The sequence below is a fragment of the Staphylococcus simulans genome, from assembly GCF_025561465.1.
Taxonomy (GTDB): Bacteria; Bacillota; Bacilli; order Staphylococcales; family Staphylococcaceae; genus Staphylococcus; species Staphylococcus simulans.
Genome location: NZ_CP095100.1, coordinates 1,787,815 through 2,018,500, shown reverse-complemented (window position 1 = coordinate 2,018,500; position 230,686 = coordinate 1,787,815). Strand labels below are relative to the sequence as shown.

At 36.5% G+C, this 230,686-nt stretch carries 222 protein-coding genes, 3 tRNA genes and 2 riboswitches (2 of these 227 running past the window's edge); of the genes, 146 read left to right on the top strand and 79 right to left on the bottom strand.

All coding sequences use genetic code 11. The features are described 5' to 3' along the window. The 3 genes from addB to MUA87_RS09465 all read left to right on the top strand — a co-directional run. On the top strand, positions 1-1,789 hold the 3' portion of the coding sequence (addB, locus tag MUA87_RS09475) for a helicase-exonuclease AddAB subunit AddB (RefSeq protein WP_262550637.1). Its footprint begins 1,682 nt before the window's first position; the window shows 1,789 of its 3,471 coding nt (coding positions 1,683-3,471); its start codon lies beyond the left edge, outside the window; it ends in the stop codon at positions 1,787-1,789. Further along, on the top strand, positions 1,786-5,445 hold the full coding sequence (addA, locus tag MUA87_RS09470; protein WP_262550636.1) for a helicase-exonuclease AddAB subunit AddA: 3,660 nt from the start codon (positions 1,786-1,788) through the stop codon (positions 5,443-5,445). The genes addB and addA overlap by 4 nt, the downstream gene beginning before the upstream one ends. 161 nt (positions 5,446-5,606) lie before the next feature. Next, on the top strand, positions 5,607-6,518 hold the full coding sequence (locus MUA87_RS09465; protein WP_002481875.1) for a fumarylacetoacetate hydrolase family protein: 912 nt from the start codon (positions 5,607-5,609) through the stop codon (positions 6,516-6,518). 175 nt (positions 6,519-6,693) lie between these two features. Here MUA87_RS09465 and MUA87_RS09460 read toward each other — a convergent pair whose 3' ends face one another. The 3 genes from MUA87_RS09460 to MUA87_RS09450 form a co-directional block, all read right to left on the bottom strand. Further along, positions 6,694-7,089 carry a YisL family protein gene (locus MUA87_RS09460; protein ID WP_002481876.1) on the bottom strand — a complete coding sequence of 132 codons (396 nt, stop codon included), beginning with the start codon at positions 7,087-7,089 and terminating at the stop codon, positions 6,694-6,696. A 134-nt stretch (positions 7,090-7,223) separates the two neighbouring features. Then, a complete protein-coding gene (locus tag MUA87_RS09455) occupies positions 7,224-8,546 on the bottom strand; it encodes a CoA-disulfide reductase (RefSeq protein ID WP_002481877.1) in 1,323 nt (440 codons plus the stop codon). A gap of 104 nt (positions 8,547-8,650) precedes the next feature. Then, positions 8,651-9,496 carry a Cof-type HAD-IIB family hydrolase gene (locus tag MUA87_RS09450; RefSeq protein WP_002481878.1) on the bottom strand — a complete coding sequence of 282 codons (846 nt, stop codon included), beginning with the start codon at positions 9,494-9,496 and terminating at the stop codon, positions 8,651-8,653. A 229-nt stretch (positions 9,497-9,725) separates the two neighbouring features. On the opposite strand from MUA87_RS09450, the gene MUA87_RS09445 reads away from it, so the two are divergent. The 3 genes from MUA87_RS09445 to clpB all read left to right on the top strand — a co-directional run bounded on the left by MUA87_RS09445 (position 9,726) and on the right by clpB (position 15,055). Further along, positions 9,726-10,034, top strand: a complete 309-nt coding sequence (locus tag MUA87_RS09445) for a metal-sulfur cluster assembly factor (RefSeq protein WP_002481879.1) — start codon at positions 9,726-9,728, stop codon at positions 10,032-10,034. Between the two features lie 301 nt (positions 10,035-10,335). Beyond that, positions 10,336-12,189: an acyltransferase family protein gene (locus MUA87_RS09440; RefSeq protein WP_083309968.1), complete on the top strand. Its 1,854-nt coding sequence runs from the start codon at positions 10,336-10,338 to the stop codon at positions 12,187-12,189. A 259-nt stretch (positions 12,190-12,448) separates the two neighbouring features. Next, positions 12,449-15,055, top strand: coding sequence for an ATP-dependent chaperone ClpB (gene clpB, locus MUA87_RS09435; RefSeq protein ID WP_262550634.1), 2,607 nt, complete (start codon positions 12,449-12,451; stop codon positions 15,053-15,055). Positions 15,056-15,154: 99 nt separating this feature from the next. Here the strand turns inward: clpB and MUA87_RS09430 are convergent, their stop codons facing one another. Next, positions 15,155-15,358: a YjzD family protein gene (locus tag MUA87_RS09430; protein WP_002481935.1), complete on the bottom strand. Its 204-nt coding sequence runs from the start codon at positions 15,356-15,358 to the stop codon at positions 15,155-15,157. A 259-nt stretch (positions 15,359-15,617) separates the two neighbouring features. On the opposite strand from MUA87_RS09430, the gene MUA87_RS09425 reads away from it, so the two are divergent. Together MUA87_RS09425 and fabF are read left to right on the top strand one after the other, a co-directional pair. Next, positions 15,618-16,559: a beta-ketoacyl-ACP synthase III gene (locus MUA87_RS09425; RefSeq protein ID WP_023015800.1), complete on the top strand. Its 942-nt coding sequence runs from the start codon at positions 15,618-15,620 to the stop codon at positions 16,557-16,559. Between the two features lie 11 nt (positions 16,560-16,570). Continuing rightward, positions 16,571-17,815, top strand: a complete 1,245-nt coding sequence (fabF, locus tag MUA87_RS09420) for a beta-ketoacyl-ACP synthase II (protein WP_002481937.1) — start codon at positions 16,571-16,573, stop codon at positions 17,813-17,815. A gap of 441 nt (positions 17,816-18,256) precedes the next feature. On the opposite strand, the gene MUA87_RS09415 is transcribed toward fabF, so the two are convergent. Continuing rightward, the gene (locus MUA87_RS09415) at positions 18,257-18,631 is read right to left on the bottom strand and encodes a DUF3899 domain-containing protein (protein WP_105979523.1); all 375 of its coding nucleotides are present in this window, start codon (positions 18,629-18,631) and stop codon (positions 18,257-18,259) included. A gap of 285 nt (positions 18,632-18,916) precedes the next feature. Here MUA87_RS09415 and opp3b point away from each other — a divergent pair, with 285 nt between their 5' ends. The 8 genes from opp3b (at position 18,917) to thiC (ending at position 28,610) form a co-directional block, all read left to right on the top strand. Continuing rightward, positions 18,917-19,843, top strand: a complete 927-nt coding sequence (gene opp3b, locus MUA87_RS09410) for an oligopeptide ABC transporter permease (protein ID WP_262550632.1) — start codon at positions 18,917-18,919, stop codon at positions 19,841-19,843. Further along, positions 19,843-20,910, top strand: a complete 1,068-nt coding sequence (gene opp3C, locus MUA87_RS09405; RefSeq protein WP_002481941.1) for an oligopeptide ABC transporter permease — start codon at positions 19,843-19,845, stop codon at positions 20,908-20,910. Before opp3b ends, opp3C begins: the two co-directional genes overlap by 1 nt. Before the next feature lie 14 nt (positions 20,911-20,924). After that, a complete protein-coding gene (locus MUA87_RS09400; protein WP_002481942.1) occupies positions 20,925-22,007 on the top strand; it encodes an ABC transporter ATP-binding protein in 1,083 nt (360 codons plus the stop codon). Beyond that, positions 21,997-23,040, top strand: coding sequence for an ABC transporter ATP-binding protein (locus tag MUA87_RS09395; protein WP_023015803.1), 1,044 nt, complete (start codon positions 21,997-21,999; stop codon positions 23,038-23,040). Before MUA87_RS09400 ends, MUA87_RS09395 begins: the two co-directional genes overlap by 11 nt. Positions 23,041-23,053: 13 nt before the next feature. Beyond that, positions 23,054-24,721: a peptide ABC transporter substrate-binding protein gene (locus tag MUA87_RS09390; protein ID WP_002481944.1), complete on the top strand. Its 1,668-nt coding sequence runs from the start codon at positions 23,054-23,056 to the stop codon at positions 24,719-24,721. A gap of 169 nt (positions 24,722-24,890) precedes the next feature. Then, positions 24,891-25,877 carry an MsnO8 family LLM class oxidoreductase gene (locus tag MUA87_RS09385; RefSeq protein ID WP_023015805.1) on the top strand — a complete coding sequence of 329 codons (987 nt, stop codon included), beginning with the start codon at positions 24,891-24,893 and terminating at the stop codon, positions 25,875-25,877. An 18-nt stretch (positions 25,878-25,895) separates the two neighbouring features. Beyond that, positions 25,896-26,507: a GNAT family N-acetyltransferase gene (locus MUA87_RS09380; protein WP_023015806.1), complete on the top strand. Its 612-nt coding sequence runs from the start codon at positions 25,896-25,898 to the stop codon at positions 26,505-26,507. A gap of 89 nt (positions 26,508-26,596) precedes the next feature. Next, a riboswitch (TPP riboswitch) is annotated at positions 26,597-26,695 on the top strand. 169 nt (positions 26,696-26,864) lie between these two features. Then, positions 26,865-28,610 carry a phosphomethylpyrimidine synthase ThiC gene (gene thiC / locus MUA87_RS09375; protein WP_061054806.1) on the top strand — a complete coding sequence of 582 codons (1,746 nt, stop codon included), beginning with the start codon at positions 26,865-26,867 and terminating at the stop codon, positions 28,608-28,610. A gap of 65 nt (positions 28,611-28,675) precedes the next feature. Here thiC and MUA87_RS09370 read toward each other — a convergent pair whose 3' ends face one another. Then, entirely contained in the window at positions 28,676-28,963 is a 288-nt protein-coding gene (locus MUA87_RS09370; RefSeq protein WP_002481949.1) for a hypothetical protein, read from the bottom strand. 144 nt (positions 28,964-29,107) lie between these two features. Then, positions 29,108-30,103 (bottom strand): tryptophan--tRNA ligase, encoded by a 996-nt coding sequence (gene trpS / locus MUA87_RS09365; RefSeq protein ID WP_002481950.1) that lies wholly within the window; start codon positions 30,101-30,103, stop codon positions 29,108-29,110. 421 nt (positions 30,104-30,524) lie between these two features. On the opposite strand from trpS, the gene spxA reads away from it, so the two are divergent. The 3 genes from spxA (at position 30,525) to pepF (ending at position 33,970) form a co-directional block, all read left to right on the top strand. After that, positions 30,525-30,923 carry a transcriptional regulator SpxA gene (gene spxA, locus MUA87_RS09360; protein ID WP_002481951.1) on the top strand — a complete coding sequence of 133 codons (399 nt, stop codon included), beginning with the start codon at positions 30,525-30,527 and terminating at the stop codon, positions 30,921-30,923. 312 nt (positions 30,924-31,235) lie between these two features. Further along, complete coding sequence (mecA, locus tag MUA87_RS09355) at positions 31,236-31,955, top strand: adaptor protein MecA (protein ID WP_262550628.1); 720 nt, start codon at positions 31,236-31,238, stop codon at positions 31,953-31,955. 206 nt (positions 31,956-32,161) lie between these two features. Next, entirely contained in the window at positions 32,162-33,970 is a 1,809-nt protein-coding gene (gene pepF, locus MUA87_RS09350) for an oligoendopeptidase F (RefSeq protein ID WP_023015808.1), read from the top strand. A 342-nt stretch (positions 33,971-34,312) separates the two neighbouring features. Here pepF and MUA87_RS09345 read toward each other — a convergent pair whose 3' ends face one another. From MUA87_RS09345 to MUA87_RS09325, 5 genes are all read right to left on the bottom strand, one after another. Further along, on the bottom strand, positions 34,313-34,642 hold the full coding sequence (locus tag MUA87_RS09345; protein ID WP_002481954.1) for a hypothetical protein: 330 nt from the start codon (positions 34,640-34,642) through the stop codon (positions 34,313-34,315). Between the two features lie 17 nt (positions 34,643-34,659). Further along, positions 34,660-35,826, bottom strand: a complete 1,167-nt coding sequence (locus MUA87_RS09340; protein WP_002481955.1) for a C47 family peptidase — start codon at positions 35,824-35,826, stop codon at positions 34,660-34,662. Positions 35,827-36,063: 237 nt separating this feature from the next. Further along, positions 36,064-36,849, bottom strand: coding sequence for a protease adaptor protein YjbH (yjbH, locus tag MUA87_RS09335; protein ID WP_060803849.1), 786 nt, complete (start codon positions 36,847-36,849; stop codon positions 36,064-36,066). A gap of 15 nt (positions 36,850-36,864) precedes the next feature. Continuing rightward, complete coding sequence (locus MUA87_RS09330) at positions 36,865-37,236, bottom strand: truncated hemoglobin YjbI (protein ID WP_262550626.1); 372 nt, start codon at positions 37,234-37,236, stop codon at positions 36,865-36,867. A 102-nt stretch (positions 37,237-37,338) separates the two neighbouring features. Next, complete coding sequence (locus MUA87_RS09325) at positions 37,339-37,911, bottom strand: CYTH domain-containing protein (RefSeq protein WP_262550625.1); 573 nt, start codon at positions 37,909-37,911, stop codon at positions 37,339-37,341. A gap of 154 nt (positions 37,912-38,065) precedes the next feature. Here MUA87_RS09325 and MUA87_RS09320 point away from each other — a divergent pair, with 154 nt between their 5' ends. The 8 genes from MUA87_RS09320 to MUA87_RS09285 all read left to right on the top strand — a co-directional run bounded on the left by MUA87_RS09320 (position 38,066) and on the right by MUA87_RS09285 (position 46,337). Then, positions 38,066-38,413, top strand: a complete 348-nt coding sequence (locus tag MUA87_RS09320) for a UPF0738 family protein (protein ID WP_002480403.1) — start codon at positions 38,066-38,068, stop codon at positions 38,411-38,413. A gap of 16 nt (positions 38,414-38,429) precedes the next feature. Then, complete coding sequence (locus tag MUA87_RS09315; protein WP_002480404.1) at positions 38,430-39,065, top strand: GTP diphosphokinase; 636 nt, start codon at positions 38,430-38,432, stop codon at positions 39,063-39,065. A gap of 8 nt (positions 39,066-39,073) precedes the next feature. Continuing rightward, the gene (locus MUA87_RS09310) at positions 39,074-39,883 is read left to right on the top strand and encodes an NAD kinase (protein WP_002480405.1); all 810 of its coding nucleotides are present in this window, start codon (positions 39,074-39,076) and stop codon (positions 39,881-39,883) included. Further along, complete coding sequence (locus tag MUA87_RS09305; protein WP_262550623.1) at positions 39,880-40,758, top strand: RluA family pseudouridine synthase; 879 nt, start codon at positions 39,880-39,882, stop codon at positions 40,756-40,758. The genes MUA87_RS09310 and MUA87_RS09305 overlap by 4 nt, the downstream gene beginning before the upstream one ends. 20 nt (positions 40,759-40,778) lie before the next feature. Beyond that, entirely contained in the window at positions 40,779-42,161 is a 1,383-nt protein-coding gene (gene mgtE / locus MUA87_RS09300) for a magnesium transporter (RefSeq protein ID WP_002480407.1), read from the top strand. A gap of 10 nt (positions 42,162-42,171) precedes the next feature. Next, positions 42,172-44,034: a monovalent cation:proton antiporter family protein gene (locus tag MUA87_RS09295; protein ID WP_002480408.1), complete on the top strand. Its 1,863-nt coding sequence runs from the start codon at positions 42,172-42,174 to the stop codon at positions 44,032-44,034. A gap of 156 nt (positions 44,035-44,190) precedes the next feature. Then, positions 44,191-44,961: an enoyl-ACP reductase FabI gene (gene fabI / locus MUA87_RS09290; RefSeq protein ID WP_023015812.1), complete on the top strand. Its 771-nt coding sequence runs from the start codon at positions 44,191-44,193 to the stop codon at positions 44,959-44,961. A gap of 131 nt (positions 44,962-45,092) precedes the next feature. After that, the gene (locus MUA87_RS09285) at positions 45,093-46,337 is read left to right on the top strand and encodes an MFS transporter (RefSeq protein ID WP_023015813.1); all 1,245 of its coding nucleotides are present in this window, start codon (positions 45,093-45,095) and stop codon (positions 46,335-46,337) included. 78 nt (positions 46,338-46,415) lie between these two features. On the opposite strand, the gene cozEa is transcribed toward MUA87_RS09285, so the two are convergent. Beyond that, a complete protein-coding gene (gene cozEa, locus MUA87_RS09280; RefSeq protein ID WP_002480411.1) occupies positions 46,416-47,501 on the bottom strand; it encodes a lipoteichoic acid biosynthesis protein CozEa in 1,086 nt (361 codons plus the stop codon). A 193-nt stretch (positions 47,502-47,694) separates the two neighbouring features. Beyond that, positions 47,695-49,338, bottom strand: coding sequence for an alanine/glycine:cation symporter family protein (locus tag MUA87_RS09275; RefSeq protein WP_262550621.1), 1,644 nt, complete (start codon positions 49,336-49,338; stop codon positions 47,695-47,697). Between the two features lie 306 nt (positions 49,339-49,644). Here MUA87_RS09275 and MUA87_RS09270 point away from each other — a divergent pair, with 306 nt between their 5' ends. Further along, positions 49,645-50,379 carry an esterase family protein gene (locus MUA87_RS09270; protein ID WP_002480413.1) on the top strand — a complete coding sequence of 245 codons (735 nt, stop codon included), beginning with the start codon at positions 49,645-49,647 and terminating at the stop codon, positions 50,377-50,379. 97 nt (positions 50,380-50,476) lie between these two features. Beyond that, positions 50,477-50,986, top strand: a complete 510-nt coding sequence (locus MUA87_RS09265) for a YjcG family protein (protein WP_002480414.1) — start codon at positions 50,477-50,479, stop codon at positions 50,984-50,986. Positions 50,987-51,181: 195 nt separating this feature from the next. Here MUA87_RS09265 and ltaA read toward each other — a convergent pair whose 3' ends face one another. Both ltaA and MUA87_RS09255 read right to left on the bottom strand, forming a co-directional pair. Continuing rightward, complete coding sequence (gene ltaA / locus MUA87_RS09260; protein WP_262550619.1) at positions 51,182-52,384, bottom strand: lipoteichoic acid biosynthesis MFS flippase LtaA; 1,203 nt, start codon at positions 52,382-52,384, stop codon at positions 51,182-51,184. Continuing rightward, positions 52,362-53,537, bottom strand: a complete 1,176-nt coding sequence (locus MUA87_RS09255; protein WP_057510810.1) for a diglucosyl diacylglycerol synthase — start codon at positions 53,535-53,537, stop codon at positions 52,362-52,364. Before MUA87_RS09255 ends, ltaA begins: the two co-directional genes overlap by 23 nt. Positions 53,538-53,922: 385 nt before the next feature. Between MUA87_RS09255 and MUA87_RS09250 the strand changes: the two genes are divergently transcribed. The 6 genes from MUA87_RS09250 (at position 53,923) to MUA87_RS09225 (ending at position 61,539) form a co-directional block, all read left to right on the top strand. After that, complete coding sequence (locus tag MUA87_RS09250; RefSeq protein ID WP_057510811.1) at positions 53,923-55,407, top strand: UDP-N-acetylmuramoyl-L-alanyl-D-glutamate--L-lysine ligase; 1,485 nt, start codon at positions 53,923-53,925, stop codon at positions 55,405-55,407. Then, the gene (locus tag MUA87_RS09245) at positions 55,388-55,645 is read left to right on the top strand and encodes a YueH family protein (protein WP_023015819.1); all 258 of its coding nucleotides are present in this window, start codon (positions 55,388-55,390) and stop codon (positions 55,643-55,645) included. The genes MUA87_RS09250 and MUA87_RS09245 overlap by 20 nt, the downstream gene beginning before the upstream one ends. After that, on the top strand, positions 55,642-57,204 hold the full coding sequence (locus tag MUA87_RS09240; RefSeq protein WP_262550617.1) for a peptide chain release factor 3: 1,563 nt from the start codon (positions 55,642-55,644) through the stop codon (positions 57,202-57,204). Before MUA87_RS09245 ends, MUA87_RS09240 begins: the two co-directional genes overlap by 4 nt. A gap of 266 nt (positions 57,205-57,470) precedes the next feature. Continuing rightward, positions 57,471-58,286 carry a TerC family protein gene (locus MUA87_RS09235; protein ID WP_002480420.1) on the top strand — a complete coding sequence of 272 codons (816 nt, stop codon included), beginning with the start codon at positions 57,471-57,473 and terminating at the stop codon, positions 58,284-58,286. Positions 58,287-58,471: 185 nt separating this feature from the next. Next, positions 58,472-60,163, top strand: a complete 1,692-nt coding sequence (locus tag MUA87_RS09230; RefSeq protein WP_107597164.1) for a S1C family serine protease — start codon at positions 58,472-58,474, stop codon at positions 60,161-60,163. A 17-nt stretch (positions 60,164-60,180) separates the two neighbouring features. After that, a complete protein-coding gene (locus MUA87_RS09225; RefSeq protein WP_002480422.1) occupies positions 60,181-61,539 on the top strand; it encodes a TrkH family potassium uptake protein in 1,359 nt (452 codons plus the stop codon). Between the two features lie 135 nt (positions 61,540-61,674). Here MUA87_RS09225 and hisIE read toward each other — a convergent pair whose 3' ends face one another. The 9 genes from hisIE to MUA87_RS09180 are packed head-to-tail and all read right to left on the bottom strand — an operon-like array spanning position 61,675 to position 68,598. Then, complete coding sequence (gene hisIE / locus MUA87_RS09220) at positions 61,675-62,304, bottom strand: bifunctional phosphoribosyl-AMP cyclohydrolase/phosphoribosyl-ATP diphosphatase HisIE (protein WP_002480423.1); 630 nt, start codon at positions 62,302-62,304, stop codon at positions 61,675-61,677. Further along, entirely contained in the window at positions 62,295-63,059 is a 765-nt protein-coding gene (hisF, locus tag MUA87_RS09215) for an imidazole glycerol phosphate synthase subunit HisF (RefSeq protein WP_002480424.1), read from the bottom strand. The genes hisIE and hisF overlap by 10 nt, the downstream gene beginning before the upstream one ends. Next, entirely contained in the window at positions 63,056-63,760 is a 705-nt protein-coding gene (hisA, locus tag MUA87_RS09210) for a 1-(5-phosphoribosyl)-5-((5-phosphoribosylamino)methylideneamino)imidazole-4-carboxamide isomerase (RefSeq protein ID WP_002480425.1), read from the bottom strand. The genes hisF and hisA overlap by 4 nt, the downstream gene beginning before the upstream one ends. Then, the gene (gene hisH, locus MUA87_RS09205; protein ID WP_002480426.1) at positions 63,753-64,334 is read right to left on the bottom strand and encodes an imidazole glycerol phosphate synthase subunit HisH; all 582 of its coding nucleotides are present in this window, start codon (positions 64,332-64,334) and stop codon (positions 63,753-63,755) included. The genes hisA and hisH overlap by 8 nt, the downstream gene beginning before the upstream one ends. Beyond that, a complete protein-coding gene (gene hisB, locus MUA87_RS09200) occupies positions 64,331-64,912 on the bottom strand; it encodes an imidazoleglycerol-phosphate dehydratase HisB (RefSeq protein ID WP_262550615.1) in 582 nt (193 codons plus the stop codon). Before hisB ends, hisH begins: the two co-directional genes overlap by 4 nt. Next, a complete protein-coding gene (locus MUA87_RS09195) occupies positions 64,899-65,894 on the bottom strand; it encodes a pyridoxal phosphate-dependent aminotransferase (protein WP_002480428.1) in 996 nt (331 codons plus the stop codon). Before MUA87_RS09195 ends, hisB begins: the two co-directional genes overlap by 14 nt. After that, on the bottom strand, positions 65,895-67,148 hold the full coding sequence (gene hisD, locus MUA87_RS09190) for a histidinol dehydrogenase (protein ID WP_262550612.1): 1,254 nt from the start codon (positions 67,146-67,148) through the stop codon (positions 65,895-65,897). It lies immediately after the preceding gene. Further along, positions 67,141-67,755 (bottom strand): ATP phosphoribosyltransferase, encoded by a 615-nt coding sequence (gene hisG, locus MUA87_RS09185; RefSeq protein ID WP_002480430.1) that lies wholly within the window; start codon positions 67,753-67,755, stop codon positions 67,141-67,143. Before hisG ends, hisD begins: the two co-directional genes overlap by 8 nt. Positions 67,756-67,767: 12 nt before the next feature. Then, positions 67,768-68,598: an ATP phosphoribosyltransferase regulatory subunit gene (locus tag MUA87_RS09180; protein WP_057510966.1), complete on the bottom strand. Its 831-nt coding sequence runs from the start codon at positions 68,596-68,598 to the stop codon at positions 67,768-67,770. A gap of 235 nt (positions 68,599-68,833) precedes the next feature. On the opposite strand from MUA87_RS09180, the gene MUA87_RS09175 reads away from it, so the two are divergent. From MUA87_RS09175 to MUA87_RS09120, 12 genes are all read left to right on the top strand, one after another. Then, positions 68,834-69,118, top strand: a complete 285-nt coding sequence (locus MUA87_RS09175; protein ID WP_262550610.1) for a lactococcin 972 family bacteriocin — start codon at positions 68,834-68,836, stop codon at positions 69,116-69,118. Between the two features lie 430 nt (positions 69,119-69,548). Further along, complete coding sequence (locus MUA87_RS09170) at positions 69,549-70,136, top strand: MptD family putative ECF transporter S component (RefSeq protein ID WP_105966972.1); 588 nt, start codon at positions 69,549-69,551, stop codon at positions 70,134-70,136. Beyond that, positions 70,133-70,828, top strand: coding sequence for an energy-coupling factor transporter transmembrane component T (locus MUA87_RS09165; RefSeq protein ID WP_262550608.1), 696 nt, complete (start codon positions 70,133-70,135; stop codon positions 70,826-70,828). Before MUA87_RS09170 ends, MUA87_RS09165 begins: the two co-directional genes overlap by 4 nt. Positions 70,829-70,841: 13 nt before the next feature. Further along, positions 70,842-72,302: an ABC transporter ATP-binding protein gene (locus MUA87_RS09160; RefSeq protein WP_262550606.1), complete on the top strand. Its 1,461-nt coding sequence runs from the start codon at positions 70,842-70,844 to the stop codon at positions 72,300-72,302. Positions 72,303-72,469: 167 nt separating this feature from the next. Beyond that, positions 72,470-74,911 carry an NEAT domain-containing protein gene (locus tag MUA87_RS09155; RefSeq protein ID WP_262550604.1) on the top strand — a complete coding sequence of 814 codons (2,442 nt, stop codon included), beginning with the start codon at positions 72,470-72,472 and terminating at the stop codon, positions 74,909-74,911. A 77-nt stretch (positions 74,912-74,988) separates the two neighbouring features. Continuing rightward, positions 74,989-75,654 (top strand): heme uptake protein IsdC, encoded by a 666-nt coding sequence (gene isdC / locus MUA87_RS09150; RefSeq protein WP_262550602.1) that lies wholly within the window; start codon positions 74,989-74,991, stop codon positions 75,652-75,654. Between the two features lies 1 nt (position 75,655). After that, positions 75,656-77,113: an NEAT domain-containing protein gene (locus MUA87_RS09145; RefSeq protein ID WP_262550600.1), complete on the top strand. Its 1,458-nt coding sequence runs from the start codon at positions 75,656-75,658 to the stop codon at positions 77,111-77,113. Further along, complete coding sequence (gene isdE / locus MUA87_RS09140) at positions 77,097-77,978, top strand: heme ABC transporter substrate-binding protein IsdE (protein ID WP_262546496.1); 882 nt, start codon at positions 77,097-77,099, stop codon at positions 77,976-77,978. Before MUA87_RS09145 ends, isdE begins: the two co-directional genes overlap by 17 nt. 8 nt (positions 77,979-77,986) lie before the next feature. Further along, positions 77,987-78,961 (top strand): FecCD family ABC transporter permease, encoded by a 975-nt coding sequence (locus MUA87_RS09135; protein WP_262550597.1) that lies wholly within the window; start codon positions 77,987-77,989, stop codon positions 78,959-78,961. Further along, positions 78,942-79,712, top strand: a complete 771-nt coding sequence (locus tag MUA87_RS09130; protein ID WP_070625856.1) for an ABC transporter ATP-binding protein — start codon at positions 78,942-78,944, stop codon at positions 79,710-79,712. Before MUA87_RS09135 ends, MUA87_RS09130 begins: the two co-directional genes overlap by 20 nt. Beyond that, on the top strand, positions 79,712-80,425 hold the full coding sequence (srtB, locus tag MUA87_RS09125; RefSeq protein WP_262550595.1) for a class B sortase: 714 nt from the start codon (positions 79,712-79,714) through the stop codon (positions 80,423-80,425). Before MUA87_RS09130 ends, srtB begins: the two co-directional genes overlap by 1 nt. Positions 80,426-80,440: 15 nt before the next feature. After that, positions 80,441-80,776, top strand: a complete 336-nt coding sequence (locus tag MUA87_RS09120; RefSeq protein ID WP_002480445.1) for an antibiotic biosynthesis monooxygenase — start codon at positions 80,441-80,443, stop codon at positions 80,774-80,776. A 117-nt stretch (positions 80,777-80,893) separates the two neighbouring features. Here the strand turns inward: MUA87_RS09120 and MUA87_RS09115 are convergent, their stop codons facing one another. Beyond that, positions 80,894-81,112, bottom strand: a complete 219-nt coding sequence (locus MUA87_RS09115; protein ID WP_002480446.1) for an IDEAL domain-containing protein — start codon at positions 81,110-81,112, stop codon at positions 80,894-80,896. A gap of 210 nt (positions 81,113-81,322) precedes the next feature. On the opposite strand from MUA87_RS09115, the gene MUA87_RS09110 reads away from it, so the two are divergent. The 3 genes from MUA87_RS09110 (at position 81,323) to MUA87_RS09100 (ending at position 82,212) form a co-directional block, all read left to right on the top strand. Next, entirely contained in the window at positions 81,323-81,895 is a 573-nt protein-coding gene (locus MUA87_RS09110) for a competence protein ComK (protein WP_002480447.1), read from the top strand. 150 nt (positions 81,896-82,045) lie between these two features. After that, a tRNA-Asn gene (locus MUA87_RS09105) sits at positions 82,046-82,120 on the top strand. Positions 82,121-82,123: 3 nt separating this feature from the next. Then, a tRNA-Ser gene (locus MUA87_RS09100) sits at positions 82,124-82,212 on the top strand. A 127-nt stretch (positions 82,213-82,339) separates the two neighbouring features. Here the strand turns inward: MUA87_RS09100 and MUA87_RS09095 are convergent. Further along, positions 82,340-83,326 carry a lipoate--protein ligase gene (locus MUA87_RS09095; protein WP_002480448.1) on the bottom strand — a complete coding sequence of 329 codons (987 nt, stop codon included), beginning with the start codon at positions 83,324-83,326 and terminating at the stop codon, positions 82,340-82,342. 203 nt (positions 83,327-83,529) lie between these two features. On the opposite strand from MUA87_RS09095, the gene MUA87_RS09090 reads away from it, so the two are divergent. Both MUA87_RS09090 and MUA87_RS09085 read left to right on the top strand, forming a co-directional pair. Beyond that, the gene (locus MUA87_RS09090) at positions 83,530-83,715 is read left to right on the top strand and encodes a YkvS family protein (protein ID WP_002480449.1); all 186 of its coding nucleotides are present in this window, start codon (positions 83,530-83,532) and stop codon (positions 83,713-83,715) included. 6 nt (positions 83,716-83,721) lie between these two features. Beyond that, positions 83,722-84,324, top strand: a complete 603-nt coding sequence (locus MUA87_RS09085) for a CPBP family glutamic-type intramembrane protease (RefSeq protein WP_002480450.1) — start codon at positions 83,722-83,724, stop codon at positions 84,322-84,324. Positions 84,325-84,393: 69 nt separating this feature from the next. Here MUA87_RS09085 and MUA87_RS09080 read toward each other — a convergent pair whose 3' ends face one another. Both MUA87_RS09080 and MUA87_RS09075 read right to left on the bottom strand, forming a co-directional pair. Further along, complete coding sequence (locus MUA87_RS09080; RefSeq protein ID WP_002480451.1) at positions 84,394-84,600, bottom strand: hypothetical protein; 207 nt, start codon at positions 84,598-84,600, stop codon at positions 84,394-84,396. Positions 84,601-84,620: 20 nt separating this feature from the next. Then, positions 84,621-84,827, bottom strand: a complete 207-nt coding sequence (locus tag MUA87_RS09075; protein ID WP_002480452.1) for a TM2 domain-containing protein — start codon at positions 84,825-84,827, stop codon at positions 84,621-84,623. A 162-nt stretch (positions 84,828-84,989) separates the two neighbouring features. Between MUA87_RS09075 and MUA87_RS09070 the strand changes: the two genes are divergently transcribed. Then, positions 84,990-85,553 (top strand): GNAT family N-acetyltransferase, encoded by a 564-nt coding sequence (locus MUA87_RS09070; RefSeq protein WP_060803875.1) that lies wholly within the window; start codon positions 84,990-84,992, stop codon positions 85,551-85,553. Between the two features lie 42 nt (positions 85,554-85,595). Here the strand turns inward: MUA87_RS09070 and MUA87_RS09065 are convergent, their stop codons facing one another. Beyond that, positions 85,596-86,534, bottom strand: a complete 939-nt coding sequence (locus MUA87_RS09065; RefSeq protein ID WP_105978573.1) for a 1,4-dihydroxy-2-naphthoate polyprenyltransferase — start codon at positions 86,532-86,534, stop codon at positions 85,596-85,598. 240 nt (positions 86,535-86,774) lie between these two features. Here MUA87_RS09065 and MUA87_RS09060 point away from each other — a divergent pair, with 240 nt between their 5' ends. The 5 genes from MUA87_RS09060 (at position 86,775) to MUA87_RS09040 (ending at position 92,184) form a co-directional block, all read left to right on the top strand. Further along, entirely contained in the window at positions 86,775-88,127 is a 1,353-nt protein-coding gene (locus MUA87_RS09060) for an isochorismate synthase (RefSeq protein WP_262550591.1), read from the top strand. Continuing rightward, a complete protein-coding gene (gene menD / locus MUA87_RS09055; protein ID WP_105978575.1) occupies positions 88,120-89,799 on the top strand; it encodes a 2-succinyl-5-enolpyruvyl-6-hydroxy-3-cyclohexene-1-carboxylic-acid synthase in 1,680 nt (559 codons plus the stop codon). Before MUA87_RS09060 ends, menD begins: the two co-directional genes overlap by 8 nt. Further along, a complete protein-coding gene (gene menH, locus MUA87_RS09050; RefSeq protein WP_023015845.1) occupies positions 89,786-90,598 on the top strand; it encodes a 2-succinyl-6-hydroxy-2,4-cyclohexadiene-1-carboxylate synthase in 813 nt (270 codons plus the stop codon). The genes menD and menH overlap by 14 nt, the downstream gene beginning before the upstream one ends. Next, positions 90,591-91,409: a 1,4-dihydroxy-2-naphthoyl-CoA synthase gene (gene menB / locus MUA87_RS09045; protein WP_002480458.1), complete on the top strand. Its 819-nt coding sequence runs from the start codon at positions 90,591-90,593 to the stop codon at positions 91,407-91,409. Before menH ends, menB begins: the two co-directional genes overlap by 8 nt. A 328-nt stretch (positions 91,410-91,737) precedes the next feature. After that, the gene (locus MUA87_RS09040; RefSeq protein WP_002480459.1) at positions 91,738-92,184 is read left to right on the top strand and encodes a MarR family winged helix-turn-helix transcriptional regulator; all 447 of its coding nucleotides are present in this window, start codon (positions 91,738-91,740) and stop codon (positions 92,182-92,184) included. Between the two features lie 163 nt (positions 92,185-92,347). On the opposite strand, the gene MUA87_RS09035 is transcribed toward MUA87_RS09040, so the two are convergent. Together MUA87_RS09035 and MUA87_RS09030 are read right to left on the bottom strand one after the other, a co-directional pair. After that, positions 92,348-93,511, bottom strand: coding sequence for an aminotransferase class I/II-fold pyridoxal phosphate-dependent enzyme (locus MUA87_RS09035; RefSeq protein WP_262550587.1), 1,164 nt, complete (start codon positions 93,509-93,511; stop codon positions 92,348-92,350). A 156-nt stretch (positions 93,512-93,667) separates the two neighbouring features. Next, positions 93,668-94,678 (bottom strand): acyltransferase family protein, encoded by a 1,011-nt coding sequence (locus tag MUA87_RS09030; protein WP_002480461.1) that lies wholly within the window; start codon positions 94,676-94,678, stop codon positions 93,668-93,670. A 149-nt stretch (positions 94,679-94,827) separates the two neighbouring features. On the opposite strand from MUA87_RS09030, the gene MUA87_RS09025 reads away from it, so the two are divergent. Beyond that, a complete protein-coding gene (locus MUA87_RS09025; RefSeq protein ID WP_002480462.1) occupies positions 94,828-95,247 on the top strand; it encodes a MarR family transcriptional regulator in 420 nt (139 codons plus the stop codon). Between the two features lie 110 nt (positions 95,248-95,357). On the opposite strand, the gene MUA87_RS09020 is transcribed toward MUA87_RS09025, so the two are convergent. The 5 genes from MUA87_RS09020 to MUA87_RS09000 form a co-directional block, all read right to left on the bottom strand. Continuing rightward, complete coding sequence (locus MUA87_RS09020) at positions 95,358-99,152, bottom strand: glucosaminidase domain-containing protein (RefSeq protein ID WP_262550585.1); 3,795 nt, start codon at positions 99,150-99,152, stop codon at positions 95,358-95,360. 444 nt (positions 99,153-99,596) lie between these two features. Further along, entirely contained in the window at positions 99,597-100,019 is a 423-nt protein-coding gene (locus MUA87_RS09015; RefSeq protein ID WP_105966768.1) for a GNAT family N-acetyltransferase, read from the bottom strand. 95 nt (positions 100,020-100,114) lie between these two features. After that, positions 100,115-100,585: a DUF2538 family protein gene (locus tag MUA87_RS09010; protein ID WP_002480465.1), complete on the bottom strand. Its 471-nt coding sequence runs from the start codon at positions 100,583-100,585 to the stop codon at positions 100,115-100,117. Between the two features lie 18 nt (positions 100,586-100,603). Next, positions 100,604-101,866: an LCP family protein gene (locus MUA87_RS09005; protein WP_023015849.1), complete on the bottom strand. Its 1,263-nt coding sequence runs from the start codon at positions 101,864-101,866 to the stop codon at positions 100,604-100,606. A gap of 208 nt (positions 101,867-102,074) precedes the next feature. Further along, positions 102,075-102,992, bottom strand: a complete 918-nt coding sequence (locus tag MUA87_RS09000; RefSeq protein WP_262550582.1) for a DMT family transporter — start codon at positions 102,990-102,992, stop codon at positions 102,075-102,077. A gap of 128 nt (positions 102,993-103,120) precedes the next feature. Between MUA87_RS09000 and MUA87_RS08995 the strand changes: the two genes are divergently transcribed. The 8 genes from MUA87_RS08995 (at position 103,121) to lacG (ending at position 112,534) form a co-directional block, all read left to right on the top strand. Further along, positions 103,121-103,594, top strand: coding sequence for an RrF2 family transcriptional regulator (locus MUA87_RS08995; protein WP_057510946.1), 474 nt, complete (start codon positions 103,121-103,123; stop codon positions 103,592-103,594). A 128-nt stretch (positions 103,595-103,722) separates the two neighbouring features. After that, positions 103,723-105,375, top strand: a complete 1,653-nt coding sequence (locus MUA87_RS08990; RefSeq protein WP_103364312.1) for a phospho-sugar mutase — start codon at positions 103,723-103,725, stop codon at positions 105,373-105,375. A 51-nt stretch (positions 105,376-105,426) separates the two neighbouring features. Then, positions 105,427-106,578 carry a serine hydrolase domain-containing protein gene (locus MUA87_RS08985; protein WP_262550580.1) on the top strand — a complete coding sequence of 384 codons (1,152 nt, stop codon included), beginning with the start codon at positions 105,427-105,429 and terminating at the stop codon, positions 106,576-106,578. Between the two features lie 91 nt (positions 106,579-106,669). Next, on the top strand, positions 106,670-107,824 hold the full coding sequence (locus MUA87_RS08980; RefSeq protein WP_262550578.1) for a serine hydrolase domain-containing protein: 1,155 nt from the start codon (positions 106,670-106,672) through the stop codon (positions 107,822-107,824). A 189-nt stretch (positions 107,825-108,013) separates the two neighbouring features. Next, on the top strand, positions 108,014-108,628 hold the full coding sequence (locus MUA87_RS08975; protein WP_060803886.1) for a PepSY domain-containing protein: 615 nt from the start codon (positions 108,014-108,016) through the stop codon (positions 108,626-108,628). 324 nt (positions 108,629-108,952) lie between these two features. Beyond that, positions 108,953-109,282 carry a PTS lactose/cellobiose transporter subunit IIA gene (locus MUA87_RS08970; RefSeq protein WP_002480473.1) on the top strand — a complete coding sequence of 110 codons (330 nt, stop codon included), beginning with the start codon at positions 108,953-108,955 and terminating at the stop codon, positions 109,280-109,282. A 15-nt stretch (positions 109,283-109,297) separates the two neighbouring features. After that, complete coding sequence (locus MUA87_RS08965) at positions 109,298-110,977, top strand: PTS lactose transporter subunit IIBC (protein WP_002480474.1); 1,680 nt, start codon at positions 109,298-109,300, stop codon at positions 110,975-110,977. Positions 110,978-111,127: 150 nt separating this feature from the next. Continuing rightward, positions 111,128-112,534 carry a 6-phospho-beta-galactosidase gene (gene lacG, locus MUA87_RS08960; protein ID WP_002480475.1) on the top strand — a complete coding sequence of 469 codons (1,407 nt, stop codon included), beginning with the start codon at positions 111,128-111,130 and terminating at the stop codon, positions 112,532-112,534. 76 nt (positions 112,535-112,610) lie between these two features. Here the strand turns inward: lacG and arsC are convergent, their stop codons facing one another. The 9 genes from arsC to rihC all read right to left on the bottom strand — a co-directional run bounded on the left by arsC (position 112,611) and on the right by rihC (position 119,533). Further along, entirely contained in the window at positions 112,611-113,012 is a 402-nt protein-coding gene (arsC, locus tag MUA87_RS08955; RefSeq protein WP_262550575.1) for an arsenate reductase (thioredoxin), read from the bottom strand. Between the two features lie 15 nt (positions 113,013-113,027). Then, on the bottom strand, positions 113,028-114,317 hold the full coding sequence (arsB, locus tag MUA87_RS08950; RefSeq protein ID WP_262550573.1) for an arsenite efflux transporter membrane subunit ArsB: 1,290 nt from the start codon (positions 114,315-114,317) through the stop codon (positions 113,028-113,030). Further along, positions 114,314-114,634, bottom strand: coding sequence for an ArsR/SmtB family transcription factor (locus MUA87_RS08945; RefSeq protein ID WP_023015961.1), 321 nt, complete (start codon positions 114,632-114,634; stop codon positions 114,314-114,316). The genes arsB and MUA87_RS08945 overlap by 4 nt, the downstream gene beginning before the upstream one ends. A 111-nt stretch (positions 114,635-114,745) precedes the next feature. Beyond that, positions 114,746-115,681, bottom strand: a complete 936-nt coding sequence (lacD, locus tag MUA87_RS08940; protein WP_262550571.1) for a tagatose-bisphosphate aldolase — start codon at positions 115,679-115,681, stop codon at positions 114,746-114,748. Between the two features lie 74 nt (positions 115,682-115,755). Further along, positions 115,756-116,625: a 1-phosphofructokinase family hexose kinase gene (locus MUA87_RS08935; protein ID WP_262550569.1), complete on the bottom strand. Its 870-nt coding sequence runs from the start codon at positions 116,623-116,625 to the stop codon at positions 115,756-115,758. Beyond that, positions 116,625-117,140, bottom strand: coding sequence for a galactose-6-phosphate isomerase subunit LacB (gene lacB / locus MUA87_RS08930; RefSeq protein WP_002480481.1), 516 nt, complete (start codon positions 117,138-117,140; stop codon positions 116,625-116,627). The genes MUA87_RS08935 and lacB overlap by 1 nt, the downstream gene beginning before the upstream one ends. A gap of 17 nt (positions 117,141-117,157) precedes the next feature. Continuing rightward, positions 117,158-117,589, bottom strand: a complete 432-nt coding sequence (locus tag MUA87_RS08925) for an RpiB/LacA/LacB family sugar-phosphate isomerase (protein WP_002480482.1) — start codon at positions 117,587-117,589, stop codon at positions 117,158-117,160. Positions 117,590-117,793: 204 nt separating this feature from the next. Beyond that, positions 117,794-118,543 (bottom strand): DeoR/GlpR family DNA-binding transcription regulator, encoded by a 750-nt coding sequence (locus MUA87_RS08920; protein ID WP_002480483.1) that lies wholly within the window; start codon positions 118,541-118,543, stop codon positions 117,794-117,796. An 81-nt stretch (positions 118,544-118,624) separates the two neighbouring features. After that, positions 118,625-119,533: a ribonucleoside hydrolase RihC gene (rihC, locus tag MUA87_RS08915; protein WP_002480484.1), complete on the bottom strand. Its 909-nt coding sequence runs from the start codon at positions 119,531-119,533 to the stop codon at positions 118,625-118,627. A gap of 200 nt (positions 119,534-119,733) precedes the next feature. On the opposite strand from rihC, the gene MUA87_RS08910 reads away from it, so the two are divergent. Then, positions 119,734-121,050 carry an ISL3 family transposase gene (locus MUA87_RS08910; RefSeq protein ID WP_262550567.1) on the top strand — a complete coding sequence of 439 codons (1,317 nt, stop codon included), beginning with the start codon at positions 119,734-119,736 and terminating at the stop codon, positions 121,048-121,050. 101 nt (positions 121,051-121,151) lie between these two features. Here the strand turns inward: MUA87_RS08910 and qoxD are convergent, their stop codons facing one another. The 5 genes from qoxD to MUA87_RS08885 all read right to left on the bottom strand — a co-directional run bounded on the left by qoxD (position 121,152) and on the right by MUA87_RS08885 (position 125,746). Next, on the bottom strand, positions 121,152-121,442 hold the full coding sequence (qoxD, locus tag MUA87_RS08905) for a cytochrome aa3 quinol oxidase subunit IV (RefSeq protein WP_002480486.1): 291 nt from the start codon (positions 121,440-121,442) through the stop codon (positions 121,152-121,154). Next, complete coding sequence (gene qoxC, locus MUA87_RS08900; protein ID WP_002480487.1) at positions 121,439-122,041, bottom strand: cytochrome aa3 quinol oxidase subunit III; 603 nt, start codon at positions 122,039-122,041, stop codon at positions 121,439-121,441. The genes qoxD and qoxC overlap by 4 nt, the downstream gene beginning before the upstream one ends. Further along, positions 122,034-124,016 (bottom strand): cytochrome aa3 quinol oxidase subunit I, encoded by a 1,983-nt coding sequence (gene qoxB / locus MUA87_RS08895; protein ID WP_002480488.1) that lies wholly within the window; start codon positions 124,014-124,016, stop codon positions 122,034-122,036. The genes qoxC and qoxB overlap by 8 nt, the downstream gene beginning before the upstream one ends. Next, positions 124,016-125,128 carry a cytochrome aa3 quinol oxidase subunit II gene (gene qoxA / locus MUA87_RS08890; RefSeq protein WP_002480489.1) on the bottom strand — a complete coding sequence of 371 codons (1,113 nt, stop codon included), beginning with the start codon at positions 125,126-125,128 and terminating at the stop codon, positions 124,016-124,018. Before qoxA ends, qoxB begins: the two co-directional genes overlap by 1 nt. Before the next feature lie 300 nt (positions 125,129-125,428). Beyond that, entirely contained in the window at positions 125,429-125,746 is a 318-nt protein-coding gene (locus MUA87_RS08885) for a DUF5011 domain-containing protein (RefSeq protein WP_002480490.1), read from the bottom strand. 540 nt (positions 125,747-126,286) lie between these two features. Between MUA87_RS08885 and MUA87_RS08880 the strand changes: the two genes are divergently transcribed. After that, on the top strand, positions 126,287-127,435 hold the full coding sequence (locus MUA87_RS08880) for a globin domain-containing protein (protein ID WP_002480491.1): 1,149 nt from the start codon (positions 126,287-126,289) through the stop codon (positions 127,433-127,435). 160 nt (positions 127,436-127,595) lie between these two features. Next, positions 127,596-128,672, top strand: a complete 1,077-nt coding sequence (locus tag MUA87_RS08875) for a M42 family metallopeptidase (protein ID WP_107593463.1) — start codon at positions 127,596-127,598, stop codon at positions 128,670-128,672. Positions 128,673-128,810: 138 nt separating this feature from the next. On the opposite strand, the gene folD is transcribed toward MUA87_RS08875, so the two are convergent. Continuing rightward, positions 128,811-129,671, bottom strand: a complete 861-nt coding sequence (gene folD, locus MUA87_RS08870) for a bifunctional methylenetetrahydrofolate dehydrogenase/methenyltetrahydrofolate cyclohydrolase FolD (RefSeq protein ID WP_002480493.1) — start codon at positions 129,669-129,671, stop codon at positions 128,811-128,813. Between the two features lie 208 nt (positions 129,672-129,879). On the opposite strand from folD, the gene purE reads away from it, so the two are divergent. The 11 genes from purE to purD are packed head-to-tail and all read left to right on the top strand — an operon-like array spanning position 129,880 to position 141,069. Then, positions 129,880-130,362: a 5-(carboxyamino)imidazole ribonucleotide mutase gene (gene purE / locus MUA87_RS08865; protein WP_002480494.1), complete on the top strand. Its 483-nt coding sequence runs from the start codon at positions 129,880-129,882 to the stop codon at positions 130,360-130,362. After that, entirely contained in the window at positions 130,349-131,476 is a 1,128-nt protein-coding gene (gene purK, locus MUA87_RS08860; protein ID WP_002480495.1) for a 5-(carboxyamino)imidazole ribonucleotide synthase, read from the top strand. The genes purE and purK overlap by 14 nt, the downstream gene beginning before the upstream one ends. After that, positions 131,476-132,180 carry a phosphoribosylaminoimidazolesuccinocarboxamide synthase gene (gene purC, locus MUA87_RS08855; protein ID WP_002480496.1) on the top strand — a complete coding sequence of 235 codons (705 nt, stop codon included), beginning with the start codon at positions 131,476-131,478 and terminating at the stop codon, positions 132,178-132,180. Before purK ends, purC begins: the two co-directional genes overlap by 1 nt. Continuing rightward, complete coding sequence (purS, locus tag MUA87_RS08850) at positions 132,180-132,440, top strand: phosphoribosylformylglycinamidine synthase subunit PurS (protein ID WP_002480497.1); 261 nt, start codon at positions 132,180-132,182, stop codon at positions 132,438-132,440. The genes purC and purS overlap by 1 nt, the downstream gene beginning before the upstream one ends. Beyond that, the gene (purQ, locus tag MUA87_RS08845) at positions 132,440-133,111 is read left to right on the top strand and encodes a phosphoribosylformylglycinamidine synthase subunit PurQ (RefSeq protein ID WP_002480498.1); all 672 of its coding nucleotides are present in this window, start codon (positions 132,440-132,442) and stop codon (positions 133,109-133,111) included. The genes purS and purQ overlap by 1 nt, the downstream gene beginning before the upstream one ends. Continuing rightward, positions 133,104-135,293 (top strand): phosphoribosylformylglycinamidine synthase subunit PurL, encoded by a 2,190-nt coding sequence (gene purL / locus MUA87_RS08840; RefSeq protein WP_002480499.1) that lies wholly within the window; start codon positions 133,104-133,106, stop codon positions 135,291-135,293. Before purQ ends, purL begins: the two co-directional genes overlap by 8 nt. Next, entirely contained in the window at positions 135,272-136,693 is a 1,422-nt protein-coding gene (gene purF, locus MUA87_RS08835; RefSeq protein ID WP_002480500.1) for an amidophosphoribosyltransferase, read from the top strand. The genes purL and purF overlap by 22 nt, the downstream gene beginning before the upstream one ends. Before the next feature lie 4 nt (positions 136,694-136,697). Continuing rightward, positions 136,698-137,738, top strand: coding sequence for a phosphoribosylformylglycinamidine cyclo-ligase (purM, locus tag MUA87_RS08830; protein WP_060803898.1), 1,041 nt, complete (start codon positions 136,698-136,700; stop codon positions 137,736-137,738). Beyond that, positions 137,735-138,301: a phosphoribosylglycinamide formyltransferase gene (gene purN, locus MUA87_RS08825; protein WP_105978322.1), complete on the top strand. Its 567-nt coding sequence runs from the start codon at positions 137,735-137,737 to the stop codon at positions 138,299-138,301. The genes purM and purN overlap by 4 nt, the downstream gene beginning before the upstream one ends. 17 nt (positions 138,302-138,318) lie before the next feature. Next, positions 138,319-139,797 (top strand): bifunctional phosphoribosylaminoimidazolecarboxamide formyltransferase/IMP cyclohydrolase, encoded by a 1,479-nt coding sequence (gene purH / locus MUA87_RS08820; RefSeq protein ID WP_002480503.1) that lies wholly within the window; start codon positions 138,319-138,321, stop codon positions 139,795-139,797. A 24-nt stretch (positions 139,798-139,821) separates the two neighbouring features. Beyond that, positions 139,822-141,069 (top strand): phosphoribosylamine--glycine ligase, encoded by a 1,248-nt coding sequence (gene purD, locus MUA87_RS08815; RefSeq protein WP_105979573.1) that lies wholly within the window; start codon positions 139,822-139,824, stop codon positions 141,067-141,069. Positions 141,070-141,226: 157 nt separating this feature from the next. On the opposite strand, the gene MUA87_RS08810 is transcribed toward purD, so the two are convergent. From MUA87_RS08810 to MUA87_RS08795, 4 genes are all read right to left on the bottom strand, one after another. Continuing rightward, the gene (locus MUA87_RS08810; RefSeq protein WP_002480505.1) at positions 141,227-141,451 is read right to left on the bottom strand and encodes a hypothetical protein; all 225 of its coding nucleotides are present in this window, start codon (positions 141,449-141,451) and stop codon (positions 141,227-141,229) included. Between the two features lie 236 nt (positions 141,452-141,687). Next, the gene (locus MUA87_RS08805) at positions 141,688-142,482 is read right to left on the bottom strand and encodes an energy-coupling factor transporter transmembrane component T family protein (RefSeq protein WP_023015950.1); all 795 of its coding nucleotides are present in this window, start codon (positions 142,480-142,482) and stop codon (positions 141,688-141,690) included. Beyond that, the gene (locus MUA87_RS08800; protein WP_023015949.1) at positions 142,475-143,884 is read right to left on the bottom strand and encodes an ABC transporter ATP-binding protein; all 1,410 of its coding nucleotides are present in this window, start codon (positions 143,882-143,884) and stop codon (positions 142,475-142,477) included. The genes MUA87_RS08805 and MUA87_RS08800 overlap by 8 nt, the downstream gene beginning before the upstream one ends. A 12-nt stretch (positions 143,885-143,896) precedes the next feature. Next, positions 143,897-144,472: an ECF transporter S component gene (locus tag MUA87_RS08795; protein WP_002480508.1), complete on the bottom strand. Its 576-nt coding sequence runs from the start codon at positions 144,470-144,472 to the stop codon at positions 143,897-143,899. 105 nt (positions 144,473-144,577) lie between these two features. Continuing rightward, positions 144,578-144,680: riboswitch (TPP riboswitch) on the bottom strand. A 234-nt stretch (positions 144,681-144,914) separates the two neighbouring features. Between MUA87_RS08795 and auxA the strand changes: the two genes are divergently transcribed. The 5 genes from auxA to ptsP all read left to right on the top strand — a co-directional run bounded on the left by auxA (position 144,915) and on the right by ptsP (position 150,243). Then, positions 144,915-146,228, top strand: coding sequence for a lipoteichoic acid stability factor AuxA (gene auxA, locus MUA87_RS08790; RefSeq protein ID WP_023015947.1), 1,314 nt, complete (start codon positions 144,915-144,917; stop codon positions 146,226-146,228). A 111-nt stretch (positions 146,229-146,339) separates the two neighbouring features. Continuing rightward, positions 146,340-147,554, top strand: a complete 1,215-nt coding sequence (locus MUA87_RS08785) for a class I SAM-dependent rRNA methyltransferase (protein WP_156666467.1) — start codon at positions 146,340-146,342, stop codon at positions 147,552-147,554. Next, positions 147,544-148,086: a DUF697 domain-containing protein gene (locus MUA87_RS08780; RefSeq protein ID WP_262550561.1), complete on the top strand. Its 543-nt coding sequence runs from the start codon at positions 147,544-147,546 to the stop codon at positions 148,084-148,086. The genes MUA87_RS08785 and MUA87_RS08780 overlap by 11 nt, the downstream gene beginning before the upstream one ends. Before the next feature lie 167 nt (positions 148,087-148,253). Next, a complete protein-coding gene (locus MUA87_RS08775) occupies positions 148,254-148,520 on the top strand; it encodes a phosphocarrier protein HPr (protein WP_002480512.1) in 267 nt (88 codons plus the stop codon). 1 nt (position 148,521) lies between these two features. Continuing rightward, entirely contained in the window at positions 148,522-150,243 is a 1,722-nt protein-coding gene (gene ptsP / locus MUA87_RS08770) for a phosphoenolpyruvate--protein phosphotransferase (protein ID WP_262550559.1), read from the top strand. A 335-nt stretch (positions 150,244-150,578) separates the two neighbouring features. Here ptsP and MUA87_RS08765 read toward each other — a convergent pair whose 3' ends face one another. Continuing rightward, positions 150,579-150,815 (bottom strand): glutaredoxin family protein, encoded by a 237-nt coding sequence (locus MUA87_RS08765; RefSeq protein ID WP_262550557.1) that lies wholly within the window; start codon positions 150,813-150,815, stop codon positions 150,579-150,581. A gap of 191 nt (positions 150,816-151,006) precedes the next feature. Here MUA87_RS08765 and MUA87_RS08760 point away from each other — a divergent pair, with 191 nt between their 5' ends. The 3 genes from MUA87_RS08760 to MUA87_RS08750 all read left to right on the top strand — a co-directional run bounded on the left by MUA87_RS08760 (position 151,007) and on the right by MUA87_RS08750 (position 154,151). Then, positions 151,007-152,362 carry a cytochrome ubiquinol oxidase subunit I gene (locus MUA87_RS08760; RefSeq protein ID WP_002480515.1) on the top strand — a complete coding sequence of 452 codons (1,356 nt, stop codon included), beginning with the start codon at positions 151,007-151,009 and terminating at the stop codon, positions 152,360-152,362. Continuing rightward, positions 152,359-153,396: a cytochrome d ubiquinol oxidase subunit II gene (locus MUA87_RS08755; protein ID WP_002480516.1), complete on the top strand. Its 1,038-nt coding sequence runs from the start codon at positions 152,359-152,361 to the stop codon at positions 153,394-153,396. The genes MUA87_RS08760 and MUA87_RS08755 overlap by 4 nt, the downstream gene beginning before the upstream one ends. A 95-nt stretch (positions 153,397-153,491) precedes the next feature. Beyond that, positions 153,492-154,151, top strand: a complete 660-nt coding sequence (locus MUA87_RS08750) for a potassium channel family protein (RefSeq protein ID WP_002480517.1) — start codon at positions 153,492-153,494, stop codon at positions 154,149-154,151. 76 nt (positions 154,152-154,227) lie between these two features. Here the strand turns inward: MUA87_RS08750 and rnjA are convergent, their stop codons facing one another. Continuing rightward, the gene (gene rnjA / locus MUA87_RS08745) at positions 154,228-156,153 is read right to left on the bottom strand and encodes a ribonuclease J1 (RefSeq protein ID WP_023015944.1); all 1,926 of its coding nucleotides are present in this window, start codon (positions 156,151-156,153) and stop codon (positions 154,228-154,230) included. Then, complete coding sequence (locus MUA87_RS08740) at positions 156,153-156,368, bottom strand: DNA-dependent RNA polymerase subunit epsilon (RefSeq protein WP_002480519.1); 216 nt, start codon at positions 156,366-156,368, stop codon at positions 156,153-156,155. The genes rnjA and MUA87_RS08740 overlap by 1 nt, the downstream gene beginning before the upstream one ends. A 381-nt stretch (positions 156,369-156,749) precedes the next feature. Here MUA87_RS08740 and MUA87_RS08735 point away from each other — a divergent pair, with 381 nt between their 5' ends. After that, the gene (locus MUA87_RS08735; RefSeq protein WP_002480520.1) at positions 156,750-157,022 is read left to right on the top strand and encodes a hypothetical protein; all 273 of its coding nucleotides are present in this window, start codon (positions 156,750-156,752) and stop codon (positions 157,020-157,022) included. Positions 157,023-157,082: 60 nt separating this feature from the next. Here MUA87_RS08735 and def read toward each other — a convergent pair whose 3' ends face one another. Continuing rightward, on the bottom strand, positions 157,083-157,643 hold the full coding sequence (gene def / locus MUA87_RS08730; RefSeq protein WP_002480521.1) for a peptide deformylase: 561 nt from the start codon (positions 157,641-157,643) through the stop codon (positions 157,083-157,085). Positions 157,644-157,767: 124 nt separating this feature from the next. Here def and MUA87_RS08725 point away from each other — a divergent pair, with 124 nt between their 5' ends. The 13 genes from MUA87_RS08725 to MUA87_RS08665 all read left to right on the top strand — a co-directional run bounded on the left by MUA87_RS08725 (position 157,768) and on the right by MUA87_RS08665 (position 170,614). Next, entirely contained in the window at positions 157,768-158,400 is a 633-nt protein-coding gene (locus MUA87_RS08725; protein ID WP_070848564.1) for a YkyA family protein, read from the top strand. A gap of 169 nt (positions 158,401-158,569) precedes the next feature. Beyond that, a complete protein-coding gene (gene pdhA / locus MUA87_RS08720; protein WP_002480523.1) occupies positions 158,570-159,682 on the top strand; it encodes a pyruvate dehydrogenase (acetyl-transferring) E1 component subunit alpha in 1,113 nt (370 codons plus the stop codon). Positions 159,683-159,685: 3 nt separating this feature from the next. After that, positions 159,686-160,663: an alpha-ketoacid dehydrogenase subunit beta gene (locus tag MUA87_RS08715; protein WP_002480524.1), complete on the top strand. Its 978-nt coding sequence runs from the start codon at positions 159,686-159,688 to the stop codon at positions 160,661-160,663. A gap of 340 nt (positions 160,664-161,003) precedes the next feature. Beyond that, positions 161,004-162,320, top strand: a complete 1,317-nt coding sequence (locus MUA87_RS08710) for a dihydrolipoamide acetyltransferase family protein (RefSeq protein WP_002480525.1) — start codon at positions 161,004-161,006, stop codon at positions 162,318-162,320. Between the two features lie 3 nt (positions 162,321-162,323). Continuing rightward, on the top strand, positions 162,324-163,730 hold the full coding sequence (lpdA, locus tag MUA87_RS08705; protein ID WP_262550554.1) for a dihydrolipoyl dehydrogenase: 1,407 nt from the start codon (positions 162,324-162,326) through the stop codon (positions 163,728-163,730). 119 nt (positions 163,731-163,849) lie between these two features. Further along, positions 163,850-164,125, top strand: coding sequence for a UPF0223 family protein (locus MUA87_RS08700; RefSeq protein ID WP_002480527.1), 276 nt, complete (start codon positions 163,850-163,852; stop codon positions 164,123-164,125). Between the two features lie 124 nt (positions 164,126-164,249). Continuing rightward, complete coding sequence (locus MUA87_RS08695; RefSeq protein ID WP_002480528.1) at positions 164,250-164,789, top strand: helix-turn-helix domain-containing protein; 540 nt, start codon at positions 164,250-164,252, stop codon at positions 164,787-164,789. Between the two features lie 13 nt (positions 164,790-164,802). Further along, positions 164,803-165,882 (top strand): ABC transporter ATP-binding protein, encoded by a 1,080-nt coding sequence (locus MUA87_RS08690; RefSeq protein ID WP_262550552.1) that lies wholly within the window; start codon positions 164,803-164,805, stop codon positions 165,880-165,882. 3 nt (positions 165,883-165,885) lie between these two features. Then, positions 165,886-166,692 (top strand): ABC transporter permease, encoded by an 807-nt coding sequence (locus tag MUA87_RS08685; RefSeq protein ID WP_002480530.1) that lies wholly within the window; start codon positions 165,886-165,888, stop codon positions 166,690-166,692. Beyond that, positions 166,689-167,501, top strand: coding sequence for an ABC transporter permease (locus tag MUA87_RS08680; RefSeq protein ID WP_002480531.1), 813 nt, complete (start codon positions 166,689-166,691; stop codon positions 167,499-167,501). The genes MUA87_RS08685 and MUA87_RS08680 overlap by 4 nt, the downstream gene beginning before the upstream one ends. Beyond that, the gene (locus MUA87_RS08675) at positions 167,498-168,571 is read left to right on the top strand and encodes an ABC transporter substrate-binding protein (RefSeq protein ID WP_060803908.1); all 1,074 of its coding nucleotides are present in this window, start codon (positions 167,498-167,500) and stop codon (positions 168,569-168,571) included. Before MUA87_RS08680 ends, MUA87_RS08675 begins: the two co-directional genes overlap by 4 nt. Before the next feature lie 36 nt (positions 168,572-168,607). Beyond that, positions 168,608-169,750 carry a lipoteichoic acid stability factor AuxB gene (gene auxB, locus MUA87_RS08670; RefSeq protein ID WP_060803909.1) on the top strand — a complete coding sequence of 381 codons (1,143 nt, stop codon included), beginning with the start codon at positions 168,608-168,610 and terminating at the stop codon, positions 169,748-169,750. Between the two features lie 237 nt (positions 169,751-169,987). Then, the gene (locus MUA87_RS08665; RefSeq protein WP_057510362.1) at positions 169,988-170,614 is read left to right on the top strand and encodes a DUF4064 domain-containing protein; all 627 of its coding nucleotides are present in this window, start codon (positions 169,988-169,990) and stop codon (positions 170,612-170,614) included. A gap of 81 nt (positions 170,615-170,695) precedes the next feature. Here MUA87_RS08665 and MUA87_RS08660 read toward each other — a convergent pair whose 3' ends face one another. Together MUA87_RS08660 and MUA87_RS08655 are read right to left on the bottom strand one after the other, a co-directional pair. Continuing rightward, on the bottom strand, positions 170,696-172,054 hold the full coding sequence (locus tag MUA87_RS08660) for an Nramp family divalent metal transporter (RefSeq protein WP_262550550.1): 1,359 nt from the start codon (positions 172,052-172,054) through the stop codon (positions 170,696-170,698). 220 nt (positions 172,055-172,274) lie between these two features. Continuing rightward, positions 172,275-172,886: a YktB family protein gene (locus tag MUA87_RS08655; protein ID WP_262550548.1), complete on the bottom strand. Its 612-nt coding sequence runs from the start codon at positions 172,884-172,886 to the stop codon at positions 172,275-172,277. A gap of 115 nt (positions 172,887-173,001) precedes the next feature. Here MUA87_RS08655 and MUA87_RS08650 point away from each other — a divergent pair, with 115 nt between their 5' ends. Further along, a complete protein-coding gene (locus tag MUA87_RS08650) occupies positions 173,002-173,820 on the top strand; it encodes an inositol monophosphatase family protein (RefSeq protein ID WP_002480537.1) in 819 nt (272 codons plus the stop codon). Positions 173,821-173,985: 165 nt separating this feature from the next. On the opposite strand, the gene MUA87_RS08645 is transcribed toward MUA87_RS08650, so the two are convergent. Then, complete coding sequence (locus MUA87_RS08645; RefSeq protein ID WP_002480538.1) at positions 173,986-174,177, bottom strand: DUF5325 family protein; 192 nt, start codon at positions 174,175-174,177, stop codon at positions 173,986-173,988. Between the two features lie 94 nt (positions 174,178-174,271). Here MUA87_RS08645 and typA point away from each other — a divergent pair, with 94 nt between their 5' ends. Further along, a complete protein-coding gene (gene typA / locus MUA87_RS08640; RefSeq protein ID WP_023015936.1) occupies positions 174,272-176,119 on the top strand; it encodes a translational GTPase TypA in 1,848 nt (615 codons plus the stop codon). 88 nt (positions 176,120-176,207) lie between these two features. On the opposite strand, the gene MUA87_RS08635 is transcribed toward typA, so the two are convergent. Then, positions 176,208-176,411, bottom strand: a complete 204-nt coding sequence (locus MUA87_RS08635; protein WP_023015935.1) for a DUF2197 domain-containing protein — start codon at positions 176,409-176,411, stop codon at positions 176,208-176,210. 1 nt (position 176,412) lies between these two features. After that, positions 176,413-176,895 (bottom strand): hypothetical protein, encoded by a 483-nt coding sequence (locus tag MUA87_RS08630; RefSeq protein WP_002480541.1) that lies wholly within the window; start codon positions 176,893-176,895, stop codon positions 176,413-176,415. A gap of 136 nt (positions 176,896-177,031) precedes the next feature. On the opposite strand from MUA87_RS08630, the gene MUA87_RS08625 reads away from it, so the two are divergent. The 3 genes from MUA87_RS08625 (at position 177,032) to MUA87_RS08615 (ending at position 182,609) form a co-directional block, all read left to right on the top strand. Continuing rightward, positions 177,032-177,307, top strand: coding sequence for an Fpa/YlaN family protein (locus tag MUA87_RS08625; protein WP_002480542.1), 276 nt, complete (start codon positions 177,032-177,034; stop codon positions 177,305-177,307). A 236-nt stretch (positions 177,308-177,543) separates the two neighbouring features. Next, the gene (gene ftsW, locus MUA87_RS08620) at positions 177,544-178,764 is read left to right on the top strand and encodes a cell division peptidoglycan polymerase FtsW (RefSeq protein WP_002480543.1); all 1,221 of its coding nucleotides are present in this window, start codon (positions 177,544-177,546) and stop codon (positions 178,762-178,764) included. 395 nt (positions 178,765-179,159) lie between these two features. After that, a complete protein-coding gene (locus tag MUA87_RS08615) occupies positions 179,160-182,609 on the top strand; it encodes a pyruvate carboxylase (RefSeq protein WP_262550546.1) in 3,450 nt (1,149 codons plus the stop codon). 151 nt (positions 182,610-182,760) lie between these two features. Here MUA87_RS08615 and MUA87_RS08610 read toward each other — a convergent pair whose 3' ends face one another. Then, positions 182,761-183,687 carry a COX15/CtaA family protein gene (locus MUA87_RS08610; protein WP_057510365.1) on the bottom strand — a complete coding sequence of 309 codons (927 nt, stop codon included), beginning with the start codon at positions 183,685-183,687 and terminating at the stop codon, positions 182,761-182,763. Between the two features lie 320 nt (positions 183,688-184,007). On the opposite strand from MUA87_RS08610, the gene cyoE reads away from it, so the two are divergent. From cyoE to MUA87_RS08590, 4 genes are all read left to right on the top strand, one after another. Next, entirely contained in the window at positions 184,008-184,919 is a 912-nt protein-coding gene (gene cyoE, locus MUA87_RS08605) for a heme o synthase (protein WP_002480546.1), read from the top strand. Between the two features lie 25 nt (positions 184,920-184,944). Continuing rightward, complete coding sequence (locus MUA87_RS08600; protein WP_002480547.1) at positions 184,945-185,406, top strand: DUF420 domain-containing protein; 462 nt, start codon at positions 184,945-184,947, stop codon at positions 185,404-185,406. A 125-nt stretch (positions 185,407-185,531) separates the two neighbouring features. Then, on the top strand, positions 185,532-186,572 hold the full coding sequence (locus tag MUA87_RS08595; RefSeq protein ID WP_105966786.1) for a CAP domain-containing protein: 1,041 nt from the start codon (positions 185,532-185,534) through the stop codon (positions 186,570-186,572). 14 nt (positions 186,573-186,586) lie between these two features. Then, positions 186,587-187,027, top strand: a complete 441-nt coding sequence (locus MUA87_RS08590) for a YlbF/YmcA family competence regulator (RefSeq protein ID WP_105978380.1) — start codon at positions 186,587-186,589, stop codon at positions 187,025-187,027. A 99-nt stretch (positions 187,028-187,126) separates the two neighbouring features. Here MUA87_RS08590 and MUA87_RS08585 read toward each other — a convergent pair whose 3' ends face one another. Further along, positions 187,127-188,053 (bottom strand): lysophosphatidylglycerol phospholipase D, encoded by a 927-nt coding sequence (locus tag MUA87_RS08585; protein WP_057510366.1) that lies wholly within the window; start codon positions 188,051-188,053, stop codon positions 187,127-187,129. 138 nt (positions 188,054-188,191) lie between these two features. Here MUA87_RS08585 and MUA87_RS08580 point away from each other — a divergent pair, with 138 nt between their 5' ends. Next, positions 188,192-188,446: a DUF2129 domain-containing protein gene (locus tag MUA87_RS08580; RefSeq protein WP_002480551.1), complete on the top strand. Its 255-nt coding sequence runs from the start codon at positions 188,192-188,194 to the stop codon at positions 188,444-188,446. A gap of 52 nt (positions 188,447-188,498) precedes the next feature. Here the strand turns inward: MUA87_RS08580 and MUA87_RS08575 are convergent, their stop codons facing one another. After that, positions 188,499-188,888 carry a DUF7147 family protein gene (locus MUA87_RS08575; RefSeq protein ID WP_002480552.1) on the bottom strand — a complete coding sequence of 130 codons (390 nt, stop codon included), beginning with the start codon at positions 188,886-188,888 and terminating at the stop codon, positions 188,499-188,501. Positions 188,889-188,952: 64 nt separating this feature from the next. Between MUA87_RS08575 and rsmD the strand changes: the two genes are divergently transcribed. Both rsmD and coaD read left to right on the top strand, forming a co-directional pair. Further along, entirely contained in the window at positions 188,953-189,504 is a 552-nt protein-coding gene (gene rsmD, locus MUA87_RS08570; protein WP_002480553.1) for a 16S rRNA (guanine(966)-N(2))-methyltransferase RsmD, read from the top strand. Next, a complete protein-coding gene (gene coaD, locus MUA87_RS08565; protein WP_002480554.1) occupies positions 189,497-189,982 on the top strand; it encodes a pantetheine-phosphate adenylyltransferase in 486 nt (161 codons plus the stop codon). Before rsmD ends, coaD begins: the two co-directional genes overlap by 8 nt. A gap of 80 nt (positions 189,983-190,062) precedes the next feature. On the opposite strand, the gene MUA87_RS08560 is transcribed toward coaD, so the two are convergent. Together MUA87_RS08560 and MUA87_RS08555 are read right to left on the bottom strand one after the other, a co-directional pair. Next, positions 190,063-191,013 carry an ornithine cyclodeaminase family protein gene (locus tag MUA87_RS08560; protein ID WP_070626678.1) on the bottom strand — a complete coding sequence of 317 codons (951 nt, stop codon included), beginning with the start codon at positions 191,011-191,013 and terminating at the stop codon, positions 190,063-190,065. A 14-nt stretch (positions 191,014-191,027) separates the two neighbouring features. Then, positions 191,028-192,170 carry a nucleotidyltransferase gene (locus MUA87_RS08555; protein WP_262550543.1) on the bottom strand — a complete coding sequence of 381 codons (1,143 nt, stop codon included), beginning with the start codon at positions 192,168-192,170 and terminating at the stop codon, positions 191,028-191,030. Positions 192,171-192,297: 127 nt separating this feature from the next. On the opposite strand from MUA87_RS08555, the gene MUA87_RS08550 reads away from it, so the two are divergent. The 5 genes from MUA87_RS08550 (at position 192,298) to pheT (ending at position 197,759) form a co-directional block, all read left to right on the top strand. Next, a complete protein-coding gene (locus tag MUA87_RS08550) occupies positions 192,298-192,846 on the top strand; it encodes a YceD family protein (protein ID WP_002480557.1) in 549 nt (182 codons plus the stop codon). A 91-nt stretch (positions 192,847-192,937) separates the two neighbouring features. Continuing rightward, positions 192,938-193,111, top strand: a complete 174-nt coding sequence (rpmF, locus tag MUA87_RS08545) for a 50S ribosomal protein L32 (RefSeq protein WP_002480558.1) — start codon at positions 192,938-192,940, stop codon at positions 193,109-193,111. Positions 193,112-193,214: 103 nt separating this feature from the next. Continuing rightward, positions 193,215-193,961, top strand: a complete 747-nt coding sequence (locus tag MUA87_RS08540; protein ID WP_060803917.1) for a TrmH family RNA methyltransferase — start codon at positions 193,215-193,217, stop codon at positions 193,959-193,961. A gap of 334 nt (positions 193,962-194,295) precedes the next feature. Next, positions 194,296-195,354: a phenylalanine--tRNA ligase subunit alpha gene (gene pheS / locus MUA87_RS08535; RefSeq protein WP_002480560.1), complete on the top strand. Its 1,059-nt coding sequence runs from the start codon at positions 194,296-194,298 to the stop codon at positions 195,352-195,354. Further along, positions 195,354-197,759, top strand: a complete 2,406-nt coding sequence (gene pheT, locus MUA87_RS08530) for a phenylalanine--tRNA ligase subunit beta (protein WP_262550541.1) — start codon at positions 195,354-195,356, stop codon at positions 197,757-197,759. Before pheS ends, pheT begins: the two co-directional genes overlap by 1 nt. A 119-nt stretch (positions 197,760-197,878) precedes the next feature. On the opposite strand, the gene rnhC is transcribed toward pheT, so the two are convergent. Beyond that, positions 197,879-198,832, bottom strand: coding sequence for a ribonuclease HIII (rnhC, locus tag MUA87_RS08525; RefSeq protein WP_262550539.1), 954 nt, complete (start codon positions 198,830-198,832; stop codon positions 197,879-197,881). Positions 198,833-199,102: 270 nt separating this feature from the next. Between rnhC and zapA the strand changes: the two genes are divergently transcribed. The 13 genes from zapA to MUA87_RS08460 all read left to right on the top strand — a co-directional run bounded on the left by zapA (position 199,103) and on the right by MUA87_RS08460 (position 212,929). Beyond that, on the top strand, positions 199,103-199,369 hold the full coding sequence (gene zapA / locus MUA87_RS08520) for a cell division protein ZapA (protein ID WP_002480563.1): 267 nt from the start codon (positions 199,103-199,105) through the stop codon (positions 199,367-199,369). Positions 199,370-199,378: 9 nt separating this feature from the next. Next, on the top strand, positions 199,379-199,900 hold the full coding sequence (locus tag MUA87_RS08515) for a CvpA family protein (RefSeq protein ID WP_002480564.1): 522 nt from the start codon (positions 199,379-199,381) through the stop codon (positions 199,898-199,900). A 117-nt stretch (positions 199,901-200,017) separates the two neighbouring features. Beyond that, on the top strand, positions 200,018-201,730 hold the full coding sequence (gene polX / locus MUA87_RS08510; RefSeq protein WP_070626702.1) for a DNA polymerase/3'-5' exonuclease PolX: 1,713 nt from the start codon (positions 200,018-200,020) through the stop codon (positions 201,728-201,730). Between the two features lie 10 nt (positions 201,731-201,740). Then, positions 201,741-204,089 (top strand): endonuclease MutS2, encoded by a 2,349-nt coding sequence (locus tag MUA87_RS08505; protein ID WP_262550537.1) that lies wholly within the window; start codon positions 201,741-201,743, stop codon positions 204,087-204,089. Between the two features lie 126 nt (positions 204,090-204,215). After that, positions 204,216-204,530, top strand: coding sequence for a thioredoxin (trxA, locus tag MUA87_RS08500; protein ID WP_002480567.1), 315 nt, complete (start codon positions 204,216-204,218; stop codon positions 204,528-204,530). A gap of 229 nt (positions 204,531-204,759) precedes the next feature. Continuing rightward, complete coding sequence (gene uvrC, locus MUA87_RS08495) at positions 204,760-206,556, top strand: excinuclease ABC subunit UvrC (protein WP_002480568.1); 1,797 nt, start codon at positions 204,760-204,762, stop codon at positions 206,554-206,556. A 487-nt stretch (positions 206,557-207,043) separates the two neighbouring features. After that, positions 207,044-207,658 (top strand): succinate dehydrogenase cytochrome b558 subunit, encoded by a 615-nt coding sequence (locus tag MUA87_RS08490; protein ID WP_002480569.1) that lies wholly within the window; start codon positions 207,044-207,046, stop codon positions 207,656-207,658. Positions 207,659-207,710: 52 nt separating this feature from the next. Further along, complete coding sequence (gene sdhA, locus MUA87_RS08485) at positions 207,711-209,507, top strand: succinate dehydrogenase flavoprotein subunit (protein ID WP_023015921.1); 1,797 nt, start codon at positions 207,711-207,713, stop codon at positions 209,505-209,507. Next, on the top strand, positions 209,507-210,316 hold the full coding sequence (gene sdhB / locus MUA87_RS08480; protein WP_002480571.1) for a succinate dehydrogenase iron-sulfur subunit: 810 nt from the start codon (positions 209,507-209,509) through the stop codon (positions 210,314-210,316). The genes sdhA and sdhB overlap by 1 nt, the downstream gene beginning before the upstream one ends. Positions 210,317-210,386: 70 nt before the next feature. Next, on the top strand, positions 210,387-210,905 hold the full coding sequence (locus MUA87_RS08475) for a GNAT family N-acetyltransferase (protein ID WP_262550535.1): 519 nt from the start codon (positions 210,387-210,389) through the stop codon (positions 210,903-210,905). Positions 210,906-211,018: 113 nt separating this feature from the next. Further along, positions 211,019-211,819 carry a glutamate racemase gene (racE, locus tag MUA87_RS08470; RefSeq protein ID WP_002480573.1) on the top strand — a complete coding sequence of 267 codons (801 nt, stop codon included), beginning with the start codon at positions 211,019-211,021 and terminating at the stop codon, positions 211,817-211,819. Between the two features lie 16 nt (positions 211,820-211,835). Continuing rightward, positions 211,836-212,423 (top strand): XTP/dITP diphosphatase, encoded by a 588-nt coding sequence (locus MUA87_RS08465; protein ID WP_262550533.1) that lies wholly within the window; start codon positions 211,836-211,838, stop codon positions 212,421-212,423. Next, complete coding sequence (locus MUA87_RS08460) at positions 212,420-212,929, top strand: YfcE family phosphodiesterase (RefSeq protein WP_002480575.1); 510 nt, start codon at positions 212,420-212,422, stop codon at positions 212,927-212,929. The genes MUA87_RS08465 and MUA87_RS08460 overlap by 4 nt, the downstream gene beginning before the upstream one ends. A 67-nt stretch (positions 212,930-212,996) precedes the next feature. On the opposite strand, the gene MUA87_RS08455 is transcribed toward MUA87_RS08460, so the two are convergent. Continuing rightward, complete coding sequence (locus tag MUA87_RS08455; protein ID WP_262550531.1) at positions 212,997-213,371, bottom strand: VOC family protein; 375 nt, start codon at positions 213,369-213,371, stop codon at positions 212,997-212,999. A 118-nt stretch (positions 213,372-213,489) separates the two neighbouring features. On the opposite strand from MUA87_RS08455, the gene MUA87_RS08450 reads away from it, so the two are divergent. Beyond that, positions 213,490-213,933, top strand: coding sequence for a VOC family protein (locus tag MUA87_RS08450; protein WP_023015783.1), 444 nt, complete (start codon positions 213,490-213,492; stop codon positions 213,931-213,933). An 85-nt stretch (positions 213,934-214,018) separates the two neighbouring features. Here MUA87_RS08450 and MUA87_RS08445 read toward each other — a convergent pair whose 3' ends face one another. From MUA87_RS08445 to MUA87_RS08435, 3 genes are all read right to left on the bottom strand, one after another. Beyond that, positions 214,019-214,417: a YkvA family protein gene (locus tag MUA87_RS08445; protein ID WP_070626672.1), complete on the bottom strand. Its 399-nt coding sequence runs from the start codon at positions 214,415-214,417 to the stop codon at positions 214,019-214,021. 15 nt (positions 214,418-214,432) lie between these two features. Continuing rightward, positions 214,433-215,095, bottom strand: a complete 663-nt coding sequence (locus tag MUA87_RS08440; protein WP_057510379.1) for a 3'-5' exonuclease — start codon at positions 215,093-215,095, stop codon at positions 214,433-214,435. 166 nt (positions 215,096-215,261) lie between these two features. Beyond that, positions 215,262-215,396 (bottom strand): beta-class phenol-soluble modulin, encoded by a 135-nt coding sequence (locus MUA87_RS08435; protein ID WP_002480580.1) that lies wholly within the window; start codon positions 215,394-215,396, stop codon positions 215,262-215,264. A gap of 314 nt (positions 215,397-215,710) precedes the next feature. Here MUA87_RS08435 and MUA87_RS08430 point away from each other — a divergent pair. Then, positions 215,711-215,784, top strand: a tRNA-Arg gene (locus tag MUA87_RS08430). A gap of 40 nt (positions 215,785-215,824) precedes the next feature. Here MUA87_RS08430 and MUA87_RS08425 read toward each other — a convergent pair. The 3 genes from MUA87_RS08425 to MUA87_RS08415 form a co-directional block, all read right to left on the bottom strand. Then, positions 215,825-216,328, bottom strand: coding sequence for a hypothetical protein (locus MUA87_RS08425; RefSeq protein WP_262550529.1), 504 nt, complete (start codon positions 216,326-216,328; stop codon positions 215,825-215,827). 79 nt (positions 216,329-216,407) lie between these two features. Further along, the gene (locus tag MUA87_RS08420) at positions 216,408-216,587 is read right to left on the bottom strand and encodes a hypothetical protein (RefSeq protein WP_002480583.1); all 180 of its coding nucleotides are present in this window, start codon (positions 216,585-216,587) and stop codon (positions 216,408-216,410) included. Positions 216,588-216,721: 134 nt separating this feature from the next. Then, positions 216,722-217,621: a hypothetical protein gene (locus tag MUA87_RS08415; protein WP_262550527.1), complete on the bottom strand. Its 900-nt coding sequence runs from the start codon at positions 217,619-217,621 to the stop codon at positions 216,722-216,724. A gap of 185 nt (positions 217,622-217,806) precedes the next feature. Between MUA87_RS08415 and MUA87_RS08410 the strand changes: the two genes are divergently transcribed. Further along, on the top strand, positions 217,807-218,487 hold the full coding sequence (locus tag MUA87_RS08410; RefSeq protein WP_002480585.1) for a YjjG family noncanonical pyrimidine nucleotidase: 681 nt from the start codon (positions 217,807-217,809) through the stop codon (positions 218,485-218,487). Positions 218,488-218,577: 90 nt separating this feature from the next. On the opposite strand, the gene MUA87_RS08405 is transcribed toward MUA87_RS08410, so the two are convergent. Then, positions 218,578-219,024, bottom strand: a complete 447-nt coding sequence (locus MUA87_RS08405; RefSeq protein WP_002480586.1) for an N-acetyltransferase — start codon at positions 219,022-219,024, stop codon at positions 218,578-218,580. A 148-nt stretch (positions 219,025-219,172) separates the two neighbouring features. Here MUA87_RS08405 and bshC point away from each other — a divergent pair, with 148 nt between their 5' ends. The 10 genes from bshC to ftsZ form a co-directional block, all read left to right on the top strand. After that, positions 219,173-220,786, top strand: coding sequence for a bacillithiol biosynthesis cysteine-adding enzyme BshC (bshC, locus tag MUA87_RS08400; RefSeq protein ID WP_103363673.1), 1,614 nt, complete (start codon positions 219,173-219,175; stop codon positions 220,784-220,786). Positions 220,787-220,929: 143 nt separating this feature from the next. Next, positions 220,930-221,361, top strand: a complete 432-nt coding sequence (gene mraZ / locus MUA87_RS08395; protein WP_002480588.1) for a division/cell wall cluster transcriptional repressor MraZ — start codon at positions 220,930-220,932, stop codon at positions 221,359-221,361. A gap of 14 nt (positions 221,362-221,375) precedes the next feature. Next, entirely contained in the window at positions 221,376-222,311 is a 936-nt protein-coding gene (gene rsmH, locus MUA87_RS08390; RefSeq protein WP_023015776.1) for a 16S rRNA (cytosine(1402)-N(4))-methyltransferase RsmH, read from the top strand. Positions 222,312-222,331: 20 nt separating this feature from the next. Further along, complete coding sequence (gene ftsL, locus MUA87_RS08385; RefSeq protein WP_002480590.1) at positions 222,332-222,730, top strand: cell division protein FtsL; 399 nt, start codon at positions 222,332-222,334, stop codon at positions 222,728-222,730. Next, the gene (locus tag MUA87_RS08380; RefSeq protein ID WP_105966800.1) at positions 222,711-224,864 is read left to right on the top strand and encodes a penicillin-binding protein; all 2,154 of its coding nucleotides are present in this window, start codon (positions 222,711-222,713) and stop codon (positions 224,862-224,864) included. The genes ftsL and MUA87_RS08380 overlap by 20 nt, the downstream gene beginning before the upstream one ends. Positions 224,865-224,945: 81 nt before the next feature. Next, complete coding sequence (gene mraY / locus MUA87_RS08375; RefSeq protein ID WP_057510997.1) at positions 224,946-225,911, top strand: phospho-N-acetylmuramoyl-pentapeptide-transferase; 966 nt, start codon at positions 224,946-224,948, stop codon at positions 225,909-225,911. Positions 225,912-225,914: 3 nt separating this feature from the next. Continuing rightward, positions 225,915-227,264, top strand: a complete 1,350-nt coding sequence (gene murD / locus MUA87_RS08370) for a UDP-N-acetylmuramoyl-L-alanine--D-glutamate ligase (protein ID WP_057510998.1) — start codon at positions 225,915-225,917, stop codon at positions 227,262-227,264. A gap of 14 nt (positions 227,265-227,278) precedes the next feature. After that, positions 227,279-228,208: a cell division protein FtsQ/DivIB gene (locus MUA87_RS08365; RefSeq protein ID WP_023015772.1), complete on the top strand. Its 930-nt coding sequence runs from the start codon at positions 227,279-227,281 to the stop codon at positions 228,206-228,208. Positions 228,209-228,310: 102 nt separating this feature from the next. After that, positions 228,311-229,729 carry a cell division protein FtsA gene (gene ftsA / locus MUA87_RS08360; RefSeq protein WP_002480595.1) on the top strand — a complete coding sequence of 473 codons (1,419 nt, stop codon included), beginning with the start codon at positions 228,311-228,313 and terminating at the stop codon, positions 229,727-229,729. 29 nt (positions 229,730-229,758) lie between these two features. Then, on the top strand, positions 229,759-230,686 hold the 5' portion of the coding sequence (gene ftsZ / locus MUA87_RS08355; protein WP_002480596.1) for a cell division protein FtsZ. The gene runs 239 nt beyond the window's last position; only the first 928 of its 1,167 coding nucleotides appear in the window; its start codon is at positions 229,759-229,761; the stop codon falls past the right edge of the window.

Here is a 230,686-nt window from a genome sequence, read left to right as displayed (position 1 = left end):
ATTAGAATTCGTCATGATTCCACAAACTTTAGACCAAGTGTCTATCGGTACGATGGACTTAGCAAAAGTAGATAATAAAACGCATGTCTATATTGTGGGTATGAATGATGGCATTATGCCCCAAGCGATCTCTAATTCAAGCTTAATCAGTGATGAAGAGAAAAAATACTTCCAAGAAGAAACGCAATTAGAACTGAGTCCGACGGCAGATATCTTACAAATGGATGAAGCCTTTGTGTGCTATATTGCGATGACACGTGCAACTACTTATGTGACATTCTCATACAGCTTAATGGGCTTAAATAATGATGAAAAAGAAGCAAGTCCATTTATCCAAAGTATCAAAGATTTATATACGAATTTAGAGGTGCAAAATATCGCCTTTATTGCACAACAAAATCCATTAACGTTAATGGAACACCCACATCAAACAAAAATCAATCTATTTGAAGCTCTTCAAAGTTGGTTGCATCATGAATTAACCGCAGAGTCTTGGTTAGATGCGTATCAAGCAATGATGCATCACGATAAATTGAAACAAGGTTTAAACTATCTGACATCTGCATTGACGTATGATAATAAAACCGTACAACTGAATGAAACACAAACAAAAGATTTGTATGGGTCAACTATTAATGCCAGTGTATCGCGTTTTGAAGGTTACCAAAATTGTCCGTTCAAACACTATGCCTCTCATGGTTTACGCTTGAACGAACGTACAAAATATAAACTAGAAAACTTTGATTTAGGTGATATCTTCCATGCGGTTTTAAAATATATTGCGGATAAAGTTCAAGGGGATTTCAAAAACCTGACAAATCAACAGATACGTCAATTAACAACAGAAGCTTTAGAACAAATATTGCCGACAGTGCAATACAATCTATTGAATTCTACTGCGCATTATCGTTATATGTCTCAACGTATCGGCGCGATTGTTCAATCTACATTGACTGCGTTGAAATACCAAGGCAGTTTCTCTAAATTCAGACCTCAAGCGTTTGAAAAATCATTTAGAAGAAAACCGAAAAATCCAGATCAGCTTCAAGCAGAAGCGTTATATACTACACAAGGCATACCGATTAATATCCGTGGCCAAATCGACCGTATTGACACGTATACGAACCAAGACCGCAGTTTTGTGAATATTATCGACTACAAGTCATCAGAAGGCAGTTCAGAATTAGATTTAACTAAAGTGTATTATGGACTCCAAATGCAGATGATGACGTATATGGATGTTGTGCTTCAAAATAAAGAAAGACTAAACTTAGCAGCACAAACTGAACCTGGCGGCTTACTTTATTTCCATGTCCATGAACCACGTGTAAAGTTCTCAAATTGGGCAGATATTGATGAAGAGAAACGTCAAAAAGAATTATTGAAATCCTTTAGATTAAGCGGCTTGGTCAACAATGATCCAGATGTGATTGAGGCAGAAGATTCACGCTTAGAACCTCAATTTACTTCTGATATTGTTCCGTTGAATATGTTGAAAAGCGGCGCATTAGGTAAAAGCAATCCAGTCGCAGATACAGATACAATTTATAAATTTATTGAACATAATAAGCAGAACTTCACACAAATTGCGTCTGATATAATGGATGGCCATACGGAGGTCGCTCCGATGAAATATGATCAAAAGTTACCGTGTCGTTTTTGTAATTATCGTTCCGTGTGTCATGTGGACGGCATGATTGACAGTAAACGTTATCGTACAGTAGATGAAACGATCAACCCGATAGAATTATTGAAAGTAGCATCAGAAGAAGAGGAGGATGACGCATGATACCAGAAAAACCGAATGATGTGATTTGGACAGACGGCCAATGGAAAAGTATTTACGCGAAAGGCCAAGATACTTTAGTAGCAGCTGCAGCGGGTTCTGGTAAAACGGCTGTATTGGTTGAAAGAATTATTCAACGTATCTTACGTGATGAGGTTGATGTTGACCGTTTATTAGTTGTGACGTTTACCAATTTAAGTGCACGTGAGATGAAGCACCGCGTCGAACAACGTATCCAACAAGCATCTTTAGAAAATCCAAGTAATACACACTTGAAAAATCAACGCGTTAAAATTCATCAAGCTCAAATTTCGACGTTGCATAGTTTTTGTTTAAAACTTATCCAGCAACATTATGATGTGCTAGAAATTGATCCGAATTTCAGAACCAGCAGCGAGGCTGAAAACATCTTACTCTTAGAACAAACTATAGATGAAGTATTAGAACAATATTATGATGCGTTAGATCCAGCCTTTATTGATTTAACAGAACATTTATCTTCTGATAGAAGTGATGACAAGTTCAGAAAAATCATTAAGAATCTGTATTATTTTTCAGTTGCGAATCCACAACCGATGGCTTGGCTGTCATCATTAGTAGAACCTTATAACAATACTGACACTCAAGATGAGTACTTAAACTTATTGATTAATATTGCGAAAGTCTATATGTATACGGCACTTGAAAATTTAAATAAGAGTTACGACTTATACCATGAATTCGCAGGCGTCGAAAAACATTTAGAAGTGGTTGAAGGTGAGCGTGCGTTTTTAGCACTTGCTATGGAAGGAGATGTGTTAAACACTGAATTAATCAGTGAACATCAATTGCCAAAGCGTTTTCCAAGTATTACCAAGAAGCTTAAAGAAGCGAATGAAGGCTTTGAAGACGGCTTAAAACTCGCAAAATCATATTATGATGACTATAAAGCAGCAGTTGAGAAAGTGAAAAAAGAATATTTCTCACGTTCAGCAGAAGATTTAAAAGCAGATATGCAGACGCTAGCACCTAGGGTAGCGGTATTAGCACAGATTACACAAGATGTGATTGAACAGTTCAGCCTCAAAAAGCGTAGTCGTAATATCTTAGATTTCTCTGACTATGAACACTTTGCGTTGCAAATTTTAATGGATGAAGCAGGGAATCCGACTGAAATTGCACGTCATTATCGTGACCGTTTCGACGAAATCTTAGTGGACGAGTATCAAGATACCAACCGCGTACAAGAACAGATTTTAAGTTGTTTGAAACGCGGCGACGAAACAAATGGTAATCTCTTCATGGTTGGTGACGTGAAACAATCGATTTATAAGTTCAGACAAGCGGATCCTAGTTTGTTTATTGAAAAATACAATCGTTTCAATATAGATGGCAGTTCTGGCATGCGCATTGATTTATCGCAAAACTTCCGTTCTAGACCTGAAGTATTATCTACAACCAACTATTTGTTTAAGCATATGATGGATGAAGCAGTCGGTGAGATTATTTATGATGAAGCGGCACAATTGTATTTCGGTGCACCGTTTGATGATAGACCGCACCCATTACATTTAAATGTTTTAGTAGAAGAAGCAGAATCTGAACTTACAGGTGATGAACAAGAAGCGGAATATATTGCAGATCAAGTTGAAACCATTTTAAATCAACATGAAGTCTATGACATTAAGAACAAGACTTATCGTAAACCGACGTATAAAGATATTGTGATTTTAGAGCGTGGATATAGTCGTTCTCGTGCATTGCAGCAGGTGTTTAAAGACCGAGATATTCCGTTTCATGTAAATAGTAAAGAAGGGTACTTTGAACAAACTGAAGTCAGACTGGTCTTATCTTTCTTAAGAACGGTAGATAACCCGCTTCAAGATATCTATTTAGTCGGTCTGATGCGTTCTGTTATCTATCAATTTACAGAAGATGAACTCGCAAGTATTCGTATTGTCAGTCCGAATGATGATTATTTCTATCAATCGATTCAGCATTATATGCAGAGTGAAGAAGCGGATGTGCGCTTAGTTCAAAAACTTCAAGACTTCTTAGATGATTTAGCGTTTTATCAAGCGTTCAGTTTAAAACATCCAGTCTATCAATTGATTGACCGCTTCTACAATGATCGCTTTGTGATTCAATATTTCAGTGGTTTAATCGGCGGTAAAGGCAGACGTGCAAACCTTTATGGTTTATTCAATAAAGCTGTAGAATTCGAGAAATCCAGCTTCAGAGGACTCTTCCAGTTTATTCGATTTATTGATGAATTAATTGAAAGAGGTCAAGACTTCGGTGAAGAGAATGTCGTTGGTCCGAATGATGATGTGGTACGTATGATGACCATTCACTCTAGTAAAGGTTTAGAGTTCCCATTTGTGATTTATTCTGGATTAAGTAAACAGTTTAATAAACAGGATTTAAGTCAACCAGTGATTTTAAATCAAAAATACGGATTAGGTTTAACTTACTTTGATACTGAACTAGATATCACGTTCCCATCACTTGCCTCTGTGACACTTAAAGCCATTAATGAAAATGAAATTATTTCTGAAGAAATGCGTTTAATGTATGTAGCCTTAACAAGAGCCAAAGAGCAATTATTCTTAATTGGACGTGTGAAGAGCGAACAAGCATTAGATAAAATGGTCGGTACAGCGATTGCAGGAGATAAGTTGCCTGTTAGTTACCGTTTGAGTGCGAAAACGCCATTTGAACTGATTTATCCGATTTATGCGAAATATCAATCTCACAGCATTACTAATGATTTGAAGTTTGAACAAGATATTAATGATTTAGCATTACCGCTTCAACCTAAAGTAGAAATTCAAATCGATGATTATAGTGATATCAAACCAGATGAAACAGAAGAAGACAAAGAAGATTATCGTACGGTGGCAGATATTATTGATTATCAGTCTGGTCAACCAGAAGTAGAACGTCAAATTGAACAACAATTAGCGTTTGAATATCCATATCAAAAAGATATGGTCAAACCGACGAAACAATCTGTATCTGAATTGAAACGTCAGTTAGAAACAGAAGAAAGCGGCACAAGTTATGAACGTGTCCGCCAATACCGTTTAGGTGCTTCGACTTATGAACGTCCGCAATTTTTACGTCAACATCAAAAACGTAAAGCTAATGAAATCGGAACATTGATGCATACAGTGATGCAGCATTTACCGTTTAAAACTGAGCGTATGACTGAAGATGAATTAGATCAATATATTGATCATTTGATTGAGAAGAATATTATCGAAGATGATGCGAAACAAGACATTCGTATGAAAGAAGTTGTTAAATTCATCAATAGTGATCTTTATATGAAGATTGCGCAAAGTGACCAGATTATGCGCGAAGTACCTTTTGTGGTTAACCAAAGTAAAGTTGATCACGAAATGGATCAAAATGAAGATGTTTCAATTATCCAAGGGATGATTGACTTGATTTATCGACAAGATGATCAGTATTACTTTGTGGACTATAAAACTGATGCCTTTAACCAACGAAAAAGTGAAACAGATGAAGAAGTCGGCGAAAAATTAAAAGCGCGTTATAAAGTACAAATGTACTATTATCAAGCCGCACTTGAGACGATTTTAAACACGAAAGTCAAAGGTTCGCTGTATTTCTTCCAATACGGTGAATTAAGATTAGATGACACTTCGCATTAATTCCAAATGGACAGGGTAGAGATAATTAAGAGGATTAGACGTTTAGTTTGTATTTTCATATTATCACTCCCTATATTTGGAAGTGTTTATTAAATATTTGTTATTTTTCTGAAAATACAGTTATAATGTAAATTAAGATTGAGATGAGGAGCTGATATTGAATGAAATTTTTATCATTCAAATATAATGATGAAACATCGTATGGTGTGAAAGTAAAACGTGAAGAAGCAGCTTGGGATTTAAGAAAAGTTTTCGCAGATTTTGGTGAAGGCGACTTCCATCCTAAGACTTTATTAGAAGGTTTAGAACAAAACCATACATTAGATTTCCAAGAGCAAGTGCGTAAAGCAGTTGTCGCAGCAACAGATAGTCCAAATTCAGAAGACTATAAAGTACAATTTGCAGACTTAGAATTTTTACCACCTGTGACACCACCGAACAATGTGATTGCATTCGGACGTAACTATAAAGAGCATGCGGATGAATTGAATCATAGTGTAGAACGCTTATACGTGTTCACTAAAGCAGCATCATCTTTAACAGGTGATGAATCAACAATTCCTAACCATAAAGATATTACAGATACATTGGATTATGAAGGTGAATTAGGGGTTGTTATCGGTAAATCAGGCGAGAAAATTCCTAAAGGTTTAGCATTAGACTATGTATACGGCTATACAATCATTAACGATATCACAGACCGTACAGCACAACGTCAACAAGACCAAGCCTTTTTATCTAAAAGCTTAACTGGCGGTTGCCCAATGGGTCCTTATATCGTTACTAAAGATGAATTACCGACACCTGAAGACGTAAATATTGTCACAAAAGTAAACAATGAAATTCGTCAAGATGGCAATACAAGTCAAATGATTCTTAAAATTGATGAATTGATCGCAGAAATCTCTAAATTTGTTGCTTTACACCCAGGTGATATCATTGCGACAGGTACACCATCAGGTGTTGGGGCAGGTATGAATCCACCTCAATATTTACAACCTGGTGATGAAGTTAAAGTTACAATCGATAATATCGGTACTTTAACTAACTTTATCTCTAAAGAAGAAGAGTAATTAATAATTATCATGCTTTTTAATTAAGCATATTATTATAATAAAGCCCGAGTTGAAATGAATTTGTTTCAACTCGGGTCTTTTAATATCCAAAATAGAAAAATTAATTTTCACTTAAAGTTTAAACGCAATAAGAAAAGCTCGTTACTACATGTGACGAGCTTTAAATAGTTTATTAATTACCAATGCCGAATAGGCTTGAGATTGGTCCTTCTGGTAAGATAATGCCTAATGCCATTGTGATAATGATTAGAACGATCGTACCCCAGAATAAACCTGTGTGTGAAACTGAACGTTCTTTACGGATTAATGTCACTTCCATTAAAGCAACAACTGCGATACCGCAAATCATTTTTAATGTGAGTAACATATGTGCACTACCTGTTGCAGTAGCGAATTCTACAACAACTTGCCACACACCACTGAATAAGATCAGTACTAAGAACAAACGTAATGCCATGTGCAACGGTTTGTAAGCTTTCTTAGGTGCACCGGGTGATTTAAAACTGAAATAAGCTGCGATAAATAAAATAATCCCGATGACCCAGCTGAAAATGTGTAAATGTAACATGTAATTTCCCCATTTCTTCAATATTCCGTATCTATGATAACATATAACCTTAGCTTAATTATAATGATTATAATTATTTTGAATTTATTATTGAATGCTTGATGGTTTTATGGATTTTCTCTAAATAATATATATTATTTAGATTGCGCTTTATAACCCACCATATTAATAATATCTTTAGGTGAACTATAAGGCGGCGCATAGGCTGGTTCAAATTCAGTTAGTTCATCAATGGTCATATTGTTTTGCATGGCCATTGAAAGTACATCAATACGTTTATCTGCACCTGCTTTACCGACTGCGGCAGCGCGTAAAATACGACGTGTATCTTTGTCGAAATAGACACGTAAATGGACACGTTCTGCGCCAGGGAAGTAGCTGGCATGGTTGTATTGTTCATTTTCAGTCATACCATAATTAAAGTGTTTCAATTCGTTTGGTGAGATACCGACACTCGTTAAAGTATAATCAAAGAATTTCACCGCATTTGCGCCTAAGAAGCCTTTAAACGGCGGAGCACTGTCTAAAGCGATATGTTGTGCTACAATGCTGGCAGCACGATGTGCACCCCAAGCTAGCGGTACACGTGTTGGTAAGTCAACATGACGATAATAGTAAGAGGCAATGTCGCCAATCGCATAAATGTCTTCAAAGTTCGTTTGGAAGTATGCGTTGACTGGGACATAACCATCGTCATCTAATTTGATGTCAGTATCTTTAAATGATTCATTGTTCGGTACAATACCGAGCCCTTCAATAATCATGTCGAAGTCTTCTTGTTTACCTGATTTGAAGTGCACCGTTTTACCCTCTACAGTGTCAATTTCTTCATTGAGTCGATAATCAATTTTGCGTTCATCCATCGCATCGAAAATCACTTGGTTCATATCTTGATCCATGAATTTATTGACTTTATCTGAGCGGTGGATTAATACCGTTTCTAAACCGTGATGATATAAGTTTTCTAAGACTTCTAATGAAATGTAGCCGGCACCGACAATCAGCACCTTTTTAACATTATTTTGTTTAATGTAGTTTTCAATTGCATCTGTATCTTCCAGGTTACGTAGTGTAAAGGCCATATCAGTGTCCAGTGGGAGTGAGTTTGCGCGACAACCTGGACTTAAAATTAATTTATCGTAATTGTCTGTGAATGTTTCGCCAGTCTCTCTGTTTTTGACTGTCACTTCTTTTTTAGAAGGATCAACATGTGTAACTTCGTGATAGACATGTGCATCGATATCTTTTTGTTCTTTTAAACCTTCAGGTGTGTAATTGAGCAATTGCGAACGATCTGGAATAATACCGCCTAAATAATAGGGAAGACCACAGTTCGCAAAAGTCACATCGCGATCTTTCTCATACACCGTTATCTTATAGTCTGAATTTAATCGGCGTAATTGGCTTGCGACTGTTGCGCCGCCAGCGACACCGCCGACAATAATAATATGTGTCATGTTTTTACCTCCAATATGATGTAATAAAAAAACAAGGTTGATACAAAGTGTCATAATAGATTGTCTTTAAAACACTTGCAAACCTTGAATTGATAAGATTTATATTAACAAGAATGCACGTTTGCGTTTTCTTGATAAGGAATATTTAAACTGAAAAAGTCATTTAAATAACGGCCGATACCGTCTTGGTTGTTAGAATAAGTTGTTTCTTTTGCGATGTGTTTCAGTTCATCTAAGCCGTTATCCATCGCTACGCCATGTTTCGCATATTTAATCATTTCGGTATCGTTATCTTCGTCGCCGAAAGCGATAATGTGATTGCGGTCTACACCGAGTGCATCTTTCACACTATCAATTCCTCTCGCTTTACTTATACCCCGTTTAACAATCTCTATAACTGGGAATGGCGCACCCCAGCGGCGATGTTCAATACTTTCTGCGAAGAAACGTGACAACATTTGTTTTACTCTTGGAATCATATGCTCTTCGGCTTCGATTAAAATAGAAGTCGGTGATTCATTTAATTGGCTGACGATATCTCCAGTCTCAATTTTAGGATTGCCCATAGAGAAACCTTCGAATAGATGTTCATCGTACGTATCGATAAAGACATGGTCTTTTACTTCTGCGATAATATTTTTTACCTGCATATTACGTAATGCGTCAATAATACTTGAGGCCAAGTCTGGATCTAATGTCTCATGTGTGACAGGGAAGTCAGCATCTGTCGGATTATGAACATAGGCGCCATTGAAGTTGACAATCGGCGTATTTAAGCCTAATTGGTCATAATAAGGACGACTGGCTCTGAAAGGTCTGCCTGTCGCAATCATGATATGGTGGCCTTGTTCTTTTAACGTTTGTAAAACTTTAAATGTATATGGTGAAATTTCTTTTTCATCGTTTAATAATGTTCCGTCTAAATCTAAACAAATTAAATAAGGTTCCATAGTATAATCTCCTTGTGCTTAAGTTGATAAATAAATCTAAATGCGGTTTGACGCATGAAATGGATGAATTGAGTATAAACACTGCTCAATCTCCTTATATGAAACATTGTCTATAAATAGGCTGATTCATTTTTTTGTGAATGTATTCCTATAATAGCATTTTATTGGAGTTTTGTCGGATATTTGATATATTGATAATAACCATAATTGCATAAAAGAGGTGAATATAATGGATGAAGCATTAAAAGATAATATCTTAGGTGCATTAGAAAACGTAATTGACCCTGAGCTCGGCATTGATATCGTCAACTTAGGTTTAGTATATAAAGTCAATCTCGAAGACGATGGTTTATGTAAAGTAGAGATGACACTAACATCAATGGGTTGTCCTTTAGGACCGCAAATTATTGAACAAATCAAAATGGCGCTTGCAGAAATTCCAGAAATTCAAGATACTGAAGTGAATGTTGTTTGGAATCCGCCATGGAATAAAGATATGATGTCACGCTATGCGAAAATCGCTTTAGGTGTGAGCTAAGAGATATCATGCCAATGATATAAGAAATGAAACGACTTATTTGTTTAAAGCTAATGAAAAATAGCTGAAGACGATAAGTCGTTTTTTTATCCCGAATTGTACTTGTTCACAAAATTGTTATAAATGAGTTGTGCGATTCATGCTAAATAAAAGATTTATTCAAATAACTATAAAATATCTTGATATTGCAAGAATATTACATTAATATTACAATTGGTAATTATGACACTCACGTGTTCTGTCACATACATAGAGCACAATGAACCACGCAAAATCTTAAATCAGAAAGAAAGGTAAATGCATGACTAATTTGAAACGCAGTTCAGCTCAGAACAGTGCATCACCTGAAAAACCTAAAAAAATGAACTATATGCCTGGTTTAGATGGGTTAAGGGCAATTGCTGTGCTCGGTATTCTTATCTACCATTTAAATAAACAATGGCTTTCAGGCGGATTTCTTGGTGTAGATACGTTCTTTGTTATTTCTGGATATTTAATCACAAGTCTTTTATTAATAGAACATCATCAAACAGGAACGATCAGTTTAAAGCGCTTCTGGTACAGACGTATTAAACGTTTGATTCCAGCAATGTTATTTGTGGTCAGTGTAACTACGATATTTACGTTGTTATTCCAAAGAGATGAAATACTTCGTGTTAAACAAGATGCGATTGCGGCTATTTTTTACGTCTCTAACTGGTGGTATATCGCTAAAGATGTCAATTATTTCGACCAATTTTCATTTGAACCTTTAAAACATTTATGGTCTCTTGCGATTGAAGAACAATTCTATTTATTCTTTCCTTTAGTTTTGATTTTATTACTGGCTAAAGTTAAGAAACATAAACAAATTGTATTGATATTTTGGATTATCTCATTAGCTTCATTATTAGCAATGGTGTGGATTACACATCCTGGCATGAACTTCTCGCGTGTGTACTTCGGTACAGATACACGCTTGCAAACGTTATTACTCGGTGTCATTCTTGCATTTTTATGGCCGCCGAACCGTTTGAGAAAAGATCCGCCGCTTGCGGTACGTATGTCAGTTGACTTGATGGGAGTTATCTCATTAGCAATTTTAATGGCTTTATTTGTCGTTGTAGAAGACCAAAGTTACTGGATTTATAACGGTGGTTTCTACTTGATTTCAGGGATTACACTCTTCTTAATTGCAAGTGTGGTACATCCGAGCGGCTTATTAGCACGCTTTATGGGCAATCCATTATTTGTATATATCGGACAACGCTCATATAGTTTATATTTATGGCATTTCCCAATTATCGTATTATTGCATCGCTACTTTGTAGCAGGACAAATTCCAGTATGGGTATATGTCGTAGATGTTGTTTTAACATTCATTATGGCCGAAGTGTCTTATCGTTATGTTGAAACACCATTTAGAAAACAAGGCTTTAAAATGTTGTCATTTAGAACGAAATCAAAACGTATTTGGGTTCATTGGCTGGCATTATTAGTCATTGCGATTCCGTTTGCGGTAATTTTAGCAGGTGTCTTTGATCATTACGGTAAAGATAAAACTGCGGATAAAGCGACTCAATTCAATACAAATTCAATTGATAAATATGTGGTACGCCCAGTGCCGTATGGCAAAATTGATTTCTTAGGCAATGGCGGCGGTAAGCAGCCAGAAGAACAAGTTGAAGTATACAATAAAGTGAAACCTTTATTAATCGGTGACTCTGTTATGGTTGATATTGGTGAACGCTTTAAAGAACAAGTACCGCATTCAGTCATTGATGGTAAAGTGGGACGTAATATGTACCAAGCTAAACCATTAATCGAACAAAATTACAGTCACTATAATAAAAAAGGCGACCAAGTCATTATTGAATTAGGTACGAATGGTGACTTCAATAAAGAACAATTAGATGATGTCATCGCATCATTCGGTAAAGCGGACATCTATTTAGTCAACACACGTGTGCCGCGTTCTTATGAAGGACACGTTAACCAATTGATGAAAGAAGCGGCTAAAGAACATAAAAACGTTAAACTCGTAGATTGGTATAAACGTTCTGCAGGACATCCTGAATACTTCGCATATGACGGTATTCATTTAGAATATCCAGGTGTTAAAGCATTATCTGATGAAATCATTAAAACAATGGGTCTCAGTAAAAAAGACAAATAAATAGAAACGAATACAAGAACTGAAATCAGAAAATGAATGCTGATTTCAGTTCTTTTCTTATATTTAGAGTGAGTTTGTTATAGGTAAAAGTTTTGTGGTAAAGCATATGAGGAATGATTTAAAAAGAAAAGAAAAATTTACTGAAACGAAGCGTTATAAGTTGAAAAATAAAGGGTCGATGCTCTATACTATGTATAAGGTCAAAGAAAGTCAAAGTCAAAAGGACTTGCAAGCATACTGAGTAACAGAGGTGAAGAGAATGGATGCAAATAAGATGACCTATGCCGTGCAAGAAGCGTTACAACAAGCGATTCAACTTGCACAAGACTATGAACAACAAAATGTAGAAATAGAAGCGGTGTTATTAGCTGCCTTAAAAGAAACAGATAGTTTATTTAATAGTGTATTAGAACGTGCCAATATTGATACGAGTGAGTTAGCGAACGCATATGATTCAAAATTAAAACGCCATGCGACAGTTAAAGGCGATAATATTCAATATGGTCAATATATCGGCAATGAAACCAATACGCTTTTTAATAAAGCAGAAGCTATTATGAAAGACTATGATGATGAGTTTGTATCAATGGAACATGTGTTGTTAGCAGCCATGGAAGTTGATGAGACAACTAAATCATACGTCGGAAATAAAAATGAAGTAATCAAAGAAATTATTAAGAAGATCAGAGGAGGAAATCACGTGACATCACAAAATCCAGAAGCGAACTATGAAGCACTTGAAAAATATGGTCGTGATTTAGTAGAAGAAGTCCGACAAGGAAATATGGATCCAGTTATCGGAAGAGATGAAGAAATTCGTAATACGATTCGTATCTTAAGTCGTAAAACGAAAAATAACCCTGTCTTAATCGGGGAACCAGGTGTCGGTAAAACTGCGATTGTTGAAGGATTAGCACAACGAATTGTGAAAAAAGACGTGCCGGAATCCTTATTAGATAAAACAATCTTCGAATTAGACTTAAGCGCATTAGTGGCTGGTGCAAAATACCGTGGTGAATTCGAAGAACGCTTAAAAGCAGTCTTAAAAGAAATTAAAGATGCTGACGGTCGTATTATTCTCTTTATCGACGAATTGCATATGCTAGTCGGTGCAGGTAAAACAGATGGTGCGATGGATGCAGGCAACATGTTGAAACCGATGTTAGCACGTGGTGAATTACACTGTATCGGTGCAACAACTTTAAATGAGTATCGTGAATATATTGAAAAAGACTCAGCATTAGAACGTCGTTTCCAAAAAGTAAACGTGTCTGAACCTGATGTAGAAGATACGATCTCTATTTTACGTGGATTGAAAGAACGCTATGAAGTGTATCATGGTGTACGTATTCAAGACCGTGCATTAGTTGCTGCAGCAGAATTATCAGATCGTTATATCACAGATCGTTTCTTACCAGATAAAGCAATTGACTTAGTAGACCAAGCATGTGCGACAATTCGTACAGAAATGGGTTCTAACCCAACAGAACTCGACCAAGTCAACCGTCGTGTAATGCAGTTAGAAATTGAAGAAAATGCGTTACAACATGAATCAGACAGTGTCAGTCAACAACGTTTGAAAGAACTTCAAGAAGAGCTTTCAAATGAAAAAGAAAAACAAGCAGCGTTACAATCTCGTGTAGAACAAGAAAAAGAAAAAATTGCGAAACTACAAGAAAAACGTGCAGAACTTGATGAAAGCCGTAAAGCATTAGAAGATGCTGAAAATAACTATAATCTTGAAAAAGCAGCGGAATTGCAACACGGTAAAATCCCTCAATTAGAAAAAGAATTACGTGAATTAGAAGATGCGTTCCAAGATGATCAAGTTGGTGATGAAGAACGTATTATCCGTGAAATTGTGACAGATGAAGAAATCGGAGATATCGTCAGTCAATGGACAGGTATTCCAGTTACAAAATTAGTGGAAAGTGAACGTGACAAATTACTACACTTAAACGATATCTTGCATGAACGTGTCGTAGGTCAAGATAAAGCCGTTGATTTAGTTGCAGATGCGGTTATCAGAGCACGTGCAGGTATTAAAGACCCTAATCGTCCAATCGGAAGTTTCTTATTCCTAGGACCAACAGGTGTCGGTAAAACAGAGCTTGCGAAAGCATTAGCCTCTAGCTTATTCGATTCAGAAAAACACATGATTCGTATCGACATGAGTGAGTATATGGAAAAACACTCTGTCTCTCGTTTAATTGGAGCGCCTCCAGGCTATGTAGGTCACGATGAAGGTGGTCAATTAACAGAAGCAGTGCGTCGTAATCCTTACTCAGTCATCTTATTAGATGAAGTAGAAAAAGCACACTCTGATGTCTTCAACGTGTTATTACAATTATTAGATGAAGGTCACTTAACAGATTCTAAAGGCCGTAACGTAGACTTCAAAAACACAATCATTATTATGACAAGTAACATCGGTTCGCAAATTTTACTTGAACAAGTGAAAGAAACAGGTGTAATTACAGAAGACACAGAAAAAGCAGTCATGAATAATTTAAATCAATTCTTCAAACCTGAAATCTTGAACCGTATGGATGATATTGTATTATTCCGTCCATTATCAGTAGATGACATGAGCTTGATTGTAGAAAAAATCTTAGCAGAATTGAATATCCGCTTATTAGATCAACGAATTTCAATTGAAGTGTCAGACGCAGCGAAAAAATGGTTGGGTGAAGAAGCATATGAACCGCAATTTGGTGCGCGTCCATTAAAACGTTTTGTACAACGTCAAATTGAAACGCCATTAGCACGTATGATGATTAAAGAATCATTACCAGAAGGTACAACAATTAAAGTTGACTTAGAGGATGATGGTTTACAATTTGATGTAGAAAAAGCACAAATATAATGATTAATATAAAGAAACAGCCGTATCGCATTTGATACGGCTGTTTTCATACATAAAAAAATCCAGCAAGAACTTTTGCTGGATGCGAAATGCGGGCTGTTATTGTTTACTGTCTTCTTCTGCAGCAGATGGCTTAATAGGTTTCATTAGTGCGTCTAAAGCAACGATAGCAAGTGTAAAGACAACTGCTAAAACTAATGGAAGAACCATATCTAATGTTCCGCCGCCGGCTAAACTGTTTAACACGAAGTTAACCATTTGAAGCAGCAAAACAGACCAGAATAGTACCATAATGTATTTCATCTGTTGTGCCTCCATATTTCATCTTTAGTTCAATTATAAAATAGAGTGATTGCTTTGTATAGTGAAATCAGGAAATTCGACACAAGAGCCAAGTTGTAGAAGATGAAACAACATCACATTTATTGTGATACGCGCGTTCAAATATTATAATAGTGTAAGCAATGTCATGATGGATACGAATAAAGCACTTGTATTCAAAAAGTAGAATATGATAAATTAATACCTGGTATTAAAATTATTTTTAAGAAGGTGTAGAACCATGAATGTGGGTATTAAAGGTTTTGGAACTTACGTTCCAGAAAAAGTAGTAGACAATGCCTATTTTGAATCGTTTTTAGAAACATCTGATGAATGGATTTCTAAAATGACTGGAATCAAAGAACGTAGATGGGCAGGCGAAGACGAAGAAACATCAGATCTTGCTTATGAAGCAAGTGTGAAAGCAATTGAAGATGCAGGAATTAAACCTGAAGATATAGATATGGTAATTGTCGCAACATCAACAGGAGACTTCCCGTTTCCAACTGTAGCAAATATGTTGCAAGACCGTTTAGGTTTAGGAAAAGTTGCGACGATGGATCAATTAGCAGCATGTTCAGGATTTATGTATTCCTTGATTACTGCCAAACAGTACATACAGTCAGGTGACTATCATAATATTTTAGTAGTCGGTGTGGATAAACTTTCTAAAATTACTGATTTAACAGATCGTTCGACTGCTATTTTATTCGGTGATGGTGCAGGTGCAGCAGTAATCGGTGAAGTATCTGAAGGACATGGTATCTTAAGCTATGAAATGGGTTCTGACGGCAGTGGCGGCAAGTATTTATACTTGAACCACGATAACGGCAAAATCTTTATGAATGGTCGTGAAGTGTTTAAATTTGCGGTTCGTATTATGGGAGAAGCTTCTCGTAATGTAGTGGATAAAGCCGGATTAACTGCTGATGATGTCGATATGTTCGTACCGCATCAAGCGAACATCAGAATCATGGAATCTGCTCGTGAACGCTTAGGTATTCCAAAAGAAAAAATGAGTGTATCAGTAGATAGATTCGGCAATACTTCAGCGGCTTCTATTCCGTTAAGTATTGGACAAGAACTCGAAAACGGCAGAATTAAAGACGGCGATGTCTTAGTGCTAGTCGGTTTCGGCGGCGGCCTGACTTGGGGCGCAATTACATTAAGATGGGGAAAATAGGAGGATAAGGTATGAGCAAAGAGCAACGCGTTGTAATTACAGGAATTGGCGCATTATCTCCATTAGGAAATGATGCAGAAACGTCATGGGAAAACGCTTTAAAAGGTGTTAACGGAATTGATGAGATTACTCGTATTGACACATCTGATTACAATGTTCATTTAGGCGGAGAATTAAAAGACTTCAATGTTGAAGATTATATCGATAGAAAAGAAGCACGTCGTATGGATCGTTTCACACAGTATGCGGTAGTAGCGGCACGTGAAGCGGTACAAGATGCGAAGTTGGATATTAATGATAAAACAGCTGACAGAATCGGTGTATGGATTGGTTCAGGTATCGGAGGCATGGAAACTTTCGAAGTGGCACATAGCCAATTGTTAAATCGTGGACCACGCCGTGTCAGTCCGTTCTTCGTACCAATGTTGATTCCTGATATGGCAACAGGCCAAGTATCAATTGATTTAGGTGCTAAAGGACCAAACGGTTCAACAGTGACAGCTTGTGCAACAGGTACTAACTCAATTGGTGAAGCATTTAAAATTATCCAACGCGGTGATGCAGATGCGATGGTAACTGGCGGTAGTGAAGCGCCGATTACACATATGGCAATTGCTGGATTCAGCGCAAGCCGTGCGTTATCTACAAACAATGACAAAGAAACAGCATGTCGTCCATTCCAAGAAGGCCGTGATGGCTTCGTAATGGGTGAAGGTGCAGGTATCGTAGTGCTTGAGTCGTTAGAATCAGCACAAGCACGTGGTGCGAAAATTTACGCTGAAATCGTTGGTTATGGCTCAACAGGTGATGCGTATCATATCACTGCACCAGCGCCTGAAGGTGAAGGCGGTTCTCGCGCAATGAAAGCTGCGATGGATGATGCAGGTATCGAACCGAAAGATGTACAATACTTAAACGCACATGGTACAAGTACACCAGTAGGTGACTTGACTGAAGTTCTTGCGATTAAAAATACATTCGGAGATGCTGCGAAAAACTTAAAAGTCAGCTCAACTAAATCAATGACTGGCCACTTATTAGGTGCTACAGGTGGTTTAGAAGCTATCTTCTCAGCACTTTCTATTCGTGATAGTAAAGTTGCGCCAACAATCCATGCGGTAACACCAGATCCTGAATGTGATTTAGACTTCGTGCCAAATGAAGCACAAGACTTAGACATCACATATGCGATGAGTAACAGTTTAGGTTTCGGTGGTCATAACGCAGTTTTAGTATTGAAAAAATTTGAAGACTAATTTTAAATAGACCTAAAAATAAGCCAGATGTTTGGATTCTAAATCAGAGTCCAAACATCTGGCTTTTGTCTTTCCTGAAAATACAATTGTATTTTATGCAGGAGCATTCATATTGAATATACAGATGCGATAGTGTAACAAAACGAATGGATTTTTCAGGTTTAATATACAAAAAGACATGCGATTATTACTATATTTCACTGAAAACCCTACAATGAACGTATTAAATTAATAAAAAATACAAAAAATAGATAAATAACTTATGTTAAATTTTCTTGTTTAGTACTAAAAATTTAGATTTTGTCGATGATGTATAATATGTGAAAAGTTTCCTTTGTATATCCTGAATAGACAATTGAAATTAAGTGTGGTAAATAAAACTAGCAATTAAATAGGTAGAAAAAAACGGCAAAGTGAAATCACTCTGCCGTTTTTTTGTGGTTAAAAAGTGAAAGTCGCCAGCAAACATAAAATGACATAAACCACATTGACTAAAGTTAAATAGATCGTCCAACGTTCTACAATATAGACCTCTCTTTTAACTTGTTTAGGATTAATAAATTCATCATCAACATGTGCTTTACGATGTTTGGCACTAGACATTTGGTAGCGCAAACGCCTGAAACCATAGCTTGTCGCATCAAAGATACCATCTTGAACTAAGATGAAAACGAAGCCGACAATAAAAAGCAACATACTGACAATGAATAAAATGTCGATAAATTGAGTCCACGTATGTTCGCGAAACAGCCAAATAATCAAACTTAAAACAGGTGAGAATATTGTCCAGAAAATCCATCGGAAATGTTTATTCATATCACGATTACCTCTCGATTCATTAAAAATTTAAAAGTAATTCATCAGCATTTATTTAGTAATAACTATAAAGTTTTTTTAATAGAAATACAAGAAACAAAAAGCACGTAATCTATTGATATTGCTATATTTGTTACACATGTGTGACGGAACTTTTTGTTATAACATTTAAATTATTCAAAAAATTGTGTTGATTTTAAATGTAAAGTACCGATATACTAATATTAAAATATTTCTGATAATTAGAAGGGAATGTTTAATTTGAATCTATAAGGGGGATTGTCAATGCTTAGATATATATTCAAGCGTTTTGGGTACATGCTTATTTCTTTGTTTATCATTATGACTATCACTTTCTTCTTAATGAAATTGATGCCAGGTTCACCGTTTAATGATGCAAAGTTAAGCGCAGATCAAAAGGAGATTTTGAACGAGACCTACGGTTTGAATGATCCAGTCATTGTACAATATTTGCACTACTTAAAGAACGTAGTCACAGGAGATTTTGGGGTTTCATTCCAATATCATAACCAACCAGTGTGGGATTTAATTCAACCTCGTTTGATTCCGTCAATTGAAATGGGACTTGCGGCGATGGTCATCGGGATTGTTTTAGGATTGATTTTGGGTGTTGCAGCAGCAACAAAACAAAATACATGGGTGGATTACTCAGCGACAGTTATTTCAGTTATCGCTGTTTCAGTACCATCATTCGTATTAGCAGTATTATTACAATATGTGTTCTCAGTAAGATTAAGATGGTTCCCAGTAGCAGGTTGGGAAGGTATTTCAACAGCTATTCTGCCATCACTCGCACTTTCAGCAGGCGTACTTGCGACAGTCGCACGATACATACGAGAGGAAATGATCGAAGTGCTGAGTTCTGATTATATTTTACTTGCGAGAGCCAAAGGGAATTCAATGATGCGTGTGCTATTTGGCCATGCATTACGAAATGCATTGATTCCAGTTATCACAATCATCGTGCCGATGTTAGCTGGAATTTTAACAGGGACACTTACAATCGAGAATATCTTCGGGGTTCCAGGACTAGGGGATCAGTTCGTAAGATCGATTCAAACGAATGACTTCTCTGTCATTATGGCAACCACTCTTTTATTCAGTACGTTATTCATCGTATCGATTTTCATAGTGGATATTTTATATGGAATTATCGATCCGCGTATTAGGATACAAGGAGGTAAGAAATAATGGCAGAAGACAAAAAACAACACTTGCATGGAGATTACTCCAATGCAACGTTATCACATACGACAGATGGCGAGAACGCGCCTGACTTTATCTTAGTAGAACAAGATATTGATAAAGAACCAGAAATTCAACGTGAAAGTAAAAACTTCTGGCAAGATGCTTGGAGCCAATTAAGACGAAATAAACTTGCAGTAGTCGGGATGATCGGATTAATTTTAATCATCATCATGGCACTTGTCGGTCCTTTAATCAGCAGCCATGATTATGCTGAACAAGATGTAGACCGCAGAAACTTACCAGCAAAAATACCTGTCTTAGACAAAATACCTTTCTTACCGTTTGACGGTGTAGGTGCAGATGGCAAAGACGCATATAAAGAAGCTGGTGTGAAAGAGAACTTCTGGTTTGGGACAGACCAATTAGGTCGTGACTTATGGTCACGTACTTGGCAAGGTGCACAAGTATCATTATTCATCGGTGTTGTTGCCGCCGCATTAGATATCTTTATCGGTGTAGTTTACGGGGCAATATCCGGATTCTTTGGAGGACGAACTGATGACGTCATGCAGCGGATTATAGAAATCATCGCTTCTATTCCGAACTTGATTGTCGTAATTTTATTCGTATTGATTTTCGAACCTTCAATTTGGACAATTATTTTAGCAATGGCCATTACAGGATGGATTGGCATGAGCCGTGTTGTTCGTGGTGAGTTCTTAAAATTAAAAGGACAAGAATTCGTATTAGCATCACGTACATTAGGGGCTTCTAAAGGGAAATTGATTTTCCGTCATATTTTACCAAATACATTAGGAGCAATTGTTGTAACTTCAATGTTCACAGTACCAAGTGCAATTTTCTTCGAAGCATTCTTAAGCTTCATCGGTATCGGTGTACCAGCACCTAAAACATCACTTGGTTCATTAGTAAATGACGGACGTGCGATGTTATTGATTCATCCACATGAATTATTTATTCCAGCATTGATTTTAAGTTTATTGATTTTATTCTTCTACTTATTCAGTGATGGATTACGTGATGCATTCGATCCGAAAATGCGTAAATAAGGGAGGCAAAAAGGATGTCAGATAAAATATTAGAAGTAAACGACTTGCATGTCTCCTTTGATATTGATGCTGGAGAAGTGCAAGCTGTACGTGGTGTAGACTTTTATTTGAGAAAGGGAGAAACCCTTGCGATTGTAGGTGAATCAGGTTCTGGTAAATCAGTGACAACGAAAGCACTGACAAAACTCTTCCAAGGAGATGCTGGCCGAATTAAAAAAGGCGAAATTTTATTCTTAGGTGAAGACTTAGCACAAAAACCTGAAAAAGAATTAATCAAATTAAGAGGTAAAGACATCTCTATGATTTTCCAAGATCCGATGACGTCGTTAAATCCAACGATGCAAATAGGTAAACAAGTGATGGAACCTCTGATTAAACATCGTAACTATAGTAAATCACAAGCGAAAAAACGTGCGCTAGAGATTTTAGAAATGGTAGGTTTACCAAACGCGAAACAACGCTTTAAAGCTTATCCTCACCAATTCTCAGGTGGGCAAAGACAACGTATTGTCATTGCGACAGCACTCGCATGTGAACCAAAAGTATTAATCGCAGATGAACCGACAACAGCATTAGACGTGACAATGCAAGCACAAATTTTAGACTTGATGAAACGTCTGCAACAAAAAATTGATACATCAATTATTTTCATTACGCATGACTTAGGTGTCGTCGCAAATATCGCAGACCGTGTTGCAGTTATGTACGGTGGACAAATGATTGAAAGAGGAGAAATTGATGAAATATTCTATGACCCTCAACATCCATATACTTGGGGACTGTTATCTTCAATGCCTGACTTAGAAACAGGTAATGATATTGAATTAACAGCAATCCCAGGAACACCGCCAGACTTACTGCACCCACCAAAAGGAGATGCATTCGCACCACGAAGTCAATATGCGTTAGATATCGACTTTGAAGAAGAGCCGCCATGGTTCAAAGTATCACCGACACACTTTGTGAAATCATGGTTGTTAGATGAAAGAGCGCCGAAAGTTGAACCGCCAGAGCTTGTGAAACAACGTCAAAGAAAAATGGCGAATAAGTTTGATAAACCACAACGACAAGAGGGGGTGGCGTTCAATGAAGGATAATCGTGAACAAAAATTTAACGAATCAAATACAGCGCTAGAGCAACAAAAAAATATTGAACAAGAACAAAGGGAAACAGCTGAACAACGTCATCAAGAACCGTCACAAGAAGTATTGCTTGAAGTTAATAACTTAAAACAATACTTTAATGTCGGAAAGCGTAATGAAGTTCGTGCTGTTGAAGGTATTTCATTCAAGATATTCAAAGGGGAAACATTCGGCTTAGTAGGAGAATCTGGTTGCGGGAAGTCAACCACTGGTAAAGCCTTAATTAAGTTGAATGATGCGACAGCTGGAGAAGTTTATTACGAAGGGGTTAACATACAAGATATTAAAAAGCGTAAAGATATGTTGAAATTCAATAAGAAAATCCAAATGATTTTCCAAGATCCATACGCTTCATTGAACCCGAGATTAAAAGTGATGGATATCGTTGCAGAAGGTATTGATATTCATAAATTAGCAAAGAATACGAAAGATCGTAAAAAACGCGTATATGACTTATTAGAAACAGTAGGTTTAAATAAAGAACACGCGAACCGTTATCCGCATGAGTTCTCTGGTGGACAAAGACAACGTATCGGTATTGCACGTGCTTTGGCAGTTGAACCAGAATTCATCATCGCAGATGAACCGATTTCAGCGCTAGACGTTTCAATTCAAGCACAAGTGGTCAACTTATTGTTGAAACTTCAACGTGAGAAAGGTATTACTTTCTTATTCATTGCCCATGACCTATCTATGGTGAAGTATATTTCAGATAGAATTGCGGTTATGCATTTCGGTAAAATTGTAGAATTAGGGACTGCGGATGAAATCTATAATCATCCTTTACATCCTTACACACAATCTTTGCTATCAGCAGTACCTCAACCAGATCCTGAAAGTGAACGTACAAGAACACGTATTGTCTATAAAGAAGATGCTGAAAAGAATGATGAACGTTCATTACAAGAAATCAATCCAGGACATTATGTCTTTGTGACAGATGAGGAAGCGCAAGAATTAAAACAAAGATTACAACAAACAGTGTAAGGGGGATAAAGCGATGAAGAAAAAATTAATTTCATTAGCCATGATGCTTGCTGCAGCAGCCCTCATACTCAGTGGGTGCAGTCAAGGCGGCGGTATTTATGATGATAAAGGGCAAGTTTATCGTTCAGTATTATCACAAGATATGAGTACACTAGATACAGTGCTTGCGACAGATACAGTTTCATTTAATGTTTATAATCAAGTTTATGAAGGGTTATATTCATTAGATGAAAAAGACCAAGCGATTCCAGCAATTGCTAAAAAAATGCCGAAGAAAAGTAATGGCGGTAAAACTTTAACAATTGAAATGAGAAAAGATGCAAAATGGTCTAATGGTGATCCAGTAACTGCGAATGACTTTGTGTTTGCATGGAAAAAGGCACTTAAACCTGAAACGGCTTCTGAGTATGCATATATTATGTATGACTTGAAGAACGCACAAAAGATTAACGAAGGCAAAATGTCTCCGGATAAATTAGGCGTTAAAGCTTTAGATAAACATACACTTCAAATTGAATTAACTAAGCCATTACCTTATTTCGACCAAATGCTTGCGTTTGGTACATACATGCCGCAAAATGAAAAAGTTGCGAAAAAGTATGGTAAAAAATATGGAACAACTGCTGATAAAGCTGTCTATAACGGACCTTTTGAATTAACAGACTGGAAAGTTGAAGACAAAATTTTAATGAAAAAGAACGACAAGTATTGGGATAAAAAAGCAGTCAAGCTTGATAAAATCAGCTTTAAGGTTTTAAAAGACCAACAAGCAGGTGCATCATTATATGACACTGGTTCTGTAGATAATACTGGTATTACATCAGAACAAGTGGAAAAATATAAAGATAGTCCCGCACTCTTTAAACGCTTAAAAGCTTCAACGTTCTTCTTGAAACTCAATGAAAAAGAACAAAAAGAATTCAAAAACAAAGATATGCGTTATGCAGTAGCACAATCTATTAATAAAAAAGCATACGTAGATAATGTTTTAGGAGATGGTTCTAAACCATTTGATGGCTTTACAGCGAAAAAGACAGCTTTATTACCTGACGGCAAAGATTATGCGACGACTGTAAAATCACCGCTTAAGTTTAATCCAAAAGAAGCCAAAGCTCATCTTGAGAAAGCGAAAAAAGCTTTAGGCAAGGATGAATTCACATTCACATTAAATACTGAAGATACACCAAGTTCTAAAATTTCAGCGCAATTTATTAAGTCGCAAATTGAAAAGAACTTACCTGGTGTCACAGTTAATATTAAACAATTACCATTCAAACAGCGTGTTACAGCAGAGTTGACAATGAACTATTCTATGTCACTCTCAGGTTGGGGACCTGACTATCCAGACCCAATGACATTCTTAGATACGATGACAACTGGTAACGCGCAAAACAATACTGACTGGAGTAGTAAAGAATATGATAATATGCTGAAAGAAGCAAACAGTTCTTTATTAAAACAACCAGAAAAACGTATCGATAAATTAAGAGAAGCGGAAGAGTTAATGTTAGGAGAAGCACCAGTTGCGCCGATTTACCAACAAGGTGCTGCTAGTTTACGTAATCCACAACTGAAAGGGATTGTGTATCACCAAATCGGTGGTGAAACTACATTAAAACACGCTTATATCGATAAGAGTATCGATAGAGAAACAGGTAAGAAAAAGAAAGACAAAGAGTAATAAACAAAGGGATAATTTTTCACACAATAAGGGGATTTAAATATTGAAACACGGTCAGTTTTGGCCGTGTTTTTCTTTATGCATAATTTAAGAAAATCGTAGTCTTTGACTTTATGTACGCTTAACCCTAGCATGACAAGTAAGAGAGACAAGAACAGGAGAGGGTTATATGTTGCCGGTCAGTATATTAGACCAAACGCCCATTACTAAAAATCAAACGTCACAAGAAGCTTTAAAACAAACGATAGAACTTGCGCAACTTGCAGATCAATTAGGATATACACGTTATTTAGTCGCAGAACATCATAATTTGAAAGATGTGATTGGAACATCTCCAGAAATCTTAACGATGCATTTATTGAATCAAACTAAAGACTTACGCATAGGTTCTGGCGGAGTTATGTTGCAGCATTATCATCCGCTTAAAATAATCGAACAATTTCATTTAATGGATGAATTATCTAACCATCGTGTAGATTTGGCGGTAGGAAAAGCACCAGGAGGATATCCTAAGGTAACTGAAATCTTAAAAGAAGAGTTGAAAGAGCACTACTTTTCATTTGATGAAAAATTTGAGATATTGAATCGCTTGAACACTCAAAATTTTGATAATACATCTAAATACGCAGGATTAAAAACGGCCAAACGTCAAAGTGAGACCTCAAGTGTACCTGTATATTTACTGGGCACGAGTTTAAATTCAGTAATACAAGCTGCAGAAGCTAAAGTTGGTGTCATCTATGCATTCTTTATTAACGCTGAACAAGAAGCGCTAGAGGAGGCTTTAGAGGCTTATAAATCACGCTTCCCAGAAGGACGCTTTATTGTAAGTATACCCGCTATGGTTACAGCAGTTGGTGATAATCAATTACCATTTCGATTTTCACAACGTCATTTTGAATTGATTTCTAAAGATGGCAGACGCACGGTTTTAAATACTAAAGCACAAGTTGATGATTATTTATCACAAACTGATGAAACATTTGAAGTGACAGAAAAACGTATGCATATTATTAGTGGAAATAAGGAAGAAGTCCAAAGCAAGTTAGATGAAATTAATAGGAAGCATATGATTGATGAGTGGATGTTGCACATGCCGATTCCAAATCATAAATTGCGTATGAATACAGTAAGACAACTTGCACCAACAAACTAGAAAAAAGGAGCGCTAAGCGTGAATGATACTATAAAAATAACTTCAGCATCACGTGATTTTGATCAAGCTGGACATTTAAGCTATGTCGCGATTGGTGATATGTGTCATGCGATGTTAGGGAGTCAGAATGACCGATTAATTGAACACTATATGCAGAAAATGTATCGCAAGAAAAAGAATCGCTTCAGCTATGAACATACACTTCAAGCAACGATTAATGATAAAGTAGCAGGGTTGATGACATGTATGCCATATCGTGACTTAGAACGAAGTTTAGTTTCGACAGTCATTCAAATTGCTTTGTTAAAACACATTTTTGTGTTTCCGCATATTTTGAATTATTATCAATCTATCTTGTCATTAATTCGTATGCAAGAGGGTGAAGATGATGAGTATCATGTCAGTATGTTATCTGTTTCATCCGAGTTTCAACGTAGAGGTGTCGGACAAGCTTTGTTGGAAGAAGCGGAACATAAAGCTAAAGCAGCAGGATTTAATAAGATTTCACTAACTGTAAATCAAATCAATTACAAAGCAAATGCCTTATATCAAAAGTTAGGTTATGAAAAAGTGGGTGAAGCAAAGGCCTCAATGATTACATTAAATAGAATGAGAAAACACTTAACTTAATAACATAACTATGACTTTTAAAATGTGATACCGCACATTGACTTGTATAATAGATTGTTGAATGTTAGTATAAAAATGTAAATTAAATATCTCATTGCTAGGGGTGCCGAAATGGCTGAAAGATATACCATCAACCCTTTGAACCTGATCTAGTTAGTACTAGCGTAGGGAAGCGTACATAGATGATTAAGAAACAGAAATTCAATATGACGATAGATGGACATAGAGATATGTTTATTTTTAGTTGTATATGTATAAAATCCTTACGCATTCATAAAATTATGAATGCGTTTTCTTATTTGTCTTGTCTTGATGTTTTATAGGCCTCCTAGCAATGATGCAGGGAGGAATTATTTTATGAAACAAGAAGAAATTGAATTGAAAAAAGGTTTTCCAGCAAGCAGACGTGTCTTTAAACAAGGGGCAGATGAAGATATTCGTGTGCCGTTTCGTGAAATTGAACTCAGTGATACGGTGACAGATTACAGCACACAAAAGAACGAACCTTTTACAGTGTATGATACAGCGGGTGTATATCACGAAGAAGGTTATGAAGTAGACGTCCAAAAAGGTATTCCGAAATTACGTTCTAACTGGATTGAAGCGCGTGAAGATGTAGAAGCATATGAAGGACGTAAGGTGCAATCGATTGATAATGGCTTTAAAAAAGAAGGTCATCATAAATTCGTTGAAACGCCATTTAAATATCAGCCTAAACGTGCACAAGAAGGTAAACGTGTGACACAAATGTATTATGCAAAACAAGGTATCATCACAAAAGAAATGAAATTTGTGGCTGCGCGTGAAGGTGTCGAACCAGAATTTGTCAGAGATGAAATTGCGAGAGGTCGCGCAATTATTCCTAATAACGTGAACCATCCTGAATCTGAACCGATGATTATTGGTAAAAACTTCCAAGTAAAAATTAATGCGAATATCGGTAATTCTGCAGTGTCTTCATCGATTGAAGCGGAAATTGAAAAATTAGTATGGGCCACACACTGGGGTGCAGATACAATTATGGATTTATCTACAGGTAAAAACATTCATGCGACACGTGAATATTTATTAAGAAATTCACCTGTTCCTGTAGGTACAGTTCCAATTTATCAAGCATTGGAAAAAGTGAATGGTATTGCGGAAGATTTAACATGGGAAATCTATCGTGACACATTAATTGAACAAGCAGAACAAGGTGTAGACTACTTTACTATCCATGCAGGTGTATTACTACGTTATGTTCCATTAACTGTTGATCGTTTAACAGGCATTGTTTCCCGTGGAGGTTCTATTATGGCGCAATGGTGTTTAGCGCATCACGAAGAAAGCTTCTTATATGAACACTTTGATGATATTTGTGAAATCTTAAATCGTTATGATATTGCGGTCTCTTTAGGAGATGGATTAAGACCAGGTTCAATTTATGATGCGAACGATGAAAGCCAAATTTCAGAATTAAAAACATTAGGTGAATTAACAGATATCGCTTGGAAACATGATGTTCAAGTTATGATTGAAGGTCCAGGACATATTCCAATGCATAAAATCAAAGAAAACCAAGATTTAGCAGATTTTTACTGTAAAGAAGCACCGTTCTATACATTAGGACCACTTACAACAGACATCGCACCAGCTTATGACCATATCACATCTGCCATCGGAGCAGCACAAATCGCAAGTCATGGTACCGCAATGCTTTGTTATGTTACACCTAAAGAACATTTAGGTTTACCAAATAAAGACGATGTACGTGAAGGTGTAATTACTTATAAAATTGCAGCACATGCGGCAGATTTAGCGAAAGGCTTGAAAGGTGCATCAGAACGTGATGATGCAATTAGTAAAGCACGTTTTGAATTCCGTTGGATTGACCAATTCAATTTATCTTTAGATCCAGAGCGTGCGCGTGAATATCATGATGAAACCTTACCAAAAGAGTCAGCAAAAGTTGCACACTTCTGTAGTATGTGCGGACCTAAATTCTGTTCAATGCGTATTTCTCATGATTTACGTCAACATCATTTTGATGAGCAAGAAAGACAAGATGCGATGAAAGAAAAAGCGAAAGATTTTGTAGAACAAGGCAGTAAGATTTATCAATAATTAGAAGCAAACTAATAAAAATAGCACCAGTACAAGAAAATTAATGTACTGGTGCTGTTTTTTACTTATAGCGCATGGAAAACCGCAATAAAAACTGTACCGATATAAAAAGTCAAACTCGCGTAAATCCAAAAGTAATTCGTACCGATAGATTCAGCACGTTGTTGAGCATTATGAAAGAACGGAAGGTTACCGTTTTTAATCAATGAAACACCCACAAAGAATGCAAAAACGATAAAGGAACCAATAAATAAAATTGTGTTAATAACCATATCGTAATGTACAAAAAGACTATACCCCACATAAATCGTTGCTGCGATACAAGCTACTGTTCTTATTATTGTAGAAAGCATGTGCTACACCTCTCATTCATCTTATATCGTTATTATATAACATTTAAGTTAATAGAGGTATTACTATTTAGATTGTTCAAGGTTTAAAAAGAGGCAAATAGAAACCGTATACTCAAGAGAAGAATATACGGCTTAAAATACTATTTATCTTTTGCGTTTACGGCCTAAGCCCATCGCATTTTCCATTTTTTGTAATGTACGTGAAGAAGCTTTAATAGCTTTGTCTCGACCAAGATCTAAGATTTCATCTAGTTTATCTGAATGGTAGTAATCGTTATAGCGTTCTTGGAATTCTGTTAAGAAGTTTTTAACGACTTCTGCTAAATCACCTTTAAAGTCGCCATAGCCTTTACCTTCATAACGTTTTTCAAGGTCTGAGAATGATTCGTCAGTTAGGCTTGAATAAATAGAAAGAAGGTTGCTGATACCTGGTTTATTATCTTTGTCATATTTAATGATACCATCTGAGTCAGTTACAGCACTTTTGATTTTTTTAGCTGCTGTATTTGGATTATCTAATAAAGAGATGTAGTTTTTCGTATTATCATCACTTTTACTCATTTTTTTAGTAGGGTCTTGCAGACTCATGACACGACCACCGATTTTCGGCATACGTACTTCTGGTTTTACTAAGACATCGTTGTAGCGGCTGTTGAAGCGGTCTACAAGATTTCTTGTTAATTCAAGATGTTGTTTTTGGTCTTCGCCGACAGGTACGATATTCGTATTGTAAAGTACGATATCAGCTGCCATAAGTGGCGGATAAGTTAAAAGACCAGCAGGGATACCTTCTGTTTGTTTAGATGATTTATCTTTGAATTGTGTCATACGTTCTAATTCGCCTACAGAAGAAATAGTTGTCAGCATCCATCCTGCTTGAACGTGTGCAGGAACCTCTGATTGAATAAATAATGTTGATTTTTCTGGGTCGATTCCTGATGCTAAGTAAATTGCGGCTAATTGACGGATGCGCTCACGCAATTTCAGTCTGTCCTGCGGTACTGTAATCGCATGTTGATCTACGATGCAGAAGAAACAATTATAATCATCTTGGACTTCACTGAATTGTTTAAGTGCACCGATGTAGTTGCCTAATGTTGGAATTCCACTTGGTTGAATTCCTGAAAATAGAGTTTCCATTTAAGATGCCCACTTTCTTACGTAATATAGTAATGGTTTCATTATAGCAGTATTTTAAATATTTGTAATGTGTGTTAAAATATAGATGTAGCTAAATTTTTAACCTCATACCCGTGTGGCATTTTATATTCAAAATATTGAAAAGCTATCGTCATTTTAGCTATTCGATCTCAAGAATTCGGTATGTTTTAAATTTTCTATAAATAATCCCTTTTTTCTCATTTAATTTTAATGTTGAAAGGGTATACTTTAATCATAGAGTTAAGAGAAGGAAATTTTAACGTGTAGACAAAGTTTAAGTTGAAAGTAACACGAGTTATTTGGACATAGATGAGTACTGCGTTTTGATTTTAGATAAATTCCTTAACTAAATCAACAAAATCAATGAATTTAATTCATGATAAATAGGAGAGTGAGATGTATGGTAACACTATTCACATCACCAAGCTGCACATCTTGCCGTAAAGCGAAAGCATGGTTACAAGAACATGACATTCCGTATACGGAGCGTAACATTTTTTCAGAACACTTAACAATTGATGAAATTAAACAAATCTTAAAAATGACAGAAGACGGAACAGACGAAATTATTTCAACTCGTTCTAAAACATATCAAAAACTAAACGTGGACATTGATTCATTACCACTACAAGAATTATATACAATTATTCAAGATAACCCAGGCTTATTACGCCGTCCGATTATCTTAGATGAAAAACGTTTACAAGTTGGTTATAACGAAGATGAAATTCGTCGTTTCTTACCAAGAAAAGTGCGTACGTTCCAACTACAAGAAGCGCAACGTATGGTAGACTTATAGGATTTAAAATCCAATTAAATGAATGTGAGGGGCTGCAGTGCAAAAGTACTGTGGCTTTTTGCATGTAATAAAAAAGATCAACTACTGATATAAGTAGTTTTTATAGAGTGTTTTCAGGGAATATGTTATTATAATAGGCCAACGGTAGAGCAGTTATGCCTTTATAAACAAATAAATTGTAATTTGCACACCGTTTTTATACAATATGGGTACTATTCTAGGTTGTCGACAAAGTAGACGCTGCCTAGACTCTAGAAAAGTTTGTCTAAAGTCTAGATATTGCTATTCATCGACTGTAAGGAGTGAGATGATATGAGAATAGAGCGCGTAGATGATACAACTGTTAAACTTTTCATAACGTATGGTGACATTGAAGCAAGAGGTTTCAAAAGAGAAGACTTATGGACAAACCGTCAACGTGGTGAAGAATTCTTCTGGTCAATGATGGAAGAAATCAATGAAGAAGAAGACTTTGTAGTTGAAGGTCCATTATGGATTCAAGTACATGCTTTTGAAAAAGGTGTGGAAGTCACTATTTCTAAATCTAAAAACGAAGAAATGATGAACTTAAATGATGATAGTATGAACAGTGAATTCGATTGTCAATTAAACGAATTGCTTGAACAGACTTTCGAAGAAGAACATGAAGAAGCTGAACAAAAACAGCAATCACGTTCAAATCGCTCTCAAGCAAGAGATCGTTTCCAACAACCACGTCGTACTAATGGTCGTTTAGTTATTGTTAAATTTGAAGATTTAGAATCTGTCATTGATTATGCACATCACCATAATCAACCAACTGATGACTTTGAAGATTTATTATATATGTTGAATAACGAATATTATTATGCAATTCATTTTGATGACAGCGTAGTAGAAGAAACAATCAATGACTTCTACAGTCAATTGTTAGAATTTGCAACGCCAAGTGATCATTCTGAAGTTTATTTAAATGACTACGGTAAAATCATTATGAGCCATAATGTAACTGCACAAGTACGTCGTTTCTTTAACGATACAACAGAAGCATAATATAAATTTAATTGATTAAGCCTGTCCTTGTTGGACAGGTTTTTTCTATTTCCTGGGAAATGGAATGACAACATTGAGGTGTAGAAGTTTTGTTTTGAATTTGTATTGTTTCTTCTATACAAGTTAATAGAGGTAATGACGTGCAAAATAAACGAAATAATGAGAAAATCTATGTATTGACATTAGCATAAGAGGAGGCTTTTTTTATGAGTCAACAATTAACAAGAGAACAACAAGAACAAAAATATCCTGAGTATACTTGGGATCTAACAACAATCTTTGAAAGCGATGAAGCATTTGAAGCAGCGTTTAAAGAAGTAGAAGGCTATTTAGGTGCTGAAGAGAAATTCAAAGGGCACTTAGGGGACAGCGCTGAAACGCTATATGAAGCATTAGCTTTAGAAGATAAAATTGAAACTGAACTTGAAAAGGTCTATGTCTATGCACACTTAAAACAAGACCAAGATACAGGCAACGATAAATATACTGGCTATGAAGCTCGCGCGCATCAACTTGCGATTAAATTAAGCTCAAGCTGGAGTTTCTTAGTACCTGAAATCTTACAAATTGATGAAGAGACAATTCAAAAATTCATCGATGAAAATAAAGACTTAGAACGTTATGCCTTTGATTTAAAATTAATCAATGAAGAACGTCCGCATGTCTTAAGTGCAGATAAAGAAAAATTATTAACAGAAGCGCAAGATGCTTTATCAACACCATCTAACGTATATGGTATGTTCAGTAACGCAGATTTAGAATTTGAAGATGCGGTAGATAAAGATGGTAATAAACACCCATTAACTCAAGGTACGTTTATTAAATATTTAGAATCTGATGATCGTGAACTTCGTCGTTCAGCATTCAGAAACTTATATAAAGCTTATGGTGCTTACAACAATACTTTAGCGGCGACATTAACAGGTGAAGTGAAAAAACATGTGTTCAATGCGCGTACACACAATTATAAAACTGCTCGTGAAAAAGCTTTAAGCAACAACCATATTCCTGAAGCAGTTTATGATAACTTAGTTAAAACAGTACACAAATATCTGCCATTATTACATCGTTACACTCAATTACGTAAAGATGTTTTAGGTTTAGAAGATATGAAAATGTATGACCTCTACACACCATTAGTGAAAGATATCAAATTTGAAATGCCTTATGATGAAGCTGTGGAATGGATGTTAAAAGCTTTAGAACCAATGGGTGATGAATATTTAGATGTCGTTAAAGAAGGTTTAAATAATCGTTGGGTCGATGTGTATGAAAACAAAGGTAAACGCTCAGGCGGTTATTCTTCAGGTGCACATTTAACAAACCCATTCATCTTATTAAACTGGTCAGATACAGTCTCAGACTTATTTACATTGATTCATGAGTTTGGTCACTCAACGCATAGCTACTTCAGCAGAAAATTCCAACCATCTAATCATAGTGATTACTCAATCTTCGTCGCAGAAGTTGCTTCTACAACAAACGAAGCATTGTTGAGTGATTATATGGAGAAAAATTTAGATGATGAGCGCAGATTGCTCTTATTAAACCAAGAATTAGAACGTTTCCGTGCGACATTATTCCGTCAAACAATGTTCGCAGAGTTCGAGCATAAAATTCACCAAATTGAAGAAGCAGGGGAACCACTAACTGCAAATCGCATGAATGAAGAATATGCGAAATTAAATCGTGAATACTTCGGTGATATTGTAGAAACTGATGAAGATATCAGTAAAGAATGGTCACGTATTCCGCACTTCTATATGAATTATTATGTTTATCAATATGCGACAGGTTACAGTGCAGCACAAAGTTTAAGTTATCAAATCTTAAATGAAGGTAAACCTGCAGTAGATCGTTATATCAATGAATTCTTGAAAAAAGGAAGCTCTAATTATCCGATTGAAATCTTAAAAAATGCAGGTGTAGATATGACAACACCAGAACCAATCGAACAAGCATGTAAAATGTTTGAACAGAAATTAGATGAATTTGAAAAACTAATTAAAGCGTAAAGTTTGTGAAATCGTTTACAATATGACAAGTTTGTGACAAAAACGTTTTCATGGGTTAAGCGCCTTGAAATAGGGTTTGGCACGTGGTATATTATGACCATGAAATTAATCACATAACAAACATACCCCTTTGTTTGAAGTGAAAAATTTCTCCCATCCCCTTTGTTTAGCGCCGTGTATTCAGACACGGCGTTTTTTTATGCTTAAATTTAATAAAGTGAATTTTAAAGTTTTATAGATACATATAGAAAAGCGCCGGCAGCCATGGTAGGGGTTACCATGAAACTGCCGGCGCCTTGTTTATTGCGCGATAGGTGTAGAGAGATGTATTTTAGATAAGGATTAACCTTTTTCTAAAATGTAAGGCTGAGAACTGCCCATACGATCAGCATTGATCACTTGATAGCTGACGTGTTGTAAATCTTTTTTCTTTAAACAAATGACAAAATCTGAGTCAGATGTCGGCGTTAAGGCGATTTCGTCATCTGTTGTACTGATAGATTTAATTTCATAAACATCTTCTAAAGTGCTTGGGATTGAATAAAGTATACGTATATCTAAAGAGAGGGTATCGTCTTGACTTAGCCACTCTCCTTGGAAATGATTTAACAGCGTTTCTTCTGAATCAGATAACGAGTTGAGATATTTCACATTAATACTAGTTGTTTCCATATTAGCTATCCGTCCTTTTAGAAACCAACAACAGAACCGTACCAGTGGTAATGGTCACCATTAGACACAGGAATCACGTTACTGTCTGCTGGTTGTAATGAATAATCACGATCCCAAGGATTCCAGAATACAATGACTTGTTGGTTATCTGCAGTAACTGCGTTACCTACAACTGCCATTGCATGTCCAGCATGCATACCTTGAGTCGCTTCAATTTGTTTTCCTAGTATTGCTATACCCTTATTGTCCTTAGTATATTGGTCTACCATATTAAAACTTGGCATTCCATTATAATAAGATGTATTTTTACCTTGAGCACGGCCGTATTGAATCATTTCATCTGCAGTCAAACCAGTGAATTGGAATGCTTGACCAGATAGTCCAGGGTGGATTTGATGCATAACGTCTTGTGCTCTATATTGGCTTGTGTTTTTAGTAGCGTTTAATAATGCAGCCATTGTATAACCTGCACACCAGCCATTGTTGCCTTGTTGTTCACGAATTTGGAAGTTAGGTAGTAAGTTGACATATTTAGTCGCAACACTGCTGTGTGTAGCTTCTGTTTGTGTCGCATTAACGGTTTGTTTTAATTCTAAATTCGGAACTGCAGGTGTTGACGGTTTTGTTTTATCATCTGGTAATTTTGTTTGCATGACTAGATCTAAACGTTTGTCATGTTCAATGTAGTAACCGTCTTTATTTGTGAATATTGTAATAGGGGTATTGTTTTGGCGATATTGATTTAATTCGTCAGAGATGAATTTTGAAATACGCACACTATAGTTGGCATTATTTTTATTTGCGTGTACGTCATTTTCACTCTTAGGCGTTACAGTGAGGATATACTTAATTGTGTCGCCTTGCATAACAGGGTAGTAGAAGTTGCCATCCTCTTGGCCATTGAATTTGTAGATTTTAAAGGAGTGACCGAGTTTGAATTCTCCGTTATTACCGGAACGATCAATTTGAGAAAGGGCTTGTGCATAACTTGAGAAGTGTTGTTTCGCTTCTTGTTTTGCTTGACCCGGAACATCGGTGTTATCAACTTTAATTTTAAGTGAATCGGATGAAGCATTTGCGGTAGTTGTTTGTTGTGTGACGTATGACAATGCACCGCTGATGACCATGATGGCTGCAAGCAGCAACATGGAAGCAGTTTTGAAAAATGTTTTTGCTATATTCAATTGCTATTCCTCCATTCAATAAAATTGATTTGTGAAATATCTCATTTTTAATATAACATAAAAGAATTTAAAAAATAGGGTAGTTTTTAAGTATTTGATATTACTATCGGTTTCTAGTTTGTGATAAGAATAATTGATAATTTTATTAAATGAAAACAATTGAATATGATTGGGTTGTGCAGGTTTAAATAAAATAAAAAAACACTTGTCGCAATGACAAGTGTTCCACTCGAGCTATTATTTAGCTTTCCAGAATTCTCCTTCTGGACTGCTTAATTTTTCAATTTTTTGTTGTAAAGCTAGTTTTTTCAATTCTTTTTGCAGCAATTTTTTCGGCCATTCATAGATTGTTAGTAACTCTTCTAGTGTAACGAATTGCTGTTCTTGAATATACGTTTCAAGTTTAGGCGGTAATTCCTTTTCTATAGGTGTGCCCATTAATTCATTAATGATATAAGTATAAATGTGGTAAGGATATAAGCCTTCGACTTTTAAACCTTCTTCGGTTACATCTTCATTGAAAAAGACAAGAGAAGGTGCTTGATCGACTTCCATTTCTCTCGCAATATGCAAGTCGACTTTCAGACTTTCAGTGAGCTTTCCACTCTTTAAATCTTCTTTGAATACGTCATAATCCAAACCTGCATTCTTCGCAGACGCTTCAATCATATTTTCAGTGATAATATCACGTTTCGGTATAATTTCATTCTGCATTAAATGAATAAAACGTTCTGCACGTGCACGCCCTTGAAGTTCAGCAGCTTTATATGCCAATGCGATATTATCGTTTTCTGAACTACTTTGAGCTTGGCACTTCGTCAGTATGCGTAAGGATGGGTTTAATATATGACGAATACGGATATATTGTTTATATTCAACTCTTAATTTAGATAGTATTGCGGATAGTTTAAAACAATCTTCATCAAACGGATCGAAGAAAGAATAAATTTCTATCTTGCTCACAGGTGAAAGGTTCATTTCATCTTGTCTATGATTACATATTAACTTTAACTCTTCAGACATCTCATTCACCTACAATTAATTTTCAGAATTAACCATATGATTTGCGGTCAATCGCAATCTTTCATATAGGTATTCATCAACACCCGCAGGCAGCTCTGCATGTTGAATCGCTTTATTCATATTTTCTAACCAAGCATCTCGTTCAAAGGTTGTTATGCGAAAACCCATATGTCTCATTTTTAACATCGGATGGCCATGTTCTTCAGTATAAAGTGCTGGGCCTCCTAGAAACTGCGTTAAAAATTGTTTTTGTTTTCGACTGGTTTCCGCAAAATCACCAGGGAAGAGGTGGTTGATTCTTTCATCTTGTTCAACAAGAGAATAAAAGTAATCTATCATGTGATATAGACGTTCTTGGCCTATTACTTCGTAAGGTGTCAAAGCCATTTTCTCACCCTGTTTCTTTAATATATATCTAATATAACATGAATTTTTACAATTAAAAGTAATACGACTTTTGACTGAGTGCTACCGAATTGTGCTTAATGATTATTTGTTTTTTACTTCAAAAAAGCGAGCGACTTTATTTTTAGGAATATACGATTGAATATTGAAATCTTGTAAGATTTCTTGAAACTTCTTCAAACCTTCTTCGGGTTGTTCCACTTCAAATTCAAGCTCGAAATCCTCAGTACCAAGGTATTCGCTATGATCTAGTACAAGGAGACCTTCATCAATCTCTGTCTCCATGCGGTGGGTCGTTAATGCCCCTAATACATAAAGTTGTGTAACATCTATACCTGTTTCTTGTAAGACAGAATGAATCGGATCTGGCAGTTTGTAAGGTGTAAGATGCATGTCTTGTTTTGGCACGACTTCAGTCATGTGATTATATTCAGTTAAACCTACTTTAGCAGGTACTTTTAATGTCATTTCATACGTGTCATCAATTTCACGAATTCTGAGTGCCATCAAGTGTTCAGCTAAAGCGAAATCCGGTGTATCAATATAATGATTTTTTTGCGTAAAAGGTTTTAATGTATTAAAATATCTATTTCTTAATGCTTCGTATTGATTATGTGTCAGTAGTTGCTTATATTCGATTTCTTGATTAATAGTCATCAGTTCACCTCTGTGACTATATATTATGGACGATTTGAAAACTATTTGAAAGTATTTCAATTTATAGGCTTCGTGATACAAAGCATTTAGGTTGTGTAATGAGTGATGTACATATGTTAAAATAAGTAGGAATAACACAAGGAGGATTTAGGTTATGCGTATTTATGTGAACGAAATAAAAGTGAAAGATGATGGCATTTATTGCTATACAGATAAATCGACAGAAGGGTTGACTGAAGCAGGGCAAATGCTCGTTGATAGTGACAATTACGGGTTTGCTCATATCCTTGATGATGGACAATCCTATTCCTATCTTATCTTTGTGCAAGAGACTTGGTCTATGCTTCATGAAAATAAGGGGAAAGCAATTTATGTAAATGACGATTTAAAATTAGAACAATTTGACCAAGAGTTAGATTATATCTTAAGTAATATCAAAGGGAACTCAAACTATGGTAAGGATTTTGTGGCGGAAGTCGAAAAAACGTTTGAGTTAGAGTGAAGCGGAGTGAATCGCAATGAATCAATGGGATCGATTTTTAGCACCTTATAGACAAGCAGTTGAAGAACTTAAAGTAAAATTAAGAGGTTTGCGTAAAATTTATGATTTAGAAGCCGATGCGTCGCCAATCGAATTTGTAACCGGACGTGTGAAGCCGTTAACAAGTATTATTGAAAAAGCGACTGAGCGCGATATATCATTTGATCATCTGCATGAAGAAATGTATGACATCGCTGGTTTACGTATTATGTGCCAGTTTGTGGATGATATACCCGTTGTCGTTAATCTGCTTAGACAACGCAGAGACTTTAAAGTTGTTGAAGAAAGAGATTATATCAACAATACAAAAGAAAGCGGCTACCGTTCATATCATGTGATTATTCAGTATCCGATTGAAACGTTGGATGGGCAACGTTCGATATTAGCTGAAATTCAAATCAGAACGCTAGCGATGAATTTTTGGGCGACTATTGAGCATACTTTACGTTATAAATACGATGGAGACTATCCTCCTGAAATTCAAAAACGCTTAGAAAATGCGGCAGAAGCTGCCTTTTCACTAGATGAAGAGATGTCTGAGATCAAAGACGAAATACAAGAAGCACAACGTTACTATTCTAAAAAACGTGCGAAAAAACATAATCAAGAGTGAGGTGCTTTATGCGTTATTATATCGTGTCTAAAGGGGACCACAAATCAAACAGCATCAAAGAAAATATGGAAGCACAAATGGAAGCGAACAATATGATTAAAGATGCCGACGAACCTGAAATTGTTATTTCTGTCGGCGGGGATGGAACTTTATTAGAAGCCTTCCATCAATATTGTCATCGTGTGAATGAAACTGCATTTGTCGGTGTACATACAGGGCATTTAGGATTTTATGCAGATTGGCTGCCGCATGAAGTAGATAAATTAATAGAAGAAATTGCAGATGGAGATTACGAAGTCATTCAGTATCCTTTAATCGATATTATTGTGAACTACAACGATGACAAAGAACCTTCACATCATATCGCACTGAATGAAGCAACGATGAAAACTGAAGATAATACAACACTTGTAGCAGATGTTAATTTACGTGGACAACACTTTGAAAGATTTAGAGGAGACGGTTTATGTATTTCCACTCCTTCAGGATCAACTGCCTACAACAAAGCACTTGGCGGTGCTTTGATTCATCCTTCGTTGCGCGCAATTCAATTGACTGAAATTGCATCCATCAATAACCGTGTGTTCCGTACAGTCGGTTCACCGATTGTTATGCCAGAACATCATTATTGCCTGATTACACCAGTCGATCAACGCGTGATTATGACATCTATCGACCACGTTACAACGAAACATCACAATGTAGAAAGTATTGAATATCGTGTAGCTAAACAGCGTGTACGATTTGCACGTTTCAGACCATTTCCATTCTGGAAACGCGTCCACGATTCATTTATTTCTGACGGCAGAGACGAATGAAATTTCACTATGACATTGAAACACCGGTTTTATTAAAGACTTTTTTACAAGAACAATTTTATTCAAAGAAAATGATAAGTGCCATTAAACAAAATGGCGCTTTACTTGTAAATAAGCAACCTGTAACTGTGCGAAAACAAATGACAGAAGGCGATACGTTAGAAGTTGTGCTGCCTGAGGAGAGACCAAGTAAGAATTTAATCTATTATCATGCACCGTTAGATGTTTTATATGAAGATGATTATTATTTAGCCGTTTCAAAACCTGCACATCAAAATTGTGCGCCGTCTAGAGAACATCCGCATGAAAGTTTGATTGAACAAGTTTTGGCATATTTAAACCCAGATAGTAGTCAAACGGTTATCGTGCCGCATATTGTGACACGACTAGACCGTAATACACAGGGTATCGTATTGTTTTCTAAACATGGACATTTTCATCACAGAATGTCTGACGTAAAAATGGAGAAAATATATCAATGCATTTGTTTTGGATTATTATCTGGAGAAGGCGATATTATTGCGCCAATCGCACGAAAATCTGACAGTATTATTGAACGTCAGGTCAATGAAACAGGCAAGTATGCAAAAACCAGTTACCAAACCCTTTCAGCGTGTGACCGTTTTACATTAAGCCGCGTACAGCTGCATACTGGACGAACCCATCAAATTCGTGTGCATTTTCAATATATAGACCATCCACTTGTCGGAGACAGTTTATACGGCGGCACACACCCATCCATACAAGGACAAGCGCTTGTATGTACGGATTTAAAGTTTATCCACCCTGTGACACATAAATCGGTAGTTTTAAAGGATAGCGTAAGGCAAAAAGCACTTGAGGACCTTTTTCAACAGCTTTGTAGAGAGAGTTAAGAAGTAAGGAGGAGGCCAAATTGGCAAAAGAAGATGATAAATTTGTAGATGAGCCAGAAGTCTATAACAAAGATTTATTAGATCAGCTCTTAATAGATAATGATATTGATGCATTTAGAGAAGAATTCTTATCCATGCATACGTATGAACAAAGTGAGTTCTTCGAAGATAGTGATGATGAAATCAGACAAAAAATGTATCATCTCTTATCACCGAAAGAAGTCGCGAGTTTCTTCGACCAACTCGAGTTAGATGATGACGAGTACGATGAACTCTTTGAACAAATGAAAGCAAGTTATGCGGCACATATTTTAGAAGACATGTCTTATGACAACGCCGTAGATATTATGAGTCATTTGACTAAAAGTAAAGTCGCTACTTTATTAGCGTTAATGGATCAGCAAGATGCGAAAGAAATCAAAGCCTTGCTGCATTATGAAGAAGATACTGCCGGCGGTATCATGACGACGGAGTATATTTCTTTAAAGACAACTACACCTGTTAAAGAAGCATTGATGCTGGTTAAAGAACAAGCACCTGATGCTGAGACGATTTACGTTATCTTTGCAGTAGATGATGATAAACATCTCGTAGGTGTCTTATCTCTGCGTGATTTGATTGTCGCAGAAAACGATGCTTATATTGAAGATATTATGAGTAATCGTGTGGTCAGTGTCAACGTGGCAGATGACCAAGAAGACGTTGCGCAAAGAATGCGTGACTATGACTTCATCGCCATGCCGGTTGTAGATTATCAAGACCATTTACTGGGTATAATCACAATCGATGATATCGTCGATGTTATCGATGAAGAGGCATTAGAAGACTACTCTGGTTTAGCCGGTGTCTCTGATATTGATTCAACAGACGATTCAATTTTTAAAACAGCTAAAAAACGTCTGCCTTGGTTGCTCATTTTGACGTTTTTAGGTATGATAACTGCAACTATATTAGGGTCATTCGAAGAAACATTAGAAAAAGTTGCATTACTTGCGGCCTTTATTCCGATTATCAGCGGGATGTCAGGTAACTCAGGGACACAGTCCCTAGCGGTGTCTGTACGTAATATTACGACTGGCGAGATTGAAAATCAAAGTAAGTTCAAAGTGACGCTTAAAGAAGCGGGTTCTGGCTTTGTCTCTGGTTTAGTCTGTGCAACCGTACTCTTTACCATTATTGTAATTTTATATGGTACACCGTTATTAGCACTGATTGTAGGTGGCAGTTTAACGATTGCGATGACAGTCGGTACAATGATGGGTTCAATCATTCCATTGATAATGACGAAACTGAAAATCGACCCTGCTGTAGCTAGTGGTCCATTTATCACAACAATCAACGATATTATCAGTATGTTAATTTACTTCGGATTAGCTACATCATTTATGTCATATCTCACATAAGGAGGGACACATGGAATTTGTATCACTCGTCATTGTTGTCATGGCTGCGTTTTTAACGCCGATTATTGTCAACAGACTTAATATCAATTTTCTACCTGTCGTTGTGGCGGAAATTTTAATGGGATTAATCATCGGACAATCCGGTTTCCATTTAGTCGAACGCGACAACATCTTGAATATTTTATCAACACTAGGTTTTATTTTCTTAATGTTTTTAAGCGGTTTGGAAATTGATTTCAATGCGTTCAAAAGCGATAAAAATGAGCCTGAAAAAGCTAAAAATAAAAACAAGAAGAAAGCACCGGGTCATTTACAATTATCATTATTTGTATTCTCGCTGATTATGATTGTTTCAATCATTTTAGCGTATGCATTTAAATGGTTTGGCTTGATTGATGATGTCTTATTAATGGTCATCATCATTTCTACAATTTCATTAGGTGTGGTAGTACCAACACTTAAAGAAATGAATATCATGCGCACAACCATCGGACAGTTTATCTTGTTAACGGCTGTATTAGCTGACTTAGTTACGATGATTTTATTAACTGTATATGGTGCAATTAACGCTAAAGGCGGCGGCACATTATGGTTGATTTCGATTTTAATTGTCTTTACCATTATTTTCTATTTCCTTGGCGGGATTTTCAAAAAAGCACAATTCCTTCAAAAATTGATGGATGGGACAACACAAATCGGTATTCGTGCAGTTTTTGCGTTGATCATCTTATTAGTGGCATTAGCAGAAGGTGTAGGTGCTGAGAATATCTTAGGTGCCTTCTTAGCAGGTGTAATTGTATCACTGCTTGGTCCTGACGAAGATATGGTAGAAAAACTGGACTCATTTGGTTATGGTTTCTTTATCCCGATCTTCTTCATTATGGTCGGTGTGGATTTAAATATTCCTTCACTGATTAAAGAACCATCAATTTTAATCATTATTCCAGTGCTGATCATCGCATTCTTAGTATCTAAGATTATTCCTGTATATGCGATAAGACCTTGGTTTGATCAAAAAACCACATTGTCTTCTGCCTTTTTACTGACATCTACGTTATCGTTAGTAATCGCAGCAGCTAAAATCGCTGAACAACTTCATACGATTACACCAGAAATCTCTGGGATCTTAATCCTGAGTGCTGTCATTACGTGTGTATTTGTTCCGATTGTCTTTAAGAAGACATTCCCAATGCCGACAGAAGCGACACGTCGTATTAACGTCAGTCTGATTGGTAAGAACCAATTAACGATTCCGATAGCGCAGAACTTGATGTCTGATTTATACGCGATTACGTTATATTATCGTAAAGATTTAAGTGATAAGCGTAATTTATCAAATGATATTACTACTGTTGAAATTGCAGATTATGATGAAGCGATACTTGAAAAGCTTGGACTCTTTGATAGTGATATTATAGTGTGTTCAACCAACGAAGATGAATTAAACTATAAAGTCGCACAAATGGCTAAAGAACACGGAGTGAACCGTGTTATCTGCCGCTTTGAAGAGGGCGGAGAAACAGAAGCAGAATTACGTCAATCAGGTGTTGAAATCTTCAGTAGTTTCTTAAGTAATAAGATCTTGCTGACAGGTTTAATTGAAACACCGAACATGTTGAACTTATTAAGCAACGTTGAAACATCATTATATGAAATTAAAATGCTTAACTATAAATTCGACAACATTCAATTACGTAACTTCCCATTCGACGGCGATATTATCTTCGTACGTATTGTACGTGATAATGAATCGATTGTACCGCATGGTGATACGATGTTACGTTACGGTGACCGCTTGATTGTGACAGGTTCGAAAGAATATGTAGATGAATTGAAACGTGATTTAGAATATTATTCACTCGGTTCAATTTAAACTTAAAACGAAAGTCTAATGAGATGTTAGGCTTTCGTTTTTTATTTCTACGATGCATACCATAGATAATGGTTGAAACAAGTCTATTAGAACAAAAAATGTTATAATACTAATAATCAAAATTTGAATCATTAATTGAGTAAAAGGAGCGTTTTCATGTTTAGTTTAGAAGGAAAAACATACGTTATTATGGGAATTGCGAATAAACGCAGTATTGCTTTTGGGGTAGCCCAAGCTTTAGATGAATTAGGAGCAAAACTAGTCTTTACATACCGTAAAGAACGTAGTAAGAAAGAATTAGATAAACTTGTTGATCAATTAAATCAAAAAGAGCATCTTACGTACCAAATTGATGTTCAAAGTGATGACGAAGTAATCGATGGATTCAAAAAAATCGGTGAAGATGTAGGCCGAATTGATGGTGTCTTCCATTCTATCGCATTTGCGAATGTTGAAGACTTACGCGGTCGTTTCTCAGAAACTTCAAGAGAAGGATTCTTACTTGCACAAGACATCAGTTCTTATTCATTAACAATCGTTTCAAGAGAAGCGAAAAAATTAATGCCTGAAGGCGGCAGCATTGTTACTACAACTTACTTAGGCGGAGAATACGCAGTACCTAACTACAACGTAATGGGTGTTGCGAAAGCCAGCTTAGAAGCAAACGTGCGTTATTTAGCATTAGACTTAGGTCAAGACAATATCCGTGTTAATGCTGTTTCTGCAGGTCCAATTCGTACATTAAGTGCGAAAGGTGTTGGCGGTTTCAACACAATCTTAAAAGAAGTTGAAGAACGTGCACCATTAAAACGTAATGTTGATAAAGAAGAAGTCGGCAAAACAGCTGCTTTCTTATTAAGTGATTTATCAAGCGGTGTAACAGGAGAAAACATCCACGTTGACGCTGGTTTCCACGTAATTAAATAATCATACTCAGCATAGCCCACTATGATAGTCCAAGACTAAAATAGTGGGCTATTTTTTTAATTCGGCTATTCAATTCTTTAAATGAAGTGTATGATAGTTACGGGAATAAAATCAAAAGTGGGTGGACAAGGATGACAGAAAAGATTCATCAACAAGATAAGTCGTATTCAAATAAAATTCTAGCTTCTTCAATGCTTGGATTCGGGCTAGAGAATATGGACATTATGTTTTTAGCCTTTGCGCTATCAAGTATTATTAATGAGTTCCATATCAGTTCTGCAGAAGCCGGTTTAATCGCTTCGATTACGAACTTCGGTATGTTGTTCGGAGGTATTATTTTTGGCGTGCTTGCAGACAAGTATGGTCGTATTCGTATCTTTACATACACGATATTTATTTTTGCGATAGCAACCGCATTACTTTCAGTCTCTTCTAATATTTATATGGTCTATATTTTAAGATTCATTGCCGGTATGGGCGGCGGTGGAGAATTCGGTATCGGGATGGCGTTAGTGGCTGAAGTGTTTAAGAAACAACGTCTAGGCCGTGTTTCTTCAGTAGTCGCAATCGGAGGTCAAGTCGGCGCATTGATTGCTGCGCTGTTAGCTGCCGCAATTTTACCGCATCTCGGTTGGCGCGCGCTCTTTTTAATCGGTGTGGTACCTGTGATTTTAGCATTCTACATTCGTCGTAATTTAGATGAAACAGAATCATGGAAACAAGCAAAAGCAAATCGTACGTTAGAGAAGAAAAATCAATCGCCAATCGGTTTATTATTTAACACGAAACATATGGCACATACGACAATCGCATTAACGATTATGTCGAGTGTACAAGTTGCTGGGTATTTTGGTCTAATGAACTGGTTACCGTCTATTCTTCAAAAACAACATGGCTTAAGTGTTTCTAACTCATCACTTTGGACCATCAGTACGATTGTCGGTATGAGTTTAGGTATGTTTGCGTTCGGACAAATATTAGATCGCTTCGGTGCCAAACTTTCTTATACGATTTTCCTTATCGCATCAGCTGCATCTGTCTTTATTTATGTCTTTGCGCAAAGTGCAGTCGCATTACTGATCGGTGGGGCCTTTGTCGGCTTCTTCGTTAACGGTATGTTCGCAGGCTATGGGGCAGTTATCAGTAGTTACTATCCAACACATATTCGTAGTACAGCGAATAATGTCGTCTTCAATATTGGACGTGCATTAGGTGGCTTATCACCGATTGCGATAGGGTATTTAATGGATCATTATGGCATGAGTACAACAATGATTTTCCTTGCCTGTCTTTATATGATTTCACTTGTGATGATGTTATCGCTTAGAAATATGCCGTTGAAAGGCAGAAAAGCGATGCGCGCGAATCAAGCATAATCTAAAAGTAAATAAGTCTTATCAATGTAAAAAGCGTTCAACTTCATTTTAGAGAGTTGAACGCTTTTATAATACTCGTTAATCTTTAACTTCACTTTGTGCTTTCCGCATAATATCTTGACGGTAAACAAAGATATTACGGACGACTGTTTTAATCACTGCGTATAATGGAACCGCAACTAAAATTAAAACAAATCCGCCTAGGTTACCGGCCGCTAAGATAACAATGATAATCGTAAGCGGGTGAATGTTAAGTGATTTACCCATAACATTCGGTGTAATGACATTACCTTCTAATTGTTGGGCAACGAGTGTTACCACACAGACCCAAATAAATGCCGTCGGACTTTGAATAATTCCGATGATTGCGGCAGGTAAGAAGGACATCCATGGTCCTAAGAATGGAATCATGTTTGCGACACCGGCGAATAACACAAGTAAAAGTGTATATTCTAAACCGATAATTGTATAACCAATGTAAAGAATAATTCCTAAAATCACACTCACTGTGACTTGGCCTTGAATGTATGATTGTAATGTATAGTTCACATCTTTTAATAAGTTAGTTACAAATACTTTGCGGTCACCATTGAATAATTTAGCCACTGAAGGAATGAACTTCTCGTGGTCTTTCAACATGTAAATTAAGAAGAATGGCACCATAATCAGTAAGAATAGTGTAGAGATAATTTGAGAGACAATCGCAATCGAATTAGATAGGATATTTGTCACATTATCTCCGAATGATTTGACAACTTTATTGATGCGATCTGTTACATCATTAGGAAGTTTATCCATTTGGTCTAGTGTATATTGTATGATTCCTTGAACTTCTTTTTGAAGTTGCGGTGCTTGTTTAATCAACCCGTTAATTTGATTAGCGATGAGTGGCGCAACGACTGTAATTGCAGTTGCAGTTAAGCCGATTAAAATCACAAAGATAATCGAAATACTGCCCCAACGCGGAACTTTGCGTTTTTCTAAAAACTTTTGAAGCGGTAAAAAGACATAAAATAAAAAGCCGCTTAAGATAAATGGTAAAATGACTGATTGAATAATGATAATCAGCGGTTTAAAGATAACATGTACTTCCATAATCAATCTGATTAATAGAAATAATATCAATAACATGATTCCCGTTCGGAACCACACCTTATTTAGCATTGATGATGTCCTCCTAAAGAAATAGACTTATAAACCATTATAGACTAAATTAAGTTATTGAAAAAGTCATATTTCTGTAGAAATGTAGATTATTTCCTGAGAAAATTTATGATTATTTCTATGAAATACAAAAGAGGAAACGGTATACGCTTCCTCTTTTTAATCTATTTCAATTGTTTATGTCTATCTCATTTTAAACTTCTTCTAAGTTATTTTGTGGTGGGAGCTTTTTATTTTTAGCACCTTTTTCTTTGGCAACTGCTTCATTTTCATTGAAATGTGCATCCTTTAAACGTTTCGGATAGTCTTCAAGCCAGAATGTCGCAGTTGGCAATTTGTTTGGATCTGGTTTGTAAATCGCGAAGTTACCAGAACCTTTTTGTTTCATTTGGAACTCGTAATCTTTTAAAGCGTCAACCGCAGGACGATGGAGTATCCAAATCGCAATAATATTGAGCCATGCCATCATACCTACACCTAAGTCACCCATACTCCAAGCAACATCAGCTGTTTTAATTGAACCATAGAAAGCTGCGAAAATTAACGCAAAACGTGCAACTGTGAACCAAATTTTTGTCGTAAAGACTGAACTGTTTCTTGTCATATACGCAATATTTGTCTCTGCGATGTAGTAATATGCGAGTATTGTTGTGAAAGCGAAGAAGAATAATGCAATCGCAATAAAGTATGAACCGATACCAGAGAAAGCAGGATCAAAGTGATAGCTGCCGCCTTGTAAGGCTTTATCGATACCTGCTTGTGCGTACATTGCTGTACCTGAGTAATCTTTCGTACCGTCAGCGTTTTGAACATAGATACCATTATCTTTGATTAATTCCGGAATACCACCTGGCTTTAAATCGCCGTTTGTTGTATTATATGTGCCTGAAATTAAGATGATTAATGCTGTTGCTGTACATACGAATAATGTATCGACATATACTGAGAATGATTGAACTAAACCTTGTTTGGCTGGGTGAGAGACTTCAGCTGCAGAAGCGGCGTGTGGTCCTGTCCCTTGTCCAGCTTCGTTTGAATACAAACCACGTTTTACACCGATTTCAATCATGGCACCGAAGATACCACCAAACGCTGCTTGCATACCGAATGCTGATTTAAAGATTAATCCAAATAAAGCAGGTACGGCTTGGATATTGATGATAATAATAAAGACTGCCATTAAAATATAAAGAATAGCCATGAATGGTACGACTGCTGTCGCAACATTAGCGATCCATTTAACACCGCCGAAAATAATCAGACCTAAAATGACCGCAATTGTAACTGCAACAATCCAGTTTGGAATTTGGAACGCGTTGTTCATTGAACTTGCGATTGCGTTAGATTGTACCCCTGGTAATAATAAACCTACTGAGATAACCGTTACAATCGCAAAGACTAAACCGTAAATTTTACCTAGACGTCCATTAATCCCATATTCAATGTAGTAGGCGGGACCGCCTCGATATTCACCTTTTTCTTCACGTTTGAAGATTTGACCTAATGTTGATTCGATAAATGCACTGCTGGCACTTAAAAATGCGGTTACCCACATCCAAAAGACTGCACCCGGACCCCCAATAAAGATAGCTGTAGAAACGCCGACGATATTCCCCGTACCGACACGTCCAGCTAAAGAGAGTGCAATCGCTTGGAAACTTGAGATTCCAGTCGGTGATTTTTCACCGTGGAACATTAAACGAATCATCTCTTTAAAATGCCTGACTTGAAAGAATTTCATCATCAAAGAAAATAAAATCCCCGTAATCAATAGACCATAAACAAGCGGTTTACTCCACACAATTTCATTAAACCAAGCTACAAAACTTTCTAGCATAATGATTTCCCCCTTAATAAAGCGAAAAAGAAAACGCTTACATTTTACCCCTAAAAAAATAAGCGCATTATGTTTCGCTACTGTATGTGTTTCGACATGCATCAGTGACATTGATTTTTTTCAATTATACTTTGAATAAAAGTTCCGTGCAACACTTTTAATGAAAATAAACATTAAACTTTACAAATAAATACTTATAGGATTAATCGGAATGGCACAATAAAGCTAGTTAATATCTAGCTTATTACCCAATGCGCATAAAAATTGTTAAACTAGAGTTAAATTCAACAATAAGGAGAGAGTATTGTGAGTGAACTAGAACCAGGTGTTGTGACTCAAACACAATTTCATAGTGACATTTTAGAACGTGATATTACGTTATCTATCTACTTACCTAAAAATTATTCACCATTATTTAAATATAAATTAGTGTTTTGTTTTGATGGTTTAGACTTCTTTCGTTTCGGACAAATTCATCGCGTCTATGAACGCTTAAGAGAAGATGAACAAGTAGAACGCGCCATTTTCATTGGTTTCCATTATGAAACCGTGGATAAGCGAAGAGAAGAATTTTCACCGAATGGCAGCCGTGCACCTTTAACTGTCAAAGCAATGGGACAAGAGTTGTTACCGTATATCGATAAAACATTTCCGACATTTAAAGTGGCGAATGGACGTGTGTTATTAGGTGATAGTTTAGCAGGCTCAATTGCGTTAATGACGGCACTTTCGTATCCTCGTTTATTTAATCAAGTCGGTATGTTCAGTCCGATGTTTAATGAAGTCGTCGATTTACTCGCAAATCGTTGTCAGTTTATTGATCAGTTAGATATATGGCAAGCGGTTGGCAAAGAAGAAATTGACTTTGCGTTGCCGACTACAGGTGAACGTGCGGATTTCTTAACACCAAATCGTGAATTAAAAGACTTGTTAGAGAAGTTTAATGTTACACATTATTATGAAGAATTTGATGGGGGACATCGTTGGAAGTACTGGAGAAAGCTAATGGAACCCTTACTTTTATACTTTTTAGCAGAGTAAACCATTCAGTAAATTCTGTAAAGTCACAGTTTTTGGTAACGATTTCATAGAATGTTTGCTATAATGGCCATATAGTTCAATCTAAGGAGGAATTCAAATGATTTTAGGGTTAGCATTAATTCCATCAAAAACATTCCGTGAAAAAATTGATGCATATCGTAAACGTTATGATGAACGCTATGCGCAAATCCCACCTCATATTACAATCAAAGATTCATTTGAGGTTGAAGATAATGATTTTGACAGCGTGAAAGAAGATATTCAATCACGTATCGAAGGCATTGCGCCACTTCACATTCATGCAACGAAAGCATCAAATTTCGCACCTGTAAATAATGTGATTTATTTTAAAGTTGAAAAAACACCTGAATTAGAAGAATTAGATAATCGCTTCAATAATGGTGATTTTTACGGCCAACCAGAACATTCATTTGTTCCGCATTTTACAATTGCTCAAGGTTTAACAAGCCAAGAATTCGAAGATATCTTTGGACAAGTTAAACTGGCTGGTATTGATTACGAAGAAACAATTAGTGAGTTGACATTATTGAAATATAATAATGAAGCTGACAAATGGGAAACAATCGACACATTCAGTTTCAAATAAGCTATGAAGTGTATGAAAGATCTCACAGCATTTCAGTGATAAAAAGTACGGGGCTGAGACATTGTGATATTGAGGGCTCGATAGTGTAGATATTACTATCTATTTTCAATGTCTTAACCTCTTACTTTTAAATACATATACAAAAAGGCAGCCGATTCTATGTCTGAATCGGCTGCCTTTTTATGACAACTTACATTATTTTGTTGGTTGTTGTTTTTGAATACGCAGGAAATAAATCCCATAGAAAATGGCTAAGAAGACGAAGACGCCTCCTGAGAAGTAGAACGTCATATTCAAGTTATTCGTAAATTGATAAAGCATTCCACCGATAAGTGGACCAATCATAGCACCGACGCCTTGGATGCTGTTAAAGACACCCCAAGTTTCTTCTTGTTCATCTTTCTTAATGAACTTAGCCATGAACGTATTCCAAGCTGGTAATAAAAAGCCATACATTAAACCAATAAACAGTGCGACACCCCACACAAGGTAGATCTGTGTAATGAGTGAAAGACTAAATATGGCAAGTGTATATAATACAAAGCCTGTAAAAATCGCACTGAACATAAATTTATTACCATGATGATCGATGATTTTTGATAAGAATAGCATGGATATAGCGCAACCGACACCACCAATAATCAAAGCTGCCGTATATTCAACCATACTAACTTTTACCACTTTTGTTGCGTAAGTCGGTAAAATCGGTACAAGTGCACTGATTGAAGCACCTTGTAAGATAATACCTGGAAATAGGACACCATTTGAATGTGCCACACGTTTAATTTGCGCAAGTTGTTCTTTTAAACGACGTGTTTTGTAGTTAGTGAGACGGATTTTAACAAAGTAATAAAGTATCCAAGCTGCTAACACAACGAGTGCCATTAAGAATGTAAAGTGTGTTGGATGCACTTTAACAATTAGCAGCATGCCAATCATACCTGCTAATAAACCAAATAGCCATGCGAAATAAACATGGCCCATTTGTTTACCACGAGATTCATCACGTACACTAGATAGCATAATGACCCAAATTGGGCTTGAAGCGACACCTAGTAAGATGGAACTCATAATTAAAATAATGGCATTATAAGGGAACCAAATCACTAAAAACAAACTGCCGAAAGCCAGTAAAAAGCCGAGTGTCAATACTGGTTTCGCACCGAATCGTTTTAATAAGAAGCCGACAACAAAGTTTGTTGCGGCATCAGAAATATAATGAATGGAAACTGCAGCTGAGGTTACACCGACAGCTACTGAAGAAACAGTAGGTAAGAACGGAAGGTAACCTAAGACAAACATGCCTCGTGCGAATTCCATAAAGAACAATATAAACAACATAATTATGAAATTACGTTTATAGTTTGCGTTGTATTTACTTGAGGAAGAGCTTTGCATATAATGGTACCTTTCCATAAATTTCTTCTGTTTGTGAAGACTCATCTAAGAGATGAAGTAAGTCTCGGCATAATTTATAGGTAGGGTATTTGACTTTTAAGTCTTGCATACGAGCAACCATTGTATCTAGTTCTTTTTCATCTTGTGTTAAATCTGTAATTAAAGCAATTGCTTCTTCTGTTGTGTCCGCCACTTTACCCATGCCTTTAGACTCAAAGTAAAGTGCATTTTCTAACTCTTGACCTGGCGCTGGATCTAAGAAAATCATCGGCACTTTACGTGCAAGCGCTTCTGATATCGTAATACCGCCAGGCTTAGTAATCATAAGGTTAGAGGCTGCCATCCATTCGTTCATATGATGTGTATAACCTAAAATCAACACATTATGATTGCCTTTAAATTGATGCTTTAAATTACGTTTTAATTCTTTATTGCGTCCGCATACCATTACAACTTGTGTCTCTGGCGTACGTTCTAAAATATCGGCAATCATTGATTCAAAGCCTTTAGATACACCAAATGCACCCGCAGACATTAAAATAGTAGGACGGTTAGGATCTAAGCGATTTTGACGCATCCAAGCGTCTTTATCAATGTCTTCTTCAAATTGTGATGAAATTGGAATACCTGTAACTTTTATAATATCTTGTGGTACGCCGATATCTTTAAATTCTTGTTTTAAGTCTTCTGTAGCGACATAGTAACGTGAAGAGTGGGGCGTTACCCAGTTTTTATGTAAGCGATAATCTGTCATTACCGTCGCAATCGGGATATTCATATTAAATTGTTCTGTTAAAACAGACATGACCGGCGTTGGGAATGTCAGTAAAATCAAATCAGGTTTTTCTTTAATCAACAAATTGATCAATTTGTTTAAACCGTAGTATTTGTAAAAACATTTATCAATGTCTTTTGGGCGGCTATAGTAAAAGCGTTTGTATGAATTTCTGAAATATTTAAAACTATTGATATAATACTTTTTGCAAATGGATGTTAAGATGGGATGTGCTTCTAAAAATAAATCATGTTCAATCACAGATAAGTGTTTAAGATTCATTTCATTTAATTGATTCACAACGCTGTTCGTCACTTGCAAATGGCCGTTCCCGAAAGAACCTGTAATTATCAATATCTTCTTATTTTGAGTAACCATGAAACCAGCCACCCTCCAGTTAGTAGATTTAATGTTGTCTATGTGAAGCTAATATATAGAATATATTGCTTTGTCTACAGTGTAACGTATGTTGCAGCCAGATTAAATAATATTGACGCTAACATCACTGAATTATAACACTTATTCACAGAGTATAAAAATATTTTCATACTTTCTTAACATTTGGTTCAATGAAAAAGAGATTCGTGATTTGTAAATTGTGCTTCTCTTATATAGGAAGTATTTGAATTTAATATGTAATTGACAGCGTAATCGATATATTAATAACGTAGAAAAATGTACAATAGAAAATGAACTCACGCATCTAGATTTCTAAAGAAAAAATGTATAATATAGTAGTATTGGAAAAGAAGGGGCGATCGATGTGAAAGCGAACGAATTGTTCGAAAAGATAAAATCGAAACAAGTACTTGGCAGTTTAGATAGAGAAGTAGATGATGTAACAACAGATTCTCGTACTGCAAAAGCAGGCAGTATTTTTGTAGCTTCAAAAGGCTATACAGTAGACAGCCATAAATTTTGCCAAAATGTAGTTGAACAAGGCTGCAAAGTGATTGTAGTAGAACGTGAACAACAATTAACAGGCGATGTGACACAAGTGATTGTGCCGAATACAAGACGTGTCGCAAGTTTGATTGTACATAAATTATATCAATATCCGAGCGAAAAATTGGTAACGTATGGTGTGACTGGTACGAATGGTAAAACATCTATAGCAACGATGATTCATCTAATTCATCGTAAATTAGGAAAAGGCAGTGCTTACTTAGGTACAAATGGATTCCAAATCAATGAAACAGTCACAAAAGGTGAAAATACAACACCAGAAACTGTGACATTGACGAAGAAAGTACATGAAGCAGTAGATGCGGGTGCTGAAGCCATGACATTAGAAGTATCAAGTCATGGTTTAGCTTTAGGTCGTTTAAGCGGTGTTGAATTTGATGTTGCTGTTTTTTCAAACTTAACACAAGACCATTTAGACTTTCATGGCACTATGGAAGCATATGGTCACGCGAAGTCACTCTTATTCAGCCAATTAGGTGAGGATTTAAGTAAAGAAAAATATGCAATCGTCAACCAAGATGATGCATTCTCTGAATACTTGAAAACCGTAACACCATACGAGGTATTTACGTATGGTATTCATAATAAAGCACAATTCCAAGCTGAAAATATCAAAGAATCATTAACAGGTGCTTCATTTGATTTTGTGACACCAGACGGTACATTCCACGTGGATTCACCTTATGTCGGTCAATTCAACATTTCAAATATTATGGCAGCGATGACGGCAGTTTGGAGTAAAGGTACACCTATGCAAGACATCGTGGACGTAGTCAGCCAATTAGAACCAGTTGAAGGCCGTTTAGAAGTGTTAGATCGTTCACTACCAATTGATTTAATCATTGATTATGCCCATACGACAGATGGTATTGAAAAGCTGATTGATGCGGTTAAACCGTTTGTGAAACAAAAATTCATTTTACTTGTCGGTATGGCAGGAGAACGCGATTTAACGAAAACACCAGAAATGGGCAGACAAGCAAGTCGTGCAGATTATGTTATCTTTACGCCGGATAATCCAGCGAATGATGATCCGAAAATGTTAACACATGAATTAGCTAAAGGTGCGACACATGACAATTATGTAGAGTTTACGGATCGTGCTGAAGGAATTCGTCATGCGATTGAAGTTGCAGAACCAGGCGATACTGTTGTATTAGCTTCAAAAGGACGTGAGCCTTATCAAATTATGCCAGGTCATGTTAAAGTACCACATCGTGATGATTTGATTGGTTTAGAAGCGGCTTACAAGAAATTTGGAGGTGGCCCTTCTGAAGATTAGGACACTTCAAACGATAGAAGGTGCAATCGTCTATAGTTATACAGATGAAACAATGCAGAACCAACTCATTGCGGTTCCTGATATGAGTTGGTCTGCGTTGATAGATAAAAAGGAGTCAGCAGAAGATGTAGAAGAAGACTTAGTAATGGAACTATTTAACTTAATGGATGAAGCTGAAGCGGAAAGCTTAGCGCACGAACTGACTTTAATTCTATTTGATAAAGGAGACGAAAGATGAGTATAAAGGATGAAATTGAATCCAGAAAAACCTTTGCGATTATTTCTCACCCGGATGCCGGGAAAACCACTTTAACTGAAAAACTACTGTTATTTGGCGGTGCCATTCGTGAAGCAGGGACGGTTAAAGGGAAGAAATCTGGGAAATTCGCAACAAGTGACTGGATGAAAGTGGAACAAGAACGTGGTATCTCAGTAACAAGTTCTGTGATGCAGTTCAACTATGATGATTTTAATATTAATATTTTAGATACACCGGGGCATGAAGACTTCTCGGAAGATACGTATCGTACGTTAATGGCAGTCGATAGTGCTGTGATGGTAATTGACTGTGCCAAAGGGATTGAGCCTCAAACATTAAAACTCTTCAAAGTATGTAAAATGCGTGGTATTCCTATCTTCACTTTCATCAACAAACTGGATCGTGTTGGTAAAGAACCTTTCGAGTTGTTAGATGAAATTGAAGAAACTTTGAATATTAAAACGTATCCGATGAACTGGCCTGTAGGTATGGGTCAAAAATTCTTCGGTATTATCGATCGTGAAGATCGTACGATTGAACCATTCAGAGATGAAGAACACTTATTGCATATCAATGAAGACTATGAAATTGAAGAAGAACATCCAATTACAAACGATAGTACCTTCGCACAAGCAATTGAAGAGTTTATGTTGGTGGAAGAAGCGGGCGAAGAATTCGATAACGAAATGATGTTAGCAGGTGAATTAACACCTGTATTCTTCGGTTCAGCATTAGCAAACTTCGGTGTACAAAGCTTCTTAAATGCTTATGTAGACCATGCACCGATGCCTAATGGCCGTTTAACAAAAGACGAAGAAGAAGTGAGTCCATTTGCGCCTGACTTCTCAGGATTTATCTTTAAAATCCAAGCTAACATGGACCCTAAACACCGTGACAGAATCGCATTTATGCGTATTGTCAGTGGCGCATTTGAGCGTGGTATGGACGTGAAGCTACAACGTACAAATAAAAAACAAAAAGTAACACGTTCAACATCATTTATGGCGGATGATAAAGAAACAATCAACCATGCAGTTGCGGGAGATATTATCGGTTTATATGATACAGGTAATTACCAAATCGGCGATACATTAGTCGGTGGCAACCAAAAATTCAGTTTTGAAGATCTGCCACAATTCACACCTGAACTCTTTATGAAAGTATCACCGAAAAACGTAATGAAGCAAAAACACTTCCATAAAGGTATTGAACAATTGGTACAAGAAGGTGCCATCCAATACTACAAAACATTGCATACCAACCAAATTATTTTAGGTGCTGTAGGGCAACTGCAATTCGAAGTTTTCGAACACCGTATGAATAATGAATATAATGTCGATGTGATTATGGAACCCGTTGGCCGCAAGATTGCACGTTGGGTTGAAAATGAAGAAGATATCCAAGATAAGATGAGTACAGCGCGTTCTATCTTAGTACAAGACCGCTATGAACAAAAAGTATTCTTGTTTGAAAATGAATTTGCGACGCGTTGGTTTGAAGAAAAATTCCCTGAAATTAAACTTTATAGTTTATTATAGGTATCCAATGGGGTATAATTATTTTAAATAAATGAATACCTATGACAGTCATGTCAGAGGGGAGTAACTTACGAAGTTGGATTCAATTCCGCTTCAACATTCTTATCGTCATTACGAAATGCATAGACATTTCCGGTAAAATGGAGTCCGTACAAACAGCTATGGATTCAAGTGAGACCTTTGCTATTTATTTAGCATAGGTCTCTTTTATTTTGTCCACGTTTTTTAGCCAGACGATTGAATTATTTTGAAGGAGTGGTCATTGAATGGATCCGAGTTTAATTTTATCCTACGGATGGGTATTGCTCGTACTCGTATTTTTAGAAGGATTACTAGCTGCGGATAACGCAGTGGTTATGGCAGTAATGGTAAGACATTTACCGCCTGAGCAAAGAAAGAAAGCATTATTTTACGGTTTATTAGGAGCCTTTATCTTTAGATTCTTATCATTATTCCTAATCAGTTACTTAGTAAACTTCTGGTTTATCCAAGCAGCTGGTGCCGTTTATTTACTATATATGTCAGGACGGAATTTATATCAATTCTACAAATCCAAAGGTCATGGACCTGAACAACCAGAAGGTGATGATCATCACTATGATGAGCACGGAACTGAAAAGAAAGTCAGCCCGAAAGCCTTTTGGAGTACTGTTGCGAAAGTCGAATTTGCGGATATTGCCTTTGCGATTGACTCAATGCTTGCAGCAATGGCCATTGCCTTCACGTTGAAACCAGTTGGTATTCATTTCGGCGGTATGGACTTAGGTCAATTCGCAGTAATGTTCATGGGTGGTATGATCGGTGTTATCTTAATGCGTTTTGCGGCAACTTGGTTCGTAGAACTATTAAATAAATATCCTGGTCTTGAAGGTGCAGCCTTTGCGATTGTTGGATGGGTTGGTATCAAATTAGTGGTACTTGTTCTTGCACATCCACAAGTTCATTTAATTCCAGAACATTTCCCACATTCAACATTATGGCAAATCATTTTCTGGGGTGTCATGATTGGACTTGTTATCTTTGGTTGGTTATCATCTTTACGCCACAACAAAAAGAAAGCAAAAGAACAATCAAATTCATAATACAATATGCAATGACAAACCGTTTATCTTTATTGATTCAAAAGATAGACGGTTTTTGTTTTACCTTCAGATTGAAGTAGAAGAAAAAATCCTCTAAATTTTTTAGTGAAAGCACTAAGTTTACAAGAAATTTACAATAGATTGTGTCATAATAGATAAGAAAGATTGTAGTAGAGGAGGGCGTTATGATGGCAGAAGATAATGGAAAGCGTCAACCAGATGAAAAACAAGTTATACCGAAAAGTCATTATAAACGAAAACGTCGAGAGTTTTTCCATAATGAAGAACGAGAACAACGTGTTGAACAAGAAAAAGAGCAACAAGCACAAGAAAAAGAAAAAGCAGCAATGCAAGCTAAAAACAATGAAGAACGTGTGAAAGACAACTTAAGAAAAGCACGTATTGAAAAATTGACACAAGAAGAAATTCAACATCAACAAGAAATTGCGCAAGGTAAACGTGAGCCTGAAGTAGAAAATGAACAAACAGAGACACCGAAGGCAAAAACATCATCAAAAGATGAATCCTTACATAAAGAACAGCCATCAACATCCACTGCAGGTGCGAAAAAAGAAACAGTGAAGAATGAAAAAACTGTTTCAAATGTTTCATCAGTCACAGTAGACGATGACACAAAAATTCATGAGCACGCAACATCAGAAGAACCAACAGAGACAGAATCAGAAACAAAACCGCCTCATAAAGATGGCGAACCTGCAAAACACAGTACACAAAGCAATCAGGCCAAAGCATTCTTTGAAAAACATTGGGCTAAAATCGCAATTGCGGTCGGCGTAATTATTTTATTGCTATTACTCTTTGCGATATTCCATAATCTAAGAAGTGATAATGGAAGTGCCGGTGATGTCGCAACGTTTGATGGCAGTGGCGATAAACAAGAGACAGCTATGATGAAAGCAGCAAAAAGTTCGATTCATTCAGTCGTAACAGTTGAGAACAAAACAAAAAATAAAAGCTCAATTGATAAAGAAACCGCAAATTCTGATAATGAAATTGGTTCAGGTGTCGTCTACAAAAAAGTAGACGACTCCATTTTTATATTGACGAATAGTCATGTAGTCGGCGATAAAAAAACACAACGTATTTTATACGATGACAACAAAGAAACAACAGGGAAAGTCATCGGTAAAGATAAATATTCAGATGTAGCAGTTGTGAAAGCAAACGTTGAAAAAGATAGTGATGTCAAAGCTATACGTATTGGTGATTCTAAACAACTTCAATTAGCAGAACCTGTTATAACAGTTGGAAATCCGTTAGGAGCTGACTTTAAAGGCAGTATTTCAAATGGTGTCGTTTCAGGTTTAAATCGTAATGTACCTGTAGATATCGATAAAGACAACCACTATGATGTACTGACAAAAGCCTTTCAAATTGATGCGCCCGTCAACCCTGGTAACTCAGGCGGTGCAGTAGTTGATCAAAACGGTAAATTAGTTGGTATCGTCTCTTTAAAAATTGATATGCCGGCAGTAGAAGGCATGGCCTTTGCGATTCCAGTTAATAAAGCTGTGACGCTCGCAAAACAATTAGAAGATAAAGGTAAAATTGATTATCCGAATACAGGTGTTGCTTTATCGAATGTCGCTGATTTATCAGATCAAGAACGTGATCAATTCAAAGTTCCTAAAGATTTACAACAAGGTACTGTAGTCAGAGAAGTAAATCAAAACTCACCAGGTGAAAAAGCAGGTTTAAAAACAGGGGATATTATTGTAGAATTAGATGGTAAAAAAATTGAAGATAATTTAAGATATAGACAGATTGTCTTTGAACACCAAGCAGATTTGAAACCATTATCTGCAAAAATATATCGAAATGGTAAACTAAAAAGTATAACGATTAAATTGAAGTAGTGTTGAGGTGAAAACAGTTGTCCATTTTTAACCAGTTATTTAAAAGATCCAGTCCTCAACAAGGTATTGTCTTATTCTATTTGATTGCGATTATCGCAGCATTTTTGATGTTAAATTTACCTGGCGTGCATAAGCCTGGTGTGCACGTGGATCCCATTGATACATTATTTGTGGCTGTATCAGGGATCAGTGTGACTGGATTGACACCTGTGACGATTGCCGATACATATTCGACTTTCGGACAAATTGTCATTATGATTATTTTAAATATCGGCGGTGTCGGCGTCATGGCATTAGGTACGGTGTTATGGCTCATTTTAGGTAAACATATCGGCTTACGTGAACGTCAGATGATTATGTTGGATAATAACCGCCATACGATGAGTGGTGCGGTTCAATTGATTATTGAAATTGTCAGAGCCGTCTTATTGATTGAACTTGTCGGTGCGCTATTACTAGCCTTTTATTTCTATAGAGATACCGCAGATATCCAATATGCGTTAATGCAGGGCTTCTTCGTTTCAGTGGCCTCTACAACTAACGCAGGACTCGATATTACAGGGAATTCATTGATTCCTTATGCGAATGATTATTTCGTACAAGCGATTGTGATGTTCTTGATTACACTGGGTTCTATCGGGTTCCCGGTACTATTAGAAATTAAAGCGTATATCAGTAATAGAAATCCGAACTTTCGCTTCTCATTATTCGCGAAAATCACAACGATTACGTATTTCGCATTATTCTTATTCGGAACAGTGATGATTTTAATCTTAGAGATGGGCAACACGTTGAAAGACGTCAGTTGGCATAAAGCACTCTTTTATGCCATGTTCCAATCGACTACAACCAGAAGTGCCGGATTACAGACAGTAGACATCTCACAATTTACAGATGCGACCAACTCATTGATGGGGACATTGATGTTTATCGGATCTTCACCAAGTTCAGTAGGTGGGGGCATTCGAACAACGACATTTGCGATTCTGATTCTCTTTATTTTAAATTTCCGTACGGATTCAGAACGTATTACCATCAAAGTCTTTAATAGAGAAATCTTGCCGTCAGATATCCAAAAGACCTTTATGGTGTTTAGTGTTGCAACAATCTTATCACTAACATCAATTGTGATTATTCAAGCAGTAGAAGGCAGTAAAATGTCTATTCTTCAAGTCTTCTTTGAAGTCATGTCTGCATTCGGAACCTGTGGGTTATCGCTAGGTCTCTCGAGTGATGGTACAGATATCACCAAAGTGGTCTTGATGGTCTTGATGTTTATCGGACGGGTTGGATTAATCTCCTTCATCTTAATGATTGGCGGCAGAAAAGAGCCTGTCTTGTATCACTATCCAAAAGAAAAAGTACAAATTGGTTAAAAAGTAACCTAGTAGAAATTTAAATCACATTCAACATCATTAAACATAGAAATAACTACAATAAATAAAGCATGCGTTTGAAGCTCTGGATTGAGCTCAAACGCATGCTTTTTATATGCTTATTTAAAACAATTTTTACCAGTCTTGAACAGATTTACGTTCACCTTTGAAATTACCGCTTTTTTGATGTCTGCTTTGTAGAACTTGTTTCACATCATCTACAGTTACACCACAAGCGTGGAGTAACACAAAGAGGTGATATAAAACGTCGGCTGTTTCATTAGCTAATTCTTCTTGATCGTTCTTCATAGCAGCAATCACAACTTCAAATGCTTCTTCACCGAATTTCTTCGTGATTTTCTCAATACCTTCATTCAATAAGTAATGAGTATATGATTTGTCATCATCGCTGTTTGCGCGTGATTGCACAATGTCTTCTAAACTATCGATAAAGAAAGGTGTTTCTGTATTGAAACAACTCGTTGAACCTGTATGACAAGTTGGACCATCTGGATTGACGAAGACTAATATTGTATCTTGATCACAATCTAATTTAAGATCAACGACATGTTGGTAGTTGTGAGAAGACTCACCTTTTTTCCATAAGCGTTCTTTGCTTCGAGAATAAAACCAACACACTTTATCTTCTAAAGTTTTTTGATACGCTTCTTCATTCATATATCCCAGCATTAACACTTGTTTAGTTTGATAGTGTTGTAAGATTGCGGGTACTAATCCTTTTGAAAAGTCTGGTGTTATTGCCATCTGACTTCAACTCCTTCTTCTTTTAGAAATGCTTTCACAGCGCCGACGGTTGTTTCTTTATCATGGAAAATGCTGGCAGCGAGCCCGGCTGAAACATCAGTTTCCTTAAATAAATCCGCAAAGTGTTGCGCATTGCCGCCACCGCCTGAAGCGATAATCGGAATAGATACACGGTCATTGATTAATGATAATAAGCGGTGATCAAAACCTTGTTTGACACCATCGTAATCCATACTAGTCACAAGCAATTCACCAGCACCTAATGCTTCGACTTCTTGAACCCAGTCTAAAGTGCGTTTATCTGTGCGTTGCTTACCGCCATGTGTATAACAGAACCAATCTTGTTTATCTTCTTCCCATTTCGCATCAATTGCGACGCAAATACATTGCGTACCGAATTTCTGACTTGCCTCCGCAATTAATTCTGGATTTCTTAATGCGCTAGAGTTTAATGAAACTTTATCTGCACCATGTTTTAACAAGATAGAGATATCTTCAACAGAATTGATACCGCCGCCGATGGTTAATGGGATAAACAGTTTTGAAGCAGTCTCTTCGATAATATCTAACATCATTTGATGACCACTTTCAGTACGTGAAATATCTAAGAAAACAAGTTCGTCTGCTAGTTCTTGGTTATAGTACGCTGCCATTTCCACAGGGTCGCCGATATCACGCAATCCTTTAAACTTCACACCTTTGACGACACGACCGTCTTTGACATCAAGACAAGGGATGATACGCTTTTTTATCATTCTAATCCCTCCCAAAAGGCTTCAGTATTCGCAGCTTTGCCGACGATAGCCGCATGTACACCATCCGCTTCTAAACGCTTCAAATCATCAGAACTGCGGATTCCGCCAGATGCGACGACGGGTAGGGCAGTCGCTTGCGCAAGTTGTTTCGTTAATTCGAAGTTCGGTCCTTCTAATTTACCGTCTTTCGAAATATCTGTATAAATCAAGCCGCCAAGCGGTAAGTGTTCAATGGTCTTAACGAATTCAAATAAGTTCAATCCTGTTTCTTCTAACCATCCGTTAACTTTGATTTCGTCAACATAAGCGTCTACAGATAGGTAAATACGATTTGGAAACTGTTCAGCAGCTGTTTTAAGCCATGCGGTATCTTGAATACCTTTCGTTCCGACAATCACATAAGCGACACCTTTATTGAAATAATCTTCAATCGTTTCAGTAGAACGAATACCGCCGCCAACTTCAATCGGCAAATCTGTTAAACCAACAAGTTGTTCAATATAATCCGCTTCAACAGGTTGTTTGGTTTTTGCAGCGATTAAATCGATAACATGGATACGTTTCACACATTTATAACGACTATAGAATTGAACGGCTTCTTCTGCCGTTCTCGCCATCGCTTCTTTCGTTTCATAGTCACCTTCAGTTAAACGCACACTTTGTGAATCGATTAAATCAATTGCTGGCCATACTTCAATCATGAATAAAACCGCCTTTCAATGCTTGGTCTAAAATAGCTAATCCGAAATCACCGCTTTTTTCTGGATGAAATTGGATACCGATTTTATTATCTTTTTGGACAATGGCGGTAATCGGCAGACCATATTCCGCTGTCGCAATAATCGGTGCAGGTGTTTGAACGTAATAAGAGTGAATAAAGTAAACGTCTTTATCTAAAAGAGGGTGTTTACTTTCTAAATTATTCCAACCTAAGTGCGGTACAGGGTATGGTGTATCAATCGGCACGACACGACCAGGAATCATACCTAAACCCTCTACATCGCCTTCATCACTGTGTTCAAACATCAGCTGCATACCTAAACAAATGCCGATCATCGGTTTCTTGTCTTGAAGCTCAATCAGTAACTTATCTAGGCCGGAAGCTTTGAGTGCTGTCATCGCATCTTTAAAATGACCGACACCTGGTAAGATAATATGCGAGCTTTCTTTAATTGTGTCAAAATCGCTTGTCAGTTGTGCATCGTAGCCTAAGTGATTGACCGCGCGTTCAACATTTTTGATATTTCCGACACCATAGTCTACAATCGCGATCATTCAATCACTCCTTTAGAGGAAGGCACACCTTGTGTATCGCTTTCTGAAAGTGCGATTTTTAAACTGCGCGCAAAGGCTTTAAAAATCGCTTCAATTTCATGATGCGTATTACCGCCGCGGATTAAATCAATGTGTGTTGTCAAACGGGCATTAATCACAAGCGCTCTAAAGAATTCTTCGACAAGTTCTGTATCGAATGTACCGACTTTCTCTTTAGAGAATTCGGCATTAAATGATAAGAAAGGACGTCCACTGATATCTGTAACGACACGTGCTAACGTTTCATCCATTGGAATATAGAAAGTACCGTATCGTGTAAAAGATTTTTTATCACGAACAGCTTCTAATAATAATTGACCTAACACAATTCCGATATCTTCTGTTGTGTGATGATCATCAACATAGGTATCACCCTCAACTTTTAACTGAAGGGCAATACCGCTATGGAAGCTGAACAAAGTCAACATATGGTCTAAGAAGCCAACCCCTGTTGAAATCGATGTTTCTGATTGATTGGTAAAATCTAGCGTTGCTTCTATAAAGGTCTCTTTAGTTGCGCGTGTTTTATGATAAGTCATTTTGTTCACTCCATTCCTTGATGATTTGTGAGAGTTGATCGAGTTCTTGATCTGTCGCAATAGAATAACGGACAGCTTCATTTAATTCAGGTTCATCATAAATACGTGGTTTAAAACCATGTTCCATCACGTATTCACCTAAACTGCGTGCTTTTGGTCCATATGTGAAGACAAAGTTTGCTTTAGATGGAATCACTTTTAAATCATTGCTGTGGTAAGGTTTGAAAATATCATTAAGTTTACGACATAAGTAACGTTGTTCTGCGATCAGATTCATAACGCGTTTAGTATCTTTAAATAATGTTTCCGCTAGTGTTAAAGATAAAGTGCTCATCGGATACGGGTGTGCGAAACGATTTAATAATTGAATCGTTTTTGGTGTTGAAATCACGACACCGATACGTAAGCCAGCTAACGCGAAGGCTTTACTTAATGTTTTCATGACGATGATATGATCTTCTAACGCTACTTCAATCGGTTCGCCAAATTCAATATAAGCTTCATCAATGACAAAGTAACCGCCAAGTGCTTTCATTTTGTCGCTGATAGCTTTCAAGAAATTGAAAGGATATTGTTCGCCTGTTGGGTTATGTGGCACGCTCATGATAAAGAACGCAGGTTGAACGTCATCAATACGGTTTAAAATCGTTTCGAGTGAGAAGCGGAAATCTTGGTCGCATGAGACATATTCAATGTCACGCTCAGTTTGGCGCGCAAATTCGGTATACATAACAAAATCTGGGCTTAACGTAAGTACTGGGCCTTCTGGCAGAGCTAACATACATTTTTGAATCCATTCATCAGATCCGTTCGCAGCTAAAACTTGATTGGTATTTAAATTATAAAAATCCGCGTATGCTTTAAGAAAATCATTATATTGTGTTTCTGGGTAGACGCGAAAATCTGTATGATTAATGACTTCTGCAATTTCTGATTTAGAAAGTGCAGGAATCGGGCTTTCGTTTTTATCAATATAAATCAATTATGATTCCTCCTGTTCTACTCTGACTTTAACTGAGGCTTCATGTTGGTATAAGCCTTCTTCATGGGCGATTGTCATAGCGCCTTCTGCAAGGTTGTTGAAGGCATGTTGGTCGTAACGGATTACAGAGTGACTTGTGAGGAAGTCATTGACTGTTAAACCGTTTGTGAAGCGGGATGTTTGGTTAGTAGGCAAGACGTGGCTTGGCCCTGCGTTATAATCGCCTAAAGCTTCAGGTGCATAAGAACCTAAGAACATTGCGCCAGCATATTTGATTTTGTTGATGTAATAGTCAGGTTCTTTTGTTTGAATTGATAAATGTTCAGGTGCGACATAGTTTGCGATTTCTATATTATCTTCGATACTTTCAGTCAAAATAGGGTAGTGGAAGTCTCGTACACTTGGTTCGATAATCGCTTTTCTTGGGGCGTTGTTGATAGCCTCTGGTAATAACGCTTCTACTTCTTCTAATAAAGATTGACTTGTAGATAATAAAAAAGTACGTGCACGCTCATCGTGTTCAGCTTGTGCTAAGATATCTTGAACAATAAATTCAGGACGAGATGTTTCATCTGCGATAATCATAATCTCACTTGGTCCAGCGATTTGATCAATACCGACATAGCCATAAAGTAATTGTTTCGCTAACGCAACAAACTGATTACCTGGTCCGACGATCTTATCAACTTTAGGTACAGTTTCCGTACCAAAGGCTAACGCCGCAATACTTTGTGCACCGCCGACTTGGAAAGTACGATCGACACCCGCAATTTTACAAGCTGCTAGAATACTTGGTTTAATGCCTTCAGCTTGTGGAGGTGTCACTGCGATAATTTCTTTGACCCCTGCAACTTTAGCAAGTGTCGCAGTCATTAAAACAGTCGAAGGATAAGCGGCTTTACCGCCTGGAACATAAATACCGACACTTTCAAGCGGGTTATAAATTTCACTTGTGTATTCGCCGATAACATCTTCATGTTTGATACGTTCTTGGAATGCTTTGATATTTTCAAAGCTTTGTGTCAAAGCTTCACGTAATTCTGGTGAGATTTGAGTCAAGCTGGCTTCAACATCCGCTTGCGGTACTTCTAATTGTGAAAGTTCGACACCGTCAAATTGTTTATTATAGTCAAATAAGGCTTTGTCTTGATTCTTTTTGACGTTTTGAATGATTGTGTTGACTTGGTCGATTAATGATTGTTCGATATCTGAAACGTTTTGGAAACGCGCATAAAATTCAGTTTTATTAAGCATGTATAGAAACCCCCAGTTGTGTAATGAATTGATTAATAGCGTCTGATTTACTGAAGAAAGCATGTTTATTGGTAATTAATTTCGCATTTACATTACCAATTTGTTCACGTTCTTCTAATCCGTTAGATTTAAGTGTTGTCCCTGTTTGGACGATATCCACGATAGCATCAACCATATTGACGACAGCTGCGAGTTCCACTGATCCAGATAAAGGAATGATGCTGACATCTTGACCGAGTTGATTGAAATATTGGCGTGTAGTATTAACGTAAGTCGTCGCAACACGATTGATATCTGTCACACCAGGTTTGGCTGCTACAGAAAAGTGGCATTGACCGAATGGTAAATCGATATAGTTATTCACATTATGATTTGGCTTTTCACTTAAGATATCACTGCCGGTAATCCCTAAATCTGCGATACCTTCTTCAACATAAGTAGGGACATCTGTTCCTTTAACTAAAATGAATTTAATATCTTTTACGGTAATCTGCAGCTTACGTTCACGTTGATGTAAAGCTTCTGCCCATATAGGATTGTTGTTGCGTTCTAAAAATGCGATGAAGTCTTTGAGTAATCTCCCTTTGCTGAGGGCAATCGTTAACATAATTTGTTCCTCCTAATCTAATTGAATCCCAAAACCGAAACCATCGATTGTTCCACTGTAATGACCGCCTGACATTATCGGTTCAGACTGGCTATTTTCAAACAGCTGCATAAAGCTGCCGATATAGTAAGTTTTCGGTGGCATTGTTGTTACATCTAAGTGAATCGTTTGGATGCCTGCACGTTTTAATTCTTCTGACCATCGTAATAAAGATAAGTATGTCGGATGATCGTTAGGGATAATATTTCGAATATAATCCAGTTGCAAATGAGTCGGTTGTTTCAATAAACCTAAAAGTTTATGACCTTTAGGCAACTGCTGATTAAGTTCAGAAAGGTTACGTTCATTAATCAATTGTAAGATTTTTGGTGTGCGTTCTTCTTCACTTAACAACAACGATAACAGTTGATAGTGACCAATCACCGCAAAATCTACCTCGCGTTTCATTTCCTTTTGAACAAATCCCAACATTAACTGAAAGCTCGTCAACATTTCTTGGTAAGTCGGATGAAATACTTCAATACCTAAGTTTGTGCTGATATGTTCATTGTTTGCGATAGGGCCTGCATATACGGCTTGTTTTAAATTTAAAGCATACGTTCTGACATAATGTTGAAGTTGATCTGTCCAGTCATTACGAAGCGCAAAGAAATTTTGACCATTTTTCCAAATACTGCGCGTTCCCATACTTTCTAAATCATCTTGCGTCAACTGTTGCCAATTCAAACGTTCAATAAAATGCAGGTCTATCACTTCATATTGATGAGATTGGAAATATTTTAAAAAGCGGAGTTCCAAATCTTTTCGTTTAAGCACTTTATCTTGGTATTCGATGTATTCCATTTATAGTTCCTCACTTCCATCAACGCTTTCACTCTCTACCGAACTAAAGCGTATTGATTTAATGACGTAATCATAGCACGAAATCACAGTTAAATCAATAGAATATTCAGAATATGATAATTATTACGAAAAGACTCATTAATATAAGAATATTCAGAAAATTTATTGACGCTAGCGGTTTTTATTGTATATTATTTTTAATAGATAGAGAACACTTTAAAAAAGCGGTGTTTTCATGAAAAAGTATGTTGCTAGAACAATAATTATTGCCACTTTATTACTAGGAATGGGAACAACTACAATTGCAAATGCTTACGAATGGGCAGAAGGTGGAAAATGGAGTCATGGAATAGGCTCAACATATGTTTGGTCATATTACACACATAATAGTTATGGTCATGATTCTACAGCAATCGGCAAATATCGTTCAGATAGTGGCTATACCACTGCTGAAAAACAAGCACGTGCATCTGCGGAAAAAGCTTGGTGGGGTAACCAAGCATATTATAGAGTGTATTAGAATATCATAAAAAAAGAGTGGGGCTGGGACATAAATCCAGCCCCTTTTATATTTTAGATGTGAAGCTAATTTTGCAAAGCAAAAAAGTTAAAATATATAAATTAGCTAGTATACTAGGCTATGTGTACGAGGATAAATTTAAATCTAAACATAGTTTATATAGAGAGATTTTAATTGTAGTAGAAAATGAATAGTCTGATTGATAGGATAGAAAGTGTTGGTTTGATGTGGGTTTCTAAATGGATTTGAATAATTTAAAGCTCAGATAAGCAGTTATTTCTATTTTATTGTTTTATATACCTTTTACTAAATGAAAGTAATTTTTGATTGAAATACGTAATTGAGAATCATTATCAATGGTGGTAAACTATGATTAAGTTATATTCACACGATAAATTTAACGACAGATTTTTAAGGAGGAGATACATGCATGCAACGTGAGAAATTAGAAGTTAAAGATTTAATTAACATCGGGCTCTTTACCGCAATATTCTTTGTGTTAATTACACCTGTAGGTATTGCTGGGATTGTGCCAGTGATTATGTTTTTCTTACCTGCATTATTTGCGGTTATTGGCAGTGTACCTATTATGTTGTTGGTAGCTAAAACACAAAAGTTTGGTGCTTTAAGTATCAGTGGTATTGTAGTGAGCTTAGTATTGTTTATTATGGGTCACCCAGGGCTCGCATTAATTACTGGTATTCCATTACCGATTCTAGCTGATTTAATTATGAAGATCGGCAACTATCGTCATTGGATTACATTAAGTATCGGTTATATTGTCTTTTCATTTTGGTCACTCGGCAGTTTGCTTCCATTTTACTTCGCAAGACAATCCTTTTTCGATTATCTAGAACAAAAAAGAGGACACGAATATACAGCATTACTAGATAAACTATTCACGCTACAAACATTACCAATCATTATAGTGACTTGTATGGTCGGTGCTGTTATCGGAATTGTCATCGCAAGAATTCTATTTAAAAAACATTTTGTACGTGCAGGTATGGTCTCATGATCAAAATGCAAATTGATCCAAGAATAAAATTGTTAAGTATGGTATTGATATCCTTTATCGCTTTAACAGGAACTACTACGGGTCATGCGGTTTATCCACGACTTGTAATTATTCTGATACCTACATTTTGTCTGCTTTATCTACATTATTATAAAGCTGGCTTATTATGCTTTTTTATTCTTTTTACTGGATGGTATATCGAAACATTCCAATTGAGAGATTACCATGCGGTTGTGTATAGTTTGATATTTATAATAGCCAATTTGCTTACACGTTTTTTACCTGCTGCTTTAATGGGATTTGTCTTATTTAAAACAACGTCAGTTGAAATGTTCATTCGTGCATTAGAGAAAATGAAGTTTCCAAATGTGTTGACGATTCCTTTAGCGGTCATGTTTCGTTTTCTTCCTGTGGTCTATCAAGAATCGCAAAACATTAAACATGCGATGCGTATGCGGGGTATGACGACACTTCAAGCGTTTCTACATCCGCTACGTTATACCGAAATGCGTATTGTACCGTTAATTAATCGAGTGGTCAAAATTTCAAATGAGTTGACAGCCGCTTCTTTAACAAGAGGACTGTCTGTAGACGCTGCACGTACGTCACTCATTGTATTTAAAATGACCGCAATCGACAAAACTGTCGCAGGATTCTTAATTTTACTTGTTTTATTTTATTACGTTATATAAGAGGGAGGCTCAAATGATTCAATTTAACAATGTAACTTTCAGCTACAGTGCTTCAGATAAAAATGCATTAGAAGATTTTAATTTAACTATTCGTCCTGGCGAAGTGGTCTGTTTAACAGGATTATCAGGATGCGGAAAATCAACAGTACTAAGATTAATCAACGGGCTAATTCCTCAGTTTTTCTCAGGTGAAATCGCAGGAGATATTGTCATCGCAGGACAAAACATGAAGGACTATGCTTTCAAAGATTTAAGTCGCCAAATCGGCAGTATCTTTCAAAATCCTAGATCACAATTCTTCTGTACACATGTATTAAATGAACTTGCCTTTGAACTAGAAAATTACTATACAGACCCAGAAGAAATTCAATCACGAATTATTAGAGCAGTAGATCAATATCAAATTAATGATTTACTGGAAAGTAATGTCTTTGAATTGTCGGGTGGTCAACAACAAATGATTGCCTGTATCAGTATTGAAATCGCAGGACAAGCGCTTATTGTCATGGATGAACCTTCTTCAAATTTAGATTTCAAAGCCGTTCAAAAATTAGCACGTATGATTCAATCTTGGAAGCAACAAGGGAAGACGATTGTTATTGCGGAACATCGTCTGCATTATTTATTAGATTTGGCAGATCGTTTTATCTTAATTGAATCAGGTCAGATTACTAAAGCGTGGAATCAAGATGATTTTCGTCAATTAGAACTAAAACAATTAAAAGCACATGGTTTACGAGCGACAGATTTAACACGACTACGACCAAAACGATCAGAACCTTCATCACACGATGTGATACCTATACAAAACTGGCAATATCGCTATCAGAAAAAAGAAACATTAGATTTAAATATTAAGCGATTTGATTTACATAAAGGTGCGATAACAGCGATAGTCGGCCACAATGGGGCAGGGAAATCTACATTCGCGAAAGCATTAATGGGTGCAGTTAAGTTAAATAAAGACGCGGTCATTATGAATGGTACACATAAAATACGTCAAAAACAGTGGAAGCACGATGTATATCAAGTCTTTCAAAATGTAGAGTCTCAACTTTTCGGTGAAACTGTAGAAGAAGAAATCAGATTCAGTCATCGTAATATGTCAGATACTGATTTACTACATGTGTTAGATACGATTGATTTAAAACAACATCGTGATAAACATCCCTTATCACTTTCAAACGGAGAAATGCAGCGACTGGCGATTGCGAGTGCTAAAGAAAGCGGCAGACCTATTTTAGTATTTGATGAACCAACCAGTGGTTTAGATGGCAAACGTATGTCTGAATTTGCGACAGAATTACGACAATTAAAAGGCCAAGGGTATACAATTCTGGTCATTACACATGACTATGAATTGATTATAAACAGCGCAGATTATATTGCGGAATTTCATGAAGGGGAGGTCAAACACCACTATCCGCTTGATATGCGTAATGTCAAAGCGCTTCAAAACTTCTTCGAATTATAAATATTTAATAATAACGCAAATATAATAGTGTCATTTTAACTACTTTAAAAAACATAAATAATAGTAATGACATTGATTTAAGGGTGTGCTATACTCCCTTTATACATTGTTAATGAGAATGATTATCATTATTGGTGTAAAAATTAATGATTAGGAGCGTTATCAACGTGAGAAACAACAAAGAGAGAACAGTTATGAACCATGCCAACCAGAAAGCGTACCAATATTCAATTCGTAAATTTACTGTCGGAGCAGCTTCGATAGCTGTAGGTGCAGTGATCTTCTTAGGAGGAGGACAAGCACAAGCAGCTGAACAAGAAGCGCCCGTATCAAACGCAGCAGCACCGACTACTGTAACGGATAGCGGCACTTCGACGACACCAAACGCGACACCTGTTTCAGCGCCAAAAACAGTTGAGTCAAAAGAGAAAGAAGCAAATAAACCACAAGCAGCATCTACAGCACAATCTCAAACAGACTCAAAACCGACACCTGAGAAAGTTGAAACAACACCAGCACCAAAACAAGAAGCACCACAAACAGAAAAAGCAACAGCAGCACCAACAAATCAAGTCTCAGTACAAGAAGCAATAAAACAACCATCTTTACAAGATCCTCACGCAAACGAAGAGCGTTACCCAGTAGAGTTTAAAGTTGTTAAACCAAATACTGACGAAGAAGCATTCTTCCATGCATCAAATATTAAACAAACTGCTCAATTTATGAAAGGTGATAAAGTATCAACTGTTGAATTAACATTAGACATTCCAACAATTTGGGATAGATTTGATGTTTATCAAGAGAACCATAAATTAAATACACAAATCACTGCTTACGATAAAGCAAAAAATACAGCTAAGTTACAATTCGCAGTTCCAAACAATACACAAAGTGTCATTGTGAAATCATCAACGAAATCATCATCAAGATTGGTTACTAGTCAAGAGTTTGAAGATGTTGAACTTAAATTCAACCAAGCTATCAACGCAAGTGATTCTAAGCCATTAACACAAGATGAATATAAGAAAAAGAAAGAAACAGAAGCATTTGACAATGCGATTACGCTAGAAGATAAAATTTATCAACTTAAAAAATTGATGGCGAAAGATAAAGTGCCTACAAGAGAAGATAAAGAAATGCTTGCTGACTATGAAGAACAATTAAAAGAACAGTTAGAAGCAGCGAAAAAAGAATTTAAAAATGCGCCATTGTCAGATTTCACAATTACGAACCCAGAACAACATAACTTTGAAGTGTTGCATAGTAAGAAAAATGAGCCCTCACATATGGACTTTGAAGTAGTCAAACCTATGCAAGTCTTCCAACAAAACGGTAAACACTATGTGGCGATGACAATTAAGTCAGAAAGCATGTGGGATGACTTTATGGTAGATACTAAGGAAGGTTACGAGCGTGTGAAAACGATCGCACGTGATACGAAGAAGAATGAAAGAACAGTCGTCTTCCCATATCAAGTTGGTATTGATCACTATGATGCGATTGTGAAGGTCAGCTTACCTAAAATTAACTACGAAGGTGCTTACCACGTCAGAATTAAAGACCTTGACCAAAATAAACCGCCGACTGCACAATCAAACCAACAAAAAACAGATGCAGCAGCACCGAAAGTGACGCCTAAGCCACAAGTAGAAAAGCCAGCTCCAAAACCACAAGTTGAACAACAATCTGACCACACTACACCTAAAGTAGAAACTTTAAATGCTGCGCCTGTTACAAAAGAAATCGGCTTTATGGTTAAAAAAGACGGTGAAGATCAAAAATCAGTCATGGATGATTATATGGACCACCCAGCAAAAGTGGTTAAGGAAAATGGTAAAACATTTGTACAGCTTACAATTAAAAATCCAGATTGGTGGCAATCATTTGAACTATTTGATGGTGCACAACAGCTCAAACAACATGAGGTTTCAAAAACAGCAGATCAAAAAGTTATTAACTTTGAAGTGAAACCAGGTACAAAGATGTTAACAAGTAAGGTGCATATTGTAGTCCCAGGCATCAATTACAACAATAAATATACGACACAAATTGCTTTTGACGAAGCGGTTGCTGATTTAAAAGCACCTGAGTCAAAACCACAAGTTAAACCTATGCCTAAGCCACAAGAAAAAGCTGAAGATCAAGCAACTGATAAAGTTGTAGATAAAACAGCTGAAAAAGAAAAAGTACAACCAAAAGTTATCACACCTGAAAAAGATACTAAGCAAGTCGATGAATCGACTGAAAAAGCATCGGATGAGTCTAATGTAAAACCAGAAATAAAAGTAGAACCGATGTCAGTTCAAAAAACAGAACCAAAAGTATCTGAAGTTGTGACAGAAGTACAAGATGCGGTAGCAACTCAACCATCTATGAAAGCTATAGCATCTAAATCTGTAAAATCGCTTGGTTCAGTTAAAGCTAAAGAAATGAAGTCTGAAACTGTAAAATCAGTTAAAGGAAACAACTCAACACCTGCTAAGGCAAAAGCATTGCCGAAAACTGGTACAGAAGAAACAGCGACAACATTCGGTATTTTATCTGTATTTTTAGGTGGTATCGCACTGTTTTGGAATAGACACGTGAAATCAAAGAAAAATAGTCTGTAATGTATTCCTGAGAATCAAGAAAATGAGGTTGTGGGTCTCTCACAACCTCTCATCATATAGAAAGAAGGATGATTCATATGACAGCAACAATCAAGAAAGTTATCGCAATGAGTGCGGTATTAATTGTGTTAACTTGGGCCATTTTTTCCATTGTAGCTTCAGCTGCTGAAAAAGATCTGAATTACGATATTTTAAAACATAAAACACAAGACGTATCCATGGCAAATGATTATTTCAATAAACCCGCTAAGTTAATTGATAAAAACGGTAAACAATATGTACAATTCACAGTCAACCACAGTCATTGGATTGTTAACTTTACATTTAACGGTCAAAAAGAAAATATTGTGCATGAAGATAAAGCAAAAGATGAACGTACTTCAGAATTTTTAATCGATAAAACATCAGGCGAAATTCCAGGCACAATTAAAGTGTATATCGATGAAGAAGTAAACGGTAAACCTTTTAAATATGACCATAACTACAACATCACATATTTATTAAAAGGTGATAAGCAAGGTGACAGTGCCGCAGCTGCATCCCATGCGGATGATTCAAAAGGTGACACTTCAAAAGGAGAAAATGCCGAAGCAACAGGAAAAGCAACATCATCAGATGCGACACCGACAAATCCACAAACAGCTGCCGGTGAATCTAAATGGCTTTATATCACTTTAATGGGTGCTTCAGCTGTATTACTTCTATCTTTTGTCGTCTATAAACGTAAAAAAGGACAACATTAAAATGAATGTACCTCACAAATGTTTAGTTGCTGCACTATGTGGCAGCTTACTTTGTTCATTTACCGTTGATAACTCAAAAGCTGAAGTCAATCATCAAACATTATCACAACAAACAGTTAAAGAGATACCTTTTAAAGTCTATAAAGAAAACAGTCAGGATGTGTCAGTTATGAATGATTATATGGCACATCCAGCAACTGTCAAAACTAAAAACAACAAAGTTTATTTACAGTTTAAATTGCTGCATCCAGAGTGGTGGAAAGCTTTTGAATTATATGAAGGTGATAAACAATGTGATGTACGTACAGTCAGTGAAACAAAAGAAGCACGTATTGTAGAAGTTGAAGTCACATCAGAGACGCAAACATTTACTTCAAAAGTACATATTATCGTCCCTGATATTCATTACGATCATCACTATACAACCAAAATTAATTTAGAAGCACAATTGCCAAAAGATGTGACACCTAAAGTACAACCGACACCAAAGCCAAGTCCTGAATCGAAGCCAAAAACTGACGTTCAACCAAAACCAGATACACAACCAACAGAAAAACACACACCCAAAAAAGTATTTCCTAAGAAATCCAATACCCACGTATCAGAAATACAGAATTTGCATTTCAAAGTATTAAAACATCAAACAAATGAACGATCAGTGATGGATCAATATATGGTACATCCAGCTAAAGTGACCTATCACAATCAGCAAGCTACTGTTCAAATGACATTAAAAAATGCTGCGTGGTGGAAGTCTTTCGAAATCTTTAATGGTGAAACGCGTATTCCAGTAAAAGTGGTAAGTGAAGATTCACAACAAGATCAACGTGTCATTGAATTTAACATGCCAAAAGATCAGAAAATATTGACCTCAAAAGTACATATTATTGTTCCGCATTTAAATTATGATCATCACTATACAACTGAAATGGTGTTTAATGAAACAGCTCAAGAGACAGACACACCAAGCCAACAAGAAGAAAAAGGTGGCACATCTATCAAACAAGATGAGGATACAGAAATATCAACAAATGAAACGACAGAAACGGTTGAAACTAAAGAAAATACTGTAGTAGAAACTCCGTCAGAACATGCATCTGAGACACATAATCATAAACAAACACCAACCAATTCAGCATTTAATCAGGCACAATCGATGAATGACACACCATTTATTACGTCATCAAGACCTTCACAACCAAGTGCTGTTAAAACAATACAAACTGCAAAAACAATGGAAGAACCGCCATTGCCTGAAATATTTCCTAAATTCAATCGGCATGCGGATGATGGTGAACCTATTAAATTTACAAAGACACATTCAGATGTTGGAAAGTATTTAAAGAGAATGAATCAAATTTATTTAGGTGCGGTGATTATTTTGGCGAGTGCTTTGTTAGTAGTCTCTACACTTTACGTTAGAAAGGGTGAAGGTAAAGGTCATGAGAAAAAACATTAAACAATGGTGTGTTGTACTTTTAGGTTTAATTGTTCTACTGACTGGTTGCCAAGCACAAGAAGATAAAAATAACCAAACATCTTCTGAAAAATACCGCATTGTACCGACAACAGTAGCTTTGACACAAACGTTAGATGCTTTGAATTTAGATATTGCAGGTAAACCAGATTCATATAAAACACTACCTAAAAGATATGACAATGTACCGAAAGTCGGACAACCGATGACACCAGATATGGAGAAGGTACAAGCTGTTCACCCGACACATATTTTAGGCGTTTCTACTATTGAAGATGAGACAAAACCTAAGTTCAAAATGATTAAAGCTAAAGCTATCTTTTATGACTATGACAGTCTAAAAGGCATGAAAACTTCTATTTCACAGATGGGTAAAGAATTTAATCGTGAAACAGAAGCATCAAAGCTAAATCAAAAATTAACTCATGCAGAAGAACAAATCAGACAAAAAGCAGCGCAACAAAAGCACCCTAAAGTACTTATTTTAATGGGTGTGCCAGGCAGTTATTTAGTTGCTACGAATCGCTCTTATATCGGCAATTTAGTTGAAATTGCGGGCGGTGAAAATGTGATTAAAGAAGATTCGAAACAATATCTAGCTTCTAATACAGAGTATCTGTATGACGTTGATCCAGATATTATTCTGCGTTTGCCACATGGAATGCCTGAAGAAGTTAAAAAGATGTTTGATAAAGAATTCAAAGAAAATGATATTTGGAAACATTTTAAAGCAGTCAAGACAGGTCGTGTCTATGATTTAGAAGAACAACCTTTCGGCATTACAGCTAATATCGATGCAGACCAAGCCATGCAAGATTTATATGATATCTTCTACAACAAGAAATGAGGTGCAATATGAAATATAAATTCAGTGTCGTCTTTATGTGTACCTTATTTCTCTTTGTTGTAGTGGTCTTGTTTGCGTTGCTTAACGGTAAATTAGGCATAAGTTCAGCTCAGCTTTGGAATAAAATCGCAACAGGTCATGATAATCAAATCGATGCGATTATAGATTTACGTTTACCACGTATCATTGTTGCGATTTGTGCAGGTGCTGCGTTATCCGTAGCGGGTGCTTATTTACAAGCAGTGCTGAAAAATCCGCTTGCTGATGCCAGTATTATCGGTGTCAGTTCAGGTGCCTTGGTGGCTAAAGCACTTGTGATGACTTTGATGCCGACTTTATTCTTTTATATGCCAATTATCAGCTTTATAGGCGGATTATTGCCATTTACTTTATTGTTTTATTTACAACATCGTTATCAGCTGAATCCGATGCGCATGCTGCTTGTCGGTGTGTCGATGTATGCGATGTTGAATGGTATGTTGGAATATTTAACCGCTAACCCAGCTGTGAGATTATCTGCTGGTTTATCTTTAAAAGTATGGAAAGACGTAGCACAAATTTCAGTGACAACGTGTATAGGACTTATCTTAGCTATAACTGTTATCTTTCAAGCGAATATGTTGGGATTTGATGATCGACAAGCACACAACTTAGGCTTTCCTATTCAACGTTACCGTATGTGGATAGGGTTAATTGCGGTCTTTTTAGCGAGCAGTGCAGTAGCTGTAGCTGGTGCTATGGCCTTTGTTGGTTTGATTGTACCGCATATTGCACGTCGATTAGTCGGCAGTGACTATAAGAAAGTTGTGATTTGTTGTGTGTTATTCGGTGCGATAGCCGTGCTATTAGCGGATACACTTGGCAGGTTGATGTCCCGTCAATTTGAAGTGCCAGCGCATATTATTACGGTCATTATCGGCGGACCTTATCTTATCTATTTAATTTGTAAAGGAGCGTACCGAAATGAATATCAACAACGTTGAGTTTAAATATGGTCAAAGACAACTCTTTAATGACTTGAATCTGACAATTAAACGTCATGCGGTAACTTCTATTATCGGACCGAATGGATCAGGTAAGAGTACCTTACTTCAAATGCTTGCAGGTTATCTTCAACCTCAGGCTGGTTGTGTGTACATAGAAGGCAATGATTTGAATACATTAGGTAAGAAACAACTTGCGCAAATGTTATCAGCAGTCCATCAAAACAATACAGCACCTGAAGATTTCACCGTTAAAACATTACTGCGCTATGGACGATATAGTCATCATCGTTGGTTGAAGAAGGATGTAAGAGGAGAAGCGGTCATTGAACGTGTACTTGAACAATTCAATTTAACTAAGTATGCAGATCGTCCGATTGGCGCTTTGTCCGGTGGCGAAAAACAACGTGTTTTTATCGCAATGGCCTTAGTCCAAGAACCACAATATTTATTATTAGATGAACCTACCACATTTTTAGATTTACATTATCAATATCAAGTCCTTGAGATGATTCGACAGTTAAACGACATGCATCGTTTAACTATCATCATGGTGCTTCATGATATAAATCAAGCTTTAACTTATAGTGATGAACTGATTTGTGTCGCAAATGGTGAAATTGCAGCACAAGGCAAGCCGCAAGCTATCGTGACACCAGAATTATTAAAAACAATTTACCAAATCGACGCAAAGATTATTCATGATAAAGATTGCGGCATATTAATTGGTAAATGTCACGGCGGGTGTTAATGGTGAATAAACTAATACGTGTCATTCAATTTGGATTAGTGCTGGTTATTATTGCGGCTATCTATCTTATCTTCCAACATCGTTTAGATAATGAAGCGGAAGAAAAACAATACGAGGTCTTACAAACGGACTATAAAAAGAAAGGGGTCCGCCCACAATTTGAAGCATTAGCAGAGGTCAATTCTGACATTCATGGGTGGATTCGTTTAGAAGGTACGAGTTTGAATTATCCCGTTTTACAATCCCGAGATAATGAAGATTACTTAGAACATAACTTTAAGAAACAAAAAACGAAAAAGGGCAGTATCTTTGTAGATTATCGTAATAACTTACAAGATTTATCTCAAAATACAGTGCTTTATGGTCATAGTGTTGGCGATAAAACTATGTTTGATGATTTACATCAATATTTGAATCAAACATTTTATGATGCACATCAAACGATAGAATTTGATACAAAGTATCATCAGTATGCGTTAAAAGTATTCAGCGCATATTCGACGGATGCCCATGATAACTATATACAGACAAATTTCAACAATGTACATGAATACGAACAGTTTTTAAAAGAAACGAAAAATAAATCGAAAATCAAAACAGATATTTCAGTTCATCCACAAGACAAGATAATGACGTTATCTACGTGTGAAGATGCTTTTTCGCGTTCTGATAAACGTGTTGTTGTGGTTGGAAAATTAATTGAAAACAGATAAAGGAGTGTATGCGCTATGTTTATGGCAGAAAACAAATTGAAATTAGATAAAGGTTCAGCAGAAGGAATTGTAGAACGTTTTTACAAACGACAAGGTATTGAAACAATTGAAGGTTTTAAAGAAATGTTTGTCACAACGACAAATAATTTAAAAGAATATGATGAAGTGAAAATTTTAACAATTTGGGATGCAGAAGCATGTTTCAAAAATTGGTTGAGCTCAGATGTCTTCAAAGATGCCCATAAAAATGTACGTCATCAATCTCAAGATCAAGCGAGTCCAATCCAAGATAATGAAGTACTGACTTATACAATTGGCTATTACTATTTAAATGATCAAGAGGGGAAATAGAACGAAGTTTATTTCTCATTATGCTTAAAAATAAGCAAACAAAAAAAGGTCTATTCATTCGGTATTTGAAATGAATAGACCTTTTAGTATGAACAGGAACAGGAATCCCACGACGAGTTAGCCAATTAAAACATCCTCCAATTGATTGTATTCTTCAATGTAACGATTGAATGCTGCTTCATCTTTTTCGATTAAAGCTTGGTCAATCAGTTCTGTAAGTTTTTCTTTACGTACATTGCGTAGAGCTTGATCAATTACGAGTTCTACCCCCAGGTCGTTTACATTCGCTACGAACGCCTTCAGTGTTCCATTTTTTACATTGATATTGTGATTCATTTTAATCACTGCCTTTCTTTTTTTAAGTTATTTACGAGTATACATTGCATTTAATCTAAAATCAATGAATATTCTGACTTTTTAAAAATTAAAAGTGTAATATTAACTCAAAAGTTTCTATTGACTTTTCTAGGTGCTAGTATACAATAATTACATGATTAGATGTCTAACGAATTCTAATCGTAATTAATTAAATAGGAGGACGTGCTTATGGACGAACATAGCATCTTCAAAAGCGATGATATGGCCATTATACCAGTCATTGCTCAAGAGTATGGAGCACTCCATACAAAATTGCTTACCTACAATAAAGATCCGAGGATTGTAGAAAGCTCCCCGCAAAAAACTTTAGACAACTCTTGTCGCTTTTATGGTTCAACCTTTCAATCACTTCGAACTGATACCGCTCGGATTACCAACATTAACAGTAAACCACCCATTTTACTTTCACCAGTTATTTCAATCTTTCTATTCTCTACCCATTCTGAACGCTCTGAAGACAATATTTGGATTAACATTGAATTTGTACAAGATATCAAAGCGTTGAAGAACAATACCACTAAAATCACTTTTTCTGACGGACAATCTTTAATCACAACCGCAACAGTCCGTACTATCTGGCATCAATATAAAAATGCAGCTTATTATGAACACATCATTAGAAAGCGTGTTAAGAAAATTAAATGGAATACAGAGCGTCCTATTGACTACTCTAAACCTGCTTTAGACGTGTATGAAACACTTTGTACTTATTTAGTGATTAATAACACACCACGCAGCTAGCGTAATTTTAAACATTTTATGATATTATCTCAAACTGCGGGATGTTTATAGGGAATGAGTGTAAATGTTCCGCAACTTTTTCGTTATTTTCTCTTGAATTATTTTAAGGGATTGTTATAATAGTATTTGTGCTTGAAGAAATTACATTATTCCACAGTAGCTCAGTGGTAGAGCTATCGGCTGTTAACCGATCGGTCGTAGGTTCGAGTCCTACCTGTGGAGCCATATGGAAACGTACTCAAGTTGGCCGAAGAGGCGCCCCTGCTAAGGGTGTAGGTCGCGAGAGCGGCGCGAGGGTTCGAATCCCTCCGTTTCCGTTACTGTAAGAATCCCATTAAATCAATGTCTAAGACGTTGACTTAATGGGATTTTTCTTTTTGTTAAAGTTGAATGAGAAAAGGTGAGAAACTGAGTTCTCACCTTAATCATGTAAAGCTTATTTAATTATGACATTAATCGAATTAATTCTTCTCTTGGAATATCTCCGAAATAATGATACGTATCGAATTCAGATAAAGCCGCTTCAATACTCTCGAAATTATGCAAGCTGCCGACTAATGCATGTTCTAAATCTGACACATCGCCGACACCGAAGAAGTCACCGAAAATTTTCGCATGTTCAATACGTCCGCGCTTAACATCCAATTTAATTTGAACGAAACCTTTTTCGAATTTCTCTTCACGTTCAAAGTTATATTTAGGGTTTTTACCATAGTTCCAATTCCATGAACGATATTTTTCATTACTTAATGCTTCAATGTTCTTCCAATCATCTTCAGTTAACACGTATTCTTCAACTTCATGTTCACCAAAGATATGTTTTAGGATAATTTCCTTGAAAGTTTCAATGTCAATCGGCTCTTCTAAGAATTCAGAGATGTTTGCGACACGTTTACGTACTGATTTAATCCCTTTAGATTGAATCTTCGCAGGGTTTACACGTAAAGCGTTCGCAACTTCGTTTAAGTCACTATCTAACATTAAAGTACCATGGCTGAACATACGCTCTTTCACTTTAACCATCGCATTTCCTGAAATTTTAGCTGCACCGATTTGGATATCGTTACGTCCAGTCATTTCAGCATCTACGCCCATTGCTTGTAAGGCTTGAACAATCGGTTCTGTGAACTTCTTAAAGTTATGGAAACTGTTGCCGTCGTCATCAGTGATAAAACTGAAGTTCAAGTTTCCGAAGTCATGATAAACGGCACCACCGCCTGAAATTCGACGCACAACATCGATATTGTGTTCATCTACATAATGTTGATCAACTTCTTCAATCGTATTTTGGTTTTTACCAATAATGATAGAAGGGCGGTTAATATAGAATAAAAAGTAATCGCTATCGTTAGGAAGGTGTTTTAACACATACTCTTCCATTGCTAAATTTAATGTGGGGTCTGTAATACCTTTGTTACTAACAAACTTCATACATTCTCTCTCCTTCTGTACTTACTTTGCTTGATACTTTATTTATGCCCTAATTTAGGATAAAATGCCAACTATACACTTTGCCAGAAAAAAGGCACCAGTCGGACTTCAATTACAATTATAACGTGTTTACAGGATATTTGTTTATTTGAAGAGAGAATTTTAGTACAATATAGAATAGTATAATTCAAGGAGGATCTGTAATGACTATTGCAGAAGTAGGAGATATTGTAGAATTTTATGACGGTTTAAGAGGCCGTGTCGAAAAAATTAATGATAACTCTGTTATTGTTGACTTAACTATTATGAAAAATTTTGAATCATTAGATTTACCTGAAAAAACGGTAATTAATCATAAACGCTATAAGATAGTTGATCAAGAAGGTTAAAATATAATGAAAACTAATACAAAAGCATTACTATGGTTTGTGATAAGCTTTGTAGTGTTCCACATCATCTTATTTATCATGTGGGGAGAACGACAAGAATATTGGTATCTGTATACAGGCATTATGTTGTTTGCGGGTATCAGTTATGTCTTTTATCAACGTGATTTAGAATCTAAACGATTGTTGACGTCTATCGGTATCGGTATTTTAACCGCAATCGCATTAATCATTGTACAGTTGATTATGTCTTTGATGTCACAAGATTTAACGTATACATCATTGATTAAAGATTTATCACGTTCTGGCGTTTACTTTAAATGGCAGATTTTAGTGACATTACTCTTTGTGATTCCTTGTCATGAACTTTATATGCGTACGGTACTGCAAAAACAATTGTTGAATCTTAAGTTACCGGCTTGGGCAGCGATTGTGATTACTGCACTCGCTTCAAGTTCACTCTTTTTCTACTTCGATCAAATCTGGTTATGCATTTTTATTTTCATCGTACAAGCTATTCTATCAATCAGCTATTATTATACGCGTCGAATTATTACAACTTCTGTTGCACAAATTGTGGCAGTGGTGTTATTACTGATTTTTCATCCTTAATTCAAAAGGACAAAAAAGAACCTGTCAGCTTATCTCAAGCTTGGACAGGTTCTTTTTGCTATATCTTAATTAATACGTTGAACGTTCTAAAAGTTCGAAATAAGAAATCTTGGAAATATCTACTACATATTCTGATGGTTCTGTAACGTGTAATGCGCCTGCATTTGAATTCTCTTCAACGGCTTCTACTGAAATTTCATTGCCGTTGTCCATATAAAGGACAAGGTATTTAGCAGGATTTTCATTTAAATACGTTAGAATCGTTGCTTTATTCATATAGTTTCAACTCCATTTAACTAAAATGTGATATTACCATGTTTGTCTGCTGGTCTGAATAGCATTGTATTGATTGCGCTGATAATCGCGATCACATGTGGAATGCCTGTCCAGAAGAACGCTAAGTGTAAAAGGCCTGAGCCGTTTTTACCTGCGTAGAATCTGTGCACCCCGAAGTTGCCGAGGAACAGTGCAAGTACAATATAAACAATTTTATTTACTTTCATACTGATTGCTCCTTTCTCCATTTAAGTGATACCTTTATTATGAATGATGAAATACAAACTTTCCAATAATACAAATGTTAAAATAATAAGTGAACAAACAATATAAATGATTGTTAAACTATATAGTGAATGATAATAACTAAACACATAAAGGAGAAAACAATGATTAGACCTGCTAAACCAACTGATAAACGTGCTATTGCAGAATTAACATATATTATCTGGCAAGATATGGAGTTGCCGATTGTAAAACGATTTGATAAATCTCATGTCATTCAATGGCTGGAACAAAGTATTACAGAAATACCTTATCGTTGTTATTACGACAATGTACAAGTTTACGATGTTGAAGGGGAAGTCGCTGGCGTTATTATTACGTATCTTGGTAAAGATGAAATGGATTTAGAAGAAAATTGGTTGAAGTTAGATTTACCAAAAGAAGCGAAAGCAATAGGAACACCTTTACCTTTAAGAGAAGCAAAATCAGATGAGCTATATATCGAAACTGTGGCTGTTTTCCCCAAATATAGAGGAAGAGGAATTGCGACACAGTTAATGGAATCTGTCATCCATCACTCTAAAACATATAAGCTGAGCTTGAGCTGTGATTTAGTAAACACAGGTGCGTTCAGACTTTACGAACGTTTAGGGTTTCATAGTGAAGGTGTGATTGATTTATATGGCCATGATTATTATCACATGGTCATTGAACCTCAAGAAGGATAAAAAAAGAGACTGGAACGAAAAGTTCCAATCTCTTTATCATCATCAAATACCGCCTAATAACGCACTGATATAAATCCCTAATGCATACAGTAAACCAAATACTGTGTTTGTTTTACCTGTTGCTGTCATAGCTGGCATCATTTCAGCAGGTGTATCGTTCTTTTTGAAACGACGAATGGCTTTGATAGGGAACGGGAATGATAACAGTACGAGTAAGTAAAAGATTGAACCGCCAGGTACAAAGAAAACAGTATAAATGACCCATGCATAAGCGATGATGTACATGAGGGCCATGAAGCGGATAGAATTGGCTTTACCTAATAAAATCGGTAATGTTTTGCGTCCGCTTGCTTTGTCTTTGACACGGTCTCGGATGTTATTGGCCATATTAATTAAGCCAATTGTGATAATAATCGGTACACTGATCCATACAGCATAACCTTGTAAGTTATCTGTTTGAATAAAGAACGCGATTAAAATAATAATCAATCCCATAAAGACGCCGGAGAACAACTCTCCAAAAGGTGTCCAAGAAATTGGGAAGGGACCGCCTGTATACAGATAACCGACTGCCATACACAAGATTCCGATTGGGATTAACCAATAAGAAGATTGTGAAGCGATAAATAAACCGATTAGCGCAGCAATCACATAAAAGGCGATGGCTAAGTTCATCACGAGTTTCGGGCTCATGCCGTTACGTACAATCGCACCGCCAATGCCCACTGATGTATGATCATCAAGACCTTTCTTGAAATCATAATACTCGTTGAACATATTTGTGGCTGCTTGAATTAAAAGACAAGCAAGTAACATCGCTAAAAACAAACTGAACTTAAGATGGTCTTCACTACCTAATAAGAATAACTTTGCTGTCGCTGTACCGACTAATACAGGTACTACAGCTGCAGTTAAAGTGTGAGGACGCATCAACAGCCAATATTTTCGAACAGTTGAAAATTCCTGATATTGTTTTGACATGGTTTCTCCTTCTTAACACTTAAAAATACCAAATTTCAGATTGCGGATTTTAAGACACAAAGATTCTATTATAAATTATCTGCATTCTGATTAATAAATTTATTTTAAGCAATAGAAAGAGAAAGGTCAAATCATGTAAAAATAGTAAATAATAAATGTGCAAATCAAAGTACAGATGAAGATAAAAAATGATACAATGAGATAATGTGATTAAGTAGAATGATGAAAGAAGTGAGATAGATGACTGTAAGTGTCAAGGATGATCAAATTCTCGACGCAATATATGAAAGCCGTGAAAAATGGGTTTCAGTGGAGGTTAAAATCGACCAGCCGACGAACCCAATCATGCTTTTCCAAATGACAGAAGATAAAGCAGATGACCGCTTCTACTTCAGGGAGAATACAGGAGAAACGGCCTTTTTCGGATATAACGCGCTTTTAAAATTTAAAAATGACTATGAAAATAAACAAACCATTTTCCGTGAATGGGAAAATTATAAAAATGATATCGCACTTATCCATCCAGATTCAAACAAACATCACTTAAAAGTGTGTGGAGGTTTCCAATTTTCAAGTCATAAATCAGATGACGAGTGGCGTCAATTCGGCTTGAACCATTTCGTGTTGCCGAAAGTATTAATTACGATGACCGCTTCAGAAACATTCGTCACTTATACAGTATTAAGAGAAGAGTTTAATATAGAAGACCTACATGAACTTGTACAACAAGTTGCAGAAACGAAAGTAGAACCGACACAACCTATTGGGGATGTAGTTCGCAGTGAAGATATCTATAAAGAAGAATGGTTAGAAATTGTGCAAGAAGCCATAGATTCTATGAATGACGAAGAAAAAATCGTTTTAGCACGCAGACGTATGATTCGCTTTGATCGACCAATTGATATCGCATATGTGTTAGAAAATGCGATGCACAACGAATCCAACAGCTATATATTCGTAATGCAATCGGAAGGGTCTGTGTTCTTTTCACAAACGCCAGAACAGCTGATGGAAGTCGAAAACCAAGTGTTATCGACGAAAGCAGTTGCAGGGACAATTAAACGTACATCTGATGAAACTGAAGATCAAAAACACGTAGATGCTTTCTTGAAAGATGAGAAAAACTTGCAAGAGCATCATTTTGTGGTGCAAAGTATTCTAGATGATATTGAGCCGTACGTTACAGATGTAGAATATAATAAGCATCCTAAAATCCTAAAAAATGATCATTTGTATCATTTATACACAGAGATTTCAGGGGCGTTAGAAAATAATACCTATATTGGCTTACTAGACCGTCTGCATCCAACACCTGCGTTAGGCGGTTATCCTAAAGAAAAAGCCATGGACTTTATCGAACAAAAAGAGTTCGGAACAAGAGGTCTGTATGGTGCGCCAGTAGGGTATATTGATATGGAAGATAATTGTGAATTTATCGTCGCAATCCGTTCTATGCTGATTAAAAAGAAACAAGCAACTTTATTTGCAGGTTGCGGTATTATTAAGCAGTCTGATCCACAGAGTGAATTAGAAGAAACTACACTTAAATTTACTCCGATGATGAATGCTTTAGGAGTCGAAAATCATGGATAATCATCAAACTTTATTAACCAAACAAGTGTTTACGTTAGCTTCAGAAATCTATGCATACGGCATCAGAGAAGTTGTCATTAGTCCAGGGTCTCGTTCAACACCGCTTGCTTTAGCGTTTGAAGCACACCCAGGTATTAAGACATGGATTCATCCAGATGAGCGCAGTGCTTCATTCTTTGCGCTCGGATTGATTAAGGGCAGCAATCGACCTGTTGCTATTTTATGTACGTCAGGAACAGCAGCAACCAACTATACGTCAGCAGTGGCTGAAAGTGATATCAGCAACTTGCCGTTAGTGGTATTAACAAGCGATCGCCCACATGAATTACGTGGCATTGGTGCGCCGCAAACGTTGAACCAGGTCAACATGTTCCAAAACTTTGTACGTCATCAGTTTGATATGCCATTAGCTGATGACACTACAGGTTCAACTGAAGATGTTATTCGTTTCCAAATGCAGATAGCAAGTCAATATTTTGAAGGCCCCAAACGTGGGCCTGTACATTTTAACTTGCCGTTTAGAGAACCGTTGACACCAGATTTCGAGATGACAGAGTGGTTAACGACTAACGAAAAAGTCATACCTAAATATCAAAAGACAGCTACGGTTGAAGCTATTAAGCCAATCTTGAAGAAAAAACGTGGTTTCGTTATTGTCGGCGATATGCAGCATCAAGATGTGAGAGAGTTGTTACCATTTGCGACGGTCCATGACTTGCCTATTTTAGCAGGTCCGCTTTCAGGTCTGCGTCAATCAGGTCACCCGAATATTATTTCAACGTATGACTTACTATTTCGTGCAGGTTTAGATCCGAAAGATATTGATTTTGTGATTCGTGTCGGCAAACCAGTATTATCTAAGAAATTAAATCAATGGTTGAAAGCTACAGATGCTTATCAAATTGCGGTACAAAACAGTGCGCAGCCAGATGCTTTCCCAACACCGGCAGATATTACATTTGAAATGACACCAAACGACTTCTTCCGTGCACTTGGCGATATTCCGACAGCTTATCGTAAACGTTGGTTATCCCAATGGCAAGATATGGATAGTCGTGCAAAAATCGAAGTAAAAAATTATATCGATCATGCGACAGACGAAGCGGCGAATGTCGGTATCTTATTAGATAAACTTACTAAAGAAGATGCTTTATTTGTCAGCAATTCTATGCCAATTAGAGATGTGGATAATCTATTTGTAAATAGTGAAGCGGAAATCTATGCCAACCGCGGTGCTAATGGTATCGATGGTGTCGTTTCTACTGCAATCGGTATGGCAGTGCATAAGAAAGTGACATTGTTAATCGGTGATTTAGCTTTCTATCATGACATGAACGGTTTGTTGATGGCTAAATTGAATGATATTCATTTAAATATTGTGTTGTTGAATAATGATGGCGGCGGTATATTCTCTTATCTGCCACAAAAAGAATCAGCAGCGAAATACTTTGAACGTTTATTCGGTACACCGACGCATCTTGAGTTCAAACATGCGGCCATGTTGTATGATTTCAACTATGCCTTAATGGATTCTGTCGAAGACTTTAAATTCACGCCATTATCACAATTAGAATCATACATTTATGAAATTCGTACAGACCGTGAAGACAATCATCAACAACACCAAATCCTATATCAGAAATTGAGTGATATTGCGAATGTTGAATTATAATTTTTATGACAGTCAAAAAACAGAAAATCATAACTTGCTTGTTTTGTTGCATGGATTTATCAGTGATGCGACATCATTTAGTTCACACATTGACAAACTGACTGAAGCAGCAGCTGTTGTAACGATAGAACTGCCTGGACATGGTCAAGATAACAGCGACAGAACTAAGCAATGGGATTTCGATTTTATTTGCGATGCGTTAGATAATGTACTCGTACAATTTAAAGCTTATGATATCTATTTACATGGCTACTCTATGGGTGGCCGTGCAGCATTGTATTATGCCTTACATGGTCAATTAGACCTAGCAGGTTTGGTTTTAGAAAGTGCTTCACCAGGCATTGCAGATGAAACAGCGCAAAAAGAACGTCAGCAAGTTGATGAAGCAAGAGCTAAAGTATTAGAAATTGCGGGCATTGAAGTGTTTGTGAATGATTGGGAGAAATTACCATTGTTTGCGAGCCAAGCAGAGATGATGACAAAAGAACAACGCCAGAAACATCGTGCAATGCGCTTAGCACAAGATCCAAAAGGTTTGGCGAAAGCACTGCGTGACTATGGCACAGGTCATATGCCGAATTTATGGCCAGAACTTGCGCAACTTCAGCTGCCGGTCTCTCTGATTGTCGGCGAGTATGACGAAAAGTTTGTGGAACTTGCGCATAAGATGCATCAGCAACTTCCAAACAGTGAAGTTCATGTTGTGGAAGGTGCTGGCCATACGGTTCACGTGGAAGAACCAACACAATTTGATATACTAATATTAGGTTTTTTAAATAAGGAGGAGCAAAATGACTAGACAATGGGAAACAATTAAAGAATATGAAGAGATAAAATATGAGTTTTTCGATGGTATTGCTAAAATTACAATCAACCGTCCAGAAGTGCGTAATGCATTCACACCAAAAACGGTTCAAGAGATGATTGACGCATTCTCACGTGCACGCGATGATCAACGTATTTCTGTAATCATCTTAACAGGTGAAGGCGACATGGCATTCTGTTCAGGTGGCGACCAAAAAGTTCGCGGTCACGGCGGATATGTTGGCGACGACCAAATTCCTCGTTTAAACGTATTAGATTTACAACGTTTAATCCGTGTTATTCCTAAACCAGTCATCGCAATGGTTCGTGGATATGCAATCGGCGGCGGCAACGTATTACAAGTCGTATGTGACTTAACAATCGCTGCAGACAATGCAAGATTCGGTCAAACTGGACCTAAAGTCGGTTCATTCGATGCAGGTTACGGTTCAGGTTATTTAGCTCGTATCGTAGGTCACAAGAAAGCGCGTGAAATCTGGTACTTATGCCGTCAATACGACGCACAACAAGCTTTAGATATGGGCTTAGTCAACACAGTTGTACCATTAGACCAAATTGAAGATGAAACAGTACAATGGTGTCAAGAAATCATGCAACATTCACCAACTGCTTTACGTTTCTTAAAAGCAGCAATGAATGCTGATACTGACGGTTTAGCAGGTCTTCAACAAATGGCTGGGGATGCAACTTTACTTTATTACACAACTGATGAAGCGAAAGAAGGTCGTGACGCATTTAAAGAAAAACGTCAACCTGACTTTGATCAATTCCCTAAATTCCCATAATAGATTAATCATTTAGATGAGGTTCTTATTAAGTCTCTCGTGTTCATACCTTTGGGTGTGAAGCGGGAGGCTTTTTATGTCGTTTTTTTACTTATTAGGTAAATAAAAAATGCACGTCCAGCGATTAAAATTATAAAGTGCACGTTAGGATTAATATATTTTTAAAGTCGGCATAACTCTTTATTTTATGTGTATTATTGTGTGTTTTATTTTGCGGAGTGAGTTAAACAAATTATATAAAGCAAGTACAAATTTACTTAATAAATAAAACTATTTCATTGACATTCATTATGATGTTGAATATATTTTAAGGTAGAGGTGAAATTATATGAGTAATAGCACAAAGAAGAATTTAGATCACGACTTATGTTTTCTTTTTTATATCACAACAAAAGAAGTGATCAACCGTTTTAACAAGTTTCTGAAACAATACAATATCAGCTTCCCAAATTATATGGTCTTATCTTATATTGAAGATGATGAAGAAGTGTTTGTGAAAACACTTTGCAATAAATTGTTTTTAGATTCAGGGACAATCAGTCCGATTGTAAAGCGCTTAGAAAAGAAGAACTTGGTCATTAGAAAAAGACTACCTGAAGATGAACGAAAAGTGATGTTAAGTTTAACTGAAGAGGGAAAAGAATTAAAAGCACAATTCAAGAACATTTCAACACAAGTAATTAATCAATTGAATTTAGATTCTGATGAAAAAGAAGATTACTATAACATGATGCGTGGTTTCGCACAAAAGAATCTAAGTCAACCAGAAGTTTAGTCAAGTCAACAAGAAATACTGAGAATAAAGAGGGAATGTTATGCTCATAAGAGAGGATAATTTTTTTAGGGATAATATTAAGATAACTCGCACATTAAAAAGAATAAAAAAGAAAGTGGGGTAGAACTAGCGAACTAGTCTATCTCACTTTCTTAATGATGATTTATTTTACATACTGATTTAAATAATTTTCAAGACGATCCATACCTTCTTTGATGGTATCTAAGTCATAAGCATATGAAATACGAATATGACCTTTACCTGCATCTGTAAAAGCAGAACCAGGTACCATCGCAATATGACCTTTTTCTAAGGCATCGACACAGAAATTAAAGTCATCTTCAATACCGAATGGCGCAAGGCTCGGGAAAATATAGAATGCACCTTCAGGTTCAGCATCGATTTTAAAGCCCATATCAAGTAAACGTTGTTTTAAATAAGCTAAACGTTCTTTGTATGCTTTATTCATCGCTTTTGGCGCATCGATGCCATCTGTTAACGCAGCGATACAAGCGATTTGAGCGGGTACATTGGCACAAATCGTATTATAGGCATGCATAAATGTCAATTTCTTTATTAAGTACTCAGGGCCTAGTAAAAAGCCTATACGGATACCTGTAGCTGAATGGGATTTACTTAAACCGCTGATTAATAATAATTGATCACGTAAACCTTCAAATTCCGCAAGGGATGTGTGTTTAACTTTAAAGGTATTTTCAGCATAAATTTCGTCACTTAACACAAAAATTTCGTGTTGTTGTAGCTCTTCAGCAATCGCTTCAGCTTCTGTTCTATTTAAAATAACTCCTGTTGGATTGGTAGGGTAGTTTAAAAGAATCGCTTTTGTTTTATCGTTTACATGTGAACGAATTGCTTCAGGCGTAATTTTAAAGTCTGTTTGTGTAGTATCTACATAAACAGGATGACCGCCTAATGTTTCAATCAATGGAATATAGCCTGCATAAATAGGACCAGGAATAATGATTTCATCTCCAGGTTCTAAGATGCTGCGTAAAGCTGTATCAATAGCTTCACTTGCACCATTCGTCACAATAATTTCTTCCTCTGTGTAATCCACATTATAACGAAGGTTGAAGTATTGACGGATGGCACTTCTTGTTTCCATTAAGCCTTTATTATGAGAATAACTCGTTTCATCATTTTCAATCGCTTTAATGTACGCGTCTTTAACCACATCAGGCATAGGGAAGTCAGGTTGACCGATTGTTAAGTTGATACAATCCGGTATATTTTTAATTCGGCTTGAAAATTGTCTGATGCTTGGCGCACGTAAAAATTTAGAATTTGTATTTAAAGATAATTTCACTCTGTTAACACCTCAATTGATTACTGCACTATGTAAGTAAATGCTATCTTATCATATTGTAACACTGAAAACCGTCAAAAAGTCTGAATTGCTTTAATTTTAAGTCGATAATTGTCAAAAGAAAAGTGAGGCAATGTTGATTTGCCTCACAATACTTTATAATTTAGATTTAAATTTTGATGGTGACTTGAGATTGATGACTGGATTGGTCCATTTTGCTACAAAGTTTGTGGATAACAGGTAGACAATGAGTGCTGTTAAACCAATCAAGTATAGGTAAGTCCACAACGTAACTGGGTCTTGGAAAGGATAAAGTTTAAAGCCTCGAATCAATCCAATCGCAATACCGTGTAACAGATAAATGTACATAGTACGTTGGCCAATATACGTAAACCAATGTAATCCTGAAGGGATTAGGTTCAAGAATGAGAACATCGTGGCACAAATAATGATATAGAGCAATAGACGTTTCAATGGACTATAGACGTCAGGACCATCCAAAGAACTATATGGTGAGCTGCCGAGCAACCAATCAGAATTAATCGGATGAATCATATATACGATATAGAATCCAACTAAAATCAATAATGAAATTGGAATTAACTTCTTATTTCTCAGTAACATCGCTTGATGTTTATTCATTAAAAACCCTAGATAGAAAATAGGGAAGAACACAATCGTTCTTGAATAACTCATATAGCCGTCGATATCAGAAGAGAATCCTGCCAATAAAGACACTATTACAGCAATCGGTAATACGTAATAAGCTTTATAGTTCTTTACAATCACTAAGACAACATGAAAGATAAAGAGCGTAATTAAGAACCATAACGCAAAGACAGGATCAAATGGATCCAACTGCAAGTGACTGCTTTTACCTGTCAGATAATAATAGATTGAGAAGAAACTAAAGAACACAAAATAAGGTACTAATAGTTTTTTCGCAACTTTTTCTAAATGATCCGGCTTACCGATATTTTTCGCAAAGTAACCACTTATAAATAGGAAAGAGGGCATATGGAAACTGTATATTAATAAATACAGTGCACCCATGTGCTTATGTCCTTCTACATAAGGGTTTAATAAATGTCCGAATACCACTAAATAAATTAAAAAGGCACGGGCATTATCAAAATAATAATCTCTATGGGATAGTGATTTATGCATATGTAAACTCCTTTTGAGATTTTAGATAATCTTAACGTATTATACATACCAACTTAAATGCAAGATAAACAACTTTTGCAAGTTAATGTTGTGTATTTTCCGCAAAAAACTTATAATATGTATATTAAAACTAGCGGGGTATAACATCTATGTTTAAACAACTTGAACAACAAATAACACTGACACACAATGATTTGATTATCGTAAATAAACGTTTTGGGCAACGCGCTAATTTAACAACTGAACAAATTGAACTTTTACGAATTTTGAATGAGCATCATAGTTTATCACAATATGATTTAACAATGAAAATCGGAAAGGAACAATCTATTGTTTCAAGATGGATTAAAAAACTCGTCAATTTAGGTTATGTGATCAGTATTCAATCGAACCATGATTTACGTTGTAAAGTATTAAGTGTCACGCCGAAATCCGAAGAATTAATCAATCAAATTAATGACGCTCGCCGAGAATGGTTACAAAAACACTGTGAAGAGTTATCCGCTGAAGATGTGGAAACATTATATAACTTACTAGCAAAATTAAATAAAAAAACCTTTTACATTTAAAAAGAATGCGGTATACAGAACTTGTATACCGTATTTTTAATGAATAAGGACCTGCAGCATTTTATTATTACGCTGCAGGTCCTTTTCAAATATCAAAATGATAATTTGGATTAAACGCGATAAATATCTGTATCGAAGTATTTACCAGTTTCACCGATTTTATCATACATTTGTTTCATTCTTGTCGCATTGTGGCTTGCCCAGTTGATGTCAGTCGCATATTGATGCGTAGCTGGTTCGCTTGGATTCCAACGCATGCGGTAAAGTGTGTTTTGACCTCTATCTAAGTAGTCGCTTGTGATGAACTTAGCTCCGCCGATAATCGCTTTTTCTACAGTATCCCAACCGTAGTGTGCTGCTGTTTTGAAGCCGCCACGTACTGCATCTGTGTCAATCGCACCGATACCGAACATATTGTAGTATTTTTTAGGTTCGTTTGTCACAACTTTGTTGGCGTTGTTGACATAACCGCCATTAGCTAAAGCAGATGTACCGTTACCAGTTTCAAGTAAGGCATGTGAGATTAAATAGATTTCATTAATGTCATATGTTTTAGCTGCTTGTGTGAAAGCTGCACCTTGGCCTTCTAAAATCCCTTTACCTTCAAGTAATTTATTTACACTGCTTGCTGAAAGGGCTTGTGCTTTGTCTAAACGTAAGAATTGATATTTTTGTGTCGCATCTTCTGTGATAGTTCTAGGGTCCATCGCAGTTCTTACTTCATCTTCTGATGCATCATCCCATTGACCAGGCACGTGTTGAACTTTAGGTGACCAAGGTAAGTTCATTTGTTTTGCGACTGCTTGATCAAATGAGTAGTCAGAAACATTTGTACGTGTCAATGTATTGCGAACATCTGCAGCTTTAACCCAAGCTGTTTGTCCGTTAGCTAAGACACCATGATACCAAGTCACACCATTAACTACTTGTCTTTCGAAAACTGTAATGATGTTACCGAATTGGTCTTTTAATGAACCTAATACTTGGCCATTCGGTGTTTTGTAGTAATAACCTTTATTGCTTGTCACGATATAGTCGTGGTTGTATTTCACAGCTGGTTGTTGTTTTTGTGCTGAAGTTGTCGCAGCTTTAGCTGTTGTTTTAGGTGTTAATGTTTTTTCAGCGACCCAACCAGTTTTACCATTTACAGTACCGTATACATAAGGTGTTTTGTTGACTAAAGTACGTTTAATTGCTTTGAATGTACCATTTTGTTTTGTTAATGGATCAATTAATTGTTTTGCTGTACCCCAAGGTGTTGTGTACAGACCATTTGATTTTGTATTAACGCTGTATTGTTGAGATGTAGGTGTTACAAGACCTTTATCCGCAACTCTTACATCTTTTGCGTTAACCCAACCAAGTGGCGTAGTTAAACCGATATTTTGTAATAAGTAGTATAATGTACCGTCTTGGTTACGTTCTCTAGTGATGTTGTATGTGTAACCTAAGAATTTCGCAGCTTTCGCACCTTTTTTATCATAAACACTTGCACGTAAACCGTAGTTATCAGATACATATTGACCTAATTTGTTTACTGTAATTGTTTTGTTTAATGGTGCTTTAGTTGTTTGTGTTGCAGCTTTTGTTGTTGCTGGTTTTGAAACTGCTTTAGTTGTTGTAGCTGCTTTTGCAGTAGGTTGAACTTTTTGAGCAGTTGTTTTCGCTACAGATTTTACTGTATTAACAACTTTCTTAGCTGCAGGTTTAACCGCTGTTTTAGTAGTTTTAACTGCAGTAGTTGGTTTAGTTGCTGGTTTAACAACTTTTTTAGTTGTTGTAGCTGCAGGTTTCACTGCAGTTTTAGTTGTTGTTTTCGCAACAGGTTTAGCAGTAGGTTTCACAGCTTTTTTAGTCGTTGTTGTTTTAGAAGGTGTTGTAGTACTTACACCTTTTACTTGTGTTGTTGGTTTGTTGACTGTTGTTTTAGGTGCAGTGTAGTTAGATAATTTAGCGATATCTACCCAACCAGATTTACCGTTTACTGTACCGTATACAAATTGAGTAGGGCTGACTTCTGTTTGTTTAGAAGCTTTAAATGCTTGTGCACCTGTACCTGAAACAGTTGCGACAGCTTGTTTATCAGTACCCCAAGGTGTGCTGTATAATTTAGTGCCTGATTGAACACCATAAGTTTTAGTATTAGTTGTAACAGGATGGCCGACTTTGTATGTGATGTCGCCAGTTTGTACCCAACCATAATTTGTACCTTTATTATAATCACTGATTAAGTAGAATGATTTGTCACCTAATAACGCTTTTTTAGTTAAGCGGTATGTTTGGTTATTTAAGTTTGAGTTTTGAACACCAGCTTTATCATAAACTGTTTTATATAAACCGTTGTTAGTGTTGTTGAGACGACCTAGTGAATCTACTGGAATTAATTTTAATTGAGATGTATTTGTGCTAGGTTTTGTTGTCGGTTTAGTTGTTGGCTGAGTAGGTTGAGTCGGTTGTGTTGTTGTATTTGATGCAGTACCCCAAGGTGCCACGACGCCTTCTTTGATTAAATATTTTTCATTGATTAAATCATAAAGCGCATCATAGTTATAGCCGCGTGATTGTAAGTAACCATGTGGATCGACATGGTCTGTACCACCTAAGAAGTTTGAAACTGCACGGTGAGTCCATACTGTACCACGACCATCATATTCAGCACTATCTGGTTTTAAACCATAATATTGTAAGTTTGTTGCTGCATAGTCAGCGATATTGTTCATTTGACGCGCAAATGAATCTTTATCATGTGTATGCACAAGTTCCATGTGAATGTAACGTTCGTTAGCTACTGGACCAGCACCCCATGCAAGGTAGTCTGTGTTCGCTGTTTCAACGATACGATTACCATCTACGAAACCATGAACAAAGGCATTTTGCCAGTTGTTTTTCATATAAGCAACTTCGTTATTCAATGTTGAATTTTCATTCGCTGTATCATGGATTACGATACCTTCAGGTTTACCATAACGATAATTATATTTAGGAATGTATGAAGAATAATCTTGCTCATACGTTGGTACTTTGTAATTTTGTTGACGAATGTAATCATTGATTGATGATTTCACTGTTGGTTTATATTTTGGTAGTGATGGTTTAGGTGCACTATAAGTTGTTTGTGCAGGTTGCGCAGAACGTGTTGCAGTTTGTGTAGTTTGTGCTGAACGCGTTGCTGTTTGCGTAGGTTGTTGTACTGAACGTGCTGCAGTTTGTGTTGGTTGTTGTACTGAACGGAAAGTCGTTACAGGTTCAGTTGAACGTGCTGCATATGTTGTTGCTTTAGGTTGTTCAACTTTTTGAGGTGTTGTTTGATTTACTGATGTTTGTGCTTCAGGTTGAGAAGCTTTGTTTTGTTCAGATACAACTTGTTTTTGAACAGCTTGTTGTGCTTCTTGAGTTTGTTGTTTATTTGCTTGTTCTTGTTGTTGAGCAGCTTGAGCTTGTTGTTCAGCTAATTTTTGTTGTTCTGTTACCTGCGCATTTTGAGCCTGTGCATTTGTTTGTTCTGTATCTTGTTGTGTAACATTAGCAGGTTGATCAGTTGTATTGTTTTGAGCATCTGCAGTTGGTTGTGCATTTGCTTCATTACTTGGTTCTGCTTGATTATTTAATTGATCAAGTTTAGAATCGTAACTCAAATTTTCATCATTTTCTTTTGGCTGTACTTGTGTAGGGTCTTTGTATTGTTGTGTACCAGCAATAGTTTTAGCTGTATCCTGAGTTGCTTGTTGATTTTGAGCCGTTTGATTACCTGTCGGCTGTTGATTCTGGTTTACATTGCTTGTAGTATTTGTAGGTTCTGAAGTTTCTGAATTACTTTGCGCATATGCTTGGTGCGTTGTAATAGCAGATCCTGCGATTGTTAATGCAATGATTGCTGGGGTTTTGTAATGAAACTTTTTAGACATAAAATGATACTCCTTTTAACAATATATTATTTTGAATATATTACAGTCTGTAGATAAACGTCTGGATTGGTAATTCTGAATTTCCTAGATGTTTGATTCTTAACGTCAGTGAAGTTCAAATCTGTGGGTGACGTTAGAAAATAGATGACTTGATGATGTTATTAACACATTGGTAGTTGTTGAAACGCATTATTAACATTTATCCAGGTCATATCATTTCTACACACAAAGCTACTAGCAGACTGAATGAATATGACACTATGTCAAAACTATGTAATATATCATTTTCATATATTATAATACGACTAAAGTAGGATAGAGAGGTTTTTAATCGATTTGTAATCAAACCTTAATGTGAGTACTCAATTGTTTATAAAGTAAATAGTTACTAAAGGTTACATTAATATGGCTTTTAATCTATAAAAATTGTAAATTTCATAGAAATTATAACGCTTTCGACATTGTTATATGTTCAATATTTTCCTCTAGAAATACGTCGCCCTCGGCTTTATAACCCAGTGATTCATAAAAAGCTTGTGCTTGAATTTGACCATTTAAAACTGCTTTTGAAAATCCATCGTCTTTCGCAATTGTTTCAATATATTTCATTAAATCGCGACCAATCCCTTGTTTTCTGTAATCTTTCAAAACTGCAACACGTTCCATTTTTGCAACACCATTGTAATCTCTGTAACGTGCAGTCGCAATAGGGCGTTGGTTATCATCATATCCGATAATATGTTTAGAGACATCTTCGAATTCATCCAATTCATTTTCTAAAGGTACATTTTGTTCATGCACAAAGACTTCGATTCTTACATCAAACACATCTTGCATTTCCTTTTTGCTTTTTGCGATTTTAAACATATTCATCATCCTCATATTTATTTTTTAGATACGATATAAGCGTACAAAAAAATCGTTACAGATGCATGCATTCATGCGCTGTAACGATTAATTAATTATTGGGCATATTTACGCACAATGGCTGTATATTGCCAGAATATACGCATTTGCGCAATATTCCAGTTATTCATACCCATTGTGAAACCTGATGGTTTAAAGATATTAACGTCAGTCACTTCAAGAGCTGCCGCAATTAAATATTGAATTGGAACACTGATGCTTTTCATGGTTTCAGTAATTCCATTTTGATCATAAACCCAAGAGAAGGGTAGTTCAGATTCGAATACGTCTACACGATCAAAGATTTCAGGCAGGGCAACGATATAACAAGCACCATCAATAAATGGATTTTCAACACTATCTTTATAGTAAAGCAGTAACGCTTCATAATTCTCTCTATGCGCATGGTTCACATAGAAGAATTCATTTCTGAAATGTGCCATATCTTTACTGTGGATGATTTGTTGCTCTAAAATACCGAACATTCCATTGATATTATTTAATTTCTCATAGGTTTTACGTGGCATACGTTATCGCTCCTCTTTCTAATAAAAGTCTTGACCAGAAGGCGCTTGTTGCTGCGCTGGGTTATTATTCATATTCGGATTTTGTTGATTACCTGGGTTCTGATTTTGATTAAAGCCGTTATTTGGATTTTGTTGGTTATTCCACTGTTCATTACCCGAATTATCGTATTGTTGATTATTATTTGATTGTTCATCTTGAGATTGGTCATCAGATTCTTCATCTTCAGTCGTATCTTTTTGATTGTCTCTTAGTAAACTGTCATCAATTGGTGTTAATGGTAGTAATTCACCATATTGTTTGATAACGCGTTCGTTTAAGAATTCATCTTTATCTTTGATTTTAGATAGACCTAAATCCGAACGTAGTAAGTTCGCATATTTCTTGATGCTTTTGATATCTGGATTGTAATAATAGATACCATTAAGTAATTCGTTATCTCCTTCGATTTGGGCTGTTTTAATATCTAAATCAGCTGGAAGGTAAGTCGTAAGTAATTTTTGGATATCTTTGTTTGAAAGGTTATGTTTTGAGTTTTTACCTACAATTTTAATTAAGTTATCAAGTTTGTTTACTTTATCTAATTTTTGCGCTTTTGTTGCGAGGATTTTAATTAAATCCATTTGACGTTGTCCTCGTTTTAAATCGGAATCATGATATCTTGTTCTAGCTACAGCTAATGCTTGATCGCCATTTAATTTATGATAGCCTTTTTTGACTTTAATACGACCATCATCGCCTGTATTCGGCTCATTTAAATTGTATGGCACATCATAATAAATACCGCCAAGTTCATCAACAGCTTGTACGAAAGCGTCCATATCAATACGTACATAGTAATCGACTGGTACATTTAATGTAGCTTCTACTGCATCCATTGAAGCATTCGGTCCACCAAATGCATGCGCATGTGTGATTTTATCAAAGTAACCGACTTTAGGAATATAACTGATAGTGTCTCGTGGAATACTTAACATTCTGACCTGTTTCTTATCAGGATTGAATGTTGAAAGAATCATTGCGTCTGTGCGTGACTTCTCAGTGGCTTGACCGCCTTCTCGTCTGCCTTTGTTATCATCTATTCCTAAAAAAAGTATAGAAATCGGCTCCTTTGCAGGATTGACTTTACCATCACGTAAATTCGATACTCTATTGGAATTATCGCTGAACGATGAATCGATTGCGCTTCTAGAAGTTTTATATAACATCACTGCGAAAATAATAGGAATAATGACCAGGACGAGTGAAAGAAGTATTAAAAAATACTTGAAAATTTTATTCATTAGTCTTGCTCCCGGTTTCAATTTTAAGATGTAGCAATCCTATAAATAGGCAGCTAATGCACCGCTCATGGATTGCCGATAATTTTGCTCATTATAACCATATATTTTAATACTAATATGGCTAAATTACAAACTTTGTATCCCACTTATTATTTCACAAAACAGCAGATTACTAAAGATAAATCAGAAAAACTTCTAATAAATTACATCACTCGTTTGACTGTGCTGAATGATGATTAACGATTATTAAAGCAATCACTACAAATAAACCGCCGATTACTAAGCTGAAAGTAAATTTCTCATGTAACCAAATAATAGAGAAAATTGTTGAAGAAACTGGGACTAAAAATAAGAAGCTGCTTGCGACTGTAGCTCCACCGATACGAAGACTTAAAAACCACAAGCCGAACGATCCGATAGATGCTGGGATAATAAGCCATATTAAATTAAACCAGCCAAAAAAGCTTAAGTCTAAAATATGGTAGTGTTCATTGGAAACAGCAGAAATAATCAACATGATAAACCCGCCGATAAATAGTTGCCAACCTGTGAGGACCCATGGCCCTTTATCGAAAGAAACCATTTTAGTGACTACTGTATTGATAGCCCAACATAAAGATCCTAAGAGTGCATAAAATGCACCGATACCTAAAGTTGATTTATCTAACCCTAAACAGATTACTACACCTGTAATACCTAGAAATAACGCTAATACTTTTAATTTTGTCAATTTATCATTTAATAGAAAATGGGCTAAAAATGCTAACCATAAAGGGTTTGTAAATAAAATGATAGATGACATTGAAGATGATAATCCTTTAGCCATTGATAAATTTAAAAAGCCCATTGTACCAGCTGTTTGCAGTAAGCCAATAACAATGACAAGGATTGTTCCTTTAGTAATGTTTTGATTTGAAGCGGGCACGAGTGGGCGCCAACCACGTAAAGCAAGGGTGATTAATAACATAAGTAGACCTGCAATTAAAAAACGCCATCCGCCAATATAAAATGGAGGTGTACCATCAACGGATATTAAATATTTTCCTGTAGGAAACGAAGAACCCATAAAAATTGTTGTGAAAATTATACTGAAAAGAAACGTATGTTTAGAACTTAGCTTTTCCATGGTATATTTCCTCACTTTCATTTAAAAAAATTAGAAAAAATTATACAATAATTGTAAGTATAAATCTATATTAGGGATATTGTTTATCTCTAATGTATAAATTAAAACTTTAAGGATGGTGTGTCAATATGAAATTATCATCAGGATGGGAACAATCTATCTATGTTTTACTTATATTAAATGAATTACCTGACGGAAAAAGTATCAATTCACTTGCTTTAAGCGAGCGATTAAATACTTCACATTCATATTTAAAGAAAATTATTAAGTTACTCGTAAATGAAGGACTTATTATTTCAACGCCAGGTAAAAATGGTGGATTTTCATTAGAAAAACCTCTAGAAGAAATTACATTTTATGATGTGTTCATGGCAGTAGAAGGCAGAGGGAAAATATTCGCGAGCCAACACTTGTTACGTAATTTTTTAGGTGAAAATGAAGGTGAAAAAGCACAAAAATGTGCGGTAACTGAATCATTAACAATTATTGAGGAAACTTTAATAAATACTTTAACTAGTATTACACTTGAAAATGTATCAAAAGATATAAAAAACCATTATGATTTAACAGAACTTCAGTCTTGGGTCAGTGAGAATATTTAGTCCAGAGATGTATGTCAATCTGAAAAACATAAGTTATAATAAAACTATTGAAGTGAAGTAATATTATCTATTATTGAGGACTATTGACTTATAGTAGATTTAAATCATAGAGAGGAGCATAAGTAAGTATGAAATTGAATTGGGAAAACAAGATAGATGAAAGTTTAGTTTCAGCGTTTTATAAAGATCAAACTGAAAATATTAAAAATGAAGGATTTGAAGACACACTCGCTTTTGGTACAGCAGGTATCAGAGGGTTAATCGGTTTAGGACCTGGCCGTTTAAATGCCTTTACAGTGCGTAAAGTTGCGGTAGGTTTAGCTAAATATTTAAGTGAACACAAACCTGAATCATTAGTCGTGATTCATTTTGATACACGTTTCTTATCAGAAGAATTCGCACATGAAATCGCAGCAGTACTAGCACAATATGAAGTGAAAGCTGTAGTAGGCAAACGTTATAATTCTACACCTGAATTATCATTTGCGGTACGTTATTTAGAAGCAGACGCTGGTGTTATGATTACAGCGAGTCATAATCCTAAAGAATATAATGGAATTAAAATTTATGGTGCAGACGGCGGTCAATTATTGCCTCAACCTTCTGAGATGTTAAGTAGTTATATTAATCAAATTGAAGATCCATTAGACATTGAAGGCGGAAATTTTGAAGAAGGACTAAACAATGGCTTCATTACATACTTATCAGAGGATGTTACAGAAGCTTATAAAGCAGAAGTAATTAAATTAGTTGATTCAATTCCAACGCAAACTGAAAAAATTGCGTTAACAAGTTTACATGGTACAAGTTTACCGATTCTATCCGAAATCTTTGAAAAATTAAATTACAGCAATTATGTCATCGAAAAAGAACAATCACAACCTGACGGCAGCTTCCCGACAGTTGCTTATGCGAACCCAGAAGAAGAACAAGCCTTTACGTATAGTTTACGCTTAGCGGATCAAGAAGATGCCCAATTGATTTTAGCAACGGATCCTGATGCTGACCGCTTCGGCATGATCGAACGCTACAAAGATGGTACACACCGTTACTTCAACGGTAATGAAATCGGCTTAATCTTATTAAAACTGCGTCATGACCAATTAAAAGCAGAAGGTACAAACCAACCGTTATACATGGTGAAATCTATCGTCAGCAGTGCAGCCAGTGATCGCTTAGCACAAGCATTAGATTTAGAAAGTAATACAGTTTTAACAGGATTCAAATTTATTTCTGAAATTCTTCAAAACAAACAAGATACTGATGAACAATTGGTATTAGGTTATGAAGAAAGCCATGGTTATCTAGCAGCACCATTCTCAAGAGACAAAGATGCGATTCAAATGATTCCATTAGTGGTTAAATACAAAAATGAATTAGCCCAACAAGGTAAAACGTTTAAAGATGTCTTAGATGAAGTTTATGCTTTGACAGGTATCTTCAAAGACAAAACGATTTCACCTAAATTTGAAGGTGCTTCAGGCAGACAAAAAATAAATGATTTACTTGAAAGTTTCAGAAAAGAACAACCAGATACATTACTTGGACTAAAAGTGAAACAAATTGAAGATTATCAAACGAAGACCATTACAGACTTAGTCAATCATCAAACAGTGGAAACAACATTACCACAAAGCAACTTAATCCGCTTCATTTTAGATGAAGGTTTTATCGCGTTAAGACCTTCAGGTACAGAACCTAAAATCAAAGTGTACTTCTCATTAAATGTTGAAGATTTAGAAGCTGTTGTTACACAATTTGAACAAACGTATTTGGATTAATAAAAATGAATTAAACTAACAAGAAAGACATATCGATAAAAGAGGAAATGAATGAATAGAAGAATAAAGAACGGCATTATCTTTGTCGTTGTAGTTACGTTGTTGGTTGGTGTATTTTCGGTTTATTTAAATTGGAAACATCATCAAAGCTATAGTCAGCATCAACTACCGAAAATAAGTGAAAATGCACAGTCAAAAGAAAAAGCAAATTACTATACTGTAATGAAAGATAATGCAGTAGACCCTAAAATTGATGCATATTTAAAAGGAAAAGGTTTTAACGGTACAATTACGATTTTTCATAAGGGTCAGTTAATTATGGACAAAGCGTATGGCTATCAAAATTTTGAAGAGAATAAGAAAAATACACCGAACTCTATGTATTTGATCGGTTCTTCTCAAAAGTTCACAACAGGCTTATTATTGAAACAATTAGAAAGTGAAGGCAAAATAAATATTAATGACCGATTGGATAAATATTTGCCGTGGTTTAAAACAGAGCAACCCCTTTATTTGAAGGATTTAATGCTGCATCGAAGCGGTTTAAAGAAATTTACTGGCAGCAATACAGCACACAGTAATGAAGATGTTGCGAAAGAGTTACAGCGTGCAGGCATTCAGCCGGGTAAATATCATAAACATCAATATAATGATGGAAACTACATTATATTGTCTGATGTTATTCAAAAAGTGACACACAAGTCATTTGATCAATACTTTGATGAAAAATTAAAAAATCCGAACCAATTATATAGAACAGCTTTCTATAATGAAACACAATATCAACCGTTTATGGCACAAGGTTACAATGCTGAAAAACAACCGATGACTTTAAAATTTATGGACCATTACTACGGTGCAGGTAATTTGTTTATGTCAACGAGAGATATGGCAAAGCTGATCGCAAACTTGCAAGAAAATAAAATCTTATCTCCAAAAGATACGGAAGGGTTGTTATACGAATTACACACACCAACCTATAATGAACCTTATCGTTACGGATTTTATAGTTATGATAATGGTAGTCGTGTCAACGGTATGTTTTTCGGTCATCAAATGACCAGCTATTTTAACAAAGATTATATCGTGGTAATGGGAACGAACTATCAATATCCGAAATACGTTAATGAACACTATATGAAAGATATTTTTGTGAAACAATTACATCAACCAGATCCAACTAAAAAAAGCAGAGTCATTTGATTTAAACCGTTTTTTTAATACCAAAACAAAAACGATATCAAATCAACTAACGTATCATTTCAAGACGTGACATCAAGTGAAGAGGACAACAATGAAGAGAAAACTAATAAAGATAATGATATTTATACTAATTGTCGCACTTATAGCCGGTGTGATAACCTATTATTTAAATTGGAAACATTTTCAACAATACGGACATCATCATAACCTTTTGAAAACTAAAGATAATCATCCATCAGTTCAAGTTGGAAGTTATAAAACTGTAATGAATGAAAAGAATGTGCGCTATACAGCCATTGATGAATATTTGAAAAAACAAAAGTTCAATGGTGATATTGCGGTATATTACCAAGGTAAACTCGTGATGGATAAAGGATATGGTTATCAAGACTTTATTAATCGTAAAAAGACGAATCCTAATTCAATGTATTTGATTGGGTCAGCGCAAAAGTTTATGACAGGTATGATGCTTAAAAAGTTAGAAACAGAAGGTAAACTCAACATCAACGATGAAGTGACAAAATATCTACCTTGGTTTCAAACCAATGAACCTTTGATTCTGCGTGATTTTATGCTGCATCAAAGCGGTATACAAATGTTTCGCCCGAAAACGAATATCCATAGTATAGATGGAGCAGTTCATATGTTGCAGGAACAAGGGTTGCAGCCGGATATGTTTAGAAAGCATCAATATAATGATGCGAATTATATTGTGTTAGCGCGGGTGATTGAAGCGGTCACTAAGATGTCATATGCAGATTATTTCAATCAAAACTTTGTGCAACCATATGAATTGAACCAAACAGCCTTTTACAATAACACTGCTTATAAACCTTATATGGCTAAAGGCTATAATGAATTAAAAATACCAGAGTTTCCTGCATACATGGATCAATATTATGGGGCAGGTAATTTGTATATGGCACCTAGAGACATGGGGAAATTTGTCTTAGCATTACAAAATCAGAAGATGTTTAATGCACATACTACAAATCAACTCTTACATGAAGTGAACACCAAAGAGTTTCCACATGCATATCGTTATGGCTTTTACAGTTTTGGTCAGAGTGCGCGCGCGAATGGTATCTTTTATGGGCAACAATTTACTTGCTACTTCAATAAGGATTATATATTAGTGATGGGCGCTAACTATCAAAAACCAGTTGGTAAGAATGAAACATTAATGAAAAAGATTTTTATGGATTATCTGAAACAACCAGATCCTACTAAAAAAGCAAAACAGTAGAATAAAAAAGTGAAGTAATAGACTGTTTCATCTACAGTGATATGTAGAGCGAGACAGTCTATTTTGTTTGGAAACAATTTCTCAAATAAAGAGAAAACAATATATTTAAATGTATAATAACACAAAATATTGGGAATAATTTAAATAATTCATGGCGTAACGGGTATATAAATACAAGGAGGAATCGATATGCAGAAAAAAATGCTTTCTTTATTAGTCGCTTCCGGAATAGTCCTTGCTGCATGTGGGCAAGGCGGATCAAGCGATGAAAACAAAAATGATTCAGAACAAAAAGCCAATACAGAACAAAAACAAAAAGGTGATACTTCTGGTACAAGCGAGACTGGTAAAAACAGTAACGTTATTAAACTAGGAGATATTAAAACTCAACCTGAAGATGCAGTAAAAACTGCTAAGAAAGAATATGATGGTGAATTAAAAGAAATCTCATTTGAAAAAGAACAAGGCAAATGGGCATATAAAATCGATTTACAAAAACAAGGTGAAGAAGGAGAAGTTATCATCAACAGTAAAGATGGTAAAGTCATGAATAAATCAACTGAAAAAGAAGATGATTATGACAAAGCAAAATCATTCAAATATGAAGACTTCAAACCTTATGATGAAATCATCAAAAAAGCGAAAGACAACTTCAATGGTGATATCCATGAATGGTCATTATCAAGAGATAGTGACGAAGGTAAATTCGTTTACGATGTAGACTTACAAAAAGGCAACTCTAAACAAGAGTTCAGCTTGGATGCGAAAACAGCTAAAATTTTAAAAAATGAAAAAGATGACTAATCTTTAAATACGAAATGGACTACTTAGGTTAATGCCTAGGTAGTCTTTTTTTACGTCAAAATGAAAGGGAATTCATTCAAATCTTTAAAGCGCTGTCAATTTTATGTAGATTATGTAACTTATTTGTCATAAATCGCTTGAAACAACTATAATTTTTAAAATTTGAATTGACTAGTACGAGTTAAAAAGTTACATTATTATTGTGAACAAAAACGAACAATAACGAACATAAAAGCTGCGATAATTTTTTATATGTTCATGTTGTATCGTTGGCGTTGATAATTGTAAATTACACATTTTAATTCAACCTAAGGGGGAAACACCATGAGCAACAAAGAAGAAAACATGATGATTGGTTTCACAATCGTTGCGATTGCAGGTGATGCACGTCGAGAAGTAATGGCAGCTTTAGCCGCTGCTAAAGAAAACGATTTTGAACAAGCACGTCAACACATTGTTGAAGCCAACAACTTTATCACAGAAGCACATAAGGAACAAACGCAAATGTTAGCGAAAGAAGCAGCAGGAGAAGCATCTGATATTAGTTTTATTATGGTTCACGGTCAAGACCATTTGATGACTACAATGGCTTTGAGAGACGCAGCAAACTACATGATTGACTTATATGAACAACTCCGTGATTTAAAACACTAATAAGCAGGTGACAGCATGAATAAAATTATTAAAATGATTGAAAAAATGAAACCTTTCTTTGAAAAGATTGCATCTAACCCGTATTTAACTGCAATCCGTGATGGTTTCGTAGCTTTAATGCCAGTCGTTTTATTCTCATCTTTATTTATCTTGGTAGCTTATGTACCAAACGTATGGGGATTCCACTGGCCTAAAAATATTGAAGACATCATCATGAAAGTTTATAACTTCACGATGGGTATGTTAGCCGTCTTCATGGCAGGTACTGTAACTAAATCACTTACCGACAACAGAAACTTGAAATTACCTAAAACGAACCAAATCAACGTAATTTCAACTTTCGTAGCTGCTGAAGCTTCGTTATTAATCTTAGCAGTTAAACCAATCAAAGATGGTATCAGCATTGAATTATTAGGTACTAAAGGATTAATCGCAGCATTCTTAGTCGCATTCATCGTGCCGAACATCTATAAATTCTGTATTGGTAGAAACATCACAATCAAAATGCCTCCGCAAGTTCCAGGTAACATCGCGCAAGCATTTAAAGACATGATCCCATTCGCACTTTCAGTAACATTCTTCTGGATCGTTGATATTGTCGTTCGTGCATTATCACACGGTAACACAGCAGAATTGGTAACTACATTGTTATCTCCATTATTCAGAGCAGCAAACGGTTACTTAGGATTCGCGATTATCTTTGGTTTCATGGCATTCTTCTGGTTTATCGGGGTTCACGGTCCTTCAGTAGTTGGTCCGGCAGTAATCGCGATTATGTACAACAACCAAGTAGAAAACTTACGTTTATTCAGAGCGGGTGAACATGCGCATTACGCATTAACTCAATCAACACAAGACTTCGTAGCATTAATTGGTGGTACAGGTGCAACTTTATTAGTACCTTATATCTTCATTTTCCTATGTAAGTCCCCTGAATTAAAAGCGGTGGGTAAAGCTTCGGTTATCCCGACTACATTCGCCGTTAACGAACCATTATTATTTGGTGCACCGATCATCTTGAACCCAGTGTTCATGGTTCCATTCATTATCACACCAATTTTAAACTCTTGGATTTTAAAATTCTTCGTAGATAATCTTGGAATGAACGGATTTATGCACTTCTTACCATGGCCAACACCAGGTCCAATCGGTATCTATATGGCGTCTAACTTCTCAGTATTATCATTATTATTAATCGCCATTATCTTAGTATTAGACTTTACAATTTGGTTCCCGTTCATCAAAGCTTATGACAAATTAAAACTTGATGAAGAACATGAAATTGAATTACAAAAAGCTGCAGCTGCTACAGCTGGCGGCGGAACTGCTGCACCAATTGAAGTTGAAGAAAACACTCCAGACTTCAATTCTCGTGAACATACAAACGTATTAGTTGTATGTGCCGGCGGTGGTACAAGTGGTATCTTAGCAAACAGCTTAAACAAATATGCGAAAGAAAATGACATTCCGTTAGAAGCAACAGCTCGTGCTTACGGTCAAGATATGGACTTAATCAAAGATATGGACATCGTAATCTTAGCACCACAAATGGATGCGATGAAAGATGAAATGAGAAAATATACTGATCAATACGGTGCTGTATTAGTACCAACAACTGGTAAACAATACATTGGCTTAACTCGTGATGGAGAAGGCGCAATGAAATTGATTTTCGAAAAAATCAACGAAAAATAAGCAATAATTTAATGTAAGACACACACTTAGCCCCTTGTCGCATTTACACACGACATCTTAAGTATCTACACAAGCGGCAAGGGGCTCCATTTGTGTGTGATGTAACTAGTAATATTGAAGATATTAATTAACTAAAAAGGAGACAATTTAATGAGTAAATTACCTAAAGACTTTGTATTAGGTGCTGCAACTGCTGCATATCAAGTTGAAGGTTCAAGTACTGTAGATGGTAAAGGTCGTGTATTATGGGATGGTTTCTTAGAAAAACAAGGACGTTTTTCTCCAGACCCAGCAAGTGATTTTTACAATCGTTATGAAGAAGATATCAAATTAGCATCAGAATATGGTATCAAAGCAATCCGTATTTCAATTGCTTGGTCACGTATTATTCCTGATGGTACAGGTGAAGTAAACGAAAAAGGTTTGACATATTATCGCAAAGTATTCGAAACTTGCCATAAATATGGAATCGAACCTTTTGTTACACTTCACCACTTTGATACTCCAGAAACTTTATTTGAAAAAGGTGACTGGTTAAACAAAGATCAAATCGATGCATTCGAACGTTATGCTGAACTTGTATTTGACGAATATCATGATGTTGTTAAATACTGGATCACAATCAACGAACCAATCGCGTATGTTCAAGGACAATATATTACAGGTGCTTTCCCTCCTGGTGAACAGTACAACACTTTAAAATGTTTACAAGCACAACATAACCAAATCGCTGCACATAGCCGCATTGTAAACTTATTTAAATCAAAAGGTTATGAAGGTGAAATTGGTTTAGTTCACGCATTAACACAATTCTACAGCATCGATGATCAACCATTAAACCAAATCGCTGCTTACAAACATGATATCTTTATGAATGGTTTCATGTTAGACGGAACATTCCTAGGTTACTATACTCCAGCTAAATTAACTGTAGTAAGAGAAATCTTAGGTGAAGAATTCGAACAATTAGATATTCGCGAAGAAGAACTAGAAGAAATCCGTAAAGCTGCACCACAACTTGACTTCTTAGGTATTAACTATTACCAAAGTAACTGGATCAAATACCATAATGAAGAAAGCTATATTCACCATAATGGTACAGGCGATAAAGGAACTTCTGTCTTCCGTGTTAAAGGTATCGGAGAAGTTGTTAAAAATGAAGCAATCCCTACAAATGACTGGGATTGGTACATTTATCCAGAAGGTCTATATGACATGATGGAACGTATTAAAAACGACTATCCTAACTACAAAAAAATCTATGTTACTGAAAACGGCCTAGGCTACAAAGATGTACTTGAAGATAACGGTGAAGTACATGATGACGAACGTATTGACTATGTAAGACAACATATTGAAGCAATCGAACGTGCATACGCAGACGGTATCAACGTTAAAGGTTACTTCATCTGGTCACTACAAGATATGTTCAGCTGGTCAAACGGCTACAATAAACGTTATGGTTTATTCTATATCGATTTCGAAACTCAAAAACGTTATGTTAAAGACAGTGCGAAATGGTATAAACAATTATCAGACGACATTTATGGAAAGTAAATAAGTAAGGCAAAACCCCTCAGAATTTTCTGAGGGGTTTTGTTATATAAGTTGGTATAGAATATATGTTTGAAAGTTATTGCTTCGTATCTTTAAACTGCAGAATACGTTGACCAATTTGGTCTCTGACCTGTTGGAAAACAGACCAATCTTTGCCGGCAGGATCTTCAAAGCCCCAATGTACTTTTTTAACATGATTAGGGACGACAGGGCAATGTGCCTCCGCATGATCGCATAACGTCACAACGAGTTTGGCTTTGTTTAATAAATCAATATCGATTTTATCAGAGGTTTGATCGCTGATATCAATGTTAACTTCTTGCATCGCTTTAACCGCATGAGGGTTCACACCATGTGCTTCAATCCCTCCAGACATAACAGTCCAGTTGTCTCCAAGTATCACTTTTCCGAAACCTTCTGCTATTTGGCTGCGACATGCATTGCCTGTACAAATAAAGTAAATAATAGGTTTATCCATATGTGTTCCTCTTTTCTAATTAAGTAGTAGTGAGAGATATAAACCGATAAGTGTGATGAATAGGACAGGTAATGTCACAATCACACCTGTTTTAAAGTAAACACACCATGAGATTTTGACGCCTTTTTGGGCTAGAACATGTAACCAAAGTAATGTTGCGAGCGAACCGATAGGGGTCATTTTCGGCCCTAAATCAGAACCAATCACATTCGCATAAATTAAACCTTCTTTGATGATACCTGAGGCATGTGCTTGATTAATCGCAATCGCATCAATCATGACAGTTGGCATATTGTTCATAATTGCGGATAAGACAGCTGATAAGAAGCCCATGCCCATAATACCACTCAATAAACCGTGTTGTGAGAAGTTGTCTATGATGTTTCCTAACAACGCAGTAATGCCTACATTTTTAAGTCCGAAAACAACTAAATACATACCAAGTGAAAATAAGACAATGTTCCAAGGTGCGCCTTTAATAACTTGTTTTGTGTGTACAGCTTTAGAACCTTTTGCGAGTACTAAGAAAGCTAACGCAACTACGCCTGCGATGAATGATACAGGAATATTTAATGACTCGCTGATGACATAACCTATGAGTAATACTGAAAGCACAATCCAAGCTATTTTAAATAACTTATCATCTTTAATCGCACTACGGGGTGACTTGAGTGTTGTATCATCAAAATGTGTTGGGATGGCTTTCTTAAAATATAGATAAAGCACGATAATACTGGCTACAAGCGCAAAAAGATTGGGCAGTAACATATGTTTCATATACTCAACAAAACCAATATTAAAGTAGTCAGCAGAGACAATATTGACTAGGTTACTAACGACCAACGGTAGGGAAGTCGCATCCGCAATAAAACCACTTGCGATAATGAACGGAAAAATTACACGTTGATTAAAGTTCAAATGTCGCACCATCGCAAGAACGATAGGCGTTAATATTAATGCTGCACCATCATTGGCAAAAAGTGCCGCAACCACAGCACCTAATAACATGATATAAACAAACATCTTAATCCCGTTACCTTGTGATGCTTTTACCATGTGTAAAGCTGCCCATTCAAAGAAACCAATCTCATCTAAGATTAAAGAAATAATGATTAATGCGATGAATGTGAGTGTCGCATTCCATACAATCTGTGTCACTTCACCGACATCGCTTAATGTGACAACACCAGTGATCAAGGCAAGCACAGCACCTACAAGCGCTGTAATACCAATATCCAGCCCTTTAGGCTGCCATATCACAAAAATTAAGGTAAGTATAAAAATTGTTATGGCTAGAAAAGTCAAAGTCGTTCTACTCCTTTATGAATGTTGTGACATGCACAACTAGGTTGAGATGTACCTATATCATGGAGTTGATCTAAGAGAGAAGTATAGGTTTCTGTATTCAAATGATAGTAATGTTTATTACCATCTTGGCGTTTATTAACTAAATGATTATCCATTAAAGCTTTCATATGATGACTTAGGGTAGGTTGTGTCACTTGAAAGTAGGTCAATAAATCATTAGCACATAATTCACCACAAGATAATAAATTGAGTATTTCTAAGCGAATAGGGCTCGATATCGCTTTTAAGTATGTAGATAATGTTTGATAGTTCATTAAGTCATCCTTTCTTTAATAGAGTATCAACTATATAGATAACTGTCTATATAGAAAACATAAAAAAACCTAGCAACCAAAAGTTGCTAGGCAAGATAGTGATTCGATTTATTATTTAACTGGGTTAGCAGTTTCATCTAATACTTTGTTTAAGCTTTCGATGTTAGCTTTACCTTCAGTACGGAACCATTCTACAACAGCTTCTTCGCCTTCTGAGAAGTGGTCAGTAGCACCTCTCCAAGTAGCACGGCCACATAATACACCATTGAATGTAGAACCAGATTCTTTAGCGAAGTATAAAGTTTTTTGGAATAAGTCTGCAGATACACCTGCGCTTAAGTAGATGTACGGTAAGTTAGTTGAAGCAGCTTGTTCTTTGAATGCTTGAGCAGCCTCTTCTTTAGTGAATAATGCTTTTTCACCGAAACCTTCAACATAGTTCATGTTTACAGGAACTTCTACTTTTAATACGTCTACGTTGAAACGAGGTTCAGAGTATTTTTTCATTGCTTCGTTTACTTTGTGTGCTTTTACTTTCGCATATTCTTCAGAACCGCTGTCTGCGTTGTTAGCGTCATAAGAAACGATTTCTAAGAATAATGGTAAACCTTCAGCTACACATTCAGCACCAACACGTTCAACGAAAGCTTCTTTTTGATCGTTGATTGCTTTGTCTTCGTCGATGTCAACATAAACTAATAATTTAACAGCATCTGCGCCAGCTTCTTTTAAACGTTTAACAGACCATACATTTAATAAGTCAGGTAAACGTCCTGGTTCTGAAGCATCGTAACCAGTTTTTTCATAAGCTAATAATAAACCAGCATTTTTAGCACGAACTTTAGTTGCTGGAAGACCATATTCAGGGTCTAATAAGATACTTGAAGCGTATGGTGTTAACTCTTCAGATACATGTACTTTGAATTGTTCTAAATCTTCTGTTTTAGCATCTTCACCTAATAAGCGTTTTAAAGCGCCACGTTGGTCGATTGCTAATGCAGCGATGTAGTTTTTGTCGTTTAATAAAGGTTTAATTGATTTTGTCATGATGAATGCTCCACCTTTTCAATAGTTATTTGATTACTGAATTTCTCAAAGTTATTTAAGTCAATGTGGCCAGTTCATGCTTCTAATGCATTGGAAATACCAGCAGCCATAGCGTATGTTGCTGATTCTTGGATAGAAGCGTCTTTAGAGATGCCATAGCTGAAACCAGCTAAACTACTATCTCCAGAACCTACTGGGTTGATTGCAACGACTTTAGGAATATCAACGTTATAGACTTGTGCTTCATGACGTAGTAATGCACCATTTTTACCTAAAGATAATAAGATATACGGAATATGCGCTAAGCTTTCGTCTAATAATTGATTGGCTAAGTCGATGTTGCCTGAATTAGTAATTGCTTTGATCTCTTCATCATTTGGTTTGATTAAGAGAGGAGGGCAATGTTTTGAATGATTAACAGTATAGTTTAATACTTGTCCTGAAGTATCTAAACAAACTGGTACATTCTGTTCATTTGCGACTTCTAACAATTTGACGTAATAGTCTTCAGGGAAGCCTTTAGGTAAGCTGCCTGAAATCGTAATTAAGTCAAAGTTAGAGATAATCGAATTGAAGTGTTCTAAGAAGCGGATTTGAATTTCTTCTGGTTGCAATGCACCGCTTTCAAGAATTTCAGTTTGACTATTTTCGCTTGTAACGGCGATACATAAACGAGTTGAAGCTGGAGAAACAGTGAAATCATGTTGGATTTTTGTTTCATCTAAGTTGTTTGTTAACCACTCGCCGAATTTACCGCCGATAATTCCTGTACATGTAACATCAATTCCTAGTTCACTCGCAACACGTGCTACGTTGATGCCTTTACCGCCAGCTGATTTGTAATCTTCGGTTGCACGTTGAACTGAATTGATTTCGAAGTGTTCTAATGGGTAATTGATATCAATTGCAGGATTTAATGTAACGGTTAATAGTTTGAATGTCATTAGTCGTGATATTCTCCGTTATTCCATTTAGTTAAGAAATCATCGAACATATCTGGAGTGTAATGAACATCTTCAGGTTTTAAAGTTTCATCCATTGCTTTGATGATCGCTTCTTTTTCTGGAGTTGGTTCATATTCTGTTTCTGCAAATGTATCAACGATGTTTTTGATTAAGTCAACACCTGTAACCATACCGCCAGCTGCGATGACATTACAGTTGTATTCGCTTCTTGCTAAACGTGCACTTGTTGCATCACGAACTAATGCAACACGAGTTCCAGGTACTTTAGTTGCACTTGCACTAATACCTACACCAGTACCACATAATGCAACACCAAAGTCTACTTCACCTGTAGCAACTAAATGACCGATACGTGTACCGTAGATAGGGTAGTGTGTACGTACATAGTCATAAGTACCGACATCAATAACTTCATGTCCGTTATTTTTTAAATAAGTAGCAACTTCTGCTTTAATATTTGTAACAATATGGTCACAACCAATAGCAATTTTCATAATTTAATATCCTCCTATTAACATAAAGAATTCAACATATCTACTCTGATTTGGTGTCGTCCAGCGTCGTAGCCTGCTTTTAAGAATGCTTTTACGCAGTTTAATGCGTTTAATTTACCTACAACTTCGCTACCTAATACGATAACGTTTGTATTATTGTGTCTATGAGTCATTTTTGCTGATTGCTCATCTGAAACCGTTGCTGCAATAATATTTTTTTGTTTGTTCGCAAAGTTGAAAGGTGCAATGCCGTATTTGTCGATGACAATGGCTTTAGTACCTTCGTGTTCTTGGACATATTTAGTAACCTCAAGTGTAATTTCAGCAATGTTAGTTGCTTTACTGTTTACTGATAAGTCCTCGATTTCGTACTCAGCATCTGCTAAAGATTCTAAAATGAAATCTTTTAATTCTTTTGACTGTGAATCACTATGAATAACAATAGACATAATAAATCCTCCTGTTCGAAAATGTTTGATTTTGTTCTTATCTAGAATATACACTTCAAGGGGTAATTTGTCAATTTGATAGATTGTAAAAAATAAGTAAATCTATTGATAAAAGGGAATTTATAAGAAGATAAGAGGGGATATTTCAATAATTAGACAAAAAGAAAACGCACACGTTTCGTGTGCGTTAATATTCGTATTAAATTATAAGATATCAGTATAGTTTTGATAATTCTCTCTGATTGTTTGCGAAATATCGTTATCAGTAATAATCGCATCTAAATGATCGATTTGATAGAAAACTGAAAAAGCACGTGTATTGAATTTTGAACTGTCCGAAACAAGATATTTCTTCGAAGATTGGTTCAAAATAATTTCATTGGCTTTTCCTTCTTCTTCATTCGCAGTTGTCGCATCATTATCGCTGATACCATTGACGCCAATAAATGCTTTATCAATATGTAATGACTCCAGCATTGTATTTGCGAGACGTCCGATAAATGAACCTGTTTTCTTTCGATAACGACCACCGATTAAAACAATATCCATATGTTCTAAGCCTTCATATTGTTCAAAAATATACAGTGAATTGGTAATGATATGTAAACGCATATCTTTAATGAAAGGGAAGATGGCTTCATTTGTTGTACCTGAGCCAATAAATACCGTATCTTCATTTTGAATCAGTCGGCTGGCTTTTTCAGCAATCATACGTTTTTTATCACTATTCAGCTGTTGTTTTTCTTCATTTGCAAGCTCGTTATAAAAGGTATGAGGTAAGACAGCTCCGCCGTGAACACGTACAAGTAAGGCTTTATGTTCAAGCTCTTTTAAATCACGTCGGATAGTCATTGCAGCCACGTCCATATCATTAGATAAATAACTGACGCTGACGCTTCCGTTTTCTTTTAAGATGGATAGTATTTTTTGATGTCGCGCTTCTTTTAAATTCATTATATTTCACAACCTGTATATTTTTTCGATTTCGTCATTATTATAGCATAATAATTTATTGGGAATGTACCATATTTGGTTTTATTTTGCATATGAGAGTGCCTCAAAGAACAGCTGTTTAAAGCGAGTTTTGTCTACTGCTAAAACAACGTTTACTGACTTTTCTTGAGCATTGTAATTCACAACAGTAGCACCGCGTGTGTAAGTGCCGTTTAATTCAATCGCAACTGCTGCATCTGCAGTTTTAAAGTGTTCTGGATGCAGTAGGTAAAGCATGGTATAAGCATCGTATACAGCAATGCCTGTATCGAATTCATCGCCGTGGTAATGATTAAACATATGATACAACATATGGGTAGTTTGATTAATAGATTTCAACTCGTTGATTGCAGTACTTGATAAACTAGCACCTCTTGCTACATCAAGTCCAACCATTGTGATAGGGAGACCTGCTTTAAAGACAATATCTGCAGCTTCAGGATCACAGTAGATATTAAATTCAGCAGCAGGTGTAACATTACCGCGTCCAGCACTGCCACCCATTAAAACAATCGCTTTGATATTAGATTTAACTTCTGGATACGTTTTAAAAAGCAAAGCGATATTTGTTAGAGGACCAATTGGCACAAGTGTAATGGGCTCATCAGATTCTAGAATAGTTTCTCGCATAGCTTCTATAGCTCGATTAGAGGCAAGTAATTCTGGTGAGGGTTCTGGAAGTTCATAACCACCCATACCTGTTTCACCATGTACGTGAGAAGCATCAATCGGTGCATTGATTAAAGGTGCGACTGCACCACGATGTACTGGAACATCGCTTTCAAAGAATGCTTTGAGTTGTAGGGCGTTTCGTGTAGTTTTATCTATATTGACATTACCATGTACGGTAGTAATCATCTTCACATCAATCTCAGGATGATTCAGTGCAATACTAATAGCTGCTGCGTCATCAATACCTGGATCAGTATCTATGATAATAGGGGTTGTCATATCTCTTTCTTCCTCCTTTTAAAAATAAAATAAGCTACTTATATATTTTATAATCCTTCTGCAAAATAGTCTAAAATTATGGGCTCTATACTATTTAGGACTGGGGATAATCACTAGTCCTATTTTTGATACAAAAAAAGCGCAATTATCTCTATAATTAGAAGTATCCTACAACCAATAATTAAGGAGATAATGCGCCTATGTCTAATACTATATCAATAACACTTGGAATTAAAGATAAAAATATCACTTTTGAAGATAAGGTTGAAGAAAGAAAGTATAAAGGGAAAAATTCTTTATTTTACTTTGGAAAATTAATACATTCTCCCAAGCGATGTAAACTTTGCGGACACGAAAATACGAACTTTTCTATAATCAAAAATGGTTTAAAAAAATCATGTCTTACGATACCTAAGGTATCGGAGAAGCCAGCTTATTTAATATTGGAAAAACAGCGTTTCCACTGTAAAAAGTGCTGCAGTTATTTCACTGCTGAAACACCTGTCGTTGAGCGGAATTGCTATATTTCTCAAAACACACGATTAGCTGTGCTGAATAAGTCGATAGACATACGTTCGCAAAAATCTGTTGCTGAATCTTGTCATGTCAGTAATTCCACAGTTACTCGAATAATTAATAAAGCTGCTTCTCAAATAGCTCAAACACCGTTTAAATATTTACCGGAACACTTGATGATGGATGAGTTCAAAAGCGTTAAAAATGTTGTCGGTAAAATGAGTTTTATTTATGCAGACGCAGTAACACACCGTATTATTGATATTGTGCCTGACCGTAGGTTATTTGCTTTGAAAAACTATTTCTATCGTTATCCTCTTTCTGAAAGAAAACGTGTGAAAACAGTGTCTATCGATATGTACGAACCTTATATGGCTTTGATCAGAGAAGTTTTTCCTAATGCCAAAATTCTAATAGATCGTTTCCATATTGTTCAGTCTTTAAATAGAGCCTTGAACATGACTCGAGTAACAGTTATGAATAGTTTCAGAACAACTGAAAGACCTCTATACAACAAGTACAAGCGCTACTGGAAGATTCTTTTAAAACCATATGAACAACTTGAAGCTTTTGTTTACAGTAAGATGCCTTTATATAAACAATGGAAAACACCAAAAGGTGTTGTCGAACACTTACTGAGTTTTGACGAAAGACTTTTAAACACACATACACTCGTAAATGAGTTAAGATCCACATTGAAAGAAAACAATAAAGCTGCTTTTGAAACTACCTTGAAAAATATAGAAATCAATAGCGTTGCTCCTAAACTTCAAACAGCTGTTAAGACACTTAGAAAGCACAATAGTATGATAAGAAATACTTTTGAATACAGTAACTTGACCAACGGTCCACTTGAGGGAATAAATACTAAAATAAAGCTGATACAGAGAATATCTTTTGGTTATAGAAATTTTGGTAATTTACGCAGTCGTATCATTTTATGTACAAATCTTTTTGCAGCTAATCCAAAAAAAGAGATCAAGCAACTTTATGCTGCTTAATCTCTGTGTTTTAGCTCACCAGTCCTATTTGACAGAGAGCCAAAAAAACTGGCAGGGGAGAAACCCCAGCCAGTTTTTTGTGCATCATATAAATACTGATATTACATATGAGCACTGTGTCCGCCGACCATAACCCAATAAGAACCGATAATAGTAATTAGGGTAATGATAATGGCGAAGATAACTTTGAATAATTGTGTGCGTCCATCTTTACCTTCAGTTAAATGCATGAACATTAATAATTGAAGGGCAGCTTGGATGAAAGCAAATCCAAAGATAATTGTAATCTTAGCGTTAAGTGCTAAAGATGTGTAAATCGTCACGTATACTGCTAATAGTGTCAAGACAATTGAGGCAATAAAGCCAACTGTATGTTTTGCTATTGTATTCATCCGCTATACACCATCCCTATCAAGTATACTGCAGTAAAGATGAAGACCCAAACAACATCTAAGAAGTGCCAGTATAAACTTACGATAAATAATTTTGGCGCATTGTCTTTATTAAGTCCACGCATTGCTACTTGGATTAATAGACAAATCACCCAACCGATACCCAACGAAACGTGGACACCGTGTGTTCCTAACAAGATGAAGAAACTTGACCAGTAAGAACCGATTTGTGGTGTTACACCTTGGTGTGCATAGTGTGCGAACTCGTAAATTTCTAAACCTACGAATAAGATACCAAGCAATAATGTGATAATCATCCAGATCATCATTAGTTTTTGCTTTTCTTTTCTCATGTAATAAATTGAAATACCACATGTATATGAACTGATTAATAACGCAAATGTCATTAATAATACTAAAGGCATTTCGAATAAATCAGTTGTTAACTTACCAGCGTAATCACCGCCGTGTTGCATGATAAGCAACGTCGCAAATAGTGTACCGAATAAAGAGAATTCAGCTGTTAGGAAGATCCAGAAGCCAAACTTGTTCAAATTACCTTCATGCGATTGCGCATCAATTGTTTTTGTATCATGCATGACTTTCAGCCTCCCGTTCTTTTTCACGAGCTTCACGAAGTTTTGCTTCAGTAGCAGCTACTTCAGAAGCTGGGATATAGTAACCATGGTCGACTTGGAAACTTCTGTAAATCATTGTACCTAATGTACCGATTAAGCAGATAATCGCTGGTACGATAGTTTCGAATGTTAAGAAGAAGCAACCAACAGTTAAGAAGATAGCCATGAAGAAACCAACTGGTGTGTTGTTCGGCATGTGGATATCTTTATAATTATGGTTGTCTAAGTAATGACGACCTTGTTTTTTCATATCTACAAATGTGTCTAAATCATCCCAGTCTGGAGTGATTGCGAAGTTGTACACTGGTGGAATTGATGAAGCAGTACTCCACTCAAGTGAACGTCCGATACCCCATGAGTCGCCTGAAGCGATACGTGGTGATTTAAGGTGACTGTAAACAATGTTAGCTACTAAGAATAAGAAGCCGATTGACATTAATAGTGCACCGATTGTAGAAATTACGTTTAACATGAACCAACCATCTGATGGCATGTAAGTGTATAAACGACGTGGCATACCGTCTAAACCAAGAATGAATTGTGGCATGAAACATACGTTGAATCCGATTACGAATAACCAGAAGAACGGAATGTTCAAGCGTTCATTCAATTTGTAACCCATCATCTTAGGATACCAGAAGATAAGTGCTGCTAAACAAGCGAACACAACACCACAAACTAATGTGTAGTGGAAGTGGGCTACTAAGAAGTACGTATTATGGTACTGATAGTCTGTTGAAGCCATTGCTAACATAACCCCTGTTACCCCACCGATTGTGAACGTTGGGATGAACGCTAATGAGAATAGCATTGGCGATTCGAAAGAAATTCGACCTTGGTATAGCGTAGCTAACCAGTTGAATATTTTAACACCGGTAGGCACAGCGATTAACATTGTTGAGATTGAGAAGAATGAGTTGATTAAAGGACCATTACCCATAGTGAAGAAATGGTGAACCCATACTAAGAAACTCAAGAATGCGATTGCTGATGTTGCCCAGATCATACTCTTATGACCGAATAAGTGTTTACGTGCGAACGTTGAAATAACGTCTGAGAAAATACCGAATGCTGGAAGGACAACGATGTAAACCTCAGGGTGCCCCCAAACCCAGAAGAAGTTAGCCCAAAGCATTGGCATACCACCATTAGCAACTGTGAAGAATTGAGTACCGAAGATACGGTCAATTGTCATCAATGCTAATGTAACTGTGAATACAGGGAATACTAGGATAATGATCAATGCTGTAACGAAAGTTGTTACTGTGAACATTGGCATTTCCATAAATTTCATAGTTGGTGTTTTCATTCGTAAAATTGTTACGAAGAAGTTAATACCTGTCATTAATGTACCGATACCTGAAAGCTGAATAGCTAATAGGTAGTAGTTAACACCAGGACCTGGACTGAACTCACCAGCAAGTGGTGCATAGTTTGTCCAACCTGCAGCAGGTGAACCACCAATGATGAATGACATGTTGAATAGTAACATTGCTCCGAAGAATAACCAGAAGCTAATGTTGTTCATTACAGGGAATGCAACGTCGCGTGCACCAATTTGTAAAGGTACAACTACGTTCCATAAACCGAAAATGAATGGCATTGCCATGAAGATGATCATGATAACACCGTGTGTTGTAAAGATTTCGTTATAGTGGTTTGATTCCAAGAACGGGTTGTTCGGAATTGTTAATTGCGTACGAATTAAAATTGCATCAATACCACCACGGACGAACATTAATACAGCACAAATCAGATACATTAATCCGATTTTCTTGTGGTCAATTGTTGTAAACCACTCTCTGTAAAGATATTTCCATAACTTAAAGTACGTGATTACTGCGATTACCCCGATAACTAGGAATGGCGCACCAATTTGTGCCATTGTAATCATCCAGTTACCTTGAACGAGTAATTCATGCCATGGGAAATTCATTAATGTTCACCTCCATGATTTTTCTTGTTAAGCTCTTCAGCTTTTTCATCTTTAGCGCCTTTTTGAGCTTTTTCCATTTCGTCCATATTATGAGATTCTTCTTTCTTGAATTCATTATTATATGGTTTGTCGTTAGGTAAGATCATAGCATCCATACCGTGTCTCTTATACATAGCGTTTGTAATTTGAGATTTACGAGCAGGATATTTTGAATCTGGTTTGCTTAATACGCCTTCAGTTACATCATAGAAGTTTGGATCTTTTGGAGTGTAATGGAAACGTTTATAAGCGTAGAAGATGTATTCAGGGTCAGCAGCTGGATCTACGAAGTCCATGTGAGTACCACTGAATGTCAACTCTTCATTCTTAGTTGTAGGTAGTAATTGTTTATCGAAAGTATCTTGAGAAAGTTTAGGTTCTTTCTTAGCTTTTTCTACCCATTTGTTGAATTCTGAGTTGCTTACTGCATGTACTGGGAATGTTTGACGAGCGAAACCTTCACCATTGAAGTTTGAGTTACGTCCACGGAACGTACCTTCTTGGTCAGCTTCTAATGTCCATTCCATTGTCATTGCAGTCATTGCATATTTTTGACCGCCAAGTTGTGGAATCCAGAAACTTGTCATTGTATCCATAGATTGCAACTTGAATACAATCGGACGATCTTTTGGAATCGTAATGTGATTCACTGTTTCAATTTTTTGCTCTGGATAAGCAAAGAACCATTTGAAACCTGCGCTTGTTGCATAAACGACGACAGGGTCTTTGTCTTTTGCAGGCGGTGCATCGTACTCATAAAGTGTTTTGACTGTTGGAATAGCCAAAGCAAGTAAGATGATAAATGGTACGGTGAACCAAATAGTTTCTAATAAAGCACTGTGATGTACTTTACCTGATTGTGTTGTATTTGTGTATCGGTATTTGTAAGCAAATACAGCGAATAGAATAAATACAACCGCAACAATAACAAGCATAAAGATGATTGAATAAATGATCAGCCATTTTAAACTGCTTGCCATTGGCCCTTTTGGGTTAAGTACTTCCATATGTTCACAACCACTGAGTAAAATCAGTGAGCCGAACAATAGAAGCAAAGACTTAATTTTTGACACTTTATTGACCTCCTAATACTACAATTGTAGGGCTTAACAATAATTTTAGTTTATTATGCAATATTTACAAGTGGGTATCCGCAACTTTTTTACATAAAAATAAAGAAAGCCTTACAGACACTAGGCCTGACGGGCTTTCACAGATTTGTTAAATTTATGTGTCCATTTTGTGAATACTGACAAAAATGACAGAAAGCACAAAAAAGGGCGCTGTAGTTGAGAATGCTTATCAATTAAGGGGTTGGAAGCGCTAGCGCCAAAAAACAAAATAATTATTTTTAAATAGATTTTATCGACAAGTTACTTGACTTCTATGTAGCGTTCAGAAATATCTTTCGCTCCATCTGAATCAATGACTTGATATTCGACTTTGTATTTACCAATTTTATTTGTATCGACATGACCATTGACGATAATCTGATCAGTCAAATCTCCGTCTTCTTTATCATAAGCGCTGATTCCATTCAGTAAGTTGTAATTTTCGCCTTTTTGAATAATCGCATCTTCAACACCTTTAAGCTTTGGTACAGAGTTATCTGTAGCTTCAGCGTTTAAATTGGGTGTTACTAATGTAGCAGACACACCAAGTGCTGAAAGTGACTGTAATAGTTTGTTCATTGTTTAGACCTCCGTATTCAATGGCTAATCATTAAAGCGTCATATTAATCAGTTCAATCACGAATATTTGCGATTGAACTTTGTATTAGGTTCAATATACCGTGTTTATTTCTTTATTACATCCTACTACGGACCTAATCTTTATCACAAGACTAATTTTACAGAATAATTATGAAAATCAGATTAAAATAACGTTAAGTTTTCTCAGTTGTCAAATATTTACTGAGAAAAAAGCGGAAATATTTAGAAACATTATATAGGAAAGAAGTTAAAGGGGGATTTATGCTAAATAATAATGGGGGTCATACTTTATTTCATTACTAACATGGGATTTTGAGTCCCGCACATGTAAGAAGAATGCTTTAAATAAAAACCATTATAATACGTTTTAAGTTTGTCATATTGTTTATACTTAATTGTGAAAAGAATATGAAGAAATATGAAATAAAATTGTCTATTATGTGAACTAGGTTCTTAATTGTTTTAATTTCGTCATATTCGTATTATGATGAAATTGAGTCGAAGAGGGAGTGAAGTTAAATGTTATCTGAAAAAGATATGGATATTATTAAACAAACAGTACCAGTTCTTCAAGAAAAAGGTGTGGAAATTACGTCATTCTTCTACAATAGAATGTTCAATGAACACCCAGAGTTACGCAACATGTTCAACCAAACTAACCAGAAAAAAGGTTTGCAATCCACAGCCTTAGCTCAAACAGTCTTAGCTGCAGCAGCAAACATTGAACAGTTAGGTGCAATTATGCCTGTAGTTAAAGAGATTGCTTACAAACACGTTGCATTACAAGTACCTGAATCAGGTTACAAAATTGTTGGTGAAAATTTAATCGCAGCAATTATGCACGTTTTAGATTTAAAAGAAGAAGATCCAGTGATTCAAGCTTGGATTAACGCATACTGGGAAATTGCAGATGTATTCATTCAAGTAGAGAAAGACATGTATGCTGAAATGTTATGGGATGGTTTCCAACCATTCACAGTTACAAACATTGAAAATGTCGCTTCAGATATTAAAGCATTTACAGTTTCATCAGATAAATATGATTTACGCAACTTTGAAGCAGGTCAATATATTACAGTTGATGTTTCAAGTGATAAATTACCATACAGAGCAAAACGTCACTATTCAATCGTTGGCGGAGACGAAGATACGTTAACATTCGCAGTTAAACGTGATGTTTCTGAAGACAGTGAAGGTGAAGTTTCAACTATCTTGCATGACGAAGTGAAAGTTGGAGATGATATCAACTTAACTGCGCCAGTAGGTGCATTCAGATTGCATAACACTGACAAAAACCAGTTATTCTTAGCATCAGGTATTGGTGTAACACCATTAGTGTCAATGTATGAAAAAGCAATTGAAGTCGGTGTACCGAACATTCAATTCATTCACAATACAACTGATGTTAATGATGTACCATTCTCACAACGTTTATCTAACGATGCAGCAGAAAATGATAATGTGACTTATGAAATCCATGATCGCAAATCAAATGGCTACATCACTCAAGAAGATTTAAAACAATATGTTACAGAAGATACAGAAGTTTATGTATGTGGCGGTATTTCATTCTTGAAATCAATCGTCAATGAATTATATGAATTAGGTTTAGACAAATCACAAATTCATTTCGAAACATTCATTCCACGTTTAAGCGTAGACGTTTAATTTTTACTGAAATAATAATCTGAATGATAGAGAAGGAGCTGTTCATTCCGAATTTTCGGAAGGGACAGCTCCTTTTTGTTTGGTTCATGAATCGAGCATAAAAAGTGTTCACACGTCTTGAATATTGATATGATGATAAGAAAAGAAGGGGGACATATTCATGGATAAAACAGTTAAATTATTAAAGGACTTAACAGACGTGAACGGAATTGCCGGTCACGAATACAAAGTAAAACAACTGATGAAAGATTATTTGAAACCTGTTTCAGATGAACTGGTTGAAGATAATTTAGGTGGCATCTTCGGAAAGAAAAAAGCAGAGAAAGGTTCAAAAACTTTAATGCTTGCCGGTCATTTAGATGAAGTTGGATTTATGGTGACTAAAATCGACGACAAAGGTTATTTGAAATTCACACCTGTCGGTGGTTGGTGGAGTCAAGTAATGTTATCTCAAAAAGTAACTGTAACAACAGATGATGACAAAGAGATTAGAGGGATCATTGGTTCTAAACCTCCGCATGTCTTAACGCCTGAACAACGTAAAACACCAATTGATATCAAGGATATGTTTATTGATGTAGGTGTAGCTTCAAAAGAAGAAGCTGAAAAACTTGGTATTGATATCGGTGACATGGTAACACCATACTCTGAGTTCGAAGTATTAGGTGATGAGAACTACTTAACAGCAAAAGCATTTGATAATCGCTTCGGCTGTGCACTTGCTGTAGATACTTTAAACAATCTAAAAGACGACGCAATCAATGTTAACTTAGTATCAGGTGCAACTGTTCAAGAAGAAGTTGGTTTACGTGGTGCGAAAGTTGCGGCGAATAAAATCAAACCAGATTTAGCTATTGCGGTGGATGTCGGCATTGCTTATGATACACCAGGAATGGGCGGCGGTGATCATGAAGCTGAACTTGGCAAAGGACCATTAGTCGTACTTATGGACGCGACAGCAATCGGTCATTCTGGATTTAGAAAGCACGTGAAAAAAGTAGCACAAGACAAAGGTATTGAAATCCAATGGGATACAACGCCAGGCGGCGGCACAGATGCAGGCAGTATCCATTTAGCACATGAAGGTATTCCTTCAATCGTTGTGGGTGTTCCGCTTCGTTACATGCATTCAAATGTTTCTGTTATGCATAAACAAGACTACTTGAACGCTGTACAATTAGTGACAGAAATCGCTAAATCACTAGACGACGAAACAATCGAACAAATTATTTGGTAAACCATTTTTCAATCGTCTATTTCACGCAAATGATTATAAATAAAAAAGAGCGGTCGGTACTTGCTTCAACATGAAAGCAAGCCGACCGCTCTTTTCTTTAGGTACCCCTCAATGTACCTTTACTGAAAAGTTAAGATTTTATTTATCTAAACCTCTACGCATTTTTTCAGCTAATAACGTATTGTTTAACACCATTGTAATTGTCATTGGGCCAACGCCACCTGGAACTGGTGTGATTGCGCCAGCAATTTCTTTTACTTCATCATATTCAACGTCACCTTTAAGTTTGCCGTTTTCATCTGGTGTGTTACCCACATCAATGACAACTGCGCCTTCTTTAACGTCGTCTTTTGTGACTAAACCTGGACGACCTACAGCGCTGACAATAACGTCTGCATTTTTAAGATGTTTGCTCATGTCTTTTGAACGAGAGTGTAAGATAGTCACTGTCGCATTTTGTTGTAATAATAGTTTTGAAACAGGTTGTCCAACGATATGAGAACGTCCAATAACAACTGCTTCTTTACCTTCTAAATCAATATCCGCATTTTTCAATAATTCCATAATACCTAGTGGTGTACAAGGTACGAATGTTTGTTCATCAATATACAATTTACCGATGTTTGCTGGGTTGAAACCGTCAACGTCTTTTGCTGGGTTGATAGTTTCTAGAACTTTTTGTTCGCTGACTTGTTTTGGAAGAGGTACTTGAACCAAGATACCGCTGACAGAGTCATCGTTGTTTAAACGTTCTAATTCATTTAATACTTCTTCTTCTGAAGCTGTTTCTTCTAAATGAACAATTTCAGAAATCATGCCGATTTTTTCAGCAGCTTTCTTTTTTGATCTTACATAGCTCATGCTTGCGCCATCGTTACCTACAAGAATAACTGATAGTTTCGGCGTATAGCCCTCTTTTTTCAACGCTTCAACTTGATCTTGCAATCCTTGACGATAATCTTTAGCAATTTGTTTGCCATCTAAAATTTTTGCAACCATGTGTAAATTCCTCCTAATAATTTTTCGAACTTTCATTAGTGTTTTGAAGTGTAATACAACTATTTTACATGAAAATCCGGAATTTTAATTGAATTTTCATGAGAAAGTTCGATTTTTGATTGAAAAAGCATGACTTGATTTGTTATGCTATATCTGTAATATACAACTTACTAGATTAAAATTTCAAATAATTGAAAGGGTGTTCAATTTGAAAGTGGCAGTTATTATGGGCAGCTCATCTGACTGGGATATGATGTCAGAAAGTTGTCAGATGTTAGATCAATTTGGAATCCCGTACGATAAGAAAGTCGTTTCAGCACATCGTACACCAAAACTGATGTTTGATTTTGCTACAGAAGCAAGATTGAACGGTTATGACGTTATTATTGCAGGCGCAGGCGGTGCAGCACACTTGCCTGGTATGGTTGCTTCAATGACGACATTACCAGTTATCGGCGTTCCGATTGAATCTAAGAGTTTGAAAGGTTTAGATTCATTACTTTCAATCGTCCAAATGCCTGGCGGAATTCCAGTTGCAACTACTGCAATTGGTAAAGCAGGTGCGAAAAATGCTGGAATCCTTGCAGCGAGAATCTTAAGTATTCAAAGCGATGAAGTGAAAGAGAAATTAGAAGCTTATCAGCAATCACTAGTAGATAAAGTAGGAGAGATGCAAAGTGAACTTCAGTAAATTAAAGTTTGGATCAACTGTCGGTATTATTGGCGGCGGACAACTTGGCAAAATGATGGCACAATCTGCTCAAAAAATGGGCTTTAGAGTCATCGTCTTAGATCCAGACAAAGAAGCACCGTGTCAATATGTAGCACATGAATTTATTAATGCAGCTTATGATGACCTAGATGCATTAAGACAACTTGGTGAAGCTTCTGATGTTGTAACATATGAATTTGAAAACATTGCTGCAGATCAATTAGAAACACTCACAAAAGAATTTAATGTTCCTCAAGGCTATCAAGCCATCCATTTATTACAAGACCGTTTAACTGAAAAACAAACATTAGAATCAGCAGGTACGAAAATCGTTCCGTATGCACAAATCACAAATGCTGAAGATTTAGAGCATGCTGTTGAAAAATTAGGTTATCCATTTATGGTGAAAACACGTTTCGGCGGTTATGACGGTAAAGGTCAAGTGCTAGTACGTTCAGAAGAAGATTTAGCAGAGGCTGAATCATTAATCAAAGTACAAGAATGTGTAGCAGAAAAATTCTTAGACCTTTATAAAGAAGTGTCATTAACTGTGACAATTGGAAATGGCGGTCAAATCGTTTATTTCCCATTACAAGAAAACGAACATCGTCACCAAATTTTATTCAAAACAATCGTACCTGCACGTTCTGATAAAGAAGCAGAAGCACGTGCAGAAGTAGATAAAATTAAAGAAAAAGTGCATTTTGTGGGTACATTTACAGTAGAGTTCTTTATTGATAAAGATAACAACTTATATGTAAACGAAATTGCACCAAGACCTCACAATTCTGGTCATTATTCTATTGAAGCTTGTGACTTCTCACAATTTGATACACACATCTTAGCGGTTACGGGTCAAAAATTACCAGAACGCATTGAAATTTTAAAACCAGCTGTCATGATGAATTTGCTTGGTAAGGATTTAGATTTACTTGAAGATGAATTCGGCGATCATCCTGAATGGCATGTTCATATTTATGGCAAAGCATCTAGAAAACCAGCACGAAAAATGGGTCACATGACAGTTTTAACTGATGACATTGATAAAACTGAACAAGACATGTTGGCAACCTTTAGAGGAGGAGCAAAATAATGTCATTATTATACGAAGGTAAAGCAAAACGAATTTTCTCAACAGATGAAGACGGCGTATTACGCGTGGAATACAAAGATGAAGTGACTGCCGGCAATGGTGCGAAAAAAGACCATATTGACGGTAAAGGCCGCTTAAATAATAAAATCACTTCAATCTTGTTTGAACACCTTAAAGAAAAAGGCATCAAAAGCCACTTTATCAAACAAACGTCTGAGACTGAACAACTTGTTCAATCTGTAGAAATCATTCCGTTAGAAGTGGTCGTACGTAATATTGCGGCAGGTTCTATCACAAGACGCTTAGGTTTTGAAAAAGGACAAAAATTTGAAACACCACTTGTAGAATTCTTCTATAAAAATGATGCTTTAAATGACCCTTTAGTGACAGATGACCATGTAAGATTATTAAACATCGCAACAACTGAAGAAATTGCACAATTGAAAGAAATGGTATTAGGCGTTAATAAAGCGTTAGTTGAATTGCTTGATAGTATCAACTTACGTTTGATTGACTTTAAAGTAGAATTCGGCCGTACAAAAGATGGTCAAATTCTTTTAGCAGATGAAATTTCACCAGATACTTGTCGTATTTGGGAAAAAGACAGTGACACTAATTTTGACAAAGACGTATACCGTGAAGACCGCGGTTCAATTATCGAGACTTATCAAACTTTCTTAAATAAACTGGAGGATCTTAAATAATGAAAACTATCGAATTGCACATCACATTACAACCACAGGTATTAGATACACAAGGACAAGCACTTAACCGTGCCGTACATGACTTAGGCTATAACCAAGTGAATGATATCCGTGTAGGTAAATTACTTTACATGACAGTGGACGAAGCAACAGATGAAGCGGTTCATAATATCGTTACAACTTTAAGTGAAAAATTATTTGCGAACACAGTCATTGAAGAGTACAGCTATAAAGTAGTTGACGAAAAGGAGAATGCATAATGAAATTCGCAGTACTTGTATTCCCTGGATCAAACTGTGACAGAGATATGTTGAACGCAGCTTTGAAAACAGGCGTAGACGCAGAGTATGTTGATTATCGTGAGACATCATTAGAAGGATTTGATGGGGTGTTAATCCCTGGCGGTTTCTCATTTGGTGACTACTTACGTTCAGGTGCGATGGCGAGTGTTGCACCAGTTATCAAAGAAGTGAAACGTTTTGCAGATGAAGGCAAACCTGTTTTAGGTGTATGTAATGGATTCCAAATCTTAACAGAAATCGGTTTATTACCAGGTGCGTTATTACACAACAGTTCACATTTATTTGTGAGCCGTAACGAATCATTAGAAGTTGTAAATAACAACACACCATTCACAAAAGCATATGCTGAAGGTGAAACAGTAGTATACCCAGTAGCTCATGGTGAAGGCAGCTACTACTGCACAAAAGAGATGTACAAAGAATTAGAAGATAATAATCAAATTATCTTGAAATATAAAGATAATCCAAATGGTTCTTACCACGATATTGCTGGTATTGTTAACGAAAAAGGTAATGTGTGCGGCATGATGCCTCACCCAGAACGTGCATTAGAATCAATTTTAGGAACAGACGATGGCGTGAAATTATTTGAGTCAATGGTAAATAGTTGGAGGGAACAAAATGCCTAAGTTTATTGAACCAAGTATCGAAGAAATTAAATCAGAACATTTATACCGTGATATGGGATTAACAGACGCTGAATATGATAAAGTTGTCGAAATTTTAGGTCGTCAACCAAACTTTACTGAAATTGGTATTTTCTCTGTAATGTGGAGTGAACACTGCTCATACAAACACTCAAAACCATTCTTGAAACAATTCCCTACAACAGGCGAACATGTCTTAATGGGACCTGGTGAAGGTGCTGGTGTTGTAGATATCGGTGATAACCAAGCGGTTGTATTCAAAGTTGAATCACATAACCACCCATCTGCGATTGAACCTTACCAAGGTGCAGCAACAGGTGTCGGCGGTATTATTCGTGACATCGTATCAATCGGTGCACGTCCAATCAACTTATTAAACAGTTTACGTTTCGGTGAATTGGATGAAATCCAAAACCGTACATTATTACGTGGTGTTGTAGCAGGTATCGGCGGATACGGTAACTGTATCGGTATCCCAACTACAGCAGGTGAAATCGAATTCGATGAGCGCTATGATGGTAACCCATTAGTTAACGCAATGTGCGTAGGTATCATTGATCACGATAAAATCCAAAAAGGTACAGCTAAAGGTGTCGGCAACTCAGTCATTTACGTTGGTTTAAAAACAGGCCGTGACGGTATCCATGGTGCAACTTTCGCATCTGAAGAATTAAGTGAAGAAAGTGAAAGCAAACGTCCATCAGTACAAATCGGTGACCCATTTGTAGGGAAAAAATTGATGGAAGCAACACTTGAAGCAATCACTTACCCAGAATTAGTCGGTATCCAAGATATGGGTGCAGCTGGTTTAACATCATCTTCTTCAGAAATGGCAGCTAAAGGCGGCAGTGGTTTACACATGCAGTTAGAAAAAGTACCTGTACGTGAAGAAGGAATCTCTCCATACGAAATGATGCTTTCTGAAACACAAGAACGTATGTTGCTTGTTGTTGAAAAAGGTACGGAACAAAAATTCTTAGACTTATTTGACAGACGTGAATTAGATAGTGCTGTTATCGGTGAAGTTACGGATACAGATCGTTTCGTATTAACTTATGATGATGAAGTTTATGCAGACATCCCAGTACAACCATTAGCAGATGAATCACCTGTATATATTTTAGAAGGTGAAGCAAAAGAATATAACACATCTAAAAACGACTACAGCAATGTAGATGTTAAAGATGTATTCCATAAATTATTAGCACATCCGACAATTGCGTCAAAACGTTATTTATACGAACAATATGACCAACAAGTTGGTGCAAACACAGTTGTAAAATCTGGTTTACAAGCATCTGTAGTACGTGTTGAAGGTACAAACAAAGCAATCGCTTCTACAATCGATGGCGAAGCACGTTATGTATTCAACCAACCATACGAAGGCGGTAAAATGGTCGTTGCTGAAGCATACCGCAACTTAATTGCTGTAGGTGCAACACCATTAGCAATGACAGACTGCTTAAACTACGGTTCACCAGAGAAAAAAGAAATCTATCAACAATTAACTGATTCTACAAAAGGTATGGCAGAAGCATGTGAAGTTCTGAAAACACCAGTTGTTTCAGGTAACGTTTCACTTTATAACGAAACAAAAGGTACTTCTATCTTCCCAACACCTGTAGTAGGTATGGTCGGCTTAATTGAAGACATCGATTACTTAAATGATTTCCACCCACATGCAGGCGATAAATTGTATGTTGTTGGTGAAACACGCGATGACTTCGGCGGCAGCCAAATCGAAAAATTATTATATGGTAAAGTCAACCATGAATCAGAAGCACTTGACTTATCAAATGAAGTTGAAAAAGGCGAACAAATCAAAGAAGCAATCAGAAGCGGCAAAGCGTCTCATGTACAAACTGTCGGTAAAGGCGGCTTATTGATTTCGTTAGCACGAATCAGTGCACACTACGGTTTAGGTGTAGATGCAACATTAGACGTGACTGATGCACAATTATTCAGTGAATCACAAGGTCGTTACATTGTTGCAGTTAAAGCAGGACAATCATTAGATATTCCTAATGCACAAGAAATCGGAACTATCACTGAGGATGACAAGTTCAAAGTTACAAACGGTCAAACAACTGTAGAAGAAAACGTGTCGACGTTAAACGAAATTTGGGAAGGAGCAATTCCTCAATGTATGACATCCGCGGATTAAACGAAGAATGTGGAGTCTTTGGAATTTGGAATCACCCCCATGCAGCAACTTTAACTTATATGGCGTTGCATAGTCTGCAACACCGTGGTCAAGAAGGTGCTGGGATCGTGTGCTCAAACGGCGAATCGCTGTTTGGGGCACGCGGCATGGGTTTATTAACTGAAGCTATTTCAGACGCGCAATTAGAATCTTTACAAGGATTCCAACATGCGATTGGACATGTACGCTATGCGACAACAGGTGCCAGTGAAATCGCCAATGTTCAACCTTTCTTGTTCAAGCATTCAAAAGGTGATTTAGGACTTGCGCATAATGGTAACTTAACGAATGCTGTTCAAATTCGTAAGGCTTTAGAATCTGAAGGCAGCGTCTTCCAAACAACAAGTGATTCAGAAGTATTAGCGCATTTATTAATCAGAGGCAAATCTCCAAGCATTAAATCAAACCAAAAAGCAGCATTGAATCAAGTTAAAGGTGCATTCAGCTGTGTCATGCTGAATACTAATCAACTTGCTGCGGTTAGAGATAACAATGGTGTACGTCCACTCATGTTAGGTGAAGTAGATGGTGCGTATTGTGTCGCAAGTGAAACATGTGCGTTCCAAGCAATCGGTGCAACATATATTCGTGACATCGAACCGGGTGAATTAATTACATTCAGCGGTGACCATGACATAGATTATGATACGTACACGAACCAAATTCACCATAATATGTGTTCAATGGAATATGTATACTTTGCACGTCCAGATTCAGAGTTCCATAAACACTCTATCTATAATGTGCGTAAAGCTTTAGGTAAGAAGTTAGCAAGTGAGATGGGTATTGACGCTGATATTGTTATCGGTGTACCAGATTCATCTTTACAAGCAGCAAAAGGCTTCTCTGAATACTCAGGTATTCCAAACGAACAAGGTTTATTGAAAAACCGTTATATCGGCCGTACGTTTATCACACCAGACCAAAGCGTTCGTGAAAAACAAGTACGTATGAAACATGCGCCGATCAGAGACGTCATTGAAGGCAAACGTGTCGTTGTCATTGATGACTCTATTGTGCGTGGTACGACAAGTAAATACATTGTGAAAGCATTAAAATCTGCTGGTGCGAAAGAAGTGCATATGGGTATTTCATCACCACCATTGGTCGATCCATGTTATTACGGTATCGATGTGTCTACACATGCAGAATTAATGGCAGCACAACATAGTGTCGACGAAATCAAAGACATGATTGGTGCAGACTCACTTACGTATTTATCTGTAGAAGGCATGCATGAAGTGTTTAAAGAATTTGACTCAAAAGGCGAGTGTGACGCTTGCTTTACAGGCAATTATCCAATTGAAATTGTAGATCATCAATTACCAGAAGTTAAAGAACTGAAAAGAAGAGGAGTGTAAAGCTGTGGCAGCAGATTCTTATAAAAATGCCGGTGTGGATATTCATGCTGGATATGAAGCAGTTGAGCGAATGAAGAGCCATGTGCAACGTACAATGCGTAAAGAAGTACTAGGTGGACTAGGAGGATTCGGTGCAGCGTTTGATTTATCACAATTAAACATGCAAAAACCTGTCTTAGTTTCTGGTACAGACGGTGTCGGTACTAAGTTGAAACTTGCGATTGATCACAACAAACATGACACAATCGGTATCGATGCAGTGGCTATGTGTGTCAACGATATTTTAACAACAGGTGCAGAGCCGCTTTATTTCCTTGACTATATCGCAACAAACAAAGTTGTACCTGAAGTCATCGAACAAATTGTTAAAGGTGTCAGCGATGGTTGTGAAGAAACAAATACAGCTTTAATCGGCGGTGAAACTGCTGAAATGGGCGAAATGTACCACGAAGGTGAATACGATTTAGCTGGTTTCGCAGTGGGCGCAGTTGAAAAAGATGAATACATCGATGGTTCAACAGTTAAACCAGGACAAGTAATTATTGGTTTAGCTTCAAGCGGTATTCACTCTAACGGTTACAGCTTAGTACGTCATTTAATTAAAGAATCAGGTGTTGATTTAAATGCTGAATTCGATAATGGTCGTACGTATTTAGACACTTTCTTAGAACCGACTCGTTTATATGTTAAACCTGTATTAGCTGTGAAAGAACAAGTGAAATTGCATGCGATGACACATATCACAGGCGGCGGTTTCTATGAGAATATTCCACGTGCTTTACCTGAAGGTGTCACTGCTGAAATTGACGTTCAATCATTCAATACACCTAAAGTATTCGATTGGTTACAAGAAGCAGGCAAAATCGCAACTGAAGAGATGTACAATATCTTCAACATGGGTATTGGTTTCACATTAGTTGTAGATGAAGCGGACGCAGATAAAACATTAGATATCTTAAAAGGTCAAAATGTTGAAGCGTTCAAAATCGGTAAAATCGTTGAAGGTAAAGAAGAACCTATCGAGTTAACGGGGGTTAAAGCGTGACTAAAGTAGCCATCTTTGCGTCAGGTTCTGGCAGCAACTTTGAAAATATTGCACGACGAGTTCAAGACGGCAGATTAGATAATATTGAAATCACAGCGCTTTATGTTGATCACGACGATGCATTCGCGATTGAACGTGCAGAGAAATTAAACATTCCTGTCCATGTGACACTTCCTAAAACTTTTGATTCTAAAAGTGATTATGAACAACGTTTATTAGAATTGTTAAAAGAAGAAGAAGTGGAATGGATTATACTTGCAGGCTATATGCGTTTAATCGGTCCAGATTTATTGAATGCGTATGAAGGCCGTATTTTAAACATTCATCCGGCTTTATTACCGAAATACAAAGGCATTGACGCAATTGGTCAGGCCTTTGAAAGTGGAGATAAAGTGACAGGTTCTACTGTTCATTATGTAGACAGTGGCATGGATACAGGTGAAATCATTGAACAAAGTCAATGTGATATCTATCCAGATGATACAAAAGCACAACTAGAAGAACGTATTAAAAATTTAGAATATGAACTTTATCCTAGAGTCATCGCAAAAATTATTCGATAAGAGGGGCAATTTCTAACATGAAAAAAGTAATTTTAAGTGTATCAGACAAAACTGGCATTGTAGACTTCGCGAAGTCATTAGTTGAATTAGACTATGAGTTGTATTCTACAGGCGGCACAAAGCGTGCATTAGATGAAGCGGGTGTTCCTGTAAAATCAGTTTCTGATTTAACGAAATTTGATGAAATCATGGATGGCCGTGTAAAAACATTACACCCAGCAGTACATGGCGGTATTTTAGCTGATCGCGATAAACCTGAACATTTACAACAATTAAAAGAAAAAGGCATCGATCTTATCGACATGGTTGTCGTGAACCTTTATCCATTTAAAGAAACTGTCGCAAACCCTGACGTAACTGAAATGGATGCGATTGAAAACATTGATATCGGTGGTCCGACAATGTTACGTGCAGCTGCGAAAAACTTCAAGCATGTGACAACTGTGGTAGATCCTGCTGACTATGACGCAGTCATTGAACACCTTAAAAATAACACATTAGACGAAGCATTCCGTAAATCATTAATGATTAAAGTATTTGAACATACAAATGATTACGATAATGCGATTGTGAATTTCTTCAAAGAAAATAAAGAACAATTACGTTATGGTGAAAACCCTCAACAAACTGCTTACTTTGTACGTACATCAGATGCGAACAATACGATTGCAGGCGCTAAACAATTACATGGGAAACAATTAAGCTTTAACAACATTAAAGATGCTGATGCGACATTAGCATTAGTTAAAAAATTCGAAGAACCAGCTGCAGTAGCGGTTAAACATATGAACCCATGTGGTGTTGGTGTTGGCGAATCAATTGAAGAAGCATATCAAAATGCGTATGAAGCAGATAGCCAATCTATCTTCGGCGGTATTGTTGCGGTTAACCGTCCAGTTTCAAAAGAACTTGCTGAAAAATTACATTCAATCTTCTTAGAAGTTGTCATTGCGCCTTCATTTACAGATGAAGCGCTTGAAGTCTTAACTCAAAAGAAAAACATTCGCTTATTAGAAGTAGATATGGCAGTGGATCACGATGAACAAGAATTTGTATCTGTATCAGGTGGCTATTTAGTTCAAGATAAAGATACAAAAACAATTTCACGTGATGACATGAAAGTTGTGACTAAAGTTGAACCGACAGAAGAACAATGGCAAGCAATGGAATTAGGTTGGAAAGTTGTAGCAGCTGTTAAAAGTAACGCTGTCATCTTAAGTAATGACCATCAAACTGTAGGTATCGGTGCAGGTCAAATGAACCGTGTCGGTTCTGCAGAAATTGCGATTGAACGTGCAATTGAAATTAATGATAATGTAGCATTAGTTTCAGATGGTTTCTTCCCAATGGATGACACAGTAGAATTAGCAGCAAAAGCAGGTATCAAAGCGATCATCCAACCAGGTGGTTCTATTAAAGACCAAGATTCTATTGATATGGCAGACAAACACGGCATTGCGATGGTAATGACTGGCGTACGTCACTTCAAACATTAATCATTCAGGAGGAAAATGCTAAAGATGAAAGTATTAGTAATCGGAGGCGGAGGACGTGAACATGTCCTTGCGCACAAATTAAATCAATCTGAACTTGTTGACCAAGTGTATGCAATTCCTGGAAATGCAGCAATGGAAACTGTCGCTGAAGTGCACGGTGAAATTGCTGAAACTGCACATGATGACATTGTAAAATTTGCGGTAGATCATGAAGTTGAATGGGCAGTCATCGGTCCAGAACAACCTTTAACTGAAGGGTTAGGCGACAAATTACGTGACGCAGGTGTTAAAGTTTTCGGTCCTGGTGCGAAAGCAGCACAAATTGAAGGTTCAAAATCATTTGCGAAACGTATTATGGAAAAATATGACATCCCAACTGCAGAATATGTAGAAGTGGATTCTAAATCTGATGCATTAAAATATGTAGAAGATTGCAAGATTCCTGTTGTCTTGAAAAAAGACGGTCTTGCCGCAGGTAAAGGTGTTATTATCGCGATGACACGTGATGAAGCGAAAGAAGCAGTCGAAACACTGTATCCTGAAGAACAAGGCAAAATTGTATTCGAAGAATTCTTAGAAGGCGAAGAATACTCTGTCATGACCTTTGTGAATGGCGATTATGCTGTACCTTTCGATACGATTGCACAAGACCATAAACGTGCATATGATGGCGATAAAGGACCAAATACAGGCGGTATGGGTGCGTATTGCCCAGTGCCTCATATTTCAGAAGATGTACTAAAACGTACAAATGATGAAATTGCGCAACCGATTGCGAAAGCAATGCAAGAAGAAGGATATCCATTCTTCGGTGTCCTATATATTGGCGCAATCTTAACTGAAGAAGGTCCGAAAGTTATCGAGTTTAATGCACGTTTCGGAGACCCTGAAGCACAAGTATTATTAACACGTATGGAAAGCGACTTAATGCAGCACATTTTAGACCTAGAAGCACGTAAACCGATTGAATACAAATGGAAAGACGAAGCTGTTGTAGGTGTGATGTTAGCGTCTAAAGGCTATCCTGGCTCATATGAAAAAGGTGTGAAAGTCAGCGGCTTTGATTTAGATGGACTTACATTTGTCAGCGGTCTGAAAAAAGAAGGCGACGATTACGTTACTTCTGGCGGCCGTGTTATCTTAGTGATCGGTGAAGGCAAAACAGTTAAAGAAGCCAAAGCAAATGCTTATAAAAAAGCAGATGCCATTGATAGTGAAGGTTTATTCTATCGTCGTGACATCAGTGATAAAGCAATTAAACACGAAGCATAATTTAAAAGAATAGATTTATACTAAAAACAGCCGTACATTGTGTATCGGCTGTTTTTTGGTATGTAGAAAAATACTTGAATAAATTATTGTTAAGTCGTGTATCTTCTAATTATGAAATTGTAGGGACAAAATAAAAAAGCAAGGAAGCAGAACTTCCTTACTCTTCAGGCAATGATTTCGCCATATCAATATAAGCTTGTTTATATCCAGAAACGTAGCGAGAGCTGCGTCTCTTGAATAATTGATGGAAACGCCAAGAACGTTTACGGCTCTTAATGTAACGTTTTAAACGGCGCTTTTTATTTTTTAGTTTTGACATGGTTTCAATTTCTTTGACGGCTTGTTGATAGCCTTTTTCGTATGCATCATTACGTTTTTTCATGAAATTTTGCCCCCAATCTTTCTGTGTGAATCTGATTATTTCAATTATAACATGTATATGACTTTTGACTTAATTAAACGATAATATTTGTTAAATAAAAAATAAGCAGTAAACGGTTGAATCGGTGACCGTTCACTGCTGGGAAAAATATGGATGAATGAAAATGTAAATATTGGTTGGGCTGCAGCTCGACAACCACAGCCCGATAAAAATTTTAAGAATTATAAATGCTTGTGTCAACCACGTACGTCAGTAATTCCTGTAATTGGTAAATAATGAGCTAACATTACAGAAATAATTAATATCGCCGCGAATAATAAGATAAATAAGATGTCGCGATAACTAAATGGTGCGTAGTAATAATACGTTCTTTTACCATCTTTAAATCCTTTTTTCTCCATAGCAACCGAAAGTTGATGTGCTTTTCGTATGTTTTGACTTAACAACGGAATAATTAAATGTTTCACACGCTTGAAACCGCGATAATTTGATTTATCTACCATACGATAACGCATCTTCAATGATTTACGTAGTTGAATGAATGAACTGATAATCAACGGTACCATACGGATGGCAGCCATAAACGCGTAGGCTACTTTTGGTTTTACACGCAAATGCTGCATCAGGCTGTAGAAGATCATCACAATTTGAGACGTAAAGGCCATCACAATACCGAAGAATGTGACGGTATCCGTACGCATAGATAAATGCAGTCCTCTCACTAAACTTTCAGTTGTGATATGAATAAAGCCTAATTTAAATAGGGTATGTGTACCATCTCCGTAGAAAATCATAAAGAGTGCTGAGATGATACTGAATATCACAGTGTAAAGTACGAATAGGGCAGTGACCTTCAATTTCATACCGCCGAAAATCAGTAAGAATAAAAACATCAAAGTGGTTAGGTAAATCATCACATCAAAGTTGTGAATGAAAATCACAAAGAAGAATAAGAAAATACCTAAACCAAGCTTGGTGATAATATTAACTTCATCTACGAAGGTGAAATACTTTTTCCATGCTTCATACATTTGTTTCACCTTCCATTTCAAATAGAACATCTTCACATAACATGTGGTCACGTAATTCGATACGTCTTGTCGGATAACGTTCAATGATATGTGGGTCATGCGTAACCATAATAATCGTTTGACCTTGTGCAACACGTTGTTGGAAAAGATTTAATAAATTAAACGTGTTGTGACTGTCTAAACCAAATGTTGGTTCATCAAGTAAAATAATATCAGCACGTGAACTTAAAGCAGTCGCAACACTTAAACGTCGTTTTTGACCCATTGATAATTCGAAGGGATGTTGATCACGAACTGCTTCTAAATTCAATAATTCAATCAGTTTTTCAGTTTCAGCTTTTGCGCTTTCGCCGCTGAAGTTGATAAAGATTTCTTCATAAACAGAATTCGTAATGAACTGCAGTTCTGGGTTTTGATAAACCAGATACATATGCTTTGCTGCTTCTTTAATTTTATGAAGCGGTTGCCCATCATAAGACATCTCTCCGCGATATTTAATCAATTGCATCATAGACTCAAGTAAAGTGGTTTTACCTGCACCATTTTTACCTGTGATGGTAATCCACTCACCATCGCCGATTGTGAGTTCAGGTACTTGAATGAGTGTTTTCTTACCACGTATGACTTCGCCATTTTCATATTTGAAGCGTGATGTTATGTCTTTATTCGGTAATAATTCAGCTTTAGGTGCATGGTCCCAAGCCTTTGGATGCCATACTCCATATTCAGTCAGCAAATCTTCGTGTTGATGTAAAATCACTTGAGGCGTATCATCTGCGATGATTTCCCCATGATGATTCATTAAAATAACACGATCCACATGTTCCCAAATGTGTTCCACTTTATGTTCTACAATCAAGACAGTTTGTTCTTGCCACATGTCTTTAATTTGATTCCATAAATCTTCTGTCGCATCCACATCTAACATGGCAGTCGGTTCATCCAAGAATAATGTATCTGCTTCTTGAAGCACCGTTTCAGCAATTGCTAATTTTTGTTTCATACCGCCGCTTAATTGTTGAACCGTTTGTTTAGGACCAACGTCTAAGTCGACTGATGCTAATGCTTGTTGAATTAAAGCGTCCATCTCTTTTCTCGGCACTTGTTTATTTTCTAACACAAATGCGAGTTCTTCATAAACCTTTGGCATACAAAATTGTGTGTCTGGGTCTTGGAAGATGACGCCGCTATTTAAATCGACTTCCAATGCGTCATATTTCATTGGAAGCTCGATTAGGTTCGGCACAATGCCGCTTAATACATTGAGTAAGGTACTTTTACCGCAGCCTGAAGGGCCGAGTAATAAGACCTTTTGTTTATCAGGTATTTCTATATCTAAACCATCAAATATTTTATCTGGTGCATTTGGATATTTAAGTCGTAAATTTTGAGCAAGTAACACGTTTATGTCTCCTTACAAATTGTCATAATCCTTTTTGGAAGCAGGACGGAATAATTTTGTAACCCCAGTCTGATCCAGAGCTTTGACAAGATAATATGGGAAAATCCCAGCAAGTACAATCCCGCTGATACAACGGAAGAATACATATAAGAATAAGTTCCATCCAGCTACTTCACCTAAATAACCATAGTAGAAGTCGATAGGGAAAGTAACTAATGCGGCTGCTAGACCAGCAAGTACCGCTACCATTAATTTGCGTGATTTATAACGGAAAATCGCAAAAATAATTTCACACGCTAAACCTTGTAGTAAGCCGTAAACAATTGTCGCAATATCAAAGCGTCCCATTACAATTGTTTCCCCAGCACCAGCAGCGAATTCAGCTAACAGTGCAATACCGGCTTTCGGAATGATTAAGTAAGCAACAACAGCAGCTGCGAACCACATACCGTAAGATAATTCTTCTAAGTGTAAGCCAGTCACTTGCATGGCTTTATACACTAAGTTCCAAATGTTGTAAATGATAGCAAAGATAACTGCGATTAACACAGTAACTAAGATATCTGAAAGCTTAAGTCCTTTAGACATAATGTCAATTCCTCCTATATAAACAAAAAAACACGCAAACTTGTCTAGCAAGCAGCGTGAAAATAAGCATCAGAATACCCTGGTTCTACCCTGAAATCCTAAACCAGTTCATTCTTTACACTTTCCTACGCTAGTCTCAGCTAGATCAGGTTCGAAGGGTTTGAAGCTTTGTGCTTCATCTCAGTTCGAAACACCCCTAGTGTATTTCTTTATTAGATTTATACTAAATGTATGCTTTTTAATAGGTTCTGTCAAGGTGATTTTAGATTTAAGCCAGAGAGAACGGGTATGAAAAAGGCAAGTTCACATTAAGATTACGTTAAATTGTGTATTTAGGATTGAGCATAGCGTCTGAGTCTAATATACTACCATAGAATGATTTACTTTAATTTTTAAAGACACAATGGAATTGTTCATATATAATAACTATGAGGTGAAAAACATGTCGTATATAAAGAAGCACGCTGAAATCATTTATAGTTTGATTATTGGCATTGTTTCACTTTTCATTGGAATCATTGTATTACTCAATCTATCATTTATCCATAAACTTGCGAAGGGGAGCAAGGTTGACATACATATTAATAATGTGTGGGATTTCATCAATGCTTTCTTTGTTGAAATAATACGGATTATGAGTCAATTTATTGGTCATTTCCCAGTGGTCAGCGCCATCTTGATTATCTTGTTCGGTGTTGCATTGCTATGGATTGGCTATTTATTATTTATGACTACAAAATATGATTATGATATCTCAATTTTCTTCCTTATAATAGGAATCTTTTTCTTCCTCATCACAATCGTCTTTATGACACAAGTTTACGGCTTCTTTGCGATTGTATTCGTGGTTCCGTTTATTGTGCATATCGGATACATTGTGTACAAGGATGAGTTGAACAGTGCGCACCAAAAAGAGCACTATCTATGGATTATCTGTACGTACGGAATCAGTTATTTAATTTCTCAAATTTCGTTATATGGCAGAATCGAAAGTCATGAAATTGCGTTAATTGATATTTTAAGTGTCAACGCATTCTTCGTTGTCATGTGGTGTTTAGGTCAAATGTCTATTTGGAATTTCTTATTCCTTAGAAGATCATTGCCGCTAACTAAAGCAGAATTAGGCGAAGAAATGTTGTATTCACGTACAGACAAGAACGGCACAATTAGCCAAACGAAAGAACAGCTGCGTGAAATTCAAGAACGTACACAAGAATTGACATACAGAACACGCAGAAGTATTGATTTAGAGAAAATCAGAAGAAAACGAGATAGTTTCAAAAAAGCAGTTAAAGATAAAGTCAATCTGCAAGAAGACGATTTCCCAACTTGGATGCGTCGTCCAAAATGGATTAAACCGGGTATCGTTGAATTGATTTGCGGTGCGATTTTATTCCTATTTACCTTACTAGAATTAAACAACCGTAATGGTTTGTTTATGTCAGGTGATTGGGAATTATCACAAACATCATATGTAATCGAGTGGATCACACTCTTCTTATTGTTGCTTGTGATTATCGCTTATATCATTACAACATTGACGCATTTCTTACGCGGTAAATTGTATTATGCGCAGTTGTTTATGGTGAGTATTTTATTCTTTAAATTGTTGACAGAATTTGTCAATATTATGATTCATGGATTATTATTATCCATTTTTATTACACCGATTTTATTTATTATGCTTGTGGCGATTACGATTGCGTTTATTATCCAATTACGTACGCCAGCTAAAGCAGAATCACACAAAAGCTGAGGAACTTAAGTTTCCTCGGCTTTTTTAATGGATTTGAGACGTTCTTTTTAGAAAGGAAGCGTCTGATACGTTAAGATAAAAGTAACTACACATAGAAGGCGGAATAATAATATGAAGACAGCAGTATTAAATAAAGGTAAAGAACAAAAGTATTTAAATCAGTATCCATTAGTGGATGAAGAAGATATTTATGAACATAGTCATTTAGAAGATGGTGATATTTTTCATATTGTGACTGATGATGGCCGATACATTGCGACAGCATACGTTGGGCGCCAACATAAAGGATTAGGTTGGGTCTTAAGCTATGATGCTGAAGAAGAAATTAATCAAGAATTTTTTGAAGCGCTATTTGAAGAAGCTTTAGATTATCGACAATACTACTTTGATATCGATGGTACAAATGCATTCAGATTGTTTAATGCAGAAGGAGACGGTGTCGGCGGTTTAACAATTGATTACTACGATCGTCATTTATTAATCCAATGGTATTCAAAAGGGATTTATACGTTCAGAACTGATATTTTAGAAGCTGTTCAAGCTGTCTTTCCTTATACTTCAATTTTTGAGAAGACACGTTTTAAAGACAGTGAAGTATCTAGTGGTTTCGTAACAGGGGAAGCACCGGAATTCCCAATTGTTATTGAAGAAAACTTTACGTTCTATAATATTGATTTAGATGACGGACCGATGACAGGAATTTTCTTAGACCAAAAAGAAGTGCGTAAAAAATTACGTGATGTTTATGCGCCTGACCGCAGTGTTTTGAATTTATTTAGTTATACAGGGGCATTCTCTGTCATTGCAGCACAAACAGCAGCAGAAACGACTAGTGTCGACCTTGCAAATCGTTCTAGAGGTTTGACAGAGGAGAATTTTGGGGTAAATGGTATTGACCCGAAAACACAATATATTTATGTCATGGATACTTTTGACTTCTATCATTATGCGGCAAGACACAATAAGGCTTATGACACGATTGTTATTGATCCGCCAAGTTTTGCGCGTAATAAAAAGAAAGTCTTTACGGTTCAAAAAGACTATCATAAGTTGATTGAAGAAGCTTTACCTGTTTTAAATGATGGAGGTACTTTAATTTTAAGTACAAACTCAAGTGCGTTAACTTCAAAAGCGTTTAAAAACATGATTAAGAGAACGCTTGATGCACAAGATGTAGATTTTGAAATTTTAGAAGCAATGGGACTTCCGAAAGATTTTAAAACACATCCGCACTATAAACCATCAAAATATTTAAAAGTAGTCTTTGTTCGGGTATCAGAAAAAGTGGAAGAAGTAATAATCGAGGAGGACTATTATGGGGATTAAAGATAAATTCATAAAAAAATCTACAGACAAAATTGGAAATAAAATGTTGAAAATTGATCCGGTCGTAGGTAAAGGGCGTTTACCGAAGAATAAAAAGGATTTAGCAAAAAGACGTGAACGCGCTGAAGAATTAGTAAGAAAGAAAGCATTATTGTCATCTTCAGCAAGTGTCATTCCGATTCCAGGATTAGATTTTGGGGTCGATTTAAAGCTGATGAAAGATATTATAGAAGATATTAATAAAATTTACGGTTTAGATCATAAAGAAGTGAACCGTATGAGTGATGATTTAAAAGAACGTGTATTAGTCGCAGCATCAATCCAAGGCAGTCAATTCATCGGACGTACGGTTTCAAAAGGTATCTTGAAAATGGTCGTTAAAGATGTTGCTAAACGTACAGCTGCGAAACAAACAAGATGGTTCCCGGTTGTCGGTCAAGCAATCGCAGCATCAATCAGTTATTATTTCATGAAAAAATTAGGGTACGAGCACATCGATAAATGTGAAAACGTTGCCAAAAAATTAATTTAAAACCGAGTTGTCAATTAAATTGTGCATATTTTCACAAAAACGCTAAATTCATTGCCCTGTATGGATTAAACAAATTGAATTTAGCGTCATATTTTGGTAATGTTAAGGTGTAATAATGTTCAGGTGAGTCACTCACCAATTAATGGATGCGAAGGAGAAAGATTATTATGGAACAACAATCATACACTATCATCGACGAAACAGGTATTCATGCTCGTCCAGCTACAATGCTTGTACAAACAGCTTCAAAATTTGATTCAGATATTCAACTTGAATATAACGGTAAAAAAGTCAACTTAAAATCAATTATGGGTGTTATGAGCTTAGGCGTAGGTAAAGATGCTGACATTACTATCTATGCTGACGGAAGCGACGAAGCTGATGCAATTCAAGCTATCACTGACGTTTTATCTAAAGAAGGTTTAACTAACTAATATGACTAAAAATATTAGAGGGATTGCGGCATCTGATGGTGTCGCAATCGCAAAAGCCTATCTATTAGTAGAACCTGACCTATCGTTTGATAACGGAACAGTGACTGATACAGAGGCTGAAGTTGCTAAATTTAACGGCGCACTTAACACATCAAAAGTTGAATTGACTAAAATCAGAAACAATGCCGAACAACAATTAGGCGCAGATAAAGCGGCTATCTTCGATGCACATTTATTAGTGCTTGAAGATCCAGAACTTATCCAACCTATTGAAGAAAAAATTAAAAATGAAAACGTTAATGCTGCTCAAGCGTTAGCAGATGTTTCAAATCAATTTATCACAATATTTGAATCAATGGACAACGAATACATGGCAGAACGTGCAGCGGATATTCGCGACGTTTCTAAACGTGTATTAGCACACATCTTAGGTGTGGATTTACCAAACCCAAGTATCATTGATGAAAGTGTCGTTATTATCGGGAATGACTTGACACCTTCAGATACTGCACAGTTGAACAAACAATATGTGCAAGGATTTGTGACAAACATTGGAGGCAGAACATCTCACTCTGCAATTATGAGCCGTTCTTTAGAAATCCCAGCAGTCGTTGGTACTAAAACGATTACTGAGGAAGTTGAAGCAGGCGACATCATTATTGTTGATGGTATGACAGGTGATGTTATTGTTAACCCAAGTGACGAAGTTGTAGCACAATATCAAGAAAAACGTGATAACTTCTTCAAAGATAAACAAGAATTACAAAAATTACGTGATGCTGAATCTGTAACAGAAGATGGTCATCATGTAGAATTAGCTGCAAACATCGGTACACCAAACGATTTACCTGGTGTAGTTGAAAATGGTGCAGAAGGTATCGGATTATACCGTACTGAGTTCCTATATATGGGTAGAGATCAAATGCCGACTGAAGACGAACAATTTGAGGCATACAAAGCAGTTCTTGAAGCAATGAAAGGCAAACGTGTGGTTGTTCGTACATTAGATATCGGTGGAGACAAAGAATTACCTTATTTAGACTTACCTGAAGAAATGAACCCATTCTTAGGTTATCGTGCAATCCGCTTGTGCTTAGCACAACCAGAAATTTTCCGTCCGCAATTACGCGCGTTATTACGTGCTTCAGTATACGGAAAATTAAACATTATGTTCCCAATGGTTGCGACAATTCAAGAATTCCGTGATGCGAAAGCATTATTAGAAGAAGAACGTCAAAACCTTAAAAATGAAGGTGTTGAAGTTTCAGATGATATCGAAGTCGGTATCATGGTTGAAATTCCATCGACAGCAGCACTTGCTGATGTCTTTGCGAAAGAAGTAGACTTCTTCAGTATCGGAACAAATGACTTAATCCAATATACAATGGCAGCTGACCGTATGTCAGAACGTGTGTCTTATTTATACCAACCATATAACCCAGCTATTTTACGTTTGGTACAACGTGTTATCGAAGCGTCTCATGCTGAAGGTAAATGGACAGGTATGTGCGGCGAAATGGCCGGAGACCAAACTGCAATTCCATTATTGTTAGGTCTTGGATTAGATGAGTTCTCTATGAGTGCAACTTCAATCCTTAAAGCACGTCGTTTAATCAGAAACTTAAGCGAAGCGCAAATGAAAGACTTAGCAGCGAAAGCAGTGAACTGTGCAACATCAGAAGAAGTTGTTGCTTTAGTAGAAGACTATACGAAACATGCATAATCATTGATAAAATATTAATAAAAACCGTGATGAAATGAATGTCCAATTCATTTTCATCGCGGTTTTATTAGTGTACAAACATTTACTTATTATTTGAGTAATGTAATCAACATACAAAGAATTTAATTACGTGGTATATACTGTGTGTTTTACAAATTTGTGACAAAGATTTAAATTCTGTATAAATATAATGAAAATCTTGATTAGAATAATTGTAAACTAGCATATGAGAGCGTAACATATAAGGTACTGTGTCTATGAACGCAGATTACAGCATAATTGTTTGAATCATTTACCTTAAAGGTAATTTAAAATAGAATGCATTCATTTTTAAGTCAGTCTTTATCGATATCGAGTAATGTGTTGATTTTATCTATGTCCACTTGATACATAGGTGTGTCATCGATTAAGATAAATGGCGTTGAAAATGCATCGAAATCTATCATTTCATTGCGGTATTGTGAGTTTGAAATATTTTTCTCAATGTATGCAATGTGATGATGATCGAGATAATTTTTCACAAACTGACAAGGTGGACAGTCGTTTTGTGTATAAATGACTACGTTCGGCATGTTTTATCTTCCTTTACATTTTATTGATGTGTTTACTGTATTAAAGGGACGATTAAAAATCAAGCTAACCGCCTATATTTGAATGTTTCAAGTTTTTTTGGATTTTGTGTAAACAATTTCCTCCACATTTCATCTGAGACGTTGCGGGCATTAGACAGTAACAAAAATATAGAGAAAAACAGGGTGATATTATGGAAGCAGTAGAACTGAGCAGATTTTTAACTGCCATGACCTTAGCTGTGCATATTATCTTCGCGACTATCGGTGTGGGGATGCCGCTTATGTTCGCAATTGCTGAATTTCTTGGTGTTAAAAGAAATGACGCAAAATATATTACATTAGCTAAGAGATGGGCCAAAGGTTATGCGGTAACTGTTGCGGTAGGGGTTGTAACAGGTACGATTATCGAGTTGCAGCTGTCATTGCTTTGGCCACAATTTATGAAGATTGCAGGACACGTGATTGCCTTGCCATTATTCATGGAAGTCTTCGCATTCTTCTTTGAAGCAATTTTCCTTAGTATTTATTTCTACACTTGGGAACGATTCAAAAACAAATGGACACATTTGATTATGAGTATTCCAGTGGTATTAGGCGGTACATTATCTGCCTTCTTCATCACATCAGTGAACTCATTTATGAATACGCCTGAAGGTTTCCAATTGAAAAATGGCAAAATGATTCATGTTGATCCAGTAGCAGCAATGTTCAACTCATCATTTGGTGTCAGAGCCTTCCACGTAATTACTACAGCAATTATGACAATGGCCTTTATTTTAGCGGCGATTGCAGCATTTAAATTATTGAAAAATAAATTTGAAAAAGACAGAGAATATCATAAGAAAGCATTGAAACTGACTATGATTGTCGGTTTAGTCTTTACACTAGGTTCTATGCTTGCTGGAGACTTATCAGCGAAGTTCTTACACAATGAACAACCTGAAAAATTAGCAGCATATGAATGGCATTATGATACTGAAAAACGTGCAGACTTAGTTCTGTTTGGTGTACTAGATGAGAAAAATCAAGAAGTGCATGGTGCGATTAAAATCCCAGCATTACTCAGCTTCTTATCTGACAACAATATCAATACAGAAGTTGAAGGTTTAAATGAATTCCCTAAAAATGAACAGCCGCCGTTAATTGTCCATTACTTCTTTGACTTAATGGTGACAAGCGGTATCTTCTGTTTCGTTGTTTCAGGTATTTATGTCTTAACACGACTAGTTAAGAAATGGCGTAAGTTCTCAACACACAAAATATTGCTGTATGGCATATTATTAACAGGTCCTGCAGCTATGCTTGCGATTGAGTTCGGCTGGTTCTTAACAGAAATGGGCCGTCAACCTTGGATTTTAAGAGGTTACATGAGAGTGTCTGAAGCAGCTACACATGCAGGCGGTTTACCAGGTGTTACCATCGCATTTGGTGTCGTATACTTTATCATCTTATTCACTGCAGCATATGTATTAATCCGTATGTTCAAGAATAACCCGCCATATAAAGATGTGGAAAAATTAGAAGAGAGCCGAGGTGAAGCATCATGAGTATTACAGCATTTGGAATGATCGTTTTGTATCTGTTCTTATTCTTGTATATCGTTATTGCTTCAATTGACTTTGGTGCAGGTATCTTCATTTTACAATCGAAATTAAGAGGTACTGAAAGCACATTAGTACCGATTATCGGTCGTTATCTGAACCCGATTTGGGAAGTCACAAACGTATTCTTAGTATTCTTTACCGTAGGAATTGTCGGTTTCTTCCCAGATTTCGCGTACTATTATGGTTCGGTTCTGTTAGTGCCAGGATCTATCGCTTTAATCTTACTTACGATTCGCGGTAGTTTCTATGCATTCCAAAACTATGGACCAGATTCGAAATTCTCTTGGCTCGTCTTGCATAGTGTATCTGGATTATTCATCCCGGCTGCATTAAGTATGGGACTTGTTATCTCAGAAGGCGGCTATATTCATAAAACAAGCTCAGGTACAGGTGTCGATTTAAATTGGTTAGATTTATTCTTTAGTCCATTTGCGTGGGCAGTTGTATTCTTAGCTTTAGTTTCAGTAATGTATATTTCATCAGGATTCCTTGCGTATTATGCGCGTAAAGCAGAAAACATGAAGGCCTATAATATTATTCGCATGTGGTTTGTTTTCTGGGGTCCTCCGATGGCTTTAGTATCATTATTTACTTTCATCACATTACGCAGTCAAAACAAGCAACACTTTGATGTTGCGGTTAACCAATATTGGTGGTTATTCTTAATCAGTATATTATGCTTGTTAGCAGCTTGGATTTTATCTATAATGAAAAAATCACCGGGAACAGCATTTATGTTAGTTGTGATTCAAATGGCTACAGCCGTGACAGGTTATGGTTTAAGTAAATGGCCATACATCTTGTATCCATATATCAATGGAGACATTCACAAAACAGATGACCCGATGGCATGGGCCTTAACCATTGCGGCAGTCGTTGGATTATTGATGCTTGTTCCATCACTGATTTTCTTAATGAGATTATTCATCTTCAACAAAGATTATGTTGAAGGTAAGAATGATGAAGGTTATTATTAATATTAAGTCTAAGGTGAGGCGAGGCACAATCATAGGTTGTCTATGATTGAACAGAGCCTTGTCTCATCTTTATTTTTGCGGAGGTTGTAAAAGAAATGGAAAAAGAATTCGTTGTGATAGGGTTAGGTCGTTTCGGCGGCAGTATAGTCCGAGAATTAAATGCGTTAGGCATGGACGTGATGGCTATCGACTTAAGCGAAGCCCGCGTAAATGAATATAGTGAGATCGCGACACATGCGGTAGTCGCAGATACAACAGATGAAGCGGTAATGAAAAGTTTAGGGATTCGTAACTTTGATCAAGTCATTGTGGCGATTGGTGAAAATATTCAAACGAGTACTTTGACAACTCTGATTCTTAAGGAATTAGGGGTTAAGAAGGTTATTGCGAAAGCCCAAAATGATTACCATGCGAAGATTTTAAATAAAATCGGTGCTGACTTAGTTGTCCATCCTGAACGAGATATGGGACGTCGAATTGCGCATAATATTGCGAGTGCCAGTGTCTTGGATTACTTGGAACTTGCGGATGAATATTCAATTGTTGAAGCCAAAGCGAATGAACGTATTGCGGGTCAAACGATTGTAGATTTAGATATCCGTGCAAACTTCGGTATCAATATTATCGCGATTAAACGTGATAAAGATGTTATTATTTCTCCAGATCCGAATATGAATATTGAACTTGGCGATATCTTAATTATGATTGGACACGACAACGACTTAAATCGCTTCGAGAAAAAACTTGTCCACTAACACAACCTTATACAAACAAAAAGCACATTCCGCGTGGAATGTGCTTTTCCTATATTTATCTTTAATTTATAGAAGCTTAGTCTTGTTTAGACTTTTCTTCGTGTTGTTTTGGTTTAGCGTTGCCTTCTTTTTTATGGTGCGGTTTATGATTTCTTGGTTTACGGTTTTTCTGACCATTATTTGAAGGACGTTTGTTTGTCGCATGCTTATGATTTTCTTTACTATTGTGTTGTTTTGGTTCTTGATTTTGTTTTGGGTTTTGTTTTTTATTTGTACGTTTAGGTCTAGATGATTTAGGTTTTTTCGTCGGTGTGATTTGTTCACCGTTCTCATTGACCTTCATAATCACTGGTAAAATCATTGGTTTACGTGCTGTTTTTTCAAACAGGTAAGGTTGTAATGTCTCAATGATTGATGATTTGATTTGATGCCACTGAATGTCTTTGTTTTGGTTCAACTTAGAAATGACTTCAGTTTTGATCTTACGTTGTGCATCGTAAATCAAGTGACCAGATTCGCGCATATAAACGAAACCACGTGAGATGATATCTGGACCTGAAAGTAATGTGTTTGTGTTGAAGTCGATACTTACAACGACAATTACTAAACCTTCTTCAGATAGTAATTTACGGTCACGGATGACTACATTACCGATATCACCGATACCGCTTCCATCTACCAATACATCGCCAGAAGGAATACGTCCAGCTTTACGTGCTGAATCTCTTGTTAGGGCTAAGACATCACCATTATCGAAAATAAAGATGTTGTCTTCATCTACACCGCACTCAACGCCAGTTTGCGCATGTGCTTTCAACATACGGTATTCACCATGAATCGGCATGAAATACTTCGGACGGATTAAGCGTAACATTAATTGTTGATCGCCTTGAGAACCGTGACCTGAAGTATGGATGTTTGAAATCTTGCTGTGAATAACATCAGCGCCTGCACGATATAAAGCATTAATTGTGCGGTTGATACTTTTCGTATTACCTGGGATAGGTGATGAACTGAAGACAACTGTATCTTCAGGAATAATTTTAATTTGTTTGTGTGTACCGTTTGCGATACGTGATAACGCAGCCATCGGTTCACCTTGAGAACCTGTACATAAAATCAAGAGTTCGTGTTTAGGAACAGAGTTGATTTTGCTTGGTTCGATAAATGTTTCAGGTGGCGCTTTGATATAACCAAGCTCCATACCAATTTTAATGTTGTTTTCCATTGAACGGCCGAATACTAAAATTTTACGGTTATATTTAATCGCAGCTTCTACAGCTTGTTGCACACGGTAAATATTAGATGCGAATGTCGCAAAGATAATTCTTCCTGTACATTTACGGAAAATTTTATCGACGTTTTGGCCGACTTCACGTTCACTTAAAGTAAAGTTTGGAACGAGTGAGTTCGTTGAATCAGATAAAAGGGCTAAAACGCCTTCTTCACCGAGTTTCGCCATTTTCGCAATATTAGCTGGTGTACCGACAGGTGTGAAATCAAATTTGAAGTCACCCGTGTGTACAATATTACCTTCAGGTGTTCCAACGATAACACCGTATGCTTCTGGAATACTGTGTGTTGTTAAATAGAATGAAACATTGAAGTGTTTTGACTTGATGACGCTGTCTTCTGTAATTTCATTCAATTCAGCTGTTCTTAATAAATGATGTTCTTCTAATTTGTTTCTGATTAACCCAAGTGCTAAAGGACCGCCATAAATCGGTACGTTAAGTTCTTTTAATAAGAAGGGCACACCGCCGATATGGTCTTCGTGTCCGTGGGTAATAAATAGGCCGATAATTTTATCTTTGTTTTGAACAAGATATGAGTAATCCGGAATGACATAATCGATACCTAATAGATTGTCGTCTGGGAATTTGATACCCGCATCGATTAGGACGATTTCATCCTTATACTCCACTGCATACGTATTCTTACCGATCTCGCCGAGACCGCCGATTGCGTATACACCGACCTCATTATTTTTGAGTTGTTTCATTATTGGATATGCTCCACTTGATAGTCTGGAGATTTTTGTTCATATTCTAAATGTGCGCCCTCTAATTTAGTAATGAACTCGATATTGTAATTACGGTCTTTCAGATATTTTCTTACTTCTTCTTCTGAATTTCCTTCTACGTAAATCGTTTGTGTGTTCTCACGCACGATTACTTCTGCTCTGTCGTCTTGATAAAATACTTTGTAAATTGCCATAATATATTGTTTCCTCCTAAAAATATGTTCAGTTGTTTTAATTTATTGTTCATACAAGCCTAGTTTATTCTTTATGGTTTGTTTCATCATTGTGTTCTTTCTTAAAATAAATACAACATACCAGCTTAACTGCCCAGTATGTTTGCTAGGTTTGTTATAAATGACGTTCTAGTTAGTCATGCATGAAGATTTCTCCATACATATACAGTTATTATTTATTTTACATGATGTAATTCAATAAATAAAGCGGTTTTACTTAGCGACAAGGAAAGCTAGGGGAATATTTATCAAAAAGAGAAAGTCAAAATAAGTGTGGTAAAATATATAAAAGAGAAAACGAAGCGGGTCCAATGATTTAGAGACTAAAAGCAGGTGAGGAAAATGAGTAAGGCTAAAAGAATTATTGAAGATGTAAAAAGAGAAAAGGAAAGACGAGATAAATTGTTTCAAGGTATTTTGTTTGAAAAGCGTGGGAAAGAAATCGTGATGTTCTTTGAATACGAAGAAGTTGTAGATAATGTCTCAGATAATCATCATTTTATACGACATAACCATGATCCAGAGTGGGTGGATAAAAGTATGCTGCCTGAACTTAAAGAAGGTTTAGAACGTTTAAATGTTACGTATCATTGTCGTAAAGATATCTTCATATAATAAGGAAATAGCAGTGTATATAAAAAAAGAGGCCGCTTTATGCGACCTCTCAATTTATGTTTATTCATCAAACAGACGGATAGCATCTTCGTGAGGTTGAAGTGGATTTTCTTTATCAATGTGGTCATAGAACATAATACCGTCTAAATGATCGATTTCATGTTGTACAACAATAGCAATATAGCCTTTAAGTCGTAAGTTGATATCATTGCCATCAATATCTTTAGCTTTAACTGTAATACGATGATGGCGATGCACAAGTCCTGGAATATCTTCATCTACACTTAAGCAGCCTTCACCTGTAGGCAAGTATGCTTCTTGTACACTGTAGCTGACGATCTTCGGATTGATCAACATTAACTCGTATGATTTGCCGTTACCATCATCTGGCAAGTGCACAGCAAGCATACGTTTTGAAATGTTAAGTTGTGGTGCAGCAATACCTACACCTGAACGTAAATTGTATTTACGTGCAATTTCATCATCTTGACTATTGACTAAGAATTCATGCATTTCTTTGATTTTATTACGATCTTCATCTGATAAAGGAAATTTAACTTCTTCAGCTTTTTCACGAAGTGTCGGATGTCCGTCTCTGATTATATCTTTCATAGTAATCATGTCATACACCGTCCTTATTATAAAATATAACAAAAAACTTCCGGATAGAACAGAAAAGTATTTGCGAAATCGCTTAAAATTAATTAACATCATTATTGAAATCCCCAAGGAGGTAATTTGAAGCATGAAAATTAAAAGCACATTTGGTTTAGTGATTGCATCCTCTCTATTATTAGGTGCTTGTTCAACAGACAGCCATCAGATTAAAGAGTACAACAAGACACTGAAAGAAGCCGTACAAAAAGAAGACGAAGCCGTAAAAGTCGGTGAAAAACTAAATAAACTTACAAACGAGAAAAATGATTTAGCTAAGAAAATCAACGGTAAAGATACACAGAAGGTTGTAAAAACTTCTAAAGATATTGTAAGTAATGTAAATGAACGTAAAGATGAATTTAAAAAAGAAGAAAAAGCTTTTGATGCATCTGAGAAAAAGTTTGAAGAGGCTAAAAAGCGGACAAAGGATATTAGAAACGATAAAAGAAGATCCGGCATAGAAAAAACAAACAAAGCATTTGAGAAAAACTATAAAGCGCATGATGAATATGCGAAAGCTTACAACAATAGTTTAGACAAAGAAAAAGATTTATTTGAATACATTGTAAAAACTAACGGTCAAGCAGAACAATCACAGATTGATGAAAAAACAAAAGCAATTGACGACTCTTATAAAGAGGTAAATAACAAAATTAAAAAATATAGCAAAACTCGTGACGAGCGCGGAAAACAAATGGAAGCGGCTCAACAAATCAAATAAACAACACTGATACAGTTTTAGTATAATGACTGGTACAGGTCTTATAACTGTACTTAACACAAGTGATACAGAAGTTTTACAATTCATTTAACAGTTATACAAAACTATGCTATACTAATTTATGGATGAAATGAATTTTCTATTATACGGGAAAGGTATGGTGAATTGAATGGCTCCGAAGTTACAAGCCCAATTCGACGCTGAGCAAGTATTGAAAGATACTGAAGCACAATTTAAGATGGTCCAAGTATTGGACGAAAATGGTAAAGTAGTGAATGAAGACTTAGTACCTGATTTAACTGATGAGCAATTAGTTGAATTAATGGAAAGAATGGTATGGACTCGTGTCCTAGACCAACGTTCTGTTTCTTTAAACAGACAAGGACGTTTAGGCTTCTACGCACCAACAGCTGGTCAAGAAGCTTCACAACTAGCTTCACAATATGCATTAGAGAAAGAAGACTGGATTCTTCCAGGTTACCGTGATGTTCCACAAATCATTTGGCACGGTTTACCACTTACAGAAGCATTCTTATTCTCAAGAGGACACTTTAAAGGAAACCAATTCCCTGAAGGTGTAAACGCATTCAGTCCTCAAATCATCATCGGTGCACAATATATTCAAACTGCCGGTGTTGCATTAGGTCTTAAAAAACGCGGTAAAAAAGCAGTAGCTATCACTTATACAGGTGACGGCGGTTCATCACAAGGTGACTTCTACGAAGGTATCAACTTTGCTTCGGCTTATAAAGTGCCGGCAATCTTTGTAATTCAAAACAACAACTACGCGATTTCGACACCAAGAAGCAAGCAAACAGCTGCAATCACATTAGCTCAAAAAGCAATCGCAGTAGGTATCCCTGGTATTCAAGTTGACGGTATGGACCCATTAGCTGTATATCAAGCAACTAAAGAAGCACGTGATCGTGCAGTTAACGGTGAAGGCCCAACATTAATTGAAACTATGACTTACCGTTATGGTCCACATACAATGGCTGGGGATGACCCAACACGTTACAGAACTTCAGATGAAGATTCTGATTGGGAGAAAAAAGACCCATTAGTTCGTTTCAGAGCATTCTTAGAAGCTAAAGGCTTATGGAATGAAGAAAAAGAAAACGAAGTAATCGAACGTGCAAAAGACGAAATCAAAACTGCAATTAAAGCAGCTGATAAAGTTGAAAAACAAACTGTTACTGACTTGATGGAAATCATGTACGAAGATATGCCTCAAAACTTAAAAGAACAGTATGAAATTTACAAAGAGAAGGAGTCGAAGTAAGCCATGGCACAAATGACAATGGTACAAGCGATTAACAACGCACTTAAAACTGAACTTCAAAACGATGAAAATGTTTTGCTTTTTGGTGAAGACGTTGGTGTTAACGGTGGCGTATTCCGTGTAACGGAAGGTCTGCAAAAAGAATTCGGTGAAGATCGTGTATTCGATACTCCGCTTGCTGAATCAGGTATCGGCGGTTTAGCACTTGGATTAACGGTAGAAGGTTACCGTCCAGTAATGGAAATCCAATTCTTAGGTTTCGTATTCGAAGTATTTGACTCTGTTGCAGGTCAAATTGCACGTACAAGATTCCGTTCAGGTAACACAAAAACTGCACCTGTTACAATCCGTGCGCCATTCGGTGGTGGTGTACACACACCAGAATTACACGCAGATAACTTAGAAGGTATCTTGGCACAATCACCAGGATTAACAGTAGTTATCCCATCTAACCCATATGATGCAAAAGGTTTATTGATTTCTGCAATCAGAAGCAATGACCCAGTTGTATATTTAGAGCACATGAAATTATACCGTTCATTCCGTGAAGAAGTTCCTGAAGAGGAATACACAATTGAACTTGGTAAAGCGAACGTTAAAAAAGAAGGCGATGACATCACAATTATCGCTTACGGTGCAATGGTTCAAGAATCATTAAAAGCAGCGGAAGAACTTGAAAAAGATGGTGTATCAGCGGAAGTTATCGACTTACGTACAGTACAACCAATCGATTTCGATACATTAGTAGCTTCAGTTGAAAAAACTGGCCGTGCAGTAGTAGTTCAAGAAGCACAACGTCAAGCTGGCGTAGGTGCACAAGTAGCAGCTGAACTATCTGAGCGCACAATCCTTTCATTAGAAGCTCCGATTGCACGTGTTGCAGCAGCAGATACTGTTTATCCGTTTACTGAAGCGGAAAATGTTTGGTTACCAAACAAAAACGATATCGTCGAATCTGCAAAAGCTACTTTAAACTTCTAATTGTTTAATAGAGCGTGAGTCGGCATATTTAAATGAACTTATGGGTATAGTTGAATCAACACTTCAGCTTTCCATAAGTCAGACAACCAAATTTGCTCTTGCGATCTCATGTACTTTGCAAGGGCAAATGGTTTGTTATGAAGTAGTAAAAATAAATTGAAGATAGATTTCATTGAAACGAAATCAAGTTTTATGTCAAACTATAAACTAGAACATCAAATTGATTATATTATCAGTAGTTTAATCAAGGCTTATGTACAGACTTGAAGACACTTTTGTTTTAATCAATTGTTTTGTGCTGGTTTATGTGACTTAAATTGACTTTTAGGAGGACAAGAACGTGGCATTTGAATTTAAATTACCCGATATTGGTGAAGGTATCCACGAAGGTGAAATTGTTAAGTGGTTTGTAAAAGCTGGAGACGAAATCCAAGAAGACGATATTCTATGTGAAGTACAAAACGACAAATCTGTTGTAGAAATCCCTTCTCCAGTTAACGGTACAATCGAAGAAGTTGTTGTAGAAGAAGGAACTGTAGCAGTCGTTGGCGACACAATTATCAAAATTGATTCTCCAGACGCTGAAGAAATGTCATTCAAAGGCGGACACAGTAACGATTCTGCTCAAGAAGAAGATGCAGGCCAAGAAGAAACTAAAGATCAAGCACAATCAGTTTCAGAACAAGATACTTCAAACGTAGCACCAGCTGCTGACGAAGAAGTAGATGAAAACAGAAGAGTTAAAGCAATGCCTTCTGTACGTAAATTTGCACGTGAAAATAATGTAAATATCAAAGCAGTTCAAGGTTCTGGTAAAAACGGCCGTATCACTAAAGCTGACGTTGAAGCTTACTTAAGCGGAGATGCACCAAGTGCAGAAACTAGCGAAGCTCCAGCAACTGAAGCAGCAGCATCACAAGAAACAGCTGCAGCACCAGTATCAGCTGAAGGCGAATACCCAGAAACTCGTGAAAAAATCCCTGCAATGCGTAAAGCGATTGCGAAAGCAATGGTTAACTCTAAACACACTGCGCCTCACGTAACATTAATGGACGAAGTGGAAGTTCAAGCATTATGGGATCACCGTAAGAAATTCAAAGAAATTGCTGCGGAACAAGGTACTAAATTAACATTCTTACCATATGTTGTTAAAGCATTAGTATCAGCACTTAAGAAATACCCAGCATTAAATACTGAATTTGATGATGCAAACGGTGAAGTAGTACACAAACACTACTGGAACATCGGTATCGCTGCAGATACAGACCGCGGTTTATTAGTACCGGTTGTTAAACATGCTGATCGTAAATCAATGTTCGAAATCTCAGATGAAATTAACGAACTTGCTGTTAAAGCACGTGACGGTAAATTGACTTCTGACGAAATGAAAGGTGCATCATGCACAATCAGTAACATCGGTTCAGCAGGCGGCCAATGGTTCACACCAGTAATCAACCACCCAGAAGTTGCTATCTTGGGTATTGGTCGTATTGCACAAAAACCTATTGTTAAGGATGGGGAAATTGTTGCAGCACCTGTATTAGCATTATCATTAAGCTTTGACCACAGACAAATTGACGGAGCTACTGGTCAAAACGCAATGAACCACATCAAACGTTTATTAAATAATCCAGAATTATTATTAATGGAGGGGTAAAACATGGTAGTTGGTGATTTTCCAATTGAAACAGATACTATTGTAATCGGAGCAGGTCCTGGCGGTTATGTTGCCGCAATCCGCGCAGCACAATTAGGTCAAAAAGTGACAATCGTTGAGAAAGGCGAATTAGGCGGTGTATGTCTTAACGTAGGATGTATCCCATCTAAAGCGTTATTACACGTATCACACGTATTCCAAGAGTCTAAAAACTCTGAAGATCTAGGTATCATCGCTAAAGACGTTGAACTTAAATTCGAAAAAGTTCAAGAGTTCAAAAAGTCTGTAGTTAACAAATTAACAGGCGGCGTTGAAGGTCTATTAAAAGGAAACAAAATAGAAATTGTCAAAGGTGAAGCTTACTTCCACGACAAAAACAGCTTACGTGTAATGGACGAAAAAAGCGCTCAAACTTACAACTTCAAACATGCGATTATCGCAACAGGTTCTAGATCGATTGAAATTCCTAATTTCAAATTCGGCGAACGCGTAATCGATTCAACTGGTGCGTTAAACTTACAAGAAGCACCTAAGAAATTAGTTGTTGTAGGTGGCGGTTACATCGGTTCTGAATTAGGTACAGCATTTGCGAACTTCGGTACAGAAGTTACTATCTTAGAAGGCGCTAAAGATATCTTAGGCGGTTTCGAAAAACAATTAACACAACCTGTTAAGAAAAAAATGAAAGAAAAAGGTATGGAAATTGTTACTGAAGCAATGGCTAAATCTGCTGAAGAAACAGAAAACGGCGTTAAAGTAACTTACGAAGCTAAAGGCGAAGAAAAAACAATCGACGCTGATTACGTATTAGTTACAGTAGGTCGTCGTCCAAACACTGATGAAATGGGTCTTGAAGAATTAGGTCTTAAATTCGCAGACCGCGGTTTATTAGAAGTTGACGAACAAAGCCGTACTTCACTTGATAACATCTATGCTATCGGTGATATCGTTCCTGGTTTACCACTTGCTCATAAAGCAAGCTATGAAGGTAAAGTAGCAGCTGAAGCAATCTCTGGTGAAAAATCAGCAGTAGATTACATCGGTATGCCTGCAGTATGCTTCACTGAACCAGAAATCGCAACAGTAGGTCTTTCTGAAGCGCAAGCGAAAGAAGAAGGTTTAGAATATAAAGCTTCTAAATTCCCTTACGCAGCAAACGGCCGTGCGTTATCATTAAACGATACTACTGGTTTCGTTAAATTGATCACACTTAAAGAAGATGACACATTAGTAGGTGCACAAATTGTTGGTGCAGGTGCTTCTGACATCATCTCTGAATTAGGTCTAGCAATTGAAGCTGGTATGAATGCTGAAGATATCGCATTAACAGTACATGCTCACCCAACATTAGGTGAAATGAGCATGGAAGCAGCTGAAAAAGCACTTGGATTACCAATCCACACTATGTAATAACACCCAACATTAGAATAAGCATATAAACTGAAACCGTCGGGCTTTTAAGCTCGGCGGTTTTTTTATCATACATGTTATAATATGGCTGAAATCAAATAGATAGGAGGAATATATATATGGAATATCAATATCCTATTGATGTCGATTGGTCTCAAGAAGAAATGATAGATGTGATTCATTTCTTTAATCGTGTTGAAGATTATTATGAACGTCAAGTCGACAGAGATGACTTTATGAATGCTTATCGCAACTTTAAAAAGGTCGTTCCAGGTAAAGCAGATGAGAAGAATATCTTAGATGATTTTGAAAAAGGCAGCGGCTATAATAGCTATCGTGCGATCAAACGTATCAAAAACGAAACTGAAACTAAAAAATTTAGTGCAAATGATTAAAATTATATTGTAAATCAGGTGCAGTTCTGTTATTTTTAGTAAGCGTTAAACTTAAAGTTTACTAATACTAAACAGAACTGTGCTTTTTTTATGTCATTTTTTAAGCAAGAGAGTGAGGTCATTCATGAATATTGGATTGAAATTACGTAATTTACGTAAAATCAAACAGCTGACACAAGAAGAATTAGCAGAGCGGACAGATTTATCTAAAGGCTATATTTCACAAATAGAAAGCGGACAATCCTCACCAAGTATGGAAACCTTTCTACAATTATTAGAAGTGCTCGGAACATCACCAGAGACTTTTTTTAAAGAAAAAGAAGCTGAGAAGGTGTTGTATCCAAAGGATGAACAAACGGTCTATGACGAATATGATGAAGGTTATATTTTAACGTGGCCGATTGCCCGTTCGAATGAATTTGAAATGGAACCGTTATTTATTCAATTACATCCGCATACTGCATATAAAAATTTTAAACCTTCTGATTCAGATACATTCATATATTGTTTAGAAGGAGAGCTGACTTTAACACTTGGAGAACATGTCTATCATGCCAAAGCAGGAGATGCGCTTTATTTTAAAGCACATGATAAACATCAGTTGTCTAATCAAACTGATACAGAAACGAAAGCCATGATGGTGGTTACTGCATCGTACTTATAGGAGGAAAGAACATATGTCGCTATTATCGTTATTAGGAGTGAGTAAACAATACGATGGCAAAACCATCTTAGACGATATCTCTATTGATTTCGAAGAAGGAAAATTTTATACCTTACTAGGTCCTTCGGGATGTGGTAAAACAACCATTTTAAAAATTATTGCAGGTTTTGAACAAGCAGATTCAGGAGACGTATTATACGGAAACCATAATATCAATGGAATTCCAGCTAATAAACGTCAAGTAAACACAGTCTTTCAAGATTATGCGTTATTTCCACATTTAAATGTGTATGAAAATATTGCTTTTGGTTTGAAATTGAAAAAACTATCAAACAAAGCGATTAAATCGAAAGTGGCTGAAGCGTTGAAGCTCGTAAAATTAGAAGGTTATGAACAACGTACGATTGATGAAATGAGTGGCGGACAAAAACAACGTGTGGCCATTGCGCGTGCCATTGTGAATGAACCTAAGATCTTATTGTTAGATGAATCTCTATCTGCCTTAGATTTAAAGTTGCGTACAGAAATGCAGTATGAATTACGTGCACTTCAAAAACGTTTAGGCATCACATTTATCTTTGTCACACATGATCAAGAAGAAGCACTAGCCTTAAGTGATTATATTGCGGTTATCAAAGCAGGTAAAATCCAACAATTTGATACACCGATTAATATTTATGATGAACCGGTCAATCGCTTTGTGGCTGACTTTATCGGTGAATCTAATATTATAGAAGGTACGATGGTGCGAGATCGTTTAGTAAATATTTATGATAAAGAAATTGAATGTGTGGATATGGGAATCCTTGAAGGGACTAAAATCGAAGTAGTCATTCGTCCTGAAGATATTTTAATTACAAATCAAACTCAAGGTTTATTTAAAGCAGTTGTGAAGTCTACCTTGTTTAGAGGTGTGCATTATGAAGTCACATGTCAGGACCAAGAAGGTTATGAATGGATGATTCAAACGACAAAGAAAGCGAAGGTTGGAGATACAGTCGGTTTGTATTTTGAACCAGATGCGATTCATATCATGGTGCCAGGTGAAACAGAAGCGGAATTTGATAAACGTATTGAAAGTTATGAGGACTAAACGATGACAAAATTAAATAAATACTTAATGGTTCCTTATATGATTTGGATGGTAGGTTTTATTATCATTCCAGTAATTTTATTAGTATATTTCTCATTTTTAGATAATCAAGGCCATTTCAGTTTGACGAACTATCAACAGATTTTAAGTATGCGTTATGTCAAAATGATGGGGATTTCTATTCTATATGCGGCCATCATTACGCTCGTCACATTGATTATCAGTTATCCAGCAGCCTATTTTATTCGTCAATCTGTACATCAAAACATGTGGATTTTAATATTAATTATTCCGACGTGGATTAATTTACTTCTCAAGACGTATGCATTTATCGGGATTTTGAGTCATGATGGTATTATCAATCAAATATTAAATGTGATGCATCTTCCTCATATGGAACTATTATTTACTGCGTCTGCGTTTATTATCGTTGCGAGTTATATTTATATCCCATTTATGATTTTACCGATTTTCAATAGCATGAAGACGATTCCTGAGAATTTAATTCAAGCGTCTACAGACCTCGGTGCCAATCGTTGGACGACGTTTTTAAAAGTCATTTTACCTTTGACGAAAGAAGGCGTACTCTCTGGAATTCAAGTCACGTTTATTCCAGCTTTGTCACTGTTCATGATTACGCGTTTAATCGCGGGTAACAAAGTGATTAATATCGGGACATCTATTGAAGAACAATTCTTAGTGATTCAAAACTACGGCATGGGTTCAACCATTGCGATTGTTTTAATCTTATTTATGGCGTTCGTGTTAGTCATCACGAAATCAGGCAACGAAGGAGGACGCAGATCATGACATGGTATGGCAAAGTCTATCTTTGGTTATTAGTCATCGGCTTATATGTACCGATTATCTTCTTAATGGTATATTCCTTTAATTCAGGCGGCAATATGATTCATTTTGAAGGCTTCACGTTAGAACATTATCAAAGTTTATTTCAAGATGATCGTTTAATGGCTATCTTATTCAATACGATTGCAGTGGCATTATTAGCTGCAGCCGTGTCTACTGTAATTGGTACGTTTGGTGCTATTGCGCTGTATCATTTACGTCAGAAACGTTTGAAATTGACATTTATGACGTTAAATAATGTGTTATTGGTCTCTTCTGATGTCGTAATCGGAGCGTCATTCTTAATTATGTTTACTGCTATCGGTCATTTTACAGGAATGGGGCTCGGCTTTTGGACGGTATTAATTTCGCATATTGCGTTTTGTATTCCGATTGTAGTCATTATTGTGTTGCCGCAACTTTATGATATGAATCAAAATATGTTTGTGGCTGCGAGAGATTTAGGCGCAACAGAATGGCAGATTTTAAATCGTGTCATGATTCCGAATTTGATGCCTGCGATTATGGCTGGTTTCTTTATGGCATTGACTTACTCATTAGACGACTTTACTGTCAGCTTCTTTGTGACAGGTAACGGTTTTAGTGTGTTATCAGTAGAAATTTATGCGATGGCACGTAAAGGTATTAGTATGGAAATCAATGCGATTTCAACGTTAATCTTTGGCGTTATCATCATTGGTATTATCGGATACTATATGATTCAGCGTTATACAAAACGCCGCTTGTCCTTGAAACGAGGTGTACTGCGATGAAGCGATTTTTACAATTGATTATCGGTGCACTGGTGATAGGAGTCATTTGTTTAGGAATCAGTAAATGGTATGGCAGTGAAGCACATCAAGCATCAGGCAAGAAACTTTATGTGTATAACTGGGGAGAATATATCGACCCGGAGTTAATCGATAAGTTTGAGAAAGAAACTGGCATTCAAGTGATTTATGAAACGTTTGATTCAAACGAAGCGATGGAAGCAAAAATTCGTAATGGCGGTACGCATTATGATGTCGCATTTCCAAGTGAATATACGGTTCAAAAGATGAAAAAGGATGATTTATTAGTTCCTCTAGATCATAGTAAGCTGCCAAACATGAAATATTTAGATAAAAATTACATGAATATGGATTATGATAAACATAATCGTTATTCTATACCTTACTTCTTCGGTACAGTGGGTATACTTTATAATAAAGACGCCTATCCACATGATGATTTTTCAAGTTGGAGAAGTTTATATAATCCGAAGTTTAAAAATGATATCATATTAGTGGATGGTGCGAGGGAAGTGATGGGCTTAAGTTTGAATAAACTCGGCTACAGCTTAAATGAAACGAATCCGAAACGTTTAGATGAAGCGGAAGCGGATTTAGCGCATTTAGCCCCTCAAGTCAAAGGGATTGTCGGTGATGAAGTAACGATGATGTTAGAACAACACGAAGCGAATATTGCAGTCGTATGGAGCGGCACTGCAGCACCGATTGTACAAGAGAATCCTGAATTTGACTATGTCGTCCCAAAAGAAGGCTCTAACTTGTGGTTCGATACGATGGTAATCCCAAAAACAGCACAAAACCAAGCAGGTGCGTATCAGTTTATTAATTTCTTGTTAGACCCAAAAAACAGTAAGCAAAATACTGAATGGGTCGGTTATGCGACGCCGAATGAAGCGGCTAAAAAGCGTTTACCGAAAGAAATTAAAAATGATCAAAGGTTTTATCCTTCAAAAGAAACACAAAGTAGGCTTGAAGTCTATAAAGATTTGGGTAAAGATATTTTAAATGATTATAATGAGCATTTTTTGAATTTCAAAATGTCATTACAATAATATTTTGATTAGTAAGTAGAGTAGGGAGTGTTAATGATGTCTGAAGAACCACAATATACACAAATAAAACGTCCAGTCAGCAGAGTGGCAGAAAAAGTCTTAGGTTGGCTGAACTGGATTGGATTATTGTTATTAACAGTAATTACTATGTTTATTGCGCTTGTGTCATTCAGCAACAATACATCAATTCAAAATCTTGAACAGTCAATCAACAATAATGATTTAGCACAACAAGTGCTCGCAAATAACAGTTTAAATACAACACAATTTGTGATTTGGCTTCAAAACGGTATTTGGGCTGTCATTGTTTATTTAATTGTCTGTTTATTAATTTCATTCTTAGCACTCATTTCTATGAATATCCGAGTGTTATCTGGAATTCTCTTCTTAGTTGCATCTATCATTACATTGCCTTTAGTGTTACTACTCGCAACAATCGTCATACCAGTACTATTCTTCATTGTCGCAATTATGATGTTTGCGCGTAAAGATAGAATAGAAACTGTACCACGTTATGGCGGTGGTTATGTACCATATGAGGGCGGTTATGATGATTATGATAGATATGACCGTGAACCTGTAAGACGTCCACATGGCTATCCAGAAGACGAGAGAACACCACGTTATGAACCTTCTTATGAAAAACGTGATGAGTATGATGACGAAGAAGATGATGTGAAACCATATGTACCGAAAAAAGACAGAGTACAAGAGACACATCAAACAGAAGATACAGAAGAACCTGTACAGTCTGAAGAACCAATCACAAAACGTGAAGATGAAAGTGAACCTGAATTCTTATCACGTCAGGCGAAATATAAACAAAAATCAGAAGAAGAAGTCAGAGAACAACAAGAACAAGATGCATATGAGCGTGAACAAGCGCGTATGCAAGAACCTTCTGATGAGCCTGAAGAAGTAAAATATCGTGATGTTGAACCGCGTAAAGGTGAAACAGCTGAAGAGAAAGCAGCACGTAAACGTGAGAAAAAAGAAAGAAAACGTCGTGCGAAAGAAGCACGTAAAAATCGTCCGAGTGCTGTGAATCAACGACGCATGAACTTTGAAGAACGTCGTTCATTCAACCAAGGTAAATCACCGACAACGCAAGAAACAAAAGAAGATGACGTACAGTCAACTGAAGATACACAAGCACAAGATTCAGATAAAAAATCATAATTTTGATAAACCGAAAGCAATGACTATCGTTGCTTTCGGTTTTTATCTTGGTAAAAAACCAAAAAATTTTCTATTGCATAGTTGAAATAAATGAAATTTAATTGATTTATGCATAAATTGAGTGCTTTAAGGGTAGTTACGTTTATAAGACCCGTTAAGCGGCCTTAAAAAAGCGGATGAAGTCAGCGAAGAATATAATGCGACGCTTCAATTTCGCTTAATCAGGAGGGTATTACAATGAATAGAAAAGTAGAAAGAATCATTGGATGGATCGGTGTAGGTCTGACAGTACTCTATATGTTGCTGTTCTTAATCGGTACATTCATGAAGGATGGCATGTTGGCTGACATTCTGTTAAAACAAGGGGATTCCAGTATGTCACCTGAATTCTTGCATCAAACAATGGTCTTCACAACGATTGGTTTGATTGTTGTCGCAATTATCGCAGCAGTGGGTCTTGTATTAAGTAAGAAAAACCGCATTGCTGCAGGTATTATCTTAATTGTCGCGGCACTAGTTGGTTTATACTTCTCAAACTTTATCGCATCTATTTTATTCTTTATTGTAGCGATTATGTTATTTGTTAGAAGAAGCCAAGCTAAACGTGAAGCCAACAAAGAGTACGACAGAAATCATGGCTATTTCGAAGACATTACACGTGATAATGAAAACACAAACAAGCATGAAAAAGTCAATCCTGAAGGCAAACAGGTAAGAGACAAAGCAGAACATGACAAATTTGATTCAGAAGCTAATCACGAAGCGCATTATGAAGAAAATGCGAATGAAAGTGAATTGGCTAAACAACGTAGAAGAGACGATCATGAACGTCCACGCAGACATGATTTAGACGATTTCAAATAATAAAATTAAAAAGCAGCTGCAATCCGTAAAGGGGAAACTTACTGGATTGCAGCTGCTTTATTTTTATTGTATAGCTTTTGTTTACAGTTCTTGGAATGTTTGGATGATTAAATGGATGTTTAATCCGCTTAGGATAACAATTAATGACCATGAAATTATGTTAATCCATAATTTGTTTTTAAATCTTCCCATCAAGTCTTTGTTGTTAGTCGCAAGTTGAAGCGGGATTAAAGTAAATGGCAACGCAATACTTAAGAATACTTGTGAAAAGACTAAGAGTTGTTCCATCATACTTTCATTACCATGGAAGATAATTAAACAAATGATAACTGGAATAATTGCGATAGAACGTGTGATTAATCGTGTTACCCAGTTTGGTAATTTCAAGTTGATGAAACCTTCCATAACGATTTGACCGGCTAGGGTACCTGTAATCGTTGAGTTTTGACCTGACGCAAGTAAAGCGACTGCGAATAAAGTACTCATTAAACCGCCAAGAGATGCGCCAAGCAACGGTTGTTGTTCTAAGGCTTGATATAAGTCATAGAAACCGCCAAGATTATCTGCATTGCCTGTACCGAAGAATAAACCAGCACCTAGAACAAGTAATAAACAGTTAATCACAAATGCGATAGTCAATTGAATGTTTGAATCAATTGTCGCATATTTAATGGCTTGTGCTTTAGAAGCTTCATCTTTACGATTATATGTTCTTGATTGGACGATAGATGAGTGTAAATAAAGATTATGCGGCATAATCGTTGCACCAACAATACCTAAGGCAATATATAAGGCACCTTGTTGTGTAACGATATGACTGCTAGGTATAAAACCATTTAATACACTGACAACGTCAGGTGAAGCAATATAAACTTCAAAGATGAAGATTGCGAGTACAGTAAAGATTAACGTACCGACGATGGCTTCAATTTTTCTGAAACCGAATTTCATAATAAATAATAAGATAAAGACATCAAGTACTGTGATGATCGCACCGACAAGCAATGGAATTCCGAATAATAGATCAAGCGCAATGGCACTGCCGATAACTTCTGCGATATCTGTCGCAATAATTGCGAGTTCAGCTATGATCCAGAATATAAATGCTAAAGGTTTATTTAAAAAACGTTTTGTGACTTGTGCTAAGTCATGGCCTGATGCGATACCGAGTCTGACTGTCATACTTTGAAGCAACATGGCAGACAAACTTGAAATTAATATTACAAAAAGCAGAATATAACCGTATTTGGCTCCGCCTTGCATGGAGGTAATCCAGTTACCAGGATCCATATAACCTACTGCAACCAGTAAGCCCGGTCCTAAGAATGAAAGGAATTTCTGCTTGATACTGCTGTTTGAATTGAAACTGACAGTATTGTTGATTTCGTCTAAGCTGTCGTTATTATAATTGACCTGTCTATTGACCTGTCTTTTAGTCAAGAAGGTCACCCCCACTTCTCTATGTTCTAACAATGGTTTAATAATAAAGTAAAAATAAAATTAGGTCAACCTAATAAAACTGTTTTTTACGTTTAAAATTGTGAGCAACGAGATGTAGGTGAAAAAGAAAAGCTGATTTAAACAAAGTAGTATAAGGCAAACTTTGTCTAAATCAGCACGATAATTTTGAATGAATAGTTAAATGCTCGGTATTATGCTATTATGGATAAAACTTTAACAGTTGCTCAAACGTATCTTCTAAATAATCGAGGAATGCTTGATCTGACTTTAACTCAGGTGCATCGGGTGCGAGTGTACGTGCAACAAAGAATTCGCCTTTTTTAAGCTGTTTTGCACGTGACAATGCTTGTTCTAAATCTTCAGTCGATAGGTCTTGGATCAATGGTTTATCCATTTTGACATGATCTACACAAATACGGTAGTCTGCAGGCAAGTTTTCAATATCTTTGAAGTGATTTTCAAAGACCTCAATGTAATGCGTTTTATTTTTAGCTTCATGCATAACGCCGAACATGACAAAGACTTGTGATTCGTATAAACCGATTTGGAAATGCGGCAGCATTTTATAACCGCGTTTATTCGTAGAGAAAGCGACCCAAGTATCTTTCGGCGGATTTACTGTACGACGTGCATGTTTTGCGATATGCATAAAGAATTCATCTGCTGTATGGGTAGATAAGAAGTCAGCGAAGTGTTCACCCAACTGATGTAGTTTTGGTCTGATGTGTTGTTCGATTTCAGCCATTCGTGCTTCTAATCCAGGCACTTCAAAGACTTTAAAGTCTTTAGAAGAAAAAGTATAGTTAGACATGACAAAGCCTCCTGTTGTTATGATTGAAAACATTGTAGCATAATTTTGGCTTGATTTAGAGTAAATGAAATTCTGAAATGATTTAGTTATAATATGATAGAAGGGGTGTTCGTAAATGGCAGTATATGATTTTGCAAAAGGACTTGTAATTGAAGCGGGTAATAATATCCGTAAAATGATGCAACAAGATATCAATATTGAAACAAAATCCAATCCAAATGATTTGGTGACAAATGTTGATAAAGCAACGGAAGATTTTATTTACAATAACATTATGGAGAATTATCCAGACCATCAATTTATTGGTGAAGAAGGACATGGCAGACCGATGTCTGAAGTTGAACAAAAAGGTATTGTCTGGGTTATAGATCCGATTGACGGCACATTGAACTTTGTGCATCAAAAAGAAAATTTTGCGATTTCTATCGGTATTTATAATGATGGAGAGCCTTATGCAGGATTTGTTTATGATGTCATGAATGATTTGCTCTATCATGCAAAAGCAGGAGAGGGTGCGTTTGTAAACGAACATCCAATGAAGCCGCTTGAGAATTCGGATTTAAATAAAAGTTTGATTGGAATTAATCCAAATTGGTTAACAAAGCCGGTGATTGGTGTTATATTCAGAAAGGTAGTAGATGAAGCGAGAAGTTGTCGCGCTTATGGTTCTGCAGCCTTAGAAATGATTCATGTTGCGCAAGGAAAATTAGGTGCATATTTAACACCGAGATTACAACCTTGGGATTATGCCGGTGCTTTAATTATTTTAAATGAAGTAGGCGGTAAAGGTACGGATTTATTAGGTAATCCACTTTCACTAAATCAGCCGCACTCTGTATTGGTCGGCAATCAATCCATACATGAGGAAATTTTAACGAAACACATGTTGCCGGAAAAAGAAACTTTTGAGACATTACACAAAAGATATCGATAAAAAATAAAAGGTCGGGACCATCGAAGCTGTTTAAACAAGCAATTGTTCAAAAAGCATCTAGGTACCCAACCTTTTTCTTTTGACTGAAATATATGTGTATTCTTTCTCCTGCAGGGTACTGCAAGGAGTGGAACCCTTTATGTTAAAAATTCATGTAATGATTGGTCAGAACCAATCGTTTTCGCGATATTTTTTCTTAGTTGTAAAGCCGGCACCGAAAATTGCAATTAGGATAATGGCTGTAATCGCCATAAACCAATAATTTTGAGCACCTAAGCTAAAACTGAACAGTACTAAGAAAATGACTGCAAGAACAGAATAAAGCCAAAATATAGCTTTTGATTTTTTTTTCTGCATTCAAACCCCACCTTATTATTCTTTGCTCAATAATATGATATAATAAAAAAGTTGCAAATTGAAGTGGGAATTTACTCAAGAAAGGAAATTTAGTATGACAAATTTAAGAGAAGACGTACGTAACATTGCTATTATTGCTCACGTTGACCATGGTAAAACAACATTAGTTGACGAATTATTAAAACAATCTGGTATTTTCCGTGAGAATGAGCATGTTGATGAACGTGCAATGGATTCTAATGATATTGAAAGAGAACGTGGTATTACAATCTTAGCGAAAAATACTGCAGTTAATTATAAAGGCACTAGAATTAATATTTTAGACACACCAGGTCACGCTGACTTCGGCGGTGAAGTGGAACGTATCATGAAAATGGTAGACGGTGTTGTATTAGTTGTTGATGCCTACGAAGGTACAATGCCTCAAACACGTTTCGTGTTGAAAAAAGCGTTAGAACAAAATTTAAAACCTGTAGTGGTTGTAAATAAAATCGATAAACCTGCAGCACGCCCAGAAGCGGTTGTAGATGAAGTCTTAGACTTATTTATCGAATTAGATGCAAATGATGACCAATTAGAATTCCCAGTTGTATATGCATCAGCTGTAAACGGTACAGCAAGCTTAGAACCAGATAAACAAGATGAAAACATGCAGTCATTGTATGAAACAATCTTAGACTATGTACCAGCACCAGTAGATAACCGCGATGAACCTTTACAATTCCAAATCGCGTTACTTGATTACAACGACTATGTAGGTCGTATCGGTATTGGTCGTGTATTCCGCGGTACAATCAAAGTCGGAGATCAAGTTTCATTATTAAAATTAGACGGCAGTGTTAAAAACTTCCGTGTCAGCAAATTATTCGGTTTCTTCGGTTTAAAACGTGAAGAAATTGAAGAAGCACATGCTGGGGATTTAATTGCGGTTTCAGGTATGGAAGATATCAACGTAGGTGAAACAGTAACACCACATGACCATCAAGAAGCATTACCTGTTTTACGTATTGATGAACCAACACTTGAAATGACTTTCCGTGTAAATAACTCACCATTCGCAGGGCGTGAAGGTACGTATGTGACTGCACGTCAAATTCAAGACCGTTTAGATCAACAACTTGAAACAGACGTATCATTAAAAGTAACACCAACTGACCAACCAGATGCTTGGGTTATCGCAGGTCGTGGTGAATTACACTTATCTATCTTAATTGAAAATATGCGTCGTGAAGGTTTTGAATTACAAGTATCTAAACCACAAGTAATCCTTAAAGAAATCGATGGCGTTTTATGTGAACCATTTGAACGCGTACAATGTGAAGTACCTCAAGAAAATGCAGGTTCAGTTATCGAGTCACTTGGACAACGTAAAGGTGAAATGTTAGACATGGTGACTACAGATAATGGTTTAACACGTTTAGTATTCATGGTGCCTGCACGTGGTATGATCGGTTACACAACTGAGTTCATGTCAATGACAAGTGGTTATGGTATCATCAACCACACATTCGAAGAATTCCGTCCACGTATTAAAGGTCGTATCGGCGGACGTCGTAATGGTGTATTAGTTTCTATGGACCAAGGTAAAGCAAGCCAATATGCAATTATTGGTTTAGAAGACCGTGGTACTAACTTCATGGAACCAGGTACTGAAGTATATGAAGGTATGATTGTTGGTGAAAATAACCGTGATAATGACTTAACAGTAAATATCACTAAAACTAAAAACCAAACCAACGTACGTTCAGCTACGAAAGACCAAACTGAAACAATGAAACGTCCACGTATCTTAACACTTGAAGAAGCGTTAGAATTTATCGATGACGATGAATTGTTAGAGGTAACACCTGAAAGTATCCGTATGAGAAAGAAAATTTTAAATAAATCTCAACGTGAAAAAGAAGCAAAACGTATTAAACAATTAATGGCTGAAGACGAGTAATCGTTACAGCTTTAAGATAATGAAGAAGTCTGAATCAAAAAGATTCGGGCTTCTTTTTTGTATTTAGGAAGAAAAAAAAGACCATGAATCAATCGTCATGGTCTTCTGTTAATATATTGAATTTTTCTTGTGCTTTATAAAAGTTATTACGTTGTTTAGGAACATCTAAACGACTTCTGCAATCTTCGCACATAAATGTGCGCATAGGATGATTGCGCAGCTGTTTGGCTTCCAATGTATTTTCATCCATGAGTACTTCCGTATCACAGATGATACACTGTACTTTTATCAAATTATACCACCTCGATATACGTCACATGTTTGAATTCATGTGAATACCCTTCTTCAGGTATGTACACGAAGCTGTCAACACCGTTGTCATCATATAAACGTTTCCCTTTATCTGCGAATTTAAAGAACAGGTAAGGTAATAAGCTTAACGGTACTTCGATTGAATCTTCATCGTTTGATAGACGAATTGCTGTGGCATCGTCATTTGGTTCAGCATTCTTGAAGAAAGGTGTCATGTTAATCACAAATGTGTCCTCAATCATGGCACGCTTTTTATACTTGATTTCAGAATTCAGGGTTGGAGGATTCGTTTGTCCTTCCAAAATTGCGCGATTCCATTCACGGTTATTTTGGAATTCGACAGGTTTTGTTCCTTCAAAGACGCCTGCTTCTAAATCTTCGATTTTTACTTTACGATCGTCAAAAATCCAAGTTGTACTGTCTAAAGTAATTGGAAATTTAACTTTACCCTTAATTTGTATCATGTTATGCGCTCCCCTTTATAATATCTGAGTCTATGATAACATAGAATAGAGTTACTGATTCGAAATTTACTTGCAATTTAGTTTTGAGTAGGCTAAAATTTTTAATATGACAAACAAATGATAGGGGGAGTATGTCATGACGAAATCGAACACAATCAATAACGCGGCATATGACCAATTAAATAAAGATGCAGATCGCATTCTGCAATTAATTAAAGTACAAATGGACAATTTAACATTGCCGCAATGTCCTTTGTATGAAGAAGTTTTAGATACACAAATGTTTGGCTTACAAAAAGAAGTAGACTTTGCAGCAAACTTAGGCTTGATCGATATCGAACAAGGTAAAGAAATCATGTTGCGTCTTGAAAAAGAATTGTCTAAACTTCATGAAGCATTCACAAACGTTTAATTTCACAGCATCAGATTAAACCGCACAAAGTGGCTGCAGTTCTGTCAGAAGTTGATAGAATGTACAGTCACTTTTTTTATTTCTTTTCAGCATACAGAAATGCTTGCAACACGACTTAAAAATGTGGTTTTATAAAGATATCGTCAAAGTGAAAACAGAATTAAGACATTAAAGTCTTATACAAACTCTAAATATATTTGAAAACACTTCAAATATGAGAATTGGATGATTTTTAAATGAATAACATAAAATCTTTCTTTCGGTATGTCGGAAAGTATGCAAAATATATCGATTATCCGTTAGTGATTACATATATAATGCTGTGTTTGATTGGGTTGATTATGGTTTACAGTGCCAGTATGGTTCCTGCTACTAAAGGGACGTTAACAGGGGGTACACCTGTGTCTGGTACGTACTTTTATACAAGACAGTTAATGTACGTTGTGATGAGTTTTATTATTGTATTTTTTATGGCGTTCTTCATGAACGTTAAATTTTTACAGCAAACACGTGTGCAACAAATTATGATGGCAGGTATTTTCCTTTTGCTATTCTTTACGTTATTAATCGGTAAAAATATCAATGGTTCTAAAAGTTGGATTAACTTAGGGTTTATGAACTTACAAGCTTCAGAGTTGTTGAAAATCGCCATTATACTTTATCTGCCATTCATGATTAATAAAAAGCGTGAGCGCGTACTTGCGAATCCGAAATTAATACTGAATCCGTTATTATTTATCATTGTGTGTATTATCATGGTGCTATTCCAACGTGATGTTGGACAAACGATGCTGATTATCATTATTTTTATGTCCATTATGCTTTATGCAGGTATTTGGATTAAACCGCTATTAAAATGGGGCGGTATCATATTGGTAGGTGGCAGTATTGCATTAGTACTATTCGCCATTGCAGGTTGGTTACCTGCATACTTAGTTGCCCGTTTTAGAATTATGACAGATCCATTCCATTTTGAATCTGGTACAGGTTACCATATTTCAAACTCCTTAATGGCGATTGGGAATGGGGGATTATTCGGTAAAGGTATCGGCAACAGTGTGTTAAAACTTGGCTATCTGCCAGAACCGCATACAGACTTTATTTTTGCGGTCATATGTGAAGAACTAGGTTTAATCGGAGGCCTATTTGTGATTGGATTATTGTTCTTTATTGTCTATAGAGCTTTCCAGTTAGCTTCTGAAACAAGTTCTTATTTCTATAAACTCGTTTGTGTTGGTATCGCAAGTTATATCGGCAGTCAAACATTCGTTAACTTAGGTGGTATTTCAGCGTTAATTCCGTTGACAGGGGTACCGTTACCATTTATTAGTTTTGGTGGTTCCTCTATGATTAGTTTAAGTATCGCCTTAGGCTTATTATTAATTACTGCGAAACAAATCAAGATGGATAAACAAAAAGCAAAACAAAAACATATTGATATTCCAAGAAGATATTAAATGACAAGACTGAGCGTAAGCACGTTCAGTCTTTTTTTATGTCGATTGAAAGATTTTTAAAAAGACAAACGTTTTTTATTGACGAGTAAGAAATGTTAAGAATAATGGTTAAGCTAAAATGATTGCTTTCAGAAATAAGTATAAATAAAGTTTATGATGTGTTATAAGAAAATATGATATAATACGGATATGCTTCTATATGTCTTATCTATACTAGCACTGTCTAACATGCTTTGGTGGCGTGTTTATAAGCTGCTGAAACAGTATAGTTTGGCTTGAAGTTTACATATCAGAACAGATACATCTACTAACATTAATGTTCGTGTTTTGGTATACTATTATCTACAACAAAGGTTTAGAAAATTCTAATAATTGATTTTTTGGGGGTTGATCACTTGAAGAAGATTAATAAGTTAATGGTAGCAAACCGCGGTGAAATCGCAATTCGTATTTTCCGTGCAGCCACTGAATTAGACATTACAACAGTCGCAATTTATTCAAATGAAGACAAAGGTTCGTTACATAGAAACAAAGCTGATGAATCTTATTTAGTCGGAGAGGATTTAGGTCCTGCTGACAGTTATTTAAATATTGAACGTATTATTGAAGTTGCGAAGAATGCGAATGTTGATGCGATTCATCCAGGTTACGGATTCTTAAGTGAAAATGAAACCTTCGCAAAACGCTGTGAAGAAGAAGGTATTATCTTTATCGGCCCTAAACTTAAACATTTAGATATGTTTGGTGATAAAGTGAAAGCCCGTGCCACAGCAATTGAAGCTGGTTTACCAGTTATTCCGGGTACAGATGGTCCGATTGAGGATTATCATAAAGCTGCAGATTTTGCGAAAGAAGCAGGTTACCCATTGATGATTAAAGCCACTAGCGGTGGCGGCGGTAAAGGTATGCGTATTGTGAATGAGGAGTCTGAACTTGAAGAAGCCTTTACACGTGCGAAATCTGAAGCGCAAAAATCTTTTGGTAACAGTGAAGTTTATATTGAAAAATACATTAATGAACCAAAACATATAGAAGTTCAAATCATGGGTGATGAACACGGTAATATTGTTCACCTTTATGAAAGAGATTGTTCTGTACAACGTCGTCACCAAAAAGTTGTTGAAGTTGCGCCATCAGTAGGTATGGATGAAGGTTTACGTCAACGTATTTGTGACGCAGCATTACAATTAATGAACAATGTGGGCTATGTCAACGCAGGTACAGTTGAGTTCTTAGTATCTGGCAATGAGTTCTTCTTTATTGAAGTTAACCCACGTGTACAAGTAGAACATACAATCACTGAAATGATTACAGGTATCGATATTGTGAAAACACAAATTCTTGTAGCAGATGGTGAATCGTTATTTGACGATGAAATCAGTATTCCGCATCAAGATGATATTCATACATTAGGGTATGCGATTCAATGTCGTATCACAACTGAAGATCCGACAAATGACTTTATGCCGGATACTGGACACATTATCGCTTATCGTTCTAGTGGTGGTTTCGGTGTACGTTTAGATGCTGGTGATGGATTCCAAGGTGCTGAAATTTCACCATACTATGACTCATTATTAGTGAAATTGTCTACACATGCGCTAACGTTTAAACAAACGATTGAAAAAATGGATCGATCTTTACGTGAGATGCGTATTCGTGGTGTGAAAACGAATATTCCATTCTTAATTAACGTGATTCGCAATAAACAATTCCAAGAAGGCGACTATACAACTAAATTCATCGAAGAAACACCTGAGTTGTTTGAAATTAATCCAACACAAGACCGTGGTACTAAAACATTAGAATACATTGGTAATGTGACAATCAACGGTTTCCCAAGTGTTGAAAAACGTCAAAAACCGGATTTTGAACGTCCACATGTAGACCGTGTACCAAGATCAGAAATCAAACAATTAAGAGGTACAAAACAACTCTTAGATGAACAAGGTCCTAAAGCTGTAGCGGACTGGTTATTAAAACAAGAAGATGTGTTGATTACAGATACAACATTCCGTGATGCGCATCAATCCTTACTTGCGACACGTGTGCGTACGAAAGATATGTTAGCTATTGCATCACAAACAGCGGAAATCTTACAAGATGCATTCTCACTTGAAATGTGGGGCGGTGCGACATTTGACGTTGCTTATAACTTCTTGAAAGAAAATCCATGGGAACGTCTAGAACAAATGCGTAAAGCCATTCCTAACATTTTATTCCAAATGTTATTACGTGCATCAAACGCAGTAGGTTATAAAAACTATCCTGATAATGTGATTAAGAAATTCGTAAAAGAAAGTGCTGAAGCTGGCGTAGATGTCTTCCGTATTTTCGACTCGTTGAACTGGTTAGACCAAATGAAAGTAGCGAATGAAGCGGTTCAAGAAGCGGGCAAAATCTCTGAAGGTACAATTTGTTATACAGGGGATATTTTAGATCCGCAACGCTCTAATATTTACACATTAGAATACTACGTGAACCTTGCGAAGGAATTGGAAAAAGAAGGATTCCATATTCTTGCGATTAAAGACATGGCAGGTTTATTAAAACCTAAAGCTGCTTTTGAATTAATCGGAGAATTAAAAGCTGCAGTTGATTTACCAATCCACTTGCATACACATGATACAAGCGGTAACGGTATTTTAACGTATAAACAAGCTGCAGATGCAGGTGTAGACGTCATTGATACAGCAGTATCATCTATGAGTGGTTTAACAAGTCAACCAAGTGCGAACTCATTGTACTATGCTTTAAATGGCTTTGGTCGTGATGCACGTACAGATATCAATGGTCTTGAACGTTTAGGTCAATATTGGGATACAGTACGTCATTACTATAGTGACTTCGAAAGTGATTTCAAATCACCGAACACAGAAATTTACCAATATGAAATGCCTGGCGGTCAATACTCAAACTTAAACCAACAAGCGAAAAGTTTAGGCTTAGGCAATAGATTCCATGAAGTTAAAGATATGTATCGTCGCGTAAACTTCTTATTTGGAGATATTGTTAAAGTAACACCATCTTCAAAAGTAGTCGGCGATATGGCGTTATACATGGTACAAAATGATTTAACAGAAGAAGATGTCTTAAAAGACGGTTACAAACTCGACTTCCCTGAATCAGTGGTCTCATTCTTCAAAGGTGAAATCGGTCAACCAACAGACGGCTTCAATAAAGAACTTCAAAAAGTTGTGTTGAAAGGTCAAAAACCATTAACAGAGCGTCCAGGTGAATACCTTGAAGATATCGACTTTGAAGCGTTACGTGAAGAACTTCAAGCAAAACAAGAAAAACCTGTCACTGAACAAGATTTAATCAGTTATGCGATTTATCCTAAAGTTTATGAACAATACATCGCTACGAAAGAACAATTCGGTAATGTGTCATTATTAGATACGCCGACATTCTTCTTCGGTATGCGTACAGGTGAAACAGTTGAAGTGGAAATCGATAAAGGTAAAACGTTGATTATCACATTAGAAGCAATTACTGAACCAGATGATAAAGGTGTCAGAACAATCTTCTTCATCATGAACGGTCAAACACGTCAAATTAAAATTCAAGATGAAAATGTGAAAACGAATGCGACAGTAAAACCAAAAGCAGACAAAGCTAACCCTAACCATATCGGTGCACAAATGCCTGGTACAGTGTCAGAAGTTAAAGTTGCAGTGGGTGATCACGTAGAAAGCGGACAAGCACTCTTGATTACTGAAGCAATGAAAATGGAAACAACAGTACAAGCACCATTCAACGGTACAGTAAAACAAGTTACTGTCACAAATGGTGAAGGTATTCAAACAGGTGACTTATTAGTGGAATTAGAAAAAGATGAATAATCGTTAAAATATGCCGGAAGCTGATACTCTCTTCAGTTTCCGGTATTTCTATTCTTGAGAAGCCTATTTATAGTAATAGTGAATAAGAAGTTTGGGTGAAACAACGAAAAATAACCGCTGAACAGTGATGTCTGTTCAACGGTTATTTGTATTAATAAGCGTTATTTTTAACTTTTTCAACACGTTTTGTACGCAGCATCAATAAGATGAAGTAGGCGATTAAACCGAATTCAAATGTGATAATTAATGCGTGTAGTAAAGCGATGAATAAATTCACGCTTGTGAAGATTGATAAAGCACCTGTGATAATTTGCAGTACGATTAAAAGTAATGCTGCTGTGTAACCATATCGGATGGTACGGTTTTCGTGATAGTGTCTGATTGCATAGTTAAATGCAAGGAACACACTGATTGTAGCGATAAGTGCTAATAATCTATGCATGAATTGTACCCAGTCTTGTTCTGTATGTGGAATCAAGTCTGCGAATGGTAATGGCCATGAACCATAAGATAATGATGAATCTGTATGACGTACTAAAGCACCTGTGTAAATGCCGACATATAAACAAATCGCCATTGTCCAAGTATAGATTCTAAGTTTAGGATCTATGTGTACTTTGTTCGCTTCGTATTTTTTATCTACATCGAAGATGATTAATGTCAATACGAAAACAGATGAGAAGCTGATTAATGAGATACCAAAGTGCAATGCAAGCACGTAATCATTTTGTTGCCAAAGCACTGCTGCAGCTCCGACTAATGCTTGGATAAGCAAGAAACCGACACTGATAATTGCCAGTGGTTTAACTTCTTTGATATACCCGATATTCTTCCAAGCTGTAATGACCAACCATAATACAACGATTAATGATAAAGCAGATGTTGCTCTGTGACTGAGCTCGATAATTGTACTAATAGGTAAGTTTTGCGGTAATAAAGCACCATGACATAACGGCCATGATGATCCGCAACCATCGGCTGAACCTGTTTTTGTTACAAGTGCGCCACCTAATTGAACCCATGCCATAATAACTGTTGCAAGAACAGCTAACCATCTAAGGTTACGTTTTTTAAACAATTTAAAACACCCCACTGATTAATTGACATAGATAAAGGCAGAGGAAAGGAGGGATTTGTACGAACAAGTATGTAAGACGAATCCGAATTCCATGCCTCAAGCCTATTTGTCATTTGATAAATTGTAAATATTTATAAACATTATATCAATAATGGCTATAAATTTTAATAGCATGTGGATTGAAAATGTGTCACAAAAATGACGATTTTTTGAAAATTAGTGTTGTCGCTAAAGTGTCACAAATTTGTCTTATTTAGCCTAGTCAACTATTACTTTTTGCTATATCATTGTATTATATGAATATTTTAAGGAGGGGCATTATGGATAAAGGACATACTTTGTCGCAAGCTTCTGGTCGTGTAACCCTTAAAGAACTGAAAGCAATTATTAAAATGGGGCTCGTTCAAGGGAACTTAATTCCTGCCTTCACAGGAGCATGGCTAGCGATTGTATTAACGAATCACTCCTTCCTATCATCTATACCGCAAATTCTGTTGATGATGATCGGTTCAACGCTCATCATGGGGGGCGCATGTGCACTCAATAACTATTATGACCAAGATATTGACAGCATTATGCCAAGCAAACAGTCAAGACCGACAGTCAATAACAGAATTTCAAATAAAAATTTATTGATTTTAAGTTTCGGAATGATGGTTCTAGGAGAAATCTTATTATTTATCCTAAATATACCATCAGGTGTCATTGGTTTAATGGGCATTATCGGCTACGTATCATTTTATTCAATTTGGTCTAAACGCCACACAACTTGGAATACTGTTATCGGGAGCTTCCCAGGTGCAGTACCGCCTTTAATCGGCTGGACAGCAATTGAAGGCCAACTAAGCTTAACAGCAATTGCGTTATTCTTAGTGGTATTTTGTTGGCAACCGATTCATTTCTATGCCTTAGCTATTAAACGTCAAGACGAATATGCTTTAGCTAAAGTTCCTATGTTACCATCTGTTAGAGGTTTTAACCGTACACGTGTAGGTATGCTTTTATGGTTAGTCGCATTATTACCTTTACCATTATTATTTACAAATTTAGGTACGGTATTCGTTGTATTGGCAACACTTCTGAACTTAGGTTGGATGTATCTTGGCTTAACAAGCTTCAAGAAGAACTTCAATCAAAAGAAATGGGCTACGTTAATGTTTGTTTACTCACTAAACTATTTAGTGCTATTCTTTGCATTAGCAGTCGTAATTTCTTTAATCAATATGATTTAAATAAATTGAAGATAGGATGAGATTTATGAGTCTACCTATATTGCCGACGATAAGTACAAGCTGTATTCAAATTTGTGCGGCGTTAGTTATTGTTGGATGGTACTTGATTAAAAAACGTAAAATTGAAGCGCATAAGAAAGTAATGTTGACTGCGGCATTCTTCGCATTAACATTCTTTATCATTTATGCAAGTAGAACATTCTTTATCGGGAACACTGCTTTCGGTGGACCTGCATGGTTAAAAGGATATTACCATTTCTTCTTGATTTTCCACATCGCGTTATCAACAGTGGGTGGATTAATGGGATTATTCCAAATCATCACAGCGTTTAAAGACAAATTTAATCTTCACCGCAAGGTTGGACCTTGGGCAGCGATTATTTGGATTTTTACAGCGTTCACAGGTATTATCGTGTACATCTTGTTATATGTTATGTACCCAGGTGGAGAAACAACTTCATTATTTAAAGCAACTTTCGGCTTTTAAAATGTAAAACATCGACTGATGACGTTATTTGTTGTCAGTCGATGTTTTTACATAAAGACTATCCTTGCGAGTGTGCGTGTGAAACGTGTACAATGATAATTACTTAACATTGAGGTGGGCGGAGAATGAGGAATTTAATTATTAAAGTTATAGGCGTCTTGCTTCTCATAACTTTTCTTATCTATTTATTTTATTCGCCACGGCTGAAATTTGATGTGTTAGAAAATCCAAACAAGAAATCGTCGACAAAAATTGAACAAACACAGAAAAAAGGGCCGGAGACTGAAAATCCAAAACCTAAGACAGGAATTGGAACATGGGTCAACAATGACATCAGCGGTTTGACGAAGAAATTCGGTCAAGCTGATCGTGTCTATGCATACGCAAATGACTATAAAAACTATGTCTTCAGAGCACAGAATCAATATTATATTGTGACGGCTAAGAATAATATCATTAAATCAGTCTATGCGACAGGAACGAAGGCGGATATTGAACCTATCAATATCTCTGAAGATGCTTCGAGTATTTTTGAAAACACGAGTATTAATCCAGAACCCCGTATCAAAGCTAACGGTAAGTCTTATGATATAGAACTTTCTGATGAAGATATGAAAACACAAATGCTGATAAAATATGGTGATGTGTATGCGCAAGTGTATATCGATCAACAAACCAATAAAGTGGTTGGTGTAAGATTCCTTGATGCTAATGCACTTGTCATGTTTAATCCATATCAAATGACACAAACATCAAATGAAAAAACTGTTAAAAATCAACATAAAGATGTCCCATACGAACAAAACGTCAACCAGTTAATGACGCTTTATGAAGTTACCAATCAAATCAGAAGCTTGAAGGGGCTTAAACCGTTCAAAGTAAATAATGATTTGAGTCACATCGCTTCAGTAAACTTATACGAAAGTACAAATAACAAAAATGTTGAATTTACTGAAGGTGCTTTGAAACAACAACTAGATGATCGTAATATAAAATTTGAAGCCGTAGGACAAAACGTTGGTTATGACTTTAATGACGTACCGACACTCTTGCATAGCTGGTTGAATTCAGACATTCACCGTTCTCGTTTATTGAATACACAATATACTGAAATGGGCGGAGATGTCATGGACGGCTACTATACATTAATATTTATTGGAGACTGATGGAAGGTGACAATATGATTAATTCTGAAATCATTGAGGTTTTAGATGGTGTAGATGAAGTCAGTGAAATGATTTTAAACTCAGAGATTTACCAAGAATATATAGCAGCACGTCAAGCAATGAACGAAGATGAAGCAGCACAAATACATTATCAAACGTTTATGAAATATAAAGAACGTTATGATGAAGTGATGCGTTTTGGTAAATATCATCCAGATTATCAAACAGTGACACGTGCAACGCGTAAAAGTAAACGAGCGTATGACATGGTTCCATCTGTGATGGCGTATAAACAAAAAGAAACTGAACTTCAAAATTTAGTGGATGAAGTCATCACAATTATCGCAACTTCTATTTCAGATAATGTGAAAATTGAAGTAGGGAACCCATTCTTTAGAACAGATATGCATGGATGCAGTACAGGCGGAACATGCCAATGCCAAATCCACGCTTAATATAAAACACAAAGCAACACCCGCTACATAAGCTATAAAGCCGATGGTAGCGGGTGTTGCTTTGTTTATTAATTATTATAATTTGAGTGATCAGTCATATTAATGTTGAGCTTGGTTTTGACGATATTGGAATGCAAGGTCAGGTCTGTCAGTGACAATAGTATGTGTGCCTTTGTTAAATAGGTCACTCATTAAATCAATACTGTTGACACCGTAATAACCTGGAACGATATTACGAGAATTCAACCAATTGATTAATCGTTTTGAAGTAAGTGGCACACCATGATAACTTGTCGGCATTTGGAAAGTGTTGGCTTGCGCTTCAAACATATTGCCTAAGCCGCTGAAGAATTTAACGATACCTACAGTGACTTCTTCTTGGCTTGCGCCTACCGCAACTGTTCCTAATGCTAATTCAGAAAATCTAGCAATTTGTTCCTGATAGAAACTCGTCACTAATACGCGATCTTGTGCGTTATGACGTACGATAGATTTGTATAATAGTTCTGGTGCAATCGTACCTTCATAAGAGTCTGGACTATCTTTTAAATCCACATTAATGAGCATATCAGGATATAATTCTAACAATTGATCAAATGTCAGGATTTTCGCATCTGGGTGGTCACGATAAGGCGTCTCTTTATTGATGTCTTTAAAATGATAACCTGCATCCAGCTTTTGCAGTTCATCTAAGCGATGTTCACGTACTTTGCCTGAACCGTTAGTAGTACGGTCGACTGTGGCATCGTGAAAGACAATCAATTGTTCATCACTTGTGACCCGTACATCTGTTTCGAAACCATCCACTTCGTAAGATGCCGCTGTATCAAATGCGAGTTTTGTTTGTTCCGGACGTAAAGCCATGCCGCCGCGATGGGCGAAGATATAATGGGGCTTACGTGTAAAGAATGCTGGGATAGGTTGAGGTTCTGGTTGTCCTTTTAATTTTGACAAAAAGATAAGTCCGCTGAATATACCGGCAGCACCTGCTACACTGTTTCTAATAAGTCTACTTATTTTTACCATGAAATTTCCTCCTCGTAGTTTATGAAGCTAACCAAAAGTGATATCTAAGAAGCGTGAATGCTTAGTGATACAGGGGTTTGGTTATTTCAAATTTAGTTCAGTCGTGATACTATAGATTAAAGTAATGGAGTGATCAAAATGACAGAAATCATACCAAGAACCAGTTTAATTATATACCTTAAACATATGAAGCATGAACGTCATATTAGAAAATACGGTCATATTGTCAATAGTAATCGTAATCGCAAATATGTCATCATGTATATCAATGAAAATGATGCCGATCATATTGTCAACCGACTCATGAAATTAAAGTATGTGCGTCACATTGAAGGTTCTCCTTATAAATATTTAAAGAAAACGTATGAAAAAGAAAAATACGAAATCAATTAATAGTTACACTACTGTATCAACCAATATAACCCTTATGATATGACATTAAACGTTATTGTAATGGCGGTATCCAATGATATAAGCGTAAGACACCGACTAAATAGTTGAAATAGAGTTCTAAATCATGAAACTCGTCTGAAGATTTAACATCTAATTCGTTTAACGGTAATTGATAATCTTCAGCGAAGCCGCGAATCATTGCTGACTTTTTATTATCCTCTGGATGAGGGTAAGGAAAAGCATTCAACATGATATACATGGCTTGGAAGTAATTGCCTTCAGTTGGATTCATGATAATCGCTGCAGAACTTAAACCTTTGTCTGAACTTGGACTGTTAAAGAACACAATGCGATTAATGCGTTCATGATTATATTGAATAAGTGTTTTGAACTCAAATAAATCGGTGAGTCCTTCACCGAGTACAATAAAAGATTGTTTCATTTTGGGAATAGCCTCCTTATTACCCAAATTATATTATAGAACAAGAGGGGAAGTGAAGTATTAGATGAGAGTGATATCAGGCCAACATAAAAGTAAACCTCTAGAAAGTCTGCAAGGGCGTAATACACGTCCGACAACAGATAAAGTAAAAGAAAGTATCTTTAATACCTTGCATGATGTATCAGGTATCGGTTTGGATTTGTTTGCGGGAAGCGGTGCTTTAGGTATAGAAGCATTGTCTCGTGGTATGGACGAAATGATTTTTGTAGATCAAAATTTTAAAGCAGTCAAAGTAATCAAAGCAAACTTAAACAGCTTAGATTTGATGAAACAAGCAGAAGTCTATAAAAATAATGCTGACCGTGCCTTGAAAGCGTTAGCTAAACGAGACATTCAATTTGATTTAATCTTCTTAGACCCGCCTTATGATAAAGGATTAATTGATAAAGCATTAGCACAAATCGAAGAGTTTAACTTATTGAAGAAAAGTGGTATCATCGTTTGTGAGTTTAACCATAAAGAAAACATTGATACGCACTCTTTTGAAGTGATTAAACGTTATCATTATGGCTTAACGGATACTATGTTATTAGAAAAAGGAGAACATGATGGCTGAAACAAAAGCAGTAATACCAGGTAGTTTCGATCCAATTACATATGGGCATTTGGATATTATTGAACGTGTGGCACACCGTTTTGATGAAATCCACATCTGTGTATTGAAAAACCGTAATAAGTCAGGGACTTTTACTGTGGAAGAACGCATCGCTTTAATTGAAGAATCTGTCGCAAATATCCCGAACGTACAAGTACACCAATTCAATGGTTTACTTGTAGATTTTTGTGATAAAATCGGCGCAAAAACAATCATTCGAGGATTACGTGCAGTCAGCGACTTTGAATACGAATTGCGTTTAACATCTATGAACAAGAAGTTGAATAGTGATGTCGAAACATTATATATGATGACAAGCACGAACTATTCATTCATCAGTTCTAGTGTAGTTAAAGAAGTAGCGCAATATAAAGCGGATATTTCTGAGTTTGTACCGCCTCCTGTAGAAAAAGCATTAAAAGAAAAATTCGGAAACTAATAAAACACGTTTCAACGTCTATTTGTATCATACAAAAGGTGTTGAAACGTGTTTTTTATTTGATATTAAATGTTTTGTAGTTATTGATTTAACTTTTCATAAGCACCGATGGCAACAGCTAAATCAAAGTAAGCTGCACCAACACATTTAAAGACAGTGATGGCGTCATTATTTTTACGATATAGAGTCCCTTGTTGTGAAAGTGTTTTGAGTTCATCATTGATTTCTTCGAAAGTGAAAGTTTTATTTTCATTCGCTTCAATCAATTCTCCTGACTCTTCTTTAGCCCCTTCAAGATCATCTACAACGACACTTTCTGCTTGCGTGAAAATATTTGCATCTAGTTCTTTCATATCCGGTTGGTAAGAGCCAATACCGTTGATATGTGTTCCTGGCTGCACATCTTCAGCGTTAAAGACAGGCTGCGTGGAAGGTGTTTGGCAGTTGATAATATCTGCTTGTTTGACCAGTTTTGATACATCTTCTAATACTTGAACATTTAAATCTGGATAATCTTTTAAAATACGTGTTTTAAAGTCTTGTGCTTTTTCTGTTGTACGGTTGTAAAGCAAGACTGTATCAATAGGGCGGACCTCGATATTACCTAAGAATTGTTCGTAAGCCATACCACCTGTACCAATCATACCTAAAGTTGTCGCATCTTCACGGCTCATATATTTAGTCGCAATACCGCTCAGTGCACCAGTTCTCAATCTAGTCAGGTAACTGCCATCTAACATCGCCTTCGTTTCACCATTTTTAAGATTAGTAATCACGATTTGTGCTTGTGTAGTAGGTAGTTGCTGTTTTGGATTCTCTGGTGTGATAGATGTAATTTTGATTGTGCCGAGTTGTTTGGCTAAGTCAACACAAGGCATGTATAACATAGATTTTGCACCATCACCTGTAGGAATCACCGTGCGTGGTGCAGTTTTGATTTGGTTCAGCTTATTGAAACTTTCTTCAATCGCTGTAATCGCATCTTTCATATGATAACGTTCTTTTACTTCCGATTCTGAATAAACTTGCATGTTGATTTACCCCCTTATTGTGACTGTACCCTAATTACAGGTGTATTGAAATCATCAGCGGTTTGACCAGACAGTGCATTATAAATTTCAGTTGCTTTGATTTCTGGTTCAAAATAACTTGCGGTCGCTTTATTAACGTTCGTAATAAAGTGACGATCTGGAAAATCTTTCTTCAATTGTTTTAAGTACGCTTGTCCTTTTTCATTCATACCTAAGATGCGTACAGCGTCAATTTCGTTTTGTTTATTTGCTTGTTTAAAGTTTAACAAGCAGTTCATTAACATACGCTGAATACGGGTATACGTATAGCGCTTAGTTTTAAGCAGCTGCATCAATTGATTGAAGTTGTGTGCAGATTGGATTTTTTCTTTTAAACGATACTCAAACCCTTCGCTAACTGTATGCATCTCACGTAGTTCTTCAAGAGAGGCGCGTAATAATGTAAATTTCAGATAAGGGAACACTTCATCTAACGTTAATTGCGGTGATGTATACAAGTGTTTAACTGATGATGGAACTACTGTTTCAAAGCTTGCATCATTGTTTTTGAGCGCCTTTCTGATTGCGCTGCCGCTTGCGAAAGTTTGGTTGTCTATGGTTTGGTTATGATGGTTCGTTTGATGTCGTTGTAATGTCAAAGGTGTGATGTGTGCTGCATAGTGTTGAATAGCTTGTACATAAGAGAGACCTAAGATATTATTAGGTGTCTGCAGTAAAGCAGGTTCATCTAATAATTCATGGATGATTCTAGGGTAACTTTTCCCTTCGTGCAGCTTTGTTTGAAATTCTGGATGTTCTTCGATATGGTTGAGTTGCATGGCAACATGTTCGAAATCTTTGATGCTGCCGGATTCACTTCCGAACACGAGTGCATCACAATTAAGATAGTCAGCAACTTTGACACCCATTTCTGCGAAGTATTCTCCAGCAGATAACGCTGCATAAGCAGGAAGCTCAACGACAAGGTCGCAAGCAGAGAGTGCCAATTTTGTGCGTAAAAATTTGTTGTAGATTGCGGGTTCTCCGCGCATCACAAATTGACCGCTCATAATAGCTACAGTGATATCTGCATCAGCGATTTGACGTGCTTGTTCTGCATGGTAGACATGCCCGTTATGGAAGGGGTTATACTCTGTAATCAGTGCAGCGCATTTCATTTGCAATCCGTCCTTTCAGAATTCATTATGATTATTGTATCAAAAAGTCAAGATGTTAAGAAAAAATCTTGACAACTTAACGCTAGAAAGTTAAAATAAATTTTGTGCTTGTTAGAGGTGAAGCCATATGAAATGGTCAATAACGCAATTAAGAAAATATCAAGGTCAGCCTTTTGAATTTGATCAAACAGTAAATTATAATCATTTAATTGATAAATTAGGACTTATAGATTTATCTGATATCCGAGTGAAGGGCAAACTTGATGTCAAATCAAATGAAGTTGTCGCTGATATCCACTTAACTGGTGCGTACACGATGGAAGATGCGCGTACATTAAAACCGGTTGAAGTGCCGATTGATGTGGAAACAACAGAAATATTTGATTTAGAAGGTCATGAGTTTAGTGATAGCGAAGAAGATGATGAACATTATCATCTTGCTACAAACGGAATGATTGATTTACGTGATATCGCAGAAGAGCTTGTCATCATAGAAAAGCCTATCCGAGCAGTGGCTGAAGACAGCAGTTTAGAAGACATGCTGCAGAGCGGTCAAGGTTGGGAAGTTATTGACGAAGACGAATTAGAAGAAAGTGAACAAGCAGAAGAAATCTCTTCTAAGAAAGTCGATCCAAGGCTTCAAAAATTGCAACAATTTTATGATGAAAAGCAATAGAAGTTGATGTACAATAGATAGTATTGTTATTAACATCTTAATCGCACAGTAACAAAGATTTTTGTGTTTGAAATTTAAGGAGGATTAAATCATGGCAGTACCAAAAAGAAGAACATCTAAAACTAGAAAAAATAAACGTCGTACTCACTTTAAATTATCAGTACCAGGTATGACTGAATGCCCTAACTGTGGTGAATACAAATTATCTCACCGCGTTTGTAAAAACTGTGGTTCTTACAACGGTGAAGAAGTCGTTTCAAAATAATTGATGAATAATGAGACCCATCGTATATAACGGTAGGTCTCATTTTTGTTTATGAGAAGCAACATGATAAAATAAGGAAAAATCGTAAATGAGGTAACCGACTATGGAACAAATTACGTCACCGCAAAATACGAAGGTGAAACAAGCGAATAAATTAAAGAAGAAAAAAGAACGAGATAAAACAGGACTGTTGTTGGTAGAAGGGACACATTTGATTGAAGAAGCGGTTCAAAGCCAATTATCAGTAAAGCAACTCTTTGTCGTTGAACCTGAACGCTTTGATGCACAATTAATTGAAGCTGCTGAAGAAGCGTTCCATATAAACTTCAAAGTAGCAGAAAGTTTGTCAGGAACTGTGACACCTCAAGGTATCTTTGCGGTCATTGAAAAACCAGAGGTTGCTTCACGTATCGCAGAGGCTAAACAAGTATTACTGCTTGATCGCATTCAAGATCCAGGTAATCTTGGTACGTTGATTCGTACAGCTGATGCAGCTGCGTTGGATTTGATTGTTATGTCACCAGGAACAGCCGACGCGTATCAAGATAAAGTATTACGCTCAAGCCAAGGCAGTGTCTTCCATTTACCGATTGTCACTCAGCCGATTGAGGAATTTATTAATCAATTTGATGGGCCGGTATACGGCACTGCATTAGAAGATGCGGTGAATTTTAATGAAGAGGATGCACAATCATCTTTCGCGTTATTGCTTGGTAACGAAGGTCAAGGTGTCGATCCAGCATTGTTAAGTCACACGACGAAACGTTTAACAATTCCGATGTACGGGGCTGCTGAAAGTCTGAATGTAGCGATTGCAGGCAGTATCTTAATCTATAAATTAAAAGGTTGACCGGTCGGAAGGGATTACTTATAATTAAATGTGATTCAGAGTTTGAGCAGATGACTCAAACAGATAAATTAATACTTTGCCTATAAAAAGACGTAAATTATCAGAAGCAGACTGTTTAGGGAGAATAACCGTGACTGAAAGTTATTCCAGAATGCGATAATTTTTTTCACCTTTTTGGCAACTTAAAGAAATTTAAGTCGGTTCATCACCGTTATCTATGATAAATCAAGTGTATGCGTATGCATAAATTTGGGTGGTACCACGGAAGACTTCGTCCCATATCTCAGGGATAGAAGTCTTTTTTTATTGGCAATATTATTTAGGAGGGGCAGATATGATTCAAACTGAAGAAATGAATCAGCTGAAATCAGAAGCTTTGGCCGATGTGTCACAAGCGTCAGATGAGAAAGCGTTACAAGATGTTAAAGTTAAATACTTAGGTAAAAAAGGTTCTGTTTCAGGTTTAATGAAACAAATGAAAGATTTATCAAATGAAGAAAAACCAAAATTCGGACAAGCAGTCAATGAAGTACGCCAAGCGATTGAACAAGCAATTGCTGAACGTAAAAAAGTGCTTGAACAAGAACGTTTAAATAAACAATTAGAAGAAGAAACAATTGATGTGACTTTACCAAGTCGCCAAATCAAACAAGGTGCAGCACACCCATTAACACGTACGATTCAAGAAATTGAAGATTTATTCTTAGGTTTAGGTTATGAAATTGTGAATGGTTATGAAGTAGAACAAGATTACTATAACTTCGAAGCATTAAACTTACCGAAATCACACCCAGCACGTGATATGCAAGATACATTCTATATCACAGAAGAAACGTTAATGCGTACACATACCTCACCTGTACAAGCACGTACACTTGAGAAACGTAATGGTCAAGGACCAGTTAAAATTATTTGTCCTGGTAAAGTATATCGTCGTGACTCAGATGATGCGACACACAGTCACCAATTCACACAAATTGAAGGCTTAGTTGTGGCAGAAAATATTAAAATGAGTGACTTGAAAGGTACGCTTGAACTTGTGGCGAAAAAATTATTCGGTGAAGAACGTGAAATCCGTTTGCGTCCAAGTTACTTCCCATTCACTGAACCTTCAGTAGAAGTCGATGTGTCTTGCTTCAAATGTGGCGGTAAAGGTTGTAACGTATGTAAAGGTTCAGGCTGGATTGAAATCTTAGGTGCCGGTATGGTGCATCCGAATGTTTTAGAAATGGCTGGCTTCGATTCTTCTAAATACACTGGATTCGCATTCGGTATGGGTCCTGACCGTATCGCAATGTTGAAATACGGTATTGAAGATATTCGTTACTTCTATACAAATGATGTCCGTTTCTTAGATCAATTCAAAGCTGTTGAAGATAGAGGTGAAGCATAATGTTTGTATCAAAAGAATGGTTAGAATCTTTAGTTGCGGTTAATGAACCGATTCAATCATTAGCTGAACGTATCACACGTACAGGGATTGAAGTCGATGACATCATTGATTACACAGCTGAAATTAAAAAATTAGTCGTAGGTTATGTGGAAAGTAAAACACAACATCCGAACGCAGATAAATTGAATATTTGTAAAGTGGATATCGGTGAAGAAGAACCCGTACAAATCGTATGTGGTGCACCTAACGTTGATGCTGGACAATATGTGATTGTCGCAACTGTTGGCGGTCGTTTACCAGGCGGCGTTAAAATTAAACGTGCGAAATTACGTGGTGAAGTTTCTGAAGGTATGATTTGTTCACTTCAAGAAATCGGCGTTCAAAGCAACGTGGTACCTAAAGCATTTGAAGAAGGAATTTATAACTTCCCGAATGAAGTTAAACCAGGTACTGATGCATTAGAAGCATTATACTTAAATGATCAAGTAATGGAATTCGACTTAACACCGAACCGTGCGGATGCATTAAGTATGGTAGGTGCTGCCTATGAAACATCAGCACTTTATGGTGCACCGTTAACATTACCAGAAACACAACCTGACACGACTGAAACTTCAGCATCTGAAGAAATTTCAGTAACAGTTGAAAATCCAGATAAAACACCTTATTACAGTGCACGTGTCGTTAAAAACGTTAAAATCGGCCCATCTCCAATGTGGATGCAAGCACGATTAATGAAAGCCGGTATTCGTCCGATTAATAATGTTGTAGATATTTCAAACTATGTGTTATTAGAATACGGCCAACCACTTCATATGTTTGACCAAGATCATATCGGGTCTGACAAAATTGTCGTGCGCCAAGCTCAAGAAGGCGAAAAAATGACAACGTTAGATGATACAGAACGTGAATTATTAGCGTCAGATATCGTTATCACAAACAGCAAAGAACCGATTGCGCTTGGTGGTGTGATGGGTGGAGACTTCTCTGAAGTTACTGAACAAACACAAAATGTCGTGGTTGAAGGTGCAATTTTCGATCCTGTCAGCATTCGTCATACATCACGTCGTCTTAACTTACGTAGTGAATCTTCAAGCCGATTCGAAAAAGGAATTGCGACTGAATTTGTAGACCAAGCTGTTGACCGTGCATGTTACTTATTAGAACATTACGCACAAGGTGAAGTATTATCAGATCGCGTCGCATCAGGTGACTTAGGCGAATTTATTACACCTATTGAAATTACAGTTGATAAAATTAATAATACAATCGGTTCAGAAATGACAGTTGAAGCGATTGTGAAATCATTAAGTCAACTTGGTTTCAAAACTGAAAATAATGAAGGTAACTTAACAGTCTATGTTCCTTCGCGTCGTAGAGATGTCAAAATCAAAGAAGACTTAATCGAAGAAGTGGCACGTATTTATGGTTATGATGAAATTCCATCAACATTACCAGTCTTCGAACAAGTTACAAGCGGTCAATTGACAGACCGTCAATCAAAAACACGTATTTTAAAACGTACATTAGAAGGTGCAGGTTTAAGTGAAGCAATTACGTATTCATTAGTAGACCGTGCACGTGGTAAAGCATTCTCAGTGAGTGACAAACCAAACATTGAATTGTTAATGCCGATGAGTGAAGCACACGCAGTATTACGTCAAAGTTTATTACCACATTTAATTGACGCGGTGGCTTATAACGTGGCACGTAAAAACACAAATGTATTCTTATATGAAATCGGTCGCGTCTTCTTTGCGAATGGCAAAGGTGAATTACCAGATGAGGTTGAATACTTAAGTGGTATTTTAACTGGTGAATATAGCAGCAACCAATGGCAAGGTAAAAAAGAATTAACAGATTTCTATCTTGCGAAAGGTGTCTTAGATGCAGTTGCGGAAAAATTAGATGTTACATTTGATTACGAGGCAACGCAAATGGATGGTTTACATCCAGGACGTACGGCAAATGTTTTATTAAATGGCGAAGTCATCGGCTTTATCGGTGAATTACACCCGCAATTAGCTGAAGAAAATGATTTAAAACAACGTACGTATGTCTTTGAATTAAACTACGATAAATTGATGAATGTTTCTGTGGGTTACATCAATTATGAACAAATCCCTAAATATCCTGGTGTAACGAGAGATATCGCATTAGAAGTAGATACAACAGTGTCAGCTGCTGAACTTATTAGCACAATCAAAGCACATGGCGGTAAAATCTTACAAGATGCGCAAGTTTTTGATGTCTATGAAGGCGAACATATGGAAGCTGGTAAGAAATCAGTTGCGATCCGTATCTCTTATTTAGATACAGAAAATACGTTAACAGACGAACAAGTGACAGCGGTTCATGATGAAATCGTGAATGCGTTAACTGCAGAAGGTGCAGTGATTCGTTAATTCGGTTCATTTGAAGAAAATGAAATATAAAAAAACAAGCTCTTTCTACACAAATCATGTGTGGAAGGAGCTTGTTTCATTTTATTTATATATAAAGTGTAAGCAATCTGTTAAGGTGATTAGTTGTTTAATTGTTTTTTACGATAAAGGTCTAAGGCTTTGTCTCTATTTTTAAAGTCAGCTTTTGATATAGAGTCTAATGTCTCTGTACCGTATTGATCAATTAAACGAGCCGCAAATAAATCTACTGTTTGACTTGCCCCTTTTGGAATCGTTTGGTTTATTTTTTTGCCCATATGTTCCATATGTTTCACGAAAGCATATCGGGAAAGGATACTTGCGGCTGCGATGGCTAAAGATTTGGATTCACCTTTTGTTTCGAAACAAGTTTTGTCTGGATAAGGCATAGCTGTCAGTGCGTAATTTTGATAAACACCGCGTACCGCAAATTGGTCAATTACAATATAGTCTAAAGGGAAGTTTTGTGCTTCGATACGGTCTACCACGTTTTCAATGGCATGATTATGCAAAACAGCTTTCATTTTAACTTGTGACCAGCCGAGTTGTTTTTGTTCATTATATCTTTTGTTATCTAATGTTTGTAGTGAGTAGGGAAGGAATGTCACTAATTGCTTAGCTAATTCAACAATTTTATCATCTGATAATTTTTTAGAATCATCGACACCTAACGTTTTTAATACTTCGACATGTTCTTTTGACACATAAGCCGCACAAACAGTAAGCGGACCGAAATAGTCGCCGCTGCCTGCTTCATCACTGCCGATACAGTTGGATGTATTAAATGGATAATCACTGGAATTGATGATTGTTGTTTTCTTCTTCTTTGAGGGTGCTTTAGACGTTGAGGCAGCATTACCTAGTAATTGTTGTGAAACTGCTTCTGCTTGAGTGCCTTGAAACATGACTTTGTTGGAATTATAAATATGAATTGTTGTACCTTGATATTTTGCGCGTGCGCGTGAGCCTTTGGGAAGATTCGTTGTGTCTGCGTTGATTTTGCTAAGTAATTGTTGAATTTGTTCTTCTGTTAATTTTAATACGACGTTCGCCATAGGGATGCTCCTTACTTGTAGTAGTATTCTTATTTTACTATAGGTGCCTGTCGCAATAAAAGGTTATATATTACAGTCTGTTTACATAACATTGGCAAAAAGCGTACACTACTTACATAATAAATGGCACTCGTGTATAATGGTTCGTGATGAATAAATAGAGTGGTTTTCAACAAATCAGTGTGAAAATCAGTTACGATTAATATAAGAGATACACTCATCAGTTGTCGTGGTGAATGAGTGAAAATAAGCAAGATTGGAGTTATCAAATTGGGCGAATTTAAAAATAGAATCAATGTTACGATTAATAACAAAAATTATACAATAGTCGGCGAAGATAATCCTGAGCATATACGTTATGTTGCGCATCTAGTAGATGAAAAAATTCAAGAATTAGGTCGTAAGAGTGCAGGGTTAGATACCACACGTAAAGCAGTATTAACTGCGGTTAACATTATGCATGAAAAAGTGTTATTAGAAGAAGAAAACCGTCGTTTGACACAAGAGTTGAATCGTTTGAAGCATGACGAACAGTAGGGTCTGCCTATGCTGCTAAATTTCTTCATCTTTTTTGTCTTTATTTTGATTGCCGCTATGGGGTTTCGCAGAGGATTTTGGTGGAGTCTGCTTCATTTTATAAGTACGGTCGCTGCGTTTATCTTTGCGGCATTATGGTACGCACCGATTGCGAAGCAGTTAGAATTATATGTTCCGTTTCCTAAAACGAAAGCAGCGCAAACACATTATTTTATACAATATGATGATATTCATCTGCGCTTTGAAAATATTGTCGCGTTTATCATGATATTTCTAATCAGCAAGTTTATTTTATACCTTATTTTATCTGCGTTTGATAAAATAATGGTAACACAACCCATATCTATCTTGAATCGAAGTTTCGGTGTACTGCTTAGCTTGATCAGCTCTGTGGTCATTGTCTTGCTCGTATTATACTTATGCAGCTTATATCCGAGCTTTTCGATTCAGCAGCAATTTGCACAATCGATTATCGCAAATTTGATACTCTTTCATACCCCATATCTGTCATCATTTGTGATGGCATTATAATTCAATGAATACAAAGACTAAACAAAGAGGAGGCTGACACATTCGCCAATCTGTTACAGATATACGAATGCCATCAAGTTCCTCTTTTTAATTGGAGTGAATAAAGTGAGTCAACATATTACAAAGAAAGATGTTGTGCGTTTATTAGAGAAAATTGCCACTTACATGGAGTTAAAAGGTGAAAATACATTCAAAGTGTCTGCTTATCGTAAAGCAGCGCAAAGTTTAGAAACAGATGAACGTACGATGGATGAAATTGAAGATGTCACAAAGCTTAAAAACATCGGTAAAGGTGTTGGCGAAGTTATCAATGAATATTTAGCAGCAGGTGAATCTGAAACACTTAAAGCATTAGAAGAAGAAGTGCCTGAAGGTTTAGTGCCATTATTGAAGATTCCAGGTCTTGGCAGTAAAAAGATTCATAAACTTTATAAAGAGCTTGGCATTACGAATAAAGAAGAGCTTGCACGTGCCTGTGAAAATAAAGAAGTCAGTGCGTTAAGTGGTTTCGGTAAAAAGACTGAAGAAAATATCTTAGCGGGTGTCAAAGCGCTAAGTGCACGTAAAGAACGTTATCCTATCAACTTATTGATTAAATTGAATCAAGAAATTGAAGAATATTTAGAGACGATTGATGCGTTAGAACAATATCATGTTGCAGGCAGTTTCCGCAGAGTGAAGGAAATGAGTAAAGATTTAGACTATATAATGAGTACAAATGATCCTGAGACTGTGCAACAAGCCTTATTAAAGGTGCCGCATAAAGTCAAAGATGTGGCAGTAGGATTAACGAAAGTATCGGTAGAAGTTGAATTTGAAGATGAAACAATTGAAATCGACTTCAGAATTGTTGAACCAAGCGCATATTATCATACACTGCAACATTTTACTGGCTCAAAAGATCATAATATCCGTATTCGTCAACTTGCGAAAGCACGCGGTGAAAAAGTCAGTGAATATGGCATTGAACAGCCAGATGGTTCTTTACTGCAATTAGACAGTGAAGCAGCTATCTATGAACATTTCGGACATGAATGGATTGCGCCGCCAATGCGTGTAGATGGCAGTGAATTTGACCGAGACTTATCTAATATTGTGACTTTAGATGATATTAAAGGCGATGTGCACATGCATACAACCATGAGTGACGGTGCCTTTAGTTTGCGTGAAATGATTGAAGCTAATATTCAAAAAGGCTATGAATATATGGTTATTACAGATCATTCACGTAGTTTACGTGTAGCACATGGTTTAGAAATTGAGCGTTTATTACGTCAAAATGAAGAAATTAAAGCGATGAATGAGGAATATGATGAAATTGATATTTACTCTGGAACTGAAATGGATATTTTAGCAGATGGTACATTAGATTATCCAGATGAGATATTAGCCCAGCTTGATTATGTTATCGCATCGATTCATCAAAGCTTTAATCAAACGGAAGAACAAATTATGCATCGCTTAGAACAAGCATGCCGTAATCCTTATGTGCGTCATATTGCACATCCAACAGGACGTATTATCGGTCGCCGTGACGGCTATAAAGTTAATATGGATCGATTATTCGAGATAGCGAAAGAAACAGGCACCATTTTAGAAATCAATGCGAATCCATTACGTTTAGATTTAAGTGCAGAAGCGTTACGTCATCATCAAGATATTATGGTAACCATCAATACGGATGCACACCATATCGATAACTTAGAGTTGATGAAATATGGTATCGCGACAGCGCAAAAAGCTTTTATTGATAAATCACGTGTGTTGAACACTATGAGCAGAGAAGATTTCAAATCATTTATAGAAAATAATAAAAAGCTAAAGAAATAGAGGGATGTCAGTGAGACAGAAGACATTAGATGTGCTTGATTTCGATAAAATCAAAGCACTTGTAGAAAAAGAAGCTGTCAGTGACTTAGGACGAGAAAAAGCATCGTCAATGTCACCAGCTTCTGATTATCAAACTGTTGTTCATCAAATAGATGAAACAGACGAAATATCTCAAATTTATAATAAGCATCGTTTACCGAGTTTGAGTGGTTTATCTAAAGTATCACCGCTTATTCATCGTGCGAAAATCGGCAGTATGTTGAATGTACGTGAATTGAACCAGATTAAGCGTTTGATTCAAGTTCAAAATCAATATAAAACATTCTACAGTCAACTCTTAGAAGAAGAGGAAGCTATCAATTATCCGATTTTAGATGAGCGTATGACTCAATTGCCGATTCTTTCGGATTTGTATCAAGAAATTAAACAAAAATGTGATGCTTATGATTTATTTGATGATGCAAGCTATGAACTTCAAAGTATCAGAAGTCGCATTCATAGTACGTCACAACGCATTAAACAAAACTTAGACCGTGTGGTTAAAAGTCAATCGAACCAAAAGAAATTATCAGATTCGATTATTACAGTCAGAAATGATAGACATGTAATTCCAGTAAAAGCGGAATATCGCCAAGATTTCAATGGTATCGTTCATGACCAATCATCTTCAGGTCAAACGTTATATATTGAACCTTCTGCTGTGGTAGAAATGAATAACAAGATCAGTCGACTCCGTAATGATGAGAAAGCAGAAGTCGAACGTATTTTGACGGAGTTGACGTTAGAAGTTGCTGGTGAAGCGGATGCTTGTTTAATTGCAGAGTCTGTAATGGGACAAATCGACTTCTTAACTGCGAAAGCACGATACGGCAGTTCTATTAAAGGGACGAAACCTGAATTTACAGAAGAACGTAAGGTGTATTTACCAAAAGCATTCCATCCATTATTAGATCCAAAAACGGTTGTTGCGAATACTATTGAATTTGTAGATGGCATTCAAACTGTGATTATTACGGGTCCGAATACTGGCGGTAAAACTGTCACATTGAAAACGTTAGGTTTAATCATCGTGATGGCACAATCAGGTTTATTAATTCCAACATTAGACGGTAGTAAAATCGGTGTCTTTGATAATGTTTATTGTGATATCGGTGATGAACAATCGATTGAACAATCATTATCAACGTTCTCTTCTCATATGAAGAATATTGTAGAGATTTTAAAACATGCAGATCACAACAGTGTGATTCTCTTTGACGAACTTGGTGCTGGTACAGACCCAAGTGAAGGGGCAGCACTCGCAATGAGTATTTTAGATAATGTACAAAAACGCGGTGCATTAGTGATGGCTACGACACACTATCCTGAATTAAAAGCGTATAGTTATAACCGTGATGGTGTCATGAATGCCAGTGTGGAATTCGATGTGAATACGCTCAGCCCAACGTATAAATTATTAATGGGTGTGCCTGGACGTTCAAATGCCTTTGAAATTTCAAGTAAACTCGGTTTAAACGGCAAAATTATTCGTGATGCGAAAGCGATGATTGGACAAGATGAGCAAGAAATCAATAATATGATTGCTTCACTAGAGAAGAATACGAAACGTGTAGATAATCAACGTATTGAATTAGAACAATTATTACGAGAAGCACAAGATTTACACCGTCAATTGAGTCAGAAATATGATCAATATCAAAATTACGAAAAACAATTGATGGATGAAGCGAAAACGAAAGCCAATCAACGTGTTAAAGCTGCGACAAAAGAAGCAGAAGAAATTATTTCAGATTTACGTCAGTTAAGAGATGAGAAAAACGCTGATGTGAAAGAGCACGAGTTGATTGAAAAACGTAAACACTTAGATGAGCAATACGAAGCAACTGACCTTAAACAAAATGTGAAGAAGAAAAAATGGGATGAGATTAAAGCTGGCGATGAAGTCAAAGTCTTAACCTATGGTCAAAAAGGTGAAGTGCTTGAAATCTTGGATGATGAAGAAGCAGTGGTTCAAATGGGCATCATTAAAATGAAATTACCGATTGCCGACTTAGAGAAGAAACAAAAGACACAAGAACCACAAACGAAAATGGTATCACGTTCGAACCGTTCTCCAGTGAAAATGGAGTTAGACTTAAGAGGTTATCGTTATGATGAAGCGGTAACAGCTTTAGATCAGTACCTAGATCAAGCCATGCTCAGCAACTACGAGAATGTTTATATTATTCACGGGAAGGGAACAGGAGCATTGCAGAAGGCAGTGCAACAACATTTGAAACGACATAAAAATATTGCCTCTTACCGCACGGGTACACCAAGTGAAGGTGGCTTCGGTGTAACAGTTGCGACGTTGAAATAATACGATTATGAAAATAATATGAAGAAATATAAAAAAGAATGTGGTTATGAGCAAAGCCGATGCAATTACAAATCGTATCTGATATACTTTGTTCATCATTAAAATTCCTAAGGAGGAACGATATTTATGGCATTAATTAAAGTTACTGATTCAGACTTTAACGAACAAGTTCAAAATGGTGTTAAATTAGTAGATTTCTGGGCAACTTGGTGTGGACCTTGTAAAATGATCGCACCTGTATTAGAAGAATTAGCTCAAGATTTCGACGGTAAAGCTGACATCTTAAAATTAGATGTTGACGAAAATCCTAACACTGCAGCTAAATTCGAAGTAATGAGTATCCCAACTCTAATCGTTTTCAAAGATGGAGAACCTGTTGATAAAGTTGTAGGTTTCCAACCTAAAGAAAACTTAGCTGAAGTATTAAACAAACACCTATAATTTTAAAATAATGCCGAGTTTCGGCGATTATGGTTGAAACTTCACGTTAAATATCGAATCAATCATTACAAAAATGCGAGACCAGAATATAGTGTTCTGGTCTTTTTCATATGGAAATTTAAGGCGTTGGTTAAGCAAGCCAGTCGCTCGTATAAGCTGGTATTTGTTATAATAGTAAATTGAATTTCATAGTAAATCTATCAAACTTTAGGAGAAGGGAGGTTAATCGTTGGAAGATTATAAAGAAAAGATTAAACAGAAACTATCAGTGGTTCCGTTTGAACCTGGCTGTTATTTAATGAAAGACCGCAACGATCAAGTCATTTATGTCGGGAAAGCTAAACGTCTGCGTAATCGATTACGTTCTTATTTCACAGGTGCGCACGATGCGAAGACGACACGTTTAGTAGGAGAAATCCGTAATTTTGAATTTATCGTTACAGATAGTGAAACGGAATCGTTATTGTTAGAGCTGAATTTAATTAAACAATATCAACCTCGTTACAATATCTTGTTGAAAGATGATAAGAGCTATCCTTTCATTAAAATTACGAGAGAAAAATATCCACGTTTGTTGGTTACAAGAACTGTTAAAAAAGGGACAGGTAAATACTTTGGTCCTTATCCAAACGCATATTCAGCAGTAGAAACGAAAAAATTGTTAGACCGTATTTATCCATTCCGTAAATGTGATAAAATGCCGGATAAATTGTGTCTGTATTATCACATCGGTCAATGCTTAGGCCCCTGTGTCTATGACGTAGATGAACAACAATATGCGCAAATGATTCAAGAAGTGACAGAGTTCTTAAATGGTGAAGATAAAACAATTCTTAAGAACTTAGAAGATCGCATGATGGCAGCGAGTGAACAATTAGACTTTGAACAAGCCAAAGAGTATCGTGATTTGATTCAACATATTCATAACTTGACGAAAAAACAAAACATCATGTCGACAGATAATAAAGCACGTGATGTATTTGGTTATAGTGTGTCGAAAGGTTGGATGTGTGTTCAAGTTTTCTTCGTCAGAAACGGGAATATGATTCAACGTGATACAACAATGATTCCACTTCAACAAACAGAAGAAGAGGAGTTCTATACGTTTATCGGTCAATTCTATCAATTGAATCAACATCTTTTACCGAAAGAAGTGCATGTGCCGAAAAATTTGGATGCTAACATGATTCAATCGGTTGTAGATACAAAAATTGTGCAACCAGTCAGAGGCCAAAAGAAAGATTTAGTTGAGATGGCGAATCATAATGCTGAAATTTCATTAGAAAATAAATTCGAATTGATTGCGAGAGACGAGTCTAGAACAATCAAAGCGATTGAAGAGCTTGGAGAACAAATGGGAATTCAAACGCCGATTCGTATTGAAGCGTTTGATAACTCTAACATTCAAGGTGTTGATGCAGTGTCTGCGATGGTTACTTTTGTTGATGGTAAACCAGATAAAAAAGGATACCGCAAATATAAAATTAAAACGGTTGATGGCCCTGATGATTATAAATCCATGCAAGAAGTGATCCGTAGACGTTATACACGTGTATTGAACGATGGTTTACCGTTACCTGATCTTATTATTGTCGATGGCGGTAAAGGACAGATGTCTGTAGCTATTGATGTACTTGAGAATGAATTGGGATTAGATATTCCTGTCGCAGGCTTACGTAAAAATGATAAGCATAGAACGTCAGAACTGTTGTATGGTGTAAACGCAGAAGTAGTTCCGCTTAAGAAGAACAGTCAAGCGTTCTATTTACTGCAACGAATTCAAGATGAAGTCCACCGTTTTGCGATTACATTCCATAGACAAACAAGACAAAAACATGGTTTGACGTCTGTGTTAGATAATATTGATGGTATCGGACCAAAACGTAAAACGAAGTTGTTAAGAACGTTTGGTTCTGTGAAGAAAATGAAAGCAGCCACGGTTGCGGAGCTTCAAGAAATTGGTTTTCCTAAAAAGATAGCTGAGAATTTACTACAAGAATTAAATAAGGAAGAACAAAAAAGTTAGAAGCGGTATATTCTGAAGTGAAAGCTGAAGGAGGTGCCGCTTTCAGCTTAATTTTAAGTCTATTTGAAGCTGAATTTAAACTAAGATTGAAAAAAATCCATTGATAATAATTCTCATGCCCAAAAGGCTGTAAAAAAATGTTACAATATCATTAACGAGATTTTATTTTTTTAGGTGCGTTTGTAAACGCTTTCTAAATGAAAATGATTCTCACTTAATGTGTAATTGAATACAATTGCCTCGATTGTAAGGGATTGCAGCGGTCATCGGTTCAGCATATACAGCTAAGATAGGGGTCCATACATAGAGAAAAATGGCGCTGAGCTGCCGTGCTGATTGCAGTGTTTTACAACTCCCAGCAGGGCTGTTCGTTGGTGGTTGAGTCATTTGTATTGATTTTACTTAATTTTGTGAGCATTTGGAGCATTTCAACAAACCTGAAAATGAAATCAATTAATATCATTTGTTTCACAGGGGGGACTTCCTTTTGGGTTATACTAAGAATCAATTTTATTTAAGACGCATACACTCGTTACTAGGGGTTATTCCGATCGGTGCATTCTTATTAGTGCATTTGACAGTTAACCACCAAGCGACTAAAGGAGCAGGAGCTTTCAACCAAGCAGCAGGATTTATGGAATCATTACCATTCTTGTTAGCGCTTGAAATCTTCTTAATTTACTTACCAATTCTTTATCATGCGTTATACGGTATTCACATTGCATTCACGGCTAAAGAGAACGTCGGCCATTATTCATGGTTCAGAAACTGGATGTTCTTATTACAACGTATCACAGGTGTTTTAGCGTTTATCTTTATCGCAATCCACTTCTACCAAACAAAAGTGGAAATGTGGTTAGGGCATAAAGAACTAGGATTCAACATGATGCAAGACTACTTAAGCAATCCATTCTGGTTAATCTTCTACCTTGTTTTAACAGTAGCAGTAATTTTCCACTTTGCGAACGGTTTATGGTCATTCCTAGTAACATGGGGTGCCTTACAATCAGCTAAATCACAACGCGTATTTACATGGGTATCATTAGTAGTATTCGTTATTGTTTCTTACATCGGTGTAAGTGCAATCTTAGCGTTCGTATAAGAGCAATAGCATAGCGTAAATAAAGGTTATATTTTCAGGGAGTGACATTTATATGGCAGAGAAAAAAGTTATTGTTGTCGGTGGAGGACTTGCCGGTCTGATGTCAACAATTAAAATAGCAGAACAAGGTGTACATGTTGATTTATTCTCAGTAGTACCCGTAAAACGTTCGCACTCTGTGTGTGCGCAAGGGGGTATTAACGGAGCGGTTAATACAAAAGGTGAAGGCGACTCACCTTGGATCCACTTTGACGATACAGTTTATGGCGGGGACTTCTTAGCGAACCAACCACCAGTTAAAGCAATGGCGGATGCAGCACCGAAAATCATCCACTTATTAGACCGCATGGGTGTAATGTTCAACAGAACACCTGAAGGTTTACTTGACTTCCGTCGTTTCGGCGGTACGTTGCATCACAGAACGGCATATGCCGGTGCAACAACTGGTCAACAGTTATTATATGCATTAGATGAACAAGTTCGTAAGTTCGAAGTAGACGGTCTTGTGACAAAATACGAAGGTTGGGAATTCTTAGGTGTTGTGAAAGACGAAAACAACGCAGCGCGTGGTATCGTCGCACAAAACTTAACAGATGCGAAAATCGATGCATTCCGTTCTGATGCAGTAGTTATGGCAACAGGCGGTCCTGGTATTATCTTCGGTAAAACTACAAACTCAATGATCAATACAGGTTCAGCAGCATCTATCGTGTATCAACAAGGTGCAGTTTATGCGAACGGTGAATTTATCCAAATCCACCCAACAGCGATTCCTGGTGACGACAAATTGCGTTTAATGAGTGAATCAGCACGTGGTGAAGGTGGACGTATTTGGACTTATAAAGACGGTAAACCTTGGTATTTCTTAGAAGAGAAATATCCGGATTACGGTAACTTAGTACCTCGTGACATCGCAACACGTGAAATCTTCGACGTATGTGTGAACCAAAAATTAGGTATCAATGGTGAAAACATGGTATATCTAGATTTATCACACAAAGATCCGCATGAATTAGACGTTAAATTAGGCGGTATCATCGAAATTTATGAAAAATTCACAGGCGATGACCCACGTAAAGTACCAATGAAAATCTTCCCAGCAGTTCACTATTCAATGGGTGGATTATACGTAGACTATGATCAAATGACTACAATTGACGGTTTATTCGCAGCAGGTGAATGTGACTTCTCACAACACGGCGGTAACCGTTTAGGTGCAAACTCATTATTATCAGCGATTTACGGCGGTACAGTAGCTGGACCGAACGCTGTAAAATATATCGACACTGTTGAACATTCATATACTGAATTAGACGACAGTCTTTACCAAGACTTAATCGATAAAGAACAAAAACGTTTTGACGATTTATTAAACATGAGAGGGACAGAAAATGCCTTCAAACTTCACCGTGAACTTGGTGAAATCATGACGAAAAACGTAACAGTTGTTCGTGATAACAAACGTTTACTAGAAACAGATGAAAAAATTCTTGAGTTGATGAGACGTTATCAAGATATTGACATGGAAGATACACAAACTTGGAGTAACCAAGCTGTATTCTTCACACGCCAATTATGGAATATGTTAGTACTTGCTCGTGTGATTACAATCGGTGCATATAACCGTAATGAATCACGTGGTGCACACTACAAACCAGAATTCCCTGATCGTAACGACGAAGAGTGGTTAAAAACAACAAAAGCGTTTTACGAAGGTATCGATAATCCACCAAGATTCGAATACGAAGATGTGGATATCAGCTTAATTCCACCACGTAAACGTGACTACTCATCTAAATCAAAATCTAGTAAAGAAGATTCAAGTAAGGAAGAAGGGAGCAAATCATAATGGCAGAAGAAGTTAAAGATGAAGCGGTTCAACAACCAGCTCAAAATAGCTCTAAAACTGTAACTTTAATCATTAAGCGACAAGATACTGCGGACTCACAGCCATATGAAGAAAAATTTGAAATTCCTTATCGTGAGAATTTAAACGTGATTGCTTGTTTGATGGAAATCAGACGTAATCCGTATAATACAAAAGGGGAAAAAGTTGCGCCGGTAACATGGGACATGAACTGTTTAGAGGAAGTATGCGGTGCTTGTTCAATGGTTATCAATGGTCATGCACGTCAAGCATGTTCAGCGATTGTAGATCAATTAGAACAACCTATCCGTTTAGAACCAATGAGCACATTCCCAATCGTACGTGACTTACAAGTTGATCGTTCTCGTATGTTCGATAACTTAAAACGTATGAAAGCATGGGTACCGATTGACGGTACGTATGACTTAGGTCCTGGACCACGTATGCCTGAGAAAAAACGTCAAACAGCGTATGAATTATCTAAATGTATGACATGCGGTGTGTGTTTAGAAGTTTGTCCTAACGTAACAAGTAAAAACGAATTCGTAGGGGCACAAGCAATTTCACAAGTACGTTTATTCAACTTGCATCCAACAGGTTCAATGACTAAAGACGAACGCTTAGACGCTTTAATGGGCGGCGGCGGACTTCAAGAATGCGGTAACTCACAAAACTGTGTGAATGCTTGTCCTAAAGGTATTCCTTTAACAACTTCAATCGCAGCGTTGAACAGAGAAACTTCATTCTACATGTTCAAATCATTCTTTGGTTCTGACCACCAAGTACAATAATTTGATAATAAATCAAGAGGCAGGAGTGCGACTCCTTGCCTCTTTTTTAGTGGAAGAAAGGAAGTCGGAGATGAAAATCAGAACAGAACAATCAAATGATGAACAAGCTATAGAACGATTGATTCAAGCAGCTTTTGAAACCGTTGAGATGAGTGATCAGACGGAACATCTATTAGTCCAACGTTTAAGAAAAAGTACCGCTTATGTACCTGAACTCTCTTTGGTCGCTCTATCAGTACAAGAGGAGATTATCGGTCATATTATGATGTCTAAGATTACTATTGGGTTTGAAACGCCGTCATTAGCGCTTGCACCATTAAGTGTAGCGCCGAATTATCAAAGACAAGGCGTAGGAACGAAGTTGGTTGAAACAGCATTAGAAACCGCAAGACAACTAGGTTATCAATCAGTTGTAGTTTTAGGTGACCCAACTTATTATCAGAAGTTCGGGTTTGAACTGGCTGCGGCTTATCATATTTTTGGACCAATGAAAGAGATGGAACCTTATTTAATGATTTTGGAATTGAAGGAAAATGTGCTAATGAATATGAGTGGAGAGGTACATTATTCTGAAGCTTTTAATCTTTAAAGCGTTTTCGTCTACATTTTGTCTCGTGAAACCAAATAACCATTCATGCAATCTAATTCAGGGTTATGATAAAATATAGTCTAAGAATGCTTTAGTGTGAGGATGAAAAAGACATGAATAAACCCATCGGAGTAATTGACTCAGGAGTCGGCGGCCTCACTGTAGCCAAAGAAATAATACGTCAGCTGCCAAATGAAACGATCTATTATCTTGGTGATAGTGCCAGATGTCCATATGGACCAAGAGATGGCAAGCAAGTATGTGATTTCACGGTACAGCTTGCGAATAAATTAATGGAATATGATATTAAAATGCTGGTTATCGCATGTAATACCGCAACAGCTGTCGCATTAGATACGTTGAAAGCCTTATTACCGATTCCGGTAATTGGTGTAATTGAACCTGGTTCACGTACTGCGATTATGACGACACAAAATAATAAAGTAATGGTGTTGGGTACTGAAGGGACAATTAAATCAGAAGCTTATACAAAACATATACAAGCGATTAATCCGCATGTTGAAGTCACAGGAGTTGCATGTCCGGATTTTGTACCTTTAGTGGAACAAATGCGTTATCATGATCCCGTCGCAACAAATATTGTGATTCATCAGACGTTAAAACAATATAGAAATAATGATGCTGATACGGTAATTTTAGGATGTACGCATTATCCGTTACTCTTCCAACCGATTTATGATTATTTCGGTGGTAATAAAACTGTGATATCATCTGGTTTAGAAACAGCACGTGAGGTCAGTGCGTTATTGACGTTCAGTCATGAACATGCGCATTATACCCCACATCCGAAACATCGCTTCTTTGCGACAGGGGATACAAAACATATCCAATACATCATTGGACAATGGTTAAAAATAGATAATGTTGAAGTAACACATGTGAAAGTGGATTAATATTGAGGTGAAGGACATGGAAGATTTAGTAATTGCGACAAACAACAAAGGAAAAATCAACGACTTTAAAGTCATCTTTCCTGAATACAATGTGATTGGTATCAGTGAATTAATTTCAGACTTTGATGTCGAAGAAACAGGGACAACATTTGAAGAAAATGCAAAATTAAAATCTGAGGCAGCAGCTAAAGCGTTAGGCAAACGTGTCATCGCAGACGACAGTGGCTTAACAGTGGATGCGCTAAATGGGGAACCTGGTATTTATTCAGCGCGTTATGCTGGAGAAGATAAAGATGATAATGCGAATATTGAAAAGTTATTAGAGAAATTAAAAGGTAACAGCCGCCACCGTACGGCAGAATTCGTTTGTGTCATCAGCATGAGTGCACCAGGCGAAGAAACTGTGACATTTGAAGGCACAGTCAGCGGTGTAATTATAATGGAAAAATTAGGTGAACATGGTTTCGGTTATGATCCGATATTCTATGTACCAAGAATGCATAAAACAATGGCACAATTAACGGATCAAGAAAAAGGTGAAATCAGCCATAGACGTCAAGCAATTGATAAATTAAAAGCTTATTTAAAGGGTGATCAAATTTGAGACGTTGGATTATTGTAAGTGACAACCACACAGAGTCTGGTATTTTATTTGAAGTGGTGAACCACTATGACCAAGTTGATGTTGCGTTGCATTTAGGTGATTCAGAGTTCCAATATGATGATACAGAATTAAGTTTATACCATCGCGTTAAAGGTAACTGTGATTTCTATCCAGAGTTTCCAAATGAAAATGTCATCAGTGATGAAGGTTTGCGTGCTTTCTATACACATGGACATTTATACAGAGTGAATACGACACGTCAACTTCTAGCTGAAAAAGCTAAAGAAGAAAATTGTCAGTTAGCCTTTTATGGACATACACATATTGCTCGTTATGAAGAAATAGAAGGGGTACATGTGATTAATCCAGGCAGTATTTCACAATCAAGAAGTATGATGGAAGAAACTTATGCTGAACTTTTAGTAGATAGTCAAAATGTCACATTGAATTTCAGAAATAGAAATCATGACATTATTGAAACAGTTGAATTTAAAGTAAACGGTTAAAATTGAAAAATAACTAAAAATAATGATGCTGAAGGGTGAAAATTTTTATCCTCCAGCATCTTTTTTATTAGATTTGTTTGACTGCGAAATAATTATTTTCATCATCCGCAAAGTTGAAGACTCTGCCTTGAGGCATGTCGACTAAATCACCGACTGTGATGTCTTTGTCTTGATAATCTTGATAGAGTTGTTCAATATCATCTGTCGCAAACATTAAAGAAGGTGTTTTTGTACTAATACCTAAATCTAATGATTGTATCTTTTGTTTGTTGTGGAGGACAATGGCTGTTTGTGCGTCACTTGATGGACGCAGTACAATGGTACGCATACCATGTTGTTCTGTATCGGATGAAACAGTGAAACCTAATTTTTCTGTCCAAAAAGCTTTGGCTGTTTCTTGGTCATTCACATATAACATGACTTCGTCTAAACGTTGAATCATTTTAACACCTCGAGTTTCTTTTTTAACTTATCATCATATCCCCTTTTATTTGTTGTTTGAAACTACAAATAAAAGGTATGATTAGAATGCAGTACATTAAATAAAAAGGGGATTGATTATGACTCAATTATATCCATATTTAGCGTTTAACAATACTAAAGAGGCATTAAAATATTATGAAGAGGTTTTTGGCGCAACTGATATTCAACGTTTAGCTGTTGATCCATCACAAGCTGAAAACTTTGGTGTGAGTGAAGAAGAAGCGGACAATAAAACAATGCATTCTGAATTTACAATTGCAGGTGTGACATTATACGCATCTGATGCGTTCGGTAAAGATGTTCAAATCAACGAAGGTATTTCTTTATTAATTGATTATGATATTAATGATGAAGCGGATGCAAAACGTGTAGAAGCTTTATATGACAAAGTAAAAGATGATGAATCTGTACATGTAGATATGCCACTAGCAGAACAATTCTGGGGCGGTAAAATGGGTTCATTTACAGATAAATATAATGTGCGTTGGATGTTGCACGGACAAGATCATTCAAAACAATAAAAGAAAATAATAGATAAAAGCTGAAATAAGCATCCATGTCTTAATAAAACGACATGGATGCTTATTTTTGTTAAAGGTATGTTAATTACCAAAAAAAGTTTTTGAGAATAAAATAACCAATCACACTTATAACGATTATCCACAAGATGATAATCAAAACACCCGCATACCAATTTTGTGAAAGGATATTTTTATTGAGTTTAGATGCTTTTCGACGATTATCTTGAAGAATAGGTTCAGGTATTAATTTTAAGCACAAGGCAATACCTAATGGCACAATAATAATATCATCTAGATAACCTAAAACAGGGATGAAATCAGGAATCAAATCAATCGGACTTAATGCATAAGCAACGATACAGACTGCAAGTATTTTAACGGTCATTGGTGTGCGTTGATCCTTCGATGATAAATAGAGTACTAGCAGTTCTTGGTTCATTTTAGCGACAAATGATTTCAAAGCAGGTAAGAAATTGATATTCATAAATGTAGTCTCTCTTTATTGTTTTAGTTTATTTAGCTTCAAAGCAAGTTGACCTGTTACTATCGCATCGGTTAAAGCATCTTCAGGTTCATAGTTTTCTAAGTTAAAGTATGTCTTTAAAGTGTCGAATTTATGATTAGGTGTATCTTTCACTAACTTTCTCGCAAGAGGGAGTGTATCTAGCACAGTATATTCAGGCATATCTATATTAAAGTCGTCGAAATAACGTAATAGGAATTTCATAGAGAAAGTTGCCGCATGCGCTACGATTTGTTTATCTCCAATAAATGTACGAATGGCTTCTATATCTTCTTTTTCAATAAAATCTTTGTCTTCTAAGAACTCATTCGTAACACCTGTCATTTGTATCACTTTTCTTGTTAATAAGCGTGTAGGTCGAAAGTATTTCATATATTGGTTTATCATTTGACCATTTTTAAATTCGACGAGTGCGATTTGAAAAGCATCATGAAAATCAGAGCTTAAACCGGTTGTTTCAATTTTGAGTGTGACAAAGTGGTCCGCAAGTGTTTGTGATTTTATATAATGAATCGGCAATCTTTTGCGTTGTCTTAATTCAGCTTCTAATTCTTTAATATACTTTTCTTTAAGTCTTAATTTCATGACAAGTAATTCATTTTCTGTTTTTAAACGTTTCAATTCTTCTTCTTGATCCACATCGCCACCTCCATCAGTTAAAGTGTATAACTATTTTACAATAAAATAGTAGGAGGGTGCTTAGATTAAGGTCGTGAGAAAAGTAATCCATAAATTCGAACACAAAAAAGAGAAGACCTTATTAGATCTTCTCGCTAAAACAATATGGTGAATGTTTGGCTTTATATTAGATACCAAAGAGTTTACTTACAATGCTAGCACCGTTTGTGATGATGTCTACGATGTTTTTACCTAATTCTAAGTTTTGGCCGTTTTGAGCTGCTTCAATTGTAGCTTGGATTGCGTTGAATAAACCTTCCATGATTGTCACCTCAATATTTGTATTGTTTAAGGTTAAGTGGAATACCAACCTTTGATATCTCTACTATACAATCATCTTTTATCTAATTGGGCTAAATTCCTTAACTCACAATGTTCTATGCATACCCGTGGTATATCTGACAGATTCTTGACACTTAGGCATTCCTAACTGTTCTCTACTTGAGAAAAGTGATATACTTGTCATGATAAGTGCAATACAACTTCTAAAGTGAAAAATCATAACAGAAATTATTATGAATGGTATTGATTTAAATACTTTAATTAGATATAATAATTCTTGTGTTAAAAAATTATGTCCTGGTAGCTCAGCTGGATAGAGCAATGGCCTTCTAAGCCATCGGTCGGGGGTTCGAATCCCTCCCAGGACGTCACTTAAAGCCTGTAACCTCTGTGGTTATGGGTTTTTTCTTATTTATCAGCAATTTTTTTAAGTAATTCTATGATTTCATCATTTTGTTTGATTATCTTGTCTCTTTGCGCGATGTGTATAAAATTTTGCTTTTGTTGAGACATGTAGTAATTAAATTGTGCTTGTTTCTCTATATTGAAAGTGAATTGTCCCATTACATGATAGAAGTTATCGAAATTAGCGAAAATTTGTTGGAACTTAAATGCTTCTATTGTTGTTTCGGTTGGATTAGGTATACCTTGTGTTCTAAAGAAATCAATCAATTTATCATGGTGTATTTGTTCTGGTGTCTTTTCCTCACCTAAAATTCCTCTTTCTTGAAATATATGTTCCAAGTCTTGATAAAACTTTTCTTTATTAAATTTAAAGATTTCCTTGTAAAGCTTTATAAAGTGGCGCTTATCTTCAATACTCAATTCTTTCCATTGTTTTTTCTGTTTTTTATCAAGTTCTGCAAGAATGCTTCCTTTAATGAAGCTTTCTCGAAATCCTAATTGTTCCATCTTAATACCTCCTAATTGATATGAGTATATTTTAAAAAAAGATGCACCAACTAAGGTACATCTTTTTAATAGATCGAATTTATCTCACTGGTATTTTTTTATAGTACTTATCATCAGAGAATTTTGTGTTTGTTCTGATACGTTGGTTGATGACTTCTTCTTGTTCGTATTCACTTAAAGTACTCATATAAGGTTTTGGTGGTTGTTCACCAAACTTCTCAATGTATGACTGATACGCGCGTTTTAAACGTGGATTCATTGAATTCAACTCCCTTTAAACATTAATACATCTCTTATAATGTATTTACCCTTAATCCATTGATTATAGTCTAAGGGTAATTTAAATACATGCGAACTTAATTATACGCCAGCTAATAACGATAGGCAAATGAGCTATTGGGGTGAGAGCTTCACTATAGGACGTCCTTTAATATAAATAATGTCTCCTTTATCGAGTGAAACAGACTTGGTGAAGTTCTTTTTTAAGATTTCATTATATTTAGGACCATCTTTTTTGTTGCTTGTGACGATAAAGTTCCCGCTGTTATCTGATTTGATTTTATACTTACCAGGTTTAACATCGGTACCGACGATATAAGTACCAGGTGTGAGACTTGTGCGCATCTTATGTTTTTCTGGTGCGACGATATATTCAGTGTGATTTGCTTTTTCTTTTTCATTCAATACGAGCGTGTGACCTTCGACAAGATACGTTGTAAATGAAGAGGGGCCAGAAGTTTTTGAAAGGAATTGACTCTCTGCTTCCTTATCAAAAGAGTTTTTCATTGTGATAATTCCAGACGACGATTTGCCGGTAGGAGTAATACGGTAATATCCAGGCTCAATGTCTTGGCCTACTTTTAATGCTTCAGCTTTTGATTTGATCGTTTTGCCTGAAGCGGTTGTAGGTTTAAAATCGACCGGGAAATAGTCATGTTCATATTCGTATCCTTTAGATTTTATCTCATCACGAGAATAGTGGTGTTCTGTATCTTGATTTTGACTTGTGTCTTGTTTTGGTTGAGGTGCAGGTTTTGGTTTATCTCTTTTGTCTAAGAAGGACAGTTTATCTTTGAAAGAAAACTTTGTATTGATGTTTTTGTAGAGTGATTGATCCGTGAAAATACCCACAAAACAAATGAGACCTAACAATAAAGAACTCAATGTAATAGTCAATTTGAATTTGTATCGAGCTTGTTTACCTAAAGCGTTTAATGTAAAGAATAAAAAGATAATAAAGACAAGTGTGAATAGCAGCCATAAAGTTAAAAAGGTAGTCGCGGTGAAGGTCATATTTTTATCCTCCCATACCCAAATAGGTGATTGATGTCTGTTTATATTCTTTAGTATATCTAACAAAATATAGTTTCACAATTAAATGTTAGATGGGTTAATTGCTTAAATCTTGTAAGAGACGTATAGTGCTATTGCAAGATATTATAAATTCAACTACCATGAGGACTAATGGGGGTGAAACAATGAAGTATGAAACGATACTGTTAGATTTTGATGATACGATTGTGGACTTTCATGATGCAGAAGACCAAGCATTCTTTCATTTAGCCAAAGAATATCAACTTGATCCGACATATCAAAATTTAGCGTTATTTAAAGAAGTGAATCAAGCGCATTGGGAAGCGTTTCAAGAGAATAAGTTAACAAAAGAAGAAGTGCTGACTGAGCGTTTTATTAATTATTTTGATCGTTTTGGGATGCAGGTAAATGGACATGAAGCGGATGTGATGTTCCGCGATGGTCTTGCGACAGCACCGGTAAAGTATTTTCCTGATACTTTAGATGCCATTCAATATATGGCAGATCATGCGAAGCTTTATATCGTGACGAATGGTGTTGAAGATACGCAATTACGCAGACTGACCCAAACACCGCTTGAATCGATGATTAATGATATTTTTATTTCAGAAGTGACAGGTTTCCAAAAACCGATGCCGGAATTCTTTGATTATGTATTTGACCGTATAGATGCGGATCGTGAGCGTACATTGATTATCGGTGATTCGCTAACATCTGATATCCAAGGTGGTATTAATGCAGGTGTTGCGACATGCTGGTTTAACTATAGAGGTAAAGAAAATACAACGCAGATTCAGCCAGACTATGAAATTAAAAACTTAAATGAAATCAAATCGATTTTATAATAGAAATACGGCCTTGCATCACCACATGCAAGACCGTATTTTTATGTTTTAATAGTGATTTTTATTAAATGCCAATGTTGTTTGTGTATCTTAGTGGCCTGGTTCCCAAATCAATACATCATAACCTTCTGGGTTCTTTGCTTCGACATCTTTGAAACCATGTCTGATAAAGAAATCTTTAGATTGGTTTCTTGCGATAGCTTTAATTGGTAAGTGTTTTTCTTTCGCAAAGTTTACTAATTCTGTGCCCAGTCCTCTTGATTGATAATTAGGTAATACTTCAAGTTTCCATAATACTAAGTAATGATCGTAGTCAGGGAAGTATTGTTCTTCAACTTCGCCATTTTCATATAATGCCATTCTCGCTGCAATTTTCTCCCCGACAAAAATGCCGTAAAATGGTGATTCTGAACTTGCGTCAATCATTTCACCCGCAAATTCATCAATAAAGGCGAGGTTAGGATTACTTGTTTCTCTAAAGTTCTCAAACAATTCATCCGTCTTATAGTTAATATCTAAGTGTTTTATGTTGCCCATTTTATTTCTCCCCCTTTTGTTTTCTTAAGTATATTATATATTAAATAGCGCTTACACGCATTGAATACGATAAGCCGTTAAATTGTGTTATATAGAAATAGACATTATACTATGATTGAGAAAACACAGTAGTTAAGGAGAAAAGTGTATGGATTGTTTAACCGCAAATATCAATGAGAATGATCAGTTTCTGACAAAATTAAAATCAAGCGATTCAGTGCTTAATTCATTTTACCAATATGATGCGATGTCTCCTGAAAGCTTTAAAGAAGCTTTAAACAAGCCAAGCAACGGCAGGGAGAAAGCATTAGCTTCTATTATTGGTGAATATATGTCAGATTTAGATTTATCTGATCAACAAAGAGAGAGTATTGATAAATTAAGTCGAGGAGCTAAAGTAGTCATCGGTGGACAACAAGCAGGGTTGTTCGGGGGACCGCTGTATACTTTTCATAAAATATTATCGATTGTTAATTTAAGTCTTCAAGTAGAAGATGAATATCAAAAAGAAGTGGTGCCGGTCTTTTGGATAGCCGGAGAGGACCACGACTTCGATGAAGTGAATCACACGTATGTCTTTAATCCAAAAAAAGCGATGTTGCAGAAGGTAAAGTATCATACTATGACACCGCCTGAAAGTAACGTTTCACGCTATACGCCTGATAAGGAAGCACTAATTGAAGCATTAGATCAATTTATGGGGCAGCTTCAAGAAACAGAACATACAAAAGTACTGCATGAGACGATGTTGTCTCTAATTCAAAAATATGAAACGTGGACGGATATTTTCAAAGCGTTATTACACACAGTCTTCAAAGATTACGGTGTACTATTCATTGATGCGCAAGATCCGAAATTGCGTCAGCTTGAACAACCGATATTAAAAGAAATGTTGAAACAACATGAAGCGGTAGATAATGCCTTTAGACAACAACAAGCACGTACAGTAGAAGCAGGGTTCAGTCAGATGATTCAAACTGACACGAATGTGCATCTATTCTTACATGAAGAAGACATGCGTCAATTATTGACTTTTGAAGATGGTAAGTTCTATACAAGTAAGTCTCAAACTGGGTATACAGAAGCGGAATTGCTTGAAATCTTAGAACAAGAACCTGAACGTTTTTCAAACAACGTGGTGACACGACCGATTATGGAAGAGTGGTTGTTCAATACGCTCAGCTTTATCGGCGGTCCAAGTGAAATTAAATACTGGGCAGAATTAAAAGGTGCATTTGATGTTTTAGATGTAGACATGCCGATTGTCTTGCCACGTATGAAAATAACTTATTTAACACCACGCGTTGAAAAACTATTGAATCGCTATGAAATTAATACTGAAGATGTGATTACCAATGGTATTGATGATGAGAAAGATAAGTTTATCAGAGCGCATGCATCTGATAATTTCCTAGAACAATTAGACGCGCTTCAAGAGAATCAGCAAGAAGTCTATAAGCAGTTATTAGCTGAAGTAAAAGATAATGAAGATAATAAGAATTTAGTGATTAAAAATAATCAAATTCATCATACGCAGTATGATTATCTTAGAAAACGTTATTTCCATAATATCGAGAGGGAAAATGCGATCAGCATGAAACATTTTAGAGAAATTAACGATGCCCTCCACCCAATGGGCGGTCTTCAAGAAAGAATCTGGAATGCGCTACAAATTATGAATGATTTTGGGATGGATGTGTTCAGTCCCTCCACCTATCCACCACTTCGTTACACTTTAAATCAAATTATTATCAAACCTTAGGGAATCAAGGGTTTAGCCCGTGCTCGCAGTCTTGAGCACGGGCTATTTTTATGCTAAAAATGAATTTTTTTTGATATGTTCACATAAATAGTGGAGGATAGTGGTGAGTTGTGGTAAATTATAAATAAGGTGAGGTGATATAAATGTTCATGGGTGAGTACGAACACCAATTAGACGCAAAAGGACGCATGATTGTACCATCTAAATTCAGATACGAATTGAATGAACGTTTTATTATTACCAGAGGCCTTGATAAATGTTTGTTCGGTTACACTATGGAAGAATGGCAGAATATTGAGGAGAAAATGAAGTCATTACCGATGACAAAACGAGACGCACGTAAGTTTATGCGTATGTTCTTCTCAGGTGCTGTTGAAGTGGAACTTGATAAACAAGGGCGTATTAATATCCCTAAAAATTTAAGGGAGTACGCTAATTTAACTAAAGAATGTACAGTGATCGGTGTTTCTAGCCGCATCGAAATTTGGGACAGATCTACATGGAACGCTTTCTATGAAGAATCTGAAGACAGTTTCGAAGATATCGCTGAAGATTTGATAGACTTTGATTTTTAAATGGAGGAATGAAAGTGTTTCATCACGTAAGTGTCATGTTAAAAGAAACCATTGACGAATTAAATATAAAAGAAGATGGTGTGTATGTAGACTGTACACTTGGTGGAGCAGGCCATGCCCTTTATTTATTAAATCAACTCAATGACAAGGGACATTTGATTGCGATAGACCAAGATATGACAGCAATTGAAAATGCGAAAGAGGTCTTAAAGGACCACTTAGATCGTGTCACTTTTGTGCACAGTAATTTCAGAGAAATCAATCAAATCCTTGATGATTTGAACATTGACAAAGTAGACGGCATTTATTATGACTTAGGCGTTTCAAGCCCACAGTTAGATGTGCCGGAGCGAGGATTCAGTTATCACCAAGATGCTAGATTAGATATGCGTATGGACCAGACACAACCTTTATCAGCTTATGAAGTTGTGAATGACTGGCCTTATGAAAGTTTAGTCAGAATCTTCTATCGTTATGGTGAAGAGAAATTCTCTAAACAGATTGCCAGAAGAATTGAAAAAACAAGAGAACATGAACCCATTGAAACAACTTTACAGCTGGTTGACGTTATTAAAGAAGGTATTCCTGCTAAAGCAAGACGTAAAGGCGGGCATCCTGCGAAGCGTGTCTTCCAAGCTATCAGAATTGCTGTAAATGATGAATTGAAAGCTTTCGAGGACTCATTAGAGCAAGCAATTGAAAGAGTCAAAGTACACGGACGCATTTCAGTGATTACTTTCCATTCGTTGGAAGACCGTTTATGCAAACAAATCTTCCAAGAATATGAAAAAGGCCCTGAAGTTCCCCGTGGTTTACCTATTATTCCAGAGGAATATACACCGAAACTAAAACGTGTTAACCGCAAACCGATTACAGCAACCGATGATGATTTAGCAGAAAATAACCGCGCTCGCAGTGCGAAATTGCGTGTAGCAGAGATTTTAAAATGATAGGAGAGTGACAAACTGCTATGGCTGTAGAAAGAATCTATGAACCTTATACCGAACAATATGAACCCGCCAGACAAAACCCAGAAGTCAATCCATCGCCGACTAAGAAAGTTAAGCGCAAGGTTGTCGTACAACTCACTAAATTTGAGAAGGTATTATACATATCTTTAGTCGCAGTGATTGCAATGATCAGTATTTATATACTTTCATTAAAAATGGATGCTTATGATACTAAGGGTAAAATTGCTGATTTAGATTATAAAATCGAACAACAATCAAGTCAGAACAGCGCATTAAAATCAGAAATCAAAAAGAACTCTTCTTATGAACGCATTTACGATAAAGCTCAAAAACAAGGCATGAGCTTAAAGAACGATAATGTAAAGGTAGTGCGTAATAATGCCGAAGCGAAAAATTAAAATTAAAAAAAATAAAATAGGGGCAGTCCTCCTCGTCAGCTTGTTCGGACTGCTCTTTTTTCTATTGGTTTTAAGGTATGCCTTTGTCATGTTGACAGGGCATTCTTCAGGACAAAACTTAGTGATGAAAGCCAATGAAAAATATTTAGTTCAAACACAACAACAACCAGAACGAGGAAAGATTTACGACCGTAATGGCAAAGTCCTCGCAGAAGACGTTGAACGCTTTAAACTGACAGCAGTTGTCAGTAAGAAAGCTGATGAAGGTTCAGACAAGCCACGTCATGTGGTTGATAAGAAAGAAACGGCTAAGAAGCTCGCAACTGTCATCGATATGGAACCTAAAGAAATTGAAAAAATGTTAGATAACAAAAAAGCGTTCCAAGTTGAGTTCGGCCGTAAGGGCAGCAATTTAACGTATCAACAAAAAGACAAAATCGAAAAAATGAAATTGCCCGGTGTTGCGTTATATCCTGAAACAGAACGGTTCTATCCTAATGGAAACTTTGCTTCTCACTTAATTGGAATGGCACAAAAGAATCCAGATAATGGAGAATTAAAAGGTGCCATGGGTGTTGAAAAAATCTTCGACAGCTATTTATCCGGTAAGCGTGGGATGTTATCTTATGTACATGATATTTGGGGCTATATCGCACCAAATTCTAAACAAGAAGTAGCACCGCAACGTGGAGATGATGTGCATTTAACGATTGACTCCAACATCCAAGTCTTTGTAGAGGAAGCCTTGAATAAGTTAGATGATCGTTTCGCACCAAAAGATGCCTTTGCGGTAGTTATGGATGCACATACAGGTGAAATCTTAGCCTTCAGTCAACGTCCGACATTCAACCCTGAAACAGGAAAAGACTTCGGTAAGAAGTGGGCGAATGACCTATATCAAAATACGTATGAACCGGGTTCTACCTTCAAGACGTATGGTTTAGCCGCAGCGATTCAAGAAGGTAAGTTCAAACCAGATAAGGAATATAAATCAGGTCATCGAGATATCATGGGTTCTGAAATCTCTGACTGGAACAATACAGGTTGGGGTAAAATTCCAATGAGTCTTGGTTTCACTTATTCATCCAACACCTTGATGATGCAGCTTCAAGATATGGTTGGATCTGACAAGATGAAATCATGGTATGAGAAATTCGGCTTCGGTAAACCAACAGGCGGTATGTTCGATGGTGAAGCAGCGGGCGGTATTGCCTGGGATAATGAATTACAACAAAAAACAACAGCATTCGGACAATCTACAACAGTCACTCCTATCCAAATGCTGCAAGCACAAACTGCATTCTTTAATAAAGGGAATATGGTTAAACCTTGGTTCGTAAGTAGTATAGACAATCCGGTTAAAAACGATACACTATATAAAGGTGAGAAAGAATTTGCAGGCAAACCAATTACGGAAGATACCGCGAACAAAGTGAAAAAAGAATTGGACTTAGTTGTTAACAGCAAGAAAAGTCATGCGCAAAACTTCAGAGTCAAAGGGTATCGTATTGGTGGTAAAACAGGTACTGCCCAAGTAGCTGACTCTGAAAACGGCGGTTACGTTAAAGGTCCTTATCCATACTTCTCAAGCTTTATCGGACATGCGCCAAGCAAAAATCCTGAAATTATTGTTTATGCTGGGATGAGCTTAGCTCAGAAAAATAAACAAGAAGCTTATGAAATGAATGTCAGCTCGGCATTTAATCCAATTATGGAAAATACATTGAAGTATTTAAATGTCGGTAAAGATAATGAAAAAGCAACTAAAGATTCATTCGGCAAAGTGCCAAATGTTTCAGGCGAGACTGTGGATCAAGCTGAAGAAGCTGTGAAAAACAAAGACTTGAAACCAGTAGTCATCGGTGAAGGCGATACGGTTGCACAGCAATTACCGCAAGCTGATGAAAAGACATTACTGCACAGTAAAGTCTTTATGAAAACAGATGGTGACATGACAATGCCTGATATGAAAGATTGGAGTAAAGATGATGTCTTAGCTTTCGAATCATTAACAGGAATTCGTGTTAAAATGAAAGGTAATGGCTTTGTTTCTGAACAATCTATCAGCCCGAATACATCGTTGAAAGATAAAAAAGAAGTAGAAGTGAAATTGTCCGCACCACAAGCAGATTAGCATCAAGAGGTGATGGATACGTTTGATATCCATCCCTCATCTTACATATAAAATTAAATTAAGATACACAAGGAGAACAATATGGTTTATGTTTTAGCAATTGTCGCATTTTTAGTTACAGCAGTATTAGTGCCCATACTGATTCCAACATTAAAAAGGATGAAGTTTGGACAGAGTATCCGTGAAGAAGGCCCGAAAAGCCACATGAAGAAAACAGGTACACCGACGATGGGTGGATTAACGTTCTTAATCAGTATTATCGTCGCAACATTAATTGCGATTATCTTCTCAGATAATCCGAATCCGTTTATTCTATTGTTATTTGTGACAGTCGGTTTTGGTTTGATCGGCTTTATCGATGACTACATCATTGTCGTGAAGAAGAATAACCAAGGATTAACAAGTAAGCAAAAATTCTTAGCACAAATTGCGATTGCGGTTATCTTCTTTATCTTGAGTGATACATTTAACATGATTCATTTTGCGACAGGCATTCACATTCCGTTTACAACAGTACAAATTCCGCTTTCTGTCGTTTATGTTGTCTTCATTGTCTTCTGGCAAGTCGGCTTCTCTAACGCGGTCAACTTAACAGATGGTTTAGATGGTTTAGCGACAGGTTTATCTATCATTGCATTTTCTATGTATGCGATTATGAGCTTTATGCTTGGTAATCATGCAGTAGGTACATTCTGTATTATTATGGTCTTCGCATTGCTTGGTTTCTTATTCTATAACGTCAACCCAGCAAAAGTATTCATGGGAGACACAGGCAGCTTAGCTTTAGGTGGTATCATCGCAACTGTATCAATTATGTTAAACGCGGAAATTTCATTATTGTTCATCGGATTTGTATTTGTTGCTGAAACATTATCAGTTATTTTACAAGTCGCTTCATTCAAATTGACAGGCAAACGTATATTCAAGATGAGTCCGTTACATCATCACTTTGAATTATGCGGCTGGAATGAATGGAAAGTTGTGACAGTATTTTGGATTACAGGACTCATCACAGGCTTGATAGGTTTATGGATTGGAGTGCATTAATCAATGCTTAAATATAAAGGATTAGAAGGAAAACATGTATTAGTAGTTGGATTAGCGAAAAGCGGATATGAAGCGGCTAAATTACTACACCATCTTGGTGCAGAAGTTACTGTCAATGATGGCGGGGACCTTTCCAAAGATCCGCATGCGAAAGATTTAAAAGAAATGGGTTTAACTGTCATCGGGGGACATCATCCATTATCTTTATTGGATGACAATCCAATCATTGTTAAAAATCCAGGTATTCCCTATACTGTGCCATTGATTGAAGAAGCAGAAAAGCGTGGTTTGAAAATTTTAACGGAAGTCGAATTGAGTTATTTGATTTCAGAAGCACCGATTATTGCGGTAACTGGGACAAATGGTAAAACAACAACGACTTCGTTAATTGGCGACATGTTCGACAATAGCAGACAAAAAGGTCTGCTTTCAGGCAATATCGGTTTTGTAGCATCTAAAGTTGCACAAGAAGCAAAATCTGAAGATTACTTAATTACTGAGTTGTCATCTTTCCAATTGCTTGGTATCGATACGTATCGTCCACATATTGCGATTATTACGAATATCTATTCAGCGCACTTAGATTATCACGGTACTTTAGAAAACTATCGTGATGCGAAACGACGTATTTATAAAAATCAAACTGAAGATGACTTCTTGATTTGTAATTACAGTCAACGTCATTTGATTGAAACAGAAGGCTTAAAAGCCAAAACATATTATTTCTCTACAAATCAAGAAGTTAACGGCATTTATATGAAAGACGGATATATCGTCTTGAATGGTTTACGTATTATTCATAAAGATGATATTGTGCTTCCTGGTGAACATAACTTAGAAAACATTTTAGCTGCTGTACTTGCAGCAGTGTTAGCAGGTGTTTCTATTGATGCAGTCATTCATACACTAACAACATTCTCAGGTATCAAACACCGTCTGCAATATATTGGTTCGAATAAAACGAACAAATATTATAATGACTCGAAAGCAACGAATACTTTAGCAACGCAATTTGCGTTGAATTCATTCGAACAACCGATCATTTGGTTGTGCGGCGGGTTAGATCGCGGAAATGGATTTGATGAATTGATTCCATACATGAAGAATGTGCGTGCGATGTTGACCTTTGGTGAAACACAAGATAAGTTGACGAAGCTTGGTGAAAGCCAAGGCAAGTATGTGGTACGTGCAACAGATGTTAAAGACGCAGTGGAGAAAGTTCAAGATATTATTGAACCGAATGATGTGGTCTTATTATCACCAGCATGTGCAAGTTGGGATCAATACAATACTTTTGAAGAACGAGGAGATGTTTTCATCGACAGTTTTCGTTCACATCTCCCTTCGAAGTAGGAGGGTGATGATGGATGGCAGACAAAGTACGAAAAATTGATTCAGAGTACTTAAAAGAAAAACGCCGAAAACGCAGAGCAAAACAGCGGCGCGTTCAACTTATAATATTTGGAACACTCATAGCGTTAATTATTCTGATAGTATTGTATATGTTCACGCCAATTAGTAATATTGACCATGTAGAGGTTAAAGGCAACCATTATCTTTCTGATAAAGAAGCGAAACAAGCTTTGGATTTAAAGAGAGATACTAAAATCTACATGTTCGGCAAAGGGAAAGCCATCAACAAAATGAAAGAAAATCCTTTCGTTAAAGACGTACAGATCAAGAGAAAATTGCCGAATAATTTAGAGGTGAATGTTTCTGAGTATCAATTGGTCGGATTGTTAGAAGATAAGGGCAAATATCATCCAGTGCTTTCAAATGATCATATTTTAAAAGATTATAAAGGACAAGTACCGAATGATGCGCCAGTGATATCAGGTTTTAATGAATCACGACGCGATAAAATGATTCAAGCTTTATCGGAAATACCGGCAGAAATCAGACAATCGATTTCTGAAGTAGAATATGCGGATGATAAAGACAACCGCAATAAAATCAGATTGTATATGAAAGATGGCATTCAAGTCATCGGCAATATACGCACGATTGCGGATAAATTAAAATATTATCCTGAAATGGTCAGCGCACTAGAACGTGATGACTCTGGTGAACTGAAAAAATCAGGTTATATTGATTTATATGTCGGTGCTTCATTTATTCCATACAAATCTTCTTCATCAACATCATCAGACAGTAGTGTGAAATTGAAAGAAGGTACAGCAATGGAAGATAAAGCGAAAGATGAATTGCAGAATACTTTGAACAAAATTAATGACCAAATGAAAGACGATAAGACAACAAAAGATAATTCTCAGAAAGAAAGTAGTACAAATAATTAAAAAAGTCTTGAATATCATGTGTTTATAGTTCACAACCATAGAAACGTATTGTAAACTAACTATAGTGTATTTTTTAAAGAAATTGTCAGGAGGTGCCTATCTATGGAGGAACATTACTATGTAAGTGTAGATATTGGTTCATCTAGTGTAAAAACAATAGTAGGCGAAAAATTTCATAATGGAATTAATGTGATAGGTACAGGACAAACCTATACAAGCGGAATTAAGAATGGCTTGATCGATGATTTCGATTTAGCTAAACAAGCTGTTAAAGATACAATTAAGAAAGCTTCAATCGCGTCAGGCGTTGATATTAAAGAAGTATTCTTGAAATTGCCGATTGTCGCTACTGAAGTTTATGATGAAACCAATGAAATCGAATTTTATGAAGATACTGAAATAAACGGAAGACACATTGAAACTGTGTTAGAAGGCATCAGAGATAAAAACGACGTTGAAGAAACTGAAGTGGTGGATACATTCCCAATTCGTTTCATCGTAGATGGCGACAACGAAGTTTCTGATCCGAAAGAATTGATTGCAAGACATTCGTTAAAAGTTGAATCAGGTGTTATTGCGATTCAAAAATCAATTCTTGTCAACTTGATTAAATGTGTAGAAGCTTGCGGTGTGGATGTATTAGATGTTTATTCTGATGCATACAACTATGGCTCAATCTTGACGCCGACTGAGAAAGAGTTAGGCGCATGTGTGATTGACATTGGCCAAGATTTAACGCAAGTAGCATTCTTCGAACGCGGCGAGTTAGTTGACGCTGATTCATTCGAAATGGGCGGACGTGATATCACTGATGATGTTGCGCAAGGCCTTAACACATCTTATGCGACAGCAGAAAAAGTGAAACATCAATATGGTCATGCATTCTATAACTCAGCATCAGATCAAGATGTTTTCTCAGTTGAACAAATCGATAGTGATGAAGATGCACAATTCACGCAAAAAGATTTAGCAGATATTATCGAAGCACGTGTAGAAGAAATCTTCTTTAATGTCTTTGATTTACTGCAAGAATTAGGATTGACGAAAGTCAACGGCGGATTTGTGGTAACAGGCGGTTCAGCAAACTTGTTAGGTGTTCGTGAATTATTGCAAGATATGGTTAATGAGAAGGTAAGAATACATACACCTTCACAAATGGGAATCAGAAAACCTGAATTCTCATCTGCAATTTCAACGATTTCTAGCAGTATCACTTTTGATGAATTATTAGATTATGTTACAATTAGTAATCATGATAATGAAGAATTTGAAGAGGAAGTAATCGAGTCAGAACCTAAGCCGCATACTGAAAAAGCAAGCGGTTTCGACTGGTTCAAGAAAAAACAAGCTAAACCGACTCATGAAACACCTGCTTCAGGTGAATCAATTGAAACAGATGAAGTTTCTGAAACACCAGAAACACACAATACTAAGCAAGAAACTGATTATAACTCAGACCAATCTCATGAGAAACAAGAAGAAAGTAAATTTAAAAAATTATTGAAATCTCTATTTGATTGATTGCCCATTAAAACTAGGAGGAAATTTAAATGTTAGAATTTGAACAAGGATTTAATCATTTAGCGACGTTAAAAGTCATTGGTGTCGGCGGCGGAGGTAACAACGCTGTTAACCGAATGATTGACCACGGAATGAACAATGTTGAATTTATTTCAATCAACACTGACGGTCAAGCATTAAATTTATCTAAAGCTGAGTCCAGAATCCAAATCGGTGAAAAATTAACACGTGGTTTAGGTGCTGGCGCGAACCCAGAAATTGGTAAAAAAGCTGCAGAAGAATCTCGCGAGCAAATCGAAGACGCTATCCAAGGCGCTGATATGGTATTCGTAACTGCTGGTATGGGTGGCGGTACTGGTACAGGTGCTGCACCAGTTGTTGCTAAGATCGCGAAAGAAATGGGTGCATTAACAGTTGGTGTTGTAACTCGCCCATTCAGTTTCGAAGGACGTAAACGTCAAACTCAAGCTGCTGCAGGGGTAGAATCAATGAAAGCAGCTGTTGATACATTAATCGTAATTCCAAACGACCGCTTATTAGACATCGTTGACAAATCTACGCCAATGATGGAAGCGTTCAAAGAAGCGGATAACGTATTACGCCAAGGTGTACAAGGTATCTCAGACTTAATCGCAGTATCTGGTGAAGTAAACCTTGACTTTGCAGACGTTAAGACAATCATGTCTAACCAAGGTTCTGCATTAATGGGTATCGGTGTTTCTTCTGGTGAAAACCGTGCAGTTGAAGCAGCTAAAAAAGCTATTTCTTCTCCATTACTTGAAACATCAATCGTTGGTGCACAAGGTGTCCTAATGAACATTACAGGCGGAGAATCATTATCTTTATTCGAAGCGCAAGAAGCGGCTGACATTGTACAAGATGCAGCAGATGAAGATGTAAACATGATCTTCGGTACTGTTATCAACCCTGAATTACAAGATGAAATCGTAGTTACTG

Bases quoted from the DNA above. Each gene is read 5' to 3' on its own strand.
- addA (WP_262550636.1), top strand. From the start codon at position 1,786: ATGATACCAGAAAAACCGAATGATGTGATTTGGACAGACGGCCAATGG.
- MUA87_RS09465 (WP_002481875.1), top strand. From the start codon at position 5,607: ATGAAATTTTTATCATTCAAATATAATGATGAAACATCGTATGGTGTG.
- MUA87_RS09460 (WP_002481876.1), bottom strand. From the start codon at position 7,089: ATGTTACATTTACACATTTTCAGCTGGGTCATCGGGATTATTTTATTT.
- MUA87_RS09455 (WP_002481877.1), bottom strand. From the start codon at position 8,546: ATGACACATATTATTATTGTCGGCGGTGTCGCTGGCGGCGCAACAGTC.
- MUA87_RS09450 (WP_002481878.1), bottom strand. From the start codon at position 9,496: ATGGAACCTTATTTAATTTGTTTAGATTTAGACGGAACATTATTAAAC.
- MUA87_RS09445 (WP_002481879.1), top strand. From the start codon at position 9,726: ATGGATGAAGCATTAAAAGATAATATCTTAGGTGCATTAGAAAACGTA.
- MUA87_RS09440 (WP_083309968.1), top strand. From the start codon at position 10,336: ATGACTAATTTGAAACGCAGTTCAGCTCAGAACAGTGCATCACCTGAA.
- clpB (WP_262550634.1), top strand. From the start codon at position 12,449: ATGGATGCAAATAAGATGACCTATGCCGTGCAAGAAGCGTTACAACAA.
- MUA87_RS09430 (WP_002481935.1), bottom strand. From the start codon at position 15,358: ATGAAATACATTATGGTACTATTCTGGTCTGTTTTGCTGCTTCAAATG.
- MUA87_RS09425 (WP_023015800.1), top strand. From the start codon at position 15,618: ATGAATGTGGGTATTAAAGGTTTTGGAACTTACGTTCCAGAAAAAGTA.
- fabF (WP_002481937.1), top strand. From the start codon at position 16,571: ATGAGCAAAGAGCAACGCGTTGTAATTACAGGAATTGGCGCATTATCT.
- MUA87_RS09415 (WP_105979523.1), bottom strand. From the start codon at position 18,631: ATGAATAAACATTTCCGATGGATTTTCTGGACAATATTCTCACCTGTT.
- opp3b (WP_262550632.1), top strand. From the start codon at position 18,917: ATGCTTAGATATATATTCAAGCGTTTTGGGTACATGCTTATTTCTTTG.
- opp3C (WP_002481941.1), top strand. From the start codon at position 19,843: ATGGCAGAAGACAAAAAACAACACTTGCATGGAGATTACTCCAATGCA.
- MUA87_RS09400 (WP_002481942.1), top strand. From the start codon at position 20,925: ATGTCAGATAAAATATTAGAAGTAAACGACTTGCATGTCTCCTTTGAT.
- MUA87_RS09395 (WP_023015803.1), top strand. From the start codon at position 21,997: ATGAAGGATAATCGTGAACAAAAATTTAACGAATCAAATACAGCGCTA.
- MUA87_RS09390 (WP_002481944.1), top strand. From the start codon at position 23,054: ATGAAGAAAAAATTAATTTCATTAGCCATGATGCTTGCTGCAGCAGCC.
- MUA87_RS09385 (WP_023015805.1), top strand. From the start codon at position 24,891: ATGTTGCCGGTCAGTATATTAGACCAAACGCCCATTACTAAAAATCAA.
- thiC (WP_061054806.1), top strand. From the start codon at position 26,865: ATGAAACAAGAAGAAATTGAATTGAAAAAAGGTTTTCCAGCAAGCAGA.
- MUA87_RS09370 (WP_002481949.1), bottom strand. From the start codon at position 28,963: ATGCTTTCTACAATAATAAGAACAGTAGCTTGTATCGCAGCAACGATT.
- trpS (WP_002481950.1), bottom strand. From the start codon at position 30,103: ATGGAAACTCTATTTTCAGGAATTCAACCAAGTGGAATTCCAACATTA.
- spxA (WP_002481951.1), top strand. From the start codon at position 30,525: ATGGTAACACTATTCACATCACCAAGCTGCACATCTTGCCGTAAAGCG.
- mecA (WP_262550628.1), top strand. From the start codon at position 31,236: ATGAGAATAGAGCGCGTAGATGATACAACTGTTAAACTTTTCATAACG.
- pepF (WP_023015808.1), top strand. From the start codon at position 32,162: ATGAGTCAACAATTAACAAGAGAACAACAAGAACAAAAATATCCTGAG.
- MUA87_RS09345 (WP_002481954.1), bottom strand. From the start codon at position 34,642: ATGGAAACAACTAGTATTAATGTGAAATATCTCAACTCGTTATCTGAT.
- yjbH (WP_060803849.1), bottom strand. From the start codon at position 36,849: ATGTCTGAAGAGTTAAAGTTAATATGTAATCATAGACAAGATGAAATG.
- MUA87_RS09330 (WP_262550626.1), bottom strand. From the start codon at position 37,236: ATGGCTTTGACACCTTACGAAGTAATAGGCCAAGAACGTCTATATCAC.
- MUA87_RS09325 (WP_262550625.1), bottom strand. From the start codon at position 37,911: ATGACTATTAATCAAGAAATCGAATATAAGCAACTACTGACACATAAT.
- MUA87_RS09320 (WP_002480403.1), top strand. From the start codon at position 38,066: ATGCGTATTTATGTGAACGAAATAAAAGTGAAAGATGATGGCATTTAT.
- MUA87_RS09315 (WP_002480404.1), top strand. From the start codon at position 38,430: ATGAATCAATGGGATCGATTTTTAGCACCTTATAGACAAGCAGTTGAA.
- MUA87_RS09310 (WP_002480405.1), top strand. From the start codon at position 39,074: ATGCGTTATTATATCGTGTCTAAAGGGGACCACAAATCAAACAGCATC.
- MUA87_RS09305 (WP_262550623.1), top strand. From the start codon at position 39,880: ATGAAATTTCACTATGACATTGAAACACCGGTTTTATTAAAGACTTTT.
- MUA87_RS09295 (WP_002480408.1), top strand. From the start codon at position 42,172: ATGGAATTTGTATCACTCGTCATTGTTGTCATGGCTGCGTTTTTAACG.
- fabI (WP_023015812.1), top strand. From the start codon at position 44,191: ATGTTTAGTTTAGAAGGAAAAACATACGTTATTATGGGAATTGCGAAT.
- MUA87_RS09285 (WP_023015813.1), top strand. From the start codon at position 45,093: ATGACAGAAAAGATTCATCAACAAGATAAGTCGTATTCAAATAAAATT.
- cozEa (WP_002480411.1), bottom strand. From the start codon at position 47,501: ATGCTAAATAAGGTGTGGTTCCGAACGGGAATCATGTTATTGATATTA.
- MUA87_RS09275 (WP_262550621.1), bottom strand. From the start codon at position 49,338: ATGCTAGAAAGTTTTGTAGCTTGGTTTAATGAAATTGTGTGGAGTAAA.
- MUA87_RS09265 (WP_002480414.1), top strand. From the start codon at position 50,477: ATGATTTTAGGGTTAGCATTAATTCCATCAAAAACATTCCGTGAAAAA.
- ltaA (WP_262550619.1), bottom strand. From the start codon at position 52,384: ATGCAAAGCTCTTCCTCAAGTAAATACAACGCAAACTATAAACGTAAT.
- MUA87_RS09255 (WP_057510810.1), bottom strand. From the start codon at position 53,537: ATGGTTACTCAAAATAAGAAGATATTGATAATTACAGGTTCTTTCGGG.
- MUA87_RS09240 (WP_262550617.1), top strand. From the start codon at position 55,642: ATGAGTATAAAGGATGAAATTGAATCCAGAAAAACCTTTGCGATTATT.
- MUA87_RS09235 (WP_002480420.1), top strand. From the start codon at position 57,471: ATGGATCCGAGTTTAATTTTATCCTACGGATGGGTATTGCTCGTACTC.
- MUA87_RS09230 (WP_107597164.1), top strand. From the start codon at position 58,472: ATGATGGCAGAAGATAATGGAAAGCGTCAACCAGATGAAAAACAAGTT.
- hisIE (WP_002480423.1), bottom strand. From the start codon at position 62,304: ATGGCAATAACACCAGACTTTTCAAAAGGATTAGTACCCGCAATCTTA.
- hisF (WP_002480424.1), bottom strand. From the start codon at position 63,059: ATGATAAAAAAGCGTATCATCCCTTGTCTTGATGTCAAAGACGGTCGT.
- hisA (WP_002480425.1), bottom strand. From the start codon at position 63,760: ATGATTGAAGTATGGCCAGCAATTGATTTAATCGATTCACAAAGTGTG.
- hisH (WP_002480426.1), bottom strand. From the start codon at position 64,334: ATGATCGCGATTGTAGACTATGGTGTCGGAAATATCAAAAATGTTGAA.
- hisB (WP_262550615.1), bottom strand. From the start codon at position 64,912: ATGACTTATCATAAAACACGCGCAACTAAAGAGACCTTTATAGAAGCA.
- hisD (WP_262550612.1), bottom strand. From the start codon at position 67,148: ATGCTTAATAAAACTGAATTTTATGCGCGTTTCCAAAACGTTTCAGAT.
- hisG (WP_002480430.1), bottom strand. From the start codon at position 67,755: ATGTTAACGATTGCCCTCAGCAAAGGGAGATTACTCAAAGACTTCATC.
- MUA87_RS09180 (WP_057510966.1), bottom strand. From the start codon at position 68,598: ATGGAATACATCGAATACCAAGATAAAGTGCTTAAACGAAAAGATTTG.
- MUA87_RS09175 (WP_262550610.1), top strand. From the start codon at position 68,834: ATGAAAAAGTATGTTGCTAGAACAATAATTATTGCCACTTTATTACTA.
- MUA87_RS09170 (WP_105966972.1), top strand. From the start codon at position 69,549: ATGCAACGTGAGAAATTAGAAGTTAAAGATTTAATTAACATCGGGCTC.
- MUA87_RS09165 (WP_262550608.1), top strand. From the start codon at position 70,133: ATGATCAAAATGCAAATTGATCCAAGAATAAAATTGTTAAGTATGGTA.
- MUA87_RS09160 (WP_262550606.1), top strand. From the start codon at position 70,842: ATGATTCAATTTAACAATGTAACTTTCAGCTACAGTGCTTCAGATAAA.
- isdC (WP_262550602.1), top strand. From the start codon at position 74,989: ATGACAGCAACAATCAAGAAAGTTATCGCAATGAGTGCGGTATTAATT.
- MUA87_RS09145 (WP_262550600.1), top strand. From the start codon at position 75,656: ATGAATGTACCTCACAAATGTTTAGTTGCTGCACTATGTGGCAGCTTA.
- isdE (WP_262546496.1), top strand. From the start codon at position 77,097: ATGAGAAAAAACATTAAACAATGGTGTGTTGTACTTTTAGGTTTAATT.
- MUA87_RS09135 (WP_262550597.1), top strand. From the start codon at position 77,987: ATGAAATATAAATTCAGTGTCGTCTTTATGTGTACCTTATTTCTCTTT.
- MUA87_RS09130 (WP_070625856.1), top strand. From the start codon at position 78,942: ATGAATATCAACAACGTTGAGTTTAAATATGGTCAAAGACAACTCTTT.
- srtB (WP_262550595.1), top strand. From the start codon at position 79,712: ATGGTGAATAAACTAATACGTGTCATTCAATTTGGATTAGTGCTGGTT.
- MUA87_RS09120 (WP_002480445.1), top strand. From the start codon at position 80,441: ATGTTTATGGCAGAAAACAAATTGAAATTAGATAAAGGTTCAGCAGAA.
- MUA87_RS09115 (WP_002480446.1), bottom strand. From the start codon at position 81,112: ATGAATCACAATATCAATGTAAAAAATGGAACACTGAAGGCGTTCGTA.
- MUA87_RS09110 (WP_002480447.1), top strand. From the start codon at position 81,323: ATGGACGAACATAGCATCTTCAAAAGCGATGATATGGCCATTATACCA.
- MUA87_RS09095 (WP_002480448.1), bottom strand. From the start codon at position 83,326: ATGAAGTTTGTTAGTAACAAAGGTATTACAGACCCCACATTAAATTTA.
- MUA87_RS09090 (WP_002480449.1), top strand. From the start codon at position 83,530: ATGACTATTGCAGAAGTAGGAGATATTGTAGAATTTTATGACGGTTTA.
- MUA87_RS09085 (WP_002480450.1), top strand. From the start codon at position 83,722: ATGAAAACTAATACAAAAGCATTACTATGGTTTGTGATAAGCTTTGTA.
- MUA87_RS09080 (WP_002480451.1), bottom strand. From the start codon at position 84,600: ATGAATAAAGCAACGATTCTAACGTATTTAAATGAAAATCCTGCTAAA.
- MUA87_RS09075 (WP_002480452.1), bottom strand. From the start codon at position 84,827: ATGAAAGTAAATAAAATTGTTTATATTGTACTTGCACTGTTCCTCGGC.
- MUA87_RS09070 (WP_060803875.1), top strand. From the start codon at position 84,990: ATGATTAGACCTGCTAAACCAACTGATAAACGTGCTATTGCAGAATTA.
- MUA87_RS09065 (WP_105978573.1), bottom strand. From the start codon at position 86,534: ATGTCAAAACAATATCAGGAATTTTCAACTGTTCGAAAATATTGGCTG.
- MUA87_RS09060 (WP_262550591.1), top strand. From the start codon at position 86,775: ATGACTGTAAGTGTCAAGGATGATCAAATTCTCGACGCAATATATGAA.
- menD (WP_105978575.1), top strand. From the start codon at position 88,120: ATGGATAATCATCAAACTTTATTAACCAAACAAGTGTTTACGTTAGCT.
- menH (WP_023015845.1), top strand. From the start codon at position 89,786: ATGTTGAATTATAATTTTTATGACAGTCAAAAAACAGAAAATCATAAC.
- menB (WP_002480458.1), top strand. From the start codon at position 90,591: ATGACTAGACAATGGGAAACAATTAAAGAATATGAAGAGATAAAATAT.
- MUA87_RS09040 (WP_002480459.1), top strand. From the start codon at position 91,738: ATGAGTAATAGCACAAAGAAGAATTTAGATCACGACTTATGTTTTCTT.
- MUA87_RS09030 (WP_002480461.1), bottom strand. From the start codon at position 94,678: ATGCATAAATCACTATCCCATAGAGATTATTATTTTGATAATGCCCGT.
- MUA87_RS09025 (WP_002480462.1), top strand. From the start codon at position 94,828: ATGTTTAAACAACTTGAACAACAAATAACACTGACACACAATGATTTG.
- MUA87_RS09020 (WP_262550585.1), bottom strand. From the start codon at position 99,152: ATGTCTAAAAAGTTTCATTACAAAACCCCAGCAATCATTGCATTAACA.
- MUA87_RS09015 (WP_105966768.1), bottom strand. From the start codon at position 100,019: ATGTTTAAAATCGCAAAAAGCAAAAAGGAAATGCAAGATGTGTTTGAT.
- MUA87_RS09010 (WP_002480465.1), bottom strand. From the start codon at position 100,585: ATGCCACGTAAAACCTATGAGAAATTAAATAATATCAATGGAATGTTC.
- MUA87_RS09005 (WP_023015849.1), bottom strand. From the start codon at position 101,866: ATGAATAAAATTTTCAAGTATTTTTTAATACTTCTTTCACTCGTCCTG.
- MUA87_RS09000 (WP_262550582.1), bottom strand. From the start codon at position 102,992: ATGGAAAAGCTAAGTTCTAAACATACGTTTCTTTTCAGTATAATTTTC.
- MUA87_RS08995 (WP_057510946.1), top strand. From the start codon at position 103,121: ATGAAATTATCATCAGGATGGGAACAATCTATCTATGTTTTACTTATA.
- MUA87_RS08990 (WP_103364312.1), top strand. From the start codon at position 103,723: ATGAAATTGAATTGGGAAAACAAGATAGATGAAAGTTTAGTTTCAGCG.
- MUA87_RS08985 (WP_262550580.1), top strand. From the start codon at position 105,427: ATGAATAGAAGAATAAAGAACGGCATTATCTTTGTCGTTGTAGTTACG.
- MUA87_RS08980 (WP_262550578.1), top strand. From the start codon at position 106,670: ATGAAGAGAAAACTAATAAAGATAATGATATTTATACTAATTGTCGCA.
- MUA87_RS08975 (WP_060803886.1), top strand. From the start codon at position 108,014: ATGCAGAAAAAAATGCTTTCTTTATTAGTCGCTTCCGGAATAGTCCTT.
- MUA87_RS08970 (WP_002480473.1), top strand. From the start codon at position 108,953: ATGAGCAACAAAGAAGAAAACATGATGATTGGTTTCACAATCGTTGCG.
- MUA87_RS08965 (WP_002480474.1), top strand. From the start codon at position 109,298: ATGAATAAAATTATTAAAATGATTGAAAAAATGAAACCTTTCTTTGAA.
- lacG (WP_002480475.1), top strand. From the start codon at position 111,128: ATGAGTAAATTACCTAAAGACTTTGTATTAGGTGCTGCAACTGCTGCA.
- arsC (WP_262550575.1), bottom strand. From the start codon at position 113,012: ATGGATAAACCTATTATTTACTTTATTTGTACAGGCAATGCATGTCGC.
- MUA87_RS08945 (WP_023015961.1), bottom strand. From the start codon at position 114,634: ATGAACTATCAAACATTATCTACATACTTAAAAGCGATATCGAGCCCT.
- lacD (WP_262550571.1), bottom strand. From the start codon at position 115,681: ATGACAAAATCAATTAAACCTTTATTAAACGACAAAAACTACATCGCT.
- MUA87_RS08935 (WP_262550569.1), bottom strand. From the start codon at position 116,625: ATGACATTCAAACTATTAACCGTTACATTAAATCCTGCAATTGATATC.
- lacB (WP_002480481.1), bottom strand. From the start codon at position 117,140: ATGAAAATTGCTATTGGTTGTGACCATATTGTTACAAATATTAAAGCA.
- MUA87_RS08925 (WP_002480482.1), bottom strand. From the start codon at position 117,589: ATGTCTATTGTTATTCATAGTGATTCACAGTCAAAAGAATTAAAAGAT.
- MUA87_RS08920 (WP_002480483.1), bottom strand. From the start codon at position 118,543: ATGAATTTAAAAGAAGCGCGACATCAAAAAATACTATCCATCTTAAAA.
- rihC (WP_002480484.1), bottom strand. From the start codon at position 119,533: ATGACAACCCCTATTATCATAGATACTGATCCAGGTATTGATGACGCA.
- MUA87_RS08910 (WP_262550567.1), top strand. From the start codon at position 119,734: ATGTCTAATACTATATCAATAACACTTGGAATTAAAGATAAAAATATC.
- qoxD (WP_002480486.1), bottom strand. From the start codon at position 121,442: ATGAATACAATAGCAAAACATACAGTTGGCTTTATTGCCTCAATTGTC.
- qoxC (WP_002480487.1), bottom strand. From the start codon at position 122,041: ATGCATGATACAAAAACAATTGATGCGCAATCGCATGAAGGTAATTTG.
- qoxB (WP_002480488.1), bottom strand. From the start codon at position 124,016: ATGAATTTCCCATGGCATGAATTACTCGTTCAAGGTAACTGGATGATT.
- MUA87_RS08885 (WP_002480490.1), bottom strand. From the start codon at position 125,746: ATGAACAAACTATTACAGTCACTTTCAGCACTTGGTGTGTCTGCTACA.
- MUA87_RS08880 (WP_002480491.1), top strand. From the start codon at position 126,287: ATGTTATCTGAAAAAGATATGGATATTATTAAACAAACAGTACCAGTT.
- MUA87_RS08875 (WP_107593463.1), top strand. From the start codon at position 127,596: ATGGATAAAACAGTTAAATTATTAAAGGACTTAACAGACGTGAACGGA.
- folD (WP_002480493.1), bottom strand. From the start codon at position 129,671: ATGGTTGCAAAAATTTTAGATGGCAAACAAATTGCTAAAGATTATCGT.
- purC (WP_002480496.1), top strand. From the start codon at position 131,476: ATGTCATTATTATACGAAGGTAAAGCAAAACGAATTTTCTCAACAGAT.
- purS (WP_002480497.1), top strand. From the start codon at position 132,180: ATGAAAACTATCGAATTGCACATCACATTACAACCACAGGTATTAGAT.
- purQ (WP_002480498.1), top strand. From the start codon at position 132,440: ATGAAATTCGCAGTACTTGTATTCCCTGGATCAAACTGTGACAGAGAT.
- purL (WP_002480499.1), top strand. From the start codon at position 133,104: ATGCCTAAGTTTATTGAACCAAGTATCGAAGAAATTAAATCAGAACAT.
- purF (WP_002480500.1), top strand. From the start codon at position 135,272: ATGTATGACATCCGCGGATTAAACGAAGAATGTGGAGTCTTTGGAATT.
- purH (WP_002480503.1), top strand. From the start codon at position 138,319: ATGAAAAAAGTAATTTTAAGTGTATCAGACAAAACTGGCATTGTAGAC.
- purD (WP_105979573.1), top strand. From the start codon at position 139,822: ATGAAAGTATTAGTAATCGGAGGCGGAGGACGTGAACATGTCCTTGCG.
- MUA87_RS08810 (WP_002480505.1), bottom strand. From the start codon at position 141,451: ATGAAAAAACGTAATGATGCATACGAAAAAGGCTATCAACAAGCCGTC.
- MUA87_RS08805 (WP_023015950.1), bottom strand. From the start codon at position 142,482: ATGTATGAAGCATGGAAAAAGTATTTCACCTTCGTAGATGAAGTTAAT.
- MUA87_RS08795 (WP_002480508.1), bottom strand. From the start codon at position 144,472: ATGTCTAAAGGACTTAAGCTTTCAGATATCTTAGTTACTGTGTTAATC.
- auxA (WP_023015947.1), top strand. From the start codon at position 144,915: ATGTCGTATATAAAGAAGCACGCTGAAATCATTTATAGTTTGATTATT.
- MUA87_RS08785 (WP_156666467.1), top strand. From the start codon at position 146,340: ATGAAGACAGCAGTATTAAATAAAGGTAAAGAACAAAAGTATTTAAAT.
- MUA87_RS08780 (WP_262550561.1), top strand. From the start codon at position 147,544: ATGGGGATTAAAGATAAATTCATAAAAAAATCTACAGACAAAATTGGA.
- MUA87_RS08775 (WP_002480512.1), top strand. From the start codon at position 148,254: ATGGAACAACAATCATACACTATCATCGACGAAACAGGTATTCATGCT.
- ptsP (WP_262550559.1), top strand. From the start codon at position 148,522: ATGACTAAAAATATTAGAGGGATTGCGGCATCTGATGGTGTCGCAATC.
- MUA87_RS08765 (WP_262550557.1), bottom strand. From the start codon at position 150,815: ATGCCGAACGTAGTCATTTATACACAAAACGACTGTCCACCTTGTCAG.
- MUA87_RS08760 (WP_002480515.1), top strand. From the start codon at position 151,007: ATGGAAGCAGTAGAACTGAGCAGATTTTTAACTGCCATGACCTTAGCT.
- MUA87_RS08755 (WP_002480516.1), top strand. From the start codon at position 152,359: ATGAGTATTACAGCATTTGGAATGATCGTTTTGTATCTGTTCTTATTC.
- MUA87_RS08750 (WP_002480517.1), top strand. From the start codon at position 153,492: ATGGAAAAAGAATTCGTTGTGATAGGGTTAGGTCGTTTCGGCGGCAGT.
- rnjA (WP_023015944.1), bottom strand. From the start codon at position 156,153: ATGAAACAACTCAAAAATAATGAGGTCGGTGTATACGCAATCGGCGGT.
- MUA87_RS08740 (WP_002480519.1), bottom strand. From the start codon at position 156,368: ATGGCAATTTACAAAGTATTTTATCAAGACGACAGAGCAGAAGTAATC.
- MUA87_RS08735 (WP_002480520.1), top strand. From the start codon at position 156,750: ATGAGTAAGGCTAAAAGAATTATTGAAGATGTAAAAAGAGAAAAGGAA.
- def (WP_002480521.1), bottom strand. From the start codon at position 157,643: ATGATTACTATGAAAGATATAATCAGAGACGGACATCCGACACTTCGT.
- MUA87_RS08725 (WP_070848564.1), top strand. From the start codon at position 157,768: ATGAAAATTAAAAGCACATTTGGTTTAGTGATTGCATCCTCTCTATTA.
- pdhA (WP_002480523.1), top strand. From the start codon at position 158,570: ATGGCTCCGAAGTTACAAGCCCAATTCGACGCTGAGCAAGTATTGAAA.
- MUA87_RS08715 (WP_002480524.1), top strand. From the start codon at position 159,686: ATGGCACAAATGACAATGGTACAAGCGATTAACAACGCACTTAAAACT.
- lpdA (WP_262550554.1), top strand. From the start codon at position 162,324: ATGGTAGTTGGTGATTTTCCAATTGAAACAGATACTATTGTAATCGGA.
- MUA87_RS08700 (WP_002480527.1), top strand. From the start codon at position 163,850: ATGGAATATCAATATCCTATTGATGTCGATTGGTCTCAAGAAGAAATG.
- MUA87_RS08695 (WP_002480528.1), top strand. From the start codon at position 164,250: ATGAATATTGGATTGAAATTACGTAATTTACGTAAAATCAAACAGCTG.
- MUA87_RS08690 (WP_262550552.1), top strand. From the start codon at position 164,803: ATGTCGCTATTATCGTTATTAGGAGTGAGTAAACAATACGATGGCAAA.
- MUA87_RS08685 (WP_002480530.1), top strand. From the start codon at position 165,886: ATGACAAAATTAAATAAATACTTAATGGTTCCTTATATGATTTGGATG.
- MUA87_RS08680 (WP_002480531.1), top strand. From the start codon at position 166,689: ATGACATGGTATGGCAAAGTCTATCTTTGGTTATTAGTCATCGGCTTA.
- MUA87_RS08675 (WP_060803908.1), top strand. From the start codon at position 167,498: ATGAAGCGATTTTTACAATTGATTATCGGTGCACTGGTGATAGGAGTC.
- auxB (WP_060803909.1), top strand. From the start codon at position 168,608: ATGTCTGAAGAACCACAATATACACAAATAAAACGTCCAGTCAGCAGA.
- MUA87_RS08665 (WP_057510362.1), top strand. From the start codon at position 169,988: ATGAATAGAAAAGTAGAAAGAATCATTGGATGGATCGGTGTAGGTCTG.
- MUA87_RS08655 (WP_262550548.1), bottom strand. From the start codon at position 172,886: ATGTCTAACTATACTTTTTCTTCTAAAGACTTTAAAGTCTTTGAAGTG.
- MUA87_RS08650 (WP_002480537.1), top strand. From the start codon at position 173,002: ATGGCAGTATATGATTTTGCAAAAGGACTTGTAATTGAAGCGGGTAAT.
- MUA87_RS08645 (WP_002480538.1), bottom strand. From the start codon at position 174,177: ATGCAGAAAAAAAAATCAAAAGCTATATTTTGGCTTTATTCTGTTCTT.
- typA (WP_023015936.1), top strand. From the start codon at position 174,272: ATGACAAATTTAAGAGAAGACGTACGTAACATTGCTATTATTGCTCAC.
- MUA87_RS08630 (WP_002480541.1), bottom strand. From the start codon at position 176,895: ATGATACAAATTAAGGGTAAAGTTAAATTTCCAATTACTTTAGACAGT.
- MUA87_RS08625 (WP_002480542.1), top strand. From the start codon at position 177,032: ATGACGAAATCGAACACAATCAATAACGCGGCATATGACCAATTAAAT.
- ftsW (WP_002480543.1), top strand. From the start codon at position 177,544: ATGAATAACATAAAATCTTTCTTTCGGTATGTCGGAAAGTATGCAAAA.
- cyoE (WP_002480546.1), top strand. From the start codon at position 184,008: ATGGATAAAGGACATACTTTGTCGCAAGCTTCTGGTCGTGTAACCCTT.
- MUA87_RS08600 (WP_002480547.1), top strand. From the start codon at position 184,945: ATGAGTCTACCTATATTGCCGACGATAAGTACAAGCTGTATTCAAATT.
- MUA87_RS08595 (WP_105966786.1), top strand. From the start codon at position 185,532: ATGAGGAATTTAATTATTAAAGTTATAGGCGTCTTGCTTCTCATAACT.
- MUA87_RS08590 (WP_105978380.1), top strand. From the start codon at position 186,587: ATGATTAATTCTGAAATCATTGAGGTTTTAGATGGTGTAGATGAAGTC.
- MUA87_RS08585 (WP_057510366.1), bottom strand. From the start codon at position 188,053: ATGGTAAAAATAAGTAGACTTATTAGAAACAGTGTAGCAGGTGCTGCC.
- MUA87_RS08580 (WP_002480551.1), top strand. From the start codon at position 188,192: ATGACAGAAATCATACCAAGAACCAGTTTAATTATATACCTTAAACAT.
- MUA87_RS08575 (WP_002480552.1), bottom strand. From the start codon at position 188,888: ATGAAACAATCTTTTATTGTACTCGGTGAAGGACTCACCGATTTATTT.
- rsmD (WP_002480553.1), top strand. From the start codon at position 188,953: ATGAGAGTGATATCAGGCCAACATAAAAGTAAACCTCTAGAAAGTCTG.
- coaD (WP_002480554.1), top strand. From the start codon at position 189,497: ATGGCTGAAACAAAAGCAGTAATACCAGGTAGTTTCGATCCAATTACA.
- MUA87_RS08560 (WP_070626678.1), bottom strand. From the start codon at position 191,013: ATGCAAGTTTATTCAGAATCGGAAGTAAAAGAACGTTATCATATGAAA.
- MUA87_RS08555 (WP_262550543.1), bottom strand. From the start codon at position 192,170: ATGAAATGCGCTGCACTGATTACAGAGTATAACCCCTTCCATAACGGG.
- MUA87_RS08550 (WP_002480557.1), top strand. From the start codon at position 192,298: ATGAAATGGTCAATAACGCAATTAAGAAAATATCAAGGTCAGCCTTTT.
- rpmF (WP_002480558.1), top strand. From the start codon at position 192,938: ATGGCAGTACCAAAAAGAAGAACATCTAAAACTAGAAAAAATAAACGT.
- MUA87_RS08540 (WP_060803917.1), top strand. From the start codon at position 193,215: ATGGAACAAATTACGTCACCGCAAAATACGAAGGTGAAACAAGCGAAT.
- pheS (WP_002480560.1), top strand. From the start codon at position 194,296: ATGATTCAAACTGAAGAAATGAATCAGCTGAAATCAGAAGCTTTGGCC.
- pheT (WP_262550541.1), top strand. From the start codon at position 195,354: ATGTTTGTATCAAAAGAATGGTTAGAATCTTTAGTTGCGGTTAATGAA.
- rnhC (WP_262550539.1), bottom strand. From the start codon at position 198,832: ATGGCGAACGTCGTATTAAAATTAACAGAAGAACAAATTCAACAATTA.
- MUA87_RS08515 (WP_002480564.1), top strand. From the start codon at position 199,379: ATGCTGCTAAATTTCTTCATCTTTTTTGTCTTTATTTTGATTGCCGCT.
- trxA (WP_002480567.1), top strand. From the start codon at position 204,216: ATGGCATTAATTAAAGTTACTGATTCAGACTTTAACGAACAAGTTCAA.
- sdhA (WP_023015921.1), top strand. From the start codon at position 207,711: ATGGCAGAGAAAAAAGTTATTGTTGTCGGTGGAGGACTTGCCGGTCTG.
- sdhB (WP_002480571.1), top strand. From the start codon at position 209,507: ATGGCAGAAGAAGTTAAAGATGAAGCGGTTCAACAACCAGCTCAAAAT.
- MUA87_RS08475 (WP_262550535.1), top strand. From the start codon at position 210,387: ATGAAAATCAGAACAGAACAATCAAATGATGAACAAGCTATAGAACGA.
- racE (WP_002480573.1), top strand. From the start codon at position 211,019: ATGAATAAACCCATCGGAGTAATTGACTCAGGAGTCGGCGGCCTCACT.
- MUA87_RS08465 (WP_262550533.1), top strand. From the start codon at position 211,836: ATGGAAGATTTAGTAATTGCGACAAACAACAAAGGAAAAATCAACGAC.
- MUA87_RS08455 (WP_262550531.1), bottom strand. From the start codon at position 213,371: ATGATTCAACGTTTAGACGAAGTCATGTTATATGTGAATGACCAAGAA.
- MUA87_RS08450 (WP_023015783.1), top strand. From the start codon at position 213,490: ATGACTCAATTATATCCATATTTAGCGTTTAACAATACTAAAGAGGCA.
- MUA87_RS08445 (WP_070626672.1), bottom strand. From the start codon at position 214,417: ATGAATATCAATTTCTTACCTGCTTTGAAATCATTTGTCGCTAAAATG.
- MUA87_RS08435 (WP_002480580.1), bottom strand. From the start codon at position 215,396: ATGGAAGGTTTATTCAACGCAATCCAAGCTACAATTGAAGCAGCTCAA.
- MUA87_RS08425 (WP_262550529.1), bottom strand. From the start codon at position 216,328: ATGGAACAATTAGGATTTCGAGAAAGCTTCATTAAAGGAAGCATTCTT.
- MUA87_RS08420 (WP_002480583.1), bottom strand. From the start codon at position 216,587: ATGAATCCACGTTTAAAACGCGCGTATCAGTCATACATTGAGAAGTTT.
- MUA87_RS08415 (WP_262550527.1), bottom strand. From the start codon at position 217,621: ATGACCTTCACCGCGACTACCTTTTTAACTTTATGGCTGCTATTCACA.
- MUA87_RS08410 (WP_002480585.1), top strand. From the start codon at position 217,807: ATGAAGTATGAAACGATACTGTTAGATTTTGATGATACGATTGTGGAC.
- MUA87_RS08405 (WP_002480586.1), bottom strand. From the start codon at position 219,024: ATGGGCAACATAAAACACTTAGATATTAACTATAAGACGGATGAATTG.
- bshC (WP_103363673.1), top strand. From the start codon at position 219,173: ATGGATTGTTTAACCGCAAATATCAATGAGAATGATCAGTTTCTGACA.
- mraZ (WP_002480588.1), top strand. From the start codon at position 220,930: ATGTTCATGGGTGAGTACGAACACCAATTAGACGCAAAAGGACGCATG.
- ftsL (WP_002480590.1), top strand. From the start codon at position 222,332: ATGGCTGTAGAAAGAATCTATGAACCTTATACCGAACAATATGAACCC.
- MUA87_RS08380 (WP_105966800.1), top strand. From the start codon at position 222,711: ATGCCGAAGCGAAAAATTAAAATTAAAAAAAATAAAATAGGGGCAGTC.
- mraY (WP_057510997.1), top strand. From the start codon at position 224,946: ATGGTTTATGTTTTAGCAATTGTCGCATTTTTAGTTACAGCAGTATTA.
- murD (WP_057510998.1), top strand. From the start codon at position 225,915: ATGCTTAAATATAAAGGATTAGAAGGAAAACATGTATTAGTAGTTGGA.
- MUA87_RS08365 (WP_023015772.1), top strand. From the start codon at position 227,279: ATGGCAGACAAAGTACGAAAAATTGATTCAGAGTACTTAAAAGAAAAA.
- ftsA (WP_002480595.1), top strand. From the start codon at position 228,311: ATGGAGGAACATTACTATGTAAGTGTAGATATTGGTTCATCTAGTGTA.